The organism is Serratia sp. JSRIV001 (assembly GCF_019968745.1).
In the GTDB taxonomy this organism is placed as follows: domain Bacteria; phylum Pseudomonadota; class Gammaproteobacteria; order Enterobacterales; family Enterobacteriaceae; genus Chania; species Chania fonticola_B.
Genome location: NZ_CP074147.1, coordinates 4,030,078 through 4,260,763, shown reverse-complemented (window position 1 = coordinate 4,260,763; position 230,686 = coordinate 4,030,078). Strand labels below are relative to the sequence as shown.

Sequence of the window (230,686 nt, the reverse complement as noted above, 5' to 3'; positions counted from 1 at the left end):
CGTGAAAACACGTTGCCCGGCTGGCAGGCCAGGGTTTTCAGCAGGCGGAATTCCGCCGGAGTCAGATCCAGGATATGGCCCTGATAGCTGGCCTGAAAGCGTGGCTCATCAATCTGCAACAGTGAATCATCATCGCTATGTTCCTGGGGCCGATAGCAACGGCGCAGGATGGTTTTCACCCTGGCAACCACTTCGCGCGGGCTGTAAGGCTTGCAGATGTAGTCATCCGCCCCGATCTCCAGCCCCAGCAGGCGGTCGATCTCCTCGATTTTGGCGGTCACCATGATGACGGGGATATCGGTAAAACGGCGTAGCTCACGGCAAACGGTTAAGCCATCGCAGCCTGGCAGCATCAAATCCAGCAAAATAAGCGCCGGTGGATGCTCATGCACCGCCGGGATCACCTCGCTGCCGTTGCTCAGCCAGCGGGTGGCGTAGCCAGCAGCCTGCAGATAATCTACCAACAGTTGGCCCAGCTTGGGTTCATCTTCCACAATCAAGATTTGTAGTGGCTGATTTTGGTTTTCCATCAAACAACCTTATTATTCACCAGAGATGGGGAAATCTACTGTAATGCGCACGCCGCCTAAAGGCGAGTGTTGTGCGCGGATCTCGCCGCCATGTGCCTCCACAATGTTCTGACAGATGGAGAGCCCCAGCCCCGAACCGCCGCTGGCGCGGTTACGCGATCCTTCAGTGCGATAAAAGCGTTCGAAGATGAGAGCCAACTGCTCGTCATTCACCCCTGGGGCGCTGTCCTGCCAGTAAATCCGCACCATTCCCGGCAGGCGTTCGATACCAATCTCCAGCCGACCACCGGCATCGGTATAGCGTTGGCTGTTTTCCAACAGGTTGTTGAATAACTGGAGCAGTCGGTCAGGATCGCCAAACAGTGGCATCTGTTCCGGTAGATAGGTGACGATTTCCAACTGTTTGGTATGAAAACGTTCACGGAAGGCCGCCACTGCGATCTGCACCAGATGCACACAATCTACCGGCAATTTACGGTAGGCGAGGGCACCGAGATCGGAGAGTGACAGCTGGTGCAGATCGTCCACCAATTTGGTGAGGGTTGAGACTTCCGCCTGTAGCGAACTGAGCGAAGCCGGTGTGGGTTGGCGAACGCCGTCTTGCAGCGCCTCTAACTCACCACGCAGTACCGCCAGTGGGGTACGCAGCTCGTGGGAAACATCCGCCATTAGCGCCCGCCGCATCTGTTCGTTCTTTTCCAGCGAGGTGGCAAGCTGGTTGAAATCCTGTGCTAGCCGACCCAGCTCATCTTGGCTGCTGACCGCCACCCGAGCGCTGAAATCACCCGCCGCTAGCCGATGGGTACCAGCAACCAGGCGTTTAACCGGTGCCAGCAGGCCGCGCGACATCAGCCAGGTGACTGCCGCCGCCAACAAGGTAGATAGCCCAACGATCATCCAGCTGGTGCGCTTCTGTTGGCGATCGAAGTTGATGTCCGCATTGCGCGTCAGCTTTTCCGGTGGAGTAGCCACTACCCAACCGACGATCTGATTGTTGTAATGAATCGGGTGTCGGGTACTTTCTTTCGGGATCGGGCCGGAATGGCCTACCAACCGGTTATATTGACTGTCCACCACCCAGAATTGGGTGCGCCAGCCCTTGGGGGGCAGATTGTGGCTACTGTCGCTGTTCTGCTCAAACGAACGCATAATCTGATACACCACCTGATCGTTGTTACGCAGAAATTCCCAGTTGCCGTGGCGGCGATACTGATCTTCCAACGCGTCACCGAGCATGCTGATGCGCTGCTCATTGCTGTGCTTGATGTAATCGATAAAACCCCGTTCAAAGCTGACGCGTACGCCCCAGTGCATGGTGATCAACACCAACATGCAGGTGGCGAAGATCGCCATGAACAGCTTGCCGGTTATTCCAATTCTCATTGTTTCCTCGTGGAGCCGGTGCCCGGCTCTTTGGTCAACGTGCGGTTGGGGGCGATGTCGGTCGGTACGCGGGCGAAAGCCAGCGCCGGCAGGGCAATAATCAGCGCCATGCAGCCATAGCTGTAGATAAAGGCGTTGTGGATAGCCGGGCTATCGGCCACCACCTGATGATGCGCGAAGCTGCCAATCAGGATCCCGGCAATGCTGACGCCCAGGCTCATGGATAGCTGCATCACCATCGACAGCAGGCTGTTGCCGCTGCTGGCGAGCCGATCGGGCAGATCTTTCAGCGTCAGGGTATTCATGGCGGAAAAACGCAGGGAGTTAACCATACCCTGGAAGAACAGTACCACTGGCAGCAGATAAACCCAGCCCAGCATCGCCACCAGCGGAAAACTCAGGGTGACCAGCGCCAGCATCAGGGTGGCGGCCACCAGTACATTGCGATAACCGAAGCGGTTAACCACCTGCACCACGATGCGCTTCATGCCCATGCTGCCGATGATCATCGGGATCATCATCAATCCGGCGTGGAACGGGGAAAATCCCATGCCCACTTGCAAAAACAACGGGGTCATAAAGGGCAACATACCGCTGCCGATCCGCCCCAACAGGCTGCCGGTCAGACCGATGCGGTAGGTTGCCGTCTTGAATAGTCGTAGTGAGAACAGCGCCCGGCTGTTACCTCGGGCATGCAACCAGTAACCAGCCAGCGCAGCGCAACCCATTGCCACCAGCCCGGCGATGGTGGCAGAGGAAAGCCCCATGCCTTTATGCCCGTCGAGCGCCAGCGTCAGCGTCGCCATGCCAATTGCCAACATGATAAAGCCGCTGATATCGAAACGCCGGGTCTGCATGGTGTAATTGGGCATCAGCAGCGCGGTGGCAATCGCTCCGGCGATCCCCACGGGAATGTTGATCAGGAAGATCCAGTGCCAACTGGCGTATTGCACCAGAAAGCCCCCCAAGGCGGGTCCCATCAGCGGGCCGATCTGGCCGGGCAGGGTGACGAAGGTCATCGCCGCCATATACTGTTCACGCGGGACGATTTTCATCACCGTCAGCCTGCCGACCGGCACCATCATCGCGCCGCCGATGCCCTGTATCACGCGGGAGGCCACCAGCTCATTCAGGGTTTCCGAACGGGCGCACAGGATCGACCCAAGCGTGAACAGCACGATGGCGCTGAAGAACACCCGTTTGACACCTACCCGATCCGCCAGCCATCCGCTGGCAGGTAGCATCACTGCGACCGTCAGCACATAGGAAACAATCACCGACTGCATGCGCAGCGGGTTTTCCCCCAGGCTGGCTGCCATGGAGGGCAGCGCGGTATTGACGATGGTGGTATCCAGCGTCTGCATAAAGAAGCCGAAAGCCACGATCCACAGCTGCCATCGCACCGAGGTGGACCCTGGTGGGGCGCTGGGTTTGATGTTCATCTCATAGGCCCTTATCTCCCGCGTTGCTGCCGATCAGTGAGGCAGCGGCGTCAGTTTTTTACCGCGACAGAACTTCATCTGCAAGCGGTCAAAGTACAGATAGATCACCGGCGTGGTATACAGCGTCAACAATTGGCTCATCAGCAGCCCCCCGGCGATGGTGATCCCCAGCGGCTGCCTCAGCTCCGCCCCGTCCCCGCTGGTCAGAACCAGCGGCAAGGCGCCAAACAGGGCCGCCAACGTCGTCATCATGATGGGGCGAAAACGCAGTAAGCAGGCCTGGAAGATGGCCTCACGGGCGCTGATCCCGCCGTTGCGTTGCGCATCCAGGGCAAAGTCGACCATCATGATGGCATTCTTTTTAACGATACCAATCAACAGCATAATCCCGATTAGCGCAATCAGGCTAAACGGCGCGTCAAACAGTTCCAGTGCCAGCAATGCCCCGACTCCGGCAGAAGGTAGCGTGGACAGTATGGTCAGCGGATGGATATAGCTCTCATACAAAATACCTAGCACGATATATACCGTGGCGATGGCCGCCGCGATCAGGAACAGCTGTGATTTCAGCGTTTCCTGAAACACCTGTGCGGTACCGGCAAACGAGCCTCGCACGGTGGAGGGAACTCCCAGCTGCGTCATGGTCCGTTCGATGGCTGCCGTCGCCTCGGACAGGCTGCCACCGTCTGGCAGGTTGAACGAGATGGTAGAGGCTGCCGACAGCCCCTGATGGTTCACCGCCAGCGGTGCGTTGGCTGGCCGCCATTGGGCAAAGTAAGACAGCGGGATCGGCTGGCCGCTGCTGTTGATCACAAACATTTTGTCCAGCGAGCTCACGTCCTGGGTATAGGGCGGAGCTACCTCCATCACCACTTTGTATTGGTTCAGCGGCTGATAGATGGTGGAAATCTGGCGTTGTCCGAAAGCGTTGTTGAGCAGGTTGTTGGCGTCGTTGACCGAAATGCCCAGCCGCGACATGGTTTCGCGATCGTAGGTCAGATCCATTTCCGAGCCTTTGTCCTGCTGATCGGAGTTGACGTCCGCCAGCTCCGGCAACGCTGCCAGTGCGGTGCGGATCTTCGGTTCCCATTCGCGCAGTGCGCCAAGATCGTCGGCCAGCAGCGTGTATTGATAACTGGCGTTGGCCTGCCGCCCACCAACGCGAATGTCTTGTACAGCCATCAGGAACAGGCTGGCCCCCGGCTCTTTCGCCAGTTTGGCACGCAGGCGGGCGATCACCTTCTGAGCATCATCGGTGCGTTCCGACAGCGGTTTGAGGGAGATAAACATCGAGCCGCTATTGGTGCGCGAACCGCCGGTGAAACCGGTGACGTTATCCACGTCCTTGTCTTCCCGCACGATCTTCATAAATTCTTGCAGCTTACCGCGCATTGCCTGAAACGAAATGCTCTGGTCGGCCTGGATAAAGCCCATCAGGCGGCCGGTATCCTGCTCGGGGAAGAAGGTTTTTGGAATACTGATGTACAGCCAGACGTTGAGGGCAATTGTGGCCAGGAACACTGCCATTACCCAGCGAGAATGGCCCAATACCCAGTTGAGTGAGCGGCCATAGCCCTGCTGCAAAGCCAGCAACATTCGGCCAAAACCCCGAATACGCCGCTGTTCGCGCGGTGGCTGGTAGCGCAGCAGATAGGCGCACATCATCGGCGTCAGCGTGAGTGAAATCAGTAACGAAAGCCCGATCGACACCGAAAGCGTCACGGCAAATTCACGGAACAGCCTGCCTGGCAAGCCGGCCATAAACAGCAAGGGGATAAACACCGCCACCAGCGATACGCTCATGGAAAGCACGGTGAAACCGACCTCTCGTACCCCTAGCAGTGCGGCCTTGATTGGTTTCATCCCGGCCTCGACGTGGCGTGAAATGTTTTCCAGCACCACGATGGCATCATCCACCACAAAGCCGGTGGCGATGGTGAGCGCCATCAGCGACAAGTTGTTCAGGCTGAAGCCGCAAAGGTACATGGCGGCGAAGGAACCGATCAGGGAAACCGGTACGGCCACTGCCGGGATCAGCGTTGCGCGGCCAGAGCGCAGGAAGATGAAGACCACCAGGATCACCAGCCCGATGGCGATCACCAGTGATTGCTCTACTTCGGCCAGTGAGGCACGGATCGTCGGTGAGCGATCCTGGGCAATACTCAGTTCGATCGAGGCGGGGATGTTCTCCCGCAACGCGGGCAACTCGGCGCGGATACGATCCACGGTTTGAATGATATTGGCACCGGGAGCACGGCTGATGGTGAGAATGATGGCCGGTTTGGCGTTGGTCATCCCGGCGTTGCGTACGTCCTGGACCGAATCGATGACGTTGGCCACGTCGCTCAGCCGTACCGCCGCGCCGTTGTTATAGTGAATCACCAACGGCTGGTAGGCCGCCGCGGTTTTCAATTCGTCGTTGGCCTGGATCTGCCAGCGCTGCTGTGGGTCATCCACCGCGCCTTGCGGGCGGCGTACGTTGGCGTTAGCGATGGTTTGCCTTACCGCATCCAGTGAAATCCCCTGGTTGAATAAGGCACCGGGATTAAGCTCCACGCGTACCGCAGGTAGGGAACTGCCGCCGACCGAGACATCGCCTACGCCTTCCGTCTGGGCAATCTTTTGCGCCAACTGTGTTGAAGCGAAGTCATACAGCTGCCCTTGGTTGTAGGTATCCGAAGTCAGCGTCAGGATCATGATTGGCGCGTCGGACGGGTTGATCTTGCGATAGGTGGGTCGGCTTGGCATCCCGGTAGGCAACAGGCTTTGGGCGGCGTTAATTGCAGCCTGTACGTCACGTGCAGCCCCGTTGATATCGCGATCGAGATCGAACTGTAGGATCACTCTGGTGCTGCCAAGTGAACTCGTCGAGGTCATTTCATTCACCCCGGCGATCCGGCCCAGGGCCCGTTCCAGCGGTGTAGCTACCGAGGAGGCCATGGTTTCCGGATCGGCGCCAGGTAACGAAGCGCTCACCAGAATGACGGGGAAATCCACCTGCGGCAGCGGCGATACCGGCAGCAGCCGAAAGCCAATCACCCCGGCGATGGTGATCGCCAGAGTCAACAGCGTTGTGGCAACCGGCCGGTAGATAAACAGGGCAAAGAATTTCACGGCAGCTCCTGCGGTTCTGGCTGGCGGTGGGTATTGCGAGCCAATTTATCAAACAGCAGGTAAATCACCGGCGTGGTGAACAGCGTCAGGATCTGGCTCATCACCAGACCACCGACCATACAGACGCCCAGCGGGCGGCGCAGTTCGGCCCCGACGCCGGTACTCAGCATCAGCGGCAATGCCCCCAGCAGCGCGGCCAGCGTGGTCATCAGGATCGGGCGAAAACGCAGCAGGCAGGCCTGATAGATGGCGTCGTACGGCGTCATCCCTTGCTCACGCTCGGCAGCCAATGCAAAGTCGATCATCATGATGGCGTTCTTTTTCACGATGCCGATCAGCAAGATGATGCCGATAATGGCGATCACATCCAGCTCATGGCCGGAGAGCATCAGCGCCAGCAGGGCCCCGACACCGGCGGTGGGCAGGGTCGAAAGAATGGTCACCGGGTGGATAAAGCTCTCATACAGCACGCCCAGCACGATATACATCGCGACCACCGCCGCCAGGATCAGCCACAGCGTGCTACCAAGGGCAGCCTGAAATGCTAGCGTGGCGCCCTGGAACTGGGTGGTGATGTCTTTGGGCATGTTGAGGTCTTTCTCAGCCTGAGTAATGGCCTCTACCGCTTCCCCGAGCGAGTAATTACCGGCCACGTTAAACGACACGGTGGCCGACGGGAACTGATCGAGATGGTTGATCGACAGCGGGCCAAAGCGCTCCTCTATTTTGGCGATGGTGCTTAATGGCACGATGGTGCCGTTGCTGCTGGTCAGGCGGATATCGTTTAACGCGGAAAGCCCTGGTGTGCTGGAGACATCATGCTCCAGTACCACCCGATATTGGTTGGCCTGGGTGTAAATGGTTGAGATCAGGCGCTGGCCGAAGGCGTTATACAGCGCGCTGTCGACATCGCTCATGGTGATGCCAAGGCGCGAGGCCGAGTCTCGGTCGACATTCACATAGGCCACCAGCCCCTGATCCTGCCAGTTGCTGGTCACTTCGGCCAGTTGTGGGGCCTGCTGCAATTCGGCCATCAACTTCGGCACCCACAGGCTGAGTTCATCCAATGACATCGCCTGAAGGGTAAACTGGTACTGCGTGCGGCTCACCTGGGTGTCGATGGTCAGATCCTGCACCGGTTGCAGATACAGCTTCAAGCCGGGGAACTGCGTCGTCTGTTGCTGCAGGCGGGTAATGATCGCCGGGATGCGATCGCTCCGTTCGCTCAGCGGTTTAAGGTTGATCTGCAAACGGCCGCTGTTGAGCGTGGCGTTGCTGCCGTCCACGCCAACAAAGGACGTCAGGCTTTCTACCGCCGGATCCTTGAGGATTTCGGCAGCAACCTGCTGCTGGCGCTCGGCCATGTTACTGAATGAAACGCTCTGTGGCGCTTCCAGCGTGCCCTGAATAATGCCGTTATCCTGCACCGGGAAGAAGCCTTTCGGCATCAGCAGATACAGCAACACGGTCAGCGCCATGGTGCCGAAGACGACGCCTAACGTCAGCCACTGATGGTTCAGCACCACTTTCAGCCACACGCCGTATTGGGCGATCACCCGGTCAAAGAAACGCTCGCAAGCGCGAGAGAAACGGTTTTGCTTACGCAACGATTCGTGGCTAAGCATCCGGGCGCACATCATCGGCGTCAGCGTCAGCGAAACCAGTGCGGAAATCAGGATCGCCACTGCCAGCGTCACCGCAAACTCGCGGAACAGACGGCCAACGATATCGCCCATAAACAGCAGTGGGATCAGCACCGCTACCAGCGAGAAGGTCAGCGAGATAATGGTAAAGCCGATCTCTCCTGCCCCTTTCAGCGCCGCGTCGAGCGGTTTTTCACCTTTTTCGATATAGCGCGAGATATTCTCGATCACCACGATGGCGTCATCCACCACAAAGCCGGTGGCGATGGTCAGCGCCATCAGCGTCAGGTTGTTGATGGAGAAGTCGAGGAAATACATGACGGCAAAGGTGCCCACCAGGGAAAGCGGCACCGCCACGCTCGGGATAATGGTGGCGGGAACGTTACGCAGGAAGACGTAGATCACCATGATGACCAGGGCGATCGCCAGCAGCAGCTCAAACTGTACGTCACTGACCGAGGCCCGGATGGTGGTGGTGCGGTCGGTCAGCACCTTCACATCTACCGACTTTGGCAGGCTCTTGATCAGCTCTGGTAGCATCTCGCGAATACTGTCGGCGGTGGTGATCACGTTGGCACCCGGTTGGCGCTGAATATTCAGCACGATGGCCTGTTCTTTATTGGCCCATGCCGCCAGGCGGTTGTTCTCTGCGCCTTGCTCAATGGTGGCGATATCTTGCAGGCGGATGGCTGCTCCGTTCTGATAGGCGATAATCAGCTGACGGTAATCCTCAGCGGTTTTCATCTGATCGTTGGCAGAGAGTGTGACCGAACGCGTCGGGCCGTCCAGGCTACCTTTGGCCGAGTTGACGTTGGCGTTACTGATGGCGGTGCGAATGGTTTCGCTATCCAGCCCATAGGCGGCGACCGCCGTAGCATTGAGTTTCACCCGTACGGCCGGGCGCTGGCCGCCGGAGATGGTGACCAGACCGACCCCGGTAACCTGCGAAATCTTTTGCGCCACCCGGGTTTCCACCATGTCTTCTACCTGGGTCATCGGCATGGCGGTCGAGGTGACGGCCAGCGTCAGGATCGGTGGATCGGCCGGGTTAACCTTGCTGTAAATCGGCGGGTAGGGCAGATCGTTGGGCAGCAGGTTGGTGGCGGCATTGATGGCCGCCTGCACTTCCTGCTCGGCAACGTCCAGCGGCAGTTCAAGCTGGAATTGTAGGGTGATCACCGAGGCGCCACCGGAGCTCTGCGAGGCCATCTGCTTAAGGCCGGACATCTGGCCAAACTGGCGCTCCAACGGCGCGGTGATCGCCGAGGTGACCACATCCGGGCTGGCGCCAGGGTAGAGTGTGACGATCTGGATGGTTGGGTAATCCACTTCCGGCAGGGCAGAAACGGGCAGTGAGCGATAGCCAATGATCCCGGCCAGCATGATAGCCAGCATAAACAGCGTGGTGGCTACTGGGCGAAGAATAAACAGGCGGGAAGGCCCACCTCCGCTATGTGGGGACATCGACTGCATCAGGAGTTCCCCTGAGGTTTAGCGCGGTGCTTCGGTTGTTCTGCATTCGGGGTGGCCGTCGATGTATGAGGGGCCACCACTTCAACCTGCATGCCTTCGGTCAGGCGGTCGATCCCGTCGGTGACGACGCGGTCGCCCGCATTGACCCCGGCACTAATGACCACCTGCTGGCTATCCTGAATACCGGCGGTCACCCGATGTTTGCTGACCTTATTGTCTGCGCTCAGCAGCCAGACGAAGTTACCTTCGTTGCCCATTTGCAGCGCGGCGGTGGGGATCACCACCGCATTTTGCAGGGTGGCAACCTTCAGCCGGGCGTTAACGAACTGATTCGGGAACAGCGCATCGTCCTGATTGTCGAAGCGAGCCTTCAGTTTGATGGTACCCGTCGCGGTATCGATCTGGTTATCCAGGCTCAATAACTCACCGGTGGTTAACAACTGCTGGTTGGTGCGGTCCCATGCCTCGACGCTCACGGGGCCAGCTTTCTGTGCTTTGACCAGATCGGCGATATTGCTCTCCGGTAGGGTAAAGACTACATCGATCGGATGCGTTTGGGTGATCACCACGATGCCGGTAGTGCTGCCGCTGGCGATGTAATTGCCCACGTCAACCAGCTTAAGGCCCACGCGGCCATCAATCGGTGCGGTGATCTTACTGTAGGTTATTTGCAGTTTGGCGCTGTCCACCGCCCCTAGATCGGCCTTGATAGCCCCTTCGGTCTGGCGAACCAATGACTCCTGGGTATCCAGTTCCTGGCGCGATACCAGATTGGTTTTTGCCAACTGTTGGTAACGGGCGAGGTCGCGTTTGGCATTGGCCAGCGTCGCCTGATCTTTGGCTAACTGCCCCAGAGCCTGAGTTAATTGTACTTCGTAAGGGCGCGGGTCGATCTCAACCAGCAGGTCTCCCGCCTTGACCTGTTGGCCTTCGGTAAAGTGTATCGCCATCAATTGACCATCGACGCGGCTGGTGACGGTCACGGTGTTGGCCGCGGTGGCGGTGCCCAATCCCGAGAGGAAACGCGGCACGCTCTGCACTGTGGCGGTGGCGGCCTGCACTGGAGACATGGGAGACCCTCGTCTACCACCGGCTCTGCCTGCGGCTCCTGCTGGGCCTGAACCTGCCTGCTGCGCACCCGGCGCTGCACCGGTAGCCTGTGGCGCGCTAAAGTGACGCCAGATCAGAATGGCGCCAAGCACCACGATAACTATGGCTAGCAGGCGCAAGAGCAGTGTGCGGCGTTTGGGTTTTGTATTCATGGCGTTGGGCATTCTCTCCAGAGACAGTCGTGCGGGCAATCAGTTGCCAAAAGTGATACTCCTTACAGGATACTAGTTTAGCGAGCCGTCACGGTGTAAAAATGAAGGAAATATGGAGGAAGCGTCAGGTTTGTCGGCAGAGAATGTCTATTTTACCAAAACCACGCTTAGCTAGACATTTTCTGACATATAACCGATTCGTTTTAGCGTTCCAGCCGTTTTCGCGCTAATAATTTAGGGCGAATATTTCCTTTTCCCTCAGGAGCCACATCATGAGCAAGAAACCGTTGGGCCGTTCCGGCATTCAGGTCCCGCAACTGACCTTTGGCGGCAACGTGTTTGGTTGGACTGCAGACGAGGCCACGTCTTTCAGCCTGTTGGATGCGCTGGTAGCCAATCAGCTGAATTTTATTGATACCGCCGACGTTTATTCGAGCTGGGCGCCGGGCAACCAAGGTGGTGAGTCAGAAACGGTGATTGGTAACTGGCTGAAGAAAAGCGGCAAGCGCGACCAGGTGATCATCGCTACCAAGGTGGGAAAACCGATGGGCGAGGGCAAACAAGGCTTGTCGCCACGCTATATTCGTCAGGCCGTAGAGGCTTCGTTGCGCCGCCTGCAAACCGATTATATCGATCTTTATCAGTCCCATGATGATGACCAGGACACTCCGCTGGCGGAAACTCTGTCTGCATTTGATGAATTGATCAAAGCCGGGAAAGTGCGTGCCATTGGCGCTTCCAACTATCAGGCAGACCGGCTGGTGGAAGCACTGAAAGTCAGCGAGCAAAACGGACTGGCGCGCTATGAAACCCTGCAGCCGGAATATAATCTGTATGCCCGTGAAGGTTATGAGCAGGCGCTGGAAGCGGTGGCGCAGCAACAGGGGCTGGGGGTGATCAACTTCTTCTCACTGGCCAGTGGTTTCCTCACCGGCAAATATCGTAGCGCACAGGACGTGGGTAAGAGCCAGCGCGGAGATACCATTGTGTCGCGTTATCTGAACCCGCGCGGTTTCCGCATTCTGGCAGCCCTCGATCTGCTGGCAGAGAAGCACCAGACTACACCCGCACAGATCTCGTTGGCCTGGCTGATTGCTCGCCCAAGCATCACCGCGCCCATCGTCAGCGCCACCTCGTTAACCCAGTTGGATGAGTTGGTGAGTGCCACTCGGCTCCAATTGGCCGCCGAGGATATCAAGGCGCTGGATGAGGCAAGTGCCTGGTAAGGCCCCTAACATCAATTATTATTCAATGAGTTATTATCACCATTACTTGTTTGGCGACAGCTTACGATACAACACATGCTTGCGTAGTGGATGGCCCAGCGGTAAACGGGGATGCTCGAAGGTTTCACCGCTGAAGGTCATCCCGATGCGCTCCATCACCCGGCGGGAAGGGAGATTAATTTCAGCGGTAAAGGACACCACCTCTGGCAGTTGCAGCCTATTGAAAGCGATATCCAGTGCGCAACGTGCCGCTTCGCTGGCATAGCCTTGGCCCCAATGCTCCTTCGCCAACCGCCAGCCAATTTCCACGCAGGGCGAGCAGGGCAGATCGTCGCCAGGAATGGCTAGCCCGACAAAGCCGATAAAGGCAGCCTGATGCTTCACCTCGACGGCCCATAGCCCCCAGCCGTGTTGTTGCATAAATTGGCGGATACGATTGGCCTGGGCGTCGCTTTCAGCTCTGCTTAGCGTTGCCGGGAAGTATTTCATCACCTCAGGAGCGCTATTGAGCGCGGCAAAGGCGGGCAGATCGCTATCTTGCCAACCGCGCAGCAGCAATCTAGGTGTTTCACCAGTGATGATAGCCATAATGCTCCATTGTCAGGGGCGTTAGCCGCCCCTGCGTTAATCAACGAAACAGCGTCTGCGCCCAGCGTGCCAACCCGGCGGTGACCGAGCCAAAATCGTTGCCACCGACGATCGGGATCCCCGGCAACTGCTGTTGCAGTGCAGTTCTCAGCAGTGGTGAGCGCGCGCTACCACCGGTCAGGTAAATGACCTGCGGCTTACTTTGGCTGGTAGCCAGAGCGGCGCTAACCTGTTCCTGGATACGTAGCAGAGGTTGGGCAATGGCATCGGCCAACTGCTCCTGGCTGATCGTTTCTGCCAGCTCCGGCTGCACAAAATCCAGTTGAGCGCTGATGCTTGCCTGACCCGATAGCGCGATTTTACTCTCTTCCGCCGCACGTACCAGCCGATAGCTCAGGCGCTGCTGATGTACTTTCAACAGACGTTTCACCTTCTCGGGTTCGGCAGCGTCGCGGATCAGATCGCGCAGCATACGGCCATTGGCCGTGCTGTAGAAATCGATTTGGGCCGGGACGTCGTTGGTCGCTACCGCGTTCCAGTAAGGCAATGCAGGCATGGCAATGCCTTTCTCGGTTTCACCGCCCATACCGAACAGCGGCATCAGCTGTTTGAACGCCAGCATGATATCCAGATCGTTACCGCCTACGCGGCAACCGCTGTGCCCCAACAGGCTCTGTTGGCGATCGGCACGATCGCGCCATTGTGGCCCCATCAGCAGCACCGAGCAGTCGGTGGTGCCGCCGCCGATATCGACTACCAGCACGGTTTTCTCTTCGCTTAGCGTCGCTTCAAAGTCCAGCCCGGCGGCAACCGGTTCGAACTGAAACTCGATCTCTTTGAAACCGGCCCGCTGTGCGGCGCGGTGCAAAATCCCCTGCGCCTGCTGGTTAGCCTCTTCACCGCCGGTGCCCTGGAAGTTGATCGGGCGGCCAATGACGGCCTGATCGATGCTGGTTTGTAACACGCTTTCCGCCTGGCGCTTGATGTGGAACATCATGGCGCACACCAGATCTTCAAATAGCGCAATCTGCTGTGGCTTAAGGCCGTTAGCCCCGAGGAAGGATTTCGGCGAGCGGACAAAATACACTTCTTCCGGATCTTCGATGTAGTGGGCCAGCGCCTGCAGGCCGAACAGCACGCTGTCGCCGTTGACCGGAATATCTTCTTCGCGGTTGAAAGTGATGGCGCGGCGCAGCAGCTGCTGGTTTTCCTCGCTGCCGGTTGGCACCTGCCAGTGGCGATGCAGGCACTCACTCACCGCCTCGCGCGTCGGTGCGCACAGCATCGAAGGGAGATACGGTTCGTTGTTTTCCAACGTCAGTAATTCAGGGCCCTGGTCGCGCATAACGGCGACAGAACAGTTGGCAGTGCCATAATCGAAGCCAATAAACATTTTTCGTTCCCCATGCCGATGAAGGGGGGCGACTTTACCCGAGACTGGTCTGCCGAGCAACGAGTGGGCCGCTAACTGGCGAAAAATTTAGCGGCAATCGCGGCGGCATGGTTAACTTGATGGCAGCGATATCAAACAGGTTAATGTCCGATTCCCGCACGTCAGCCACAGGTCCGAGCGCCATAATGAACAAAAAACTGACTCCGAGCGATGCCATGAAGAATCAACAACAGGCGCTGTATAGCGCGCTGAGTGCGCGTGACCGTAAGTTTGACGGACGATTTTTTGTCGGTGTCTCCTCCACCGGTATCTATTGCAGGCCGGTATGTAGTGCCCGCACACCGAAAATCGAAAATTGTACCTTTTATCCCAGCGCCGCCGCCGCCGAACTGGCCGGTTTTCGCCCCTGCCTGAAATGCCGCCCCGAATTGGCTCCAGGGCTGGCGCTGATCGATCTGGGCAATCGCTATGCTCAGGTTGCGGTTCAGCTGATTGAGCAGGGCTATCTTTCAGAGCATAGCTGTGAACAGCTGGCTACCCGTCTGGGGATTTCCGATCGCCATCTGCGGCGCATTTTTGCCGAGCAGTTCGGCGCTTCCCCCATTGATTACGCCCAGTCACACCGCCTGTTGCAGGCCAAACGGCTGCTGGCGGATACCGATTTGCCCCTGAGCGAAGTGGCGTTTGCCGCCGGGTTTGGCAGCCTGCGGCGTTTCAATGAGCTGTTTAAGGCCCGTTATCGCCTGATCCCTTCGGTATTGCGCAGCACTGCTGGCCGAAGTGAGCGTGCCGCCACCAGCGGACTGGTGTTTCATCTGGGGTATCGGCCACCTTACGATTGGCTGCGTATGTTGGGGTTCTTACAGACTCGTGCGGTCAGCGGCGTGGAAAGCGTTGCCGGTCAACAATACTGTCGTTCGATCGCGGTGGATCAGGGCGGCGTCGAATATTGCGGTTGGGTGAGCGTCCAGCCGGAAGAGGCGCGAAACCGGGTGCGGGTGGAAATTGCCCCATCGCTCAGCAGAGTGACGACCGAAGTCCTGCGGCGCATTCGCCAACTGTTCGATCTGGATGCCGCGCCGGACCGCATTTGCGAGGCGTTAGGTACGTTAGCGGCGGATGCGCCCGGCTTACGTTTGCCAGGCTGCGTCAACAGCTTTGAGCAGGCTACGCGTGCGGTGTTGGGGCAGTTGGTCAGCGTCAAGATGGCGGCTACCTTTGCCGGACGGATGGCCGAACGCTGGGGAACGGCGCTGGAGCAGCCGTATGGCGATATCACTCATGTTTTTCCGCAGGCGGTGCGGATCGCCCAGTTGCAACCGGAAGATCTGCGTCCATTGGGCGTACAGCTGAAGCGCGCGGCGGCGCTGATTGAAATTGCACGCAGGGTAACAGAAGGGCGTTTGCAGCTGGATAACGTGCTGGATATCGAACAGGGTATCAAGGAGTTAACTTCATTACCGGGGATAGGCAGTTGGACCGCCAGCTATATCGCGATGCGGGCCTGGTCATGGCCGGACGTTTTTCTGGCGGGGGACTATCTGATCAAACAGCGTTTCCCCGGCATGACGCCGCGCCAGATTGAGCGCTATGCCGAACGCTGGCGGCCTTGGCGTTCCTACGCCACCTTGCATCTGTGGCATAACGATCGTTGGGCTCCTTCAGTGAATACCGAAGTAGCCGCCGCTGAGTAACTCGCTCAGCGGTAGCTCCAGCGCAACGGTGTCACCGTCTACCAGATCGACCCCGATGGCTGTCAGCGCACTTAGCGTAACCTGTTGATGTGCAGGCCCGGCTAGAGTTTGAGTATTAATACGTTGCGCGGCACCATGGATCATCGACACCATCAGCTCATCCATTTGGTTACAGTGGACGTCGGTGATAAAACGCTCGTCGATGCGGATGTAATCGATAGTCTGGCCGTTTAATTGATTGAAGGCGTTCAGGTTGCGGCCAAAACCATTGACGATCAGCTTGCAGCCCATCTGCTGCAAACGGCGCATAAAGTCACCGCCGTCCTCTGGGTGATCGAGCACGATGGTCTCGTCCACCATCAGATACAGCGCGCTGGCTGGCAGCACTGAAGCCGCCAGTAACTCCAGCAAATAACTTTGAAAATCAATATCCAGCACGCTATCCGTGGCTAATGGCAGCGCAATGGCCAGCCCCTTGCGGTGTAGAGCCTCTGCGTGTCTTTCCAGTACCTGACTTACCAACCAGCGATCGACATCCGGCAGCAGGCCGTAGAGCTGGGCGGCGGCGAGGAAGGATTCAGCGGCTAGCAGGCGTTCGTCGGGTGGGGTAACGTACAGCTTTAGCTGATAGAAACAGACCGCCTGCGGCGTTTTAGGCGGCGAGGCTGCCCTGACGCGTAACAGCAATTGCTGATTATCGATAATATCTAGTACTTCCTGGCGCGTTAGCAGCTCATGCTGGCGCTCCATCTGCTGTTTTTGCCGAGCTTCATAAATATAAACCTGGCCGCGGCCATGGTGCTTGGCGGTATAACAGGCGATATCGGCCTGTGCCAATAGCTCGCTGCTCTTGCCGCTGGTGGCACCGATTTGCGTAATACCGGCACTGGCTCCGACATGATAAATCTTGCCCGCCCAGCAGAATGAGTGTTCGCCGATTTGCTCGATCATCTTTTGCATCAGTTGCTTGGCCTGTTCCAACGAACAGTCGAACAGGATCAGGCCAAATTCGTCGCCACCGAGCCGTGCCAGGCAGTCGCTGTTACGCAGCTGGCGTTGCATCAACTGGCCAATCTCCCTGAGCAAGGCATCGCCTGCTGCGTGTCCGGCGCTATCGTTAACCGCCTTGAACCTGTCGAGATCGAGGAACACCAGCGAGTGCTGTTGCTGGCTTTCGGCCGCGCTGGCAATGGCGCCCTTCAGCCGCTTTTCGAAGCTGGTACGGTTTTTCAGGTCGGTCAGTGCATCGTGTGAGGCGTTGTAGCTGAGCTTTTTCATCAGTTCTCGCGAGGCGCTGACATCCTGCAACACCATCACTGCCCCCATCACCTCGCCCTCGATGGTTTTCAGCGGCGATACCGATTCCTGGACGTCGAAGCGGCGGCCGTCGCGGCTATGCAGTACCAGCGCGTATTCTGCTGGCAGGGGAGGACCCTCTTGCAGGCAGTTTTTCACCGGATTTTCTATCTCTGGGCCATCCTTGCCGTCGGTCATCCGTACTACGCCGTTGATCGGCATACCGAGCGCCAACTCCAGCGGCCAACCGCACATTTGTTCAGCTACCGGGTTCATAAAGGTGATGCGCATTTCGCGGTCGGTGGAGATCACCCCTTCGCCGATGGCGTCCAGCGTAATGTGTAAACGTTCCTTCTCTTCGTGCAGCGCTTCGGCCAGCGATTTGATTTCCGTCATGTCGATATTGGTACCGATCATCCGCTTCGGCTCACCATGCTCATCGAAAATGGTATTACCCTGGGCGCGAATATGGCGTATTCCCCCCAACCGGGTCTTGATGCGGAACTCCATCACAAACGGCCGGTGCTGGTCGGTAAGCGTTGCCATTTGCCGCCCGATGCGTTCACGATCTTCCTCCAGCAGTAAAGAGTTCCATAGGGCCAGAGTGGGAGTTTGATCCGGCGTCAGTTCGTACAACTCGAACATCCTTTTGTCCCAGGTGAGCTTATCTCCGTTCAACATCCATTCCCACACGCCGATCCCGCCAGCCTGATTAGCTAGCGTTATTCGTTCCACCAGGCTGCGGTTCTCCGCTTCGGTGCGTTTTAGTTCGTTGATATCTTCTACTTGAGAAATAAAGTACAGCGGTTGGCCCTGCGGATCGCGCACCAGGGATACCGCCAGCAGTGTCCAGACGCTCTCACCGTCGCTACGAATATAGCGTTTTTCCATGGTGTAGCTGCTGATATGGCCATCAAGCAGGTCCTGTAACTGTGTCAGATCGGCATTTAAATCATCGGGATGGGTGATTTCTTGAAACGTCAGGCGGCGCAGGGTTTCTGCGGGATAGCGCAGCAGCTTGCACAGCGCCTGATTGACCTGTAACCATTTCCCTTCTGGTGAGACCAGCGCCATGCCGATGGCTGAATACTCCAACGCATTACGAAAACGCGTTTCACTTTCCACGATATGCTCTTTTTCCACCCGAAAAGCATGCATCACCATCGCCATGGCGTGGGCTGGGATCAGGATCAACATCAGTGGCAGGTAGATTGTCACATCGCTTAAAAACGCCCCGTTCTCTTGAAAATGTAACAGTCCGAGCGAGATCAACACCGTAATCATCAGGGTCGTGGTAAAACAGATGATAAAGGCTTCGAGCCGCGGCAGGCTGATCGCTGCCCACAGCAACGGCAGGATGATAAAGGTAAACGGGAAGGGTAGGTAGAGTAGCGCCAGATAGCTGAAGGTCAGTGTTCCCAGCAATACCAACAACAGTTCGAACAGGTTCAGCGTTCTTAACATTGAGCGGCGATAAACCAGCCCGATCGGCGCCAGAGCCAGTACGCCGATCGCCTCGGAAATAAACCAGATGCTGAAGGGTTGCCAAAAGGTTTCCCCAGGCGCGGGCGCTAGTGAGGCTGCCAGCAGTGCGCTGAACATGGGCATGAAGATCACGGCGCAGAACACAAATTTCAACCAGCTTGCCAAGCCGTTCAACGGGTCGTCTGGCTGCAGTATTCGCCGTAGCAGCAGGGTACAAACGGTGGCTTCCAGCAGGTTGATCAGCGTGAGTTTGACCGGGAACCAACTGAGGCCGAACAGCAGGAAACTGGCAAGACACATGCCGATCCCGCAGAGGATCAAGTGCAATGGCCAAGTACGCGGTGGCTGGTGGAACATCAGCATAATAACGGCGGCAGTCGGGAACCACAGCGGGGTAAAGTGGCTGGATTCTGCTGACAGCGTCAGGCACAGGTAGGCCAGCAGAAACACAATCAGTGCGCTCAGCAACGAGTGGGTGAACAAGACACCTTTAGCTTTGAGTGGGTGCTGCGTTGCGCTGAGATCCATCGGTAACCTTCACTTTGTGCTATCGACCACTAAACCCCGCCGCCATAGGGAAGTACAGCGGACGAGGAATACCTATCCAAGTATATACCCAACCTCTATCAAGACACACCGTTGCGATTCGGCACTTTCTCCGCAAGGGAAACCAGCGATTTGCTCTGGTCGAGCTAGCGGTGACACTGACTAAAGCAGAAATACGGTTGCCAGCCCCAGGAAGATAAAGAAGCCACCGGTATCGGTCAGGGCAGTGATCAGTACGCTGGAGCCCACGGCAGGATCGCGGCCCAGTTTGAGCATGGTCATCGGTATGATCACCCCCATCAGCGCGGCGACCAGCAGGTTCAGCATCATGGCCAGCGTCATCACGCCCCCCATCGCCAGGTCGCCATACAGCAGATAGGTGACCAGCCCCATGATGCCACCCCAGACGATCCCGTTGATGATGGCTACGCCCAGCTCTCTGAACAACAGGCGTGAAATATTGCCCTCTTCGATCTGATGCAGCGCCAGCGCGCGCACGATCATGGTAATGGTCTGGTTGCCGGTATTGCCGCCGATACCTGCGACGATAGGCATCAAGGCGGCCAGCGCCACCAATTGTGAAATGGTGTGTTCAAACAGGCCAATGACCCTGGAGGCGATAAAGGCGGTACAGAGGTTGATGGCCAGCCAGGCCCAACGGGTTTTCACTGCCTTGCTGACCGGGGCAAACACGTCTTCTTCCGGGCTTAACCCGCCCATGCGACGCAGAGTGGTGTCGCTTTCTTCGTTAACTACGTCAACGATCTCTTCGATGGTTAACCGCCCCATCAGTTTGCCTTTGGCATCGATCACCGGGGCGCTGATCAGGTCATAACGTTCGAACGCGCTGGCCGCCGCTTCGGCTTTGTCTTCCGGTTGGAAGGTGGTGGGATCGCTATCCATCACCTTAAACACCGGGGTTTGCGGATCGTTAAGCAGGATCGCGGTCAGCGGCAGCTCGCCTAACAGGGTATTTTTGCGGTCGGTGACGAACAGCTTATCGGTGGCGTCCGGGATGGTTTTGCGTTGACGCAGGAAGCGGTGTACGGCCCCCAAAGAGACATCAGGGCGTACCGAGACCAGTTCAAAGTCCATCATCCAGCCGACGGTATCCTTACCGTAATGGACCATCTCGCGCACCTGCTCACGCTGCTCTGGCTCCAGTGAGGTCAGCAGGCGGCCCATCAGGTTACGTGGCAGGTATTGCGCCAGATAGGCCTGTTCATCGACATCCAGGGTTTTGATCGCCTTGAGCAGGTCTTTATCGCTCATCTCTTCGATCAGGCTATCCCAGACGGGTTCGGCAACTTCTACCAGGGTTTGGCCGCGCTTGTTGTTATCCACCAGCCGCCACAGCGCCAGGCGTTCATCTTGTGGCAGCGCTTCTAGCAGGTCCGCCAGGTCAGCGGCGTGCATATCTTGCAGCAAGTGGGTGATTTCGGCGGTATGATTAAGCAGTTCGCCTTCGCTGAGTTGCTTTTCATCCCCTGAGCGGCCAAGAATGCCGTCAACCAAAGGGGTATTATTTAACAGTAGGCTTAGGATGCGCTGACGATACTCAGCGACTTTTTTGACGTTATGTGTTGCGGCGGACATGGAATTCCTTAACGCTGACTTGGCACACCGGGTTCCTTTTAGACTATCTTTAAAAGATAGAGCATAGCGGCAGTTGGCGTGATTTTTATCAATCTGATGGTGCAGGGTCAGCAGCTTTGACGTGCCAGTGACTCAGGGTGATGGTCGCTTGGTAGGGCAAGATAATCACCGATTATCCACGCGGGCTTCCTGGGTCTGCGGTTCAGGCAGCGATCTTTTTTCCTGATGATGGGGAATAGCGGCAATGGCGGCATACAGCAGGCGACCGACTAGAATGATGAAACTGATCAGCAGCACGACTTTGGTCATGCGCCCGGTTGTGGTCTTTCTCATGGTTCATTGAGCCCGTCGGTTTTTCCCATTGGCATTGTTCAAGCACCCTGTTGGGGCTGCCGCTGGAAAATGATGGTGGCGATTACTGTTGTTTGACACATGCCTGCCATGACTAACATTGATTTAAATTGTAAATGGAATTCTAGGCTCTGATGACAAAAGATGTCCATTTATTTCCGTGCGTTTGATCGAGCAATTTAGCTGGGGTTTATGTCCACCACTTTTTAAGTGGTTACTCGAAATGCACGGGATATAGATTTTGTCTGATTTTTTGTTGTGTATTAATAGGTTATTATCGGCCTATGACGTGTCATATGGATTTTTATTAGCCTTTTCTCTATTAATTGATCGTGGTCAAATCTTAAGCTATCGCAGAGAATAGAATTCACAGCCATTCTTGATGCTGGAACCGTATGTCTCAGCTTGCTCCCCGAATGGTTCTGTGGTGGGATCGGATCCTGCTTTCTCTGCGATTTAAAACGCTTAAGCGACGAAGTGAATCACGCCTTAGCGGATACTGTGTCTTGATGGGTATTTTAAAGTTCTGGAATAATTTACGTGACCGTTGGTGGGGGCAGCCTATTGTGCTGAGCCTACTGCTGGTGCCGCTTGCAGGCTGGCTATCGCCGCGCCTGATGCTGCCTGATGGCAAAGTGTATCTGGTTTATCTACCGCTAGTGGTCTGCTTTTCTTTGCTGATGGTTTATGACTGGCGTGCCATGCCTGGCATCGCTTTGGCTATCCTTATCCGCTATTCCAACCGCGCCGGCGGCAGCGAAGTCGACGTGATCATGACGTTGCTGTATGTGGGATGTCTGAGCATTTGCTGGTGGGGCTATCGCTGCCAGTCGCAGCGCCACTGGTGTGTGGGACTCACCGAGTTGAAGCTGGGTAAACACCGGCTGATCTGGCTGGTGCTGATGCCGCCAGTGCTGTTTATTTTTGGTTTACAGCTGGTTATCGGCCTCGATTTGTTGCCGGACGAACTCGGCATGCTTTCCGGAAGCGGTAATCACCTGCATGCACTGATAAACTTTCAGGCCATTCTGATTGGCTGCCTGTCCTCCATGCAACTGTTCTATTTCGTCTTACGGATCATTAAGAACCCCAAGTTTGCTCGCGTACTGCTGGGAAGGATCCGTCGTGAGATGGCGCCATCGGTTAAAAAAAGTGAGCTGCAGCTGTGGGTCGTGGTGCTGCTTGCCTTGGTCGTGGTACTTGCCTACCACACGGCTGATACCAATGCCATGCAGGTGCCCGACTACAGCCTGACGCTGTTATTGCCAGTAATGCTGTATAGCGCCATGCGCTTTGGCTACCTGTTCAACTGTATTATCTGGGCGGCAACCCTTCTGGTGCTGTTCTTTAACTATCCGGGTTATGTGCAATGGGACAGCCTGCTGCATAACCTGACCATGATCTCGTCAATGATGCTGGCGTTCACCCTCAGTATTTTGCTGACATCTGCGGTGCATACTCGCCAGCGGATGGACCATGCGAAGGCGCAAAGCGCCTCGTTAAAAGATCCGGTCATCGGCTTACCCAACCTGCGTGCATTGAAGCGCGATCTGGCCAAGGTGCCGCGTTCGACGCTGTGTTTCCTGCGGATTTCCGAGCTGGATTTGCTCAGCCGTAACTATGGCATGCAGTTGCGCATCCGGTTCAAACAGAAGCTGGCGAGCAGCCTGCGCACGGTGCTGGAGGAAGGGGAGGACGTCTATCACCTGCCGGGGTACGATCTGGTGCTGCGGCTCAACGGTTCCGACGGTGAGGCCCGGGTGGCCAAAATCCACAGCACGCTGGAGAAGTTTCGTCTGGTGTGGAACGGTCTGCCAATCCATCCACCGCTGGGAATTAGCTACTGTGGAGTCTATTCGGAAGTGGAACACCTGCATCTGTTACTGGGGGAATTGAGCTCGTTGGCGGAAATGTCTCTGACCAGTGGCCGGCCTGAAAACGTGCAGAACGATCATCATGTGGTTCAGGATGAAATCAAGCGCAAGGTTGCCTTGTTACACTGGGTACAACGCTCGCTGGATAATGACGGTTTCATGTTGATGGCTCAACCGATTGTCGGGGTTCGCGGCGATTCTTACCATGAGATCCTGCTGCGTATGCTGGATGATGAAGGGAACGTTATTCCTCCCAACGAATTCCTGCCGGTGGTGCATGAATTCGGGTTGGCTTACCAGTTGGATATGTGGGTACTGCGCCAAACCTTGCAGTTTATGGAGCTCTATCGCGAAGGTATGCCTAGCGCGCGCTTTGCCGTGAATCTGTCACCGTCCTCGCTGTGTCGCCCAAGCCTGTGCCAAGACGTGCGCGATGCCTTGCAGCAATACCAGATTGAGCCTTATCAACTGGTGTTGGAAGTGACGGAGTCTCATCTGGTGCAGGATGTGAAATATGCCAAAAATTCGCTGAAAGAGCTGCGTCAGTTAGGTTGCCGTATTGCCCTGGATGATTTTGGCACCGGCTATGCCACCTACGATCGACTGAAGGAGCTGCATGTCGATATCTTGAAGATCGACGGCAGTTTTGTGCAGGATATGCTGACCAGCAAAGTGGATTACCAGATCATTGCGTCAATCTGCAAGGTGGCGCTGATGAGAAGGTTGTCGATTGTGGCGGAATATGTTGAGTCGCCCGAGCAGCGCGATGCGCTTAAAAGCCTCGGCGTGGATTATATGCAGGGCTACTTTATCGGCAAACCTCAATTGTTGGCGTCTCTAGTGCCGATGGAGGCACAACCGGAAGACGAAGAGTCTGACTGAGAACGTGGCCCCTCACCCTAACCCTCTCCCACAGGGAGAGGGAACCGATCGAGCGTGGTTGAAATTGTAGTGATTCATCTTGGATGAGAGACGATCGAGTACGCTGATTTTTCTGCGCCATGCTCCATCTTTGTTCTTCTTACTCCGTATTTACAGCACTCCGGCCAGCTCCCTCTAGTACAGGGAGAGGGAACCGATCGAGCGTGGTTGAAATTGTAGTGATTCATCTTGGATGAGAGACGATCGAGTACGCTGATTTTTCTGCGTTTACACCATCCTCGTTCTTCTTACTCCGTATTTACCGAAGCAGCACAGGCCAACCAAGCGCTCCGGTCAGCTCCCTCTCCCTGTGGGAGAGGGTTGGGGTGAGGGGTTACGCGGCAGGTTTTGCGTCTGCGTCCTGCTCGCCTTCTTCTTCTATCACCAGTTTCCAGCCAACCACGTCATTCCAGTATTCCTGCTCACGCTCAAAATCGAGCTGTACCAGGTTGTTCTGCGACAGATAGCCCGCCGGGAAGCGCAGCGTCCAGTGATTGTCATCCGTGACCAGGCGCAGGGTTTCCGGCGTGGTGGTGGCCTGACGCTGATTGTTAAGCAGGGTGCTCAGGCGTAACAGCTGGATCAGCGGCAGATAGTACTTCTTCTTGAACAGGTTCAAGCGGGGTAACTCTTCGAGCTTGATCGCTTTACGCTGGAAACGCACCAGCGCTGACAGCAGCAACTGCTGCTCCTGGTTGAAGCCTGGCAGGTTGGTATTTTGCAGAATATAGGCGGAGTGGCGGTGCATACCGCTGTGGTTGATGCTCAGCCCCACCTCATGCAGCATGGCGGCCCATTTCAGCAGCGCTTCCAACTGTGGCTGCACCAGCTTGGTGTTTTGCGCCATCCACTGAGCGTACAACAGCTCGGTGGTTTCGAGCACGCGCTTGGCCTGCTCGCGGTCAATATTATAGTGATCGGCCAGACTTTTGGCCGTGCGGCTGCGAATATCCTGGTGGCGGAAGCGGCCCTCCATTTCATACAACACGCCTTCGCGCAGGGCACCGTCGGACAGACGCAGATCGCGGATTGCCAGCGCATCAAATACCCCACACAGGATCGCCAGCCCCGGCACAAATACCGATTGGCGATCTTCCGACAGGCCCGGCAGGCTCAGGGCGCTGAAGTTTTTAAACTGCAACACTTGCTCAACCAGTAACTCCAGCCGTTCAAGGGTAATCAAACCGTCTTTTTCACCCATGGCCACCAAAACTTCGTGAGCGGCCTTGATGGTGCCAGATGCCCCCAAGGCATATTGCCAGCCCTGGATGCGGTATTGCCAGGCCAGGGTTTCCAATTTTTGTGCGGCGGCCAGGCGTGCTCGTTTAAAGTTGGTTTTGCTGATCTCCCCTTCAGGGAAGAACATATGGGCAAAGCTCACGCAGCCCATGCGGCGGCTCTCTGCCAGCAGAGGCTCGAAATCCTCCCCGATCACCAGTTCGGTAGAGCCACCGCCGATGTCGATCACCAGCTTGCGGCCTTTTTCCGGCTGAGTATGCTCGACCCCCATAAAAATCAGACGGGCCTCTTCCTGCCCGGCGATGATTTCGATCGGATAAGGGATCACTTTTTCCGCCCGCTTGAGGAACACTTCGGCATTCACCGCCTGACGCAGGGTGTGGGTACCCACGATGGTGACGTTATCCGCTGGGAACCCCTGTAATCGCTCGGCGAACAGCGCCAGGCAGGCCAAGCCCCGCTCCATGGCTTCTTCACTGAGCACGTTGTTGCTATCCAATCCATCGGCAAGGTGTACCCGCTGTTTTAAACGGCCTAACACCTGTAATGCGCCGTTAACGACGCGGGCGATCACCATATGGAAACTGTTCGAGCCAAGATCGATGGCAGCGATTTCCTGTGGCTTATTATTGGTTACAGTGCTTTTTAGCGGCATAGTGGCTGGCCTAGTTGTCCGGTTGTTCCAGAGCTTTTAAATACTCATAAATGGCCACCTGTGCACGGACCTTACGGCGATTGCCACGCGGTACATACTGGTTGCTCAGTTCTTTATCGATATAGCGGGCCTTGACCGTATCGCTAAACAGCAGCTCCAGAATGTCCAGAACGCGCTGTTTGAGCGCCGGATCCAGCAGCGATACAGCCACTTCGATACGGTAATCTATGTTACGGGTCATCCAGTCGGCGGAAGAGAGGTAAACCCGTTTGTCACCTTTGTTTTCGAAAACGTATACCCGATCGTGTTCCAGATAACGGTCGACGATGCTGATAACTTGAATATTGTCACTAATTCCCGGCAGGTTGGGGATCAGCGAACACATGCCGCGCACCAACAGACGGATTTTCACGCCGGCGGCGGCAGCGGTATATAACCGATCTACCAGCCCTTTATCCACCAGATTATTTATTTTCAACATAATAGCGGCGTTTTCACCGGCTAATGCGTTGGCAATTTCCCGATCGATCAGATCGTACAGCATGCGGCGGGAGTTCTGCGGCGAAACCATCAGGTTGTCGAAGGAGACCGGCCGGTACGGATTTTCAATAAAATTGAATACCCGGCGTACTTCGTTAGTGATGCGCGAATCGGCGGTCAGCAGCGAGTAGTCGGTGTAGATACGGGCGGTTTTTTCGTTAAAGTTGCCGGTACCAATATGAGCATAGCGCACAATATCGTCGCCTTCACGGCGCGAGATCAGGAATAGTTTGGCGTGAATTTTCAGCCCCGGAGCGGAGAAGATCACGTGCACCCCGGCCTCGGTCAAGCGTTTGGCCCAGTGGATGTTGGCCTCTTCGTCGAAGCGTGCCTGTAGCTCCACCACCACGGTCACTTTCTTGCCGTTATGCGCCGCATGGATCATCGATTCGATAATGCGTGAGTCTTTGGCTACCCGATAGATATTGATTTTTATCGCCAGCACGCTGGGATCGAACGACGCCTGACGCAGCAGCTCCAGTACGTGTTCAAAGGTGTGGTACGGGTAGTACAGCAGCACGTCTTTTTCGCGGATGGCATCGAAGCCGTTGCGGAATTTATCGAACCAGATATGCCGCAGACGCGGTAGCGGGCGGTTGACCAGATTGGCCTTGCCGACGTTCGGGAAACTGATGAAGTCTTTAAAATTGTGGTAACGGCCACCGGCGATCACCGAGTCGTAGTTGGATATCCCCAGCTTGTTACGCAGCAACTCCACCATCTCGTTGGGCATATCGCGCTGATACACAAAGCGTACCGGCTCAGCGGTCAGGCGTTGTTTCAGGCTCGACGACATCAGTTCCAACAGGCTGGATTCCATTTCGGTCACCAGATCGTATTCTGCATCGCGCGTCATTTTCATCGAATAGGCGTTGAGCGCATCATAGTCGAAGAAGCCCTTGAAGATGTCGTCCAGGCAATAGCGCAGGATGTTATCCAGCAGGATCATCGGCTTGCGTCTGCGGGGGGCTTCCGGCGGCAGATTGACGAAGCGGGGCACTTTGTCGGAAGGAATTTCCAGTAACGCATAATCGATGCGCGTACCGCGAATGATCTCCACCGCCAGATAGGTGTAATCGTCCTTCAGGAACTGCACCAGATTGGTGTCGTGATTGATCAGGATCGGCGTGATGTGCTGGCGCAAATGATGCTTGAAGTATTGCCGCAGCCAGATTTGCTGGTTCTCCGACACCTGACGCTCGTTGATCAGGAAGATCTGGTTGCGCGCCATCTCCAGCAGCAGATCGTTGTACAGGCTGTCGAACTCCTGGTCGGTCTTCAGCACCTTGGCCTGAATTTTTTTCAGCAAATGACGTGACGCGCCACCTGAACCCTGTTCTTCGCTGATCAAGATGCGCCGTTTCAGATCGGCAAAGCGGACTTTATAGAATTCATCCAGGTTATTGGAGTAAATGCCCAGAAATCGCATGCGCTCAATCAAGGGATTGCTCTTATCTGCGGCTTCCTGCAACACGCGTTCATTAAAGGATAACCAGCTTAATTCTTTATCGATGTAGAGCTTTTCCTGACCCATTGCTACTCCAGTTCAATTTTAGAAAAGGATCGGACTTATCGCCGAATACCGCTCTAGTGTCCTTCTTCATTATTGCGAGAGATTGACAACAATGTCCAACATATCTGAGGAGTTATCCCGCCGTATTGCCCGCCGCAAATTGTTATTCCTCCAGCATGGCTCCCGGCAACTTTGTCATGCAAACGTCACAAAACTGACATAAGATGCCCGGTTATCTTTGGGTGCAAGCCCGACAACGGAACCGACGACAGGCAAATGGCACAGACAACGCTTAACCAACATCCCCGCGATCGCCTGCGTGCGCACGTTGATCGTGGCGTACAAGGAGCCGTGACCGTCAGCGGGCTGCTGGTATTGATGACGCTGATGCTGATCTTTGTCTATCTATTGCTTTCGGTTTTACCGCTGTTCAAACCGGCCTCGCTAGGCACTTCACGCGTATTGCCAATGAGCTACAGCTCCCCGGCGCTGGCTATCGGGATGGACGTACAGCAGCGTATTGGTTATCGCATCGATCGCCAGGGGGAAGGGCATTTTTATCCGTTGCAGGCACCGAACAATACTCCTATACAGCAAACGCTATTGAGCCAGCCAACATTATTGGCTCATGCGGTTGGAGAGCGTGACCTGTTTGCCCTGGCGCGGGCGGATGGCCGATTGATAGTTACCCAGGCCGATTTTGCACCGGCGGGCGGTGGTGAACCGCAGTGGCGCTTTCCGCTGGGGCAGGAGCCCTTGGCGTTTGATCCCCATGGGCAAGCACTGACATTGCTAAGCCTGGCGCAAGTCCGCCGGGGTAACTTCCTGCTGGCGGCGGTAACGGACGGCAACCGGCTGCTGTTTGGGCGTTTCAACCCGACGCTTCAGGGCCAACCCACGGAAATCCCTTTGACCGACGTGCCACAACAACTGTTGCTAACGCCGGATGGCCGCCAGCTTTATCTGTTAACCGGCAACCAACTGGCCCGTTATCAGATTGAAGGGGCACAGCCGCAGCTGCGAGAGACGCGAACCCTGGGTGAACATCCTCCCTACCGTCTGACGGCGTTGCCGGGGGGGAGCGCATTATTGATCCAGGCTGGCGACGGTAGCCTGCGTGAATGGTTTGATGTGGAGAAAAACCAGCGCTATCAGTTAGCACCGATACAGCAATTTGCCCATCAGACTACCACGCAGGAGTTGTTGGTCGCCGAGCCATATCGGCGGGTATTCGCAACCTTGCAGCCGCAGGGCGAGTTCGCCTTGTTTTCCAGTATCCAGTCCAAGCCGTTGCTGAAGGACAAGCTCCCCGTCAACGTACAACAGATGGCGTTTGCCCCACGTGGCGACGGTCTGTTGCTGGAAACTGCCCAGGGTTGGCAGCATTACGCCGTGGATAATCTCTATCCAGACGTCACCTGGCGTTCCCTGTGGCAGCGGCTGTGGTATGAGAACTACCCTGAACCGGCGTATGTGTGGCAATCCACTTCGGGTGAAGATAGCTACCAGGCTAAATTCAGCCTGATGCCGGTGATCTTTGGCACCTTCAAGGCGGCAGCGTACTCCATGTTATTCGCCATCCCGCTGGCGCTGGCCGGGGCGATCTATACCGCCTGCTTTATGTCGGCAGGGTTAAGGCGGGTCGTCAAACCGGCGGTCGAGGTGATGGGCGCGTTACCAACGGTGGTGATTGGGCTGGTGGCCGGTATCTGGCTGGCGCCGATGATCGAGCGTTATCTGCTGGCCGTGTTGGCCTTGCCGTTCCTGTTGGCCGGGGTCGTGCTGTTATGCAGTTGGCTGGTTAACCGATTTACGACGCGGCCTTGGTCACCGGGTTGGGATTTACTGTTGCTGTTACCTGTAGTGGTGCTAACGGTTTGGCTGGCGCTTGCCGTAGGGCCTTGGCTGGAGCTTAAGCTGTTTGGTGAGCCGCTGCATTTCTGGTTGGGCGAGGACTTCGACCAGCGCAATACGTTGGTGGTGGGCGTGGCGATGGGCTTCGCACTGGTGCCGATTATCTTTTCGCTGGCAGAGGATGCGTTGTTCAGCGTGCCTGCCTCGCTTAGCCGGGGGTCATTGGCCCTGGGGGCTACCCAGTGGCAAACCGTGTTGCGCGTAGTGTTGCCTTCCGCCAGCGCCGGTATTTTCTCTGCGCTGATGATCGGTTTTGGCCGCGCGGTGGGGGAAACCATGATCGTGCTGATGGCCACCGGCAACACGCCGCTGATCGACGGCAGCCTGTTCCAGGGCTTACGGGCGATGGCGGCCAATATCGCGATCGAAATGCCAGAGGCCGTCACGGGCAGTAGCCATTATCGGGTGCTGTTCCTGACCGCGCTGGTGCTGTTTATCTTTACCTTTGTGTTTAACACGCTGGCGGAGGCGGTACGCTTACGCTTGCGTAAGCGCTATACGCTGAACCAGGAGACACCATGAGAAGCTGGGTGAAAAGCGGCTCCCCGTGGATTTGGCTGACGGCGGCATCGGTGGCCATCAGCCTGCTGGCGCTGATCGGCATTTTACTGCTGCTGGCCGGGCAGGGGACGCGTTATTTCTGGCCTAGCCCGGTCTATCAGTTCGAGCTGAATCAGACGGCCGCAGGCCCGGTAACGATCGTGGGGGAGCTGTATCAACGGCAGACGATCTCGCGCCAGCAATTGCAAGACGCCGGTGTTGCGTTGCCACCAGGGGAAGCGCAAAGCTTTATCCGCTACCTGATCAAAGTGGGAAACCGGGAAAGCGAAGGGCAGGATTTCCGTACTTTGCTGGCCAGTGACGTCGGTAGAATGACCACCCCACGCGATTTATTAGTGTTGGAGCGTAACAGCAACGGCACCGCCTACGGCTACCTGGCTGGTTTACTGGAGGATGGCCAACCGTTGACCGGCAGCGATCTGAGCCAGGCGTTGCAACAGCGCTTGCCGCAGATTGCGGCGCTGACGCGACAGGCGCGTGATATTCAGTTCCGCGACATGGCGCGGATTAACGAACAGTTTGAACATTTGCGCCTGCATGAAAAGAGCCTGCAGCGTGAGAATAAGCTGGATGCACGTTGGCAAGCCTCTATCCGTGCCGAACGGCAGGAGTTGCAACGCCAATACCGCCAGCTTGCAGGCAAACTGCAAGGGTTGGAACGCGATCGCCAGCGTGATGCCTTGCTGCTGCGCGACATGCACGGGCAGGTTCACACCATTGCCCTGAGCCAGGTGCGCGATGCCTGGTATCCCAATGACATGAGCAACGGGCAGAAGTTGGCGCATTGGACCAAGCAAGTACAAAAATTCCTGACCGACAGCCCACGAGAAGCCAATACCGAAGGGGGCGTGTTCCCGGCGATCTTTGGTACCGTGTTGATGGTGATCCTGATGTCGATCGTGGTGATGCCGTTTGGCGTGATTGCCGCCGTCTATCTGCACGAGTATGCCGGTAATAATCTGCTGACGCGGCTGATCCGCATCTCGGTAGTGAATCTGGCGGGGGTGCCGTCGATCGTCTACGGGGTATTTGGTCTGGGGTTCTTTGTCTATATGGTGGGGGGCTCGCTCGATCGGCTGTTTTACGCCGATTCCTTGCCGAACCCGACGTTCGGCACACCGGGCGTGCTGTGGGCCGCCTTGACCCTGGCATTGCTGACCTTGCCGGTGGTGATTGTTGCCACTGAAGAAGGGTTGTCGCGTATTCCCGTTTCGTTGCGCCAGGGGTCTTTGGCTCTGGGAGCCACCCGGGCGGAAACGCTCTGGCGGATCGTGCTGCCGATGGCGGCACCGGCGATGATGACCGGCCTGATCCTGGCCGTAGCACGAGCAGCGGGGGAAACGGCACCGCTTATGCTGGTTGGCGTGGTGAAATCGGTACCGGTGCTGCCGGTGGACGATATTTTCCCCTATTTGCACCTGGAACGTAAATTCATGCACCTGAGCTTCCAAATTTACGATATGGCGTTTCAGAGCCCTAGCGTAGAAGCGGCGCGGCCACTGGTGTTTGCCACGGCATTCCTGCTGGTGTTAATTGTTGTTGGGTTGAATCTGACGGCAATGGGCATCCGGCATTCGCTAAGGGAACGGTATAAAGCATGGTCGCAGTAACTAGGTTGAATCTTTTGGGGAGCGCCAAATGAGTCTGATAACGCCGGGCAGCCTACCCCGGTTGGATGTCCAGCAGTTGGCCGATGAGCATACCGCGCTGGCGGTCAACGGTCTGGATCTGTTTTATGGTGACAAGCAGGTGCTGCACAATATTTCCCTGCGCATTCCCAAACACCGGGTGACGGCGCTGATCGGCCCTTCTGGCTGCGGCAAGTCGACGCTGTTGCGCTGCTTTAACCGGATGAACGATCTGGTGGATCGCTGCCGGATTGACGGCGAACTGCAGCTTAATGGCGAAACCATTTCCGGCCCGCAGATTGACGTTGCCGCATTGCGGCGGCGCGTGGGCATGGTATTCCAGAGGCCCAACCCGTTCCCGAAATCGATCTACGAAAACGTGGTTTACGGCCTGCGCTTACAGGGCGTCCGCGACAGGCGTATTCTGGATGAAGCCGTAGAGCGATCCTTGCGTGCCGCCGCGCTGTGGCACGAGGTGAAAGATCGGCTACGGGAAAATGCGTTCCGCCTGTCCAGCGGCCAACAACAACGGTTGGTGATTGCACGGGCGATCGCGGTTGAACCGGAAGTGTTGCTGCTTGATGAGCCGACCTCTGCGCTGGATCCGATTTCCACCTTAACCATCGAGGAGTTGATTTCGGTGCTGAAACAGCGCTACAGCGTGGTGCTGGTGACTCACAACATGCAGCAGGCCGCGCGGGTTTCCGACTATACGGCGTTTATCCACCAGGGGACGCTGGTGGAATATAACGATACCGACGCGATTTTCACTTCGCCACGCCAACGCCGCACAGAGGATTACATCACTGGCCGCTATGGTTGACGGGCGAGGAGCTTAATTGGCATGCTTGCTCGGCTGCGGGGTCGGTTGTTCCTGCTGTTCAGGTTCAACCTTTTTCAGCGCGGTCACTTTTGCCTGAGAGGGCTGGGCCTGAGGAGGCGTTTTTTGCATCAGCTGCGACTGGCCAATAAACAGGCCGCCTTTCTCGATGGAGATTTCGTCGGCGAAAATATCCCCGCGCATGCTGCCCTTAGGCTGGATTGACAGCGAGTCGGCGAAGCAACGGCCTTCAACCGGGCCATTGATCATGATCTGCTGGGCGCGGATCTCGCCTTTGACATGGCCGCTGGTTTCAATACGCACCATGTGGCTGCAAATGATGTTTCCCTCAACCCGACCTTCGACAATGATATTGCCATCGCCTTCGATCACGCCGGTGAACAGTGCACCATTGGAGATAAAGGTGTCTTTCTTGGCACGGATTGGCTTAATGGCGTCGGCAACTTCAGGCAGGGTGTTTGGCTCAGAGTGAGCAACCGGCTGAGGCACGGGCTGATCGATCAGCTCCTGCGCTTTTTCTTCATTAACGGCTTTATTTTTCTTATTGAATGACAGCATTTGATTCGTCCTTGTTATTTTGTAGATAAACGCCAGCGTTGCCAACAGTGCCAGGACCAAGGCGGCCAGCAGCGCGCGTTTTATGTAGATACCGGTGAAGCTGATCCCTGTCAGCCAGAGAACGATGGACAACGTCCATAATCCCCATATACACCATAATAAGTTGTAATTACGCATGTTTTTCAGGCCGTTTGAAGTCCATTCGCCGCGAAAGTGCGGGATGCCAAGCGGCAGCCAGCGTGACGGTTCCTGTTAGGCTATCCGTAGTAGCGAGTGATGATACCTAATATTGTCGCCTAATTCACCACTCGCTTGACCAACCAAGGATAATCTGAAGTGGCCACGCAAATTGTTTATTTGTGTGATTATTAAGGCTAAATTGATTTTGTACATGAATATTGGGCGCGGACACAACCTGTCAAACAACTCAACGACAATACTCTGGCAACCGGCGTAAGATGGGTGGTCACTCACATCTGGAGGTTGTATGTCTTTATCGATTTATGCCCATTCCCCAATGCAGTTTGTCCGTGGTTTGCAGATCCTGTCGGCGTTACTGAAAAAAGGTGAGCAGTTCTTGCAGCAGAAGCAGCAGGCTGAAAGCGTGCTGTTAGAAGCCCGACTGGCGCCAGATATGTTTCCACTGCTGCGGCAGGTACAGATTGCCAGCGATGCAGCCAAAGGCGCAGTGGCCAGATTAGCCGGGCAGGAAGTACCGTCCATGCCGGATAACGAAGCCAGCTTTGCCGAGCTGTACCAGCGTATCGAAAAAACTATCGCCTATGTGCAGGGCTTCCAGGCGGCCGATTTCGCCGAGGCCGATGGCCGCAATATTGAGATAAAAAGCAAAACGCGTGATTTTCACTTCACCGCGCAAGATTTCCTGCTGACTTTCGCCCTCCCCAACTTTTATTTCCATCTGACCACCGCCTACAACATCCTGCGTAATCAGGGTGTGGAAGTGGGGAAATGGGATTATCTGGGCGCGAAGTAATTCTGGATCTTTCGGGGAGAGGAATATCTCCCCGGTTTACTGCTATTTAACCAATGGCCTATCGCCAGGCTGGGCAGTCTTGAACTTCGCCAAATACTGCGGCTGGAAGATGCACATGCGCAGCACGGTGCGGTATGCGCCGCTAACGAAGAATTCGTCAATCAGTTCGCCTTCCACCTCAAAGCCCAGCTTGCTGTAAATATGGATCGCCTTCGGGTTTTCTTTATCGACGATCAAATACAGCTTATACAGGTTAAGTACCGAGAAGCCGTAGTCCATCGCCAGTTTGGCGGCGGTGCTGGCGTAGCCTTTGCCCTGATGCGCCGGATCGATGATGATCTGGAATTCGGCGCGGCGGTGAATATGGTCGATCTCTACCAGTTCAACCAGCCCGACTTTGGCCCCTTCATGCTCGATGATAAAACGCCGTTCGCTCTGGTCGTGAATGTGTTTATCGTACAGATCGGAAAGCTCGACAAAGGCTTCATAGGGTTCTTCGAACCAGTAGCGCATGACGCTGGCGTTGTTATCCATCTGGTGAACAAACGCCAGATCTTCCCGCTCCAGCGGGCGTAGCCTGACGTTGGTGGTACTCGACATACATTCTCCTCGGTATTATTAATCTGGCAAAAGTATAACCTCAGGAGCTGATTGAAGGCGAAAAAAAACGGCACCGTGAAAGGCACCGTTTAGCTTGCGGTTAAATTGCGGGTCAGTCGGCGGCATAGCCTTGTGCTGGCAGGCGTTCACCATCCAGCCAGGCAGCGTTGTCGCGCATTGCCAGCCGCCCTTCGATAAACCAGCTCACCACCAGAGGGTATATGGTGTGTTCCTGGGTCTGCACCCGCTCAATGACCTCATCTTCCTCGTCACCGGGGAAGATCGGCACCTTGGCTTGCAGGATCACCGGGCCACCGTCGAGCTGCTCCGTGACGAAATGTACCGAAGTGCCATGCTCGGCGTCGCCGTTGTCGATAGCTTGGCGATGGGTATGCAACCCGGGGTATTTCGGCAGCAGGGAAGGGTGGATATTCAGCATGCGCCCGGCATAGCGCTGCACAAACGCGTTGCTGAGAATGCGCATATAACCGGCCAGCACCACCAGATCGGGTTGGTATTGGTCGATAGCTTGCGCCAGCGCGGCGTCAAAGGCTTCGCGATCGGCAAAGGATTTGGCATCCAGCGCTTGAGCGGCAATGCCAGCCTCTTCGGCACGCTGCAGGCCATAAGCCTGTGCGTTGTTGCTGAGTACCGCCACGATAGTGGCGGCGATCCGGCCCTGTTGGCAGGCGTCGATCAGTGCCTGGAGATTACTCCCCTGGCCGGAGACCAACACCACAATCTTTTTCATCACTGGATGACCACTTGTTGTTCGTCAGAAGAAGCGGTCAGTTTACCAATCTGCCAGGCTTTTTCACCCGCGGCGGTCAATATGGCGATGGCTTTTTCTACCGACTCCTGTGGCAGCGCGATCACCATACCGACACCGCAGTTAAAGGTACGGTACATTTCATGGCGGCTCACGTTGCCCGCCTGCTGCAACCAACTAAACACGGCAGGCCACTGCCAGCTCGATTCGTCGATCACCGCCTGCATCCCTTCTGGCAGCACGCGTGGGATGTTTTCCCAGAAACCGCCACCGGTCAGGTGAGCAATCGCATGTACTTCCACTTTCTCGATCAATTCCAGTACCGATTTGACGTAAATCTTGGTCGGCTCGAGCAGATGATCTGCCAGCGGTTTGCCTGCCAGGTCGGTAGTAGTGGGATCGGTCTTGCTCACTTCCAGGATCTTGCGCACCAGCGAATAACCGTTGGAGTGCGGGCCCGAAGCGCCCAGTGCGATCAGCGCATCGCCAGACTGCACTTTGCTGCCGTCGATGATTTCGGATTTTTCAACCACGCCCACGCAGAAACCGGCGACGTCATAGTCTTCACCGTGGTACATGCCGGGCATTTCGGCGGTCTCACCACCCACTAACGCACAGCCGGATTGTTTACAGCCTTCGGCAATCCCGGTGATCACGCTGGCGGCAGTATCCACATCCAGCTTGCCGGTGGCGAAGTAATCGAGGAAGAACAGCGGCTCAGCGCCCTGAACCACCAGATCGTTAACACACATCGCCACCAGATCGATACCGATGGTGTCGTGGCGTTTTAAATCCATTGCCAGACGCAGCTTGGTGCCCACGCCGTCGGTGCCGGAAACCAGTATCGGCTCGCGGTATTTCTGCGGCAACGCGCACAGGGCGCCAAAACCGCCCAGCCCACCCATGACTTCCGGGCGGCGGGTCTGTTTCACTACACCTTTGATGCGGTCTACCAATGCGTTGCCAGCATCGATATCGACACCTGCGTCTTTATAGCTGAGAGAGGTTTTGTCGGTCACTGCGCGATCCCCACGACGGTTTGCGGTTTGAGAACGGTGCTTCCGGCGGTGATGCCGGAACCAGGCGCGGCAATTCTAACAGCGCAAGCAAACGTTTGCGAGAACCATGTGAGCCCGCTCGAACTTTTCGTCTTCTATACTGTTGATCACTCTTTTGTTGATCTCGATCCGGCTATTGGTAGTGGCGTCGGGAGCAAAAGGCGGTATAATCCGGCGATTTTTTTGGCCGTCAACCACCTTAATAGGAGAAAAATGATGAAGATCGTTGAGGTGAAACACCCGCTGGTTAAGCACAAGCTTGGTCTGATGCGCGAACACGATATCAGCACCAAACGCTTCCGTGAGCTGGCTTCTGAAGTGGGTAGTTTGCTGACCTATGAAGCGACCGCCGATCTGGTGACAGAGAAAGTTACCATCGAAGGCTGGTGTGGGCCGGTTGAAGTTGAGCAGATTAAAGGGAAAAAAATTACCGTAGTGCCAATCCTGCGTGCCGGTCTGGGCATGATGGAAGGGGTGCTGGAGCACGTTCCGAGTGCTCGTATCAGCGTGGTTGGGGTTTATCGTGATGAAGAAACCCTGGAGCCGGTCCCTTATTTCCAGAAACTGGTTTCCAACATTGACGAGCGCATGGCGCTGGTGGTTGACCCAATGCTGGCTACCGGTGGTTCGATGATCGCCACTATCGACCTGCTGAAGAAAGCCGGTTGCAGCAGCATCAAGGTGTTGGTGCTGGTCGCCGCTCCTGAAGGGATCGCCGCGCTGGAGAAAGCGCATCCAGATGTTGAGCTGTATACCGCGTCGATCGATCAATGTCTGAATGACAAAGGGTACATCGTGCCTGGCCTGGGTGATGCAGGCGATAAGATATTTGGTACCAAATAATAAATAAGCCGACCTGAGAGTCGGCTTTTTAATGCCCTTTGGATTGCTAACACTGGCAATCCATTGGGTATTAATCACCAAGCTAACACAACTGATACTAACTCAGAGGAAAAACACCCCATGACCCGTCGCGCCATCGGCGTTAGTGAACGCCCGCCGTTGTTCCAGACCATCCCACTCAGCTTCCAGCATTTGTTTGCCATGTTCGGGGCCACCGTGCTGGTGCCGATCCTGTTCAAGATCAACCCGGCGACGGTGCTGTTGTTCAACGGCGTGGGGACATTGCTGTATCTGTTTATCTGTAAAGGCAAGATACCTGCCTATCTGGGGTCCAGCTTTGCGTTTATTTCACCGGTGTTGCTGCTGTTGCCGCTGGGGTATGAGGTTGCACTGGGTGGTTTTATCATGTGTGGCGTGCTGTTCTGCCTGGTGGCGCTGATCGTCAAGAAGGCCGGAACCGGCTGGCTGGACGTGATGTTCCCGCCTGCGGCGATGGGCGCAATCGTTGCCGTCATCGGTTTGGAACTGGCGGGCGTGGCGGCCAATATGGCCGGGCTATTACCGGCGGAAGGCACCTCCGCAGATAGCACAACCATCACGATTTCACTGGTGACGCTGGGTGTTACCGTATTGGGCTCGGTGCTGTTCCGCGGCTTCCTGGCGATTATCCCGATACTGATCGGGGTGTTGGTAGGCTATGCACTGTCGTTCTTTATGGGGGTGGTAGATCTGACACCAATCCGTGACGCGCACTGGTTTGCCCTGCCGACCTTCTACACGCCACGCTTTGAGTGGTTTGCTATCTTCACCATTCTGCCTGCGGCTTTGGTGGTGATTGCCGAGCACGTTGGTCACCTGGTCGTCACGGCGAACATCGTCAAGAAAGACCTGTTGCGCGATCCGGGCCTGCACCGCTCAATGTTTGCCAACGGGATTTCTACCGTGATCTCCGGCTTCTTCGGCTCTACGCCTAACACCACCTATGGTGAGAACATCGGTGTCATGGCCATCACCAAGGTTTATAGCACCTGGGTGATCGGCGGCGCGGCTATTCTGGCCATTCTGCTTTCCTGCGTAGGCAAGCTGGCGGCGGCGATCCAGGTGGTACCGGTGCCGGTAATGGGGGGTGTTTCCCTGTTGCTGTATGGTGTAATTGGCGCTTCGGGTATCCGCGTATTGATCGAATCCAAGGTGGATTACAACAAGGCGCAGAACCTGATCCTGACTTCGGTGATCCTGATTATTGGCGTTAGCGGCGCGAAAGTGCATATCGGTGCAGCGGAGCTGAAAGGTATGGCGCTGGCGACCATCGTTGGCGTCGGCCTGAGCCTGCTGTTCAAACTGATCAGCCTCTACCGCAAGGAAGAAGAAGTGATCGATGTGCCAGAAGAGCGACTGGATCAAAAATAACCCATAAAGGCCTATTAGCCTGCTGGCCATTGATTATGCCAATATTACTCACCTTAACGGTGAGAATATTGGCTTCATGGACAGGCGATGTATCTCGAGTCCATCTGCAAAAGGTTGTCCGGTTATAACCGATTACAGTACAAGATCGGAATATCGGGATCATAGATAAAATACCCTTGCTTACCTGCCGGGCGTATGGCGTAGCTTGACAAACTGTTTACTTTGGAATAAACATCTGGCACAAGGCGTTTTTCAATATTTTCAGGAATGGTGTCTCGGGCATATTTGTTGATATAAAGGGTTTTAAAAAAATACAACCCATTATCGTCAACTTGGTAGCTGACAATGATATCACGCCTGATATAGTACGTTTTCTGCCCATCATAATAGTTTGCAGTTACTGAAAATTTACCTCTTCCATCATCTTTACTGCTATCGCCTTTTAAGTCTATTGAAATATTATAATTGGCGACTAATCCAGGTTTTGGGACGTCAAATTTCAAATAAAGCTTAGATTCGCAAGAGATACTTTCTGTTTTGTTTTCTGAGTAAAAAAAATAATACGCTATGGCCAGGATGGCACATATTAGCATTGCTAATGAAATGATGGATTTAGTTTTCATAGCCAGACCAATGATATGATTTACAATTACTTCTAGCATCACCATCAATGCGATTATCACATATGAAAATAGATTCCCTTTTAATCTCGGGATTTCCAAAATAATACAAAGACTGGTTCCCTACTTTATCGCACTGCATCTTGTGCTTATCAATTTTTGATTTGATATATAATAAGGTGAATTTTCCATCTTTCTGATAGATATTACAGTGTTGATATTTCCCCATTAATGAGTAATTTATTATTGGTGGGTTTTTAGTGTTGTAAACATAAAGTAATGAAACAATAATGAGGGTGGAGGCTATCACTAAATAATAGGTGCTACTTCTTTTTAATAAGCTGTTTTTTTGGGGGGGGGACGCATTGATTGCTAATGCCGGTTGTTCTTCTACCTGTTGCTGTTGTTTTTGATGATCTTCTTGTTTTACGTACTCTACTTCATCCTGAAATGGCTCAATAGTAAATTCTTGCGGGATATTGAACCCGGAGCGCGGAGTTGTTTTAATAATGTTTTTATCTAATCCCAGTAAGCAAAGGTGTTTTCTCAGGATATAGATATGCTGATATAGGGTATTAGTGCCTACAATGACACCTTTCTGTCCCCAAATGTCATCGATAAGCTCATCTGGAGAGACAATTTGATGATCTGCATCAATGAGTTTCTGTAAACATTTAGCCGCAGGGTTAGAAAGCTTTACTTTTACTTCTGGCTCATTAAGGTTGAGAATTTCCCCGTGATCATTATTGTAAACTATCTTTTTATCTATCAAATAGTAACCAACCATCTCAATCCTCTGAGTAATGAATGCCACCCATAAGGATAGGATTATTCCCAGTGCATGTAAAGTCTTATCCGGATTTAATATAATCCGCCGTAAACTCATTGCTCAATGCAGGTGGGGATATAAGATGAAAAGCCCGAGGGTTTTAGGGGAGGTTACTCCGAAGTATTCTGACTGGCTACGTACGTTCTGAGCGTCCTCACCTGCGCTACATCGGTATGTCCCAAAAAACTTTAAATTATCCATCATCACGCTGATAGACAACTTGGGCGGGTAGCCAAGCGGGCGCAGCATGCTGCGCCCATATAGAGCAACTCTGTTTATTGATTGGCAGGCTGGGCCGGTTGTTCGGTTTTACCGTCGGCTTGTTGAGCCTTATTGTCCATGCTGTTCTTGAGCTGTTCGGTTTTTGCCTTGGCCTGTTGTGCCAGATCGTTAGCTCCGTTAATCGCATCGGCCTTGATGTTTTTGGCCTGATCGATCAGCTGCTGGCTTTGTTTGTCTGCATCCTGTTTGATCGCTGCAGCTTTGGCCTTGGCCTCATCAGTGAGGGCATCTGCCTGCTTGGCAGCGTCATCTTTAATGGCGGAAGCCTGATCCTTCAGCTGTTCCGTCTGGGCCGCTGCAGCCTGCTTGATTTCTTCCGCTTTGGCCTTGGCATCGTCGGTCAGTTGATCCGCTTTCTTTTCCGCCGCATCTTTCATTTGTTCGGCACTGTCTTTGGCCTTATCCAGGTGGGAATCGACCTTGGCATCATCGCAGCCCACCAGCAGTAAACCTACCATTGAGGCCAATAGCACTTTATTCCACGCTTTCACGGTCTAACTCCTTTCGGTGATCGTCAATTTGTACGACTTATCTTAGAACAGCTTTGCCGTATAAGACAAATTTGGCAACTAAATCGCGTTGTTCTCATGGCGGGTTCAACAGCGGTTGCTTTCTGTGGTAGACTCATTGCGTTTTCCTGCCAGTTTTGGTTGAGGTGCTTTTCTGAATACGCCGGCACAGCTTTCATTGCCACTTTATCTACCCGATGATGAAACTTTTGCCAGTTTTTATCCGGGTGAGAACCCATCCTTATTAGCCGCGATCCAATCCGCAGTCCGTCAGGAGCATGGTAGCTACATCTATTTCTGGTCACGCGAAGGCGGGGGACGCAGCCATTTGTTGCATGCGGCCTGTGCCGAACTCTCGCAGCGTGGCGAAGCAGTAGGCTATGTGCCCCTGGATAAGCGGGCCTATTTTGTGCCCGAAGTGCTGGACGGCATGGAACAGCTGGCGTTGGTCTGCATTGATAACATCGAGTGTATTGCCGGTGATGAAGAATGGGAAATGGCGATTTTCAATCTCTATAACCGCATTCTGGAAACTGGCCGCACCCGCCTGTTTATCACTGGCGATCGTCCGCCGCGCCAGCTAAATCTGCATTTGCCGGATCTGGCCTCGCGCCTGGATTGGGGGCAGATCTACAAGCTACAGCCACTGTCGGACGAAGAGAAACTACAGGCGTTGCAGCTGCGCGCCAAACTGCGTGGTTTCGAACTGCCGGAAGACGTGGGCCGTTTCCTGCTCAAGCGCCTGGATCGTGAAATGCGCACGCTGTTTATGACGCTCGATCAGCTGGATCGCGCGTCGATCACGGCACAACGCAAGCTGACCATTCCGTTTGTGAAGGAAATTCTGGGGCTGTAGTGGGTCACTACTCCCCCATTACCCATTTTTAGGTTATTCACCCTTCGTGTAACAGCGCACTGCGGAATGACAGAACATGCGCCTGTGCAGCACTAGCTGCGGCGTCGCTGTCCTGTGCGGCCAACGCGCTGATAAGCGCCCGGCTTGCCGTCACAGGATCTCCAGCACCTGCTCCGGTGGTCTGCCGATGCGGGCTTTGCTGCCTTTGACCACTATTGGGCGTTCGATCAGTTTCGGATTGCTCACCATCGCTTGCAGCAGTTGCTCTTCGCTCAGGGTGTCATCCGCCAGTTTCAGTTCCTTGTAGAGATCTTCTTTCTTGCGCATCAATTCGCGGGCCGAAGTGAAACCGAGTTCTTGCAACAGCTTTTTCAGCTCGGCGACGGAAGGCGGCGTATCCAGATACAGCACCACCTGCGGTTCAACGCCATGCTGTTCCAGCAGTGCCAGCGTCTCACGGCTCTTCGAGCAGCGTGGGTTGTGATAAATAGTGACGTTTTTCATTTTTTCTCTTTCCTTGTTCAAATCAAGTGCGTTGGAACTTGCTGAAGGTTCTTTGCAACTGACGCAGTTGGTCAATCCGCGCGTCATAACGAGCCTGTTTCAGGCTGCCCAGTTTTTGTAATGAGCTGGCGTTGCTGAGTAAACCGATCGCCTGATCCAGACGGCCAGCCAGCGCCAGGCTTTCTGCCCGGGCGGAAAGTTCTTCATCGCGTAGACCTTGGGCGGCACTGGCCTGAGCCAACAGATCCCAGCCGTTCGGATCGTCCGGATGGGCAAAGGTATATCGGTTGAGGATTTTTGACGCTTGAGCGGGTTGATTACCCTCAACGTAGGCGTTTGCCAGATTGAGCAGCAACACCGGGTTATTGCTTTGCGCCGCATTGACCGCCTCAAGGCGAGCAATGGCCTGAGCGGCCTTATTCTGACCCAGATCGATGTCGGTCAGCAGATCCAGCAGCCAGACGTTTTTCGGATCCTTTGCCAGCAGCGGCTGAATAAGATTGCGCGCTTCGTCGTATTTCTTGGCTTCATAGAACAGGATCGCCCGGCCATATTTGGCGGCTATTTGCTCGCGAATGTTGCCTTTGCTGTAAGTGTTCAGCAGGTCTTCGCTCAGACCATAGCCTTCCGAGCTGTACATGCCCAGCGTACGTACCCTTGCTAGCAGATAGTCTTGGCTGGATTGCACCAGATGGCGCGGCATTTGGTTGGCGCGGTTGCGGGCGTCCGAAAGCCGGCTGTCTGGCAATGGGTGCGTCAGCAGCATTTCCGGTGGTTTTGAGGCATAGCGGGACTGATCGGCCAGCCTTTGCAAGAAGTCTGGCATCGCTTCGGGATCGAACCCGGCGCGCTGCAATACCTGAATACCGATACGGTCGGCCTCTTGTTCATTTGCCTGGGTGAAGCTGATCATCCCCTGCTGCGTTCCCGCCAGCGTACCGCTCAGCGCCGCCATGCCCATGGTTGGGTTGGCCATCGCCAGCAGGATAGAGCCCAGTGCGCCCACCCAGGTCAGTGGTGCGTTGCGTTGCTGGTCTTCCATTGCGCGGGCCAGATGGCGCTGGGTCACGTGTGAGATTTCGTGCGCCAGGACCGAGGCCAGTTGGCTCTCGTTGTCGGTTTCACGGAACAGGGCCGAGTGCAGCACCACGTTGCCGCCGAAGAAGGCAAAGGCGTTGATCTCGTCGTTACGGACTAGAAAGAAGTGGAACGGGGTGCGCACCGAATAGGCGCTGGCGACCAGCCGGTTACCCAACTGGTTGATATATTGGGTCAATAGCGGATCGTTGATCAACGGGGCGCTTGCGCGTAGCTGCCGCACGTAAAAATCGCCCATGGTCAGTTCCTGGCCGATGCTCAACGTCCCCCCCGCGGAAGTCCCCATATCCGGCAGTTGGTCTTGCGTTTGGGCGTTAACCGGCGCCAACGCAGAGGTGCAAAGTGAGCCGAGCAGCAGGACTGTTAACGCTGTTTTAGTCAACCGGATGGTCATAGTCAGGTCATTCCCTCAATAAAGTCATCAAGTAAGACGTCAGTATCAGATAAGAGTTCTTCTTCCGTGCCAGACTCTCCAGTACAATCAGCGCGAAAGTGCGTTGGCTCACAAAAATGCATTTTCAGGGGATCGTGCGCCTGAGCGGCAAACGTTATCACATCATAGCCAGCCACAACCCACATTGAAACGTCTGCACGGTGATAACCGGGCTAAAATTATCTAAAAATCATGTCATATCTGCTCGGCCGCATAGGGACTGGCGAGCCTCACCCCCATTGATGGAATAAGGAGCAATCTCTGATGTTGGAGTTGTTATTACAGTGGTACCGACGTCGTTTCACCGATCCACAAGCTATTGCGTTGCTGGTGATCCTGGTTGCCGGGTTCTGCATCCTTTATTTTTTTCACGGTATCTTGACCCCCTTGCTGGTGGCGCTAGTGCTTGCTTACCTGCTGGAGTGGCCTACCGCTCGCCTTCAGCGTCTGGGATGTTCGCGCACCTGGGCGGCAAGTATCATGCTGATCGTGTTTGGCGGTATTGCCATGCTGTTGGTCTTCGTGGTCGCGCCAACCGCCTGGCAGCAGGGCATCAACCTGATGACCGATTTACCGGGCATGCTCAATCAGTTCTACAACTATGCGGCGACCTTGCCGACACGCTATCCGGCGCTGGTGGATGCAGGCATCATTGATATGATGGCGCAGAACCTGCGTGAGCGTCTGTCGGGCATGGGTGAGTCGGTGGTGAAATTCTCGCTGGCCTCACTGGTTGGGCTGCTGACGCTGGCCATCTATCTGATCCTGGTCCCGTTGATGGCGTTCTTCCTGCTGAAGGACAAAGAGCAGATGATCAATGCGGTGCGCCGCGTGCTGCCGCGCAACCGTGGGTTGGCAGGGCAGGTATGGGTCGAGATGAACCAACAGATCACCAACTATATTCGCGGCAAGGTGCTGGAGATGGTGATCGTCGGGGTGGCGACCTATCTGGTGTTCTTCATCCTGGATATGCGCTATTCCCTGTTATTGGCGGTGTTGGTCGGCCTTTCGGTGCTGATCCCTTACATCGGCGCGGTGCTGGTGACGATCCCGGTGGTGGTGGTGGCGATGTTCCAGTGGGGCATTGGTGCCGACTTCTGGACGCTGATTATCGCTTATCTGGTGGTGCAAGGGTTGGATGGCAACCTGCTGGTGCCGATCTTGTTCTCCGAGGCGGTCAACCTGCATCCGCTGGTGATCATACTCTCGGTGATTATCTTCGGCGGCCTGTGGGGGTTCTGGGGCGTATTCTTCGCCATCCCGTTAGCGACGCTGGTGAAAGCCGTGATCCACGCCTGGCCGGATGACATGCTGGTGGATGTGGGGGATGAGGTGAAGTGAGAAAAATAAAGCGCAGCAACTCATGTTGCTGCGCTTTACCCTTTACTGCTGCAGGTAGTTCAGAACGATTTCGTGGTGATTGGTGGTCTTGAAATCATCGAACACTTTTTCAACCTTGCCGTCGGTGCCGATCAGGAAACTGATACGGTGAATGCCGTCATAGGTTTTGCCCATGAAGGTTTTCTCGCCCCAAACGCCAAACTGCTGAGCTACCTGATGATCTTCGTCGGATAGCAGCGTGAAATTGAGCAGTTCTTTCTCAACAAAACGCGAGAGCTTTTCGGGTTTATCGGTGCTGATGCCCAGCACTTCGACGCCCGCTTTTTTCAATTCATCCATGTTATCCCGTAACCCACAGGCTTGCACGGTGCAACCTGGCGTCATGGCTTTGGGATAAAAATAAACCAGTACTCGTTGTCCCTGGAAGTCGGCCAAATTAATTTCCTCGCCATCCTGGTCGAGTAAACTAAATTTCGGCGCTGTATCACCGGCTTTCAATGGGCTCATAACTACTCTCCATCTCTCTCATCATGCTGTGGATAGTTCACCACGCTAATACTGCCTTGCGCATTCAATTCTGTACATAGGCGATAAAAGGCTTGTTCAATATTTGTTGCATCCTGGCCACCGGAACTGTGGGCGGTGATCTGGATATAGAGCTGGGAGGGCTGATCCCCCTGTGCTGGCTGAGTCCGTGACACCAGCTCGGCAATGTTCATCTGGCTCGAATCAAACAGGCCGGTAAACCGCTCGATGATATGCGGGGAGTCTTTTACCTCAACCTGTACCCACACTGTAGCTGGCATTGGCGGTCTTTCTTGCGAGTTTGTGCGTTTCATCACGATCAGTAAATCCAGCTCGGCGCCTTTTTGCGGCAAAGTGGATTCGATCAGGGTAATCGCGTTCCAGCTACCTGAAAGCAGCATGATGAAGGTGAACTCTTCACCCAGCATGGCCAGACGGCTATCTTCGATATTGCACCCGCAGCTACTGACGTGGCGGGTGATGGCGTTGACGATACCGGGGCGATCGGCGCCCAGTGCGGTGATCACCAGATAGTGTTCATCAGGCTTAGGCAAAATGCAGCTTCCTGTCGTGCTGAATGGGGTTACCAAGGTAAACATAAAAAAAACCGCCTGCCAAGCGCTTAGACACGTTGTTTGCTTGCTTTTGGATAGGTGACAAAAGTACCATGGGTGACTTGTTTGTGAAGGGGACGGCCAATGTTTACGGGAAGTATTGTTGCACTGGTTACGCCGATGGACACCAAAGGTGCTGTCGATCGTGCGAGCCTAAAAAAACTGATTGATTATCATGTAGCCAGTGGGACTGCGGCGATCGTTTCCGTAGGAACTACCGGCGAGTCCGCCACGCTGCCCCATGACGAACATGTGGACGTGGTCTTGCAGACGCTGGAACTGGCCGCAGGCCGTATTCCGGTGATCGCCGGTACCGGTGCCAACGCCACCAGCGAGGCTATCTCACTGACGCAGCGTTTCAGCAATACCGGTGTCGTGGGCTGCCTGTCGGTCACGCCTTACTACAACAGACCGACCCAGGAAGGCCTGTACCAGCATTTCAAAGCCATTGCCGAAAGCACCGATCTGCCGCAGATCCTCTATAACGTGCCTTCACGTACCGGTTGTGACATGCTGCCGCCAACCATCGCTCGTTTGGCCAAAATTAAGAATATTGTTGCCGTTAAAGAGGCAACAGGGAACTTAAGTCGTGTTAGTCAGATCCAAGTGCTGGTTGATGATGAAGACTTCATTTTGCTGAGCGGCGACGACGCCAGCGGTCTGGACTTCATGCAACTGGGTGGCAAAGGGGTGATTTCCGTGACGGCCAACGTGGCTGCGCGTGAAATGGTCGAACTTTGCCGCCTGGCGGCGCAAGGCAATTTTGCCGAAGCCCGCCGTTTGAATCAGCGCTTGATGCCTTTGCATCAGGATTTGTTCGTAGAAGCAAACCCAATTCCGGTGAAATGGGCCTGTAAGGCATTGGGATTGATGGCAACCGATACGATGCGTCTGCCTATGACGCCGTTGACCGACGCTGCCCGTCCTGTCGTGGAGCGTGCGTTGAAAAGCGCCGGTTTGCTGTAACTCTTAGGGAGATTTGATGGCTTATTCATTGCAAAAGTCGACGCTAGCAACGGTCGTGGGATTAGCGCTGGTGATGACGCTGGCGGCTTGTTCTACCGATCAGCGCTACAAACGCCAGGTTAGCGGCGATGAGGCCTATCTTGACGCCGCACCGCTCAAACCGCTGAGCGCGCCGTCCGGCCTGATCCTGCCGGTACAAACTGGTAATTATGAAGTTCCGGCAAACGCGCAGAAAGGCGCTGTTGGCAAGCAACTGGATATCCGGCCACCGGTACAGCCGCTGGCACTGCTGAGCGGTTCCCGCGGTCAATATGCCGGTGACAGCGGCACGCTGCTGCTGGAAAGCAGCCCGCAGAACGATAACCTGTGGTCCCGCGTAGCCAGCCTGTTGCAGAGCAAAAACATTCCGATCGCCTCACGTACGGATGCCAGCCAAACGCTGACTACCGACTGGGTGAAGTGGAACCGTCTGGATGAAGACAACCAGTACGAAGGCCGCTACCAGATCACGGTACAGAAACAGGGTTATCAGCAAGCGTTGGTAGTGAAAACCCTCGAACTGCGCCAGCAGGGGAAAACCGACAAGGTTACCGATCCATCTGAAGTTCAGCGCTACAACGGTATGATGATGAACACCATCGTTGAAGGCCTGGACAAGCAGGACAACCTGTCGAGCAGCCAGTCCGCCAACCGTGTTGGTGTGTTGGACGTGCAGAGCGGTGCGGATGACACCGGCCTGCCAACGCTGATCGTGCGTGCGCCGTACACGGTAGTGTGGGATCGTTTGCCACCGGCACTGGAAAAACTGGGGATGAAAGTGGGTGACCGCAGCCGTCCGCAGGGTAGCGTCGCCGTAACCTACAAATCCCTGAGCAGCAGTGATTGGGATGCGTTGGGCGCCAAAGATCCTGAACTGAAAGAAGGCGATTACAAACTGCAGGTCGGTGATTTGAATAACCGTACCAGTTTGCAATTTATCGATTCCAAAGGTAAGCCGTTGACCCAGTCGCAGAACGATGCGCTGGTAGCGGTGCTCCAGACGGCTTTCAGTAAAACCAGCGTGAAATAACTACATCTAGGGGCTGCGGCCCCTTTTTGTTTTGCTGATACGGTATCGTTTGCGTCGCAGATTTGGCACAATAGTTATCAGCAAACCAAAGAACTTATCAGGTCAATTTTGTGCCCAGTAGGCTGCCAGGCAGCCGGAAGGTACCATCTCATTGGAGTAAGTTAAGATGCAAAAGCTAGCTGAACTGTATCGCGGCAAGGCAAAAACCGTCTACACCACCGAAAACCCGGATCTGCTGGTGTTGGAATTCCGTAACGATACGTCAGCACTGGATGGTCAGCGCATTGAGCAGTTCGATCGTAAAGGGATGGTGAACAACAAGTTCAACCATTTCATTATGAGCAAGCTGGAAGAGGCCGGTATCCCAACGCAGATGGAACGCCTGCTGTCAGACAACGAAGTGCTGGTGAAAAAGCTGGAGATGGTACCGGTTGAGTGCGTGATCCGTAACCGTGCCGCAGGCTCTTTGGTCAAGCGCTTGGGGATCGAAGAAGGTTTGCCGCTGAACCCGCCGCTGTTTGATCTGTTCCTGAAGAACGACGCGATGCACGACCCAATGGTGAACGAATCCTATTGCGAAACCTTCGGCTGGGTGAGCAAAGAGCATCTGGCGCGCATGCGCGAGCTTAGCTATATGGCTAACGACGTGCTGAGCAAGCTGTTTGACGATGCGGGCCTGATCCTGGTCGATTTCAAACTGGAGTTCGGCCTGTTCAACGGTGAAGTGGTGCTGGGCGATGAGTTCTCCCCGGACGGTAGCCGCCTGTGGGACAAGAATACCCTGGCCAAGATGGACAAGGATCGCTTCCGCCAGAGCCTGGGTGGCCTGATTGAAGCCTACGAAGAAGTCGCTCGCCGTATCGGCGTGAAGTTGGACTAATCGTTAAATCATGCCCCTCACTTTAGCACTCTCTTACAGGGGAAGGGCTAGAGTGAGGGGCAAAGCATCGAACTGAGCCTCCCACCCCTCATTCACCACTTTCCAGAAAATTACTGCATTCGCTGCGTCACGAACGCCTTATAATAGTAACCAGGGCTAGTTTCCTACGATTATTAAAAATCATCTCTGGAGTTTATTTATGCGTTGGCAAGGGCGTCGAGAAAGTGACAATGTCGAGGATCGCCGTGGGCAGTCTTCAGGTCTGGGCGGCGGCGGTGGCGGCCCCCGGATACCTATCGGCGGCAAAGGTGGCCTGATCATTCTGGTCGTGGTGCTGGTTGCCGGTTACTACGGGGTAGACCTGACTCCTCTGCTGAATGGCGGAGATGTCTCCCCACAGTCTCAGCAGCAAAGCGCCAGCATCAGCCCGCAAGACGATCAACTGGCCAAGTTTACCTCGGTGGTGCTGGCGTCCACCGAAGATAACTGGCAGGGAATCTTCAAGCAGATGGGGAAAAACTATCAGGATCCGAAACTGGTGATGTACCGGGGCGCGACGCGTACCGGCTGCGGCACCGGTCAATCGGTAATGGGGCCGTTTTACTGCCCTGCGGACGATACGGTCTATATTGATCTCTCGTTCTACCAGGATATGAAAACCAAGTTGGGTGCTGGCGGTGATTTTGCCCAAGCCTATGTGGTTGCGCATGAAGTGGGCCACCACGTGCAGAATCTCTTGGGGATTGAGCGCAAGGTTCGCCAGATGCAGCAAGGGGCTAGCCAGGCAGAGGTTAACCGCCTGTCGGTGAAAATGGAGCTTCAGGCCGACTGCTTTGCCGGCGTTTGGGGCCACTACGCCGAGAAACAGCAGATGCTGGAAGCGGGCGATCTGCAATCCGCATTGAATGCCGCGCAGGCGATTGGTGACGACCGTTTGCAGCAGCAAAGCCAGGGGAGAGTGGTGCCAGACAGCTTTACGCATGGCACCTCGCAGCAGCGCTATACCTGGTTCAAGCAGGGGTTCGATAGCGGCGACCCTAATACCTGCAACACCTTCGCCTCTCGTTGATATTTGTCAGTGCCAGTGCCTAGAGCCCGGCACTCTGCTTTCAGGCCTCAATATTCATGTTACAAAAAATGCAACAACGCATGCAGCAGCAGGGTATTCGGCGGCTGTTGGTGATCAGCGGCGAATCGCAATGGTGCCGAGATCAGGCGCAGCAACTGGCGGCACAACTGCCGGGTGACTGGCCTTGGGTCGGTAATGACGCGCCCGCAGGAATCGATGCGTTGGCGAGTCACGCGGTCAGAACCCTGTTGGGGCAGGAGCGGTTGCATGCGGTGTTTGATGCGTTAGCGGGGCTGGATGTCGAAGCCTTGGCCCAGCTATGTGGGACATTACAAGCCGGTAGCTGGTTACTGTTGCTGTTACCATCTTGGCAAAGCTGGCCACAGCAGCCAGATAATGACAGCCAGCGCTGGAGCGATTGCCCACAGCCAATCGCCACGCCCCATTTTATCCGCCATCTGCAACAACGGTTGCTGGCCGATAGCGAAGTGACTATCTGGCGGCAAGGTGAACCGTTGTGCCTGGCTCCCTTACCATCACGGCCAGCTTGGCAGGCTCCCCAGGGTAATCCGAGTGAGGAACAGCAGGCCATTTTGGCCCGCTTGTTGGCGGCCGAGTCTGGGATCTGGGTATTAACCGCTGCGCGTGGCCGGGGGAAATCAACGGTGGCGGGGATGTTGATGGCCAGCAGCCCGTTAACCTGTTGGATCACCGGCCCGAGTCGCGCCGCTACCGACGTAGCCAGCGAGTGGGCCGCAGGACGAGCCACGTTTTGGGCACCGGATGCTTTGCTACAGCATTGTGCTGAACAGGGTGCCGAGGGTGTTGGCTGGCTGCTGGTGGATGAGGCCGCAGCGATCCCTGGACCTTTACTGCAACAGCTAATGGACTATTTCCCACGCGTATTGCTGACAACTACGGTGCAGGGATATGAAGGAACGGGGCGCGGATTTTTACTGAAGTTCTGCGCTACTTTGCCGCAGTGGCAGCCGGTAAGCTTGCAGCAACCGATGCGTTGGGCTGCGGGTGATGCCCTGGAGCGGATTATCGATCACGCCTTGCTGTTCAACGAGGAACCGGCATGGGCAGTGGCAGGGCAGTCACCCACTTTTAGTGCTATTGAACAGGCTGAACTGTGCGCCGATCCGCAACGGTTACGGCGTTTCTATGCGTTGCTCTGTAGCGCACACTATAGAACCTCACCGCTGGATTTACGCCGTCTGATGGATGCGCCCGGGATGCACTTCAGTGCGGCGTCACTGGGAGATGAGGTGGTCGGGGCGTTATGGCTGGTAGATGAGGGCGGTTTATCGGTTGAACTGGCCCATGAGGTGTGGGCGGGCCGCAGAAGGCCACGTGGCAATCTGGTCGTTCAATCCTTGGCGGCACATAGCGGCCAATGGTGGGCACCTACGCTGCGTTCCCGTCGCATTACCCGTATCGCCGTGTTGCCGGAGTTACGCCAGCAAGGGATCGCCAGCCGGTTGGTGGAACAGCAAAAACGTGACTCTCAGGGGTTGGATTTTCTTTCCGTCAGCTTCGGCTATACCGAGCCGTTGTGGCGGTTTTGGCAATCTTGTGGCTTCACCCTGGTGCGGATTGGCAACAAACCGGAGGCCAGCAGTGGCTGTTACACCGCCATGGCGTTGCTGGCCATTAGCGAGCAAGGGGAGGCGCTGTGCCATGCGGCGCATAAGCACCTGGCACGGGATTGGCGCTGGTTGCGGCAACGTAGCGACCTGTTGCTGGAGCTCGACGATGATACCGATCCGCTATTAAATGAAGAAGACTGGCGCGAGCTGGCCGGTTTTGCCTTTGCCCATCGCCCCTTGGAGGCTAGCCTGGGGGCACTACAACGTCTGTTGTTGAACAGCTCATTGCTCTGTGCGGCATTGCGCGCGCATTTGCAGCAACAACAAACCGTGGCCCAGTGCGCTGCCCAATATGGCCTGAGTGGCCAAAAAGCCTTGCTGCGGCTTTGGCGGCAAGAGGCAGGGCAGGCGTTGCAACAGCTTAATGCGCAACATTGCCGCTACTGGCAGGAGTGGGCGCAGTCGTTGCAATAAATGGAAAGAGTTGTTCAATAAAACCCGATTTTCCTGATTTCTCCGCGGCGTATAGTAAGGGCAGTTGCCGGGTCGGTCCCGGATGTCTCTAACCTGAGGAGTCCCCTATGAAACACTCGCATTTCGTTGTCCAAAGCCCCGCAACACCGGCAGAGCAACTGATACTGTTGTTTCATGGCATGGGGGATAACCCGGTGGCGATGGGGGAGATCGGCAGTTACTTCGCCAAAGATTTCCCGCAGGCCTTGGTGGTGAGTATTGGTGGCCCATTCGCTTTTGGCAACGGTGAGGGTCGCCAATGGTTCTCGGTTCAGGGGATCACCGAACACAACCGCACGCAGCGCATTGCCGAAGTGATGCCAACCTTTGTTGAAACCGTGCGCTACTGGCAGCAGCACAGCGGTGTGGGCTACGCGGGCACCGCGCTGGTTGGTTTTTCGCAGGGTTCGATCATGGCGCTGGAAGGGCTAAAAGCCGAAGCCAAACTGGCCGGGCGGGTAGTGGCCTTCAGCGGCCGTTTTGCCCAGTTACCGCAAGCCGATTTTGGTGACAGCGTGGTACACCTGATCCATGGTGAGACGGACGGCGTTATTGCTGCGGAACATGCGCAAGCGGCTGAGGCTCAGTTGCAGGCCGTTGGCGCAGATGTGACGTTGGATATTGAACCAGGCGTCGGGCATGCAATCAGTTCGGGCATGATGAATGCTGCTCTGGAGCGTTTGCATTACTACGTGCCGCAGCGCTATTGGGAAGAGGCGATGTTTGGTAAACGGGGCGATCTGATCGCCTTTAAATAAACAGCAGGGCGCTATGTGCGCCCTGAGGTTATGGCTTTTTCGGCCAGTCGTCTTCGTCGTCCCACTTGGCGTTGTTATCGCGGTGGGGCGGCAATTCAGGCTTGTTGGCCAGGAATTTTCGATGATCCAGGCGGCGTAATTCCTTGATCCCGCTAATGATAATACCTGCCAATATCACCAGGATTATCCACCAGTAGTCAGCTAACCAATGCATGTTTACACCTTTCCTTCAGGGCGAACAAAACGCGAGAATATCGCGGGCAGATGGCTTGCGAGCCAAGCTGCACCAGCAACGTCCTTATCTCGCCAGGCCGCCAGCAGCAGCTCGGGCGTCAGTAAATGCTCGGCCTCTTGCGCCAGCGGGCGATAACTTAAATGCCAGGGTTCCACCGCCACCCCACCTTGATCGGCGGTAAACGGGCGATAGAAGCCAAACTCGGCCATATGTGCAGTCAGCCAAAGATTTAGCGGATGGAAATAACCACCGGCTTCATATTCCCACGGCTCTAACTGCAACTTTTGCCCAACGGGCAGCAGCGACGGATCGTAAACATCCAGATCGCTGCCCCAGTGGTGACGGCTGGCACCCGGTAGGGCCGACCAACGCAAAATGGCTTCACAACGCTCGGCGGCAGACAGTGGCTGGATATCCATCGGTTGGCTATTGTGATCCAATACTGGCCGCTCTCCGCAGAACTTACCATTCCAGATCGCCAGCTGCCGGTCAAAATCGCGAAAGGTGCTGGCCGGTTGCAGATCAAAGCCTGCCGTTTTAGCCGCCTGTTGCATGGCCTGAAAGGCCACCACCGCAGTGGGTTGCAGCCGGTGATTGCCGCTCAGTACGGTAAGGTGCTCCGTTGAGCGCCCGGTGAGCATTTCTGCGCTGATCATGCGACCAGTTGCTCCATGATACGCTGATACATGCGGCTCAGTAACTGCAGATCGGCCGCATGTACGCATTCATTCACTTTATGGATGGTGGCGTTGACCGGCCCCAGCTCAACCACCTGTGCTCCCATCTGAGCGATAAAGCGGCCATCAGAAGTACCGCCGGTAGTCAGTAGTTGCGGGGTGAGCTCGGCATAGTGTTCTACCGCATTCACCACGGCATCGACCAAAGCGCCTCGAGCGGTCAGGAAAGGCTGGCCAGACAGCCACCAGTCGATGCTGTAGTTCAAGTTATGGCGATCCAACAGTTCCTGCACCCGCTGCTTGATCAGGGTGTCGGTAAGCTCGGTGCTGAAGCGGAAGTTGAACTGCACGAACATTTCACCGGGGATCACGTTGTTGCTGCCGGTCCCGGCCTGCACATTGGCAATTTGCATGCTGGTTGGCGGGAAGAATTCGTTGCCCTGATCCCACTCAATGGCGACCAGTTCGTTTAACGCAGGCATAGCCCGGTGAACCGGATTATCGGCCAGATGTGGATAGGCGACGTGACCCTGGACTCCATGAATACGCAGATTGGCGGTGATCGAGCCACGGCGGCCATTTTTCACCACGTCTCCGACCCGTTCGGTGCTTGAAGGTTCGCCGACCAGGCAATAATCAAGGCGCTCGTTGCGAGCCATCAAGGCTTCCACTACCTTCACGGTACCATGAGTGGCGCTGGCCTCTTCGTCTGAGGTGATCAGAAACGCCAAGCGGCCCTGATGGTTGGGGTTGGCGGCAACGAAGCGTTCTGCGGCTACCACCATGGCGGCCAGGGAGCCTTTCATATCGGCGGCTCCGCGCCCATAAAGCATGCCGTCGCGGATGACGGGCTCAAACGGTGGGTTATCCCAATTTTTCTCGTCGCCGGTTGGCACCACATCGGTGTGGCCAGCAAACGCCAGCGTGCTGCCCTGACCGCGCCAGGCCCAGAAGTTTTGCGTATCGCCAAAGTTCATTGGTTCGACGGTAAAACCGATCGCTTTCAGGCGGGCGATCATCAACTCCTGACAGCCTTCGTCATGTGGGCTGAGGGAAGGGCGCTTGATAAGCTGTTGCGCCAGTTCGATAACAGGGCAGATCATGAGTTAACCTCGGTAATAAATTGCTGATAGCTTTCGCTGCTGAAGCCTAGCAGGGCATGTCCTTTACCATCATCCAGCAAGGGGCGTTTGATCATGGCCGGTTGCTCCAGCATCAGGGCGATGGCGGCATCAGCATTGTCGCAGGCATTGCGCTGGGCTTCATCCAGTTTACGCCACGTAGTGCCACGAGTATTCAACAATGGTTCCCAACCCAGGCGCTCGACAAAATCACGCAACAGCTGTTCGTCCAGCCCGTCTGCGCGATAGTCGTGGAATTGGTAAGCCACTCCCTGTTCTTCCAGCCAGCGGCGGGCTTTTTTGATGGTGTCACAATTTTTGATGCCGAACATGGTCAGCGAGGCGTGCTGCGGTTTGTCTGTCATGGCGTAAAAGCTACCTTTTAATCGTCAAAATCTGTACTGAGCGGCATAAGAGTAGATCACTAACTTATACCGCACGGTGATAGCACAGATAATGCGGGAAAACGGGGTTTAGATCCAGACGGCCAAGGGGGTATCATGCAGGTGAAGAGTTTTGGTTTGTGAGGAACATGGGGCTGTTTTGCCAATCCTCCGGTAGGGGGGAGTTTGAACTGTAACAGCATCCCTGTGAAATAATAGGGTAAATCTATAGTTTTAATCAACGGCTCTAATGGCACTAATACGGGGTGATTACATTCACGAGATATGGGTAAATGGTTTCTTTACATTGATTTTGGTGATGTATTGGAGGTTTTTAATGATCGCATCATTCTCTTTACACTTGATTGTTTATGGTAGAGGTGTTAAAAACCATTTGTTTTGTATATAATCTTGAGTCTTATATGATGTTTGCGTAGTGACTTTATAAAAAAGGATTTTGATATGGCTAATGACATTTTTCTAACTCTGAAAGGTGCAAAGCAAGGGTTAATTACTGCGGGATGTTCCACTAAAGATTCAATCGGGAACTTATACCAGTCTGGACATACAGATCAAAGTTATCTTTATCAACTAAGCCATTCAATCAGTAGAGAGCAGCACGTTAGCCATCATCCGTTCGTTATCGTTAAGCCAATCGATAAGTCTTCACCTTTAATTGGTATCGCAATATCTAACAATGAACGTTTGGATGCAATTATAGATATATATAGAACCAACCAAAATGGTGGTCGAGAGTTGTTTTACACCATCAAGTTGACTAACGTTGCAATTATAGATGTTAACATTTTCTACCCTAATTCATCAACGCATAATGAATCACAACCACAAGAAAGTATATCTCTGAAGTACGAAAGCATCTCCTGGCAGCATCATATTGCAGGAACCAGTGGTTACAGTATTTGGGATGATAGAGTTTACTAATGAAAAAAGTAAAAAGCGTTGATAGACTCCTTTTGGAGTCTTATTTCACTAGGAGTGAAATAAAAAAAATAAAAAACAATGCTAATGTTTTTCAACTCGATATTCTATATTCAGTTAGAGATATAGGTAGAAGAACCCTCAGAGCAAGTATCATCTTAGGGGTAATACTAACTATTTTCACAATTGGAACAGTTTCCAAAGATGGTGTTTTTGGTTTTGGAATTATAGTTCTTATGTGCTTTATGATTGTAATACCTTCTTATTTCCTAACTCCAATGAGGCTCTACATTAAGTCTTTGTATTTTTTTGTGAAAGACAGAAGAAATGAAAAGTTAAAATGAGAAATTAATTTGCATTTTTGTGTAAGTCACATATTTCTTAGTGAGCTATTTCATTACTCCCTTTATAGTAATAGCATCGCTCACTATCTCCAATGAGAGTGAGAACTTCCCCATGGTTTTAAAGCCAGTAACCGCATCGTTATACATAGCATAATATAATCTTTCAGTATCTGGTCCTCTACCACTTATACCTAACCAGCTTCTACTATTTGGTACTACTACCTTGCCAAATAAAGCTTTTAATGAAAGGGACAGGTCTATGCCTGCATATAGAATATCGCCACCACGTTCACCATAACCTACGTTGGTAGATGCCCAGCGATATAGGTCTCTTAAGTAACCTGTATTTTCCTCACCCGTGAAGAAAAATTGTAAGTTTTCGTAGATGTTATTCGCTCCATGACAAATAAGTAAAACGCCCGTAACACCACTAACGAAAGTGACTTCTGATGCTAGCACCATAGCTAATCCAGAGGCCACTTGTGATAGTCCTGCGACAACGCCGATTGCTTTAACAACATATGTGTATACGCCGTTTTCTTTTTTTATTTCCAAATATACAGCTCTGGCCACCTTATTAAGTTGTAACGACTCATACTGCATTCTTAAAGAATCATGCTCAGTTTTTAGACAGACAAATGCATTGCGTTGCCCTTCTTGAGTCGTTGCTGCACGGCAAGTCGATATATGATGATTGATCAGACCATCAATTTCTTTTTGAAATGAAAATCTTGATTGTGCATTTTTTAGATAAAAAGCAGATGCTCTGTTAGCCAAACGGCCTAACTCATGAGAGTTTGCAAGTGCCATCTCAAGGTAGTAGTTTTTCACTTGTTCACGAAAACCGAAATAATTATCCATATAAAACAAATCCCTTTAAAATAAAAAGCGTGATCATTATATCGTGCTTACTTTAATTCGCTTATTCATGATAGCAATCTCTACGAAAGTGATCAAATGTAGCTACTTTGCTTGAGTGATGGGGGGCGGAATGAGGATACCTCCGTAGCTATGATGGAAAATTAGTGTAACGCACTGGGAATGTTGATGCCGAACATGGTCAGCGAGGCGTGCTGCGGTTTGTCTGTCATGGCGTAAAAGCTACCTTTTAATCGTCAAAATCTGTACTGAGTGGCAGACTGGGTCACAATGTTATACCACTCGGTTATAGAACAGATAATGCGGGAAAATGGAGTTTAAATCCAGACAACGATGTGTTCATCATTGACAGGGAGATACCTGTATTTTCAGGTCCGCAGATGAGTAACACATTTGGTTTTGACCTTCTCTGTAAAGCGACGAGATACTGCCCCACTCAGTACTAATTATTTGTCACAGACGGGGGAAAGTAATTATGCTGCGAATATTAATTTACCAAGACAACCTCCAACAATTTTTGATAATATCATCTGGGAATAGATGATGTAGTTTCGTATGACTTGTGCAACATATTATTCTTTATTTTATATTACAACATGGAAGTGAAAATGAATGCGAGAAAACTAATCCTAACAAGTTGCTTTTCATATAGGGATCTATTAGAAATAAAACGCTCGTATGCTAAAACCGTGCGTAAGGTTTATGGTGGAGAGGGTAGGGTTTCGAGTGAAGAGACATTTGAGAATTATATTTTTGTTCTTGCCGATATTGTAAGTAGCACTGTTTTCATCTTCTCGGCTTTAGGTATTTTAAATACAGGGATTCTTATATGCCTCCATGGCTTAACTAGAGGGCCATTTGTCATGTTTATTATAAGCATGGCATTCGTGGCTTGTGTGGTAATTAGGAATGGTAAAGCAAGTAAGTTACAGATAAAAACCACAATAAAGTTAATTAACTTAAGGTTGAGGGTTTTTATTTTTAGGCTCAGCCTACCGTAGCACACAAATGAATATTGTTTTTTTGTTATTATGAATTATTCACTATCATGATATTTGTAGTCATTGTCATAAAGTGTGGCTTTAAGTGTATTAAGGGATAAGCCTGCTTGAAATGTCCTCATAGCAGTATTTTTATTTTCTCACTTAATAATTAGCAGTTTGATGTTCAACGCACATACCCGCTATTTTGTAACCGCTCCAGCGCGCACCCATCGGCATACACCATGCCGGTAGTCAGATCGTGGAAGCCATAACGCTTATAAAATGCCAATTTGTCCGGCACCGAGTAAATAAACACTTTACCTAACGGGGCCAGATCTTGCATGACGCGATCCATCAACTGCTGACCATAGCCTTGCCCCTGAAAGCGCGGATGGATGGCGACATCGGCCAGATAAGCTACCGAGGTCATGTCACTGATGGCGTGAGCGGTGGCCATCAGCTCTCCCTCAATAAAGCCCCAATAGCAGAATGGACTATTTTGGTACACCCTCTGTAAGACCTGTGGATCACGCTCGCCCAGTCCGGCAGCGGCCAGCAATTCGCCCAACTGTTGCCAGTCGATATTACAGTTACGCAGATCGGTGATGAGCTCCATCATTCTCCCCTTAACCAATACGATCCAAATCCGCAGCATATTGCTGGATCGCACGCTGGTAGCTGCTGATCTCCGTATGTGCCGAGGTCTCTGCCAACAGGATCAGCAGGTCCGATACCGCCTGTTTGGTTTCCCCCAGATTGTAGAGCGTCATGGCGCGGAACAGCGTGATCTCCTTGGCCTGCGGGAACTCGTTTAACCCGTCGTCGAAAGCGGTTAGCGATTTCTGATATTCCCCCAATGCGCGATAGGTGCTACCCAGGCCCAGCCAGGCTTCCTGGCGTAACTGTGTAGGCAGGCCGTGCTGCAAGGCGGCGAGATAGCAGGGGATCGCCTGCTGTTCAAAGCCCTGCACATCGTAAAGGCACGCCAACTGGTAATGTAGCGAACCATTCAACGGTGCCTGTTGCAGCATCTGTTGGGCCAGCTCGGTGGCTTCCGGATAGCGACCTTGTTGTTTCAACTGCTCGATGGTGATACTCGAAGACATGATTTTCCCTTTCAACGGTGTTTCGCTAACTCCTGTAGCAACGTTACTCCTTCACTATTCATCCGCAAAGAAATATATACCCGGATAGATCTCTGATGAGTTTGCAATGGTGAGTTCACTCATTCTGATGGATAATGTCCTATGATTAAACAGGTTTTTTTTGACGGTAACCCGTGATATTTTTCACAAAAAATGCCTGCGGGCATACCAGTGAGTAAAAAATGACACCCCACGTTCCATCATATGTTCGACAACTTGTCACCCTGCTGCTATGGGGGATCATCTATTACCTCGCCGGATTGATCTCATTAAAATTTGACGATCCCGATTCGCCGATCGCTATCGTGTGGTTTCCCTCCGGTGTTGCGGTTGCCGCCTTTCTTTTGACTCGCTGGCGCAGTTATTTATCCCTGTTCGTCATCTTGACGTTGGCGGACTTGTTGTTGACGGAAAGCTGGCAGAATAATCCACTGATATCGCTGATCTATACCCTGCTATCCATGCCAGCCAACGTCGCGATCGCCTGGGCCGTTCGCCGCTTTGCACGGCTTAATGACGATCTCCATACAATCTTAATTTGTATCACCGCAACCGTGGTCTTCAGCGGTCTGGATGCGCTAATTATCGGTGGAGGTTATGCACTAATCCACCAGCAGCCTTTGTTCAGCTTGTTCTGGCAGAATTTTATCGCTGATGTTACCGGTATTATCTTTGCCACAGCCGTTATCATGGGGGTTGTCAATCGGCGTTTGGTTGCCGCCAGTTGCAATCTGCAAATGGGCCTTCTGGGAGGGGCACTTTGGCTGCTGCTGTGTGCTTCGATCTGGTTTATCTTCGGCTACCCACTTCTCTGGCTGCAACACAACGCCGCTGCGCTCTACTTTGCCTTGGCATGCCTCCCCATTATTCTGGCTATTATGCTGTCTGTGGCCTGGGGGAATCGTGGGGGATCTCTAGCGCTTCTCACTCTTGGGTTGGGAGTGATTTATTATACCGATAATCAGCATGGACCATTTTTTATCAAGGGGTTACATCTCAATGAGTCTCTGTTATTAGCCTTAAGCTACCTTTCCGCGACGGCGTTGTTGATCGTGTTTATCAGGGTGTTGAAGCACTCTACCAACAGTTTTAACCCAGACACTGGCCGGATAACCGGCAAGGGGGTGATTTATAGCCTCAATCCGCGGACCGGGGTTTTGCACTGGGAGGATGAGCTCGGCAGTTTGTATGAGCAGAAGGTTCCCAGCAAGCTAGACACCGTAGATGACGTGATGCAATGGGTTCACCCGCATGATCAAGGCAAACTGCGTGACCATTGGCTCCTCAATGATAGTCCTCAACCCCGTGCCCCGTTGATATTCCGTATCCAGATGCCACAGGGAGAGTGGTTGACGTTGGTGGATAACAGCTGTGTTCTGCTGGATGAGGAAGAACAGAGCATTATTGTCGGCAACTGGCAAGCAAGCCACTATCACCAGGACAGTTAAATGAACCTATTATTTGCGTATTGTGGAGAGTTGCAGCAGTGATCCAGATTGCCTTGTTATTATTCGGCGTTGATTTTGTGCGCTCCAAAGCCAAATTTTTGGGGGTAATCGGGATTATCTGGGGGCTTATGGGGATCGGTATCTTTATCGATGGCCTTGATGGTGTGCTCTATTTTCCCTTACAGGTTTTTGGTGCCCTGATGCTTCTGGAGAGCCTGGTCACGTTGAGTATTGCCTCCAGCGGGGTTGGGGCGCAGAAAGCCGTGCTCTACTTCAAGGGGGGGATCTTTTGTGTTGTCGCACTGTTGATTCTGGCGAACAAACCCTACAGTAATCTGCTCCTGGCAATCCTATTTGGTTTCTCCTATTTCGTTATCGGCTTGTTTATGGTCGCTTCTGCCTGGATCGTCCGGTTTCCACGTTGGAGGAATGCGCTGGTCAGCGGCATTGCTCAAATACTGTTCGCCATGCTCTTATTTAGCCCTTATCCGGCGCACTATAAGGCCACCATATCGTTTTTCCTGGGCACATTGATGGTTTTCAGTGGCATCAATATCCTGAAATTAGCCAGGCGGGCCAACCTGTTAAGGGAAGGCACCTCGGTGTTTGAATTGTTGGCACCCACCGAGATGTTATATGCCTTTGGAAAGAAATCGGCGGCTCGGCCAGCCGAGGTGGTTGCCCCCAGCATTGATTTTAAACAGCCTTTAACCGTCCATATCTGGACTCCGGAAGGAACGGCGAGTGCGGCCCCAATCCCCCGGCCAGTCATTAATCGCTATATCGCGGCAGTAGATGCTCAAGGGGTTATCTCTACCGGGCATGCTGCATTGGAACTGGTACCGAGCATCTACATCAGCCTGTATCCAGCGGCAGATATTGATCGTTCTCCTTCAGAGTTTCTCAATGTGTTGAAGGCGACGCGAGAAAATGACGTGCCCGGCACCTTCCAGCCGGACTATGTTACCGAGGCGACCAACTGGTGCGATTCGAATCGGCAGATCCAGTTTCACCGTTATAACAGCTCGGCACTGCTACGTTTTTGGAGCGGCTATCAGCAGACAAAAGTCTACAACCTGACGTCGCGTAACTGCTCCAGTAGTGTTGCCTATGCCTTGGAAGCCTCACTGGATGGCGTGCTTGCCAAACAGAGTAAAAGCTGGCTGGGTACCTTACGTATTTTGACCATGCCGGAACTGTGGATTGCCGCGCAGGTACGCAGACGGGCACTCTCAATGGCCTGGACGCCGGGGCTGGTGATGGATTACGCCCGAGCGCTGCGACATATTGTTCACCCCGTGCCTCAGCCATGGTATCAGCGTATTCTCAAGCGCAGGCAGCCGGAAAAAGAGGGATAGCGACGCGTCATGATTATTTTACAACAATAATCAGCCACACAATTGTTTTGGCTAAGGCAGACCGCGGATCATCCAAATTATTCGGCGGGTTTCGTTAAAAAAGTAACATCCGGGTAGGTTTTTGATTAATCTGAAAATATGCTCCGCTCCTGGATTTTGTTAACTGGCATCGTTCCCAAAAGGCTTCACTTGGTCAAAAAACAGGCGTAGAATCCCTGCGTCCAATAACTGGAGGTTATGAAGTATCATGGTTGATCGAGAGTTAACAAATTGGAAAGACTTTATTGATGAGATGTTAGGTAACTAACACCATATAGGGTTTAAAGCTTGAATAAGGCTGTTGGGTTTGTTTTTATTTAAAGCACCTAGGGTAACAATATTAAGTCTTTAGCAAAGCAGCCTCGGTTTCCCGAAGCTGCTTTTTTTACGCCTGCTATTGGCTATCGTGATGGTGAGGCAGCGCCTTACCAGGGAAGCGGCGGCGTACCAATACGAAGAACAGCGGCACAAAGAAAATTGCCAGAACGGTGGCTGAAATCATACCGCCCATCACTCCGGTACCTACTGCATGCTGGCTGCCAGAACCCGCACCGGAACTGATGGCCATTGGCAGAACGCCGAAGATAAACGCCAGTGAGGTCATCAGGATAGGGCGCAAACGCTGGCGCGAGGCTTCCAGCGTTGCCTCCAGCAACTCCTGGCCTTTATTGTTCAGTTCGTTGGCAAATTCCACGATCAGAATGGCGTTCTTGGCCGACAGCCCGATAATCGTCAATAGTCCCACCTGGAAGTACACATCGTTTTCCAGCCCGCGCAGCCAGGTGGCCGTGACGGCACCGATCACCCCCAGCGGTACCACCAACATGACCGAGAACGGGATCGACCAGCTTTCATACAGGGCCGCCAGACACAGGAATACCACTAACAGCGAGATGGCATACAGCGCCGGTGCTTGGGAACCGGACAGGCGTTCCTGGTAGGACATTGCGGTCCATTCCAGACCGAAACCGGTCGGTAGCTGGCTGACGAGTTTTTCCATTTCATCCATCGCGGTACCGGTACTGACGCCCGGGGCAGCCTCGCCCACGATTTCTACCGTGGAGTTACCGTTGTAGCGTTCCAGACGCGGTGAACCATATTCCCAATGGGAGGTAGCAAAGGCGGAGAAGGGCACCATCCCACCGCTGTCGTTACGCACGTACCACTTGTTGATGTCCTCCGGCAGCATGCGGAAGGGCGCTCCGGCCTGGACGTACACTTTCTTCACTCGCCCGCGGTCTAAAAAGTCGTTGACGTAGGTGGAGCCCCAGGCGGTTGACAAGGTGCTGTTGATATCGTCAATCGACACGCCCAGCGCCTGCGCCTTGCGTTGGTCGATATCGATCTGCAACTGCGGGCTGTCATCAAGACCATTATGGCGCACGCGCGATAGCTGCGGGTTTTGCCCAGCCAACTGCAGTAATTGATCGCGAGCCTCCATCAGCTTGACGTGCCCCAGCCCGGCGTGGTCTTCCAACTGCATATCGAAGCCCGAAGAGTTCCCCAGCCCGGTGATTGCTGGCGGGCTGCTGGCAATAACGCGCGCTTCGTTAATATTGCTAAAGGCTTTGGTAGCTCGCTCGATGATATCGAACGAACTATTGGCTCCCGAACTGCGTAGATCCCAGTCCTTCAGGCGCAAGAACAGGCGTGCGACGTTCTGGCCGTTGCCGCCTGGCCCGGCACCGATGGTGGAGAACACTGACAGCACGTCGGCTTTCTCTTCGGTCAGGAAGTAGTGCTCGACCTTTTCCACCACCTTGGTGGTTTGCTGAAGTGTGGAGCCTGCTGGCAACTGCACCTGCACGGTGAACACGCCACGGTCTTCCTGCGGCAGGAACGAGGTCGGCAGTTTGATAAACAGCACCGCCATACCGGCCAACAGCAGCAGGTAGATCACCATGTAGCGGGCACTGTGATGCAGCACGCGCGCTACCCCACGTTCATAGCGTTCGGTGTTGCGATTGAACATGCGGTTAAACCAGCCGAAGAAACCGCGCTTGCCGTGATGATGGCCTTTGGCGATCGGCTGGAGAATAGTGGCGCACAGGGCCGGGGTGAGGATCATGGCGACCAGCACCGAAAGCACCATTGCGGAAACGATAGTGATCGAGAACTGGCGATAAATGGCGCCGGTGGTGCCGCCGAAGAAGGCCATGGGAATAAATACCGCCGAAAGCACCATGGCAATCCCCACCAGTGCGCCCTGGATCTGCCCCATGGATTTACGGGTGGCGTCCCTGGGTGAGAGACCTTCCTCGCTCATCACGCGTTCCACGTTTTCCACCACCACGATGGCGTCATCCACCAATAGGCCGATCGCCAGCACCATGGCAAACATCGTCAGGGTGTTGATGCTGAAGCCGAAGGCCGAAAGAATGGCAAAGGTGCCCAACAGCACCACCGGAACGGCGATAGTGGGAATTAGCGTGGCGCGGAAGTTCTGCAAGAACAGGTACATGACTAAAAACACCAGCAAAATGGCTTCCAGCAGGGTTTTTACCACATCGTGGATCGACGCCTGCACGAACGGCGTCGTCTCATAGGCGATCTTGGCTTCCAGCCCGTGGGGGAAATAGTGTGAAAGCTCGGCGATCTTGGCTTTCACCAACTGGTCGGTTTGCAATTCGTTGGCACCGGAAGCCAGCTTGATGTTCATCCCGGCGGCCTGCAATCCGTTGTAACGGCTGAGGTAGTTATAGTTTTCCCCGCCCAATTCCACCGTGGCAACGTCACCCAGGGTGACCAGCGAACCGTCCCGATTGACGCGCAGCGTGATCTGGCGGAACTGCTCCGGCGTTTGCAACTGGGATTGAGCGTTGATGGTGGCGTTTAGCGCCTGCTGATCCACGGAAGGGGATCCGCCCAACTGGCCCACCGCGACCTGGGTGTTCTGCGAACTGATGGCGCTGACTACATCCTGAGTGGTGAGCTGATAGCTGGTGAGCTTGTTCGGATCCAGCCAGATACGCATGGCGTATTGTGAACCGTAAACGTCCATGCTGCCCACGCCGTTAATGCGGCTGAGGGGGTCTTGCAGGTTGGAGACGATGTAGTCCGCGATGTCCTGCTTATCCATGCTGCCATCGTTGGAGACAAAGGCCACCATCATCAGCGTGGTATCGCCCGATTTTGACACCGTTACGCCTTGTTGCTGTACCGCCTGTGGCAACCGCTTGATGGCGGCTTGCAGCTTGTTTTGTACTTGTTGCATTGCCTCGTTGGGATCGGTGCCGGCATCAAAGGTCAGCGTAACCGAGGCCTGGCCGGTATTGGTGCTCTGGGACGACATATACATCATGTTGTCGAGGCCGGTCATGTTCTGTTCGATAATCTGGGTAACGGTATTTTCCAGCGTCTGTGCCGATGCGCCTGGATAGGAGGCGCTGATACGCACGTTTGGCGGAGCGAGGTTCGGATATTGTTCGACAGGCAGAGAAAAAATCGCCAACGTCCCCGTCAGGCAAAGAATAATTGCCAGAACCCAGGCAAAAATCGGGCGATCAATAAAAAAATTGGCCATGCGGCATGAACCTCGTTGTGACTTATTCTATTTTTGACTGCATCAGTTATGCTTACGCCTGGCACTGACTGGTGGCCGGGCTGTCGCAGGATTTGATTGTACCCAAAGGTGCTACTGCACTTTACTCGTCGAGCGCAGATAAAGCGTGGAGAAAAAAAGGAGATAATGTAAATAACAGTAGTAGAAATCTACAGTTACACATTGCATCGCCACGAAACGCGCCATTATGGCGATTTTATTGCGTTACGGTGAAATAATCAGGATGTTTTCCTCAGCAGGAGTTAAGCATGGAAATTAACCCGGTATTTGCTCGTCGTCTTTATCTGTGTTGGCTGATCAGCAGCAATGAACGCCCTAACGTTCCGCGCCTGATGGAACTGACCGGTTGGCCGCGCCGTACGTTGCAGGATGTACTCAAAGCTTTGCCAGGCCTGGGCCTGGAGTTGCAGTTTGTGCAGCAGGGGAAGCGTAATAATGATGGCTATTACCAGTTGGTAAACTGGGGCCCGTTAAGCCAAAGCTGGGTTAATCAGCATCATGAGATGCTGCTGGCGGCCATTGGTTGAATGTTCCCCGGCGTGCCGGGGAAGCATTACTGGCTTTTCGCTTCCAGATACATCACGGTTGCTGCCACGCGTGAGCGCACGTTGAGCTTGCGCAGCATATTGCGGATGTGCACTTTCACCGTCTCTTCAGAAATATGCAACTGCGCCGCGACCTGCTTGTTTGACATGCCACGCGCCACTTCCTGCAACACATCCAGTTCACGCTCGGTGAGAGCGGCAAAGGGATCGTGTTGCTCGCTGCGTGACGAAAGATAGTCCGCTACCGCATCGCTAATCACGTTCTGGCCCTCGGCAGCCTGGCGAATATGCTCCAGCAACTGTTCTGGCTCGCTGTCTTTCAGCAGGTAGCCATCGGCGCCCGCATCGATCAGCGCATAGACGTCGCTGCGGGAATCGGAAACGGTCAGCACGATAATGCGTGCATCTACCCCTTCATCGCGCAGTGCTTTCAGCGTATCCAGCCCGGAAAGCCCCTTCATGTTCAGATCGAGCAGGATCACGTCTGGCGTGAACTGCGCGGCCAGGGCGATCGCCTCAGCACCGCCGCTGGCTTCTGCCACCACGGTGAAAGTGGGATCTAGCCCCAGCAACTGTTTGATACCACGGCGCATCAATGGGTGATCGTCCACGATCATTACTCGGTAATTATTCATCACAATAAAACGTGCTCCCTGTAGCGAGTAAAGCCACTGCCTACTGCCGGCAGTAAAGCTGACTCTTAAAATATAGTAGTAATTAGCATTGTCGCTCGGCTCGAATGGCCGCCGTGCAATGCTGTTAGCCCTTATGGCGGGAAGCTAAGACAGACCTCCGTGCCCCCGGCATTGCCACGCCTGATATGTAACGTCCCGTTCAGGCGCGATGCGCGTTCGCTCATAATGGTTAGCCCGTAATGGCCTTCCGGTTCATCCAGGCTGTCGATGCCGCAGCCGTCGTCACAAATGGTGATCTCGTTGTCGCCGCTGGGGGAGACTTCGCAATGGATCACAATTTCCTGTGCATCGGCGTGTTTGATGGCATTAAGCACGGCTTCACGCACGATCTGTAGCGCATGAACCTGTTGTTGGGCATTCAACGCCTGTGAGGCTAACCGACAGTGTAACTGAATCCGCGCGCTGGTCAGCAGTTTTAATGGTTCCAATACCTGCTGCAACGCGGCGTTCAGATCGGCATCCTGAATGCTCAACCGGAAGGTGGCCAGTAGTTCGCGCAATTGGCGATAGGCATCCGCCAGCGCCCGATCAAAATCATCAATGATCTCATCTGCCTGCGATGAATGGCCTGTCAGGGTACGTTTGAGCAAGGTAAGCTGGATGCGCAGGAAAGTGAGGGCCTGGGCTAACGAATCGTGTAGTTCACGGGCAATGGTGGCGCGTTCCTCCATCAGTAGGAACTGCATATGCTGCTTTTGTGCGCGGTTAAAGTAAACCCCGCGGCTGAGCATATTGGTCACGCTTTGCATCAGGTGCGGGTGGGGCGGCTGTTGCTCATGTTGCCAGCTCAGGCTACCCAAGGGTTTGTTGTCTTGCATGATCACCTGTGAATGCCAGGCCAGTTCCGCCACGGGTTCACCACTGCTGACCTGCCATTGGCTTAGGCTGTCTTCCACATTGAGCCGGATACAATGTAATTGTTCGCTTAGCTTGATGATATGCAGGACCTTCTCAAACGCCCGCTGATCCAACTGCCCAACGCTCAGCGCCTGGGAGCAGCTGTAGAGCACCTCCAGCGTGCGGTTGGCCTGCTGTAGGCGCTCGGTTTTTTCCTGCACCTTTTGTTCCAGTGACTGGTAGAGCTTCGCCAATTCGCCAGACATGGTGGTGAAGGTTTGCGACAGGACGCCCAGTTCGTTTGGCAATGAAACGTCGAGCGGCGGATGATTAAAGTCACGTTGTTGCATACGCAGGCTGGCGTCCACCAGGCGTTTGAGCGGGGTGACCACTTGGCGGCGCATAAAGCGGATGCAGAACAGCACCAGGGCAATGATGGCGATGTAGCCCATCACGCTGATCGTCGCTACGATGGTCAGTTTTTGTTCGGAGTAGCGCTGCAAAGCCAAGACAAAATGGTCGATCTGGTTAACATAGCTGGCCACGTTGGCCTGATAGTTTTCCGGATTTCCGGCCAGGATCTGTTTTTCCAGTACCAGCCAGGCTTGGCGCAGCGTCAGGTATTTTTGCCGCACATCGTCAGGCACATAAAATCGATCGAGTTTAAGCAGGGCCGGAGCCATCAGCGACTGCTGATACTGTACCAGGTGCTGCTGCACTTCAGCGGAACCGTTAGTGAGCTCATACGCCAACCGGTAGCTCTGCATGCGCAACGATCCCGCGATATTGATCGCTTCGGCATCCTGCAGGCTGCCGGCCACGGTAGTCAGTGCCAGTCCGGTGGACAGCACGGAAAGGATCACGATAGCTATCAGCGCCTTCGCCAGGCTGCCTGTCACTGAGCGTTTTACGAGCAATTAAGCGTCCTTCTGGTTATTGGCCGGAGTGTTATGCGCCGTCAAATTATAACTTTTGCTGGCAAAAAGCATGGCGATTTTGAGCAAACGGCCGATTTTCCGCCAACACCAATCTTCGCTATATAATCAAGTAAATAGCGATTGGGCGGCCTACCGTTGGCAAAATGCCCTATATCGGCTATCCGTGATTGATCTGGCGCAAGTAATACCTACTTTTACCTATTTAGGGTGATTATCTACCCCCTCCGATAAGCCTATTTTATCCTTGCCTCTTACCCGAGGTGCGAGACAAAAAATAATAAAGTCACACTATAATAATTTTTTACACGCGCGCGTGTTGCCAACTTTGAAGGATAACCCGAATGGCCGAATTGTCGCGACGCAGATTGCTCAGCGGACAATGGCGTCATCAAACTGATGCGATCCGTCCCCCGTGGTCGCGTGAAGCCCCTCTCTTCCTTGCAGGTTGTACCCGGTGCCAGGCCTGCGTTAATGCCTGCGAAACCGGCGTATTGATCAGTGGCAGTGGCGGTTATCCCGAAATCGATTTCCAACGCGCGGAATGTACCTTTTGCCGACAATGCGCAGATGCCTGCGAAGCCCCACTGTTTTACCCACCCCAGCACCAACCCTGGCAACAAGTGGCCTCGTTTTCGGCCGTTTGCCTGGCGATGCAGGGGGTAGAGTGTCGCAGCTGTCAGGACAGTTGTGAAACGCAGGCAATCCGTTTTCGGCCACGGTTAGGCGGCATAGCCCAACCGGCGCTCGAGGCGGCGGCGTGCAATGGTTGTGGTGCCTGCGTTGCCGGTTGCCCGACCTCGGCGATTGCAATAACCCGGAGTGAAAATAATGAGCAGTGAATGGCACGTAAGCGGGTTGATGGTGCAGGCTCGGCCTGACAAATTCCCGGCGCTGATCTCGGCGCTGCTGGCAATCCCTGATACGGAAATTCCGGCACAGGATCAACAGCAGGGCAAACTGGTCGTCGTTATGCAAGCAGCACGCTCCCAGGCGTTGCTGGAAAAAATTGAGTCGGCGCGCAATCTGGAAGGCGTGTTGGCAGTGTCGCTGGTTTATCACCAGCAGGATGAGCAAGGTGAGGTAATGCCATGAAACTCAGTCGTCGAGACTTCATGAAAGCGAACGCTGCCGCGGCTGCTGCCGCAGCTGCCGGGCTGACGATCCCAACGGTCGCCCAGGCCGTGGTCGGCAGCGGTGACGAAATCAAATGGGATAAAGCACCTTGCCGTTTCTGCGGCACCGGGTGTGGCGTTCTGGTCGGCACCCAAAATGGCCGCATCGTGGCTTCGCAGGGCGATCCGGATGCTCCGGTTAACCGGGGCCTGAACTGTATCAAAGGCTACTTCCTGCCTAAGATCATGTACGGCAAGGATCGACTGACACAGCCAATGCTGCGCATGAAGAACGGGCAGTATGACAAAGAAGGTGAATTTACTCCCATCACTTGGGAAAAAGCCTTCGATGTTATGGAAGAAAAATTCAAAGGGGCCCTGAAAGAAAAAGGGCCAGAGGCGGTAGGCATGTTCGGCTCCGGCCAGTGGACGGTATGGGAAGGCTATGCGGCCTCCAAACTGTTCAAAGCGGGTCTGCGTTCCAACAACCTCGATCCAAACGCTCGCCACTGTATGGCTTCTGCCGTGGTCGGCTTTATGCGCACCTTTGGCATGGATGAACCGATGGGCTGCTACGATGATATCGAGCAGGCCGACGCCTTCGTGCTGTGGGGCTCCAATATGGCGGAAATGCACCCGATCCTGTGGTCGCGCATTACCAACCGCCGCCTGGGCAACGATAAGGTCAACGTCTCGGTACTTTCCACCTTTGAACACCGCAGCTTCGAGCTGGCGGATAACGGCATGGTGTTCACCCCGCAGACCGATCTGGCGATCATGAACTACATCGCCAACTACATTATTCAGAACAATGCGGTTGACCAGGATTTCCTCAAGCAGCACGTCAATATCCGCAAAGGGGCGACCGATATCGGTTACGGCCTGCGCCCAACCCACCCGTTGGAGAAAGCGGCCAAGAACCCAGGGAGCGATGCTTCGGAGCCGATGAGCTTCGAAGATTACAAGGCCTTTGTGGCGGAGTACACGCTGGATAAAACCGCTGAGTTAAGCGGTGTGCCGAAAGACCAACTGGAAGCCTTGGCCAAACTGTATGCCGACCCGAATGTGAAAGTCGTCTCTTACTGGACGATGGGCTTCAACCAGCATACCCGCGGCGTCTGGGCCAATAACCTGTGCTACAACCTGCACCTGCTGACCGGCAAGATCTCCAAGCCGGGCTGTGGGCCGTTCTCACTCACTGGCCAGCCTTCTGCCTGTGGTACTGCGCGTGAAGTGGGGACGTTCTCCCACCGCCTGCCAGCGGACATGGTCGTGACCAACGAGAAGCATCGCCAGATTGCCGAACAGAAATGGCAACTGCCAGCTGGCACCATCCCGGAAAAAGTCGGGCTGCATGCGGTTGCACAGGACCGTGCGTTGAAAGACGGCAAGCTGAACGCCTACTGGGTGATGTGTAACAACAACATGCAGGCCGGGCCAAACATTAACGAAGATCGTATGCCGGGCTGGCGCGATCCGCGCAACTTTATCGTGGTTTCCGATCCGTACCCAACGGTGAGCGCATTGGCCGCCGACCTGATCCTGCCTACTGCGATGTGGGTAGAGAAAGAAGGGGCTTACGGTAACGCCGAGCGCCGTACTCAGTTCTGGCATCAGCAGGTGAAAGCGCCTGGCGAGGCCAAGTCTGACCTGTGGCAGTTGGTGGAATTTGCCAAACGCTTCAAGGTGGAAGAAGTGTGGCCTGCGGAGCTGATTAACCAGAAGCCGGAATACCGGGGTAAAACCTTGTACGACGTCCTGTTCGTTAACGGTGAAGTGAACAAGTACAAGCTGGAAGAGATCCCGGCCGACCAGTTGAACGACGAGTCGCGCGACTTCGGTTTTTACATCCAGAAAGGGCTGTTTGAAGAGTATGCCGGGTTTGGCCGTGGCCATGGTCACGATCTGGCGGCCTTTGATATGTACCATAAGGCGCGCGGTTTACGCTGGCCGGTGGTGGATGGCAAGGAAACCCTGTGGCGTTACCGTGAAGGGACCGATCCTTATGTGAAGGCCGGTGAAAGCGTGCGCTTCTATGGCAAGCCAGACGGCAAAGCCGTGATCTTCGCACTGCCGTTCGAGCCAGCGGCGGAAAGCCCGGATCAGGAGTTCGATCTGTGGTTGTCCACTGGCCGCGTGCTGGAACATTGGCACACCGGTTCGATGACTCGCCGGGTGCCAGAATTGCACAGAGCCTTCCCAGAGGCGGTGCTGTTTATCCATCCGCTGGACGCCAAGAGCCGCAATCTGCGCCGTGGTGACAAGGTGAAGGTAGTGTCACGCCGTGGTGAAGTGGTGAGCATCGTCGAAACCCGTGGCCGTAACCGTGTGCCGAAAGGCCTGGTGTATATGCCGTTCTTTGATGCCGCGCAACTGGTCAATAATCTGACGCTGGACGCTACCGATCCGCTGTCGAAAGAGACCGACTTCAAGAAGTGTGCGGTAAAACTGGAGAAGGTATAAGGCCAACGGAATGAGCCAGCAACGAGATAAAACACCGGCCCGGCGGCGCTTCCTGCGGGATGCTGCGCGCAGCGTGGCCGGGTTGGCAGGGATAGGCGTACTGCTGGGGTTGCAACAAAAGCAGTCTCAGGCACGTGATGGCCTGGCCCTGCGGCCGCCGGGAGCACTGGCCGAAGGGGCGTTTGATAGCGCCTGCATTCGCTGCGGTCAGTGTGTGCAAGCCTGCCCGTACCAGACGCTGAAACTGGCGACGCTGCTGTCGCCGAGAGCGGCGGGAACGCCGTACTTTGTGGCGCGGGATATCCCTTGCGAGATGTGTGAAGACATCCCGTGTGTGGTGGCCTGCCCGAGCGGTGCGCTGGATCCAAACCTGACGGATATCGATCAGGCGCGGATGGGGCTGGCGGTGTTGCTGGATCATGAAAACTGTCTGAATTGGCAAGGGCTGCGTTGCGATGTGTGTTACCGGGTTTGCCCGCAGATCGACAAGGCCATCACCTTGGATCTGCAACACAACGAGCGTACCGGCAAGCACGCCATGTTTCTGCCGACCGTTCACAGCCAGGATTGTACCGGCTGTGGCAAGTGTGAGCAGGCTTGTGTACTTGAGCAGGCGGCGATCAAGGTGTTACCGATGGAACTGGCGCGTGGCCAATTGGGTGAACACTATCGCTGGGGCTGGCAGGAAAAGCAGCGTGCAGGGCATTCACTGGTGCCGGAAGGCCTCACATTGCCGGCACGCGGCGTAAAGGGAGGTGAATGATGGCTAATCCAGTCGCTGAAGCGGGGCGTGATGCCCGTTCGCGCCATGGCTGGTTGCGTAGCAACCGCTTCCTGATCCTGCGCCGTTGTAGCCAACTGTTGATCTTGTTGATGTTTCTCTCCGGGCCGCTGTGGGGCATCTGGATCCTGCGTGGCAATTACAGCGCCAGCCTATTGGCGGAGACGGTACCGTTAACGGATCCGTTGATGATGCTGCAAAGCCTGTTGGCCGGGCATTGGCCAGCTTGGTTGGTGTGGGTAGGCGCGGTAGTGGTGCTGATCTACGGCCTGATCGGTAATCGGGTGTTTTGTGGCTGGGTTTGCCCGGTCAACCCGGTGACCGATCTGGCGGCCTGGCTGCGGCGCAAGTTAGGTTTGCGTCAATCGGCCAGCCTGCCTCGTTCCCTGCGCTATGGCATCTTGCTTGTCGTACTGGTTGGCAGTGCCGTGAGTGGCACGCTGATCTGGGAATGGATTAATCCGGTGGCCCTGATGGGGCGCGGGCTGATCCATGGCAGCAGCGGGGAAGGGGTATTAGCCTGGCTGAAAGGGCTGGGTGCCGCATTTGGTGCTGGCATCTGGTTGATTGTGGCGCTGTTCCTGTTCGACCTGCTGGTGGTCGAACACGGCTGGTGTGGCCATCTTTGCCCAATGGGAGCGCTGTATGGCGCCATTGGTAGCCAGGGTGTGGTGCAGATCAGCGCGGAGAAGCGTGACAACTGTACTCGCTGCATGGATTGTTTTCATGTTTGCCCAGAACCGCAGATCCTGCGTGAGCCGTTATTAGTAAAAAAAGGTACACCACGGGTTGCCAGTGATGCCTGTATTGCCTGCGGACGTTGTATCGACGTTTGTGCAGAAAACGTATTCGAAATTAAGAGCAAATTTCATTATTCGGGAGCCAAAAAATGACCAGCAATGTCCTGAAAAAGCAGCTTTCCCTGTGGGGCGCGCTGTTAACACTGGTAGTTGCCAGTGCCGCGTTTGCCGCCAGTGATGTCGATCTCAAGCAATCGCCAGAGGTTTCCGGCACGGCTGAAGGGCAGATCAAAATGCCCAAGCAGCAGGAAAAGATGGCGCTAAACTATGTCAACCAGCCGCCGATGATCCCACACAGCGTCGACGGCTACCAGATTAGCAAAAACACTAACCGCTGCTTGCAGTGCCACGGCGTGGAGCACTATCGCACCACCGGAGCACCGCGTATCAGCCCGACACACTTTATGGACAGCGATGGCAAGGTGCTGGGGGAAGTCGCTCCACGTCGTTATTTCTGTCTGCAATGCCACGTACCACAAACCGATGCGGCACCAATCATCGGCAATGATTTCAAGCCTATGCAGGGCTTTGGGCACTAAGCGGGGGAGCTATGGCCGAACGTAATACCACAACATCCGAGAAAAAGGCCGGACCGATCCGTCGTCTATGGCGCTGGTGGCGCAGGCCGAGCAGGCTGGCCCTGGGGACTTTGCTGCTGTTGGGCTTTGTCGCCGGGATTGTTTTCTGGGGCGGTTTCAACACCGGTATGGAAGCGGCCAACACCGAAAAATTCTGTATCAGCTGCCACGAGATGCGTGAAAACGTCTACGAAGAGTATATGGAGACGGTGCATTACAACAACCGCAGTGGCGTCCGTGCCACCTGCCCGGATTGCCACGTCCCGCATGAGTGGGGGCCGAAGATGCTGCGTAAGCTGAAGGCCAGCAAAGAGTTGTACGCCAAGGTGTTTGGCATCATCGACACGCCGCAGAAGTTCGAGGAGCATCGTCTGACCATGGCCAGCAACGAATGGGCGCGTATGAAAGCCAATAACTCGCAGGAGTGCCGTAACTGCCACAACTTCGAGTATATGGATTTCACCGCGCAGAAAACCGTGGCGGCCAAGATGCATGACAAAGCCATCACCGAAGGCAAAACCTGTATCGATTGCCATAAAGGGATCGCACATAAACTGCCGGACATGCACGGAGTCCCTACCGGATTCTAACTCTGGTAGATATCAACCCCGCAGCGCTGCAAGGCCTGCGGGGTTTTTTTTCAATATGATGAGGTGTCGGATTATTCGCTACCCCGCCCTTCCGTGATCAAATGATGAGTGTTTGTTTCAGAGTCAGCACAACAGGACTGGATATCATCATTTACCCCAATTACATATATTATTTTTATCCAAGTAGGTGCTTGGGTTGGAAAACCAAACGACACACTGACTGAAGAGGATTGATAATATGGACGCTCATGAGTTTATTACTGATGCACGTATGCATGGTTGGGATAAAGAGGATAAGAGTAGCATTTATTCGATGCTGAGTTTTGAAGTTAATCCAAATGTGACAGATGCCGATAAAAAAATAAAAGTTGGTATCTATTTGTTTAATGCCAGCTTTGATTCCGTAGCCGTCAGGGAGGCTATTGGCAATGAGAATTTTTCGGGATTTGCTAGCGGCTTTTATAACTGTTTTAATCAAGCGGCCTTAAATAGTGTCAGTACGGGGTATGCTCAAGTCGGTGGTGATACCGTCGGAGAGGTATTGGCACGGCAGCAGGAACTGATCGCTGCATATCAGGATATGATCGATAAAGGGATCTTGACGCCCAATTCAATGATGTTACCCGCTAATGGAGGGCAATTTACCAGTGCATGGCTCGGTGTTGATTTCTATGATGACGAGGGTAACGTGACCAGTGGAACAAGTTTCCAGTTGGATGCCATTCCTAAACCGTAAATAAGCCAGGTTATTCTCAGGTTTTACAGCTGTCTTTTTGATAAAAACCTTTTGTTGTGAAATGAGAGGTTTTTATCTCATTGGTATATTTCAGCTGTGTGGCATTGGCTAGCCACTGTAATATCATCTCGCTGAAATTTTAGTCGCCCCAAGCCCCCATTTCTGTTCAGCCTGCGGTTTTTTGTTGCAAATCCGCCGTGGCTGCGCTTTGCTAGTGGCCAAAGGTTGCGGTGCGTTGGCTTACGGAAGAAGAGAATATGTCGTCAAAAATAGAAAATATCAGAAAGCAGCTGTTATCGGACAACTGGTACGTATTGAATAAATACACCTTTGAGTTAAAACGTAAAAACGGCGGAACCATCGAACAGGTGCGCGAGGTCTATGACCGCGGTAACGGGGCGACCATTTTGCTGTATAACCGGGCCAAGGGCACCGTGGTGCTGACCAACCAATTCCGTATGCCAACCTACGTCAACGGCAATGCCACAGGCATGTTGTTGGAAGCCTGCGCTGGGCTGCTGGATGACGATCAGCCCGAACAGTGCGCTCGCCGTGAAGCGGTAGAAGAAACCGGTTTTCAGGTTTCGAAGGTGCAAAAGATCTTTGAGGCCTACATGTCACCGGGCGGCGTGACGGAAATACTCCACTTCTTTATTGCTGAGTACCAGGATAACGAACGCCAAACCAGCGGGGGTGGCATTGAGGATGAAGATATTGAAGTGGTGGAATTGCCCTTTGGTGAGGCAATCGCGATGATCGCCGACGGCCGCATCAAGGATGGTAAAACCATCATGCTGTTGCAGTATTTGCAGATCCACCGGGTGATGGAGTAGTTTCCCTCACCCCAACCCTCTCCCACAGGGAGAGGGAGCTGTTAGCCCCTACTCGTTTGAAAATAAAGAAGTCATTTTAGCTAGCGTGATCGCCCTTAGCCAAAGTGAGTCACTACATTTAAAACACACTCGATCGGTCCCCTCTCCCACAGAGAGAGGGAGCTGTTAGCTCCTACTCGTTTGAAAATAAAGAAGTCATTTTAGCTAGCGTGATCGTCCTTAGCCAAAGTGAGTCACTACATTTAAAACACACTCGATCGGTCCTGAAAATAAAGCAGTCATTTTAGCTAGCTTGATCGTCCTTAGCCAAAGTGAGTCACTATCTTTAAAACACACTCGATCGGTCCTGAAAATAAAGCAGTCATTTTAGCTAGCTTGATCGTCTTTAGCCAAAGTGAGTCACTATCTTTAAAACACACTCGATCGGTCCTGAAAATAAAGCAGTCATTTTAGCTAGCTTGATCGTCCTTAGCCAAAGTGAGTCACTATCTTTAAAACACACTCGATCGGTCCCCTCTCCCTGTGGGAGAGGGTTAGGGTGAGGGGCAATTGCTTTGCCGATCTCACTTTTCTATCATCGTCTTACAGCTGTGCGATCAGCATGTCTTCCAGCTTCTGCTGGTCGACGGCGAACAGGCGAATGCCTTCGGCCAACTTCTCAACCGCCATGGCATCCTGGTTATGCAGCCAGCGGAACTCCGCCTCGGCCAGTGGTGCTGGCTGATAAAACCCTTCGGTAGACGGCGTCAGTTTACGTTCGATAGGCTGATTGCTTTGCTTCAACTCTTCCAACAGGTTTGGCGCAATGGTCAAACGGTCACAACCCGCCAACGCCAGGATCTGCTCAACCTTACGGAAGCTGGCGCCCATGATCACGGTCTGATAGCGGTGCTGTTTATAGTATTCATAAATGGTACGAACGGACTTCACGCCCGGATCCTGCTCGGCATCGTAATCGGTCATCGGCTGTCTGGCCTGATACCAATCGTAGATACGGCCAACGAACGGCGAAATCAGATAAACACCGGCCTCGGCGCAGGCACGGGCCTGAGCAAAGGAGAACAGCAGCGTCAGGTTGGTGTTGATGCCTTCTTTTTCCAGCTCTTCGGCCGCCTTGATCCCTTCCCAGGTAGCCGCCAGCTTGATCAGAATGCGGGATTTATCGATCCCCTGGTTTTGATACATGCCGATCAGCTTGCGTGCTTTAGCCACGCACATACCGCGATCGAAGGATAGACGGGCATCCACCTCGGTGGAGATTCGCCCTGGTACGCTTTTTAGAATTTCGACCCCAATATTCACCGCCAGTCTGTCACTGGCGTTAATCAGTTGGGTTTCTTTGCTGCCGCCTTGCTGGCGGGCGTACTCCAGCGCTTCGGTGATCAGTGACTTATACTGCGGCAGCGCCGCGGCCTTGAGGATCAACGAAGGGTTGGTGGTGGCATCCTGCGGTTCGAACTGGCGGATGGATTCGATATCACCGCTGTCGGCAACAACCACGGTCAACTGTTTGAGTGCGTCTAACTGGTTCATTTATAAGCTCCTTGCCCAAAGTCATAACAGTAAATGAGAACGTATTTCATTATGGTTAACACCATGCATCATATGGCTGATGAATGAAATACGCTTTTTCTGATTGTTGCGATGGATAGAAACAATGGGGGCAGAAATACCACATGGGCCCCCCAAGCCGTGACCCTCTGTCGACGTTGGTTCAGCGTTGGCCAACAACCTGTTCGTAATAGCCGATCCTTGCCACCTTAGGCGCCGATCCCCCTCCTTCAAATTCAGAGCTCAACCAGGCTTCGACGATCGATTTTGCCAGTTCCGGGCCAATGACGCGTGCGCCAAGCGTGATGATTTGTGCATCGTTGCTTTTACGTGCGCGCTGTGCCGAATAGGTATCATGGCACTGTGCTGCGCGGATCCCCGGGACCTTGTTGGCCACAATGCTCATGCCAATACCGGTGCCACACAGCAAAATGCCACGTTGGTGTTTCCCATCCTTAATGCCTTGCGCCACCTGAAAGGCGATATCGGGATAGCCGATGGGGGGCGTATCGCTTCCCGGTGAGTAGTCGGTAACCTGAATATCGCGCTGTTGCAGAAACGCAACGATCACATTCTTCAGTTCAATGGCGGCATCATCGGCGCCAATCGCAATAGGCTGCATAACACATCTCCTGTTGATCAAGGGTAAGGCTGACGATCCCCGCTGGCGCGTCATGGCGAATACCATAACCATGATTTATCAAATGTTCAATTGGTGTTCATTTGTTTTTATTTTGACTAAGGGATTATGGCCGATAAAGGTGATGAACATCACGAATAAATCGACTTTATGGCCTATTAGGTGACTTTAAGGGGGCTTCTTGAGCAGGATCACAATTTCAAAGGTTGGTGGTGGGCAAACATGTTGAGAGTATGTAGTGTTTATTTGTTCTTTGTGTGTGCTTATGATCATAAAAATAAACCCTACCCGAGGATAGAACTATGTGTCAGAACTGCGTAACAGCGGCAACCATGGCCGAAGGCATTCCTGAAACCATGAAAGCGGTGGTGGCTTATGCCCCGCAGGATTACCGCCTGGAGCTTGTGGAGGTACCGAAAATTGGCCCGCACGAGATCCTGGTGAAAGTTGAAGCCTGTGGCATCTGCGCCGGTGATGTTAAAGCGTTTGAAGGAGCGGCCAGTTTTTGGGGAGATGAAAAACAGCCGGCTTACATCAAAGCGCCGATGATCCCAGGCCACGAATTTATCGGCCACGTGGTGGGCTATGGGGAGGGCGTTGAAGGATTCAAGTTGGGCGATCGGGTGATTTCAGAACAGATCGTTCCCTGCTGGCAATGCCGTTTCTGTAACCGGGGCCAGTATTGGATGTGTGAGAAACACGATCTGTACGGCTTCCAGAATAACGTTAATGGTGGTATGGCGGAATACATGAAGTTCACCAAAGAGGCCATCAACTATCACGTTCCTGCGGATATGCCGATCGAAGACGCCATTCTGATCGAACCCTATGCCTGTTCTTTCCATGCGGTACAGCGCGCCAACATCAAGCTGGGGGACGTGGTGGTACTGGCCGGTGCCGGAACGCTGGGCTTGGGGATGATCGGTGCGATTAAAAAATCCGGTCCATCGAAGCTGGTGGTGCTCGACCTGTCAGACGAACGCCTGGCGCTGGCGAAAGAATTTGGTGCTGACGTTGTGCTGAACCCACTGCGCGATGATGTGATGGCGATCATTAAGGACATGACCGAAGGCTACGGCTGCGATATCTACATTGAAGCCACCGGCGCCCAGCAATCTGTCGAACAGGGGCTGATGCTGATCCGTAAGTTGGGCACCTTTGTCGAGTTCTCGGTATTTAAAGATCCGGTGACCGTCGATTGGAGCATTATCAGCGATCGTAAGGAGTTGGATGTGCTGGGATCGCACCTGGGTCCTTATTGTTATCCGTTGGTGATTGAAGGGATACGCAATGGCGATCTGCCCACCAAAGGTGTCGTCACCCAAACGTTGCCGCTCGAGCAGTTTGCTGAAGGCTTCGCCATGATGAAACGGGGCATCGGCTCAATCAAAGTGGTGCTCAATCCAAATCTGTAATGCCTGCATCATTCTTCGGGTGCGGGCTAGCCTGCACCTCCACAATTCAATGTGCTGGGGTGTTTTATGCTGAATGGACTGATTCATCGCATTGGTCTGTCACCAAAATTAATGCTCGGTTATGCCGGTGTGTTGGTCTTTATGATGGGGGAGGGGCTGGAACAAGGCTGGCTTTCACCCTATTTGATCGGCAAAGGCTTAACCATTCAGGAATCTGCGCTGCTGTTTAGCGTTTACGGTTTTGCTGCGGCAATATCTGCCTGGTTTTCCGGCGTTTTGGCAGAAATCTTTACCGCTCGCCGCGTCATGCTGGCTGGATTGTTGCTATTCCTGCTGGGCTCGGTGTGTTTTCTGGTGTGGGGATTACCCAGTAATAACTTGTCGGTGATGATACCGACCTATGCGCTGCGCGGGCTGGGCTATCCCCTGTTTGCCTATGGTTTTCTGGTATGGGTCGCCTATGAGGCTCCGCCGGAAAGGCTGGGTTCCGCCGTGGGGATTTTCTGGTTTGTCTATAGCGGTGGGTTGAGCGTACTGGGCGTGCTCTATTCCAGCATCATGCTGCCGTTCCTGGGGGAAATTCACACCTTATGGAGCGCATTAATCTTTGTGGTGCTCGGGGCGATGATCGCACTGATGCTTAACCGCACTCCTGGCCATAGCGACGTGGGGGACAGGCAAAAAGCCTCCCTCAGCTATGTGCTAAAGGGGATCACCATTGCGTTTGAGAACCCGAAAATCGGCCTGGGTGGCATTGTCCGCACCATCAATACCTCTGCGGCGTATGGCTTCGTGGTGTTTATGCCGATGTACATGATGGATATCGGGTTTAGCCGCACTGACTGGCTACAGATGTATGCGGCACTGTGGACGGTGAACATTATCTTCAACCTGATCTTTGGGGTGATCAGCGACGGCTTGGGCTGGCGTAACGTCGTCATGTGGTTCGGTTGCGTCGGCTGCGCTATCACCACGCTGATGTTCTATTACGTGCCTTACTTCCTCGGTCCCAATTATCTGCTGACCGTCGTGGCCGCCGGGCTATTCGGTGCTTGCCTGGCGGCCTTCGTGCCTCTTTCGGCCATTATGCCAACGTTGGCTCCGGAGAATAAAGGTGCCGCCATGTCGATCCTGAATCTTGGCGCGGGGTTGAGCACTTTCGTTGGCCCGGCAGTGGTAGGGTTATTTATCGGCAGCTTGGGGAGCAGCGGGGTGATTTGGATTTTCACCGGCCTGTATTTGTTCAGCGGCGTCTTGATGAAATATGTCACCTTGCCTAAAGCCGTGCCTGCCGCCGTGGAAGAAAATCATCACAGCTTGGCGTAAATAACCGTTTGAGGGAGTTTTCTATGATTACTGGTCAAAGCAAGGGAGCCTTGCAAGGGAAAGTGGCGTTGATAACCGGCGGCGCGGCGGGAATAGGTCTGGCTATTGCCAAATGCTATCTGCAAAACGGCGCGCAGGTCGTACTGTTGGATCGTGCTCCACAGGTGGTGCAGATTGCTCAGCAGCTGGATCAGCGACAGGCGTTAGGCATCGTGATGGACGTCACCGACAAAGCCTCTGTAGAACAGGCGGTTGCGCAGGCCAATGCCCATTTCGGGCGGCTGGATGTGCTGGTCAATAGCGCTGGGATCGTCGCGCTGTATCCGGCGGAAGAACTGCCCGAAGACGCTTGGGATAACACCATGGCGGTGAACCTGAAAGGGGTGTTTCTTACCAGCCAGGTCGTGGGCCACTATCTGATCCGTCAGGGCAGTGGCAGCATTATCAACCTGGCCTCGCAGGCCGGCGTGGTCGCCTTGCCCAATCATCTGGCTTACTGCGCCAGCAAAGCCGGCGTAATTGGCTTGACCCAGGTTCTGGCACTGGAATGGGGGCCGCACAACGTGCGGGTAAACGCCATTTCGCCCACGGTGGTGCTGACCGAGTTGGGGCGCAAAGCATGGTCTGGCGAGGTTGCAGAACAAATGAAGCAGAAAATCCCCCTGAGGCGCTTTGCCGAACCCGAGGATATTGCCGCCAGCGCGCTGTTCCTGGCGAGCGATGCGGCCAGCATGATCACCGGCAGCAATCTGGTGGTTGACGGCGGTTACACCATTCAATAACTCGATACTCAGGCAAAAGAGAGGCCATGATGAACAGAATCATTAACGATCCCGATCGCGTCGTGGAAGATACCATTCAGGGCTATCTGAAGGCTCATCCGGAATATTTCACCGCGACCGATAATGCACGAGTCCTCAAATACCCTGCCGCACCGATCAAAGGCAAGGTGGGTATTGTTACCGGTGGGGGCTCGGGGCATGAGCCTGCGTTTCTGGGCTATGTTGGCAAGAACATGCTCGATGCTGTGGCCATCGGTGAGATTTTCTCTTCGCCAACGGCGGGGGCATTTCTGGATGCGTTCAAGGCAGCGGACAGCGGGGCGGGGGTCGCCTGCCTGTATGGCAACTATGCTGGCGATAATATGAACGTCAAAATGGCGATGAAGAAGGCCAGCGCCGCCGGTATCACGGTAAAAACCGTGGTGGCAAATGATGATGTTGCTTCTGCGCCCGCCAGTGAAATTGAAAAACGTCGTGGCGTTGCCGGTGAGATTCTGATGTGGAAAATCGGGGCTGCTGCCGCAGCGCTGGGTTACGATCTTGACGGGGTGATCGCTGCTGCGCAAAAGGCGATTGGCAATTGCCGCTCGATCGGCGTCGGGCTCAGTTCTTGCACCATCCCGGCGGTAGGTAAGCCCAACTTCCATATCGCCGATGGCCACATGGAGATCGGGATTGGGCATCACGGTGAGCCTGGGATTGAGGTATCCCCGATCCAGTCGGCGTCCGCGATGGCTGGCACCATGCTCGACTTTGTGCTCAATGATATGCCGTTGAACAAGGGGCAGGAAGTTGCCCTGTTGATTTCCGGCCTGGGGGCCACGCCGGTGATGGAGCTCTACATCTATTATGCCGAGATTGAAAAGCGGCTGACGGAGCGCGGTATCAAGGTTCACCGTCGCTATGTGGGTAACTATTTTACCTCGCTGGAAATGATGGGGGTGACGTTAACCTTGATGAAGCTCGACGACCAATTGAAAACGTTGCTCGATATGCCCGCTCATTCATTGGGCCTAACTCAGGTGGAGTGAATCATGACCACACAAATTTCTACGCAGTATGGCAATGAGATCGTCGCGGCGCTGATTGGCGTGATTGTCAGCAATCGCGAGTATCTCAGTGAAATAGATGGTGCGATTGGCGACGGCGATCACGGCATTAATATGTCAAAAGGCTTCACCTTATGTGGTGAGGCCATCAAGGGCCAAAAACTGACGTTGGCGCAGGCTTTTGACGCGGTCGCGGACGCATTGATGGAAGGGATTGGTGGCTCGATGGGGCCGCTGTATGGCAGCCTGTTCATGGGCATGGCCGACAGCGTGCGTGATAAAATGGCGCTGGATAAACAGGTTTTTCTGGCCATGTTGCGCAATGGGCTCACTGAACTGCAGGACATCAGCAGCGCTGGCGTAGGCGACAAGTGCCTGATGGATACGCTGATCCCTGCTATCGAAGGGTTTGAGCAGGCGGTTCGGCGTGGCGATAGCTTCAGTGAGTCGCTGGAGCAGTTGAAACGGGCTGCCGTTGCCGGGCGTGATTCAACCCGCGATCTGGTTGCCAAGATTGGTCGCGCGAGCCGATTGGGGGAACGTTCGCGCGGCGTGCTGGATGCCGGTGCGGTATCCTGTTGTCTACTTTTATGCCAACTGGCTGATGCGGTGGAACAACGCTTGAATACCGTTGCCGCCTGAACAGGTTATACTAGCGGGCAATGCGATAAGATGGGTTCGGCATGCTGAACCCATCTTCTATTGAAAAAGACCAATCTGCCGTGGGGAAACGTGTAACGGATGGAAAAAAAAACAGGATCCCAGGATAACGAACTGCTGACTGAAATTGCCGTGGCGTATTATCAGGATGAAATCACTCAGGAAGAGATTGCAAAAAAGTTCGGTATTTCGCGGATTAAGGTCGGGCGTTTACTCAAGCGGGCCAAAGAAGAAGGCATTGTTGAGATCACCGTCCGCTATCATCCGGTATTCAGTACCCGGCTGGAGCAGCAAATGCTGGAGCGTTTCTCCCTCAGCCGTGCATTAATCGCGCTGGATCATCAGGATGAGGAAGAACAGCGGCGTCAGGTAGCAGCATTGGTTTCCGGTTATCTGGCCATGTCCCTGAAAGACGATATGGTGCTGGCGGTTGGCCAAGGGCGTAACGTGGCCGCGATCGCCGATCATGTGGGCAGCGTGGCCCCCAAAAATTGTAAGTTTATCTGTGGCATTGGGGGAACACATCGCCCCGGTGACGCCATCAATGCTGACCACATCAGCCGCCGTCTGGCGAAGAAGTTTGGTGGTAGCAGCGAGACGCTGTATGCCCCGGCATATGTAGAAAACCGGGCGCTGAAAGAAGCGTTTATGCAAAACGGCACCATCAAGGAAACCCTGGATCGGGCGCGCAAGGCCGATGTGGCCCTGGTGGGCATCGGTGATATGAATGAAAACAGCTATATGGTCAAGCTTGGCTGGTTTACTCCCCACGAGATCATTGATGCCAGTCTGAATCAGGGGGTGATCGGTGATATCGCCGGTTATGACTTTTTCAACGCGCAGGGGATGCATGTAGATACGGTGATGAACGATCGCGTCATTGGCCTGAGTATTGATGAGCTGCGGAAAATCCCTTGTGTGATCGCCATTGCCTCTGAGAATACCAAAGCGTTGGCTATTCTGGGCGCGCTGCGCACCGGGGCGATCGATATTATCGCGACCAGTGCCCTCAACATTCGCACCATTCTTAATATGTCACAGTAATCGCTGTGGTAAAAAAGGGTTTAACTGCGTCAGGTTGAGCCCTTTGCCATTTCCCCTCTCACTCACATACACCTACGAACCTTCGTGGTAAACGGTTGACGCAGGCATAATAAAACTGCTGCTTTTCTGTTCGTTTAACTTCCTTTTAACTTTTATTTACGAATTTTACCCAAGGTTATGGCACGCTTCAAAGTTTGTGACGATTCTCTCACTATACTGGTTCAGCGATAAAGCCTTACCTCAACATAAAAGAAGAAAGCAAAGGAACCCATAATGGACGAACAGCTCAAACAGAGTGCCCTTGATTTCCATCAGTTTCCGGTCCCAGGGAAGATCCAGGTATCGCCGACTAAACCGCTAGCGACACAGCGCGATCTGGCCTTGGCCTATTCGCCGGGTGTGGCTGCCCCCTGCCTGGAAATTGCCGCCGATCCGCTGGCCGCTTATAAATATACCGCCAAGGGTAACCTGGTGGCGGTGATCTCCAACGGCACCGCGGTGCTGGGATTGGGGAATATCGGGGCGCTAGCCGGTAAACCGGTCATGGAAGGTAAAGGGGTTCTGTTTAAGAAGTTTTCCGGTATTGACGTGTTCGATATCGAAGTCGATGAACTCGATCCCGACAAGCTGATTGACGTGATCGCCGCGCTGGAACCGACCTTCGGCGGCATTAACCTGGAAGATATCAAAGCGCCCGAGTGCTTCTATATTGAGAAGAAACTGCGTGAGCGCATGAAGATCCCGGTGTTCCATGACGATCAGCACGGCACGGCGATTATTACTACCGCTGCGGTGCTCAACGGCCTGCGGGTGGTGAAGAAAAATATCTCCGACGTACGCCTGGTGGTATCGGGAGCCGGTGCGGCCTCCATTGCCTGTTTGAACCTGCTGGTCGCGTTGGGTCTGAGCAAGCAGAATATCACCGTTTGCGACTCCAAAGGCGTGATCTATCAGGGCCGCGATGCCAAGATGGAAGAAACCAAGGCGGCGTATGCCATTGCGGATAACGGCCAGCGTACGCTAGGGGATGCCATTCCCAATGCCGATATTTTCCTGGGTTGCTCCGGCCCTGGCGTGCTGACGCAGGACATGGTGAAAACCATGGCCAGAGATCCGCTGATCATGGCGCTGGCTAACCCGGAACCGGAAATTCTGCCGCCGTTGGCGAAAGCGGTGCGCCCAGATGCGATTATCTGTACCGGCCGTTCTGATTACCCCAACCAGGTGAACAACGTGCTGTGCTTCCCGTTCATCTTCCGTGGCGCGCTGGATGTGGGGGCCACGACCATCAACGAAGAGATGAAGCTGGCCTGCGTGCACGCCATTGCCGATCTGGCGCTGGCAGAGCAGAGCGACGTGGTGGCTTCGGCGTATGGCGATCAGGACCTTTCCTTTGGCCCGGAATACATCATTCCCAAACCGTTCGATCCGCGCCTGATTGTCAAAATCGCCCCGGCGGTAGCCAAGGCAGCCATGGATTCTGGCGTGGCGATGCGCCCGATCGAAGACTTCGATGCCTACGTGGAGAAACTGACCGAGTTCGTTTACAAAACCAACCTGTTTATGAAGCCGATCTTCTCCCAGGCGAAGAAAGAAGTGAAACGCGTGGTAATGGCCGAAGGTGAAGAAGAGCGCGTCCTGCATGCTACCCAAGAGCTGGTATCGCAGGGGCTGGCTTACCCGATCCTGGTGGGTCGCCCAAGCGTGATTGAAATGCGCCTGAAGAAACTTGGCCTGCAGCTGACGCCGGGTAAAGACTTTGAAGTGGTGAATAACGAGTCCGATCCGCGTTTCAATGAATACTGGGGTGAGTATTACCAGATCATGAAGCGCCGTGGCGTCTCCCAGGAGCAGGCTCGCCGTGCGGTGATCGGTAACCCAACGCTGATTGCTGCCATCATGCTGCACCGTGGGGAAGCCGACGCCATGATCTGTGGCACCATCGGCAGCTACCACGAGCATTATGACGTGGTGGAAAAGGTATTCGGGTTCCGTGAAGGGGTACATGTGGCAGGAGCAATGAACGCCTTACTGCTGCCGAGCGGTAACACCTTCATCGCCGATACCTACGTCAACGATGATCCAACGCCGGAACAGCTGGCGGAAATCACCCTGATGGCGGCAGACACGGTACGGCGCTTCGGGATTGAACCGAAGGTGGCGTTGTTGTCCCACTCCAGCTTTGGTTCTTCCAACTGCCCGTCGGCGAGCAAAATGCGTAAAACGCTGGAGCTGGTCAATCAGATGGCACCAGGATTGGAGATCGACGGTGAGATGCACGGTGACGCCGCGCTGGTAGAAAGTATCCGCCACGATTTGATGCCGGACAGCCCGCTGAAAGGCTCGGCCAACATCCTGATCATGCCAAGTATGGAAGCGGCGCGGATCAGCTACAACCTGCTGCGTGTCTCCTCTTCCGAAGGGGTGACGGTAGGGCCGGTATTGATGGGCGTGTCCAAGCCGGTACATATCCTGACGCCGATCGCTTCGGTGCGCCGTATCGTCAACATGGTGGCATTGGCCGTAGTGGAAGCACAAACCCAACCGCTGTAATAGCGTGAAAGTGACCCCCTGCGGCTTCGGCCACAGGGGGTTTTTTTATGCGTGGCAGAGTTCGGCAATCGCCTGAATGTCGGCAGGCGTGGTTCGGCAGCAGCCGCCAATCAAGCGGGCACCGGCATGCTGCCAATCGGCCAACTGATTGATCAGATGCTGCTGGTGGTTACCGCAACTGTGCCAGGTTTTGCTCACCGCGTCGTAGTGTTCGCCGGAGTTAGGGTAAACCAGTAACGGTTTATTGCTCAGCGCGGCAAGCTGCTGCAACGCCGGCGTGACGTTTTCCAACGCGATACAATTGACGCCTACTGCCAGTACCTGCGGGTTATCGTTAAGCTCAGCCATGACGACGGCCAGTGGTGTACCATCGCTTAGATGTTGGCTATCGCGCAGAGTGAAAGAGAACCACCCACCCAGCGCTGGGAATTCCTCCAGCAGCGCCAGCAGGGCCTGTAATTCGGCGAACGAAGGCAGCGTTTCACATGCCAGGAGATCCACTCCAGCATTGGCCAGAGCAGTGATACGCGGACGATGGAACGCGATCATTTCTGCTTGCGGCAGATGATAGTCGCCACGGTATTCAGAGCCGTCCGCCAGGTAGGCGCCATAGGGGCCGACCGAACCGGCCACCAGCAAAGGCAATCGTTGTGGGTGCTGGGCCAGATAATCGGCGCGCGCCTGCTGCGCCAGGTGGACGCTTTGGGCGATCAGTGCCAACGATTGCGGCTCATCCAGACCCCGGCGTAAAAAACCTTGGGGCGTGGCCTGATAGCTGGCGGTAATAGCGCACTGTGCTCCTGCTTTGAAGTAATCCAGATGCACCTGATAAATCAGCTCCGGGTTTTCAATCAGCACCTTTGCCGACCATAGCGGATCGGTGAGATCGCAACCTCGGGCCTCCAGTTCGGTGGCCATTGCCCCGTCCAAAATCAACGTGCGGTTATCGGCCAGCAAGGCGGCCAGAGGGTTGTTAACCGACATGTTCTTCTCCGGTGTTCAGTAGATTTTTCTGCCCGGAACGCCGGGTCAGGTAATAGGCCAGATAGCAGATCGCCACAAACGGCAGGCCGCAATATAGCGCTACGCGTTGCTCTGGGTCGAATGCCAGACCGATACAGGCCAATAAACACAGCGCAAAGCCGACAATAGGCGTCAGCGGATAGCCTGGTGCTCGGTATTTCAGCCCTTCAATCGGTTGACCGCTGCGCAGGTAGCGGCGGCGAAAAACGTAGTGGGCGGCACAGATGCTCAGCCAGACGGCAACGACCGCAAAGCCGGAAATGGCAGACAGTGCCACAAACACCGTATCGGGCGCGATCACGCTGGTCAACAGGGCCAGCACGCCGCCGAGCATGCTGAACGTCAATGCATTCATCGGGATCCCGCGCGCATTCACCCGTGAAAAATAGGCAGGCAGGGTGCGCTGATTGGCCAGCGACCACAGCATGCGTCCCGAGGCATACAGCCCGGAGTTGGCGGCCGAGAGAATGGCGGTCAGGATCACGAAGTTGAAAATATCGGCGGCATAAGGCACTCCAATGCGTTCAAAGACCAGGACAAACGGACTTTTCACAATCCCGGCCTGCTCCATAGGGATCAACGCTGCCAGGATAAATACCGTTCCGATAAAGAATACCATCAGGCGGATCACCGTGGTGCGGATGGCCCAGGGCACCACTTTTTCCGGATTTTCGGTTTCGCCCGCCGCAATGCCGATCAGCTCAGTACCGGAGAAGGCGAAATTGACCGCTACCATGGTCATCAGGATCGGTAACGTTCCATTGGGCAGCCAACCCGATGAGGTCAGGTTACTCAGGAAGGGCGCTGGCGTGCCGTCTTTCATCGGGATCAGGCCAAACATGGCCGCACCGCCCAGCACGATGAATGCCAGAATAGTGATCACCTTGATCAGCGAGAACCAGAATTCACTTTCGGCAAAGAAGCGGGTGGTAATGACGTTGAGCAGAAAAATGGCCAGACAGAAAATCAGACACCACAACCAGACCGGTGATTGTGGAAACCAGTATTGCATACAGAAACCGGCGGCGGTCAGGCTGGAGCCCAACGCAACGGTCCAGGTCAGCCAATACAGCCAGGCAACGGTATAGCCGGTTGCCGGGCCAAGATAGCGTGCCGCATAGACGTGAAATGCGCCGGTTTCCGGCATGGCGACGGCAAGTTCCCCCAGACACAGCATGACCAGATAGACCACGACAGCGCCAATCAAGTAGGCCAGCAGGGTGCCTAGTGCACCGGTCGTGGAGATGATATAGCCGGTGTTGAAAAACAGACCGGTACCGATCACGCCGCCCAGCGACAGCATCACCAAATGCCGGGCTTTCATGGTGCGTTTGAATTGCCCTTCAGCGGCAGGTTGCATAACAATCTATCCATATAGACGTCTAAATGGCTATCAGTTATACCGGTTCCATTACGCGAAATCAACGTAACTCAAAACAAGGTAACGAAAAAACAGCTGTCAGCCACCAGTTGCTGCCAATTTCTATATGCAAATGATAATTATTCTCTATAATGTCGCCACTTTTGTGTAAGGAAAGACGACATGAAATTTCTGATAGTGTTTGCAACGCTGGTGCTTACAGCCTGTAGCCAGGGGCCTGTCTCCCCCCCGAAAAGCGACATTACCACGCTAGGCAAGATTGTTGATTTACGCAGTGGCGAGACGTTGACGCCGCAGCAGTTACTGACGCGCCTGGCAGAACAGCCACGGGTGATCGTGGGTGAAAAACACGACAATCCTTATCACCACCAGATCGAACTGTGGCTGGTAGAGCAATTACCGCAACAGCGGCCACAGGGCAGCGTGCTGATGGAGATGATCACGCCCAGCCAGCAAGGCAAAGTGGATGAAGTAAAACAATGGCTGCAAACCGAACCGACGGTGCGTGATAGCCGCGTAGCTGAACTGACCGCCTGGCAAGCCAGTTGGAAGTGGTCACTGTATGGCGAGGTGGTAATGGCGGCGATGCGCGCACCTTATCCTCTGTTGTCTGCCAACCTCGATCGCAGCGAAATCATGGCGTTTTATCAACGGCCCGAATTCCCCAAAGGCCAGCTTTCGGTGCGGCCAGAAGTCCAGCAGGCGCTCGCTGCCACCATCCGTGATTCCCATGACGGCAAAATTGATGCGGTGCAGCTGCATGCCATGCTGGCTATTCAGCAGCAACGCGATCGCCGTATGGCCGAAAGTTTACTGGCTGCACCCACCCCGGCACTGCTGATGGTGGGCGGTTATCACGCCTCCAGAACGGTCGGTGTGCCACTGCACATCCAGGATCTGCAGCCCGGTGCCAAATTTACGGTGCTGATGTTGGCAGAGCAGGGCGTGGCCATCGATCGGCCTATGGCGGATTACCTTTGGGTCACGCCAACCGCAAAATGATTACGTCAAGATAGCGAAAAGATCTGTCATTAACATTTGCAAATGATTATCATTATCAAGTGTGATCTGCAATCATTCGCAATTAGGTAATCTACTATCCCTATGTTTAGTCAGCCTTATGGCCCTCAGGCGGCAACTCTGCCGCAGCCGCGCTGGGGGCGTGGTTTACTGTATGCGCTAGGCATTCATCTGGCGCTGGTATGGCTGTTTTACTGGCCGCAAACTTCGCTGCCGCCGGTGCTGATGCCACCACCGGCGATCATGCTCAGTTGGGCGGCGCAGATCGAAGCGCCAAGCCAGCCCAAGCCGTTGCCGCTGGGGTTGCAGCAACAGGCGGATAGTTCGGCGGCACAGCCTGTGCAACAGCAGAGGGAGCCAGAGATGCCCGAACTGGCACGTGCCGAAGCGGCAAAAATTGTGGTGGCCGAGCGCAGTAAAAATGCGCATAAGCAACAGCGTAAAGCACCGCCAAAGCCGCCAACGCCTATGGAGAAAGAGCAAGACGTCACGCATTCCGCAGCGGCCAGCACGGCGGCACCCAAGGCGCAAAACCTGGCACAGCGGGTGGCGGCACCGTTAAACAGCGATTCTACCACGCAGGCACAGGCCAAGCTTTCCTGGGAGAGTCAGGTTAAAGGGATGCTCAACCGCGTGAAGCGTTATCCGGCAGACGCCAAACGGCGTCAGCGTTCGGGGGCACCGGTGGTGAGTTTCGTGGTGGATGCTCAGGGGCGAGTGGCCGATGTCGTACTGAAAACGCCCTCAGCTACCGCGTCGTTAGATCGTGAAGCGCTGGCGGTGATATTGCGTGCGCAGCCGTTACCTACGCCACCGGCGGAGATGCTACGCCAAGGCAAGGTTGCCGTGACCATGGCAGTAGATTTTAACCTGGCGCTGTTGTAAGCCAGCCAAAACGTATTTACCCATCAGGCTTTATCTCTTGTTGTGCGCAACAGGAGAGGGGCAAGCTATGCTCAAATTATCGTGAGGGGTTATGACATTACCTGTTCAATCGGCTCGCTGCCGCAGGCCTTTGGTGACTTATTTACTGATTTTTATGGGGTTATTAAGCTTTACCACCAAGGCGGCCGTACAGCCGCCCCAGGCTGAAATTATTCCGCATAAATTAACCGCCCAGGGCGAAACGCGAATCGATAATTATTATTGGCTGCGCGATGATGGCCGCCAGAATAAACAGGTGTTGGCTTATCTGACGGCGGAAAACCGTTATACCGAACAGGTGATGCAGCCATATCAGACGCTGCGCGATCGGTTGTATCACGAGATGCTGGGCCGCATGAGTCCGGAAGATCGCTCGGTTCCCTATCAGCTCAACGGCTACCGCTATCAGGAACGCATTGATGCGGGCAAAGAGTTTGCCGTCTACCAGCGGCAGGCCGTGGCGGATGGCTCCGCCTGGCAGACGCTGCTGGATGGCAATCAGCGTGCCCAAGGCCAAGATTATTACCGCGTGGGGGGATTGGCAGTCAGTGAAGATAACCGCCGCCTGGCCGTCGCGGAGGATACTCAAGGGCGTAGGCAATACCGCATTTCCCTGCGCGATCTGGCTAGCGGCGCTTGGGCCAAAGAGGTGATTGAAAACACCTCGGGCAATATGGTGTGGGCCAACGACGGCAACAGCTTGTTCTACGTGCGCAATCATCCCCAAACGCTGTCACCCTATCAGGTCTATCGCCATCAATTCGGTACGCCGGTGGCTGCCGATAAGTTGGTATATCAGGAAAACGATGGGGCCTTTTACCTGAGCCTGGATCGCTCCTCTTCGCGGGATTACGTGATTGTCACCATCAGCGGGAATACCACTTCCGAAGTGCGCCTGATCGACGCCAACCGGCAGCAAACTCCGGTGCAACTCTTTGCCCCGCGTCAGGCCGGGCGCGAATATTATCTCGACCATTATCGCGGTGAGTTTTATCTGCGTTCCAATCATCAAAGCCCGCACTTTGGTTTGTACCAGACGGCATCCGCGAACCTGCCTTGGAAGCCGCTGATCGGTCCTCAGGAAAACAGTGAGTTGGAAAGTTTTGCCCTGTTTCGTGACTGGCTGGTGGTGAAAGAGCGCAGCGAAGGCTTGGTGCATTTACGGCAGATTGCCTGGCAAGGGGGCGAGCAACGCAGCATTCCGTTTGATGATGCCAGCTATATGGCCTGGCTGGGCTACAACCCGGACCCGGAAAGTGACCGCCTGCGCTATGGCTATTCGGCCATGACCACGCCAACCAGCACCTATGAATGGGATCTCAACAGCGGTAAACGCGAGTTGCTGAAACGGCAGGAGGTGAAGGGCGTAGAACCAGGCTTGTATCACAGTGAGCGCTTGTGGATCACCGCCCGCGACGGGGTAAAGGTGCCGGTCTCGCTGGTATACAACAGTGCCAAATTCAAACCAGGCAAAAGTCCGCTGGTGGTGTACGGCTATGGTGCCTACGGCATGAGCATGGACCCGGCGTTCAGCGCCAACCGCATTAGCCTGTTGGATCGCGGTTTCGTCTATGCGCTCATCCACGTACGCGGCGGCGGTGAGCTTGGTCAAAACTGGTATCAGCAGGGAAAATTGGCGAACAAGCCAAACACCTTCAATGACTTTATCGATGCCACTCAGGCGCTGATCGATAAGGGATACGGGCAGCCGGGGCGCGTTTACGCGATGGGAGGCAGTGCCGGAGGCTTGCTGGTAGGGGCGGTGATCAATCAGGCTCCCCGCCTATACAACGCTGTGGTGGCACAGGTGCCTTTTGTCGATGTGCTGACAACGATGCTGGATGACAGCATTCCGTTGACCGTCGGCGAATACGAAGAGTGGGGCAATCCCAATCAGCCGCAGCCCTATGCGCTGATCAAGTCCTACAGTCCGTACGATAATGTGCGCGCGCAGCACTACCCGAATCTGTTGGTCACCAGCGGGCTCTATGATTCACAGGTACAGTATTGGGAACCCGCCAAATGGGTGGCGAAACTGCGCCAATTCCAGCAGGGGGATGCGGTGTTATTGCTGTCCACGGATATGTCGGCGGGCCACGGGGGGAAATCGGGCCGCTTGAGTCGGTTGGAAAATAGCGCACTGGAATACAGCTTTATTTTAGCAATGGACGCAAAAACACAAAAATAAGGATCTTGGCCGCGCGGCTTAATGGCTGCGCGGCAGATAATAACCATAATTAATTTCCGCCTTCCTAGCGGTATTTTCTGCTGAGCATTGATCACTCACTGATTTTGATAGCAATACTTTAGGGGATATATGAAATTTAAACTGCTTATTGGTGCGGTTGGCACCGGTATGGTTTTGGCTGGCCCGCTGTTGGCTGCAGAAAATAAAGGCCAGGCGGTATTCAGCCCGCTGAACGTTTCGGCGGCGGCTAATAACAGCGAACAGGAGGCATTGGAAAAGCCTGGGGCATTCAGTTCGCGCGATGAAAATAAAAATCTACAGTCGATAGATAATATCCTGCGCAGCATGCCCGGCACTTTTACTCAAATCGATCCCAGCCAGGGGGCGGTCAGCGTCAATATCCGTGGGATGAGCGGTTTTGGCCGGGTAAATACCATGGTTGATGGCATTACCCAGAGCTATTTTGGCACCTCGACCTCTGGCGTGATGTCCCATGGTTCCACCAACAATCAATCCGGCGTGCTGATCGATCCGAATTTTATTGTTGGGGTCGATGTGGCGCGTGGTGAGAACAGCGGCGCATCTGGGGTGAACGCATTGGCGGGCAGCGCCAACTTCCGCACTATCGGCGTGGATGATGTGGTGTTTGCCGATAATCCGTTTGGCGTGCGCACCAAGTTCTCCGTGGGCAGTAACGGCATTGGCCGCAGCGGTATGATCGCCGTTGGGGCCAAAGGGGCGGCGTTCACCGATAGCGGCAGTTTGGGCGTGATGGCTGCCATTAGCGGCAGCTCCATCTATTCCAACTTTAACAACGGCGACGGCGTGAGCAGTGAGGACTTCGGCTACGACGAGTTTATGAAGCAAAACCCCAAATCGCAGCTGTTCAAGGTGGATATCAAGCCCAACGAATATCACAGCATTGAATTATCTGCCCGTACTTACCAGAATAAATTCTCGCGCCGCGATATCGACAGCAACGATTTTTATCTCAAATATCACTATGCGCCATTTTCCGAGCTGGTGGATCTGAATGTGACCGCCAGCCACAGCAAGGGTAATCAGAAGTATGACAGCGATTCACTGTTCACTTTCTTTAATACCAATGCGGAAAACCGCTCCGACGCGCTGGATATCAATAATACCAGCCGTTTCAGCCTTTGGCAGACCGACGTAGCGTTCACCTACGGCGGTAAACTGATGCGCAACCAGTACGACAAGCACGTTGAATCACAGATTGAGGATCCGCAGACGGCGCATGAGGCGATCGAGAACAACACCTTTGCCCCGTCGGGTGACCAGCGTATCGCCAGCCTGTACACCGGTTTGCAACTCAACCGTGATATCTACCAGCTCGATCTCAATCTCAATTATGCCAACAACAAGCTCACCGGCTTTAAACCGGCCTGTGATTTGCGGGTGGAGTGTTTTCCGCAGGGCAGTGCCAATATCGATCTGAAGGAGCACGGATTTAACCCGTCAGTGATGCTGTCTGCACAGGTCACACCTTGGCTGCAACCTTTTGCCAGCTACAGTAAATCGATGCGCGCCCCCAACATCCAAGAGGTGTTTTTCTCTAATTCCGGTGGCGCTTCGATGAACCCGTTCCTGAAAGGCGAACGTTCAGAAACCTGGCAAGCGGGCTTTAACCTCAGCGGCAACGATCTGCTGTTCAAGCAGGACACACTGCGCTTTAAGGCGGTGGTTTACACCAGCAAAATCAAAAACTATATCTTCAGCGAGTCTTACATGGTGTGCCGAAATGGCCGTAAGTGTAGTTTGGGTGAGAACTTGCAGAATGACTGGAGCGATGCCAGCGAAGCGTTCTCGGATAACATGTATATCTACGTCAACTCCCTGACGCCGGTGCGTACCCACGGGGTGGAGCTGGAAGCCAACTATGATGCTGGCCGCGGTTTTGCCCGTGCCTCATTTAGCAAGCAGCACACCGACCAGCCTACCTCTATCGCCAGTAGTTACTTTGGCGCAGGAGATATCAACGAACTGCCGGACATGTACTTCACGCTGGATAGCGGGTTACGTTTCTTTGACGAAGCGTTGACCGTGGGCAGCATCATCAAATATACCGGCAAGGCTCGCCGCCTTTCTCCAGACTATGAAACCAGTGAGCAAACCGGGAAGCTGATGAAACAGGAGATGCCAAATATTCCCACCGTTATCGATCTGTACAGCACCTATCAGATCAACCGTAATGTTTTGCTGAAATTCAGCGTGCAAAACGTGATGGATAAAAGCTATTCCGACGCGCTTAACAAGCTGAATATGCTGCCGATCCAGGGAGATGAGGCAACCGCGGCCAACACCGCCCGCGGTCGAACTTATCTGTTTGGCGGCGAGGTACGCTTCTAAGCTGATGGAGGTTCCTCTCACACTAGCTCACCTTTACAGTGTGAGGGGGCTGAAAGTGCCACAAATTAACGCCCAGCTTCGAGAGGTGGGACGTGCTCCAAATTAGCTCTCGTTGCTGACTCCAACACTGAATCAGCAACGGGCTATCTCTTGTTTTGAAGTTATGAGTAGCAGTCTTTGCGAGTCAGATTCAGGATCAATGAGGCCATAAGGTGTATAGAGGGGAGCTTGTGGTAGGTTTTTTTATGTTAAGTCCAGGATGACCAACATGAAAAAGACCACCCTCACTTTGCATGATGCATTATTCAAACAGTTTCTTACCCACCCAGACACGGCTCGAGACTTTCTGGAATCGCATTTGCCTCCAGACTTGCTGCAACTTTGCGACCTGGATACGTTAAAACTGGAATCCGGTAGTTTTATCGAAGACGACCTGCGTGCGTATTACTCTGACGTGCTTTACTCGCTGAGCACCGGTCAGGGTGAAGGTTACGTCTATGCCCTTATCGAGCACCAAAGTATTCCCGACAAACATATGGCATTTCGGCTAGTACGCTATGCAACGCCATCTTCAGGCCGGGCATGATCAACTTCCATTAGTGATCCCAATCCTCTTTTACCACGGCCTGACAACCCCTTATCCTTATTCCCTGAGCTGGCTGGAAGGATTCACTGAACCCGATTCGGCCAGGCAACTTTATACGGGGCATTTTCCGCTGGTTGACGTTACCGTTATCCCAGACGATGAGATCATGAAACATCGCCGCATGGCCATTCTGGAACTGTTGCAAAAGCACGTACGCCAGCGAGACCTGGCTGAGCTGCTAGAACAACTAGTCACATTATTGTTGGCCGGATACACTACTAAAGAGCAGCTCATATCGTTGGTGAACTATATGCTGCAGGTGGGGAAAGCAACCGAACCGGAGAAACTGCTGCGTGAATTGGCCAGACGTGCGCCGCGGCATGAGGAGGAATTGATGACTATTGCAGAATATCTCGAGCAAAAAGGTTTTGAGAAAGGCCTTGAGAAAGAGCGGGAAACCGTGCTGAAAATAGCGAGCTCCATGCTGGCCGAAGGCTTTGATCGTGCGATGGTGATGAAATTGACCGGCCTTTCCGCAGATGATTTGGCAGTGATCCACCGCTAACACGAGCGGCAGGTTGAATGGCATGGTAGTACCGTTCCTACTTAACCTGTCCGCCCGCCCGCTTGTGGTTAATTACCTTCAGCCCGTTTCGCCTGCTGCAGCCACTTGTCCAGCTCATTGGCAAACTGCTGTCTATCGCGCTGGTTGAGGGTGTTCGGCCCCCCGGTCTGGATCCCGCTGGAGCGCAGGGTATCCATAAAATCACGCATGTTCAGGCGTTCACGTATGGTGTCTGGTGTATAACGCTCACCGCGAGGATTCAGGGCGATAGCGCCTTTTTCTATCACTTCGGCGGCCAGCGGGATATCCGCGGTGATCACCAGATCGCCTTTTTCACAGCGGCGCACGATTTCGTTATCCGCCACGTCAAATCCTGCAGCAACCTGCAAGGTGCGGATAAATTTCGAAGGGGGCGTGCGCAAAGGCTGATTAGCCACCAGGGTAACAGGCATTGCCGCACGGTCTGCGGCACGGAACAGCACTTCTTTGATCACGTTTGGACAGGCGTCAGCATCGACCCAAATTTGCATTATTGTTGCTCCTGTAGCCAGTCGCGCACCGGCAGAAAGTCACGGTATAGCGCGGCTTCCGGGCTGTCGGTTGCGGGCTGGAAGTTATATTCCCAACGCACCAAAGGCGGCATCGACATCAGGATCGATTCGGTGCGGCCACCGGTTTGCAGGCCGAACAGCGTACCGCGATCCCACACCAGATTAAACTCGACATAGCGGCCACGGCGATACAGCTGAAACTGGCGTTCGTTGTCGCCCCAAGGCTGTGCTTTACGTCTTTCCACGATCGGCAGATAGGCCTCCAGGAAGCCTTCACCTACCGCCTGGGTAAACGCGAAGCAGCTTTCGAAATCCGGGGTATTCAGATCGTCAAAGAATAAGCCGCCGATACCGCGGGCTTCGTTACGGTGTTTGATAAAGAAATAGTCATCGCACCACTTTTTGTATTTTGGGTACACATCGTCGCCGAAGGGGGCGCAGAGTTGTTGCGCGGTGCGGTGCCAGTGAACAGCGTCCTCGGTAAAGCCATAGAAGGGCGTTAGGTCAAAGCCGCCGCCAAACCACCAAACCGGCTCTTCGCCCGGTTTTTCCGCGATAAAGAAACGCACGTTGGCATGGCTGGTCGGTATATAGGGGCTGAGCGGATGGATCACCAGCGAAACGCCCATCGCCTGAAAGCTACGCCCGGCCAGCTCGGGGCGATGCGCAGTAGCAGAGGCGGGCAGCGTGGCACCGGAAACGTGGGAAAAGTTTACTCCGGCCTGTTCGAATACCGCACCGTTAGTCAGCACCCGGCTACGGCCACCGCCGCCTTCTTCACGCGTCCAGCGATCTTCCTTAAAATCGGCGCCGCCATCGGCCTGGACCAACTGCTCACAAATCTTGTCTTGCAACGCCAGCAGGAAGGATTTTACTGCGGCAATGGTGGGTAAACTCATACGGGTTTTTCGCAATGGGTAACTGAACAGGGCGGCAAGTATACCTTCTCGCCCCGTATTTTGCAGGTCTAGCGCGGCTTACGTTGGTGAACGTCGTAATAGTGGAAGAAATTGATCACGCCGTCTGCGATGGCACGGGCAATTTTTTCGCGAAAGGCGGTGGTACCTAACAGGCGCTCCTCACCGGGGTTGGTGATAAACGAGGTTTCTACCAGCACCGAAGGAATAGAAGGGGACTTTAATACGGCAAACGCCGCCTGTTCGGTGCTTTCGCTATGCAGGCGGTGAACCGGGCGGATCTGGCCCAGCACGTGGCGGCCCAGGGTCAGGCTGTTGTTGATGGTGTCGGTTTGCACCAGATCGAACAACACCTGCTGTAGATAGTTGTCCTGTTCTTTGTATTTGCCCCCCGCGACGTCATCGGCGGCGTTTTCCTTATTGGAGAGATAGCGCGCCATCGCGCTGCTGGCTCCGCGATTGGAAAGGGCAAACACCGAAGCACCGGCGGCATCCGGGCTGGTAAATCCATCGGCATGGATCGAGATAAACAGATCGGCCTGGTGCTGGTGGGCGATCTCCACGCGCTGGAACAGCGGGATAAACTCATCCTCCTCCCGGGTCAGGCGGGCTTCAACGTGCTCGTGCTCATGCAAAAAACGCCGCACATGGTTGGCAATTTCCAGCACCACGTGTTTTTCCTGTGAGCCTTCATGCCCTACTGCACCGGAGTCAATACCGCCGTGGCCTGGATCGATCATCACTACTCTTTTGCTCCCAGTGGCTTTGGGTAGCGGTTTGCTGTGCGGTTTTGGTTGCAGCATATTGGCCTGGGTGGCTGAGGTTTTGCCCCCGAACAGGGCCAGAGCCAGGCCGGAGAGCAGCAGTTGGCGGCGGGTTGATGAAGCGGTGAGGGGGCTGAAATTGAGGTAGGTTTTGCTCTGTTTCTTCATCACGCGCGGCTCCAACTCGATCAATCTATTTCGCGACGTTATAGCGTATTGATCCTCATTAATCGACTTGATAACTATTGCCATTTATTACCTGGCAAAACGCTGCGGCTTGAAAGACTGTGGGTATCAGTTAATAATTACGCAATAATCAGAAAAAAGTTCAATTAACAGTAGCGAGCAACGATGGAAATTCGCGTATTTCGGCAAGACGACTTTGAAGAGGTCATCACCCTGTGGGAGCGTTGCGACCTCTTACGGCCATGGAACGATCCCGAGATGGATATTGAACGCAAACTGAACCACGATCCGGATCTGTTTTTAGTGGCGGAAGTGGGCGGTGAGGTGGTTGGCTCGGTGATGGGCGGTTACGACGGCCACCGTGGTTCGGCGTATTACCTGGGCGTTCACCCAGACTATCGCGGGCGCGGCATTGCCAATGCGTTGATTAGTCGGCTGGAGAAAAAGCTGATTGCGCGCGGCTGCCCGAAAATTCAGCTGATGGTGCGTGAAGACAACGACACCGTGATCGAAATGTATGAAAAGCTCGGCTACGAAATTCAGGCGATCACCAGTCTGGGGAAACGCCTGATCGAAGATCAAGAATATTGATCGTCAGGGCGGTGGTTGCCACCGCCCCAAGCCCTGGTTTAAGGCAGTTTTTTGATGTTTTTCACATCGACTTCCACGTTGTTCCAGTCCTTATCCACTTTCCCTTCCAACTGTACCTTGTCTTTTGGGGTGATGGTCTGGCCGTTCCAGCGCTTTCTGTCGATCTCTACCGTCAGCGTACCGGTGGCGTCGCGGAAGGTGTAGGTGTCATCACCCACGCGCTGTTCGATATTGCCCTGCAACATCACCCAGGTATCATCGCTCAACGATTTGACCTTATCTACCGTGGTCAGCGTGGCGCTAGGGCCGGAGAAACCACCTTGCGGGCTGGTTTGCGTTTGAGCCGGTGTCGCGTTGGGGTCGATGAACCCGCCCTGTTGAGCTAGAACCGGTGCGCTGCATAATGCGATGAGTGTAAGTAAAGCGATCTTTTTCATCTGGATTTTCCTTATCAGTGGTCTGAATGATTTCCCGTTAGCGGGACATGACCTGATTAAACCATAAGGATCTTAAGAGCTTCTTAAGCTGCAGATTGAAAATGGTGGCCAGCGTCGCCATTTGCAAGGGTAATCATAACATCGGCAAGGAAAAGTCTTTGAAGGCGTCAACACACCGGTTTTCACCGGACGATTACGATCAGCACGGTATGTTACGGTTGCCGCTGTGGTTTTGGGGCGTACTGATCATACAGGCCCGTACCTGGCTACTGTTTGTGATGGCGGGTACCTCACGCGATCAGGGCGCTGGCTTGTTACAACTGTTCTATCCAGATACTCAGCGCTTTTGGTACGGTATTGCGCTTGGGCTGCCTGCGGCGCTGGCCTTTTTGATTGCTGGCCGCCGCCAGCATTGGCCCCGTCTATGGCGTTGTTGGCGTTGGGTACTGGTAGTGTCGCTGGCGGCAGCGCTGCTCGGATCGCTTTATAGCCTATGGCAGCAAGACAGCAATGAACCTCCGCTGGATCTCCTACTGGTGCTGTTGGATGTGCTGGCGATGGGGTATCTGTTAATGAATCGGCGCTTGAAAGCCTGTTTTATCCCGCAGGATGAGGCGGGTTAATTGTTAAAAGTTGCGGCACTTTTCCCAATTTACGTACTCCAAGCTGGCAATTGATGGCGCAGCCCCAGCGGTTATGAGAGGCTGCATATCGCCGATGTCTTTGATGTTAAGGAGCTATGAATGAATATTCGCCCACTGTTGTTAGGGCTACCGCTGTTGTTGACCGGCTGTTCGGCCATGTCAAACTTCTCCTGGTCCAGCCTGTCGCCGTTCAACTGGTTTGGCGGCAGCGTAGAGGTTAGCGCCAAAGGCGTCGGTGATGTGGGTGCGGGTACTCCCATGACGGAGGCGGCGATTGGCAAGGGCCTGAATAACAACTACCGCATGCGTGGTGGGATGGCGACCAACCAAGGGCAGATCGTTTCCTACTTCCAGGCATTGGACGGTGATGACGTTAAGCTGGTGATCACCGGAGAACCTAAAGGCCACGTGCAGCGCGTTGACGTAATGGACGCCAAGATCGCCACTGAATGGGGCAGCAAGCTGGGTACGCCGTTTAGCGAACTGTTCAGCAAGGCCTATGGTGCCTGTAAACCGGCCGACGGCGAGGATATTGGCAAGGTCGAGTGCGTGGCGCAGCAAAGCCGCAATGTCAGCTATATCTTCAGTGGCAAATGGGCTGGCCCACAGGATCTGATCCCACCGGACGATACTCTGCAAAACTGGACGGTGAGTAAGATCGTCTGGCATGCCAAAGCACAATAATTCTTATTGCGGGCGCACCTTGCGGTGTGCCTGCCTCGCTTGGCGTTAAATCCCTATTTTCTTTGCGTTCGGGCAAGGCAATCAGCCTGCTGTGCGTTATGATATTGCGCGTTTATAACAGGGCAACCTGTTACCCGATTCAGGTCTTGAGGAAATCAACATGACACAGGTTCAGAGCGGCATCCTGCTGGAACACTGCCGTTTTGGTATTTTTATGGAAGCTATGGTGCAGGGCGAATTCGTCGATCTGCGCCAGGGTTGCAAACAGTTCTGTCAGGCGCTCGGTGAGTTGCAGCAACAGTTTCCAGATGCCCACTTGGGTGCGGTTATCGCTTTTGGCTCCGACGTTTGGCATGACCTTTCCAATGGCCAGGGAGCCAAAGAACTGAAGCCTTTCGTACCGCTGGGCAAGGGGCTGGCACCGGCCACCCAACGCGATATGCTGATCCATATTCAATCGCTGCGTCATGACGTTAACTTTACCTTGGCGCAGGCCGCACTGGCCGCGTTTGGTAACACCATTCGTATTGAAGAAGAAACGCACGGTTTCCGCTGGGTAGAAGAGCGCGATCTGAGCGGCTTTATCGACGGTACCGAAAATCCACAGGGCGAACAACGCCCGGAAGTCGCAGTGATTGGTGCTGGCGAAGAAGACGAAGGTGGCAGCTACGTGCTGGTTCAGCGCTACGAGCATAATCTGCGCCAGTGGCAGCGTTTCACCACCGAACAGCAGGAACAGATTATTGGCCGTACCAAACAAGACAGTGAAGAACTGCCGTCGGATCAACGGCCAGATACCTCGCACGTCAGCCGTGTCGATCTGAAAGAGGACGGCAAAGGGCTGAAAATTTTGCGCCAGAGCCTGCCTTATGGCACCGCCAGCGGCAAACATGGCCTGTATTTCATCGCCTATTGTGCGCGCCTGCACAACATCGAACAGCAGCTGTTAAGCATGTTCGGCGAACTGGACGGCAAACACGACGCGATGCTGCGTTTCAGCCGTGCGGTGACCGGCAGCTACTACTTCGCACCTTCGTTGACGCGTCTGTTGTCACTTTGAGGCGTCTCCTGGGGCCAGTTCCTCTGGCTCCGGGCTTTCCTTCCCTCTGCGGTGAACCGCTCCCCTCCTGGCTTATAGCGTTTGATGCTTGAAAATCACTAAACGGTATATAAAAGCGTTACAGGTCTGCATCAAGTTATAAATACACTGGTCAATATCAGGGCATCAGCCCGGCGGTAAGACTCAGTGATAAGGTGCAGAATGAAACATTCCCGGGTTAAAAATACGCTGTTGAAAGGTTGGCTGGTGGCGGCATTGTTAGCCAGCGGTACGGCTTCGGCGGCAGAATTGCTCAACAGCTCTTATGACGTCTCCCGCGAACTGTTTGCCGCGCTGAACCCAGGCTTTGAAAAGCAGTGGGATCAGCAGCATCCGAACGACAAACTGACCATCAAACAGTCCCATGCCGGTTCTTCCAAACAGGCGTTGGCGATCTTGCAGGGGCTGCGTGCCGATGTGGTCACCTATAACCAGGTCAGTGACGTGCAAATCCTGCACGATCGCGGCCAACTGATCCCGGCAGATTGGCAGCAACGCCTGCCGAACAACAGCTCCCCGTTCTATTCCACCATGGCGTTCCTGGTGCACAAGGACAACCCGAAAGGCATCCACACCTGGAGCGATCTGGTGCGTGATGACGTGAAGCTGGTCTTCCCGAACCCGAAAACCTCCGGCAATGGCCGCTACACCTATCTGGCCGCCTGGGGCGCGGCCAGCCAGGCTGATGGCAACGATCAGGCCAAGACCCGTGAGTTCATGACCCGTTTACTGAAAAACGTGGTGGTGTTTGATACCGGTGGCCGTGGCGCAACGACGACCTTTGTCGAACGTGGCTTGGGTGACGTGCTTATCAGCTTTGAATCCGAGGTGAACAATATCCGCAAGCAATACGGTGCAGACAAGTATGAAGTGATCGTGCCGCCGGTCGATATTCTGGCGGAGTTCCCGGTGGCCTGGGTGGACAAAAACGTCGAGAAAAACGGCACCGAGCAGGTGGCCAAAGAGTACCTGAACTATCTCTATAGTCCGGCGGCCCAGAAGCTGATCACCAGCTTCTATTATCGCGTCAATGATCCGCAGGTGATGGCGGCGGCCAAGAACCAATTCCCTGAGACCAAGCTGTTCAGCGTGGAAGATCAGTTCGGCGGCTGGCCGCAGGTGATGAGTGCCCACTTTGCGACGGGCGGAGAATTGGACCAACTGTTAGCGGCAGGGCATAAGTAATGTTTTCGATGGCCAGCAAGCGGGTTCTGCCTGGGTTTACTCTCAGTCTGGGAAGCAGCCTGCTTTTTACCTGCCTGATTTTGCTGTTGCCGCTCAGCGCGCTGGTGATGCAGCTGGCGCAAATGAGTCTGGCACAGTATTGGGAAGTGATCACCAATCCGCAGGTCGTGGCCGCTTATAAGGTGACGCTGCTGGCGGCCGGAGTCGCCAGCGTTTTCAACGCGGTGTTTGGCATGCTGATGGCCTGGATCCTCACCCGTTACCAGTTTCCTGGCCGCTCCTTACTGGATGGCCTGATGGATTTGCCGTTTGCATTACCTACGGCGGTGGCCGGGCTGACCCTGGCGGGGCTGTTTTCTACCACCGGTTGGTACGGCCAATGGCTGGCTCATTTTGATATCAAGGTTTCCTTCACCTGGTTGGGGATTGCGGTGGCGATGGCCTTTACCAGCATTCCTTTCGTGGTGCGCACGGTGCAACCGGTACTGGAAGAGTTGGGGCCAGAATATGAAGAGGCCGCCGAAACCCTTGGGGCTACCCGCTGGCAAAGTTTCCGTCGCGTGGTGTTGCCAGAGGTTGCGCCAGCGCTGCTCGCCGGTACGGCGCTGTCGTTTACCCGTAGCCTGGGGGAGTTTGGGGCGGTGATATTTATCGCAGGCAACATTGCCTGGAAAACCGAAGTGACCTCATTGATGATTTTTGTGCGCTTACAGGAGTTCGATTACCCGGCCGCTAGTGCGATTGCCTCGGTGATCCTGGCAGCATCACTGCTGTTGCTGTTTGCCATTAACACCTTGCAGAGCCGCTTTGGCCGCCGTATTGGAGGGCACTGATGGCTGATGTTACCGCCCTGAACGGCGCAGAGCGCCCACGCGTGAATTGGGGAAAATGGACGCTGATTGCCATCGGCGCGCTGTTCTCCATCCTGCTGTTGGTCGTGCCGATGGTGATGATCTTTATCGAGGCATTCTCCTCCGGCGTAGGTGCTGTGTGGCATAACCTGTCGGACCCGGACATGCTGCACGCCATTTGGCTAACGGTGCTGGTGGCGTTGATCACCGTGCCGGTCAACCTGGTGTTCGGTACTTTGCTGGCCTGGCTGGTTACGCGCTTTACGTTCCCTGGCCGCCAACTGCTGCTCACGCTGTTCGATATGCCGTTTGCGGTGTCGCCGGTGGTGGCGGGGCTGCTGTATCTGCTGTTTTACGGCACCAACGGCCCGATCGGCGGCTGGCTGGATGCCCATGATATTCAACTGATGTTCGCCTGGCCGGGCATGGTGCTGGTGACGATATTCGTGACCTGCCCGTTTGTGGTCCGTGAATTGGTGCCGTTGATGATGAGCCAGGGCAGCCAGGAAGACGAGGCCGCGGTGCTGTTGGGCGCTTCCGGGTGGCAGATGTTCCGCCGCGTCACCTTACCGAACATCCGCTGGGCATTGCTGTATGGCGTGGTACTGACCAACGCCCGCGCGATTGGCGAGTTTGGTGCGGTATCGGTGGTGTCCGGCTCTATCCGTGGCGAAACCTATACCCTGCCACTGCAAGTGGAATTACTGCATCAGGATTACAACACCGCCGGGGCGTTTACCGCCGCGGCACTGTTGACCCTGATGGCGATAGTCACCCTATTTCTGAAAAGCGGACTGCAATGGCGCCTGGCGCGTCAGGATGCGCGTCTCGAGCGGGAGGAAAATCATGAGCATTGAGATTAACGGTATCAACAAGTCTTTTGGCCGTACCAAGGTATTGAACGATATCTCGCTCGATATTCCTTCCGGTGAGATGGTGGCGTTATTAGGCCCATCCGGTTCGGGCAAGACCACCTTGCTGCGGATTATCGCCGGGCTGGAAAGCCAGAGCAGCGGTAAGCTGGGTTTTCACGGCACCGATGTCAGCCGCGTGCATGCGCGCGATCGTCGCGTCGGCTTCGTGTTCCAACACTATGCGCTGTTCCGCCATATGACGGTTTTCGACAATATCGCCTTTGGCCTGAGCGTCCTGCCACGCCGTGAACGTCCGAATGCGGCGGCGATCAAACAAAAAGTGGAGCAGTTGCTGGAGATGGTGCAGTTGGGTCATCTGGCTAACCGCTACCCTTCACAGCTTTCCGGCGGCCAGAAGCAACGTGTCGCCTTGGCGCGCGCGCTGGCGGTGGAGCCCCAGATCCTGCTGCTGGACGAGCCGTTTGGTGCGCTGGATGCCCAGGTGCGTAAAGAACTGCGCCGTTGGCTGCGTCAACTGCATGAAGAACTGAAATTCACCAGCGTGTTCGTGACTCACGATCAGGAAGAAGCGATGGAAGTCGCCGATCGCATCGTGGTGATGAGCCAGGGGAATATCGAGCAGGTAGGTTCACCAACCGAGATCATGCGTGAACCCGCCACCCGCTTCGTGCTGGAGTTTATGGGCGAAGTTAACCGCCTGAACGGTGAAATCCGCGGTTCACAGCTGTTTGTGGGCGCTCACCAATGGCCGCTGTCGTTCCAGCCAATGCACCAAGGCAGCGTCGATCTGTTCCTGCGCCCGTGGGAAATGGAGATTGGCACCGATTGCAGCGCCCGTTGCCCATTACCGGTACAGGTGTTGGAAGTCAGCCCGCGTGGCCATTTCTGGCAGTTGACCGTGCAGCCGATTGGCTGGCATCAGGAGCCTATCAGCGTGATTATGTCGGAAGGCCATGCCGCACCGGCGCGAGGGGACCGTTACTACGTTGGCAGCCTGAATGCCCGCCTCTACGCCGGTGAACAACTGTTACAACCGGTTGCGTTAGCTAAAAGCGCCTGATAATTTCTAACCATTCCCATTTAAGGCAACCCAGGGTTGCCTTTTTACATTATACGCAGGCAATGATTGTGACCACGCTGGAACAATGCATCGGTAATACACCGTTAGTAAAACTACAACGACTGGCCGAAGGGCTGGACAGTGAAATCTGGCTCAAGCTGGAGGGCAACAATCCGGCGGGGTCGGTCAAGGATCGGGCCGCGCTGGGGATGATCCAGCAGGCGGAGCTGCGCGGTGAAATCCAGCCGGGCGATACGCTGATCGAGGCCACCAGTGGCAATACCGGCATCGCGCTGGCGATGATTTGCGCGATGAAGGGCTACACGCTGAAGCTGCTGATGCCGGAAAACATGAGCATGGAACGCCAGGCGGCAATGCGTGCCTATGGTGCAGAACTGATCCTGGTCAGCCGTGAACAGGGGATGGAAGGGGCGCGTGACCTGGCGCTGGAGATGCAGCAGCAGGGTCAGGGCAAGGTGTTGGATCAGTTCAACAATCTGGATAACCCCTACGCGCATTTCACCACCACCGGCCCGGAAATCTGGCAGCAGACCGCTGGCCGTATCACCCATTTCGTTTCCAGCATGGGCACCACCGGCACCATTACCGGCGTTGGTGGCTACCTGAAAAGCCAAAATCCGCAGGTGAATATCATCGGTTTACAGCCTGCTGAAGGCAGCAGCATTCCGGGCATCCGCCGTTGGGCACCGGCCTATCTGCCGGGTATTTTCCGCCCTGAGCTGGTGGATCAGGTGTTGGATATGGCACAAAGCGAAGCCGAACAGACCATGCGCCAACTGGCTCAGCGGGAAGGTATTTTCTGCGGCGTCAGCTCCGGTGGTGCCGTAGCCGGGGCACTGCGCGTTGCTGCGGCCAATCCTGGCAGCGTCATTGTCGCCATTATCTGCGATCGCGGTGACCGCTACCTGTCTACCGGCGTATTTTCCTAGCTGAGTAATAATCGGTAGGGAGGAGCGTGACTCTCTACCTATTCCCCAACCTCTGCCATTTATTCCCTCAAGATCGATTATCCCCTGAGCCTTAAAGCCCCGTCTTTCATTTGTGTCGGGAGAATGTCAATGTGTAAGGATTAGGTAAAACCGGCTGCGTACAGCGACAATAGACGCGAAAATGGCGGCAAATCAGCGGAGGAGTGGGCATGAAAATTTTATTGGTCGATGACGATCTGGAACTTGGCACCATGCTGAGCGAATACCTGACGGCTGAAGGATTCAACGCGTCCCTGGTGCTGACCGGCAAGGCTGGAGTAGATGGTGCACTTTCTGGCGAGTATATCGCGATGATCCTCGACATCATGCTGCCGGACATGAGCGGTATCGACGTGCTGCGCGAGGTACGCAAAAAAAGCCGCTTGCCGATCATCATGCTGACGGCCAAAGGGGACAACATCGACCGGGTAATCGGGCTGGAGATGGGCGCCGACGACTATGTCCCCAAACCTTGTTACCCACGCGAACTGGTGGCACGCCTGCGTGCGGTGCTGCGCCGGTTTGAAGAGCAGCCGGAAGCGGTGGATAAGGTTTCTGTCCTGAGCTTTAACGAATTGACGCTCAACCCGTCCACCCGCAGCAGTGCCTGGCAGGGTAAGACGTTCGACCTCACCGCCTCAGAGTTCAACTTGTTGGAGTTACTGCTGCGTTCGCCAGAACGAGTGGTGTCGAAGGATGAACTGTCAGAGAAAGGTCTGGGGCGGCCACGTGAGGCTTACGATCGCAGCGTGGACGTGCATATCAGCAATATCCGCCAGAAGCTGGGCGCGCTAACCGATAACCGACTGAGCATTGAAACCGTGCGCAGTATCGGTTACCGCATCAGGTAATGCCGATGCGCGGAAGACTGTTCTGGAAAATCCTGCTCGGTTTCTGGCTGACATTTATCATCATGACCCAGGCGCTGTGGGTGACGTTTACCTTTTATGGTAATCGCCATGAGGTCCCGGAAAACAGCATGACCTGGCGTATCGCTAATCTGCAACTGACCTCTGCGGCCTCGGTGTTGCGCAGCAGTGGGATGCCTGCGCTGAACGCAATGGTTGCCAAATGGCCTGAAACCGAACGCCGCTTCTTAAGCGTAACGCCAGCCATTAAGCCATCGGCTGATGAGTCAGGCCAAAACCCACAGACCAACCAGCCAGCGAAAATGATGGTGGAATGGGTAACCGGTGCAGATAACCAGAGCTACCGGTTGAGCTACGATCTGGCAGGACTGCGTGCCGAATATCGGCCACCCAAACGCTGGCGTCTGCTGAACATCCCGGAGCCAATGGTGTGGGTCGGTGGGCTGGGGGGCTTGCTGTTCAGCGCCATGTTGGCCTGGAACCTGACGCGCCCGATGCGCCAACTGCGCGCCGGTTTTGAGCGGGTAGCGCAGGGCGATCTGGCGGTGCGGCTGTTCCCGGCGATGCGGAGGCGCCATGACGAGCTTTCTGAGGTGGCTCGTGACTTTGACAGCATGGCGGAGCGGCTGGAGGTACTGGTCAGCGCCCGTGAGCAATTGCTGCATGATGTCTCCCATGAGTTGCGTTCGCCATTGGCCCGCTTGCAGCTAGCCATCGGCCTGGGGCGGCAAAATCCGGAGAACGTGGAGAACTCGTTGCAGCGTATCGAGCACGAAGCCGGGCGGTTGGACAAGATGATTGGCGAACTGCTGGCGCTGTCGCGCACCGAGAACAACGGCCTGTCCAATGATGAAGAGTATTTCGATCTCTATGGACTGGTGGAGGCGGTGGTTAACGATGCGCGCTATGAGGCGCAGATCCCTGGCGTAGAAATCGTGTTGCAGGCCAGTTCCGACGAGGAATACACCGTAAAAGGTAATGCCGAACTGATGCGCCGGGCGGTAGAGAATATTGTGCGTAATGCCCTGCGCTTTTCCAGCCACGGCCAACGGGTGATCGTGGTGCTGACGCGTATCGACCAGTTGTTCCAGATCCAGGTCAGCGATCAGGGGCCGGGCGTGGAGGAGTCGAAGCTGTCCAGCATCTTTGATCCTTTCGTCCGGGTAAAGTCGGCGATGTCTGGCAAAGGTTATGGCCTGGGTTTGGCGATCGCGCGCAAAGTGGTGCTGGCCCATGGTGGGCAGGTTGAGGCACACAATGGCGAACAGGGGGGCCTGGTGATCACGCTGCGGGTACCGCGCTGGAGCTAAAGGTTACAGACAAAATAAAGACTGCTGACAAACACTCTCTGGGCTCACAACGGGGCGCTGCATGCCGCGCCCGTATGGGTTAGCTTGGTACTCAGAGCCACAACCTACAGCATTCTGGCTATTTATTCGGCATCACTGTTATGTAATCACTGACAAAGTCTATCAGCTTGTTATCACTTGTGATCAGCGCCAGTTTGTTGTGTTTCGCCTGAGCGACAATGAGCCGATCAAACGGGTCTTTATGTAGCTTTTCAGGTAAATCACTGACAGCTAGCGCATGTTCGCTTTTAATGGGAATTTCAATCAAACCTGCATCAAACAGTCCTTCCCTGAACTGTTTGGGATCGATAGAAAAATCGGGTTTGTTCAAATTGCTTTTAATGACCACTTCCCATATTGACGCTGCACTAAAACAAAGCGTTTTATCGGTATCTTCCAGGACTTCCACAACATCAGCTGTCAGTTTTTCCGGTTCATAAGCCATGAACAGCAATATATTGGTATCTAACAGGAAATCCATTACGAGTATTTTCCTTCGAATAAATCAACAAGTTCGGTGCTGTTCATATCGTCGAAATTGACAGGAACGCTCCCCTTACCTTTGAGGAAACCCAGCTTGCGCTTAGGTTTATCTTCTCTGTATGCGATGACCTTAACCAGAGTATGACCATTTTTTGCGATCAGCACGGGTTCACCAGTACGAGCAACTTCCTGGACAATTCTTGACAGGTTGGTTTTCGCGTCGTAGATGTTTACCTTTTCCATAACATGACCTCTTATTGTAGTTGCTCAAAGTATAGTCATTTTATTAGTCTGGTCAATAAGGTTAGACCAGAATTTACGTTCGCTGCAAGCTAGACGGGCGCTGCATGCAGCGCACCTACGTGTTAGGTCAGTTGAGGGATGTTTGCAGCTTGATTTCAACGATAATGCTGCTTGTCCAGATCGTACTTTTTCATCCGCAGGTAGAGCTTTTTACGCGGGATCTGTAAATACTCGGACACCTCGTTAATCCGTCCCTGATGCAGGTTCAATGCCTCGGTAATGATCTGGCGCTCATAGTCTTCGATACGCTGATCCAGCGGAGCGGGATCGGAGCCGTGCAACAGCGGGTTGGCGGTCTCTGCCAGTGGCATCACCCCTACGGCAAACAGCTCTGCGGCATTGGCCAGCTCGCGCACGTTATTTGGCCATACCCTTTTGACCAAACGCTTAATCAGCTCGGCTGGCAGATCCGGCAGCGGATGGTTAAGGCGCAGGCAGGCCTGCTCCAGGTAATGGCGGAATAACGGCTCTATATCGTCAGGGCGCAGAGAAAGCGGCAGGCAGGCGATTTGGGTCATGGCAAAGCAGTAATAGAAATCGGGCAGGAGAGTATGCCCGGCGGCCAGTTCCACCAAGGGTGCAGTCCCAATGCCGATCAGCCGGAAGGGCAGAGGGTCTTGTCCCTGGAGCTGGATCAACCGCGCCTGCTGGGTGATAGACAAGTGCTCGAGGTGGCGTAAAATCAGCGTCCCGCCGCTTGCCTGCTCAATCCATTGTTCTAACGGTGCCTCACCCCCTGGCGTCAATTCACCTACGATCAACGGCTGTTCGCTGCGATGGCTCATGCGGTGTAAATAACGGGCTGCCAACGTCCTGCCGACGCCTAATTCCCCTTGCAGATAAACCGCTAATTCGGTTTCGGCTACCTGCTGCAAACGCACCCGCAGCTGTTTTATCCACTCACTACGCCCAATCAGATTGCTCTGCAACTGTTCCTGCTGCCAACGGCGACGGGCAATGTAAGAACGTCTCTGGGCCAGCGCGGTCGCGACCTGTTCGAGTAGCTGGGCCGGGTTGACCGGCTTTTGCAGGAAGTCCCAGGCCCCTTTTTTCACCGCTTCAACCGCCATCGGCACATCGCCATGGCCAGTGATCAACAACACCGGCAAACAGGCATCGTGAGCGAGTAGTAGCGCCATCAGCTCAATTCCGGAACAGCCTGGCATACAGACATCGCTGATCACGATCCCTGGCCACTCCTCACCGAGCATTTCCTGTGCCTTAAGCGGGTTATTACAGGCCTGAACCTGATAGCCTGCCTGGTTGAGCAGCATGGTATAGGCATCGAGGACGTCGGCATCGTCGTCGATTAACAGAATTTGCGCTTGTTGGCTTAACATGGTTGATCCACCGGTTGAAACTGTAAAACGACGCAGGCGTTTTGCGTCAGCGTAGAGGCCAGATGCAGGCTACCGCCCATTTGCTGCATCAGCGAAAGCGAGATGGACAGGCCAATCCCCAAGCCCACCGATTTGCTGGTGGTAAAAGGTTTGAGTAACGATTCAGCCCGCGCCAGCGGCCAGCCAGGCCCATTATCCCACAGCAAGACCTGCCAACCGGACGCCTGGCGTTGCCAGCTTATCTGCAATAGTGGCCGCTCTTGGCAGGCATCCAGCGCGTTGCTCATCAGATTGACCAGCACCTGCTGAATGCGTACCTCGTCACCTAACACGTTTGGCGCACCGTCCGGTAGCCGCAGTTCCCCCCGCAGCGGTTGGTGGCGCAGAGCCAGCAACTCCCACGCGGCAATTAATGACTGGCGCAAATCAACGGGCTGAGAGGGGCTATCCTGTTCCGTTCGCCGGGTGAATTGCCGCAGCATACGGATGATGGCATCCATGCGGCCAATCAGACCGTCGGCTTTGGTCAGGGCCAGCGTGGCCGCCTCTGGCTGTTGTTTCTCCACCGCATGACGAGCGGTAAACAGATACATCGACAGGGCGTTCAGCGGTTGGTTGATCTCATGGGCCAGAGTGGTCATGGTCTGCCCAACCACGGCCAGCTTAGCGGCCTGCACCAGCTCATCCTGTGTCGCACGCAAATGCTGCTCAATGCCCTTACGCTCGGTAATTTCCTGCTCCAGCCGGGATTTTTGCTGGTTCAACTGGCCTAGGGTGCGCCGCAACAGGCGGGCGATGCGGCCCAGTTCATCGCCACCGTAAACCGGGATCGCCGCGTTGGTTTCCCCAAGGCCGATACGCACCACCACCTGGTTTAGCAGGGTAAAGCGCTTGACCAGGCGGGAACGGATAAAATAGTGATTGAGCAAATATACCAATAACATCGCCAGCAGGGTGGCGATCACAATTAGCCTGCCGCTGACGCGGATAATCTGCTCCAGACGGTGGTTAAAGGTCTGCATCTGCTGGTGACTGTTACTCAGTTGCGATTCCAGCTGTGTGCGGAAGCGTGCAAGCGTCGCCTCCTTGGCCTGAGTGGCCAACGTAAGTGCTCGTTGTGCCTGATGATAGTCTTTCATCGCCGCAGGCATACTGTTTTCGGCAATGCCGGTCTCCAGCAGTTCGTCGATGGTTTGCCGCAGCGTGATGGTGCTGGGGTGAGCCTGCAACCCCTGCATATTGTCGTTTGCCGTTTTTTTCAGGTAGGCGAGGTAACGTACGTGCTCGGCAACCGAAGTGGGCTCTTCAGCGCCGGATTGCAGCTCATTGAGGCGATCGCGCAGGGCATCGGCGATCTGGTTCTCGATGCGTGCCAGGGCATAAACCTGCTGCTGTTCACTTTGCACCTCGCGCAAACTGGCCTGCAAGCGGGGGAGTGCCTGTCCAGAGCCTGTCTCCATCTGATCGAGCAAAGCTCCCTGTTGCCAGCTAAAATCCTGCACCAGCGAATTCAGCTCGGTGGTGAAGTCATCATGTAACCAACTGATGCGCGCGGCGATCTCATTGACCTTTTCCCTGGCGATAAACATGTTGTACAGCGCGTTGTCCAATCGGCCCAACAGTTGGCGGCTTTCTGCCAGCGTCGCCTGAATTTGCTGACGTTCAGGGTTATCCAACTGCATGCTGGCCTGCTCGATTTGCTCCAAATGATCGACGATCTGATTTCTTAACTGCAGGCGGGCATTGGTATTGGCGGCCTGCAAAAACTCATTGAGCTGATCGACCAGCGTGTTCAGATTGCTTTCGATCACGAACGAGGATTGGATGCGCGGAAAGTAATCATCCAGCGCATAGCGGACCTGCGAGCTTTGCTCATGCCAGGAGTACAGGCTGACCCCGCTGACGGTAAGCGTCAGCAGCGCGCCGGTGAGAAAGGCACCCCGCAGGCAGGCGCTGATGGTCAGACGTTTGAAGAAGCGCGGCAATAAACGGCTCATTTTAACTCTTCCAGCGCCTTGATGGCCTTTCTCTGCTGCTGCTGAAAGAACAGTTGCCATTCCATGACCTGCTGCTCGCTCTCGCTACGTGCAGCAAACTGTTTAAGGTACTGCGGATCTTCGCTTTGGGCCTGGGTGACGGGAATGGCGGTCAACAGCGCACGGATCTCCGGCAAGGGACGTTTGAGGCGGCTTTCAGCACCATGCAACGCTTTCCAGGCGTCCTTGAGTTGAGACAGGCGGAAGCTGATGGCCGTATCAAACAGCTTTTGGACCAGGCGCTGGCGTTGCAATATTAGGGAGTCATTCAGCGGTGGCCGCTGTAACAGCTTTTGCTGCTGCGCGAAGCGTGGGCTGTCTGCCGGCAGTGGAACCACCGGGTATTTTCCCGTGCTGGTATCGGCCAGGACCCGCTGCCCCTGTGGGCTGAGGAGGAACTGAATAAAACGCCGGGCCTCGGCGGGGTAATGGCTATTGCTTGTCACGGCAATATAGGTGGGGGAGGCCGCGGCCTGAGGGAAATAATGGAAGGCCAGGTGTGGATCGTCAAGCAGCAGATTGGCATAGTTATCGATAATCGGCCCGACCGAACCCAGGCCGCTTTTGACTTTATCCGCCACGCCAAAGCTGCGCGAAGAGATGGTGATCAGGTTACCGGCCGCCGATAGCATCGTTTGCCAGCCGGATTGCCACCCCCGCTGTTGCAATAGCGATTCCACCATCAGGTGGCTGGTATCCGAGCGGGAAGGGCTGCTCATCAGCAGGGCCCCCTGGTAGCGGGCATCGGTCAGATCGTCCCAATCGTCTGGTAGCGGCAGCCGTTTCTCTGCCAGATTGGTGCGGTTGATCAGCAGGCCAAAACCCGAAATGGCCACCGCCACGGCGGTATTGCGGATAGGTTCAGGCACCAGCCGCTGTGATTGTTCCGGAGCACCCTCATAGTTTGCCAGGCGCTGATGCTGTTGCAGGTGCTGGAGCAGCATGGGGGAGGAGGTCAGCACCAGATCGACGTTGTCACTGCCGGTGCTGTCGAGCAGTTGTTCCAGGGAGGTGCTGGTGCGGTTCAGCGTGCGGATGACTACAGACTGGGGCTGGCCTTGCCAACGGCTAATGAGGTAGGCGGTTGCCTCTGGTGAAAAGGTGGTGGCCATCACCAGTTCATTTCTTTTGGCGCAGGCAGCAGTGGATAACAGCCAGCAGGCCATTGCCGCAAAAACGAGCGTTGCACGCATAATAAAACTCTCCCTAGACCTCATCGATTGTGATCTTATTCATAAAATCGCAATAACGATAAAAATAACCCGCAAAGCATTTGGGACAAAAATATTTTTCGTCAACCAACAGAATTTAGCCGGGGTTATAACGTTGATGAAGTCAGAATATTACCATCGATAGCCCATCAATACTGTTAACGCCTTCAAAAACATCACCACTTGTGGGCTGGCTTTGTGCGCAACCTTAGTGCTGTGGCGCTCTGACGCGGGGAGGTGAGCGAGCTGGTTTTGGGTTAATAACGGTAATGTTAATTGATGGGTCAAAACTGGGCTTATTTGTTCTGGGTTTGAGTCAATTTTGACACATATTACAGGGCTTGTCTTATTAATGAATTAATTACACCATCCGCTGCGAGCGTTATTAATAAATAGCAGGCGCATCGAGCCAGTACAGATAAACCTCACAGGGGAATAACATGTTTTCATTATTAAAACCTAGCGCGGCGGCGAAGCGTGTTCCGCCAGAACAGGTGCAGGCAACCTACCAGCGTTATCGCATGCAAGCGTTACTGAGCGTCTTTTTGGGCTACCTGGCCTATTACATCGTGCGTAACAACTTCACCCTTTCGACGCCCTACCTGAAAGAGCATCTGGATCTGAGTGCGACGCAGATCGGCATGTTGAGCAGTTGCATGCTGATTGCCTACGGCATCAGCAAAGGGGTGATGAGCAGCCTGGCCGATAAGGCCAACCCTAAAGTGTTTATGGCTTGTGGCCTGGTGCTGTGTGCCATCGTCAACGTCGGTTTGGGGTTCAGCACTGCCTTCTGGGTCTTTGCCGCATTGGTGGTGTTTAACGGCCTGTTTCAGGGGATGGGAGTAGGGCCTTCGTTCATTACCATTGCCAACTGGTTCCCACGCCGTGAGCGTGGGCGCGTTGGCGCATTTTGGAATATATCCCACAATATCGGCGGTGGGGTAGTTGCCCCCATCGTCGGCGTGGCTTTTGCGGTATTGGGCAGTGAACACTGGCAGAGCGCCAGCTACATCGTCCCAGCAGGCGTGGCAGTATTGTTTGCGTTGGTAGTGCTGTGGCTGGGTAAAGGCTCCCCGCGCAGTGAAGGTCTGCCTGCCTTGGAGCAAATGATGCCGGAAGAAACCGTCAGGGTGAAAACTGGTGTGCAGGAGCAGGCGCCGGAAAATATGAGCGCCTTCCAGATCTTCTGTACCTATGTTCTGCGTAATAAAAATGCCTGGTATGTCTCGCTGGTGGACGTATTTGTCTACATGGTGCGCTTTGGCATGATCAGCTGGCTGCCTATTTACCTGCTCACCGAAAAACATTTCTCCAAAGAGCAGATGAGCATCGCGTTTCTGTTCTTCGAATGGGCGGCGATCCCGTCCACACTGTTGGCTGGGTGGCTGTCGGATAAGCTGTTCAAGGGACGCCGTATGCCGTTGGCGATGATCTGCATGGTGATGATTTTCATCTGCCTGATTGGTTACTGGAAAAGTGACTCGCTGTTGATGGTCACCATCTTTGCCGCCATCGTCGGTTGCCTGATCTATGTGCCACAGTTCCTGGCTTCGGTACAGACGATGGAGATCGTTCCCAGCTTTGCTGTCGGCTCCGCCGTTGGCCTGCGCGGCTTTATGAGCTATATCTTTGGGGCTACGCTGGGCACCAGCCTGTTTGGCGTGATGGTCGATAACATGGGGTGGCATGGCGGCTTTTATCTGCTGATGGGCGGCGTGGTGTGCTGCATCTTGTTCTGCTATCTGTCACATCGTGGCGTATTGGCCTTGGAGCGTGAAAGACAGCAACAGGAGCTACAAGCGGAACCGCTGGTAGCGCAGTAGGGCTTAGAAGTCTTGGATAAAAAAATGGCGCCGATAAAGGCGCCATTTTTACGATCGAACCGCGATTACTTCTTGATGCGGATGATCGGGGTCTCGCCAACGGTGACGCTGCCGGACAGTTTGATCAGCTCTTTGATCTCGTCCATGTTGGAGATAACCACCGGAGTCAGGGTAGACTTGGCTTTCTCTTCCAGCAGGGCCAGATTGAACTCGATAATCACATCGCCTTTCTTGACGCGCTGACCTTCTTCCGCGATGCGTTTGAAGCCTTCGCCTTTCAGTTCAACGGTGTCGATACCAAAGTGCACGAACAGCTCAATGCCGCTATCAGATTCGATAGAGAACGCATGGTTGGTTTCGAAAATTTTACCGATAGTGCCGTCAACCGGAGCAACCATTTTGTTGCCTGCAGGTTTGATAGCAATGCCGTCGCCAACGATCTTCTCGGCGAATACGACGTCCGGTACATCTTCGATATTGACGATTTCGCCAGAAAGTGGAGCGACGATCTCGATAGTGCCCATGTCTTTCTTGTCATCAGAAACCAGAGACTTCAGTTTATCGAACAAACCCATGATCTTCTCCTAAGCAGTAAATTGGGCGGCGTTCCAGTGTCGTGGAATTTTAGCAGAGCGTTTTTTCTTCGATGAACTTATTGACGCAGTTCATCAAATCCTGTGCCGTTGGTTGTTCCAAGGCCTGCGCTGCCAATGCCTTCACATCTTCGAAATTGGTATTACGAATAATTTTCTTGATGCGCGGGATTGCAATCGCACTCATGCTGAACTCATCCAGCCCCATGCCCAAAAGCAACAGTGTAGCACGCTCATCGCCAGCCAGCTCGCCGCACATACCGGTCCACTTGCCTTCTGCGTGAGATGCATCAATAACCTGTTTGATCAGGCCAAGCACTGATGGGGACATCGGGTTATAGAGATGAGAAATCAGCTCGTTGCCGCGATCTACTGCCAGAGTATACTGGGTTAAATCGTTTGTCCCAATACTAAAGAAGTCGACTTCTTTCGCCAGGTGGCGAGCAATCACTGCCGCGGCCGGTGTTTCCACCATTACGCCCACTTCAATGCTCTCGTCAAAGGCTTTGCCTTCTTCACGCAGCTGCGCTTTCAGCGTTTCCAGCTCGCCCTTCAGATCGCGCACTTCTTCCACTGAGATGATCATCGGGAACATGATGCGCAGTTTACCGAAAGCAGAAGCACGCAGGATGGCGCGCAGCTGAGCGTGCAGGATTTCCCGGCGGTCCATCGCGATACGGATCGCGCGCCAACCCAGGAACGGGTTCTCTTCTTTTGGCAGGTTCATGTACGGCAGGTCTTTATCGCCGCCGATGTCCATGGTACGGACGATGACTGCCTGTGAGCCCATGGCTTCCGCAACGGCCTTGTAAGCCGAGAACTGCTCGTCTTCGGTTGGCAGTGAGTCGCGGTCCATGAACAGGAATTCGGTACGATACAGGCCGACACCTTCGGCGCCATTGCGCTCTGCACCGGCGACGTCGCGCACGGTACCGATGTTGGCGCAGACTTCAACCTGATGCCCGTCCAGCGTGATCGCCGGCAGGTCTTTCAGCTTGGCCAGATCGTTTTTCTCGGTGACGTATTGGGTATGAACCGCTTTCAGCTGTTCAATCACCTCGGCCGTCGGGTTGACGTAAATCTTGTTGTTAACCGCATCCAGGATCAGGTAATCGCCGTTTTTTACCTGGGTGGTCACGTCGCTGGTACCAACGATAGCAGGCAGTTCCAGGGAGCGAGCCATGATCGAGGTGTGGGAAGTACGGCCACCCAGATCGGTGATGAAGCCCAGCACTTTGTCCAGGTTCAACTGTGCGGTTTCTGACGGTGTCAGGTCCTTCGCGACCAGGATCACCTCATCCTGAATGGCGGTCAGATCGACAATTGCCATGCCCAGGATGTTTTGCAACAGACGCTTACCGATATCACGCACGTCAGCCGCGCGCTCTTTCAGGTATTCGTCGTCTAATTCTTCCAGCGCTTTCGCCTGGCCTTCGATCACGGTGTAGGCTGCCGCATCGGCAGACGCCAGATCGTCTTTGATGAGGGCTATGATTTCCTGCTCAAGCTCTTCGTCTTCCAACAGCATGATGTGGCCTTCGAAGATCGCTTCTTTTTCTTCGCCGAAGGTCTCGCCTGCCTTGGTTTTGATTACTTCCAGCTGTTCAGACGCTTTGGCGCGGCCTGCCAGAAAACGTGAGATTTCCTGCTCTACATGGTCTGCAGAGATTTTTTTCCGGTTGATGACAATTTCATCTTCCTTCAGCAAGAGAGCCTTACCAAAAGCGATACCCGGTGATACTAAAATGCCTGAAATCATAACCCTACCTTACTCTTGACTGGTGTTAACTAAAAAGACGGGCCGATTACTCAAGCTCTGCCATCAGTTTTACCAAGTGCTCAACGGCTTTCTGCTCGTCTTCACCAACGGCTTCGATGGTGACTACTGTTCCTTGGGTCAGGCCCAGAGTTTGCAGCTTAAACAGGCTTTTGGCGCTAGCGCTCTTGCCGTTGGAAGTCACGGTGATGTCAGACGCGAAGCCTTTGGCTTCTTTTACGAACTGAGCGGCAGGGCGAGTGTGCAGACCATTCGGAGCGGTGATAGTCACTTCTTGCTGGAACATTGATGTTTCCCCAACTTATCGGATTTAAGGTTGTGGAGCTAAAGTTTAGCCTAACGGCGTGATTTTAGCTTGTCTGGTTAGCGCCTGACTATGGTACAGGGGCGAGCATGGATGCAACATAAAACGACGCTTTAAGCATTTCAGATCAAAAAATCCGAGCATCTGGCGTTGTTTCAATCAGCTCCCCATTATGCCGTGTTTTTCGCTGGAGCAACAAATGAGTAAATCGATTCAGCTCAAACAATGGCAGGAAGGTGATTAATTTTGCGCATCGAAATAATTGACCGGTTAAATACTAAAGCCAGCGGTGAAAATCAATCGTTGAGTGGTGTAAACTTTGATCCAGTCCACAAAAAAAGCACCTGAATAGGTGCTTTTTTAGCTATTTGTGCACTGTTTGCGCTATTGCTGCAGTTCCTGTTCGGTGAACAGATCGGCAAACAAAGCGGTGCTCAAGTAGCGCTCACCTGAAGAAGGCAGAATAACCACAATTGTCTTGTCGGTAAAGTCGGCTTCTTCGGAAAGTTTGACGGCGGCCGCCACGGCGGCACCGGAAGAAATCCCGGCCAGGATGCCTTCTTCTTCCATCAGGCGGCGTGCCATGCTGATGGCTTCGTCGTTGGTGATCTGCGCGACGCGGTCAACCAGGCTCAGATCCAGGTTGCCCGGAATGAAACCGGCACCAATGCCCTGGATTTTGTGCGGGCCGGGTTTGATTTCCTGGCCTGCCAATGCCTGGCTAATGACCGGTGAGTCGGTTGGTTCAACCGCCACTGTGGTGATAGCCTTGCCCTTGGTGTTCTTGATAAAGCGGCTGACGCCGGTCAGTGTACCGCCAGTGCCGACGCCCGCGATAAAGACATCGACCTCGCCATCGGTATCTTCCCAGATTTCTGGGCCGGTGGTTTGTTCGTGGATTTCCGGGTTGGCCGGGTTGCTGAACTGTTGCAGCAGGATGTAGCGGTTCGGATCGGTGGCCACAATCTCTTCGGCCTTGGCGATCGCCCCTTTCATGCCTTTGGCACCTTCGGTCAGCACCAGATTGGCACCCAGCGCCTTGAGCAGTTTACGACGTTCGATGCTCATGGTTTCCGGCATGGTCAGCGTGAGCTTGTAACCCCGCGCCGCGGCGACAAACGCCAGAGCGATACCGGTGTTGCCGCTGGTTGGCTCCACCAGCTCTTTGCCTGCGCTCAGAATGCCACGCTTTTCGGCATCCCAAATCATATTGGCACCGATGCGGCATTTGACGCTGAAGCTCGGGTTGCGAGATTCAACCTTGGCGAGAATGCGTCCGTTGCCGATACGGTTCAGACGAACCAGCGGCGTATGGCCGATTGTTAATGAGTTGTCTTGGTAAATCTTGCTCATGGCCCGTCCTTATAACTCTATGAAATGTAGGGAACATCGAAAGCATACGCTAACGGTCTCGGCAGGGAAGTAAAGAATTGGTATATAGATATGTTATTAGAGAATAAGTTTTATACCCGTCGTCTTTCAAGCTGTAGCGTTGTTACCTGTACTATCCCACCCCAGTCACTTATTGAACATAAGCTCCTGGGGATGAGATAGCTTGGCGCCTAGCTACAGCTTGAAATCCATAGGGTAATCTCATCATCAGGATGGGCGCACGAAGCGCCCCCAAATAAAGCCGTTAGTGACGAACAAATTGTGCACGATAACGGTCGACCCACATCGCCGTGGCACCGCAGACCGCCACCGGCAGGATCACCAGATTGAGGATGGGGATCATGGTGAACAGGCTGACCAACGCACCAAACTGCAGGTTGTCGGTTTTGTGCTGCCGCAACGCCTGGCGCATCTCGGCGAAGCTGACCTTGTGGTTATCAAACGGATAATCGCAGTATTGAATGGCCAGCATCCAGGCGCTGAACAGGAACCACAGCACCGGTGCCAGCGTTTGGCCGATGCCCGGAATAAAGTAGAGCAACAGCAGGCCCAGCGCGCGTGGCAGGTAATACATCAGTTTGCGCCATTCACGGGACATGATGCGCGGCAGATCTTTGACCACGCCGAGCATACCGGTATCCGGCAACGGTTTGCCGGTCAGGCTGCCTTCGAGCTGTTCCGCCAGCAGCCCGCAAAACGGGGCGGCGATCAGGTTGGTGATGGTACTGAACAGATAACTGAACACCAACAGCACGGAAATGACCGCCATCGGCCAGAGTAAATAACTTAGCCACTGTAGCCAGCTTGGCACATGGCTCATCATGCTCGGGATCCAGTCGCCCAGTTGGCTGAACAGCCACCAGAAGGCAGAGCCCATCAGCAGCACGTTCACCAGCAACGGCAGGACGACATAGCGTTTAATACCCGGGCGCGAAATCAGGCGCCATCCTTGGGCAAAATAATGGAAGCCGTTGGTGGATCCGACAGGGGGAGGCACATAGGACATATCTTAAGATTTTCTCTTTGGCTAAACAGGCCAAGCTATCATATAGGGTTGATTTTCCACTGGCTAGAGCCACATTGGCTGAAAAAACAGCAAAAAAATGCCGAATAATCATCTTTATTGGCATAAAGTTCAGCACGGACTTGCACTTGTGCCTGTGGGCAAATAGAGTTAAAGAGTGAATGTTTGCCGCGGTGGCAATGTCTTGGAACAACAGAGATAGCAATGATGCAGGATTTGCGTCTGATATTAATCGTTGTTGGCGCGATCGCCATAATAGCGTTGTTATTACATGGTCTTTGGACCAGCCGTAAGGAACGCTCGTCCCTTTTTCGCGATCGCCCAGCCAAACGCTCGAAAAATGAGCGTGAACCTACTCCACTTGATGATCCTGCCGAAAGCGTGGGAGAGGTACGTATCCGTGCCACTCGCGCAGAAGTTGAGGATGAGCCATCAATGGGCCATATCGATGTCGCACGCGAAGAGCCGGTGATTGCACCAAGGCCAGCTCCAGCAGCTCAACCTGCGCCTCGGCCAGCCCAGCCCGCGCCGCTCTCCCAGCGGCCGGATTACGATGACATCCTGCTGGATAACTATGCCCAGGACGAGGACGAAGAGCCGCAGCAACCTGTTGTGCGTCGTGAGCCGCGCGTTGACGATATGCCTCCGGCTACCGCTCCTGCACCAGAGCCAGCCTTCCAGCATGCAGAGCCTGTGCGTGAACCGCAGCCAGCGCCGGAACCGTTGAAACCGGCAAAACTGCAGGAGACCGTATTGGTGCTGCACGTTGCAGCTCATCAAGGCGGTGTGATCGGGGGGGAGGTGTTGCTGCAGAGCGTACTGCAGGCGGGCTTCCAATTTGGTGAAATGGGGATCTTCCATCGCCATATCAGCCCGGCAGGCAGTGGCCCCGTGCTGTTCAGCCTGGCCAATATGGTCAAGCCTGGCTCATTCGATCCGGAAATGATGTCCGATTTCTCCACGCCGGGCGTATCGATGTTTATGATGGTGCCGTCTTACGGCGACGCCAATCAGAACTTCAAGCTGATGCTGCAATCGGCACAACGTATTGCCGACGATGTGGGCGGCGTGGTGCTTGACGACGAGCGCCGCATGATGACCCCGCAAAAGCTGGAAACCTATAAAGCACGCATCCGCGAAGTGTTGGAAAACAACGCCTGACCGGTTGCCTGTGCACTGCATAATCCGTAATCCAGAACCCCCGCCAGCCGGGGGTTTTTTATCTTTGATGGTGAGCCATGGCATCGATTAACGAAACAATCAATCAACTACGCACCTCATTGCGCCATCACGAATATCAGTATCACGTACTCGATGCGCCGGAGATCCCGGATGTGGAATACGATCGCCTGATGCGTGAGCTGCGTGAGCTGGAAGAGGCCCATCCTGAGCTGATCACCGCCGATTCGCCGACGCAGCGCGTCGGGGCCGCCCCCTTGGCGGCGTTTGATCAGGTGCGTCATGAAGTGCCGATGCTGTCGTTGGACAACGTCTTTGATGAAGAGAGCTATCTGGCGTTTTACAAGCGCGTGCAGGATCGCCTGAAAAGCAACGAGCCGCTGACCTTCTGCTGTGAGCTGAAGCTGGACGGGTTGGCCGTCAGCCTGTTGTATGAAGATGGCGAGCTGGTGCGTGCCTCCACGCGTGGTGACGGTACCACCGGGGAAAATATCACCTCTAATGTGCGCACTATCCGCGCCATCCCGCTGCGCCTGACCGGCGACAATATCCCGCGCCGGGTGGAAGTGCGTGGTGAAGTCTTTATGCCACATGCCGGCTTTGAGCAGATGAACGAAGAGGCGCGCCGCAAAGACGGCAAAATCTTCGCCAACCCGCGTAACGCCGCAGCGGGCTCCCTGCGTCAGCTTGATCCGCGTATCACGGCCAAGCGTCCGCTGACCTTCTTCTGCTATGGCGTTGGCCTGCTGGAAGGGGGCGAATTGCCGCGCAGCCATTGGCAACGCCTGATGCAGTTCAAAGCCTGGGGCTTGCCGGTGAGCGATCGCGTCAAGCTTTGCACCGGTAGCGATGAGGTGCTGGCGTTTTATCGTCAGGTAGAGCAGGACCGCATCAACCTTGGCTTTGATATCGACGGCGTGGTGGTGAAGATCGACGATATCGATCTGCAAGAATCTCTGGGCTTTGTTGCTCGCGCACCGCGTTGGGCTACGGCGTTCAAATTCCCGGCACAAGAGCAGATCACCGTGGTGCGGGAAGTGGAGTTCCAGGTCGGGCGTACCGGTGCGATTACGCCGGTCGCGCGCCTTGAGCCAGTTTTGGTCGCCGGGGTGATAGTCAGTAACGCCACGCTGCATAATGCTGATGAAATCGAACGCCTTGGCCTGCGCATCGGCGACACGGTGATCGTACGCCGTGCCGGGGATGTGATCCCGAAAGTGGTCGGGGTGATCGAAGATCGCCGCCCGCAGGACGCGCGTGAAGTGGTATTCCCACTGCATTGCCCGGTGTGCGGTTCCGATGTGGAACGGGTGGAAGGCGAAGCCATTGCGCGTTGTACCGGCGGGCTGATCTGCGGTGCCCAGCGTAAAGAGGCGCTGAAGCACTTCGTTTCCCGCCGGGCGATGGACGTTGACGGCATGGGCGATAAAATTATCGAACAGCTGGTCGATAAAGAATATGTCAAAACGCCAGCCGATCTGTTCCGTCTTTCCGCCGGTATTCTCACCGGGCTGGATCGCATGGGGCCCAAATCGGCACAGAATCTGGTCAATGCCTTGACCAACGCCAAACAGACTACCTTTGCCCGATTCCTGTATGCGTTGGGTATTCGTGAGGTAGGAGAGGCTACAGCTGCCGGTCTGGCGGCGCATTTTGGCTCGTTGGAGAAGCTGCGAGAGGCCGATCTGGACGCGTTAAAACAGGTGCCGGACGTGGGCGAGGTGGTGGCCAGTCACGTGGTGAACTTCTTTGCTGAAGCACATAACCAGCAGGTGATAGCAGAGCTGACCAGCCCGGAAATCGGCATTAACTGGCCTGCGCCGGTGGTGGTAGTTGCCGAAGAGATCGACAGCCCATTTGCCGGTAAAACCGTGGTGCTGACCGGATCTCTCAGCCAGCTCTCCCGCGATGAAGCCAAAGATCGGCTGACGGCGCTGGGGGCCAAGGTCAGCGGCAGCGTATCCAAGAAAACCGATCTGGTGATTGCCGGTGAGGCTGCCGGCTCCAAGCTGGTCAAGGCACAGGAACTGGGGATCGAGGTGATCAACGAGGCGGAGATGATCCGCCTGCTGGGGGCCTGATGGAAAAAGAGAACCTGATTGAAATCGCCAACACCGTGATGCCCTTTGGCAAATACCAGGGCAGGGTGCTGATCGACCTGCCGGAAGAGTATCTGCTATGGTTCGCCCGTAAGGGCGAATTCCCCAAAGGCAGGTTGGGAATGCTGATGGAAATGACGTTGGCGATTAAAATTGAAGGGCTGGATCACCTGATCAAACCCCTGAAGAAAAGCTGAGTCGATGGGCGTAACGCCCTGTTGCGCCCTTCATCTCAGATATAAACGTCCACGGCGTTGGCGGCGGCTGGGCGGTTCACGCCATCACCGCTCATGGCCTTGGCCATCTGCTCTTGCTGCTGTTTTTCCATTTCTTGTTTCTGAATGCGCGCGATCTCAGCCTGGAGCATTTCGATCTGGCTCATGATCAGCTGTTTTTGTTGTTCGATCTCTTGAGTGTCGCCACCCGAGTCTTTCAGTTCGATCAGCTTTTGCTGCAGGTTCTGGATCTGCTTATACAGCGCTGCAATACGTGACGCCGCGCTGCTATCTTTTGGGGCCACTGGCGCATCATTATCGGTTTTCTTGGATTTCTCCCCTTCAGGGGCATTGTTAACCGGTGCCGACATCAGTGCAGCCCCGCCTTTACCCGTGGCGGTAAACACCTCACGGACTCCGGCAATCGGGTTCTTGATGGGCACCATCATGGTAATGTTGGTCGACATGCGATCCTCCCAGGTAGCTTGTCAGAGGTATCGGCAAATCGCGGCAAAACTTTACCTTGGCGCCAGCTTTAGCTGCGGCCAGAGTTCGAGCCACTGCTTCTCCACCACGCGTTGTTCGAAAGCGGCCAGGTTATTGCTCTTGGGGTTGAAGGTGATGCTGCGGTTGAACAGCGCCTGTAGGCCAAAAGGCGCGACGAGTTGGATGCTGCCATCGGCCTGCAATCTGGCACCCACGGCGGTTTCGATCTCCGTCCAGTAACTGATGGCGTCTTCGCTGTCGAGATAGGGCGCGCGATGACTACGCAGGTGCATACGCGCCTGATTCTTTACCGACCAAGGGTGTGCCGACCATTCCAGCAGGCGCGATTCCAGCATCTGGTCGCGCTCGGCATCGCTATGGCGCGCATCGAAATGGATCACATCGATATCGTTGAGCGGCGTGCTGGTTGTAAAACCATGCAGCCGGTCCCACACCAGATTACGCACAAAGCCTGCGCCAAGGCACCAATCGTTCAGCCCGAGCCGCCGGGCGGTGGCTAATATCTGCATCCGTTCGCTGTCTTGGCGTAACCAATCAATAATTTGTTGCTGTGGATCCATCATTTCTCCTTTGTCACCGTTACTCTAACCCGAAATGGGCAGCAGCGGGATCGGGATGAGTGTGGAAAACGGCAAAAAAAAGCGCGGCATAAGCGCCGCGCTGAGATTGGCTCGGTAGCATACATTTAGAACTGGGTATTCAAGCTCATAAAGTAAGTCCGGCCCGGTTCGTTATAGGTTGCCGCCCCGGCTCCATAGATATTGACGGCCCCGGTGACTGGGTTACCCACGTTTTGCGAGTTACCGGAACGGAACTGGCGTTTGTCGAACAGGTTCTCGATCCCCGTTGTTACGCTGATATTTTTAGTCAACGCATAGGTGCCGCTCAGGCCAAAGATTGCGTAAGGGCTGACCTCACGAGTTTCCGGCCCGGTGGTTGGCTCCCCACGGTAGTTGTATTTCTTCGGCTTTTGACGGCCATACCAGGTCGCGGTGGTCTGCAAAGACAGATCCTGCGTGGCCTGCCAGCTCAGGGTAGAGTTGATGGTGAACTTGGGAATAATCGACAGGTAATCACCGGTGGTTTTATTCTCGTTCTCAATCATATAGGTGGCGTTATTATTCCAGGCTACCGTTTCGCTCACCGGCACGTTCAACGTACCTTCCAGACCCTGGATCACCGCTTTCGGCACGTTCTCCCAGCGATAGATATCGGTTTTACTGGTGTTAGAGGCCGTTGGCGAATAGCCCGCTTCGATCTTGTTGCGGTAATCGTTACGGAAGTAGGTGATACCTGCCAGCCAGCCTTCATGGTGGAATTCCAGCCCGATCTCTTTGTTGATGCTGTTCTCGGCCTTAAGATCGTCATTACCCATCAGATAGCAGCCGGTTCCCGTTGCGCTGGCGGCACAGCCCTGGCCTTTGCTGTAGAGAATGTAATCGCCGTTGCTCTGGAACAGGTTAGGTGCTTTGTAGGCGCGAGCGATACCCATTTTCAGGGTAAACAGATCGCCCAATTCCTGTGACAGGTTAAGCGACGGGCTCCAGTTGTTACCGGCCATGGAGTGATGATCGTAACGTAGGCCTGGAGTCAGCATTGTGGTATCGGTCAGCTCGATATTATCTTCGGCAAATAGCGAGAAGATATCCGCGGAGGAATACGGGCTGCGGTTGCTACTATCGGTACCTGGGATCGCTCCCCCGGTATTAGTGCCGGTTAGCGATTGGGTGGTCGAAGAAGGATCTTTCATCTTCTGTTGGTTCCACTCGGTACCCAGCGTGGCGGTTTGTGGCACCCACATATCGAACGGAATGCTGATTTCACTGTGGGCCAGGAAATCGTCCAGACGGGTGGTGTTGTAACTGTCGTTGGCGAAGATCCCTTCCAGGCCCCCGGCCAACCCTTCGGCTAAACGAGTATTGCGCGTGCGCTCAAACTGGACGTAGTTGTTGGTGCTAACGCCACTATCCCATGCGCCACGATAATTGACCGCATAGGTTTCACGATACATACGGTTGGTTTCTTTACCGTAGTTGCTCTGCACCAGCGCATTGGTGTTGGTGTTCTGGGTATCCCCGGCGTACAGGTTACCCTGGCGGCCATAGGCATATTGGAAATCCAAGGTCTGCAGGTGGGCGAATTCCCAGCTCAGCAAGGCATCGATATTTTTGTCGATCACCCCTTCGCGACCGGCAGGTAAAGTATTGGCATAGGTGCCGGTACGCTCGGACTGATGCCCCTGGTTGATATCCCAGGCGTCGGCCTGCGTTTTGCTGTAGCCACCGAACAGACGGAAGCTCAACTGATCGCTTAACGGACCGGAAAGGCTGAAATCAGTACGCTTGGTGGCGCCTTCTTCCTTATGTTGCGGTACGTTGAAATAACCGTTCAGTGTACCGTGCAGGTCCTGGCCAGCTTTTTTGGTGATGATGTTGACCACGCCACCTGCCGCGCCGTTACCATAGCGGGCAGCCGCTGGGCCACGCAGCACCTCGATACGCTCGATCATCTCCGGCGGTACCCAGGCAGTATCGCCACGGGTATCACGCTCGCCGCGCCAGCCTTGGCGCACCGAGTTACGGCTGCTGGCCGGTTTGCCGTCGATCAGGATCAGGGTATTTTCTGGCCCCATGCCACGAATATCGAGTTGGCGGTTGTTGCCCCGCTGGCCGCTGGTAGAGTTACCGGTCAGGTTGACCCCTGGCATGGTACGGATCAGCTCATTGATATCACGGGCGGGAGGGCGTCTTTGGATTTCTTCGGCAGTGATGGTGGAAACGCCGGGAGCTTGAAGGTTTTGTTTGGCGGCGGTGACGACGATGACATCTTCAGAGGCGGATTCTTTTTTGCTTTTCTCAGCCAGCGCGGCGCTGTCTGAGGTAGTGGCCGTTTGCTCGGCATTGACCGTAACGGAAAATGCAGATGTGCCCAATCCTAACCCGATGAGTGTGGCTAAAGAATAACGAGATAACTTCCGATTCATTTTGAGGTTCCTACCTAACAACCCTTCCTGATGCGGCGCTGTGTGACAACCGGTAACGGAACGGTTTGTTGTAGTTTTATTGTGTAGTCGAAAATAGTAACGAAACCCAGAGGCCAGGCTGACTGGCAGCAAGATCCCGCTCAATAATTCGGCATCCATCCCTGTTGAAGAATGCCCGCTCTATTTCGAGCCTGTATACACTATTGCAAATGCAAATAATTATCAATAGTATTCCTTGTGCCGTTTGGCATTTGGGAACCGGTGAGTCGCACGGCGTGCCTTGCCAACAACACAATGAGTGGGCGTTTTGAAAACTGAACAACAACCAGCAAGCAGTACGTTATTGGCGAGCAAGCATGCAGGGAGCCACGGTTGGTGGCTGGATATCGCCCGGCGTGGTACCCCCTTGGTGGAACCGCAGGATAATGGGCGATGGAAGGTGACGTTCTTGTGGCGCGACCCTCAGGGTGGCGAACTGACCTCGGCTTATCAACGAGTCTGGATCCATATCAACTGCCTCACCGATCATCACCAAGCGTCGCCCCCGCAGAGCCTGCAACGGCTTGCAGGTTCGGACGTCTGGTATTGGCAAACCGAGCTGCAAGGCGACTGGCGCGGCAGCTACTGCTTTATCCCCTGCATGGAGGATCGTCCCTTCGAACCGCAGGGGGACAATTCTCACGCCAACATGCTTTCTATTCGCCACTGGTGGCACCAGGTGTTTGCCCACGCAACTCACGATCTGCTTAATCCTTACCGCGCCTGGCCTGGAGTCGGGGGGCACACGCTTTCCGGCTTGCATATGCCACAGGCTCCCCAACAACCGGCCTGGCGGGACTTTGACAACTATGCCGTGACCAGCGGCCGCTGTACGCCAGCACCGCCTGCCAAACTGCAACGGCATACCTGGCATAGCCAGCGATTGGGAACCTCCCGCCACGTCTGGATCTACTCCACCGGTGAAAGTAACCCGGCGGCGCGGCCATTGGCTATTTTGCTGGACGGCCAATTCTGGGCCAATCAGATGCCGGTCTGGGATCCGCTGATGCAACTGACGCGTACTGGCCAACTGCCGGAGGCGGTCTATCTGCTGATCGACGTGATTGACCAGCAACACCGCGCACGGGAACTGACCTGCAACGATGAGTTTTGGTTGGCCCTACAGGAAGAGTTATTACCGCAATTGGCCGACTGGGCTCCGCACAGCCGTGAGGCTGCCAACACCGTAGTTGCAGGGCAAAGCTTTGGTGGCTTGGGTTCGCTCTATGCTGGCCTGCGCTGGCCGGAATATTTTGGTGCCACCATCAGCCAATCGGGCTCGTTCTGGTGGCCACGCCGCGATATGTTGCAACTGCCCACCGTGCCCGAGGATGCCTGCTGGTTGATCCGCCAGGTAGAAGACGGGCAGTTGGGTGCGCGCGGCAAGCTGAAGGTATTTTTAGAGGCCGGGGCGCATGAAAAGCTGGTCCACCGGGTGAATGACCGTATGGCGGCCCTGTTAAGTGAAACCGGGCATCAGGTGCAGTATCGGCTGGTGGAGGGCGGGCACGATGCGTTGTGCTGGCGCGGCGGTTTACTCGATGGTCTGCAAGCGCATTGGTCGGAGCTGGTCAACCGCCGTGCCGAATGGAAGCCGTCCGCCAACCCTCTTCATGCTTAAGGAGCAAGTAATGGAAACCTTAAACCCGTTCGATGACGAGCAGCAAATTTGCTACGTCCTGCGTAATGAAGAACTGCTTTACAGCCTGTGGCCGGATTTCAGCGCCATACCGGCCGGTTGGGTCAGCGTTTTTGGCCCGGCTTCCCGGGAGCACTGCGTCAACTGGCTAGAACAGAATTGGCAGGATATGCGGCCCGCATCACTGCGTAAGGCGTGATGGAGACGCAGCAAGAACCGACAACAGGAGCGAACGTCGTGTCAGAAACCTCTATTTTACCCACCGGGCAACAGGTTACCGTTGAGTTGCCATTGGTGGCGGCGCAGCCCGGTATTTGGGTTGCCGATCAAATTTCACCGTACGGCAATGCCTATGCGGTCGCCCATTATATCGAACTGAACGGCCCGCTGGATAAAGAGCACCTGTTACAGGCGATCTCACTGGGACTGGCCGAAGTGGACACCTTAAGGCTGCGTTTCGTTGAGCGTGACGGTGTGCCGATGCAGTATTACGACGCCACGATGCCGTTGGCTGCGCCGGAATGGGTTGATTTAAGCGACTCGGCGGATGCAGAGGCGGCGGCCCACGCGCTGATGCAGATCGACCTTGGTGCCGAATTACGGGTGAGCAGCGGCAAACCGCTGTATCGCCATATCCTGATGCGTCTGGCCGACGATCGCTGGTTCTGGTATCAGCGTTACCATCATCTGGTGGTCGATGGCTTCAGCTTTACCGCCATCGCTCGCCGTATCGCCAATATTTATACCCGCCTATATCAGCACGAGCAGCCGGAGCCGACGCCGTTCACGCCTTTTAGCGATGTGGTGGCGGAATATCAGCAATACCAGCAATCCCCAGGTTATCAGCGCGATGCCGATTTTTGGTTGAACAAGGCACGGCAGTTGCCCCCGCCAGCTACCCTATGCCCGCAACCGTTGGCCGGGCAGGCACCTTCGACGCGTATTCACCGTTTGGCACAGCGCTGTGCCGCGCAGGATCTTGCGCCACTGGTCAGTCTGGGCCAGCAACAGCAGCTCAGCGCAGCCGATATGGCGATGGCGCTGGTGGCCGTGTGGGTGGCTCGTCTGACAGGTCAAACCCGCTACAGCGCCGGGTTTATTTTTATGCGCCGCATGGGCTCGGCTGCGCTTTGTGCCACCGGGCCGGTGATTAACGTATTGCCGGTGGAGATGCACGTCGCGCCGCAGGCAACGCTGGCCGATATCGCCGCACAAATCAGCCGTGAACTGAAGTTTGCCCGCCGCCATCAGCGCTATGATGCTGAACAGGTACAGCGCGATCTGGGGCGTATTGGCGACAGCCAGCCGCTGTATGGCACCGTCTTCAACTTCAAGATGTTCGACTACCAGCTCGATTTTGCCGGTATCAAAGGGATCACCCACGACCTGGCCTCTGGCCCGGTGCGAGATCTGGAAATCGCCTTGTTTATCGATGAGGCGGGCACGCTGAAGATTGAGCTATTAGCCAATGCCGAGCGTTATCAGTTGGCCGAATTGACGGAGCACTTACAGCGCTTGCCGCTGCTGCTGCGGCAGTTTGCGGCCCAACCGACATTGCCGGTGAGCGAAGCCGATTTGCTGAGTGAAAAAGATCATGCGCTGCTGGCCAAGGTGAACGACACCGCTTATCCGGTGGCAGCCCAGACCCTCAGCGGTCTGCTGGCCGAGCAGGCGAAAAAGACCCCGAATGCCCCGGCGCTGGCAGATGAGCACCACCGGTTCAACTACCGCGAAACTCGCGAACAGGTGATCGCCTTGGCCCAGCGTTTGGTGGCTCAGGGTGTGCAGCCGGGCGACATCGTGGCGGTGGCATTGCCGCGTTCGGTCTTCCTGTCGCTGGCGTTAATGGCGATAGTGGAGGCGGGAGCGGCCTATTTACCACTGGATACCGGCTATCCAGATGAGCGCCTCAGCATGATGCTGGAAGACGCGGCCCCACGCCTGATTATCACCGATGCTTCCCAACAGGCGCGTTTTGTGGGGCAGGGGGAAGTGCTGTTATACGATGCGCCACTGGTAGCCAACGCTGCTGCACCGAGCGTGATCCAAGGCCCGACGCCGCATCATTCGGCTTATATCATCTTTACATCCGGCTCAACCGGGCGGCCAAAGGGCGTGCTGGTTGGGCATCAGGCCATCGTTAACCGTTTACTGTGGATGCAGCACCAGTACCCGCTGGCAGCAGATGATGTGGTGCTGCAAAAAACGCCGTGCAGCTTTGACGTCTCGGTGTGGGAATTCTTCTGGCCATTGATGGTGGGCGCGCAGCTAGTGATGGCTCCGCCGGAGGCGCACCGCGACCCTCAGCAACTGCAAACGCTAATCGATCGGCATAAAGTCACTACCCTGCACTTTGTTCCTTCGATGCTGGCGGCATTCGTTGGTGCCTTGGACAGCACAACCGCCATCGCCCATTGCCAGCCACTGCGTCAGGTGTTCTGCAGCGGAGAAGCGTTACCTGCAGAACTGTGCCGCCTGTGGCAGAGCCGCACTCAGGTGCCGTTGCATAACCTCTACGGCCCTACCGAGGCGGCGGTGGATGTGACCTGGCATCCGGCCTATGGTGACGCCCTTGCTGCTGTCACCGGTGCTAATGTCCCTATCGGGCTGCCGGTGTGGAATACCGGTTTACGTATTCTCGACGCTCGCTTACGCCCAGTGCCACCGGGTGTAGCTGGCGATCTATATCTGACCGGCGTGCAACTGGCTCATGGTTATCTGGCCAGGCCGGATCTGACCGCCAGCCGCTTCGTCGCCGATCCGCAGGGCAACGGTGGCCGGATGTATCGCACTGGTGACGTCGCCCGCTGGCTGCCAGACGGTGCGGTGGAATATCTGGGCCGCAGCGACGACCAACTGAAAATTCGCGGCCAGCGGATTGAACTCAGTGAGATCGACCACGCCATGCTGTCATTGCCGGGCGTGAGTCAGGCGGTGGCTCATGCCTTGGTATTGGAGGGCACGGTCGTTGATGCGATGGGAGGCGATGCCCGGCAACTGGTAGGCTACCTGGTCCCTCAGCCCGGCGTGCATCTGGATAGCGAAGCCCTACGTGCCGCGCTAGCCGATCGCTTGCCGCCGCATATGATGCCGATCGCCCTGGTCGAAATGGCCGAGTTGCCGCTTAGTGCCAACGGCAAGCTCGATCGCAAAGCCTTACCACAGCCGCAAACCGGGGCTGGAAAGGCCGGGCGCGAGCCGGAACCCGGGTTGGAAAGCGAGATTGCTGCCGTTTTCGCTCGTTTGCTTCAGCGCGAGCAGGTATTTGCGGATGATGATTTCTTTGCCTTGGGCGGGCATTCATTGCTGGCGATGCGCCTGGCCGCCGAGTTGCGGCGCGATCTGGGTAAAGCGGTGTCGGTTGGCCAGGTGATGGTCGCTTCGAAAGTAGAGCAACTGGCTCAGCTATTGGCGGAAGAACGTACGCAGGAAGAGGCCGATCAATGCGGTTTTGACAGCGTGCTACCGCTGCGCGTTACCCAAGGCCCAACGCTGTTCTGCCTGCACCCGGCTTCCGGTTTCTCCTGGCAGTTCAGCGTGCTACCGCGTTATATCGATCAGCATTGGTCGCTGGTAGGCATTCAGTCTCCACGCCCGGATGGCCCATTGGCGCTGGGTGAGGATATGGATCAGGTCTGCGATGCGCATCTGGCCACGGTATTACAGGTACAGCCACACGGCCCGTATCACTTTATCGGTTACTCCTTGGGGGGAACGTTGGCTCAAGGTATCGCAGCGCGTTTGCAGGCGCGTGGGGAGGAGGTGGCTTTCCTTGGCTTGCTGGATACCTATCCGCCAGAAACCCAGAACTGGGACGTGATGCTGGACGACAACGTGCTCAAAGAGGTACAGCGCGAGCGCGAGCAGTTCCTGGCGGTATCAGAAGATACGCTCGATCCTGCGTTGGGAGAGGCGCGGGTCGCGATGTTTGACAATATCGAAGCCAACTATGCGGATTCGGTCAGGCTGTTGTCACACACCCATACGGCGCATTTCCAGGGGCAAGCGACGTTGTTTGTGGCCAAGCGCACCTTGCAACCAGGCATGGATGTGCAGCAGACTTGGGCGGAATATGTCGATGCGTTGCAGGTGTTTGAGCTGGATTGTGCGCATGTGGATATCGTTTCACCGGCTTCGTTCAAGGTGCTAGGTCCCTTGTTGAACCGGGTGTTGCGGGCACTGTAACTGTAAGCGTGGTGCAAACTGCAGGTTAAAAACGACGGTGAGCCGTCCTCGTTGAAAAAACATTTCCTGGTGGGGTGTCTGCGATAAGTGGCAGGAGATCTAACGCGGCACTTGCCCTGTTGCTGTTGCCACCAAGTATGACCTGTCTTATCATCCCAACCGGGCAATAGCAATATTGCCCGTCAATGGAGGCGATCCGCGTGCGCACGGGCAGCGGTGACGGACATTATCCAGTCAGGAAGGAATAAAATTTGAAACAGCTACAGAAAACCCGTGGATACCGGCAGCCACTGCTTGCCTGTCTGATCATCAGCAATGTCCTGCTGATGGCTGGCTGCGCGAATGAACGCCCGGTCACCTCGTCTGTCACACCGACTGCGGAGCCTACGCCTGTTGTCGTTGAAACCCCGCCATCCCCGCAAGAACCGACGCCTATAAGCAGGTGTCAGAGCGATCTTGCCGCGTTGCAAACCGTTAGTCCTCGGACCTATGCCGTCAGGAAGGCTGATTTTGACAGTCTGCTAGCCAACGCCTCGTTTTACAGCGGGGTACGCGGTGATGTGAACGCATTGACCAAAAATACGGTAGACGCACTGTATAAATATAAAACCAATCAGTTGTGCACACAGATCGGGCAGGACTTGCTTAACGGACTGATCCGCAAAATGGAGAGCGTGAAATGAAGTTGGGGTTAAAGTATGGTTTGGCCTTGAGCCTGACGTTGCCGGTGGGCTGCGCATTGGGTGCAGAGCAACTCAAGGATGACAGGGCCAGCACCATCAATGCCTTGGAAGCGATCACCAGCCAAGAGAGCGAGGCTCCGGCGTTGTTGCTGTTGAGCCCTTCTCAACTCAATGAGATCAGCCCTCCCGCAGAAAGGAAAGTGAGTAAACCTTCCACCAATACCAAGACCCGCGAGTCAGCGCCACTGCAAGCACAAATCAAACAGCTAAATGCTGCCCTTGCCCAACGGGACCAAGAGCTGCAGCAGCTGCGTCAGGCAGCACAGCAGGATGCGGATGCTCGCGCCGAGATTAGCCAGTTGAAAAAGACCCTGCAGGAGAATTTGCAGGCGACGGAGCAGATGCAGCAGGATATGGTGGCTGCGGCGACGGCTAAAGGTGAGAACTCCAACGAAAACGGTAGGCTACAGCAGGCGCTGGACCAAAGCCGCCAACAGAGTTCGGCGTTGCAGAAACAGTTGGCTGCCCTGGCCAAAGCACACACCGATAATAGCGAGGAAAACAAGGCGTTGCAGGCAGAGTTGAACGACAGCCGTCAACAGGCCGAGCAAGCGAAAAAGGCGTTGGCCGAGTTAACGGCGAAGACTGAAGCTAAACCCATCTTGCAGCTTGCGCTGGATGAAAGCCTGCACAACCAACTGACGATGCTGAAAGTTGCCAACGAACAGCAACAGGCGGAAAACAGCCGGCTGCAGCAACAGCTGGCTACGCAGCCACGAGAAATCATCGAGCCGAAGTCAGAGCGTGAGATCCGTGATTATGCCATCGGCAGTTCCCTGGCAGAAGATATGTTGGCCTTGCTCAAACAGCGAGCGGCTCAGGGAGTTGAAGTGGATAGCCGTCTGGCGCTGGCGGGGGTGCAAGATACCTTCGCGGGCAAGCTCAAGCTGCAACCGGAGCAGATCGACAAGGCCTTGGATGCCAGCGAAAAGTTGGTGCAACGTAATGCACAGCAGCAAAAGTTGGACACCGAAAAGGCAGGGGCAGCTTACATTGAGCAGTTCGCCAAACAAAAACAGGTGAAGAAAGAAGCTTTAGGTTACTTTTACCGGATCGATAAGGTCGGTAAAGGAACTATTGGCGCGAACAACATGGTCAGCGTGGCGGTAAAAGAGAGCCTGATTAACGGTAAAGTCGTCAAGGATATGCAGGCGGCAGGCACCTCGGTCACCCAGTTACTGAGCAGCTATCCACCGATATTCAGAACGGCGATCTCGAAGCTGCAAAATCACGGCAGTATCACGATGGTCGTCCCGCCAAGCTTGGCTTACGGCGATAAAGGTCTGCCCCCTGATATCCTGCCGGGATCGACCATGGTCTATAACGTAACGGTATTGGATGTCGCACTTGCCAAGTAAATGGAGCACGGCTGTGGCTACCTGAGTAACGGTTTTTCAACCTTGCACGGCCATAGTTAGTAACAGCTCACGGTGATGAAGTCTCAGTAGAGCCATCGGCTATCAGCCGGTGGCCTGATTTTTCATTGTGAGTTTGCTGGCCGCTATTTCCCCAATGGCACCACCAGCGGCGTATGCGAAACCGGATCGTCGATGATCACGCACTTCAACCCGTAAACTTCCTCGATCAACTCTGGCGTTACAATGTCTTTTGGTGCCCCCTCGGCCACCACTTTGCCGTCGCGCATGGCGATCAGATGGGTGGCATAGCGGCAGGCATGGTTGAGGTCGTGCAGCACCACTACCAGCGTGTAATGATTCACCCGGTTCAACTGGCGCAGCAGTTCCAGCAGATCGATTTGGTGAGTGATGTCCAGCCAGGTGGTCGGTTCATCCAGCAGCAGCAGCGGCGTTTGCTGGGCCAACACCATGGCGATCCACACCCGCTGGCGTTGGCCACCGGAAAGGGTATCGACGGGTTGATCGGCCAACTGCGCCACGCCGGTTGAGCGCATGGCCTGCTCCACTGCCTGTTGGTCTTCTTCGCGCCAGCGGCTGAACAGGCTCTGATGAGGGTAGCGGCCACGGGCAACCAGATCGAACACCGTGATATCGCCTGGGGCAATTGAGCTTTGCGGTAACAGGCCCAGTTGGCGTGCGACTTCTTTGGTGGGATATTCGCGGATTTGTCGGCCATTTAGCCATACTGAGCCCGCCTGGGGTTGCATCAGGCGGCTGAGGGTGCGCAGCAGCGTGGATTTACCGCAGGCATTTGGCCCGATAATGACCGTCAGTTCGCCGTGAGGAATAGACACTGAAAGATCGCGTGCGACGATTTTCTTGTCGTAGCTCAGCGTCAGGTTTTCGGCACGCAATGGTGCGGTTAACGGGGTTTCAGCATTCATTTTTTTCGTGACTCACGGATTAGTAACCAAATCAGATAGATGCCACCGATGCTGACGGTCAACACGCCGACCGGCAACTGATAAGGCATAAACAGGCGCTGCGCTGCCACATCGGCCGCCAGCAATAATAGGGCACCGGTCAGCGCGGTGAGCAGCAAGACATGCTGGTTGGCGCACAGGCGGCGGGCAATTTGCGGGGCGACCAGAGCAATAAAGGAAATCGGCCCGGCCACGGCGGTGGCGGCAGCGGTTAGTATCACCCCGACCAGCAATAGCATCAGCCGGGAGCGTTCAACCCCAACGCCGAGCGCGCAGGCGGTGTCATCTCCCATTTCCAGCAGCCGCATACGTCTTGTCAACGTCATCAATACCAGTAACGCCAGCAGCAGTACCGCCAGCACCGGCAGGCTTTTCGCCCAGGTGATGCCGTTGAGGGATCCGGCATACCATAGCCCGGCGGTCATAGACGCTTCCAACGAGGCGCTGATGATCATCCAGGTATTGGCGGCCAGCAGCAGGGCGCGAACGGCAATCCCGACAATAATCAGGCGGAAGGTTTCTACCCCGTTGCTCCAGGCCAACAGATAAACCACCCCGGCGGTAAGCAGGCCACCGGCCAACGCCCCAGAGGTAATGCCGATAACGCTGCTGTTAAACAGCACGATGGCGACCAGCACGCCGCTATAGGCTCCCGTATTGAAACCAATCACGTCAGGGCTGCCGAGCGGGTTACGCAATAGTGACTGGAAAATCGCACCGCTGAGGCCGAGCGCTGCCCCCAACAGTAAAGCCATGGCCACACGTGGCAAACGCCACTGGGTGACGATCACCGCAAGATTGGCCGGGCCTTCGCCACGTAGCGCGTCGATCACCTGCGCCGCGCTGAGTTGCAAGGTACCAGAACCGAGGGCATAAACCGCCAGCGCAAGGCAGGCGAATAACAACAGCAGGGCAGTTGCCAAAGGACGCGCCAGCCGAAACGGTTTTTTGGCGAGGATCTGGCGGGAAACCAACAGGCTCATCTTATCCTCCCCGCCGGAACATACGGCGCTGGCGCACCAACATAATCAACATCGGCGCGCCGATCAGGGAAAGTACGATGGAGACCCGCAGTTCCCCCGCGACCAGAAAGCGGCCCAGTAAATCAGCGCTCAGTAGCAGGATCGGCGTTAAAACCAGCGTCCAGGGCAGCATCCAGTTGAGTTCTGACCCTGCCAGCCGCCGGGCAATGTGGGGCATCATCAGCCCGACAAAGGCGATAGGACCAACGGCGGCGGTAGCTCCGCCACACAGCAGCGTAATAGCTAACAGGCCAAGCAGTTGGGTGCGAATAATTCCGGTGCCGAGCGCCGCTGCAAGCTCACTCCCCATACTTAAGCTGTTCAACGCCTTGCTAAGCCACAGAGTGATCAACGTGCCCAGCAGGATTGGCAATGCGACGCTGCGCACTACCGCCATATTCTGAATGTCCAGTGTGCCAGCTTGCCAAAAACGCAGCTGATCGAACACCAAAGGATTGAGCAGAGCGATGCCGGTGGTCATCCCTTCCAACACGGCGGCCAGCGCCACCCCGGCTAGCGTCAGGCGTACAGGATTAACGCGGCTGCCGCCCATTGCGCCTACCAGCGCCACCAACAGCGAGGCAAACAGCGCACCGGCAAAGGCGAACCACAGATATTGGCTGACGTCGGTCGCACCAAAGAAGGTAATGCCCAACACCACGGCGAAACCGGCTCCGGAGTTAACCCCCAAGATACCAGGGTCTGCCAGCGGGTTGCGGGTGAGGGTTTGCATCAGCGCGCCAGCCAGCCCAAGTGCGATGCCAGCCAACACGCCGATCAGCGTGCGTGGCAGGCGTGCTTCGGTAATGATGACGCAGTCTGCGCCGCTGCATTGGCCATTCAGCGCGGCAACGACGTTAGTGAAAGGAATGGATTTAGCCCCCAGCGACAGGCTGAGCATCATCACCAGCAACAGCACGACAAAGGCGCACAGCAGGCCAAACAGGCGCAGCCAGAAGGAGCGGGATAACCCCATAAACAGAGTGCCCCTGCGGTCAGGAAGCGGAGGAGAGCAATTAGGTGTAAGCCGGAACATGACAGCCCATTATTAACTGAATATCAATGATATCTATTATCATTATTGATTGTATTTATCTATGGTAGCATGGCAGCCTGACCAGCACTAGCGCTGAGCCTCTCGAATATCGTGTCGTTGTTTGTGGAAGATCAAGGATATAAGTTGTGGTGATAACAAAATGAATAAACCCTCTATTTTGCTCGATTTTAGCCTGCTTAGGACCAACCCCGCTTTTCGGGCCGTATTCTGCGCCCGTTTTATTTCGATCCTGGCATTGGGCCTGATGGCGATCGCCATTCCGGTGCAGATCCAGGCGCTGACTGGGTCAACTCTGTTGGTTGGGCTTGCGGTGACCCTGGCGGGCGGCGGAATGTTTGCCGGTTTGCTGATGGGCGGGGTGCTGGCCGATCGCTATGAACGCCGTCGGTTGATCCTGTTTGCGCGCTCAACCTGCGGTGTGGGCTTTCTGGGGTTGTGCCTCAATGCTGCGCTGCCTGCACCTTCGCTAACGGCGATTTATCTGCTAGCGGTATGGGACGGATTTTTTGGTGCGGTAGGCGTGACGGCGTTGCTGGCGGCGACACCGGCGATCGTTGGCCGTGAGAATATCGTGCAGGCCGGGGCCATCAGCATGCTGACCGTACGCTTTGGGTCGATCCTGTCTCCCGCTATCGGCGGGTTGGTGATCGCTGGGGCAGGTATCAGCTGGAACTATGCGCTGGCGGCCTTGGGGACGCTGATCACTTTGATCCCGCTATTAAAATTGCCTCAGTTGCCACCACCACCGCAGCCGCGTGAACATCCGTTGCGGGCGCTGATCGGCGGCTTCACCTTCCTGTTCCAGAACAAGGTGATTGGCATGGTGGCGCTGATTGGTGCGTTGATGACCATGGCCAGCGCGGTGCGCGTGTTATATCCGGCCATCTCCGGTATGTGGCAGGTCACTACCCAGAGCCTGGGGATCATGTATGCGGCGGTGCCATTAGGGGCGGCGATTGGCGCATTTACCAGTGGCCGGGTGGCTCAGGTGGCACGGCCGGGCTGGATGATGTTGATAACGGCGATAGCGGCTTTCGTGGCCGTGGGGCTGTTTGGCCTGATGCCTTGGTACGGTATGGCGCTGTTGTGCCTGGTGGTGTTTGGCTACCTCAGCGCGCTGAACTCGCTGCTGCAATATGGCCTGATACAGAACCTGACGCCGGACGCGTTTCTGGGCCGGATTAACGGCCTGTGGACCGCGCAGAACGTTGTAGGGGATGCGCTTGGTGCCTTGCTGCTCGGCGCGATGGGGGCATTTATGCTGCCAGCGATGAGCTCTACCAGCTTCGGTTTTGGTGCGGCGCTGCTGGCCGTGGTGCTGGCGTTTGCCATGCGTGGTCTGCGCAACGTGAGCATGGGCGGGCAGAGCGATAAACTCCAACCCGCCGCTGCGGCTACGGAGAAATAAACAGCTTTTCCAGACGCGTCAGCAAGTTGCTGGCGCTGTAATAATCCAGGCGGAAGGTGTCGTTCCCCAATGGGTAAACCCGCTTATTCTCCACCGCTGGCAGATGAGCCAGGAAACTGTTGCTCATCAGCCGCTGTGCATCACTTTCATCGTTGGCGAATAACAGCAGCGTTTGCCCATTCAAGCCTTCTGCCAGGTTTTCACCGCCAAGTTGGACGATATCTTTACGCGCCCCTTGGCTGGTGCTGGCGTTGAGTTTTGGTGGCAAAGTGGCCAGGGTAAAGCCTAGCTGTTGCAGCAGTTGCCCTTGGGATGAGTCTGCGGTCCACAGGTTGGCATTCTTGCCATCGCTGCGAAATACCAGTGCCGTTATGGGCTGTGGTGGCAATGTCATCTGCTGTTTCAGCGTTTTCTCACGGCGATCAAACTCGCTGACGATCTTCTCCGCTTGTGCTTCATGGCCGGTCGCTACGCCGAGGATGTTGGCCAGTTCCTGCCAGCTTTTATCGTCGTAGTTCACCACCAGCACCGGAGCGATGGCCGACAGCTGATCGTACAGGCGCACCGCAGAATCGGCCCCGGTAGCGGACATCACAATCAGGTCAGGTGCCTCACCGGCGATTGCCTCGGCGTTGGGTTCACCAATATATAACCGCTTCACTCCACGTTTGGCCGCAATCTCTCCCCACTGGTGGAAAAAGCCCTGCCGATCCGATAGCCGGTTGTTTGGGCTGGTGGCTCCGCTGGCGATCACCGGAGCGTCGATCGCCAACAGCGTACCGGTGACCGTCACGCTGGTGGAGACGATGCGCTGTGGAGGTTGTTTAAGGGTGATAACGCCGTGTGAGGTTTCGATACTGCGCGGCCAGGCTTGAGTCTCGGCTTGGGCAACGCTCAACGCCAGCAGGCCAAACAGCGCCAGGCTGAGCCGCAGGGGGATTGACATCGGTGAGATCCTTTTAATCCGAATGATTATCATTCATTGGTCATAAACCACCAAGTTTACCCCTTAATGTGGGTTAGCAGAAGAGGTTACGTTTATTGACATGGTCAGTTCTGGCAGGTACTTTATCGCGGATGCAATACAAATGATAATCATTATTATATTGGTTATTGTTAATGAAACAAGAGGAAGTACCTATGGACGTAGCCGTTAAGGGCGCTGCGCAAAAGGACCTGCAACAGGGTGTAGATCTGGCACAGGCCGCCACAATATCCCCGACTTCAGGTTTCTTTTTTACCTCGCCTTTTCGCAGTCTGAGCACCCAGGGATGCTTTGCCCGCATCACCTTGCCAGCGGTGGATGGCGATGACCTGCAGGGCCAATTCCAGCAGGCGATACAGCAGACATTTGCGCAGGCCCGCAAGGCAGGCATCAAGGATCCGCTGCTGTGCGGCGCAATCCCTTTCGATACTCGTCAACCCTCGTCACTGTTTATCCCGCAACAGACGCAATGGTTCGAACGTGAAACCCTGCTGACCAGCTTAGCGCCTGCTGCTGGACCGATCCCTGAGATTGTCCGCCAAACCGAGTTGCCAGCGCAGCCGCAGTTTATGCAGATGGTTAGCGATGCCGTACAGGCAACTAGCGGTGATCGATTGGATAAGGTCGTGCTCGCCCGCCTGTTGGACATTGAAACCAGCAAGCCGGTAGACCACGCAGCGCTGATGGCGCGCATCATTGCCCAGAATCCGCACGGCTTCCATTTCCACGTGCCGCTGGCAGAGGGGGCATTGGTGGGAGCCAGCCCGGAGCTGCTGCTGCGTAAATTTGGCGACCAGTTCCATTCCAACCCGCTGGCGGGTTCGGCTCGGCGCGAAAGCGATCCGCTGCGGGATCGGGCCGTCAGCGAACAACTGTTGGTTTCGGGTAAAGACCGCTATGAACACCAGATCGTGACCGAAGGCATGCGCCAGGTCTTGGCTGGGCGTTGCAGTCATTTGCATATTCCCGCAACCCCTGAACTGCTCAGTACCACCACGCTGTGGCATCTTTCGACGCCAATCGACGGTGAAGTGGCCGACCGGGCAGAGAATGCCCTGTCGCTGGCCTGCCTGTTGCACCCTACGCCGGCATTATGCGGTACCCCAACGCTGGCAGCTCGCGATCTCATCGAACAGCTTGAGCCGTTTGACCGGCAGCTGTTTGGTGGCATCGTCGGCTGGTGTGACGCCGAGGGCAACGGAGAGTGGGTCGTCACCATCCGTTGCGGCACCGTGAAGGGTAATCAGGTACGCCTGTTTGCCGGTGCGGGCATCGTGCAGGACTCTTCCCCGCAGTCCGAATGGCGCGAAACTGGTACCAAACTCAGCACCATTCTGCGTGCGTTTGGCCTTAATCAAGGATAGAGAGTCCCCCATGACTATTGCTTTTACCCCCTGGCCTGAAGAGTTCGCGCGCCGTTACCGCGAACGCGGCTATTGGATCGATCGACCGTTGACCGACATCTTGGCTCGTCAGGCAGATAACGACGCTATTGCCATGATCGACCCGCAACGCAGCTTAAGCTATCGCCAACTGGAACAGCTTTCCGATCGTCTAGCCGCCGCCCTGTTACGGCGCGGGCTACAATCCGGTGATACCGCGTTGGTTCAACTAGGCAACGTGGTTGAATTCTATGTGGTGTTCTTTGCCCTGTTGAAAATCGGCGTGGTGCCGGTGAATGCCCTGTTCAGCCATCAACGTAGCGAACTGAACGCCTATGCCAGTCAAATCAAGCCTGCGCTGCTGATTGCCGATCGCGAACATGCCCTGTTCGCGCAGGATCAGTTCCTGGATACGTTCAGAGAACAGCATCCTTCGCTACGGGTGGTTGGGCTGCGTAATCAGGCCGAAGGTGAACAGGCGTTGGCTGCTTGGCTGGAAGAGGATCCAGGTGCTTTTGAACCGACGCCAACGGCCGCCGATCGGGTGGCGTTTTTCCAGCTTTCCGGTGGCAGCACCGGTACGCCGAAGCTGATCCCGCGCACCCATAACGATTATTACTACAGCATTCGCCGCAGCGTAGAGATTTGCCGTTTTGACAGTGCTACCCGCTATCTGTGTGCGTTGCCGGTGGCCCACAACTATCCAATGAGTTCTCCGGGCGTGTTGGGGGTGTTTTACGGTGCCGGGCTGGTGGTGTTTGCCAGCGATCCTGCGGCTGCCCAATGTTTCAAACTGATCGAACAGCATCAGATCACGGTCACCGCGCTGGTGCCGCCTGCGGTTACCTTGTGGTTACAGGCGATCGAAGAGTGGGGCAGTAATCAGCCGTTAGCCAGCCTGGCGCTGCTGCAGGTTGGCGGAGCCAAATTGGGGGAAACCCTGGCGGCCCGCATACGCAATGAGATCGGCTGCCGGTTGCAGCAGGTGTTTGGCATGGCCGAAGGGCTGGTGAACTACACATTGCTGGATGACGACGACCAACACATTCTCACCACCCAAGGCACGCCAATGTGTCCGGACGACGAGTTGTGGGTGGCAGATGAACAAGGTAATCCGCTGCCTGTAGGGGAAACGGGCCGCTTGATGACGCGTGGGCCATACACTTTCCGCGGCTATTACCAAAGCCCTGAGCATAATGCCGAAGCCTTTGACGAGAACGGTTTCTACTGTTCCGGCGATCTGATCAGCCTGACGGCGGACGGTTATGTGCAGGTACAAGGGCGGCAGAAAGACCAAATCAACCGTGGTGGTGAAAAGATTGCTGCAGAAGAAATTGAAAACCTGCTGCTGCGCCACCCGGCGGTGATTAACGCCGCGCTGGTGTCGATGCCGGACGAGCTGATGGGTGAAAAAAGCTGCGCCTTTGTCATCGCGCTCGAGGCCGTCAAACCCGTGTTACTGCGCCGCCATCTGCGTGAGCAGGGCGTGGCCGAATTTAAATTGCCCGACCGCTTTATTCAGGTGGAGTCACTACCGTTAACCCCGGTCGGTAAAGTCGATAAAAAACTGCTGCGTGAACGCCTGGAAGCGCAACAACTGGCTCAGGCCAAAGGAGAATAAGTCATGGCGATCCCTAAACTTAACGATTATGCGTTGCCAACGCCGAGCGAACTGCCGGTTAACAAGGTTAACTGGGCCTTCGAGCCACAGCGCGCAGCACTGCTGATCCACGACATGCAGCAATATTTCCTCAATTTCTGGGGTGAAGATAGCCCGCTGATCAAACAGGTGGTCGAGAACATCGCCGCTCTGCGCCGCTACTGCAAGCAGCAGGGTATCCCGGTGTTTTATACCGCGCAGCCTAACCAGCAAAGTGATGAAGACCGTGCCTTGTTGAATGATATGTGGGGGCCGGGGCTGAACAAGCATCCAGAGCAGCAGGCGGTGGTCAGCGAATTGGCGCCGGATGCTGACGACACGGTGTTGGTGAAGTGGCGTTACAGCGCGTTCCACCGCTCGCCGCTGCAAGAGATCCTGCAAGAAAGTGGGCGCGATCAGCTGATTATCTGTGGCGTCTACGCGCATATTGGCTGTATGACCACGGCTATCGACGCCTTTATGCGTAACATCAAGCCGTTTATGGTGGCCGACGGTCTGGCGGACTTCTCCCGTGAGGAACACCTGATGGCCCTGCGTTATACCGCCGGGCGCTGTGGTCGGGTGGTGACTACCGCCGATCTGCTCCCTGGTATTGCCAGCATCGATGCGTTGCGCCAGCAAATTATCCCATTGCTCGATGAAGATAGCGAAGACATCGGCAATGATGAAAACTTGATCGATTACGGTCTGGACTCGGTGCGTATCATGGAGTTGGCAACCCGCTGGCGTAAAATTCGTGAAGATATCGATTTTATCGCGCTGGCCAAATCACCGACGATCGATAGCTGGTGGGCGTTGCTTTCCGAGAGGAAATCCTGATGGGTAGAGAACAGGAATTTAGTGGTAAACGCGTTTGGGTGACCGGTGCCGGGGCGGGGATTGGTTATCAAACCGCATTGGCGTTTGCACAGAGTGGGGCCGAGGTTATCGGCTTCGATCTGCATTTTGGCGATCTGGACTATCCGTTCCGCACCGAGGTGCTGGATATCACTGATGCCGATGCGGTAGAGAGCGTTTGTCAGCGTTTATTGGCGGAACATGAGCGGTTGGACGTGTTGGTCAATGGGGCTGGCGTTCTGCGCATGGGGCTCACCGATGAAACCAGCAATGCGGACTGGCTGGCCTGTATGGCGGTGAACGCCGGTGGTGCCTTTAACCTGTTCCGTCATACCTTGCCGGTGTTCCGCCGTCAGAAGCAGGGGGCCATCGTGAGCATTGCCTCTAACGCGGCCCATGTGCCACGTGTTGGCATGTCGGCCTACTGCGCCTCCAAGGCCGCTATGCGCAGCCTGTGCCAAACCGTGGGGTTGGAAATGGCGCCTTATGGTGTACGCAGTAACCTGGTTTCCCCCGGTTCGACCAATACCCCGATGCTGCGCGGGATGTGGCAGGATGAACACGGAGAAAGCAATATGATCAAGGGTTTCCCCGACCAGTTTAAGTTGGGGATCCCGTTGGGCAAGATTGCCCAGCCGCAGGAAATTGCCGATGCGATCCTGTTTCTGGCGTCTGACCGGGCTAGCCATATCACGATGCAGGATATTGTGATCGATGGTGGGGCGACGTTGGCGGCTTGAGTTATTGCCAATGCGTTAAAACCGTAGGGAGCCGAGTTGGGCTCCCTTTTTGTTTTTGATAGTTAGTAACTAATTGCCTTTAAAGTATTTATTTCTTTGCGGCGGCTAGGTTAATGGCGGAATAACCGGTAGCACGGACTGTTCCCTCTCCCTGTGGGAGTGTACAGACCGGGGACATCATGAACACTTGTTCGGGGACATGGTAGACACTTACAACATAGGTATGAGTACTTCTGAGTGGAGTTGCTTATGCCGTGGGATGAGAGATCTGCCATGTCATTACGTACCGAGTTTGTGCTTTTCGCCTCGCAAGAAGGCGCTAATATCCGTGCGCTATGCCGTCAGTTCGGCATAGCGCCTGCTACCGCATACAAGTGGTTACATCGCTGGCACTCTGATGGGCGCGCCGGTCTGAACGAACGTTCTCGAGTGCCACACCATTCCCCCAGCAGAACCTCTGACACCGTTGTCCAACATCTCCGCGCTGCACACCTGGCCCATCCGATGTGGGGCGCACGCAAGCTCAAGCGGTGGCTCGAGATGCAGGGGCATACGTTACCGGCCGCCAGCACCGTGCATAACCTCATGCGCCGCCATGACCTGCTACCGGGCGGTCCGTCACCGGCGCCCACCGTCGGACGCTTTGAACATAACGCCCCGAACCGACTCTGGCAGATGGACTTTAAAGGCCACTTCCCCTTCGCCGAAGGGCGTTGTCATCCGCTGACCTTGCTGGATGACCATTCGCGCTTCTCGCTCTGTCTGGCGCACTGCCCGGACGAGCGACGTGTCACCGTGCAGTCACAGTTGATAGCGGTGTTCGAACGTTATGGCTTGCCGGAGAGAATGACCATGGATAATGGTGCCCCCTGGGGCGACACGACGGGCAGTTGGACCGCGCTGGAACTGTGGCTGATGCGTCAGGGTATCCGGGTGGGTCACTCTCGGCCTTATCATCCTCAGACTCAGGGTAAGCTGGAGCGCTTCCACCGCAGCCTGAAGGCAGAGCTCCTGCAGGGACGGTGGTTTACCCATGCCGCGCAGTTGCAGGAGGTGTTCGACGCCTGGCGAGATACCTACAACCTGGAACGCCCACACGAAGCCCTGTCAATGGCGGTGCCAGCGTCCCGTTATCAGCCTTCATCGCGACAGTACAATGGCAATCCGGCGGCAGCCGAGTATGACGAGGGGGTCCTGGTCAGGAAAGTGGATGTCAGTGGAAAACTAAGCCTGAAAGGGATGGGTCTGAAAGTGGGCAAGGCCTTTATCGGTGAATATGTCGGGCTGAAGGAAAGTGAGAGAGAGGGCTACTACGAGATATGGTGGTACAGCACGAAAGTGGGGATGATCGACCTGAAAAATAGGTCGATCATCATGGGTAAAGGATGTTAAAAAGTGTTCACCATGTCCTTGAACACCTGTCTACCATGTCCCCGGTCTGTACAGGGAGAGGGTTAGGGTGAGGGGACATCACCGTGGGCTAAGGGGGCGGTTGCCAGGTAGGTCAAAAGAGTAGCAGGGGGCGAGCATTTGGCACCTGTACGGTGGGTCGTGCAGGATGACCGGCCGCCGCCGTTGTCTCGCAAGCGAGACTCGAACCTGAACGCAGGTTCTCACCCACACGACCCTTCTTTGCGTATGTGGTGAAGGAGATGGCACTGTTGTGGGGAGCACATATGCGAAAAAGGCGCCTAAAGGCGCCTTTTTCTAAATGGTGGTGGGTCGTGCAGGATTCGAACCTGCGACCAATTGATTAAAAGTCAACTGCTCTACCAACTGAGCTAACGACCCACGAATGTGGTTTACTGCTTTCTGAAACTGAAATGGTGGGTGATGACGGGCTCGAACCGCCGACCCCCTCCGTGTAAAGGAGATGCTCTACCAACTGAGCTAATCACCCACTTCAGGACTTCCAGATACTACCCAATGAGAGAATGATGGTGGGTGATGACGGGCTCGAACCGCCGACCCCCTCCGTGTAAAGGAGATGCTCTACCAACTGAGCTAATCACCCTCATTGTTCTCATTTTTTACTGCGTTAACAAGATGGTGGGTGATGACGGGCTCGAACCGCCGACCCCCTCCGTGTAAAGGAGATGCTCTACCAACTGAGCTAATCACCCCGTCTTGTTGGAGTCGCATTATAGGGATAGTTGAAAGTGAGTCAACGGTTTTTAAAATGATTTCAATCGTTCGCCGCAAATTTAGACAGGATGCGATATTTATCGCCGACCAGGACGATTCTTTGCACAGTATCCTGCGTAGTGGGCCGCAAAGCGTAGTGGCCGATAGCGCGTCGGCGTTGAGGAATTAGCATGGAGTGGTAGAATGTCGTCCACTATTTTACATTCCGAGCAATCGTCGGCACTCCGCTGACACGCGTTGCGTAATAAGGCAGTGAACCCAATGAAAATCAAAACCCGTTTCGCCCCAAGCCCGACCGGCTATCTGCACGTCGGCGGCGCCCGTACTGCGCTCTATTCCTGGTTGTTCAGCCGCCATTTCGGCGGTGAGTTTGTATTGCGTATCGAAGATACCGATCTCGAACGTTCAACCCAGGAAGCTATCGACGCAATTATGGATGGCATGAACTGGTTAAACCTGGATTGGGATGAAGGCCCGTACTTCCAGACCAAGCGTTTCGATCGCTACAACGCGGTGATTGATGACATGCTGCAACAGGGAACGGCCTATAAGTGCTATTGCTCGAAAGAACGCCTGGAAGCGCTGCGCGAGAAGCAAATGGAAAACGGCGAGAAGCCACGCTATGACGGCCATTGCCGCGATAGCCAGTGCAGCCACACTGCCGATGAGCCACACGTAGTGCGTTTTCGTAACCCGCAGGAAGGTTCGGTCATCTTCGACGATAAAATCCGTGGCCCGATCGAATTCAGCAACCAGGAGCTGGACGATCTGATCATTCGCCGTACCGACGGTGCGCCAACCTATAACTTCTGCGTAGTGATCGATGACTGGGATATGGAAATCACCCACGTGATCCGTGGTGAAGACCATATTAACAACACGCCGCGCCAGATCAACATCCTGAAAGCGCTGGGGGCACCGGTGCCGGAATATGCTCACGTGTCGATGATCCTGGGTGATGACGGCAAAAAGCTGTCTAAACGCCACGGTGCCGTTGGCGTGATGCAATACCGTGATGACGGCTACCTGCCGCAGGCGTTGTTGAACTATCTGGTGCGTCTGGGCTGGTCCCATGGCGATCAGGAAATCTTCTCTATTGATGAGATGAAAGAGTTCTTCACTCTGGATGCGATCAACAAATCCGCCAGCGCCTTCAACACCGAAAAACTGCAGTGGTTGAACCATCACTACATTAACCATATGCCAGCGGAAGAAGTGGCGGTCTATCTGGCATGGCATGTTGAGCAGCAGGGGATTGAAACCCGCAACGGTCCAGAATTGAAAGATCTGGTCAAACTGCTGGGCGAGCGTTGTAAAACCCTCAAGGAGATGGCGGAGTCTTGCCATTACTTCTACCAGGACTTCAACGAGTTTGACGCCGATGCGGCGAAGAAACACCTGCGTCCGGTCGCACGCCAGCCGCTGGAAGCCGTACGCGCCAAATTGGCCGCTATTACCAACTGGACGCCAGAGAACGTGCACGACGCCATTCAGGGCACTGCAGACGAACTGGGCGTGGGTATGGGCAAAGTAGGGATGCCACTGCGCGTCGCGGTCACTGGCGCTGGCCAGTCACCAGGCATGGACGTTACCGTACATGCTATCGGCCAGGCTCGCTCCCTCAAGCGTATTGATCAGGCGTTGGCTTATATTGCCGAGCGCGAAGCGCAAGCCTGACCGTTAGTTGCCCGCTAAACCGACAAAGCCCTGCGAAGCGATTCGCGGGGCTTTTTTCTTGCCGGTTTATTTTGTACCCAAAGCGGCGGTTTTTTAGCATTAAACGCGCTGATTTGGCGGCTTTTTCAGCGCTTGATCGAGGAATTCAATTTAGCCGTTGACAGGGTTTCTGGGGTTTCATATCATGCGCCCCGTTCACAGGATTTCGTGATTGTGGATTGGGGCTATAGCTCAGCTGGGAGAGCGCTTGCATGGCATGCAAGAGGTCGACGGTTCGATCCCGTCTAGCTCCACCAACCTTTTATCTCAGGAAGGTTGGGGAATACCGTAACGCACGGTTAACGCGTACCACTTTTGTGGGGCTATAGCTCAGCTGGGAGAGCGCTTGCATGGCATGCAAGAGGTCGACGGTTCGATCCCGTCTAGCTCCACCACCATTTGAAAAGCCGACCCAAGGGTCGGCTTTTTGCATTCTAAGGCTTTACCTCTGGACTGAATTGTTGTTATCAGTTTTTATATAGACTATATTTGGTCTTTTACTGGCAATAATTTACTGCTGGAGACATTATGAAAACAGAAACTATCAGCTATCTGAAACAAAATGCCGCCAAGCTCGATCTGTCGGAACCTTTGATTGTGACGCAAAACGGTCTTCCTGCTTATGTTATCGAGTCCTACGGAGATCGTATGCGCAGGGATGAAAGTATTGCTTTGCTCAAGCTTATGACGCTGTCTGAGAAAGATATTGAGCTAGGGCGAACCTTCTCCCGTGAACAAATCTTGGATTCACTCTGATGACTGCGAAAGCGGTAACTTTCATTTATTCAGGGACCGCGAAAATGACGATGCAAACCATCGCGTATTTTTTGCGCTCTCACCAGATTGACCCGAAAACGGTTATAAAAAGAGCATTGGTTGAGTTTGAAGAGAAAACCGGTGTTTTTCCTGAAGGAAGTCCTGTCTGTGATGAATTGCTAGCTCTTGGGTGCGCTAAATACCGGGAATGTAATACAGCTGACGGATACCGAGTGCTCTATAGCACCACGTTTGGCAAAGAGGATACGCGGATTTACGTCCACGCGATGTTGTCCCAAAAGCAAGACATTGCAAGCTTACTTTTCAACCGCATACTTGAATGGCAGTAAGATTTTCTGAGCGTCATGCCAGCAATAACTATGTCCTCCTCAAAAAATAGAATCGCATGCTTTATCGGCATCAAATAAAAAACGCCCGATAAACTTCATCGGGCGTCTTAAGACTAGAACTTGTCGATTCTAAAGCTGTTAGCCCAGAACCAAGCCTGTGATGGCCGCTGACAGCAGGCTAACCAGGGTAGAGCCGTAAACCAGCTTAAGGCCGAAACGTGAAACCACGTTGCCCTGATGCTCGTTCAACCCTTTAATCGCACCGGCTACGATACCGATAGAAGAGAAGTTGGCGAAGGACACCAGGAACACGGACAGGATACCCATGCTGCGTGGAGACAGCTCAGCACCGATTTTCTGCAGTTCCATCATGGCAACGAATTCGTTGGAAACCAGCTTGGTCGCCATGATGCTGCCAACCTGTAACGCTTCATGCTTAGGCACGCCAAGGACCCAGGCAAATGGATAGAAGAAGTAACCCAGGATTTCCTGGAAGCTCAGGCCGAAGATGGCGCTGAACAGGCCGTTAAGCGCGGCAATCAGGGCGATAAAGCCAATCAGCATCGCGGCAACGATAATCGCCACCTTGAAGCCTGCCAGAATGTATTCACCCAGCATTTCAAAGAAGCTTTGGCCTTCGTGCAGATTGCCGAGGTGCAGCTCTTCTTCTTTACTGGTGTCATAAGGGTTGACCAGTGACAGGACGATAAAGGTGCTGAACATGTTCAGTACCAGTGCCGCCACGACATACTTGGCATCCAGCATGGTCATGTATGCGCCAACGATGGACATGGAAACTGTCGACATCGCGGTAGCGGCCATGGTGTACATGCGTTTTTCTGACATCTTGCCCAGCACATCTTTGTAGGCAATGAAGTTCTCAGACTGGCCCAGGATCAACGAACTGACGGCGTTGAAGGATTCCAGTTTACCCATACCGTTCACTTTAGACAGCACGGTCCCGATGATGCGGATGATAAACGGCAGCACTTTGATGTATTGCAGAATACCGATCAGGGCAGAGATGAACACGATTGGGCACAGCACCTTCAGGAAGAAGAAGGCCAGACCTTTGTCACCCATCCCGCCGAACACAAAATCAGTCCCTTGCCCCGCAAACCCGAGCAACTTGTCGAACATTGCTGCAAAGCCTTTTACAAAGCCTAAACCTGCTTCCGAGTTCAGGAAGAAATAGGCCAGTAACACTTCAATAACCAACAACTGAATAACATAGCGGATGCGGATGTTTTTACGATCGCGGCACACTAACAGGGCCAGGATTGCAACCACCACTAACGCTAACGCAAAGTGCGCAATATGGGACATGTTTGCTCCAAATTTGAGGCAGGCTGAATTTCGGTTGTCATTTTATGTAACGCCAAGTTTAAAAACGAGACATTCATAGCAAATATGGAAAATCATAGTGGAGATAGTCCTAATCTATGACGGCAAAGCACCAAAGATCAAGATGTTAATAAATATGCGTGTTCGTGGCATTTTTGTGCTATTTTTATTATCAAGCGTGATCCGCTCTGAACCTTGTGATCTAGAGTAGATGGAAACGCCAGGATTTCATGCGATCTGTTCGATAAAACCTTCGTTTTTGGCTATCGCAGAGATAACCATTATCGCTGCAAATGCACTTGATAATCATTATCACTTAAGTAAAGATGAAGGTGAGCTAAATTAGTAAGGGTTTTCGCTATGCTGAACAGTCGCGCGGTTAACAATACTTCCTCCAGCCGCCCGTCCAGAAAGATCAAACTTTCTCTGATGGGGCCTGCCTTTATCGCCGCCATCGGCTATATCGACCCCGGTAATTTTGCCACTAATATTCAAGCTGGCGCTTCTTTTGGTTACACGCTGCTGTGGGTGGTGGTATGGGCCAACGTCATGGCGATGCTGATCCAATTGCTGTCTGCCAAACTCGGCATCGCTACCGGTAAAAACCTTGCTGAGCATATCCGCGATCGCTTCCCGCGCCCGGCCGTCTGGGCTTATTGGGTGCAGGCGGAGATTATCGCGATGGCCACTGACTTGGCCGAGTTTATCGGTGCCGCGATCGGTTTCAAACTGCTGCTGGGAGTAACGTTGTTGCAGGGGGCAGTCCTCACCGGCATTGCCACCTTCCTGATCCTGATGCTGCAAAAACGCGGGCAAAAGCCGCTGGAACTGGTGATTGGCGGCCTGCTGCTGTTTGTGGCAATGGCCTATATCGTGGAGCTGGTATTTTCTCAGCCGCAGTTGAGCGGGTTGATTAGAGGGATGGCGATCCCGGATTTGCCGAATGGTGACGCGGTGTTTCTTGCTGCGGGGGTGTTAGGGGCAACCATCATGCCGCATGTGATTTATTTGCACTCCTCGCTGACGCAGACTGCCGGTAAAGACTCTAAAGCCGAACGTTATTCGGCCACCAAGCTGGACGTGGCGATCGCCATGACCATTGCCGGTTTTGTTAACCTGGCGATGATGGCCACCGCCGCTGCCGCATTCCATTTCAACGGCCACAGCGGCATTACCGATCTTGACCAAGCTTACCTGACGTTGCAGCCGTTGCTCGGCAATGCGGCGGCCACCATTTTTGGCCTGAGCCTGGTTGCAGCAGGTCTTTCTTCTACCGTGGTAGGCACTTTGGCGGGGCAGGTGGTGATGCAGGGCTTTGTCCGCTTCTATATCCCTATCTGGGTACGGCGGGTGGTCACCATGATGCCATCGTTTATTGTCATCATGATGGGGATGGATGCGACGCGTATCCTTGTTTTGAGCCAGGTGCTGCTGAGCTTTGGTATCGCCCTGGCGTTGGTGCCGCTGCTGGCGTTTACCGGCAACCGTGAACTGATGGGGGATATGGTCAACGGTCGTCTAATCCAGAATCTCGGTAAACTGATTGTGTTGGTGGTGGTTGGGCTCAACGGTTATCTGCTGATCAGTAACTTGCTTTAGGATCGTTCCTCTCACCCTAGCTTATGTAGAGGGGTTAAACGTGCTACAGACTGACTTCTGCACCTGATTACTATGCCGAACAGCTCCCTCGCCCTGTGGGAGTGTATAGACCGGGGGCATGTTGAACACTTAGCATCCTTTACCCAGCCTTTCTTCTTCTTACATCACTTTCCGAAGCAGTACGAGCTAATCAAAAGCTCCAGACAGCTCCCTCTCCCTGTGGGAGAGGGTTGGGGTGAGGGGTCAATCATCATGATCGTGATGATGGTTTTTGTGATGATGCTTATTCTTATGGTGCTGCTTTTTATACTGTTTGTAATAATATTTATCAGCCTTGCGGTAGCGGCCATCATGGTAGTAATAATTTTTATGCCAGTAATCGCGGTCCCGCCAGCGATAGCCATCCCAATAGTAGCCACGGCGGCTGCGCTCCCCTAAATCACGCCCCTGATGGCCATGCCACCAATCGCGATCGCGCCAATCGTAACCGTCCCAGTAATTGCCGCGTTTGTCCTGGTCACCAATCTGCAGCGATACCCCCGGCAGCAAATCAATATTGACGCTGCTGGCATGGGCGATGTGGGCGATGGGCATGAAAAGCGCCGCCAGAATGGCTGCGGTAAACAGAGGTTTAAACATTTAGGCTCCCTTGGCCGAATACCGATAATGAAGCACGTTCATCGGTATAGGTTTTGGCCATGCAAACGGTTGTTATCCCTCGCTCTTTAACGCTGTGCGTAAAATCCCTGAGGTATTTATCTGAGAGATGTTAACGCCGTGGGGCGACCGCGCCTTTGGGCAAATTCTGAAAGCCATGGAGAACACCGGGGATTGGGAGTTATCTGAGGAGAACGGTGAGAAAACCGCCGATACCCTACCGGCGGCTTGTAAGCGATTACATCAGGATCTGCTCTATCTTGGCGATCTCTTCTGCGCTGAATTTACGGTTGGCCAACATACCGACCGCATCTTCAATCTGGCTGACTTTGCTAGCACCGATCAAAACGGAAGTGACGCGATCGTTACGCAACACCCAGGCTAGCGCCATCTGCGAAAGTTTTTGGCCACGCTGCTCTGCTAGCGCGTTCAGTTGGCGAACCTTTTGCAGTTTCGTTTCGGTAATCTGTTCGGGAGTGAGGGATCGGCTACCGCTCGCTGCGCGGGAATCAGGCGGAATGCCTTGCAAATAGCGATCTGTCAGTATGCCTCCGGCCAGCGGCGAAAAGGCGATGGACCCTACGCCATGTTCTTCCAGCGTATCCAGCAACTCGGGTTCGACCCAGCGTTCAAACATCGAGTACTTTGGCTGGTGGATCACACAAGGAGTGCCAAGCTGCTGCAGAATGGCAAATGCCTGCCGCGCCCGTTCGGCCGGGTAATTCGATAATCCGACATACAGCGCTTTCCCTTGGCGGACTATCAAATCCAACGCCGCCATGGTTTCTTCCAGCGGCGTATCCGGGTCAGGGCGGTGATGGTAGAAGATATCCACATAGTCGAGCCGCATGCGCTGCAGGCTTTGATTGAGGCTGGCGATCAGGTATTTCTTCGATCCCCAGTCACCGTAGGGGCCAGGCCACATGGTGTAGCCCGCCTTGGAGGAGATAATCAGCTCATCGCGATAAGGCTGGAGATCCTGATGCAGAATACGGCCGAAATTCTCTTCGGCAGAACCCGGCGGTGGCCCGTAGTTATTGGCCAGATCGAAGTGGGTAATGCCAAGATCGAAGGCACGATGCACCAGATTGCGTGCGTTGTCATACAGCGTGCTATCGCCAAAGTTGTGCCACATACCGAGTGAAACGGCCGGAAGTTGCAGCCCGCTGCGTCCGCAACGGCGATATTCCATATTCTGGTAGCGGGCAGACTCAGCTTGATAAACCATAAGATCCTCATCGACAGCGGGGAAGGGTATTCAGTGTATGCGCTTCCACATGGGTTGTCAGAGTGTGAGATCACGCTAATTGTTCGCCATTTATTCAAACTGCTTATGGATGATCCCTGCTGCATGCTGCTGGTGCGTAGATGTAAAGCAGAGTTTCCAGTTCATCTCTGGTGATAAAGTTCGAGATTTCGGCTAAATCTCTAATACTTAATGCTAACCATTCTTCCGTTACCTAGGTGATGATCATGAGCAAGAGCTATACGGTGGCAGATTACTTTCTCGATCGGTTAGCCCAGATTGGCATTCGCCACTTTTTTGGCGTACCGGGAGATTACAACCTGCAGTTTCTCGATCATGTTATTGATCATCAGCAGATAACCTGGGTAGGCTGCGCCAACGAGCTAAACGCCGCCTATGCTGCCGATGGTTATGCCCGCTGTAAGCCAGCCGCGGCACTGTTGACCACCTTTGGTGTGGGTGAATTAAGTGCGATAAACGGCATTGCCGGCAGCTATGCCGAGTACCTACCGGTGATCCACATTGTTGGCGCCCCGGCTTTGCGAGCACAGCGTGCCGGGGATTTGCTGCACCATTCGTTGGGGGATGGGGACTTCGGCCATTTTGCTCGTATGGCGAAAGAGGTAACCATCGCCCAGGCCAGCCTGACGGCCAGCAATGCGGAAGCGGAAATCGATCGCCTATTGACCACCGCACTCTACGAGCGCCGCCCGGTGTACCTGCTGTTACCAAGTGACGTTGCTGAAGCGCCGTTGGCTTCGCGTCCGGCACCTTTGGTGTTGCGTCAACCCAATCTGTCCGACGTTTCCCTACAGGCATTTATCGCTGCCGCACGGGCAAAACTGCAGGCCGCCCATCGGGTTTCCCTGCTGGCGGATTTTCTGGCCGAACGCTTCGGTGCCGAACTCGTGCTGGAACAATGGATGAATGAGGTCAATATTCCCCATTCAACAATGTTGTTAGGCAAAAGCGTGTTGGATGAAACTCATGCCTGCTTCACCGGAACTTATGCCGCCGCCGCCAGCGATCCACTGGTCAAGCAGCAGATTGAGGGAGCTGATGTGGTGATTAACGTCGGGGTGCGCTTCACCGATACCATCACTGCCGGTTTTAGCCATAATCTGTCCGTGGATAAATGCATCGATATCCAACCGTTCGAGGCGCGGGTTGGCCAGCAGGTATTCAGCCAAATCCCTATGCGCGAAGCCGTGAAGGCTCTGCACCAACTGACGTTATCGTTAGCCAGCAAGTGGCCGTTACCGTCGATAAAACGGCCAGCATTGCCGGAGCCGAGTGCCAGCGGTCTGGATCAACATGGTTTCTGGCGGCAAATCCAAGACTTCTTGCAGCCGGGAGATATCCTGATTGCTGAGCAGGGCACCGCCTGCTTTGGCGCGGCATCGTTGACGCTGCCGCAGGGGTGCCGGTTTATCGTACAGTCCTTATGGGGTTCGATCGGCTATACCTTACCGGCTGCATTTGGCGCGCAGACTGCTGAGCCTCAGCGTCGGGTTATATTATTGATTGGCGATGGAGCCGCTCAGCTTACCGTGCAGGAGTTGGGCAGCATGTTGCGCGATGGGCAAAAGCCAGTGATTTTGCTGCTGAATAATGACGGTTACACCATCGAGCGAGCCATCCACGGGCCAGAACAGCGCTATAACGATATCGCGCAATGGAATTGGACGCGGTTATCGCAGGCTTTTTCGCTCGATCGTCAGTTGAAATGCCTGCGTGTCACCGAACCTGAGCAGTTGCGTGCGGCGCTTGGTGAGGTCGGTGGTAGCGATCAACTGGCCTTTATCGAGGTAGTGTTGCCGAAAATGGACATACCTGAACTGCTCGATTGCGTGTCGCGGGCTATTCAATTGCGTAATGCGGCGGCTTGATCGGCGGCGTTTTCCAGTAAGCGATCCAATAACCACAGCCCCGCCGGCCCCGGCGGGGTAAGCTTGGACCATACGGCATCGACCGAGATGGTTTGCGGCCAGCCACGCATTTTCAGCTCAGTCAGACGTTGCCGCCCGTACTGTTTGACCAGCCAGTGCGGTAGTATCGCCCAACCCGCCCCTTGTTCCGCCATCTCCAACAGCATCAGATAACTGGGCGCCGACCAGGTTCGCCCGCGCGGTTTGGTTGCGTTGTTACTGGTATAGGTGTTGAGGTAAAGTTGGCGGCTGCTGGCAAGGTGGGCCTGTGTCAGGGCCGGGAGACGGGTCAGCGGATGGTCATGAGCAACAAACACCCCCATTTCAGTCTGCTCTGGCAGCCTGGCGACGGCGATCTCGGGGGGGTAGGTGGGTTGTACCGCCAGCATCCCCAGGTGAGCGCGGCCAGTCTGTAGCAGATCCAGTACATCCTCCCCTTCGGCGATCATGCATTCCAGCTCAATATCCTGATAACGCCGCTCGAAATGTTTCAGCAGGTTATCGTGATGGTTGGGTTGATAGGTATCGGAAAATACGATGGTTAGCCGCGGTTCGATATTGTCCCCCAAGCGGATGCTCAGCGCATCGAGTCGCTCGCTGGCTGCGAGGATTTCCTGCACGTGGCCCAGCACCTTGCGGCCAGCTTCCGTCAATACAGGCTGGCGCGCCTGGCGATCGAACAGCGTCAGCCCAAGGTCCGCCTCCAGATTGGCAATGGCGGTGCTGATGGTGGACTGGCTTTTGCGCAGTCTGCGTGCGGCAGCAGAAAACGAGCCTAACGCGGCAGCCTCAACAAAGGCCAGTAGGGCTTCTGGGGAATAGCGCATGATGTATCTACTTTATCGATGGAACCTATTTTTAATCTACGCAAAAAACCGATGATAATCACCTGACATTTTCAATAACGGTCACAAAACAGGTGAAGTATGCAGTTGCAAAACAAGTCGTTGGTTGAACGTATCGTTCACGCCGTGGGGTTCGAAGCTATCGCCGTGATGATCTGTGCCCCTTTGGGGGCGTGGCTGCTTAACCGCTCGATGGCGCAGGTCGGGGCGCTGGCGGTCATGTTATCTACCGTCGCCATGCTGTGGAACATCGTCTATAACTCGATCTTTGATCGGCTGTGGCCGGTGAGCCGAGTGGTCAGAACGCTGAAAGTGCGTATTGGCCACGCCTTTGGCTTTGAAGCCGGGTTTGTACTGATTGGTCTGCCGATAGCCGCCTTTATGCTCAATATTTCGTTGTGGCAGGCTTTTGTGCTGGAGATCGGTTTCTTCCTGTTCTTCCTGCCTTATACCATGGCGTATAACTGGGTCTACGATACCCTGCGCCAGCGTTGGTTTGAGCCGCGCCAGGCGAAGGTTAGCAGTTCGCACAGCAAATAATTGCTTCGTCAGTCAGGTCGTTCTCGGGTAATGTCTGGTTGATAGTGAGTCACAGCCAAGGAGAACTGAATGAAAGTGTTGGGATTATTGGGCGGGATGAGTTGGGAATCCACCATCCCCTATTACCGAATGATCAACGAGCAGGTGAAACAGCGGCTTGGTGGCCTGCATTCAGCCAAAATCGTGCTCTACAGCGTGGATTTTCATGAAGTGGAGCGCTTGCAGCACCAAGGTGATTGGGAAGGCGCTGGTCGTTTGCTGGCAGCGGCCGCCGCTTCGCTGCGTGCTGCTGGTGCCGAGGCCATTGTGATTTGTACCAACACTATGCATAAGGTAGCTGATGCGGTGGAACAGGCCAGCGGCCTGCCGCTGATCCATATTGCCGATGCCACAGCATTGCAGGTACGCCAGCAAAATATCCACCGTATCGGCTTGCTCGGCACGCGCTTTACCATGGAACAGGATTTTTACCGTGGGCGTTTGCAGGACAAATTTGCTATCGACGTAGTCACGCCGGATGCTGCCGATCGCGATATCGTACACCGCATCATTTATGAAGAGCTGTGCCTGGGCAAAATCGTTGATACTTCACGCAATGAATATCGCCGGATTATTGCCAAGCTGGAACAGCAGGGCGCCGAGGGGATCATCTTTGGCTGCACTGAAATCGGCCTGTTGGTTAGCGCACAAGATGCCGCCGTGCCGGTATTCGACACCACGGCCATTCATGCGCATGCCGCTGCCGAGTATGCTCTGGCCTAGTCTTCATGTGGAGGCTGGTATTTTACTACCAGCATCAAAGGTTTGCCCGCCAGCATCAACCAGGCGGGCAACATTACAATACACAGTATCGGTAACAGGTGCAGCTCTGGCACCACCGCTACGGCCATAAACAGGCTCAGCCAGCCGTCGCGAGTTACCACCAGCACCAACCCCATAATGGCACAGGAAACGGTGATCGCTGCCGGAACCGCCGGGACATGCTGATGCAACATCAACCCCAGCGCGACGCCGATAAATACCGCCGGGAAAATACGCCCGCCGCGGAATCCGCACGCCGCTGCGACCACCAGGGCGGCCAGCTTGGTCAGAGTGATCACCAGCAGTTGGCTGGTGGTGAAACTGCCGTCGACCACCAACAGTTTCATCTCATCCAATCCTTTGAATAGGGTGATATCTCCGCCAATGACCCCAAGGATACCTAGCAGCAGGCCACCTAGCCCGAGCATCAATACCGGGTTTTTCAGCGAATGGAACATGTGGTGCATGCGTGGGAAGCACCAGATCGCCACCATCCCCAGGGCAATAGCGATCAGCGCGACCACCGAGCCGCTGAAGATATCGCGTAGCCGGGTCACATTGTAAGCATCAAGCTGTAGGGTAAAGTTCGGGGTAAAGAACATCTGGGTAGTGACGGCACCGGCGGCAGCGGCCATCAGCGGGGCAAACAGCCGATCCCACAAGGGGACTTCGTTATTTCCCCCTAGCGTTTGCGAGAAAATCAGAGCGGCGGCAACCGGTGTACCAAACATTGCGCCAATCGTGCCAGCGGCGGCGAGGATGATCCAATCCATCTTCGGCACCTTTGGCAATAACCTGGCACCCAGTGCGACCACCAGGGCAATATTGATGGCGGTGATCGGGTTTTCCGGCCCCAAACTGACGCCACCCGCCAGGCCCACCATCAAGGCTAATGCCAACCCCGGTACGGCGGCCAGCGGCAAAGGCATACCAATCAGCGACTCGGTAGCCGGATCTGGCCCGGCATGGCCCGGCACGAAGCGTACGATTAACCCAACGGCGATACCGGCCAGTGTAAGCATGCCGATGGTCCACCAAGGGGAATGGCTATCGATATTGAGCAGCTCCGGGAGGCGAACCCACAGCCAATTCTGCAGCACGTTGGCACTTTCCATCAGCAAGATAAGGATCAGGCTGGAGGCGGAACCGATAACGATCGCGGGCAGGGCGAAGGCCAACATAGCATTGGCGCGCGGATGCAGCATGCGGGATCCCTTGTTGTCACGTCCCTGATTGGCAGGGAAAACAGAGAGTAAAGCCAGCAGAATCGCCAGGCCTCAGAGAAATGGTTTGCATAGTATATAGCTCCAACGGAGCGATTTCGCTAATGGTAGCCGCACGCGATCGCTTTCATCTCATGTTTTTTGCACCAATCTGTAACCGACGGTATAAATCGGTGAAATAGGGTCTGGCTGAAACGTTTTTTGTGATCTGGATCGCTATTGAGCAGCGGGCCGCAGAATGCCGATTGTTGTTTGGGCGGCGTGATTTTACAGTGTACCCAATTTCGCATTTTTCATTTTAGGGAGAAACACCGATGACCTATGCCCTCGTAGGTGATGTTGGCGGCACCAATGCCCGCCTGGCGCTGTGCACTGTCGAGACGGGCGAGATCGCCCAGGCGAAAACCTATTCTGGTCTGGAGTTCGATAGCCTGGAAGCGGTGATCCGCCAATACCTGGCCGAGCTGCAACTGGAGGTTCAGGATGCCTGTATCGCCATCGCCTGCCCGGTAACCGAGGATTGGGTCGCCATGACCAATCACACCTGGGCCTTCTCCATCAAAGCGATGAAAGAGAACCTGGGCTTAAAGCACCTGGAAGTGATTAACGATTTTACTGCGGTTTCGATGGCGATTCCGATGCTGTCCGAAGATGACGTGTTGCAGTTTGGCGGGGGCAAAGCGCAAAAGGATAGACCGATTGCCGTTTACGGTGCGGGTACGGGGCTGGGGGTATCACACCTGGTACACGTAAACCGTCGTTGGGTGAGTTTGCCGGGTGAAGGTGGTCACGTAGATTTTGCACCGAACAGTGAAGAGGAGGACATCATCCTGGAGGTGCTGCGTGGCGAAGTGGGGCACGTCTCTGCGGAACGCGTGCTGTCTGGCCCTGGGCTGGTGAATCTGTACCGTGCCATCGTCAAGGCAGACAAGCGCCTGCCGGAGAAGCTGCAACCCAAAGATATCACCGAGCGCGCGCTGGCGGACAGCTGTACCGATTGCCGCCGTGCCCTGTCCCTGTTCTGCGTGATCATGGGTCGGTTTGGCGGCAACCTGGCGTTGAATCTGGGGACGTTTGGCGGGGTGTATATCGCCGGGGGCATCGTGCCGCGCTTTATGGAGTTCTTCAAGGCCTCCGGATTCCGCGCTGCTTTTGAAGACAAGGGCCGCTTTAAAGACTACGTGCGAGAAATTCCGGTGTTTATGATCACCCATTCCCAACCGGGGCTGCTGGGGGCTGGCGCTCATCTGCGGCAGACGCTGGGTATGCATCTGTAATCAACACAATAAAAAAAGGCGCTACCGGTTTGGCAGCGCCCTTTTTTTTACTCGCCTCTTAGCCGTTGGCTTTGGCCAACACAGGCTCTGCGTGAGACTCTTCTTCCTGCTCAACCGCTTTCGGCGCTTTGATAAACAGGGTAATCAGCAGTGAAATCACCGACAGCACACCCATCACCATGAAAGTCGCGTGGAAGCCGCCGAAGTGGTTGGCCACAAACGACCCAGCCAGCGCGCCCAGACCAAAGCCCTGATAAATGATGCCGTAGTTTTTGCTGTGGTTTTTCAGGCCGAAGAAGTCACCGACAATCGCCGGGAAGACGGTAATGTTGCCACCGAAACAGAAGGCGACCGCGCCGACGCAGATAAAGAACAGCGTATGGCTCAGCGTCAGGAAGCTCAGTGCGGCAATCGCCAGAATAGTGACCAGCATGGTGAAGCTGATGACGCGCATACGACCTACTTTATCGGACAGGGTGCCTAGAATGATGCGGCCTGCGGTATTGAAGATTGCTACGGCGGAAACGGTGTTGGCGGCGGTGGCCAAATCCATCCCGGCCAGCTGTACGCCCATGTCTTTAACGATACCAATCAGATACAAGCCGCTCATGCAGGCCGCGAAGAAAATCACGAACAGCATATAGGCCTCTTTGCTGGCCAGCATCTGGCGCACGGTGTAATCGTTGCCCAGCGTACCGTGGTTAGCCTGTTGGTAAACCTGTACCGGTTCTTTGAGCAACATGGAACCCAGCACAATCAGCGCCATCACGATCACGCCCCAGTAGAAGAAGGCGGCAGAGACACCGGCACCGCTAATCAGGGCGGCGTTAACGTATTTGAACAACAGGCTGCCGCTGCCGAACGCCCCGACGGAGATGCCGGAAATCAGCCCCTTGTTGTCCGGGAACCATTTGATCAGGTTGGACAGGGTAGAGATGTAAGCGATACCCACCGCAAAACCGACCACCACGCCCGCTAACAGATAAATCATATCCAGCGATTGCACGTGGGCACTGGCAATCAACCCTAGGCCGACCAGCACGCCGGAAACCAGCGTCAGATTACGAATACCAAAACGTTCTTGCAGCTTACCGGCGAACAGCGTGGCGAAGGCCAGGAAGAAGCTGGTGATCGAGAAGGTAGTAGCGACATCGCCAAGGCCCCAGTGGAACTTGTCTACCAGCGGCTGGTTGAACAGGCTCCAGGTATAGATAGTGCCGAGGCCCATCTGGCAGATGATGGTGCCGAGAACGATTAAGCTGCGATTTGCCGGTTTGCTGTTCATGGCCGGTCTCCTTCCTGTATTGGCGTTGCCCATTGGCAAAATTAGCAAGGCAACCAGAGCCCTGCGGTATGGGCTTATTATAAAGGGGGCGATCGTTGCCAATGGCGGATCGGGAATGAACTGCCGCTGCCGAGGAATGAAATGCCGTTATCGCTGCATGAGTTGCCGAATAAGGGCTAAAAAGCCGTTGGAATGCGGCCTGCCGGGCGTGATCTACATCAAAGATATGTCAGAAAGATGGCCAAAGCGCTGCGGCAAACTGTGTGGTAATTGTGAAGGATATGCCTGAAAGGCGTAATTGGGCTTTCGTCCTATAGAGAACGTACCGGTGCGGAACTACTGTGATCGGTAAATGGACCCGTTCCATGCTCTGGGAGAGACCTGATGAAAAAAGTGCTGTTGTTATTGGCTGCGTTGTTGCCGCTTTCATTGCCTGCGGTGAGCCATGCGGATATTTCTGTCGGCATCAATGTGCCTGGAATGTCGCTGCATATTGGCGATCGTGATGACCGTGGCCATTACTGGGATGGTTATCGCTGGCGTGAACCGCGCTGGTGGCACGAGCATTATGGCCCACGCGGATATTACGGCCCACCGCCAAGGGCGGTTTACTACGGCCCCCCACGTCGTGAATGGCGTGATGGCCCACGTTATTACCGCATGCCACCACCACCACCGCCACGCTATTACCAACGGGAACACGGCCCGCGAGGCCCACGTTGGTAACTATAACCGCATCAGTTGGCGAAACGCTTTGACCTTGCTGCGGCTGACCGGGACTTCAAAATCCAGATCGCTCAGCCGCAGAATATAGGTGTTGTTGAACCAGGGAACGATTTCCCGGATCTTGGATAGATTGACGCAATACGAACGGTGGCAGCGGAAGAAAAACTCTTCCGGCAGCCGCTGGTAAAACTCGGTGATATTCATCGGCATTACAAACTCTTCGCGCCGGGTATACACCCGCGTGACTTTCTCATCGGCGGCGGCGTAGTAGATGTCGTTGATGTCCGTGACGATGATGCGCTCGTCTTTGATCAGGTTAATGCTGTGGCTGGTACGATTCGCCGGTGCGCTAGGCTCTGGCGTCTGCGCTGGTCGGTTATGCAATGCCTCCAGCTTTTGCAGCATGGTGATGATGCGTGCCTCATGATACGGCTTGAGGATATAGTCGAACGCCTCGATCTCAAACGCCTCCACCGCATGCTCTTTATAGGCAGTGATAAACACGATTGACGGACGATGCGCAAACTTGCTGATGTTCTGTGCCAACAATACGCCGTCTAACGACGGAATATTGATATCGAGGAAAATGGCGTCAACCTGATGGGTTTGCAGATATTTCAGCACGTCCAAGCCGTCTTCAAAGGTGGCTTCGATGGTGATATTGCTGTGTTTGTTAATCAGATAAGTCAGCTCTTGCTGGGCGAGAAACTCATCTTCCACAATGATGGCTTTCATAGTTGTTCCCCGGCAGGTTGTGGGCTGTTTTCGCTATGCAGTTTATTGCCGTTTTTGGTGACGTAGAAGGCGATCTCCGTTCCCGGCTCCAGCCGTCGGATGCGTAATCCTTCACCGTACAGCAGGGAAACCCGGTGGTGCACGTTGAGCAGGCCGATATTGTGGCCAGGCATTTCATTGCGTTCAACGCGTTCGATCACCAGCGGATCGATGCCGTTGCCAGTATCTTTCACCGAAATCCTGACGCGATCGCCCCGATCTTTCACCGCGATCACCACCACGCCTTTCCCTTTACAGGGTTGAATACCGTGCACGATGGCATTTTCCACCAGCGGCTGGATCAGCAAGCTAGGGATGCGTACGGCAATATCGTCGTCGATGTCATAAATCACCGTCAGCTTACTGCCGAAGCGCGCCTGCTCGATGGCGATATAGTCCTGGATCTGATGCAGTTCCTTACGGATATCGATCAGTTCGTCGTTCAGTTCCAGGTTATAGCGCAGGTAACGCGACAGGTTGATGATCAACTGGCGGGCGGTATCCTGATTTAGCCGGATCGACGACGAGATGGCGTTCAGCGCATTAAACAGGAAATGCGGATTGATTTTGCTTTGTAGCGCGCGCATTTCGGCCTTGTCCGCCATTTGGCGCAGATGCTCGATGCGCGAAACCTCCATCTGGGTGGAGATAATCTGCGATAGGCCAACCGCCATCACCTTCAGCGTATTAGTGATCTGATGGGCATGGCAGTAGTAAATTTTCAGCGCCCCGGTCACCTCACCTTTTTCCCATAGCGGGATCACCAGTTGGGAATGGATCTGCGGTGCGGTCTGGTTCTCGAGGTTGTTTTTGATGATGATTTTGCCCTGCTGGATGCTTTCCAGCGTGACTCGGCTCAGCCCTGCGCGCCCGAGTGGGTAATGTTCTGCTCCCACGCCAACGTAGGCCAGCACATGTTGGGTATCGGTGATGGCGACCGCATCTGCATTAATATCGTGGCGGATAATTTCGCAAATGGTGGCCAGCGATTCGCTATTGATATTACGGAAATAGGGCAGCGTTTTGCGGGCAATATCCAGCGCCAGCTTGGCCTGCCGTGCCGCAATCACCTCTTTTTCGTCTTCGACGCTTTGCACCAGCAGCACGATCAGGCCGATACACACCGTGCCGAGGATCATCGGCAGGGCAATTTTAGACACGATATCCAGCCCGAGTTCGGTGGGTTTGGCCCAGACAACGATCAGCAGCATGGTGAGTGATTCGCATAGCATGCCCCCCAAGATCCCGGCACGCCAGCGCTGGCCTTTCTTCACCTTCAGGTTGATATAACCGGCGCCGATCCCGGCAATAATGCTGGTGATCAGGCAGGGAACCGAGGTGATACCGTCGATATCGATCAGATAGCGGTGCAATCCGGCGATAATGCCGGTAATGATGCCAACCCAGGGGCCAAACAGGATCCCCCCGGCCATGATGGCGATCACCCGTACGTTAACCAGAGAGCCTTCGACATTGATGCCAGAATAGGTACTGAACAGGGCGAACAGAGAGAAGATGGCCGTGACTGCGGCCAGTTCCAGCGGAGTATGATCTTCCTTTTGCAACAGCTGGCGAAACAGCCGGGTGCGGGTGAGGAAAAACAGGCAGATCAACATCAGGGCGGCACGATCGAATACCGCTAACAACATTTCAAAAACAGGGTGCACAACGGCGGCTCACTGCGACGAACGGGAGACCACAGTATATCACAGCGTGGCAATGACCGCGGTGGCCGGAGCACACCGCGGTCATCAGGGTTATTTAAACCCCAACTGTTCCTTGCCGAGCGGCGTCAGCAGCTCAACGGTGGCGCGGCCAATGAAATCCACTTCGAAATCATCTGCAGCAAAATCCACCGGGCTTTTACCTGACAGGAAGCTTGGCAACTGCCGTTGCAGATAGGCATCGTTCTTCTCGCAACCCGGCGCGGCGGCAATGTACATCACGTTGCTGTCGAACTCGCCGTTATGCTCGTTTTCTACCGAATGGATCACGTCACAGTGCCAGAATACCGTATCTCCCGGCTCCAGATCGGGAATAGGGGATAACCCACTTAATAAAAGGGGATGCCACTGTTCCGAGATTGATAACGCCCGGCCTGGGGCGGCCCCACACAGATCGTCATCCGCCACATCGTCTTGCAGGGCGCGCAGCAGGATATAGGCCATGGCGTTGGCGATCGGTACTACGTTCAGCGTTCCTGCATGGGTACGTTGCGGCGTCAGCGCTGTCCAGCCCTGGAAAGTGCGGAACATGGAACAAACCGCCGGTGAGGCGATCTCGCGCACTTCGGTGCGGCCATCGGCGGCAAAGGGATCGTATTGCTGCCAGTTGCCGGAGAACACGTGACGATAGACGTAGCGGAAATTCTCATCCAACCAGCGTTCGATGGTGCCGCTATCCACATGCGGAGAAAGGCCCAGTGAAGAAGAGTTTGGCGGACGACGGCGGGTACGATCGGCATAGGTAGCAACGCGCGTTGGGTCAAAGTGCTGTTTGCCGTTGCTCTCGGTTGCCCACAGGCTGTTGAGGAACACCTGCACCGCATGCATGCGCTGATCTTGACGAGCCTCGACCTGAGGCTTCGACCAGTAAATGCCGTAGATCTGTGGCTTACTGGCGGCCAGTTTGCCAAAGTAGTTATCTTCGGCGGCATTTTTTAACCGCTCGACGAAGTTATTGCGTTCGAGATAGTCGCCAATCTCCTGATTCCAGGCCTCGGCTTTGCTGCGTGGGAATACGCCTCGAATAGCGCACACGCCGCGCTGTTTAATCAGGGCAATTTGTTGTTCGGTAACGCGTTGTTGCAGAATATCTTCGGCGTCCACCTGCGGCACCGGGTCCTGGCCGTTGGCCAGTTCCTGACGGATTTGCTCCACCTGCTGGCGAATATTGTCTTCCAGTTCCAGGAAGACTTCGCGATAGTTGGGTAGAGCCTGGCGTAACTGCTGCTTGACGCTTTTTATTGCGGCAGGAATATCATCGATGAGTAATGAAGCCATGGTGTTCTCCTTGGCCCGCCGGTGGGCGAGGATGTTAGTGGTAGGGTAGCGTTATAAAGTTGCTGTTTTGTTGTAACCTGGTTAATGATTATCTGTATTTAATAGGGGAAAATAAAGGGATATCTTTCATTCGTAACTTCCTCTTTTTCGTTTTTCGGAGATTTTCCTGATGAAATTAGAAACACCTCGCTTGCTGCTGACATCGCTTACCGCGGATGACTGGCCGTTATTCCTACGTCTGTTCCAGGATCCCCAGGTGATCCGTTACATTGCCGATCCGCTGCCGGAACACGAGATCCGCGAACGTTTCGAAGCACGCTTGCCCGCATGGGATAAGCATTGCGATCGCTGGCTATGCCTGGTGATGAGAGAAAAAAGCAGCGGTCAAGCGGTGGGAATGACCGGGTTTCGCCCTGAGTGGTCCCCTTGCCAGCAGGCCGAAGTGGGCTTTGGCAGCCTGCCGGAAGGGCAGGGGAAAGGTTATGGCAAAGAGTCGCTGCCTGTGATCTTGGACTTTGCCTTCAATGCCTGCGGGTTTCACAAAGTGTATGCCACGGTGACAGAGGGGAATTTAGCCTCACGGGGTCTGTTGGAGAGCTGTGGTTTTCAACTGGAAGGGACGCTGCGTGACAATTTCCGCCTGGCGGACCGGTGGTGTAATGACTGGCGGTTGGGGTTGTTGGCGACGGAATTTGCGGCTGCCGAACGGTAAAAAAATTGTTATGCGAGGGGCTCGACAGCCTGACAAGCCTGAGTTATGTTCGATGTTCGGCCATTCTGTGGCCAACGTCGCTCGGATGGTCCGGGCGCTAACGTCTCTTCGAGGTAACTATGTCTGATAACAACCCGCGCCGTTTCACGCGCATCGAACGCCTGCCCCCTTATGTGTTTAATATCACCTCTGAACTGAAGATGGCTGCACGCCGTCGCGGGGAAGATATTATCGATTTCAGCATGGGTAACCCGGATGGCCCGACGCCGCCGCATATCGTAGAGAAACTCTGTACCGTAGCCCAGCGTGATGATACACATGGCTACTCAACCTCTCGCGGTATTCCGCGCCTACGCCGTGCTATTTCGCACTGGTATCAGGAACGCTATCAGGTCGATATCGATCCCGAAAGCGAAGCCATTGTGACTATTGGCTCGAAAGAGGGCCTGGCGCACCTGATGTTGGCAACGCTCGATCATGGGGATACGGTGCTGGTGCCGAATCCAAGTTACCCGATCCATATTTATGGCGCGGTGATCGCCGGTGCGCAGGTGCGTTCCGTGCCGCTGGTGGACGGCGTGGATTTCTTTGGTGAGCTAGAGCGCGCCATTCGTGAAAGTATTCCGCGGCCAAAAATGATGATCCTGGGCTTCCCATCCAACCCGACTGCGCAGTGTGTAGAACTGGATTTCTTTGAGCGGGTAGTGGCACTGGCGAAACAGTATGACGTGCTGGTGATACACGATCTGGCCTACGCCGATATCGTCTATGACGGCTGGAAAGCGCCTTCGATCATGCAGGTGCCGGGAGCCAAAGACATTGCGGTAGAATTCTTCACCCTGTCGAAAAGCTACAATATGGCCGGCTGGCGTATTGGCTTTATGGTGGGGAATCCTGAGCTGGTTAGCGCATTGGCACGTATTAAAAGCTACCACGACTACGGCACCTTTACGCCGCTGCAGGTGGCCGCTATCGCCGCATTGGAAGGCGATCAGCAGTGCGTGTTGGACATTGCCGAGCAGTATCGCCAGCGCCGTAACGTGCTGGTGAAAGGGCTGCACGAAGCTGGCTGGATGGTAGAGAATCCGAAAGCCTCGATGTATGTGTGGGCAAAAATTCCTGAGCCTTACGCGCATCTGGGGTCGCTGGAGTTCGCCAAGCGTCTGTTGGCGGAGGCTAAAGTGTGCGTATCGCCGGGGATCGGCTTTGGCGATTACGGCGATACCCATGTGCGTTTTGCCTTGATTGAAAACCAGGATCGTATCCGCCAGGCGGTGCGCGGTATCAAGGCGATGTTCCGTGCTGATGGATTAATCAAGCCAGCTAAAACGGCGACTCCTCCTACCAAATAACACCCCATCTTGAGGGGACTGATGTGTTGCCTGAGATTAGGCAATCGCTGTTGCCCCTCACCCCGACCCTCTCCCACAGGGAGAGGGAGCTGGCCGGAGCGCTTGGTTGGTCCGCGCAGCTTCGGAAAGTAGGGAGCAAAAACAAGAAAGATAAGGTGTTACGCAAACCAAAAACTAACTCGATCGCCACCCCAGCCAAGGTGTGCCACCGTATTTTCAGACCCACTCGATCGGTCCCCTCTCCCTGTGGGAGAGGGTTAGGGTTAGGGTGAGGGGCATGTTTACGTACCCACCATCCTGATTTTTCTTCTACTTAAGGTTATCTTCAGTTGTTATCCGCTATGCTCTGCTAATACCGAATTTAGTGGGAGTCTCTATGAGCGTTCGTTTTGCAAAATCACAAATCCTCCTGCACTGGCTGACGCTGGTGATGGTGATCCTGACTTACAGTGCCATATTGCTGAAGGACTCTGTGCCGGATGACAGCGCGGCATTGGTGAAGGATCTGCACTTTAACTTCGGCCTATCGGTATTTGTGCTGATGTTTATCCGCCTTGGGCTACGCCACCGGCATCCTACTCCACCGATCACTCCGGCCTTGCCGAAACTACAGGCGCTAGGGGCGAAAATGCTCCATTGGGTGCTGTATCTGCTGTTTTTATCGTTGCCGATATTGGGCTTCTTGACGTTGGCCTATGGGGGCAAACAGTGGTTGCTGCTGGGCTGGCAGGTGCCGCAGTGGATCACGCCTGACGCGGGCATACGCCGCACGCTGAAAATGGTGCACGAAACCTTGGCAAACACGGGGTATTTCATCGTCGGCATCCATGCCTTGGCCGCCATTTATCATCACTATGTGCGCGGTGACGACACCCTGCGCCGGATGATGCCCGGCAAATAGTTCGCGCTGCAGAAACAACAAAGGGGCGCAGAAGCGCCCCTTTATCAATGTACCTGGCGAGATTGCCGTTAGGCAACCATCAGCATGAAGGTGCCTACCCATGCAACCAGCATGAATGAAACGCCCATCAAAAAGTATTTCACGTAACAACTCCTTGTGGAGTCCTCGCAAACCAACGATCCCGATTGTTGTCTGAGTATTTTGTGGCAAATCAGCGGCGGATGGCGGGTTCTTCAATCAGAAGGAACAACGTCCAGAGCTACGATTTACCGGTCGTTGCGATTCAAGTTCCTTGAGGTTAACCAGGAATCACAACAGGATCGGCGCTAATGTACTCCCAAAATCCTACCCATTTCAATACTGTGTTTTTGATCACATTTTTTGTCGGTTTTTTACCCTGCAGTGAGTTGAAACGGGCGCAGTATGCAGCATCCCTACGAGGTGGGATGGTTGATAAATGCCATAAGTAACAGTTTGTTACAAGGCATCAGGCTACGGCGCTGACGCTGGCGATCAGAATAGCCCAGAAGACCAGACAAGAAAGCAGGATAGCGGCCCAGACATGACGACGGTTGAGTTCCATTTTTAGCCTTCACTTTGCAATCGGTGGTTGTTTAATAACCCTATCGGCGCAAAACGGTAAAAATTTACTCTCTGGGCAAACTATTTATTCTGATTGCTGGCGGATCGCCACTACCTTGGTATGCACTTCGTAGCCGAGCAGAAACAGGGCTTGTTCAAGGGCCTCAACCTTCGAGGCATAGGCCACATCCAGCAACCGATCGATCTGAGCACCGTTAAGGCCCATCTGGCGTGCCAGCAGTGCTTTTGAGGTGTTGCTGCTCAACATATGGTTGTGCAGTTCCAGCTTTAATTTCACCAGCACCGGTAAATGCAGGGCGATGTCACCGCTTTGCAATGCGGAGGCCGCAGGCACCGGGCGCCCTTCTTCCATTTCAATGGCGATAGCCGTCAGCAGGCTTTCCTGCGCCTCCAGTTCGACATCCTCACGTTTGTAGCAGGCGGCTTGCTGCTCGGGGAAATCCCGTAGGGTAATTTGCCAGGCATCGCTTTCGCTATCGAAGGCGTAATGGGCGGGATAGTGGCAAGGCATCATATTTCCTGCTTGGGGGGAAGTGAGCCGCATTGTGACCGGTTGGCGACAACAATGCCAGAGATTGGCGTCCTTAAAGCACGGGGATAATCGCTGTGTAGGCCGCCAAGCTGAAAACAGGGTTATGCAGTATTTTTTTTGGACGGTGACTGATGTTTTATTAGCAACTTATGCCAGAATTATCCTATAGCCCAATGATGATCCGGATTAACATGAAATACAGATTTAACGATCGTGTGCTGTTTGATGGTGATACCGGAACGTTGGGTCCAAGCGACTTTTCCGACGAGCCCACGGCTATTTCCAATCCCGCCAAACGTCTTTTGCTATTACTGATCGCCAACTATGGCAAACCCGTGGAACGTGAGGTGATTTTCAAAAAGGTGTGGGACGACTACGGCATGATCTCCAGCAATAACAACCTTAATCAATGCGTGAGCAAGTTGCGCCGGGTGCTTAAGGTGATGGGGATCGATGATGAGGTGATTGTCACCGTGCCGAAGATAGGGTTTATGTTGCGCCGCGAGATCCAGGTTGAAATCAGCCAGGAAGACGATGGACATTTTACCCCGTTAGTCCCTGCACAGACAGTGAGTGATGAGGCCTATTTGCCATTAGAGAGCGGGCTGGAAACCGAAGCCGAGACTGACGATGATATTGCTTCAACTTCCGAGGCAGACGATGAGCCCGATCTGCCGACAAGCGTAGAGATTGCTGCTCCTGCCAACAAAAAACGTCTTGGTTGGGGTCTGATCGCGACGGTTGCTGGTTTGGTTTTTGTACTGGGGATCGCATCTACGATGTACGCCACCAATTCACTGGCCAGACAGGAGGTGTTTCTTGGCAAGGCGGGGAGTTGCAAGGTATTTATGTCGACATCCACGCAGTCAGGGGTCCCCAGCTCCAGTCTGAATCAGGACATGTTGTCCTATGTGGAGCAACGAAAAGCCGAATGCCGGGCAGATGAATACCTGCTAGTGGTACGCAGCAACCAGGTTCGTTCTTTTATTTCTGGCGTGAGTCGCCTGTTTTTTGTTCGCTGCACTATCGTACGTGAGCACAAAATAGAGTTTTGCTCAGGGCTAGAGAACGACAGTTTGCCGTTGTTGCAGTAAGGCTAAGTAAAAGAATGGGCCTGATCATTGCAACAGTAGTCTGGTTTTTTGGTGGGGTGGGCAACAATTAGCCGAATTGTTTAATTTTTGTATGAAATGAACATAAAACAAACAAGTTTTTTGTGCTTAACAATGAGACCGTGTAGAGTTTTACGCATAAAACAGGCCATTAAAAACATTAAATTTGGATTTTAAACCTAAATAATTCCAATTTAATAGTTAATGATTCTTTTATACCGCTTGTGGGTTAAGATTTTTCTCGTCAACGGGTGGTTAGGATTGTTCTTAAGTAACTGACTGGTGACGCTCACCACGGAACCTGCGAAGTTATCGCAGAACGGTGGAAACAAACAAGTACGGCAGGATGGTAAATAACGGACCGATGACAGTAAAGCTTCTCGGGCGCACCAATCGGCAATGTGCTTGGTTAACTACAGTTATCTTATAACGGATTAGGATCATTATGAAATTTTACAACACCAAAACTACCCTGCTGGCCGCTGTTATCGGTATGACTTTTGCGGGCTCAGCCCTGGCAGCCGATGGCACTATTACCATCAATGGCACCATTACTGACACTACTTGCGATATTTCGGTCAACAACCAGTCTAAAGACGCCACGGTAACGTTGCCGACCATTTCCATCTCTGCGCTGCCAGCCGTTGGGGCAACTGCAGGGGCAACACCTTTCAGCATCGCACTGACCAACTGTGCGGGGGCTACACTTAATACTGCCAGCACCTTCTTCGAAGCGGGCGCTTATGTTGAACAGAGCACCGGTCGCCTGAACAACTCGGCATCGGGCACGGCGACCAACGTCCAGGTTCAGCTGTTGAACGCCAATCTGGGCAGCATCATGGCGGGTAGCGCACATAGCCAAGGCGATTTGGCCGTTGATATTAGCTCCGGTGGCGGCGTAATGAATTATTACGCGCAATACTATGCGAACGGGACGGTCACGCCAGGTACGGTTAATACCCAGGTGGATTACACCATCATCTACCTGTAAGACATCCAGCCGTGGGATGAGGGCAGCCTCATCCCTTTCAGAGGACAGCGCCATGTTAAGAACTCTATTTACCGTTTCCGCCTTTAGCTTGGCGCTGACATGGACAGTTGCCGCTGATGCTGGTGTGATCATCAACGCCACACGCATTATTTATAACGAAAACAGCGGTGAAGCGATTACCCAACTGCGTAACCAAGGGACCAGCCCGGTGTTGATTCAGTCCTGGATCGATAACGGCGATGTTAAATCCAAACCCGACACCGTCAAGGTGCCTTTTACCCTGACGCCACCGGTAGCCCGTATCGATCCGGGCAAAGGGCAGGCGTTGCGTATTGCACGTACCGGCGGCGGATTGCCGAGTAACCGTGAATCACTGTTCTGGCTCAATGTGTTGGAGATCCCACCCAAGGCTACCCAAAAAATAGCCGCGGGCGACAACCTGATGCAGTTCTCTTTCCGCACCCGCATCAAACTGTTCTATCGGCCGAATAACCTGCCAATGACCCCGGCTCAGGCTTACGAAAAGCTGGATCTGAGCTTACGCAAAGGGGCTGCGGGTTATGAAATCGTCGCCAAGAACCCATCGCCTTATTACCTTACTTTCCGCCAGATTGAAATTCGTAGCGCCAAAGGTGCGCCAGTACTGGGCGATCTAGGGAAAACGCAGGAAAGGATGGTGGCACCCTTTGGCGAGTTGGTGATGAAAATTCAAGGAATGAAATCGGCACCGTCAGCAGGCTTAAAAGCGTTTTATAGCCTGATTGATGATTTCGGTGGGGATAACAAAAATGAGCGGACGTTGGCGGGCAGTGGTAAGTCTTGATTGGCGGCCCTCTTTTCTCAACCAGATTTATATTGCGGGAGCCATTTTACTGGCTCCCATAACGTTGGCTTATGCGGATGAAAGTGAGGCTATTGAGTTCAACGAGTCTTTTCTGCGTTCGTCCGTCGATGTCAGCCAGTTCTCCAGCGGTAACCCGGTTGCTCCCGGCATTCACCGCATCGATCTCTATCTTAACGACCAATGGAAAGGGCGTCAGGACGTCAACTTTTCCCTGGCTTCGCCGCAAAGCAGCATCGCTCAACCTTGCTACGATCTGAAACTGTTAAGCCTGTTCGATATTGCCTTGGATAAACTGGACAAGGCGGTGCTGTCGCGCTTGCAGCAAGGGGAACAGTGTATTGCGTTGGGTGAACTGATACCTGGCGTGGAGGGCAATTTTGATAGCGGTGGCCAACGGTTGGACGTGCGTGCGCCGCAGTCTTTGCTGCAGCATGAAGCCCGTGGTTATGTCAGCCCTGAGCTGTGGGATAACGGCATCACGGCGGCGACCCTGCAATATGACTACAACGCTTACCGTGCCGATCATTCCGACTCATCTGCTCAAACCACCCAATTTCTGGGGTTGCGTGGCGGATTAAATTGGGACGTGTGGCGTCTGCGTTACCGGGCGTCGGCCAATTGGAATGATGACGAGGGTTTTCGCTATCAAAGCAATGAAACCTATCTGGAACGGCCTCTGGTTGGCTGGCGTAGCCGGATGGTGCTGGGCCAATCGACCACCGACGGTCAAGTCTTTGACAGCATTGGGTTCATTGGCGCTCAGATCAGCTCGGACGATCGTATGTACAGCGATTCCCAACGTGGCTTTGCCCCGGTGGTGCGCGGTATCGCCAATACCAACGCGTTGGTGCGTGTAAGCCAGCGTGGCAGCCAGATTTATGAGACCACCGTACCGCCGGGGCCGTTTGTTATTGACGATCTCTATCCTACCGGCAGCGGCGGCGATCTGCTGGTCACGGTGACCGAAGCCGACGGCACTGAACGCAGCTTTACCGTCACCTATGCTTCGATTGCCGAACTGCTGCGGCCAGGTGTAACCCACTATTCACTGATGGCGGGGAAATATCGCAATAACTCGGTGAGCGAAGAACCTGCCATTGCGGTGGGCACCTTGAGGCATGGTTTCACAAACCTGCTGACGGGGTATACCGGTGTGATCGGTGCCGATGGCTATGCGGCGGCCTCGGGCGGTTTGGCATTCAATACCGATTTTGGTGCGCTGTCGGCGGATATTACCCAGGCACAAACGCAGTTTGAGCACCGTCCTAACGAGCAGGGGCAGAGCGTACGTCTCACCTATGCGAAAATTTTGCCGGTAGTGGATACCAACATCACGCTGGCCAGCTACCGCTATTCCAGCTCTGGGTATTACAACGTGGATGACGCCATGTTGCTGCGCGATCGCGACAGTAACGATAGCGGCTTTGCTGACTATAACAGTTGGAAACGACGTAATCGTTTCCAGATTAACGCCAGCCAGTCGTTGCCGGAGGGGTTTGGGACTGTCGCGTTGAATGCCAACGTGCAGGATTATTGGGATCATGACCAGACCGACCGCGAATATCAGCTTAGCTACAACAATCATTATAACAAGCTGAATTATGGGGTTAACTTCGCACGGACACGCAACCTGGCAACCGGAAACTGGGATAACAAAGCCATGCTGACCCTGTCGATCCCATTGGGTTCCAGCTCGCGCGCACCTAACCTGACCAGCAGCTATACCCAGCAAAAGGATCGTCAGGGGTTGCAGAACTCGCTGTCCGGTAGCCTGGGAGAGGACCGGCAGTATAACTACAGCGCCTTTACCAACTACGACTATGATAAAAATGGTAGCAACAGCGTTAGCGGTGGCGTCAACGGCTCATGGGCCGCGCCTTATGCCTTCGTTGGGGGCAGCGTTTCCGCAGGCCAGGGTTATCAACAATATGGCGCCAATATGTCCGGTGGCCTGGTTGCCTATAGCGGCGGAGTGGTGTTTACACCGATGCTGGGGGAAACGTCGGCAATCGTCGAGGCAGAAAACGCCAAGGGGGCCAGGATCACCAACTACAGCGGTCTGCGCCTGGATAACAGCGGAAAGGCGGTGGTCCCTTACCTCAGCCCTTACCGTCAAAATACCGTGGAGTTGGATCCGAAAGGGCTTTCCAGGGATGTGGAGCTGAAATACACCAGCCAGAAGATCGCGCCGACCGCCGGTGCCGTTGGGCTGTTACGTTATGAGACCGAAAGCGGCTACTCGATCCTGGTGACGGCCCGAGACGTTGCGGGTAATCCGTTGCCCTTTGGCGCAAACGTGTCCGACGAACAACAGCGTAGCGTGGGGTATATCGGTCAGGTTGGTGAAGGCTTACTGCGGGTTAACAACCCTAAAGGCCAGTTAGAGGTGAAATGGGGGGAAGGGGCCGGAGACAGTTGCCGGTTTAACTATCAGTTGCCCGCCGTATCGCCTGGGGATGAACCAGACTATCGCCGCCTGGAGGTAATATGCCAATGAAGCAACGACTGACGTTGGTCCGTTTGTTCACGCCGAGGCTCGGCGCAGGGTTCCGGCTGCGGGGTAAGCGCTTGCTTCTTGGCTTATTGCTGATATTTGGCTACGGCGGAGCGACCAGCGCCGAAGGGCTTGCGGTCAGTTGCGCGCGTAACAGCGGTTATTATCAGTTTTTCGACACGGCCACCATTGAGATTGGCAAAGACAGCGCTGTGGGTGACGTGCTGGGGCCTTGGATCAACTCTTACAACTCCACGGCCTGGAACTGCACCCCCAATAGCGCCTACCAGCAGCCGGTGCAGTTTAGCGTACAGGGTTACCCGCCTTACACCACGCGCAATACCATCGTGGTCGATGGGCAAACTTACATGCTGTATAACACCACGGTAAAAGCCGGTCTGGGGTATATCGTCCGTTGGCGTTATACCCTGAATGGTAAAACCACCAACTGGCAGCCGTTGACCATTGGCACGGGTGGGCAGCAGACCCATCCTGAGACCATTACCGTCAACTACAGCGGTAACCGCTTCTATTTGGGCGTTGATGCTCAGGTGCGGTTTGTGAAAACGACCACCGGCCTGACCGCTGGCGCAATTCCCTTGTTCGATCCAATTTATCTGCGGCATTTAGAGACGTATAACGGCATTGCTCTGCCGGGCGATCTCACCTACATGATTGCCCAGTTCAAAAGCGGCGGGACTATCGCCAGTGGCGGCACCTGCACCACTCCGAATGTGAATGTCGATCTGCCGGAGGCCAGCGTCGGTCAGTTCAACGGCGTGGGTTCGGTGGCAGGGCGTAAAGCCTTTGAGCTGGCGTTCAACCAATGCCCGGCGGGCTTGGCCAGCATTGGTTACAGTTTTGCCGCCACGACACAGGTGCTGGATGCTGCCAATGGTGTAGTTGCACCGAACGCTACCTCAAGCGCTAGCGGCGTCGGGATACAGTTACTGCGTGGCAACAACCTGCCGGTGACGTTTGGCACTATTTATCTGCTGGATAACTATAATAGTTCTGCCAAGGCCAACTATCGGGTTCCCATGCAGGCTGGCTTGTTCCAGGTGGGTAATGCGGTAACCGCAGGTACGGCCAACACCGCAATCACTTTTACGCTCAATTATAAGTAGGGTAAAAATGGCAGCTATGTCTGGTTTCACGCCACAATATCGCAGGCTTGGCCGTTGGCTATTGATTACAGTGATGGCCTTATTTATCCCACTGAGCCACGCCGAGATATACCTGGGAGCCACGCGCCTGATTGTCAACGGCAAGGATAAGGAAGCGACGCTGCGAGTGACCAACGAGGGTCGCTCAGCGGTGCTGCTGCAAGTCTGGGTGGACAATGGTGATAGTGAGGCGGAACCGGAGAAAATCGCCACGCCGTTTACCGTAGCGCCGCCGATCTTGCGCCTGGACGGGAAGCGGGCACAGCGTCTGAGAGTGTTGTTTACCGGGGCGGAACACACGCTGCCGAGCGATCGTGAGTCGGTGTTTTGGCTTAACGTGTTGGAGATCCCGCCTAAAGTGGCCAGCAATACGGCCAGCCAGATGCAGATGGCGTTCAGAACCCGCATTAAATTATTCTACCGGCCACGGTCATTACAGACGATGAACACGGCCAACGTGCAGGAGCAGTTGCGCTTTAGCCTGGCAAAACAGGGCGGCAACCCGGTGTTGCTGGTCAGCAACCCCACGCCTTTTCACCAGACATTATTAGAAATGACGGTGGGCCGCGATAAGCAGCAGGCCGTCGTTACCCTGGTACCGGAAAATGGCATGGTAAGCCCAAAAGGGCAGGCTGATTTTGCCTTAACCGCGGCTAAAGGCCCGGTGAATGCTGGCATGAAGGTATTTTACTCGGTGCTTGACGACTTTGGCACTGTGGTTACGGCAGAGCGAGTCTTGCAGGCGGAGCAATCTTCCTTGCCGCGCTAGGTATTTCTGCGATCTCTGCCCACTTTTTAATCACACAGCACGTATGGCGTATATTTTTTAGCTTTTGCGAGTATTCTTAGAAGTGCAGCACATTTAACGAGCGATTGTCATCCTGCTTGTGGCACGTCAACTTTACTGTAAAACGTTGAGGAGGAGATCATGGAAACTTTGGAAAAGTGCTATGTCTATGCCAAGAACACCAGCAACATGGATTTTCTCGCTTCTACGGTGGCATTCTTGGAGTTTCAGGGTCGTGAAGTCGATGCTAACGGCGTGGCGGGTAATATGTCGCGTGAACAGAGCGATAACTTCTTCGAACGGCTCAATCATTACCGTTCTATCTACAAAAAGCAGAGCCAGCCAGCTTGAATTCACCCCTAAGGCCCCGTTTTCGGGGCTTTTTCATTTAACTTTTTAATTTAAATAAGATTTTTTGTGATTTAGTTCGAAAACGAAAAGATAGGTCGAAATGCCCCTGCGGTTGAGCTCAAGGGGCGTTGTTGCTTAGGGGCTGGTCGCTGTAAGCATCTGGAAAGTTTGTTTACCACATCAGATCGTCAGGCACGACAAAATCGGCATACGGATCTTCTTCATCTTTAGCCTCTTTGCTCAGCTCGGCATTTAATACAATGCTGCTCGCATCACGCTGCGCAATTTTATCTGCCACGATCGCGGGTATAATCGCGTATTCGCCATCAGGATTCTTATCGGTAATCAGACGAGCAATGGCAAGGCGGCCACTAATCAATTGAGATTGAGTCGTTTTATCCACATATATTTTTTTAATTAAATTATTATCTGTGAAGTTATAGCCAATATCGCCATTTGCAATAACGATGCGGTTCATTTCAATAAGCTGCTTAACCTGGGCTTTATATTCTTTAGCTAAGGCGGCCTGCTTTTGCTGCTCATTCAACTGTTTATCACGTTCAATCTGTGCTTTTTTGTTTTCTTCCACGGCCTCTCTTGCCTCACGAGCCTGAACCCGCGATTTTTTAGCCGTTCTTTCCACTTTCGCCAGTTTTTTACTGTTGACCAGTCCAGCTTTAAGCAGCTGCTCTTGTAATGTTAGCTTTGCCATGTTCGTTTCCGAAACCGATTAAATAATGCCTTGGATTATACCCTTAACCTAAGAGGTTGTGCCAGGGGACGGAAAATTTCCACGCAAATTACTGATAGCATTGACTATTATACCCTCAACCTAATCAAGACCTGTGCTCATCAGCCATGGCGATAAACCTGAACAACCTGACAATGGGTAATGAACATTATGCATGAAATTCAAACAATTAGATATGTGACTGGATTAATAGGTTCTGCTTTATGAAGTCTTCAACATCCTCCTTCGCCTGCTTTAAGGATCCCTCCGAAGGTAGCGTGAACAGATATTCACTGTAGCCAAATAGCATCGCGTCTAGCTGTCGTGCTACGCGGGGGGCTTCAACACTGCGAAATGCTCCTTCTTCCATACCGGATCGAATAATTTGGGTAAGAACCTGATGCCACTCTTCTAAAATCGACTGCATCAGACTGGCATAAGATTCATTATGCGTGGAGAGTATCCATAGAGACCCGTACAGTTTCCTGGTAGGGTCAGGCGTTGCAGAAATATTACCATCAATAAATTCTTGCAATTTCTGATGGGCAGGTAATGGTTTAAGCATTATGCGAAACTCTTCCAGTTCCGTAAGCATAAATTTTGTTACTGCTTCGAGACATAGCGATTGCCAGTTTTTAAAGTAGTGATAAATATGGCTACGGGAGAGGCCTAAGGACTCGGTGAGATCACGTGTTTTCACATTCTCAACGCCTTTTTCAATAAACAGTTCGACAACAGCACTGAGAATTTTATCTCTCATCGGTTCTGATTTACATTTCACGGCCCATCTCCTTCTTGACTTTGAGCAACTGCTCAAATAGCATGTTCTTATCATTTGAGCGATTGCTCTATTATTATTTTAACAGAAACCCCTTCAATGAACAGTCGAAATATTCCCGCTCCTCCAGTGGCCGGAAGTGCTTCCAACACTCTGAAATCACTGGCGAGTCGTCACCGAAGAAAGTTATCCCTGACTTTTTTCCTGGTGATTGCCGAGAACGTTACCTACCTGCTCTATCCAATACTGGCAGGTGTGTCCATCAACGCCATCCTGGCAGGGCAGACGTTAAGTGCTGTGCTGTATGGGGTAATGATCTTATTTATCTGGTGCCTTGGTGCGACACGAAGGAGTGTGGATACGCGTGCTTTCGCCAGAATTTATGCCGCGCTGGCGGTCTCTGTGGTGATGACGCAGCGTAAAATAAAGCTGAATTATTCTACCGTGGCGGCCCGCGTAGTGTTATCAAGAGAGTTTGTCGATTTCTTTGAGTTGCATTTGCCGATGCTCATTACTTCTCTGGTCTCTATGATTGGTGCTGCCGTCATGTTACTGCTCATTGAATTTTGGGCCGGTGTGGCTTGTCTGGTCATATTGGCCTTTTTGGCCTGCTTCCTCCCAGGATATGCCATTAAAAATGAAGCACTGTATAACAGACTGAATAACCGCCTTGAAAAAGAAGTGGATTTTGTCAGTACAGCCACCAGGCTTTCCCTGGAACGGCATTATTTGACACTTGCGAGGCTGCGCATAAGGCTATCCGATCGCGAAGCCATAGGCTATCTGTCTATTGGGGGGCTGGTTGCCCTGTTGTTTAGCCTAACTATCGTCTGGATGACTCAGGCGAAGGGCATCAGTGCTGGTCATATCTATTCTGTGATGACCTATATGTGGATGTTTGCTACAAGCCTTGATGATGGTCCGCAGCTATTGGAAAAATATTCACAACTTAAAGATATTGGTAAAAGGATCAACACTGAAATAGTGGAAAAGGACTAATGCCGCTCACTTTTCATTATGTTTGGAATACACACGGTATTTCTAAATAAATCATCATCAATACGGATGTCATTCAATGTCCCAGTTTTTTATCAATAGGCCAATTTTTGCCTGGGTCATCGCCCTATTTATTATTCTGGGAGGGGTCCTTGCTATCCCGCAATTGCCGGTGGCCCAATATCCAGCCGTTGCACCACCCAGTGTGTCGATAACGGCAACCTATCCTGGAGCAACGCCAGAGACGATGAATACGTCAGTTATTTCACTTCTCGAACGCGAGATAGCAGGGGTTGATAATCTGCTTTATTTTGAGTCGTCCAGTGACACGTCGGGTATGGCATCCATTACGGTGACGTTCAAGCCTGGCACGAATATCAACCTTGCCCAAATGGATATTCAGAACCAGATAAAAGTGATCGAACCTCGCCTTCCTCAGGTGGTGCGTCAGAATGGTGTCAATGTTGAAGCCGCCAATTCGGGGTTTCTGATGATGGTGGGATTGACGTCGCCTTCCGAGCAATATGAAGAAGCCGATTTGAGCGACTATTTTGCACGCCATGTGTCTGATGAATTGCGGCGAGTGCCTGGCGTGGGCAAAGTTCAGTTATTTGGTGCCGAAAAGGCGATACGTGTTTGGTTGGATCCCATCAAGCTGTTCACCTATAAACTGTCGGTTAATGATGTGCTCACGGCGCTCGGTCAGCAAAACATCCTGGTTTCACCGGGGCGTATGGGTGATGAGCCCGCCCTTTCTGGACAGCGGGTTACCTACCCACTGACGGTTCAAGGACAGCTTTCTTCACTGGACGAGTTCCGCAATATTACACTTAAAGCAAACAACAACGGCTCGCGATTGAGATTAGCGGATGTTGCCCGAGTGGAGTCCGGTTTACAAAGTTATGCTTTTGCGATCCGCGAGAATGGGTTGCCTGCAACTGCAGCGGCGATCCAGCTCTCCCCTGGGGCAAATGCAATCAGTGCTGCCGAGGGTATCCGTATGCGTCTTGATGAACTGTCCGCAAATCTGCCGCAAGGGATGCAATTTACAGTTCCTTTTGACACGGCCCCGTTTGTGAAACTCTCGATCGAGAAAGTCATCCAGACCTTTGTTGAAGCAATGATCCTGGTGTTTCTCGTGATGCTGCTTTTTCTGCACAAAATTCGCTGTACGGTGATCCCTGCCATTGTTGCGCCAGTCGCTTTGCTGGGCACATTGACCATCATGTTATTCAGTGGTTTTTCCATAAATGTACTGACCATGTTCGGTATGGTGTTAGCTATCGGCATCATTGTGGATGATGCGATCGTGGTTGTTGAGAATGTCGAACGTCTCATGGCGGAGAAAAAGTTGCCGCCCAAGCAAGCGACACGTATTGCGATGGCGGAAATTACCCCGGCAATTATCGGTATCACCCTGGTATTGACCGCCGTATTTATCCCTATGGGCTTTGCCAGTGGTTCGGTCGGTGTTATTTATCGGCAGTTTACACTCTCGATGGCGGTGTCCATCCTTTTTTCGGCATTTCTCGCCCTGACGCTGACACCTGCACTGTGCGCTACCTTGTTGAAACCTCATGGACAAAAAGAAGGTTTGGGGAGTAGATTTTCACACGGCTTCAATCGTAAGTTTGATGGCTTATCTGTTCGCTATGGATCTGGATTGAAGTATGTGTTGAAGCGTACAGGAAGAATGATGCTGCTTTATGTTGCTCTATGCGGCTTGCTGTTTTTCGCGTTGCAAAAACTGCCTTCATCGTTTCTTCCGGAAGAGGACCAGGGCTATTTTATGTCCTCAATGCAACTTCCTTCAGATGCGACTATGGAGCGGACTCGTGAAGTCGTACAGCAGTTTGAACAGACAATAGCGACACGTAACGCCATTGAGAGCAATATTTCTATTCTGGGATTTGGATTTTCGGGGTCGGGCCCAAATACGGCAATGGCATTCACCACATTAAAAGACTGGAAAGACAGAAAGGGTTCGACGGCTCAGGGAGAAGCCGATTTTGTTCAGACAACACTGGGCGAGGTGCCTGATGCCACAATTTTAAGTTTGTTGCCGCCAGCGATTTCAGATATGGGGACATCATCAGGATTTACGCTGTATGTTGAAGACCGGGGGGGGAAAGGTTATCCCGCATTAAAGCAAGCGGCAGAAAAGCTCGTCGCACAGGCTAATCAAAGTCCACTATTAACCGATGTCTACATTGATGGATTACCTCAAGGCGTGAGTGTTGCACTGAATATAGATAGGGAGAAGGCTGAAGCATTCGGCGTTTCTTTTGACGAGATCGGCCAGGCGCTTTCTGCCGCCGCTGGTTCTTATTATGTGAATGATTACACGGAACGCGGCCGCGTTCAGCAGGTCATCGTTCAGGCTGATGCCGATTATAGAATGCAGCTTACTGACTTACTGAAAATCTCCGTCAGAAATAGAACCGGTGAAATGGTGACGCTTTCGTCTTTCGTGAGCCCGTCTTGGACTTTAGCCCCAAGTCAATTGAATCGCTATCAGGGATATCCTGCATTCAGGGTAATGGGAAGCGCAGCGGCGGGCCAATCGAGTGGCACGGCGATGGCTGAAATGGAACGATTGGCTGATTCGTTACCTCATGGATTCCAGGCCGAGTGGGCCGGGAGCTCTCTGCAGGAAAGAGAATCTGCATTACAGTTTCCCATGCTTATTTTGCTGTCCATTCTTGTGGTGTTTATGGTGCTGGCGGCACTCTATGAAAGTTGGTCAACGCCTTTTGCCGTTATGTTGGTGGTTCCGTTGGGGCTGGCTGGTGCAGTATGTGCGGTGATCATTGCTGGTATGTCAAATGATGTCTTTTTTAGAGTTGGCATGATCACCATCATCGGACTTTCTACTAAAAACGCCATTCTGATCGTTGAGTTCGCTCGGAAACTACGTATGCAGGGGATGGATACTGTTACTGCAACATTGCTAGCGGCTAAACAAAGATTACGGCCGATTGTTATGACTTCTCTGGCCTTTACGCTGGGTGTTGTTCCCTTGATGCTTGCTACTGGTGCTAGTGATAAGACTCAGCATGCAATAGGTACGGGTGTCTTTGGCGGTATGATCAGTGGGACTTTATTGGCAATATTTTTTGTGCCCGTCTTTTTTGTCTTTGTCAGTGGATGGGTAGAAAGAAAAGGCAACGTTAAATAGATAAGGCAGTATCTGGCCATGGTTATATTTCCATCATGGCCAGCGTTAATCTTTTTTGTCCCCGTTATGATTCTGTTCTGGTTTACTGGCATGAACAGTCCCAAAAGGCCAAAGCCGTTTCCGCTGTCGTGCGTTGTGATACGTATTCTAACGAACCTATATCTATCGATGGTGTTGCTATTTTAGGTTTCAAAATTAATCAGTATTATTGATTGATTTTGCGACCATAACAAAGTGAAATTGATATTTTTGTTTGTGCTGCCAGTTGAGAGTGTTGTTCGGTCTTGTAAAAGTTGTTGTTGTGCTATAACTGGCTATCATCTCTCTTTTAAGTTTTTGCCGCCTTTGAAAGGATTGTCTATCGTTATGCCCGTTAATTTTGATCTCAACGATCTTTATGCCTTCCGCGCTTTGGTTGAATACGGTAACTTTAGGCTTGCTGCGGAGTCCATCTGCCTTTCACCGTCAGCATTGAGCCGCAGGATCGAGAAGCTGGAATCAGCGCTTGGCATAAAATTGTTCGACAGAACCACCCGGCGCGTTACGCTGACACTTTATGGGCAGACCTTTGCCGAGCGTTCAGATCAACTATTGATGAACTTTGAGTTGGTATTAGCGGATATCAATAAGGCCAGTCAGACTCGAACGGGGTTGGTCACTGTTGCCACGGTGCCTTCGGCTGCCTATTATTTTATGCCCGACGTCATTCGTCGCTTCCAGGCTCGCTATCCGCGTGTTCGCGTTAAACTGATTGATAGCAGTGTAGGTAATGTTATCGAAGCGGTTACGAGTGGGCAGGCGGACTTCGGCATCTGTTTTGCGAGAAGCCTGCAACCCAATATTGAATTCCTTCCCTTGATAGGGGATGTTTACGTGGCTGCCTGCAGGCGCGATCATCCCATCGCCAGTAAAAAAAACCTCACCTGGCGCGAATTTTATCAGCAGGACTATGTGGGGTTGGACAAGACGTCAGGAAACCGTAATCTGCTCGATCAGATGTTGGCACATATCATTCCCGAACGCCCCAGTGTCTGCGAAACTCGTCATGTGACGACTCTGCTGGGTATGGTTGAAGCGGGCATCGGCATCGCTGCCGTGCCCGCTATGTCAATGCCATCTTCAGAGCATTCGGTACTGACCCACCTGCAGTTAACCGATCCAATTGTGAAGCGTACAGTTGGTCTAATCAAACGCAGTGGACGCATTCAGTCCTATATTGCTGCCGAGTTAGAAAAGTTGATTACTGAACAGTATCACTCTAGTTAACCGGCTGTTCAGCTTTCACGGTTCTCATCCCTGTGGCCCGAATGACCTTTTGAGCCTGGGCGGAAGACAGGAAATCCAGCAGCGCTTTACCCCCTTGACGATGTTCTGCTTTCGCGGTGATCGCGCCAGCAAAGCGGGTAATGTACTGCACATCTTCTGGCAGTTCGCCAATAAAGGTTACGCCCGGAACAGGAAGCAGTTCACTGACTTGCTGGAAGCCCAGCTCATATTTTCCTTTTGCCACTTCTGATGCCACAGGAATACGTTCAATCATATTAGTTTTCTCTTGCAACTTGGCTTCAATACCCAGCTTTTTGAACAGCTGGCTGCTGATATAGCGGCCGCTGGCACTGTCAGAATAGGCAATGGATTTAGCATGTAGCAGAGCATTACGTAGATCTGCAGTCTTCTCGATATTGGGTATCGAGTCCCCTTGCTTTACTACCATGCCAATTGGCGAGTCGGCCAGCTCCACGCGTGAACCTGGTTGGATCCAATTATCCTTTTCTAAATTTTCCAGTGCGCCTCCAACCATTATCACCACATCGGCCTTTTCACCGCGCGCCAAGCGTGCAGGGATCGCCTGGGGAGTCTTCCCCATGGAGGGGCCGGATACCAAAATGATTTTGTCGCCACTCTTCGCTTCGAATTGTGGGGCCAGTTTCTCCAGTGCGGCTTTAAAGCCGCCTGAAATCATGACGGTAATGTCTTTGGCCTGTACGCACACGCTGACAGAGGAGAGCACCAGTGTTGCAAGGAGTGAACGAGAGATCTTTTGCATGATGTAATCCCTGATTTAACGTGCTGTTTGTAGTGATAACGTGCTGCGGCGGTATAGATATAGCGTCGCCAGCAATGCGCACAAGGCGGCAAAGCACATCCAATAGCCAGGTGAAGCTTTATCGCCGGTATACTCAATCAGTGCGGTAGAGATAACCGGTGTGAATCCGCCAAAGACCGCGGTTGCCAGACTGTAGGCCAGCGAGAAACCTGCAACCCGAACTTCGGCCGGCATGATCTCTGTCAAGGCTGGGATCATGGCACCGTTATAGAGGCCGTAGATGAAGGACAGCCATAACAGTACTGTCAGCATCATGGAAAAACTTGGGGCTTGCGCAAGCAGGCTGAGTGCTGGATAAGCCGTGAGCAACGTCAACAGTGTCATGCTAACCAGAACCGGCTTGCGGCCGAAACGATCTGACAGGGCGCCGCCTATTGGCAGCCAGAGGAAGTTAGAGATTGCGACCAACAAGGTCACCAGCAAACTGTCAGATGCGCTAAGCATCAACACTTTTTTACCGAAGGTTGGTGCATACACTGTGATCAGATAAAACGCGGTGGTCGTCATGGCAACCATTAGCATGCCAGCGATAACAACTTGCCAGTTCGTTAACAGGGTTTTAAATACGTCACGCATTGCCAGGTGGGTGCGACGGGCAGTGAACTCCTGTGTTTCTTCCAGTTTGCGGCGCAGGAAAAAGATGAAAGGTACAATCAGGCAGCCAAACAGGAAAGGAATACGCCAGCCCCACTCGCGAATAGCGCTTTCTTCCATGGCTGCATTCAGCGCGAAGCCCATCGCCGCGGCCACCATAATGGCCACTTGCTGGCTGCCGGACTGCCAGCTGGTATAAAAGCCTTTACGGCCCGGAGTGGCAATCTCAGCCAGATACACGGATACGCCACCCAGCTCTGCTCCTGCCGAGAAACCTTGCAATAAGCGCCCCCCCAGCACCAGCAATGGGGCCCAAAGACCGATTGTCTGATAGGACGGAATGAGCACAATCAGGAAGGTTCCTGCGGCCATAATCGACAAGGTAACAATCAGTCCTTTGCGTCTGCCTACTTTATCAATGTATGCCCCCAACACCACGGCACCGATAGGGCGCATCAGAAAGCCAGCGCCAAATACTGCAAAGGTCATCATCAACGAGGCGAATTCACTGCTGGCAGGAAAAAAGGTATGTGCAATGTAGGTGGCATAAAACCCGAACAGAAAAAAATCAAACTGCTCCAAGAAGTTGCCAGAGGTAACACGCAGTATCGCGTCGGCTCTTGCTCGAGTCGTCATGGGAATGTTGGGTGAATTCATCGTTATCTCCAGTTGGCTATTGACGCTTTTGTTGCGTCTGTTTCTGAAGACTGGAACAGGAAAATAAACTAATTAAGCGCAATAAACTCATGAACTGATGCGTATCATGCATCAATGGCCATTAACAATTGGATGTGACAGTGGTAACGGCTTGTTAACAAGCTTGGCGTGTGCAGCCTTCTACAAAGCCCACAAAAAACATCATTCACGTTTTGTGACCAGCTTCATACAAGGATAATGGAAGAACAAGCTAAATACGGGTGGATCAGGGCACTATCTGGTACATCACTGAGCGGGACAAAGTAGAAATCTGAGCGACTTCCGCATTTTTAATGCGTGAGGTTGCGACCTGTTTCAAGGTCAGCATGGGTAAAATATGTTGTCCGATATTTGCCTGCGATGGAGTACCGCCGTCAATGAACCGATGCGAACTGGGTTTAAAGGGATTTTGCGAACTAATACGGAGGGTAGCGAACGATGGACTGGTGTCCCCTGCAGGAATCGAACCTGCAACTAGCCCTTAGGAGGGGCTCGTTATATCCATTTAACTAAGGGGACACGGCGGGCGCAGTATACCCATTTTTGCGCTTGGGTTTAAGGGGCTATTGGTCTGATTGCCTGAAATATAATCGGTTTTCTCCCGTTATGCCCCATTTTCCCGATTATCCACCTTTTACTGTGCCGCGAACGGGTTGGAGAAGTTTTATTCGCGGTCTGATTTATCCGTGAGTTCCTTCCTGGGTTGATTCTCCCGTTGTGCCTTCAACCGTTCTGCCTTGGCCTTGTCACTCATATCGTTACGGATCTGCGCATGGCTGATCAGCGCGAAGATAAAGCTGCCGCCGATGATATTGCCCGCCAACGTCGGGATGGCGAACGGGTAGAAGAACTCCTGCCAAGGGAGTGCGCCGCTAAACACCAGGTACAGGATCTCGACGGAACCGACCACGATATGGGTCAGATCGCAAATCGCCACCAGGTAGGTCATCAGTACGATCACCCAGATTTTGGCAGCCCTGGCCGAAGGGAACATCCACACCATCGTGGCGATGATCCAACCCGCCAGGATGCCGTTGGCAAACATCTCTCCCGGGGTGTTATGCATGATTTCCTGTGACAAGCTGGTGAAGGCCGCACGGGTATTCTCATCAAAAATAGGCATATAGATAAATGCCAGCGCGGCCAGGCCAGTGCCGAGCAGATTCCCCAACAGCACTATCCCCCACAGGCGGAACAGAATGACGAAGTTCTTCGGCGTCGGTTTATGCATGATGGGCAACACTGCAGTGACGGTGTTTTCCGTAAACAGCTGCTGGCGAGCCATGATGACGATGATAAAGCCGAAGGTATAGCCGATGTTCTCGATAAAAAATCGGCTTGGGTCGTCCGGTAGCCGTGCGTGAAAAATTCCTTTAGCTGCCAGAGAAGCCCCCATCGACAAGCCGGCGGCCAAGGCTGACAGCAATAGCGCCAGCCAGTCACGCTCCAGTTCTTTCTCCCCCTCCATGCGGATTTGTTCATGCACGGCAGCGGCGCGCGAGGGCAGTTTTTCCTCATCGACCTCAATGGTGGATTTGCCCCGATCGTGCTCTTCGCTTTCGACCTTGACGCTGTTTTCATCGCTGTTGGCTGGACGATCTGGTTTTGTGCTCAATGGTCATTCTCCTATTGGCTGATAACTAAAGCGTAGTTGCTGATGGGGCGAAGGAAAGTGCGCCGGAAAAATGATGAAAAAGTAACGAAATTTTAACGTTGATGATTTTTTCTACGCAATTTTGATCTGATGCGCAATATTACCCCTAATGGAGTACATCCAAGCCAGGCTGCGGGCTACGAGCGCACTGTGGCTTATGCTATGATTCGCTATCCCAAAGAAAAATATGAGTCCTCCATGCTGGAAGCCAAAAATCTTAGTTGTGTACGAGATGAACGAACTCTGTTTGACAGGTTGAGTTTTTTGGTGAGCCCGGGCGACATTATTCAGGTGGAAGGCCCTAATGGCGCTGGCAAAACCAGCTTGCTGCGTATTTTGGCCGGGTTGGCGCAGCCAGACGCAGGCGAAGTGCTGTGGCAGGGCGAAAATACGCGCCATCGCCGTGAGCAATATCATTTGGACCTGCTGTTTCTGGGGCACCAGCCAGGGATTAAATCCATGCTGACCCCGTTTGAGAATTTGCAGTTTTACCAGGCGGTTAGCCAGTCATCCGATCGTCAGGCCATCTGGCAGGCGTTGGAGCAGGTAGGCTTGGTCGGTTATGAGGATTTGCCGGTGGCGCAGCTTTCCGCCGGGCAGCAGCGGCGCGTGGCGCTGGCACGGCTCTGGCTCAGCAAATGCCCGCTGTGGATCCTGGATGAACCCTTGACGGCGATAGACAAGCAGGGCGTGTTGGAGCTGACCGCGCTGTTTGAGCAACATGCGCAACAGGGCGGTATGGTGCTGCTAACGACGCATCAAGATTTAACCGGTACACGGCAGGCGGTAAGGAAAATTCGCCTGACACAGACCAGCGCGGAGATCGCCTGATGTTCTTCATCATACTGCGGCGGGAACTGAAAATTGCCTTTCGTAAAGGCTCCGAGATCGTCAACCCGCTGTGGTTCTTCCTGATCGTGATCACGCTGTTTCCCTTGGGCGTTGGGCCAGAACCGCAATTGCTGGCGCGTATTGCGCCGGGGATTATTTGGGTAGCGGCGCTGTTAGCCTCGTTGCTTTCGCTGGAGCGATTGTTCCGTGATGACTACCTCGATGGCTCTTTGGAACAGTTATTGTTATTGCCAACGCAGCTGCCAATGACGGTGTTAGGCAAAGTGTGTGCTCACTGGGTAGTAACCGGGTTGCCGTTGTTGATCCTGTCGCCGTTGGTGGCGCTGCTGCTGTCGCTGGATGTGAATACCTGGATGGCGATGGCGCTGACCCTGCTGCTGGGCACCCCAACGCTGAGCCTGATTGGTGCTATCGGGGTGGCGTTGACGGTGGGGCTACGCAAAGGCGGCGTGCTGCTGAGTTTGCTGGTGCTGCCACTGTATATTCCGGTACTGATTTTCGCTACCGCGGCGATAGATGCCGCCTCGATGGGGATGCCGATCGACGGTTACCTGGCCATCCTGGGCGCGATGCTGGCGGGCAGCATCACGCTGGCACCTTTTGCCACCGCAGCTGCGTTGCGTGTAAGCGTACACTAGCTGGAAATTTAATCGCGGATGAATGCCTATAAGAGCTTTTCCGTGCGCAAGACTTTCGCCGTTCTGCCATCAGGGAGCGGTTACTGAATGATTTCTTACCGTGAGCAATGACGACAATGTGGAAATGGTTACATCAATTTGCCAAGCCGGAACGGCTGTACCATGTCTGTGGCCGCTTTGTCCCCTGGTTGGGGATAGCGGGCGCCATCTGTCTGCTGATCGGCTGGGTGTGGGGCTTCGGTTTCGCACCTAAAGATTATCAACAGGGTGACAGCTTCCGTATCATGTACATTCATGTTCCGGCGGCCATCTGGTCGATGGGCATTTATGGCTCGATGGCGATAGCGGCGTTTATCGGCCTGGTCTGGCAGATGAAAATGTCCGATACCGTGGTCGCGGCCATGGCTCCGGTCGGTGCGGTGTTCACTTTTATTGCTCTGGTCACCGGATCTGCCTGGGGCAAACCGATGTGGGGCACCTGGTGGGTGTGGGATGCTCGCCTGACCTCGGAGCTGGTGTTGCTGTTCCTTTATATGGGCATCATTGCGTTGTATAACGCTTTCGACGATCGCCGCCTGGCCGGGCGAGCCGCCGGTATTCTGGTGCTGGTAGGGGTGATCAACATTCCGATTATTCACTTTTCGGTCGAATGGTGGAATACCCTCCACCAGGGCTCAACCAATATGCAGCAGAGCATTGCGCCAAGCATGCGTTACCCGCTGCGTTGGGCGATCTTCGGTTACCTGTTGTTCTTTATTACGCTGACCTTGATGCGCCTGCGCAATCTGATCCTTTTCCAGGAACGTCAGCGCCCTTGGGTCGCCGAATTGGTTAGCAAGGAGCGTCAGTCATGAATGCTGCATTCAGTTCCTGGCAGGCGTTTTTCGCCATGGGCGGTTATGCGTTTTACGTTTGGTTGGCCGTGGCCGTAACCCTGCTTTCCCTGTTGGGGCTACTGGTCCACACCCTGTGGCAGCGTAAGCAGCTACTGGCCGAAGTCAGCCGCCAGGCGTCGCGTGAACGGCGTATCCGCCAGTCACAACAGTCAAAGCAATCCGCGGCCACACCGCAGCCTGTTAACTCGCGGGAGAAATTACAGTGAATCCACGTCGTAAAAGCCGCCTCTATCTGGTCATTGTCGTACTGATTGGCGTCGCGCTTACTGCCACGCTGATGCTGTATGCCTTGCGCTCCAATATCGACCTGTTCTATACCCCGAGCGAGATCCTGCAAGGCAAGGGTGAAAAGCATGAAAAACCGGAGGTGGGCCAGCGCCTGCGTATCGGTGGCATGGTGATGCCTGGCTCGGTCAAACGCGATCAGCAAAGCCTGCAGGTGAGCTTCAAGGTATATGATGCCCACGGAGCCATCGAAGTAACCTACAACGGGATTTTGCCGGATCTGTTCCGTGAGGGGCAGGGCGTTGTGGCACAGGGCGTGCTGGGGGAAGGTAATGTGGTCAACGCGCGTGAAGTGCTGGCCAAACACGATGAAAAATATACGCCACCAGAAGTCGCGGATGCCATGAAAGAGAATCATAAAAGCCCGGCCGCTACCTATAGCAGTTCGCCGGACGGGGGCAACAAGTCATGATGCCGGAACTTGGAAGTTTTCTGCTGTGCCTGGCGTTGGCGATTTCGTTGCTGCTGAGCATTTACCCGCAATGGGGAGCGGCGCGCCAGGATACGCGCATGATGGCGGTAGCCCGCCCGTTAACCTATGGCATGTTTATCGCCATCGCCCTGGCATTTGCCTGCCTGGTGTATGCGTTTATTACCAATGATTTTACCGTCTCCTATGTAGCCGCCAACTCCAACACCAAGCTACCGGTGTATTACCGCATTGCGGCAACATGGGGGGCGCACGAAGGTTCCCTGCTGCTGTGGGTGTTGCTGCTGAGCTGCTGGTCACTGGCGGTTGCCATGTGCAGCCGTGCAATGCCGCAGGATGCCGTGGCGCGAGTGTTGTCGGTGATGGGGATGATCACCGCCGGGTTCTTGCTGTTCATCATTATGACCTCCAACCCGTTTACTCGCACCTTGCCGAGTTTCCCGATCGACGGGGGCGATCTTAACCCGCTGTTGCAGGATATCGGGCTGATCTTCCACCCGCCGTTGCTGTATATGGGCTACGTGGGTTTCTCGGTGGCCTTTGCCTTCGCCATTGCCTCACTGATGGCCGGGCGGCTCGATACGGCCTGGGCTCGTTGGTCGCGTCCGTGGACTACGGCGGCCTGGGTCTTCCTGACCATGGGCATCGTGTTGGGATCAGCGTGGGCTTACTATGAGCTGGGCTGGGGCGGCTGGTGGTTCTGGGATCCGGTCGAAAACGCCTCCTTTATGCCATGGCTTGCCGGTACGGCCTTGATGCACTCGCTGGCGGTCACCGAAAAACGCGGGACCTTCAAAGCCTGGACGGTGCTGCTGGCGATCACGGCCTTCTCCCTGTGTCTGTTGGGCACCTTCCTGGTGCGTTCCGGCGTGCTGGTCTCCGTCCACTCGTTTGCCTCCGATCCGGCGCGTGGGATGTTTATCCTCGCCTATCTGGTGATCGTGATTGGCGGCTCGCTGTTGCTGTATGCCGTGAAGGGCGGGCAGGTGCGTAGCCGGGTGCAGCATGAAACCTTCTCGCGGGAAACCTTCCTGCTGGGCAACAACGTCCTGCTGATCGCCGCCATGCTGGTGGTGTTGCTGGGGACCTTGTTGCCGTTGGTGCATAAACAGTTGGGGCTGGGCAGTATTTCCATCGGCGAGCCTTTCTTCAACACCATGTTTACCTGGTTGATGGCACCGCTGGCGCTGCTGCTGGGCATCGGGCCGTTGGTGCGCTGGCGTCGTGACGAACCCACCAAGCTCTGGCGTCGCCTGGGCGTGGCGCTGGTGATCACGCTGGTGCTGTCAATCCTGCTGCCTTGGCTGCTGCAAGACAGTATCGTCGGCATGACGGTGGTTGGGCTGATCATGGCCATCTGGGTGATCCTGCTGACTCTGATGGAGCTGCATGAGCGAGCCACCCATCGCCACGGATTCTGGCAGGGGCTCAGGCACCTTTCCCGTAGTCATTGGGGCATGGTGTTAGGCCATCTGGGCGTGGCGGTCACGGTGATCGGGATCGCCTTCAGCCAAAACTACAGCGTTGAGCGTGATGTCCGCATGAAAGCCGGTGATAGCGTGGAAATTCACGACTATCGCTTCATCTTCCGCGACGTTCACGATATCCGCGGTTCAAACTACACCGGCGGTGTCGGGATTATCGATGTCACCCGCAACGGTAAGGCAGAAGCCACCCTGCATGCGGAAAAACGTTATTACAGCGTGGCGCGCAGCATGATGACGGAGGCCGCCATCGACGGTGGCCTGACGCGCGATTTGTACGCCGCGTTGGGTGAAGAGTTGGACGATGGCTCCTGGGCCGTGCGGCTTTACTACAAACCTTTTGTCCGCTGGATCTGGTTCGGTGGGGTGTTTATGGCGATCGGCGGCGTGCTATGTATTCTTGATCCGCGCTATCGCATGAGCAAAAAACTCAAACGTGAAGCCAAACAAGGGGGGCAGGCATGAACCGCAAACTGTTATTTATTCCGTTAATCCTGTTCCTGCTGTTGGTGGTGGCTTTGTTGGTACAGCTGACGCGTAACGCCGGCGGGGAAGATCCCACCATGCTGGAGTCTGCGCTGATTGGTAAACCGGTGCCGACCTTCAAGCTGGAATCCCTGGAACATCCAGGTAAAACCTTCGATCAGGCGGTGCTGCGCACGGGCAAACCGATATTGTTGAACGTGTGGGCGACCTGGTGCCCCACCTGTCGGGCGGAGCACGAGTATCTCAATACTCTGGCGGCCAAAGGCATCCGAGTAGTCGGGCTAAACTATAAAGACGATCGCCAGAAGGCGGTGGTGTGGCTCAATCAGTTGGGTAACCCTTATGCGCTGAGCCTGTACGACGGCGACGGCATGCTGGGGCTGGATCTCGGCGTGTATGGCGCACCTGAGACCTTCCTGATCGACGGTGAAGGCATTATCCGCTACCGCCACGCCGGGGACATGAACGAGCGTGTCTGGCAGCAGGAAGTGTTACCGCTGTACCGTAAATATGGGGGCGACGCATGAGGCTGATAACCTTACTGGTGGCGGCATTGCTAAGCTGGAGTGCTGCTGCGGCTATCGATACCTACAAATTCAATTCGGTGGAGCAGGAACAGCAATACCGTGAGTTGACCGAACAGTTGCGCTGCCCTAAATGCCAGAACAACAGCATTGCCGATTCCAACGCCATCATCGCGGCGGATATGCGCACCAAGGTGTATGAGCTGATGATGCAGGGGCAAGACAAGCAGCAGGTCATCGACTATATGGTGGCGCGCTACGGTAATTTTGTGACCTATCAACCCCCGGTGACGCCAGCAACCTTGATCTTGTGGGTCGGGCCGCTGCTGTTTGTGCTGATTGGCGGGGCGGTGGTGATACTGCGCACTCGTCAACGGCGGGCGGGCGTAGTCAACGAGGAATTCTCCGAGCAGGAGCAGCAGCGTCTTGCGGCGTTGTTGAAAGAGACTGACAGGAAGAAACCCTAATGGCTTTTTGGCTGATAATTATAGTGCTGTTGGTCGGTGCGAGCGCGTTGCTGGTCGTGCCTGCGATGCGCCAAGGCAAAGAAAGTACGGCGGCCAGCCGCGATACGCTCAACAAGGCGTTCTACCAGGATCGCCTTGACGAGCTGGCACAAGATGAAGATCAAGGGGTAGTTGCGGAACGCCCGGAGCTGGTCAAAGAGCTGCAACAGAACTTGCTGAACGATATTCCTGGGCAACCGGATGAGCAGCCTGCACGGCCTATCAATCGTTGGGCTTTAGTGCCTGGCGTGATGGTGTTGGTGGTGGTATCGGTTGGCTTTTATCTGAAAACCGGCGGTTTGGCTCAGGTTATGGCCTGGCATCAGGTAGAATCCCAAATGCCGGAACTGCGTGCGCGGGTGGCGAATGAGCGTGCCCAACCGCTGAGTATGGAAGAGATCGCCCGTCTTGGCTTGGGTTTACGCACCTCGTTGCAGGACGATGACAGGAACCTGAACGACTGGATGATGCTTGGCCGTGTCGGGATGGCGTTGAATAATGCCACCACCGCGACCCAGGCTTTTGCTCGAGCTTACAGCCTGGATCCGAGCAATATGGAAGTGCGCCTGGGCTATGCTGAAGTGCTGACGCGCTCGGGCGATCCGGAAGACAACAAGCAGGCCACCGCAATGCTGCGCACCATGGTGGCAGAAGATCACACCAACGTGCGTGTACTGAGCCTGTTGGCGTTCAACTCCTTTGAGCAGGGCGATTACCAACAGGCGATCGGTGCCTGGCAGGTAATGTTGAAACTGTTACCTGCCGATGACCAGCGTGTTGCAGTGATAAAGCGCAGTATTGAACAAGCAAAAGTTCAGGTGGGCGCAGAAACTGTTAAACTCTCCGTCACTGTCACGCTGTCGCCAGAGGCGGCAAAAGCATTACCACAACAAGGAACGCTGATCGTTTCGGTTACCGATGGCACCAACCCGGTGCCGGTAGCGGTCAAGCAATTGCCACTGAGTCGTTTCCCGCTATCATTCACATTGGATGACAGCAACGCCATGATGCCTGAGCGGCTGCTCTCGGCTCAGCAGAAGGTGAAGGTGCACGTCAGGCTGTCACAGGATGGTTTGGCAACGCCACAGGCGGGCGACTGGTTTGGCGATAGTACGCTGCAAGCCTATAGCGGCAAGGAACAGGTCAGCGTTCAGATAGATAAACAGGTTCCCTGATAAAAAAGAATCCAAGGGTTTTCATGGAGATAAATATGAACTTTCGCCTGACTGGGCTGGCTTTCGCAACGGTGTTATTGGTAGGCTGTGCCAGCTCGCCTGGTGACGATCCGCAAGGGCGTTCCGACCCTCTTGAAGGGTTTAACCGGGCGATGTTTAACTTCAACTATAACGTGATGGATCCCTACGTGCTGCGCCCGGTTGCGGTGGCATGGCGTGATTACGTCCCGATGCCTGCGCGTAATGGCTTGAGCAACTTTACTTCCAACCTGGAAGAGCCGGCCAGCATGGTGAACGAATTTCTGCGTGGTAACCCTTATCAGGGCATGAAGCACTTCAACCGTTTCTTCCTCAACACCCTGTTGGGGATGGGCGGGTTGATCGACGTGGCCAGTATGGCTAACCCGAAACTGGCGCGTGAAGAACCACGCCGCTTCGGTGGCACCTTGGGGAACTACGGCGTAGGTTACGGCCCGTATGTCCACTTACCGGTCTACGGCAGCTTCACTATTCGTGAAGACGGTGGCGATTGGGCGGATAGCGTTTATCCGGTGCTGAGTTATCTCACCTTCTGGATGTCGGCGGGGAAATGGGTAGTGGAAGGGGTTGAAACCCGTGCTCAACTGCTGGATTCCGATGGGTTGCTGCGCAACTCTTCCGATCCCTATGCGATGGTGCGTGACGCCTATTTCCAACGCCATGACTTCCTGGCGAATGGCGGGGTGCTCAAGCCGCAGGAAAACCCGAATGCCAAGGCGATCCAGGGCGATCTGGACGAGATCGACTCCGCCAACTAAGGATTGTTCTTTCAACTTATCCTGTGGTGAATACCGTTTGAAAAAGGATCCCGGAAGTGTAGGGATCCTTTTTTATTTATGTAAATGATAATCATTTTTATTGATGATTTTCTGGGATGGCGCGGCAGTAAATGCTAAAATCTGCGCCAGGCGACTGCCGCTGGTGACTTGGAAGGCAGAGCCCGTGGCTTGGGAACCGGCTTGTGTGGCACAAGGAACGTTTATAGCGGATTGCAGCATCATCTTTACCGCGTTTTGTACCCTCTTTCCTGCCGGTTTTCTGCTGCCGCGATATTTTCGCTGTGATGCGCACGGAGAACGCCAATATGGACCTACTTTCTTCAGGCAATGCCCCTTTCTTGATCGCTCTGCTCCTGCTGCTGTTTATCGGCGTGCTGGAAACGCTGGCGGTGTTTCTCGGTGCTTCCCTTTCCAGCCATTTCGATGCGGCTATAGACTCTCATCCGGATATTACCCTGGGTGAGAACGTTTTCGCCCAGGGTCTGAGCTGGCTGCATATCGGGCGCTTGCCGCTGCTGATCATCATCGTGCTGTTTCTCGGCGGTTTTTCACTGAGTGGCCTGATACTGCAATGGCTGGCAGGCGGTGAACTACCGGTGTGGCTGGCGGTGATCGTTGCCTTTATCGTCGCTGTGTTCAGCGTACGCTGGTGTGGCCGCGGCATTGCTCGCTACTTGCCACGTGACGAAAGCAACGCCGTTTCCACGGACAGCTTTATTGGCCGGATGGCAATCATGACTGGCGCAACGGCCACGGCTGGCTCCCCGGCAGAAGCCAGATTGACTGACGAGCACGGGCGTACCCATTATATTTTGATCGAGCCGGATGAGGCGGACGCCGCCTTTGTGCGTGGAGCCAAGGTGCTGGTTACGGCGCGCATCTCCGGTTCTCGCTTCAGCGGTAGCGCCAACCCTTGGCCGGACCTGCTGTGAACGCGGTTTTAACGGAATTATTTTGATAATACTGATGGAGAGGTAGCCCTAGTGATAATTAGTGATGGTCTTACGTTTTGGGGTTCGATTGCGGGTGGTATCTTTGTCGTCCTGCTGATTATCGGACTGATTTTTTCACGTCTGTATCGCCGCGCTTCGGCGGAACAGTCGTTGGTACGTACCGGTCTGGGCGGTCTCAAGGTGGTGCTGAGCGGTGGTGCCATCTCCCTGCCGGTGTTTCATGAGATTGTTGAAATCAACATGAAGACCCTGAAGCTGGAGGTCAGCCGTGCCATGCACGACAGCCTGATCACCAAGGACAGAATGCGCGTCGACGTGGTGGTGGCATTTTTTGTCCGCGTGCAACCGACCATTGAAGGGATCTCCACTGCCGCACAGACTTTGGGCCAGCGTACGCTGTCACCGGAAGATCTGCGCCAACTGGTGGAAGACAAGTTTGTTGATGCCCTACGCTCCACCGCAGCGCAGATGACCATGCAAGACCTGCAAGATACGCGCGAAAACTTCGTGCAGGGCGTGCAGAGCACGGTATCCGAAGATCTGGCGAAAAACGGCCTGGAGCTGGAAAGCGTATCGCTGACCAACTTTAACCAGACCTCGAAAGAGTATTTTGATCCTAACAACGCCTTCGATGCCGAAGGGCTGACCAAGCTGACGCAGGAAACCGAACGCCGTCGTCGCGAGCGTAACGAAGTTGAGCAGGACGTGGAGGTCGCCGTACGCGAGAAAAACCGCGATGCCATGGCACGCAAGCTGGAGATCGAGCAGCAGGAAGCCTTCATGTCGCTTGAGCAGGAGCAGCAGGTCAAGACCCGCAGCGCCGAGCAAAGCTCCCGGATCGCCACCTTCGAAGCGGAGCGCCGCCGCGAGGCTGAACAGAGCCGCATCTCCGCCGAGCGCCAGATCCAGGAGGCGGAAATCGAGCGTGAGCAGGCGGTACGGACCCGTAAGGTAGAGGCGGACCGTGAAATCCGCGTCAAAGAGATCGAGCAGAATAAAGTCACTGAAATGGCCGCCATCGAGCAGAAAAAAGTGACGGAAATCGCCGAACAGGATAAGGCCATCGCCATTGCTGCCAAGTCCGAGCAGCAGTCCCAGGCTCAGGCGCGCGCCAATGACGCGTTGACCGAAGCGGTGAAAGCGGAGCAAAACGTGGAAACCACGCGCCAGACTGCCGAAGCCGATCGTGCCAAACAGGTTGCTCTGATTGAAGCCCGTCAAGGGGCGGAAACCGAGGCGATGCAACTGACGCTGAAAGCCCGTGCGGAGAAAGAGGCCGCTGAACTGCAGGCCGCTGCCATCATTGAACTGGCCGAAGCCGCACGTAAGAAAGGCTTGGCAGAGGCGGAAACCCAGCGTGCGTTGAACGAAGCGGTCAACATGCTTTCCAGCGATCAGACCAGCCTGAAGTTCAAACTGGCACTGCTGCAGGCACTGCCGGCGATCATCGAGAAGTCCGTTGAGCCGATGAAGGCCATCGAAGGCATCAAGATCATGCAGGTGGATGGGTTGAACCGTTCTGGCGGTATCGCAGGGGCGACGGCGGCTTCGGTCGGCGGCGGCAACCTGGCCGAGCAGGCGATGTCTGCCGCGCTCGCCTACCGCACGCATGCACCGGTCATCGATTCCCTGTTACAGGAAATCGGTATCAGCGGTGGTTCATTGCAGGCGTTGACCGCTGCTTTGCCGCAGGCGCAGCCAGTTGCTCCGGTGGCGGAGCCTGACGCTGTAGTCGTTCAAGAAGAAATTACGGAACAAAAGCCGGAGTCGTATGCTCCGTCGACTGAGCACAGCATCACGACGGTAAGCCTTTCCTGAGTTACGACTGGATGGGGTTAATAGAATAAAAAACGGCGGGATAATCCCGCCGTTTTTACGTTTCTGTCCAGGAAAACAGATTAGAAACGGTAGTTGAAGCCAGCACCGTACAACCAGGCTGAACCCTTCGATTCGAAGGTATATGGGCCTTCTTTGATGGTGACTTTCTGGCCGTGCATGTAGGACACACCCACGTCGACAGAAGCGTCTTTATTGAACGCGTAAGTGGTACCGGCGCTGATCCAGGTGCGATCCTGATCCGGGATTGAGATAGAGCGGTTTTGTGCCGGAACCGGGCTATCATCGAAGGCGATACCGCCACGGAAGGTCCAGTTATCGTCGTAGAAGTAGGTGGTACCCAGCGCGATACGGTAAGCGTCACGGAAGCCTTCATGCTTCTGGAACAGCGTTTTGCCGTTGCTGTCTGTCGCTTTCAGCTCCTGGAACTGGCTCCAACTGGTGTAGGCCATGCTGTAGTGGATAGCCCACTGCTGTGCCACTTTGTTATAACCGGAGATCTCCCACATTTCTGGCAGATTCAGGGTCAGAGAACCTGGGACGTTGTTACCGTCGGTCCCCATTGGCAGGCCAAACTGCCCGAGCAGGCCGTTATAGGCGGAAGGCAGGCTGCTGCGGTAGTCACCGTCAAAGTCGATTTTCACTTCAGAGCGGTAGGTGAAGCCGTAACGGTTTCTGTCGTCTACTTGATACAAGATGCCAGCGTTCCAGCCGTAGCCCCACTTGTTACCTTCCAGATGAGAGATCTGAGTATCGGCAGGGATCCTGGCTACCTGGCCAGCCAGCGCCGGAGGCAATTTGCCGGAGCCTGCCAGCAGCAGTGGTAAATCGCCGGCGAAGCGATCGATCTTGGCTTTGGCATACACTGCATCGAAGCCCAGACCGAAGCTGAATTGTTGGTTCAGACGGTATGCGAGGCTCAGGTTGAGGTTTGCCGTGGTCAGGTCGGTAGTCCCGCCGACGGAGCCAGCGGTGTAGCCTTCGTTGTATTCGGTGGCCAGGCCATAGTTGCTGGTCACAGAACCGCCAACGGCCCATTGGTCATTCAGCGGTTGGATGTAGTGCAGGTTGGGTACCCAGGCGGTCGGGGCAATGTTCTTCGCATCCAGGCTGCGGCCTGAAGGTGAGGTGCCGGTAATGTTAACGTCTGGGTCAATAAAAACGGCGCCCGCAGAGAAAGAAGGGCGGTCAAACATCATCATGGTCGCCGGGTTACGGCTTGCTGAGGCTGCGGTATCCGCCACTGCGCCTTCGCCAGAATAGGCTCGCCCTAAACCAACTGCCGAGAACTCGTTCAGCTGGAATCCTGCGGCATACACGTTCGAAGAAATAATTGCCACTGCAGCTGCGAGAGCTGATTTAGTGAATAGGTTTTTCTGGCTCATGACCAAAACCTCATTTTATGTGTTTATTATTTAAACAATGTTACACAAAGTAACATGGAGCGCGCGATTGTAGGGTCCGTTATCAATCTGACAAATCAGACCAGTGGCTGAATTATAGGTCCGACCTGTTAAGATGTTGCAAGTTTGTTTTTGAAATATTTCCAAATTGATATCAGAAAAGAGATCCACATAACAAAAAACGACCGATACATAACAAAACTCTTATGTTTTTTTACCAGGTGGCGATTTAGTTATGTGATTTCCGTCACTTAAAATGCTTACAAAAAGTAAGGCTAGTGATTGGCAAGCCCGAGGAGTAAAATAAACACAGAATTTTGTTTATTTGCGCCAGATCATAAATGGCTATTTGGGCGAGCGTAACTGCGGCCCGTGAGGAGATTTCAACTATGTCAGATGCAATCAATAAATGTAACGCTCAGGAAACTGCGGCCTGCTGCTGTGTCGATGTCGGAACCGTGATGGATAACACCGATTGCACCGCTTCCTACAGCCGAGTGTTTGCCAATCAGCAAGATGCAGAGCAAACCCTGGCAGCACTGACTGAAAAGGCGCGCGGCGTGGAGTCCGATCCTTGTGACATCAGCAGTAGCATTAAACCGGTTGACGGCGGCGTGCAACTGGATGTGGATTTCACCTTCTCTTGCCAGGCAGAAACCATGATCTTCCAGCTCGGCCTGCGTTAATCCCGACCCGATCCCGTAGGGGCGTACTATGCGCCCCTGCTGGTATCCGCACCGCTTTACCCCCTACCAGAAAGTTGCTCCCGCTCTCAGTTTTCACTTCTGCCGGTTTGCCAAATGTAAACATTTGGTTAACAATGACCTCATCAGGTCAGACCTCTTTTTGTCCGTTGTATTGACGGCCTCTCTTCAGGAGCGTTTATGAGTAAGGCATTGCCGCTGGTTACCCGTCTCGGCGACCGTATCGCCATCGTTCAAGGGCTGCGCACCCCTTTCGCCAAGCAGGCTACCGCTTATCACGGTATACCTGCGGTCGATCTTGGCAAGACTGCGGTGAGCGAGCTGCTGGCGCGTAGCGGCATCGATCCCGCCCTGATCGAACAACTGGTATTTGGCCAGGTGGTGCAAATGCCTGAAGCGCCGAACATTGCGCGGGAAATTGTGCTTGGCACCGGCATGAGCGTGCACACCGATGCCTATAGCGTTTCACGTGCCTGTGCTACCAGCTTCCAGGCGATTGCCAACGTTGCGGAAAGTATCATGGTGGGCAGCATCAGTGTTGGCATTGCCGGTGGGGCGGATTCTTCCTCCGTGCTGCCGATTGGCGTTAGCAAGGCGCTGGCTCGTACGTTGGTGGACGTCAACAAGGCCCGCACGCTGTCGCAGCGCTTGAAACTGTTCAGCAAGCTTAAGTTCCGCGATCTGATGCCGGTGCCGCCCGCCGTGGCAGAATACTCTACCGGTCTGCGCATGGGGGATACCGCCGAACAGATGGCGAAAACCCATGGCATTACTCGCGAGCAGCAGGATGCTTTGGCACACCGCTCGCATCAACTGGCCGCCAAAGCCTGGGAACAGGGGCTGTTGCGCGATGAAGTGATGACCGCCTATGTGCCGCCCTATAAAACCCCGCTGGCCGAAGATAACAACGTCCGCAAAGATTCCAGCCTGGAGTCTTATGCCCGCTTGAAACCGGCATTCGATCGCCGCCACGGTACCGTCACGGCCGCCAACAGTACGCCGCTGACCGATGGTGCGGCAGCGGTGCTGATGATGAGCGAATCCCGTGCGAAAGAACTCGGCCTGGAGCCTCTAGGCTACCTGCGCAGCTTCGCTTTTGCCGCCATTGATGTCTGGGAGGATATGCTGCTCGGCCCTTCCTATGCTACCCCGTTGGCGCTGGATCGTGCGGGTATTACCCTGGCCGATCTGACCCTGATCGATATGCATGAAGCCTTTGCAGCACAAACGCTGGCCAACCTGAAAATGTTCGCCAGCACCGAGTTTGCCCAGCAGAAGCTGGGGCGTGAGCAGGCGATCGGCGAAGTGGATATGGAAAAATTCAACGTGTTGGGTGGCTCTATCGCCTATGGCCACCCGTTTGCCGCGACCGGCGCACGCATGATTACCCAGACGCTGCACGAGCTTAAACGGCGCGGTGGCGGTCTGGGGCTGGCCACCGCCTGCGCGGCTGGGGGATTAGGTGCGGCGATGATTGTGGAGGTGGACAAATGAGTTTCGAGAACGCATTGCACGAACAGCGTGCCAAGCCTTCGGCATTTCATCTGACCTTGCGCCCGGACAATATTGGCGTGATCACCATCGATGTGCCGGGTGAGAAGGTGAATACGCTGAAGGCGGAGTTTGTTGAGCAGATCAACGACGTGCTGCTCAAGGCGCAGCAGCTTGCCACCCTGGAAGGCTTGGTGATCCTCTCCGGCAAGCCAGATTCCTTTATTGCCGGTGCAGATATCACCATGATTGCCGCGTGCCATACGGCCCAAGAGGCACAAACGCTGGCGAAGAAGGGGCAGAGCACGCTGGCACAGATTGCCGCGTTCCCAGTGCCGGTGGTTGCCGCCATTCATGGTGCTTGCCTTGGGGGCGGGCTGGAGTTGGCTTTGGCTTGCCATAGCCGCGTCTGTTCGCTGGATGACAAAACGGCGCTCGGCCTGCCGGAAGTCCAGTTAGGCTTGTTGCCTGGCTCTGGTGGCACCCAGCGCTTACCACGCCTGATTGGTGCCAGCAAAGCGTTGGATATGATGCTGACGGGCAGACACGTTCGCGCGCGTCAGGCGCTGCGTATGGGCCTGGTGGACGAGGCCGTACCGCAATCTATTCTGCTGCAAACCGCCATTGAGCGTGTGAAACAGGGCTGGAAGTCGCGCCGTGCGTTACCGTGGCAAGAACGCCTGCTCAACGGTCCGTTAGGCAGAAGCCTGCTGTTCAGCATCGTGCGCAAGAAGACCCTGGAGAAAACCCACGGTAATTACCCGGCAGCGGAGCGTATTATTCAGGTGGTGCGCACCGGTCTGGATCAGGGTAGTGCCAGCGGCTATGAAGCGGAGGCCCGCGCCTTCGGTGAACTGGCGATGTCACCACAGTCTGCTGCATTACGCAGCCTGTTCTTTGCCTCTACGGCGCTGAAAAAAGAGCGTGGCGGGGATGCTCAGCCCCATGAATTACAGCGCGTCGGTGTTCTTGGCGGTGGTTTGATGGGCGGAGGTATTGCCTGCGTCACGGCGACTCGCGGTGGGTTACCGGTGCGCATTAAAGACGTGAATGAGCAGGGGATCAACCATGCGTTGAAATACACCTGGGATCTGCTGGGCAAACGGGTACGTAGCAAACGGATGCGTCCGGCAGAGCGTCAGAAACAGATGATGTTGATTTCCGGCAGCACCGATTACAGCGGTTTTGAACGGGTCGACATCGTGGTGGAGGCGGTATTTGAAGATATCGCGCTCAAGCAGCAGATGGTGGCCGATATTGAACGGTATGCCGCGCCGCATACCGTATTCGCCTCCAACACCTCATCATTACCGATCGGCCAAATCGCGGCGCAGGCAGCCAGGCCGCAGCAGGTTATTGGTCTGCACTACTTTAGCCCGGTGGATAAAATGCCGTTGGTCGAAGTGATCCCGCATGCCACTACCAGCGAACAAACCATTGCCACTACCGTTGCTCTGGCCCACAAACAGGGGAAAACGGCGATCGTGGTCGCCGATCGCGCTGGTTTTTACGTCAACCGTATTCTCGCCCCTTATATTAATGAGGCGGCGCGCTGCCTGCTGGAAGGCGAGCCGATCGAATCGGTGGATAAGGCTTTGGTCGATTTTGGTTTCCCAGTGGGCCCCATCATGCTGTTGGACGAAGTGGGTATCGACGTTGGCACCAAAATTATCCCGATCCTGACGGCGGAACTGGGGCCACGCTTTGCCGCTCCAGCGGCGTTCGACGCAGTGCTGAAAGACGGCCGCAAAGGGCGCAAGAATGGCCGTGGTTTTTATCTGTACCCGGCCGAGGGCAGCAGGGCACGCCAGAAGCGCAAGAGCGCAGACAGCAGCATCTATCCACTGCTGGGTATCACCGCCAAGGCGCATATTCAACATGCGGTGATCGCCCAACGCTGTATGATGATGATGCTCAACGAGGCGGCGCGTTGCCTGGATGAGGGCGTGATCCGTAGCGCTCGCGACGGTGATATCGGCGCGGTGTTTGGCATTGGCTTCCCGCCGTTCCTGGGTGGCCCATTCCGCTATATGGATGAGCTAGGCGCGGAGAAAGTGGTAAAAACCCTGCGCTATCTGCAACAGCAATACGGTGAATATTTTGCTCCTTGCGAACGCCTGCAGCGCATGGCTGAGCAGGGGGAACGCTTCTATCCGCAAGGCAGTTAACCAGCATAGCGGCCCGGTTTGCGCTACAGTTTGAGAAGGAGCCGCATTGTGATCGTCATCACTCCTTGCAATCAGGGCAATCCCGGAAGCTGTACAGGGAGATTGGGGAGGGGTAACGTAGCGTTTTGGTGGGTGGCTCACTCAGCGCTCCCAAAACTTCATAGCAACAAGGTTAAAATTTAACCCGTTGAATTGGTTGTTATGTCAGCGATGAATTTGTGTAAGGGCGCAAATGTTGTAAAAAACAGCGTTTTCTTTACGCGAACTTTCAGGCAAAATGCCCGGCCGCCATAGAGAGACGGCGCGTTATCGTTTGAAGCAGGCCTGTGTTCTTGAGTGCAACTCGGCGATACAGCACGCTCGGCGTTTCTGTATAGCGTTATTTTGTCAACAACAGCGGTGCAATATGCAAGTTTTGATTATGCGTCACGGAGAGGCGGCACTCGATGCAGCCAGCGATTCGGTAAGGCCTCTTACCGTTTGTGGCCGTGATGAGTCACGTCAGATGGCGGCCTGGTTGAACACCAAGTCTGTGGATATTGAACGAGTGCTGGTCAGCCCCTATTTGCGGGCCGAGCAGACGCTGGAAACGGTACGCGAAGCGTTAACGCTGCCGGAAGGTGAAGAAGTGCTGCCGGAGCTGACTCCAGGGGGCGACGCTGGGCTGGTCAGCTGTTATCTGCAGGCGCTGGCGAAAGAGGGCATCGGTGCGGTGTTAGTGGTTTCCCATCTACCGCTGGTGGGTTATCTGGTGGCCGAACTGTGCCCTGGGGAATGCCCGCCAATGTTTGCGACCTCCGCCATCGCTAATGTCGAGCTGTCCGAGGATGGCAGCATCGGCAAGTTTGAATGGCAGGTCAGCCCGTCACAGGTGATGGCCAAGGTCTGAGCTGGTTCCCACCTCAAAGGGCGATGATAAACATCGCCCTTTGTCATTAACGTCATCAAAATTGCCACTGTAACGTAAAGCCGAGGTTAACCGGGCTGGTGATGAAATTATCGGGCTTGGACAGCGGCACCCCAACGAAGGCGTCATAACCGACCGCTTTTACCTTCCCTCGAATACCGGCAACGCTACCGAGCAGGTGACCATCGGCAAAATCGTTACTACCGTCTCCTTTCACCCGGCCATAATCCATACCCAGATATAATTGCTGCTCCAGTTTTGGCAGGTTCAGGTTCAGGTCATTGCGCAGGGAGTAGCCCTTGTTGGCCATCATATTCATTTCACCGTCAAATCCACGTACGGTCCAGCGGTTACCGATACTGAATTGATCCTGAGTGGTCAGGCGGTCCGGACTATATTGCTGGCGAAAGCGGGATTGATAACTCATTGAGAGATCTTGCACGGTAAATGGCGTATAGGTGCTGATATCCAGGTTGAGGATACGGCTTGACGGAGCACTGTCCACCGGTCTTTCGGCACCAAACCAGGCGGTATCACGCTGATAGCTCAACATGGCGTCGACAATGGACTGGCCGACGTAGTGGCGGTGATTGAACTCAATGCTCCAGTTGGCCATATTACGCTGTTGTAACTGCAGTTCCGTATCGTTCAGGTAAAAATGCGAGTTACGCTTGAGGAGCTGAAAACTGAGCGTGTTTTTTTGGCTTGCGTTGCGATACAACAGGCGATTAACTTTTAAGCTAAGGTTGCGATACTTGCCGCGGTAGGAAAAATCGGTAAAGATGCCATGGATATTTTGCAAATACTCGCTGCGGCTGGCATATAAATCCACTGACCAAAAGCCGTAGGGCAGCGAGTAGTACAACGAGCCATTATTAGCATGACGGGTCGATTGGAACTGCAAATCACGACCGGCAGAAACGTAGAACAGATCGTTCATCGAGGTCGGGTTATCAATATATAAAGCCAGGCCGCTTTGATAGCGGCCGGTTTGTTTACTGCCTGAGTCATCCAGCCAACCGCCCAAACGCCAGAATGAGGGTTGTTCACGGCTGATTTCCAGGTCGGATTCACCCGCATGTTTGCCTGGGTGGAGTGAAATATTGGCAACGACATCAGGAATGCGCTGCATGTTTTCCAACCCCTGCTCAATAGCACGCAGATCCAGCAGATCCCCTTGGCTGCCAGGGAAGGTGGTGTGCAAGTTGACGTACTTATCGCTGTCATCGGTTAGCCTGACGTTGCCAATGGTGCCGGGCAGGATCTCCAGGGTGAGAAGCCCTTCGGTCAAATTTTGCTGGGGGATCATGACCCTGGTAGTGATATAGCCATGCCCAATCAGGTCATTTTGTAAGGCAGTTGCGAGCGTTTTCACCCCCTGGATCCCCAGGCAGCGCCCTTGTGCTTGTTCTGTCAGTTTGTGCAAGGGTATCCAATGAGGGATCTTGTTGTCCTTATTCAGTTCAACCCGTTGAATGGTGAAGCAGGGTTGTTCTTCAGGAAAGTCAATGTGGGTACTTAGTCCAGCGTTGCCGGCGGAGCGCACGTCTTTACCTACGGTTTCCAATTGGTTGTAGCGTGCTTTTTCCTGTTCCTGCTGGTGGCTCATTTGCTGCTCAATAAACTGGCCATTTTCAGCTGCCTGAACCAAGGGGGTGAGAATAAGCAATAGCCAAGCATGGGGAGAGCGAAAACGCATGTTAACTTCCTTATTAATATGATTTTTCTTAAATCAGACGCGGTATGGATATAGGTAAAAAAAGAAAAACAGCTGATGGCCATTGTTAACATGGCTATCAGCTTGTAATTACCTATCTCGCGATGAATAGATGTGATAGGGGGGCAGCATTAGCACTGGATTAGCGCTTGCTATGGATTTCTACAGTATTGTCTGAGATCAGTTTGCCGTAATTACTGAATTTCCCATCAGTACTGACCTTGATCTTGTTTTTGCCAGCCAAGGTCCCTTGATTATAGAAGCTGCCATCGACCTGCTGACCGCCGGAAAGCGGGCCGCGCTTCATGTTGATCTCTAAAGTATCACCGGCCTCAATGTTTCCAGCAGTGCTGGCCGATGAGCCATTATCTAAACGTGAGGCATTAACCACCAGATTTTCGCCAGCAATCATATTGCCATTGTGATTGCCAATGTTGGCCGCAGTCAGCGTGATGTTTTTATCGCTCCCAATATGCCCATGCTTATTGGCTATGAGATACTTAGAGATAATGGTGATATCACCCTGAGAAGCGATGACACCATACTCATTATTGAGTGAGGAGCTTAAATTTAGGTTCATGTCACCACCGCTGAATATTCCGTATTCTTGGGTCGGATTGTGATAAGCACTATTAACCAGACGAGCGGCGTCGATATTCAAGGCTTCTTGAGCCATGATTTTACCTGAGTTGTTTTTAATCTCTGACGCTTTTATAGCTATGTTGCCTTCTGCCAGGATTTCACCCTGGGTGTTATTCAGTTCGGATGAGACGTTGATAACAACGTCATCCTTGGTTTGGATGAGGCCATATTGACTGCTTATCTTGTAGGCATTCAGCGTCACGCAGCAGTTAGCCTCAATAATCCCTCTGTCGTTGAAGAGCGTGTTAGCGGTATTAACCGTCACGCCACCGACATCTGATACAATTCTACCCACGTAGTTATTCACACCATACTTGGCGTCCAGGGTGACATCGTCCACGGCACTGATGATACCGCTGCTGTTTTTGATTGAGGATCCTTTGGTGCTAATCGTAATCCCCTTTCCAGCGCTGAGTTCACCATTATCATTATCGACCCCTACATTTGAAGATGAGGCTGCGGAAATGTCGATGTCGATGTTGATATTGCCATCGGCCACCATGGTCCCTTTGATGTTTCTCACGTAAGCGCTTTTAATATCAATATCATTGCCCGCTTCAAGATAACCATCTGGGCTGTTTATTACGTATGTATTGTTGTTACTGGGGGTCAATACCACCCTGAGATCTTTTTGGGCAGAAATAGTCCCCTTATTGGTGAGTGAACCATTCATGTTCATGGTCACATCACCAACAGAAGCGGCGAGGGTGCCAGCGTTATTTACACCCACGCCATTCCCGGTACCGATCAGCGTAATTTTGTTGGCGTACATGCCGCCCAGGTTGGAAACGTCAAGACCTATGCCAGACTGACGAGCAGCAGAGAGCAGGGTGGCTTTGGTGTTGTCGACATTAACGCGGTTTTGGCCATAAGTGACCCTTAGATCCTGAGCCTGCACGTCGGCGTTAATGGCAACGGTGTGGGCAATTAAATCGGTATAGTTGGCGCTGGAACTCTGCAAGCCATCGCCAGTAATGGTAATTTTACCTTGGTTGACAACGTAATCGAGGACGCGCCCATTAGCCACCGAGGCCTTGCCCGTGGTCAAGGTCGCACGATTGGCGTTGATGAAACCGCAGCCGTTACAGGTAATCCCCGATGGGTTGGCAATAATAACCTGTGCATTCTGGCCTGCTACCTCAATCATCCCGTTGAGTTGGCTGGCTTTAGCGGAGTTGACTTCATTGAGGATAACGTTAGCGGCCCCTTTGGCCATATTCTTGTTGCCGTTAATGGCACCCGCCACCTGGGTCGTCGAGTTTTGTGCGCTGTTATTTAGCACCACTCCACCACGGTCTACGTCAAACTGGTTATAGATATTGTGAGAAACGCCCCCTCTGCCGGGCTTATTAATCTCGATAACCGTACCGCCTTTGATGGAGCAGGCACCGAGCGATGGGCCACCTGGTGCGGAAACGATAGCGGCTTGGGTAACGGTGACTCCCTGTAAGGCCAGCAGGCTAAAGAAACAAATTGGCGAAAGTTTGGCAAGAAACGGCTTCTGTTTGTTTTTTAGGGTCATAATATTATTTCCTATAATATTTGAAATGCAAAGGCTATCAATATTGATAGCCGAACTGGTGGAAAAAGGCTTTGCAGCTAACTTCATTTCTGTCAACCATGAGGGATCATCCCCAAGTTGTGCAGGTGGTATATACTATTATTTGATTAACTTAAGGTGCTATATTTGCGATGCGGCTATTTGTAGCAGTTATTAACTGCGCATAACAATGTATACGCTTTATCTACGTATAACAAAATGCGCATTCTACTGACAATATTCCCCTTGTCTACTTTTTGGCGTTAATACAGGATCATTCTCGTGAATTTTAAATCACATCAATGATTTTTGTTTTAAGCATATTTAAAACAAATGTTTTATTTGAAATCCCAGCTTACAGGCGTTTGGTGTATTTAAGTGGATAGGGTACAGGGGAGGGGACTTAAGTTTTTGCCAGGATTGGTAGGGGCTATTTCGTCAAGGTGGTTCCCAACTCATGGCCCCTTTTGGACACCGTCACTGCGGATTGTTTGGCACCGCCAAGTGCCATTTTATTTCGCTATTCGGCTAGTTCGATCAACAGCAGTATGGCTGCGTTACCGCCCCATTCTTTGGGAGCCTGGTGGAACGCCAGCACGTCCGGATGTTGCGCTAGCCACAGCGGCGTTTGCTGCTTGAGGATGTGTTTACCGTGGCCGTGCATCACGCAGGCACAATGCACGTGCTCACGCTTGCAGGCGGCGATCATCGCCCCTAGCTCCTGCTTGGCCTGCATCTGCGTCAAGCCATGCAAATCCAAGAACAGATCCGGCACGTAATCTCCGCGGCGCAGTTTCTTCAACTCATAGTGGCTGTAGCCGGGACGCACATAGCGCGTTGGGCCCTCATCTTCCAACTGCGGTTGAAACTCATCGGAAAAGTAAAAGCTGGCATCCACCTGCTCTTGCAACAGGCGCTGCGGCGCGATCTGTTTGGTTTTCATTTTCGGTTTTGGGTGGACGATGGTGTCCTGCGGCAGCTTCTTTGCTCCCGCTACCGACTCTCTAAAGAGCAATAATTCATCTTTGCTCAGAGGGGGCTTATTCTTCATTATTCGCTCGTCGCCTATCATTTATCGCGCTAGTTTACCTGCTCGAAGGTTTCTGTCGACGCAAAACTGGCACTGAATGCCAACCAGAATGCTGCTACGCTGCTATTGCTGCTGATTTGTCGCAGGCTTCATGGCAAACTACGGGGCTAAATCATGAATCATCGTGCCTGCCGGAGGGCAAATTGGACAAAATTTTCGTCGAAGAAGCAGTGAATGAGCTGCACACCATTCAGGATATGCTGCGCTGGGCCGTAAGCCGTTTCAACGCCGCCAATATCTACTATGGCCACGGAACCGATAACCCGTGGGACGAAGCCGTGCAATTGGTCTTGCCCAGCCTGTTCCTGCCGTTGGATATTCCTGAAGATATGCGCACTGCGCGTTTAACCTCCAGCGAGCGTCACCGCATCGTTGAGCGAGTGATCCGCCGTGTCAACGAGCGCATCCCGGTTGCTTACCTGACCAATAAAGCCTGGTTCTGCGATCTGGAGTTCTATGTCGATGAGCGCGTGCTGGTACCGCGTTCGCCGATTGGTGAGCTGATCAACGATCGCTTCAGCGCGCTGATCCCACATCCGCCACGCCATATCCTGGATATGTGTACCGGCAGTGGCTGTATCGCTATCGCCTGCGGCTATGCCTTCCCGGAAGCGGAAGTGGACGCGGTAGATATCTCCATCGACGTGCTGGCCGTGACCGAGCGAAATATTCAGGCGCACGGCGTCGAACATCAGGTGATCCCGATCCGCTCCGATCTGTTCCGTGACGTCCCCGCGATCCAATACGATCTGATCGTCACCAACCCGCCGTATGTCGATGCGGAAGATATGTCTGACCTGCCGCAAGAGTTCCGCTTTGAGCCGGAACTGGGCCTGGCCGCAGGCAGCGACGGCCTGAAGCTGGTGCGCCGCATTCTGGCCTGTGCGCCAGACTTCCTGAGCGATGACGGCGTGCTGATTTGTGAAGTGGGCAACAGCATGGTACATCTGATGGAACAATATCCGGATATTCCGTTCACCTGGCTGGAGTTTGATAACGGCGGGGACGGCGTATTCATGCTGACCAAACAGCAGCTGATTGACTGCAAAGAGCATTTCAGCCTCTACCGCAGCTAACCAACAACCTGGGCTCACCATAGTGCGGGCCTGTATGCCCCGTTTGCACGCGAACGGGATGACAACCAACGGTAAGGAGCCGTGATGGCAGGGAACAGTATTGGGCAGTTTTTCCGCGTCACCACATTTGGTGAATCTCACGGTGTGGCGCTGGGATGTATCGTAGACGGTGTGCCGCCCGGCATTCCGCTGACAGAAGCTGATTTGCAGCACGATCTCGATCGCCGCCGCCCCGGCACTTCGCGCTATACCACCCAGCGCCGCGAGCCGGATCAGGTGCGTATCCTCTCCGGGGTATTTGAAGGCGTCACTACCGGCACCAGCATTGGCCTGATGATAGAAAACACCGATCAGCGCTCGCAAGACTACGGCGCGATCAAAGATGTGTTCCGCCCTGGTCATGCTGATTACACTTACGAACAGAAATACGGCGTGCGTGATTATCGCGGTGGTGGCCGTTCTTCGGCGCGTGAAACCGCGATGCGCGTTGCCGCCGGTGCTATCGCCAAAAAATATCTGGCGCAGAAGTTTGGCGTACAGGTGCGCGGCTATCTGGCGCAGATTGGCGATGTGAGTTGCGAGCTGAAAGATTGGGATCAGGTTGAACAGAACCCGTTCTTCTGCCCGGATCCGGACAAGCTGGAAGCCTTGGACGAACTGATGCGCGCGCTGAAAAAAGAGGGCGACTCCATCGGTGCCAAAGTGACCGTAGTGGCGGAAAACGTCCCGGTAGGGTTGGGCGAACCGGTGTTCGATCGTCTGGATGCCGACTTGGCGCATGCGCTGATGAGCATCAATGCGGTTAAAGGTGTAGAAATCGGCGACGGTTTTGCCGTAGTCACCAAACGTGGCAGTGAAAACCGCGATGAAATCACCCCTGAAGGTTTCCAGAGCAACCACGCTGGCGGCATTCTTGGTGGTATCAGCAGCGGCCAGCCAGTGATTGCCCATCTGGCGCTGAAGCCGACCTCCAGCATCATGGTGCCGGGCCGTACGATCAACCGTCAGGGTGAAGCGGTGGAAATGGTCACCCGTGGCCGCCACGATCCGTGCGTCGGGATCCGTGCGGTGCCGATCGCCGAAGCGATGATGGCGATCGTGCTGATGGATCATCTGCTGCGCCAGCGTGCGCAAAACGGTGATGTGATTTCCGACGTACCACGCTGGTAAGGGACTACGATGAAAAAATGGCTGCTGGGTTTCGCTGCGTTGATCGCTTCCAGCTCTGCCTTGGCGTTAACGCCGTGGCAAAAGATTGACCACCCGGTCAGTGGCACTGCGCAGGCCGTTGGCGGTTTCGCCAATGGCTGTATCATCGGGGCGCACCCGTTGCCACTGAACTCACCGGATTATCAGGTGATGCGTACCGACCAACGGCGCTATTTTGGCCATCCTGACCTGCTGGCGTTTATTCAACGTCTGAGCAGCCAGGCCAACCAGAAAGCACTGGGCACGGTGTTGATCGGGGATATGGCCATGCCGGCCGGTGGGCGCTTCAGCAGCGGCCACGCCAGCCACCAATCCGGTTTGGACGTGGACATCTGGTTGCAGCTGCCGCGCCAACGCTGGAGCGCTCAGCAACTGTTGAAACCGCAGCCGATCGATCTGGTCTCTGGCGACGGTAAGCAGGTAGTGGATCGCCAGTGGCAGCCGCAGATCGAATCCTTGATCAAGATGGCGGCGCAGGATAGCGAAGTGACGCGGATCTTCGTTAACCCGGCGATCAAACAGCGTCTGTGCCAGGATGCCGGTGCCGATCGCGGTTGGTTGCATAAGGTGCGCCCTTGGTTTGGGCATCGTGCGCATATGCACGTACGCTTGCGTTGCCCGGCGGGGAGCCTGGAGTGTCTGGATCAGGATGCGCCGCCGGTGGGGGATGGCTGTGGTGCCGAGTTGGCCAGTTGGTTCAAACCGCATCAGCCGAATGCCAATCCGGTCAAGAAGGAGCCGCCGCCGCTGCCGCCAACCTGTCAGGCGCTGCTGGATAGCCACTTCGCCAACCGCTGATAGCCTGCTAAAAACGCCTCGAATGGGGCGTTTATTTTTTGAGTTTTAAGGCGTAGTGTGTGCGCAAATAAAAAGTGCGCAAATAAAAAAGTAGGCAGACGACTTATGGATGGGCTGGTGTTAGGTCCCGAATTGCTCGGGATACTGTTTTTGGTAGCAATGTTCGCCGGGTTTATCGATTCGATCGCCGGTGGTGGTGGGCTGTTGACCGTACCGGCTCTGCTGGCCGTTGGCGTTCCTCCCACGCAGGCGCTGGCGACCAATAAATTGCAGTCGGTGGGGGGATCGTTTTCCGCCAGCCTGTACTTTGTCCGCCGTCGCGCTGTCGATCTTAATACCCAGAAGCTGACCATCTTCCTGACGTTGGTGGGGTCGGTGAGCGGGGCGATCCTGGTGCAGCATATGCGTGCCGATATACTGCGCCAGATGCTGCCGCTGTTGGTGATCGGTATCGGTGTCTATTTCTTGCTGACGCCACGGCTGGGGGAAAACGATCGTCAGCGTCGGCTGGGGGCGTTACCCTTTGGCCTGGTAGCTGGGGGCTGTGTAGGGTTCTACGACGGTTTCTTCGGGCCAGGAGCCGGTTCGTTCTATGCCTTGGCTTATGTGACGCTGTGCGGTTTTAACCTGGCCAAGGCAACTGCCCACGCCAAGGTGCTGAACTTCACCTCCAATCTGGCCAGCCTGGTGCTGTTTATTATTGGCGGCCAAGTGATCTGGAGCATTGGTCTGGTGATGTTGGTTGGGCAGGTGTTCGGAGCCCGTCTTGGGGCGCACATGGTGCTGACCAAGGGCCAGAAGCTGATCCGGCCGATGATCGTGATAGTGTCTCTGATCATGAGCTGCAAATTGCTGTACGACAATCACGGGGCGGAAATCCAGCAATGGTTGGCGTTGCATTTTTAACATTTCAAAGGGGCGGCAAGCCGAGAGATATCGGCTATAATGGCCTCCTTTATTTTGTGGTTATTTGAGTTTTTTTATGCCAAACACACACCAGTATCCGCAACTGATTGAAATCTTTAATCAGTGTTTTAGCGATGAGTTCAATACCCGCCTGGTTAAAGGCGACGATGAGCCTATCTATCTGCCTGCCGATGATGAGCTGCCTTATAACCGCATCGTCTTTGCACACGGCTACTATGCCAGCGGCATGCATGAAATTTCCCATTGGTGCATCGCCGGGGCCGAACGCCGCAAGCTGGTGGACTTCGGTTACTGGTATTGCCCGGATGGGCGCGATGCCCAGACGCAGAGTGAATTCGAGGCGGTCGAGATTAATCCGCAGGCGCTGGAGTGGATGTTCTGCGTGGCGGCGGGTTTCCCGTTCAACGTCAGCTGCGACAATCTCAGTGGAGACTGCGAGCCGGATCGCATTGGTTTCCAGCGTAAAGTCCGTACTCGGGTGCTGGAATTGCTGGAGCAAGGAATACCCACACGACCTGCGCGCTTTATTCAGGCGCTGCAATCGTTTTACAATACGCCTCCGCTGGCGGCCGAGCATTTTCCCTACCCGGAAGATCTCTGAGGCCAGAGTCTGTTTGTTAACGAGGAAATTTGATGATCGCAGAATTTGAAGCGCGCATTCTGGCGCTGATTGATGACATGGTAGAACACGCCAGCGATGATGATCTGTTTGCCGGTGGCTACCTGCGCGGTCATCTGACTTTGGCGGTGGCGGAATCGGAAGAACATGCCGAACACAGCGCCGAGCAGCTCAAGGTACGGGTGCAGAGTAGCCTGGACAAGGCCATCAAGGCCGGGGAACTCTCCCCACCGGATCAGGTACTGGTGCTGGGCATGTGGGAAAACCTGTATCAAACAGCGTTGCCGACAGAGTAATGGCTCTAAAGGGGACAGCATCACGCTGGCCCCTCAAATGAACTATACCTCGCGTCCTTTCAGTAGCTTCCTGACCCACATGCGGTTTGGGTTCAACGCTGCCAACATCTCGCTATCCCCCGGTAAGGGCTCGCCAAACAGCTGAGCCGCTAAAATTTCTGCGGCCAACGGCGCCGAGCACAGGCCGCGTGAGCCCAAGGCTCCGATCATAAACAACCCCGGATACATTGGCGCATCGGCAATGACTTCGCCACGCTGGCGTTGCTGCTGTAAATCGCCATACAGCGCCAGAGTGGCTTGATAGTCTGGCACGGCACCCACCATCGGCATGTGGTCGCGCGTAGCGCTGCGTACGCCACAGCGGGCCTGCTGGCCACTGATATCCACCTCTTGCGGCCAATCCTGTTCTGGCAAACAGCGCAGCAGGCGATCGCGGTTCTCTTCCTGCTCTGCCTGGCTATATTCCGTGTTTGATTCACCGCGCTGGTAGCTGGCACCTATACAGTGCTGCTGGTTGCCAGGATTCACCGGCGTCAGGTAACCGTCGTAACACAGTACCTGTTTTAACTTACTCAAGATTGGCGTAGTCGGAATATGTGAAACCTGGCCGCGCACCGCATAGGCCGGTAGAGCGGCGCCAGGTTCCAGTGTGGTGAGTTGGTGCCCGTTCGCCAGGATCACCGTCGCATGTTGGTGAGTTTTTCCCTTAGCAAAATGCAACTGCCAACCTTCATCACTGCGGTTCAAATCGGAAAGCGTATGCAGATAGTGGCAAACCAATCCCTGCCGTTCGGCCAGGGCAATCGCGGCACGCGTCAGGTCGGCAGGGCACAGCCATCCCCCGAGCGAATAGTGGATGCCACCAAACCCCGTATCGATCCCACTCAGTGCGCTAAGCGTAGCGCGATCGGCCGGATGTGCCAGAGTGTGCGGCCAGGTAACGGCCAGGATCTTGGCGATCTTGCCCGCGCTTTTCTCGTCATAGGCCAATTGGCTGACGCCACACCACTGGTGATCGAACTCAACCTGCTGTTGCAGCAAGGCGTCATACTGGCGGCGGGCAAAGGGGAAGGCGGCGCAGAAGAAGTTTTCCAACGCATCGCCCCGGCCATTCAGTAACGGGTACAGCGCCCCCTGGCGATTGCCGGATGCGCCCTCTGCGGGCTGTGCATCGGCGCAATACAAGGTCACCCTGGCCCCACGGCGCAATAAGGCCAACGCGGTGAGCGCACTGGCTACGCCGCCGCCAATAATGGCGACATCGTCGGTATTCTCCGCTGCCGGGCGCAGGAACCACGGGCTTGGATTGACGCTTGCCGGGGTGTCGGCAGGTAGCTGACCGGTGAGCATCTCGCGTTTCTGGCCAAAGCCTTTGCATTTGGTAACCTCAAACCCGGCCTGCTGCAATCCACGGCGGACAAACCCTGCGGCAGTGAAGGTGGCAAAACTGCCGCCTGGGCGAGCAAAACGCGCCATGGTGGCAAACAGCGGTTCGCTCCACATATCGGGGTTTTTGGACGGCGCAAAGCCATCGAGGAACCAGGCGTCAATTTGATCGTTCATGCTGGCGTCAAAGTGCGGCAGCAGGGTATTGACGTCACCGAACCATAAATCGAGCGTGATCTGCCCTTCGGCAAGCAGCAGGCGGTGGCACCCTGGCAGCGGCAAAGGCCACTGGGCGCGAAGCTCATCGGCAAAGGGAGCCAGTTCTGGCCATTGGGCATGGGCTGCCGCCAGATCCTCCAACTGCAACGGGTATTTCTCAAAGCTGATAAAATGCAGACGCTGCAAACTCGCCGCCGGTGTCTCCTGGCGAAAACGGGCAAAGGCCTGCCACAGAGTCAGAAAATTCAGCCCGGTACCGAAGCCGGTTTCAGCCACAATAAACAGTGAGCGAGGGTGATCGCTGAAGCGTTGTGGCAAGCGGTTGCCCCCCAGAAAGACGTAGCGGGTTTCCTCCAGCCCATCCTGGTTGGAAAAATAGACGTCATCAAACTGTTTCGAAACAGGTGTACCTTGTTCATTCCAGCTTAACGCTGCGGTTTGGATGGGGGCATTGCTCACGGTAGGTTGCTCGTAACTCAAGGGATAGCGCGATTTTAACGGGGGTAGTCCCGAGGTGCAAACTGGGTAAAGATAATGCAAAATTATTCTGATCGGACTTGTTCGGCGTACATCTGTACGCTAAAGTGCGTTGCAAAATCCCGAATGTAAATTGTGGAAGAGGTACTTGAATGAAACGTGCAGTGATTACTGGCCTGGGAATCGTCTCCAGCATTGGTAACAACCAGCAGGAGGTCCTGGCAAGTCTGCAGGAAGGCCGCTCTGGGATCACCTTCTCCCAGGAGCTGAAAGATTCCGGCATGCGTAGTCACGTATGGGGTGATGTTAAACTCGACACTACCGGTCTGATTGACCGTAAAGTGATGCGCTTTATGAGCGACGCGTCGGTTTACGCCTATCTCTCCATGGAACAAGCGATTCAAGATTCCGGCCTGGCAGCCGATCAGGTGTCCAACGATCGCACCGGTCTGGTGGTCGGTTCTGGTGGTGGTTCTCCACGTAACCAGGTTGCGGGTTCTGACGGTATGCGCGCCAAAGGCCTGCGTGGCGTTGGCCCCTACATGGTGACCAAGGCGATGGCATCAGGCGTTTCTGCCTGCCTGGCTACCCCATTCAAAATTCGCGGCGTGAACTACTCCATCAGCTCTGCCTGCGCAACGTCAGCACACTGTATTGGCCACGCCGTTGAGCTGATCCAACTGGGTAAACAAGACGTCGTCTTTGCTGGCGGTGGCGAAGAGCTGTGCTGGGAAATGGCCTGCGAGTTCGACGCTATGGGCGCGCTTTCCACCAGCTACAACGACACGCCAGAAAAAGCTTCCCGTACCTATGACGCAGCGCGTGACGGTTTCGTTATCGCTGGCGGCGGCGGCATGGTAGTGGTTGAGGAGTTGGAGCACGCTCTGGCTCGCGGCGCGCATATTTATGCGGAAATCATCGGTTACGGTGCGACTTCAGACGGTGCCGACATGGTGGCTCCATCGGGCGAAGGCGCGGTGCGTTGCATGAAGATGGCAATGCAGGGCGTAGACACTCCAATCGACTACATGAACGTACACGGCACCTCCACGCCGGTCGGCGACGTGAAAGAGCTGGGTGCGATCCGCGAAGTCTTTGGCGATAACACTCCGGCCATCTCTTCAACCAAAGCCATGACCGGCCACTCACTGGGTGCTGCGGGCGTGCAGGAAGCGATTTATAGCCTGCTGATGGTCGAGCACGGTTTCATTGCGCCAAGCATCAACATCGATAACCTCGATGAGAAGGCGGCAGGGATGAACATCGTGACCGAGCCAACCAAGCGTGAGCTGACCACGGTCATGTCCAACAGCTTCGGTTTCGGCGGCACCAACGCTACGCTGGTAATGCGTAAACTGCAGAAGTAAGCCTAAGGCGTTATATTTTCAATCGGGCACCGTAATAGGTGCCCGTTTTTTTATGCGTTTTTAACGCGATACCTTATATCAGTGAAAATTAAGATTTCTCAGATCAAAAAACTGACAGCAGATAACTTAAACGGCGAGCGTTTTTTCGTTTAATTTAGCTGTGGCCTGACAGGATAATAAATTAACCCGGTTAATTTTTGTCCCAAAAAATAAATAATACCTCAACGAAATTACCATTTCTCCTATACGAATAATCAAACCAGTCATAATGCCCACGCTTTATCTAGCTTTACGATCTCGTTATGGCGAGGCTCCTATACGAACACAAGTTACCGCTCTAATGGCATCGAGAGAGGCCACCAAGGGTAAAACAAGCATTAGCCGAATCAAGGCATTGCTAAGGTAACTTCCCCCAGGGGATACGTTGTATAGTGCTAAACCCAAGACGTGGGGATCGGCTTTTGCTGTCCTGTCTTGTCGCCTCTATGAGACTCCATCTTTCAATCGGGAGTATCTAGAATGTCACATGTTGTATTGCAAGACCTTTATCAAAACGCCAACTTTGAAGACGACGCCATCGCGCGTTATATGAACAAGAAAGTCTCTGTTCTGCATCAGGATCTTTACGTTGGCGAAGCCAGGAAAATATTCGTTAACCAACTTTCCAACGACGATATTCCCGCACAAATCTTTATTGAAGATGGCACCAAACTGGTGGGCGTTCTTTCTGTTAAACGTTTATTGCAGGAAGAACATCATGGCGAGCGTATCAAGGATATGATGGAAACCACCTTCTTCCATGTAAAACCCACGGACGAACGTGAACATATCGCCAAACTGGTGGACAATAATAATTTAGATATTGTGGCGGTGGTCGATAATGGCCGTTTGGTCGGCTGCTTAACCGAGCGCGAAATCGCGCAGATTATCGAGGATGAAAACACCGAGGATGCCCATTTGCAAGGGGCAAGCCTGCCGCTTGATAAGCCTTACCTTGAAATGAGTTCCTTCGAGCTGTGGAAAAAACGTAGCGTGTGGCTGCTGTTGCTGTTCGTCGCCGAGGCTTATACCAGCACGGTTATTCAGCATTTTGAAGAGTCATTGGAAGCGGCGATTGCCCTGGCCTTCTTTATCCCGCTATTGGTGGGTACAGGTGGTAACAGTGGTACGCAAATCACCTCCACCATTGTGCGAGCGATGGCTTTGGGAGAGGTTCGCATGCGCGATTTGGGGCGCGTACTGAGCAAGGAAATGACGACTTCGGTCATGATAGCGTTAACGCTGGCCTGTGCTGGTGCGTTCCGTGGCTGGATGATGGGTATCGGCTATGAGATTACGCTCATTGTGAGCCTGACCCTGGTTTGTATCACGCTGTGGGCCGCGATTGTCTCTTCCGTGATCCCAATGGCACTGAAACGCTTCGGTGTGGATCCTGCCGTAGTCTCCGCCCCGTTTATCACTACGCTGATAGACGGCACCGGCTTGATCATCTACTTCAAAATAGCCCAGTGGACCTTGGGACTAAATTAATCATGGAAACCGGCGAAAGCCGGTTTTTGCTATGATTAACGGGATTTTTTAAGCAGCGTAGTTGACTGAAATCAAAGCATTTCCAGTTTACAGGATCGTTCCGAGGCGGCTTTGTCAGCGGGTGTAAATTCCGTTCCTGTGACGGTTTTCTGCCGATATACTCAGCACGGTTTCTTACTCTGGAATTTTTGCATGTCGGCTTTGGCGTCCATCTCAATATCTATGCACCGGTTGCGCTTCGCCAAGAAGCGGGCTGCAGCATGGCTATTGGCCGTCTGCTGGCTACTGCTCAATAGCCAACTGGCGATCGCCAGCCATCACTGCAACCTGCAACTCACCACCGTTGCGCCAGCCGCGCAGCATACGATGCATATGCAGGCCGCCGATGCGCTAGCCAATGAGATGATGCAGGCCGAAGGGCCGCTGTGTGAAAAGCACTGCGTCCCAGATTCGGCACAGCAAGACCACGGTAGCCTTGCCCTGGCGGCAGTAATACCTGCCAACAGTGAGCTGTTGGTTGCCGATCCTCAGCCCCAGGCGCAGTTCTCACACCTCGATTGGCAAACCCCTCCGATAGCAGGCCCGCCGGCAGAGATCGTCTTCTGCCGCTTCCGTGAATAGCCAAACCAACCGCTTTGCCGTCCAGCACGGTGACCTGAGTTGTTTTTGTCTATTCTATGGAGCTATCGTTATGCGTAATCTGATCACTGCCGTTTTCATCTCTCTGATGTTCTCTTCATTCGTCTCCGCTGCGGAGATGCAACATCACCAACATGCCAGCCAAGACGTCGCCGTCTATCACTCTAAAGGGACCGTTAAGGCCTGGGGTGAGCAGAAAGTATCGCTCGCCCACCCAGCCATCCCTGCCTTGAACTGGCCGCCGATGACCATGAATTTCCTTCAGCCACAGCCGCCATTGCCTGCTTTGGCTGCCGGGACTGCGGTGGAGTTCAGCTTCCGTCAGGTTGACGGCGGCTATCAGCTGACCGCCATCCGCGCCAGCCAAGACTAACGGGGGCACCATGTCCAGACTACTTTCTCACCCCTTGCGGGTGGGCTGGCTGCTGCTCGCCTGTTGGACGGCGAGTGCGCAGGCAACCGGCCTGACGTTGGAGCAATCGCTGGCGGTGGCCGAGCGCTATTCCGCCGAGCTCTCGGCCAACCAGCATCAGGTGAATGCGTTGCAAAACATGGCGGATTCGGCGATGGAGCTACCCGATCCCAAGCTGAAATTCGGCATTGAAAACGTGCCGGTACAAGGTGGTAACGCCCGGCGTTTGACCCGTGAAGGGATGACCATGGAGCGGGTTGGCATCATGCAGGATTACGTCAGCAGTACCAAGCGCCAGCGTAAGGCGGATACCCTGCGTGCCGAGGCCAGTAAAACCGAGGCCAACAGTGCGACAATCCGTGCCCGCTTGCAGCAGCAGACGGCACAGGCCTGGTTGGAACTGGCGTTGAGCCAGCAGACGCTGAAAGATGCCACGGCTTTGCTCAAAGAAAGTGAAAAGCAAATCGCCGCCCAACATGCCGGAGTGGCCAGTGGCAGTTCGCCCGCCGCTAACGTCATCGATGCTCGCTTGACGCTGTTGGCGATGCAGGACCGGCTCAGCGAGGCGCAGCGTGACGTCACCATCGCCCAGGCGCGCTTGACCCAGTTGACCGGGCAGCAGATTGAGGGGGTCGGTGGGCCGTTGCCACGTTTCGAGCGCCTGCCCGCCGAGAGCAACCTGTTGCGACAAGCGATCAAACAGCATCCGGAGGTAGTGCAGGCAAGCCGTGAGGCCGATGTGGCCAAGGCGCGATCGGCACAGTCCGAGGTGGCCGCCATTCCTGACGTGGGCATAGAGGTGTCGTATGGCAAACGGGCCGATGGCTATGAGGATATGGCGGGCGTGATGTTTACCGTCGATCTGCCGCTGTTCCGCTCCCAGCGGCAGGATAAGGACTATGCCGCCGACGTTTCCCGTTCGATGGAGGCCAACGATCAGTTGACGTTATTGATCCGCGACCATCAGGCCCAGCTAGATACGCTGTTGGCGCAGTATCAGGCTGCACAGGCGCAATGGCAGCGTCAACAGCAGGAAGCGATCCCGCTGCAACAACAGCGTGTGGCACTGCAACTGGCGCAATACCGCAGTGGCAAAAGCGATCTCTCCTCGGTGTTGGAAGCGCGTCGGGCCTTGCTCGATAGCCGTCTGAGCGCCGGTAAGGCCGCGCGTGAATTGGCGCAGCTGTGGGCAGCCATCCGTTATCTCACCGTGCAGGAGGCAATGTAATGAAAATGCGTTTTAGCCTGACGCTGTTAGCCGCCTTATTGGGCGGTGCTATGGGCGGTTACTGGTTGGCCGGGGAAAGAACTGCGGCGCAACCTGCTAGCGGCGGTGCCGAACGGCAGGTGCTGTATTGGTACGATCCGATGGTGCCAGGCCAGCGTTTTGATAAGCCGGGCAAATCGCCGTTTATGGATATGGAACTGGTGCCACGCTATGTCGATGAGCAGCAGGATGACGGTGGTGTCACCATCAGCGCCCGCCAACAGCAGAATCTGGGTGTGCGTACAACGGCTGCACAACTGCGTGAATTGAATTTGCAGCTTGATGCCTATGGCAGCGTTGCCACCGATGAACGTGGCGTGCAGGTTATTGCCGCACGTGCCAACGGTCTGATAGACAAACTCTATGTGCGTGCCAGCCAGCAACAGGTAAAGAAAGGGCAAGCGTTGGCACAGCTATGGATCCCGGACTGGAGTGCTGCACAGCAGGAATACCTGGCGATCCGCAAACTGGGCGATAGCGCACTGACCTCTGCCGCCCGCCAGCGCCTGGCATTGCAGTTTATGCCTGAAGCCATCATTCGCCAGGTTGAACGCAGCGGCCAACCCCAGACCCGCATTACCCTTATCGCCCCGGAGAGTGGATTTATCAACAAGCTGGACGCACGGGAAGGGATGCAGGTCACCGCGACGCAGGGCCTGTTTGAGTTGGCCAGTCTCGATCCGGTGTGGATGGTGATTGATTACCCGCAGGCGCAGGCCGGGCTGTTGCAGGTGGGCGATGCGGTAGCAGCCAGCTCCGCCAGTTGGCCGGGTGAACGTTTTACTGGCGAGGTCAGCGAGCTGCTGCCTAATGTCGATCCGCTTACCCGCACCTTTAAAGCGCGTATCGTGCTGAAAAATCCCCAACAGCGCCTGAAGCCGGGCATGTATTTGCAGGTGCAACTGGCGCAAAACGCCGGGGCCAAGCCGGTGCTGGCTATCCCGCAGGAGGCGCTGATCGGCAGTGGCGATCGCAACCGGGTGCTGGTGGCGGAAGGTAACGGCCATTTTGCTCCGGTTGACGTTATCGCCGGCCTGGCACAGGACGGCTGGGTAGAAATCAAACAGGGTCTGCAAGCCGGGCAACAGGTGGTGACTTCAGGCCAGTTCCTGATAGATTCCGAAGCCAGCATGCGCAGTGCCTTGCCACAGATGGCCGCGCAGAAGGGGGGAAAACAGTATCAGACGCTTGGCGTAGTCGAGGCGGTGGATAATGATACCGTCACGCTGTCGCACGATCCGGTCGCAGAGTTGCAATGGCCTGCGATGACCATGGATTTCACCTTGCCAGCGGGTGGCTTACCCGCCGGGATTGGCATCGGCAGCAAGGTGATGTTCCACTTTAGCGTGGATGAAAACGGCTCGCACATCAGCCAAATCATGCCGCAAGGAGGCCACCAATGATCGCCTCCGTGATCCGCTGGTCGATACGCAATCGCCTGTTGGTATTGCTGGCTTCGATATTGCTGGCCGGGTGGGGCGTATGGGCGTTGCAGAAGGCGCCGCTGGATGCGCTGCCCGATCTCTCTGACGTGCAGGTGATCGTCCGGGCGACCTATCCGGGCAAGGCGCCGCAGGTAATAGAAGATCAGGTGACCTACCCGCTGACCACCACCATGCTAACGGTGCCGGGAGCCAGCACGGTGCGGGGCTTCTCCATGTTCGGCGATGCCTATGTCTACATTCTGTTTGCAGACGGTACCGATCCTTACTGGGCGCGTTCGCGGGTGTTGGAGTCACTCAGCCAGGTCCAGTCCTCTCTGCCGCCACAGGTTAAAGTGGCGCTGGGCCCGGATGCAACCGGCGTTGGCTGGGTCTATGAGTATGCGCTGGTCGATCGTACTGGTAAACACAGCCTGGCGGATTTACGCGCCTTGCAGGACTGGACGCTCAAGTTTGAGCTGAAAACCGTGCCTAACGTGGCGGAAGTGGCCAGCGTTGGCGGCATGGTGCGGCAATATCAGGTGATATTAAATCCGCAAAGTATGCGGGCGCTGAACATTACCCATCAGCAGGTGGTGAGCGCCATTCAGGATGCCAACCAGGAAGGCGGCGGTGCGCTGCTGGAAATGGGGGAGGCTGAGTATATGGTGCGTACCTCCGGCTACCTGAAAAAACTCGCCGACTTTAATAACGTGGTGATCACTGCGCGCGACGGTGTGCCGATCCTGCTGTCGCAGGTGGCAGAGCTACGTGAGGGGCCGGAAATCCGCCGTGGCGTGGCGGAGCTCAACGGTGAAGGTGAAGTGGCTGGCGGCATTGTGGTAATGCGCT

201 protein-coding genes, 7 tRNA genes, 1 pseudogene and 1 riboswitch (2 of these 210 running past the window's edge) are annotated in these 230,686 nt (G+C 54.5%); of the genes and pseudogenes, 123 read left to right on the top strand and 86 right to left on the bottom strand.

Annotated features, from left to right (window positions below):
• The 6 genes in view from baeR to KGP17_RS19705 are tightly spaced (at most 33 nt apart) and all read right to left on the bottom strand, a layout consistent with a single transcriptional unit that may run on beyond the window.
• Positions 1–530, bottom strand: the 5' portion of a protein-coding gene (gene baeR, locus KGP17_RS19730) for a two-component system response regulator BaeR (protein ID WP_021807142.1). The gene continues 187 nt to the left of window position 1, outside the view; the window shows 530 of its 717 coding nt (coding positions 1–530); it begins with the start codon at positions 528–530; its stop codon lies beyond the left edge, outside the window.
• A gap of 12 nt (positions 531–542) precedes the next feature.
• Entirely contained in the window at positions 543–1,913 is a 1,371-nt protein-coding gene (gene baeS / locus KGP17_RS19725) for a two-component system sensor histidine kinase BaeS (RefSeq protein WP_179247664.1), read from the bottom strand.
• Positions 1,910–3,355 carry an MFS transporter gene (locus KGP17_RS19720; RefSeq protein ID WP_223498189.1) on the bottom strand — a complete coding sequence of 482 codons (1,446 nt, stop codon included), beginning with the start codon at positions 3,353–3,355 and terminating at the stop codon, positions 1,910–1,912. The genes baeS and KGP17_RS19720 overlap by 4 nt, the downstream gene beginning before the upstream one ends.
• Positions 3,356–3,388: 33 nt before the next feature.
• Positions 3,389–6,469, bottom strand: a complete 3,081-nt coding sequence (gene mdtC, locus KGP17_RS19715) for a multidrug efflux RND transporter permease subunit MdtC (RefSeq protein ID WP_223498188.1) — start codon at positions 6,467–6,469, stop codon at positions 3,389–3,391.
• Positions 6,466–9,585, bottom strand: a complete 3,120-nt coding sequence (locus KGP17_RS19710; RefSeq protein WP_223498187.1) for an MdtB/MuxB family multidrug efflux RND transporter permease subunit — start codon at positions 9,583–9,585, stop codon at positions 6,466–6,468. Before KGP17_RS19710 ends, mdtC begins: the two co-directional genes overlap by 4 nt.
• Entirely contained in the window at positions 9,585–10,847 is a 1,263-nt protein-coding gene (locus tag KGP17_RS19705; protein ID WP_037376405.1) for an MdtA/MuxA family multidrug efflux RND transporter periplasmic adaptor subunit, read from the bottom strand. The genes KGP17_RS19710 and KGP17_RS19705 overlap by 1 nt, the downstream gene beginning before the upstream one ends.
• A 272-nt stretch (positions 10,848–11,119) precedes the next feature.
• Between KGP17_RS19705 and KGP17_RS19700 the strand changes: the two genes are divergently transcribed.
• Complete coding sequence (locus KGP17_RS19700) at positions 11,120–12,073, top strand: aldo/keto reductase (protein WP_021807136.1); 954 nt, start codon at positions 11,120–11,122, stop codon at positions 12,071–12,073.
• A gap of 42 nt (positions 12,074–12,115) precedes the next feature.
• Here the strand turns inward: KGP17_RS19700 and KGP17_RS19695 are convergent, their stop codons facing one another.
• Complete coding sequence (locus KGP17_RS19695) at positions 12,116–12,661, bottom strand: GNAT family N-acetyltransferase (RefSeq protein WP_021807135.1); 546 nt, start codon at positions 12,659–12,661, stop codon at positions 12,116–12,118.
• A 40-nt stretch (positions 12,662–12,701) separates the two neighbouring features.
• Positions 12,702–14,054 carry a molecular chaperone gene (gene yegD, locus KGP17_RS19690; RefSeq protein ID WP_021807134.1) on the bottom strand — a complete coding sequence of 451 codons (1,353 nt, stop codon included), beginning with the start codon at positions 14,052–14,054 and terminating at the stop codon, positions 12,702–12,704.
• A 185-nt stretch (positions 14,055–14,239) separates the two neighbouring features.
• Here yegD and alkA point away from each other — a divergent pair, with 185 nt between their 5' ends.
• Positions 14,240–15,748, top strand: coding sequence for a DNA-3-methyladenine glycosylase 2 (gene alkA / locus KGP17_RS19685; RefSeq protein ID WP_223498186.1), 1,509 nt, complete (start codon positions 14,240–14,242; stop codon positions 15,746–15,748).
• Here the strand turns inward: alkA and KGP17_RS19680 are convergent.
• The 3 genes from KGP17_RS19680 to KGP17_RS19670 all read right to left on the bottom strand — a co-directional run bounded on the left by KGP17_RS19680 (position 15,716) and on the right by KGP17_RS19670 (position 21,004).
• Positions 15,716–19,057, bottom strand: coding sequence for a diguanylate cyclase (locus KGP17_RS19680; protein ID WP_223498185.1), 3,342 nt, complete (start codon positions 19,055–19,057; stop codon positions 15,716–15,718). The genes alkA and KGP17_RS19680 overlap by 33 nt on opposite strands.
• Positions 19,058–19,237: 180 nt before the next feature.
• Entirely contained in the window at positions 19,238–20,671 is a 1,434-nt protein-coding gene (gene mgtE / locus KGP17_RS19675) for a magnesium transporter (protein ID WP_021178779.1), read from the bottom strand.
• Positions 20,672–20,836: 165 nt separating this feature from the next.
• Positions 20,837–21,004: a YfgG family protein gene (locus KGP17_RS19670; RefSeq protein ID WP_065686557.1), complete on the bottom strand. Its 168-nt coding sequence runs from the start codon at positions 21,002–21,004 to the stop codon at positions 20,837–20,839.
• A 527-nt stretch (positions 21,005–21,531) separates the two neighbouring features.
• On the opposite strand from KGP17_RS19670, the gene KGP17_RS19665 reads away from it, so the two are divergent.
• On the top strand, positions 21,532–23,778 hold the full coding sequence (locus KGP17_RS19665; protein ID WP_179247670.1) for an EAL domain-containing protein: 2,247 nt from the start codon (positions 21,532–21,534) through the stop codon (positions 23,776–23,778).
• Between the two features lie 373 nt (positions 23,779–24,151).
• On the opposite strand, the gene ppx is transcribed toward KGP17_RS19665, so the two are convergent.
• Together ppx and ppk1 are read right to left on the bottom strand one after the other, a co-directional pair.
• Positions 24,152–25,711 carry an exopolyphosphatase gene (gene ppx, locus KGP17_RS19660; RefSeq protein WP_021807130.1) on the bottom strand — a complete coding sequence of 520 codons (1,560 nt, stop codon included), beginning with the start codon at positions 25,709–25,711 and terminating at the stop codon, positions 24,152–24,154.
• 10 nt (positions 25,712–25,721) lie between these two features.
• Positions 25,722–27,785 (bottom strand): polyphosphate kinase 1, encoded by a 2,064-nt coding sequence (ppk1, locus tag KGP17_RS19655; protein WP_021807129.1) that lies wholly within the window; start codon positions 27,783–27,785, stop codon positions 25,722–25,724.
• A 255-nt stretch (positions 27,786–28,040) separates the two neighbouring features.
• Between ppk1 and KGP17_RS19650 the strand changes: the two genes are divergently transcribed.
• From KGP17_RS19650 to pstB, 3 genes are read left to right on the top strand one after another with little or no spacing between them, the layout of a single operon-like run.
• A complete protein-coding gene (locus tag KGP17_RS19650; protein WP_223498184.1) occupies positions 28,041–30,200 on the top strand; it encodes an ABC transporter permease subunit in 2,160 nt (719 codons plus the stop codon).
• Positions 30,197–31,849: a phosphate ABC transporter permease PstA gene (pstA, locus tag KGP17_RS19645; protein ID WP_179251995.1), complete on the top strand. Its 1,653-nt coding sequence runs from the start codon at positions 30,197–30,199 to the stop codon at positions 31,847–31,849. Before KGP17_RS19650 ends, pstA begins: the two co-directional genes overlap by 4 nt.
• Positions 31,850–31,877: 28 nt before the next feature.
• Positions 31,878–32,690, top strand: a complete 813-nt coding sequence (pstB, locus tag KGP17_RS19640) for a phosphate ABC transporter ATP-binding protein PstB (protein ID WP_021178772.1) — start codon at positions 31,878–31,880, stop codon at positions 32,688–32,690.
• A gap of 12 nt (positions 32,691–32,702) precedes the next feature.
• Here pstB and KGP17_RS19635 read toward each other — a convergent pair whose 3' ends face one another.
• Complete coding sequence (locus tag KGP17_RS19635) at positions 32,703–33,398, bottom strand: polymer-forming cytoskeletal protein (RefSeq protein ID WP_021807125.1); 696 nt, start codon at positions 33,396–33,398, stop codon at positions 32,703–32,705.
• A 355-nt stretch (positions 33,399–33,753) separates the two neighbouring features.
• Here KGP17_RS19635 and KGP17_RS19630 point away from each other — a divergent pair, with 355 nt between their 5' ends.
• Complete coding sequence (locus KGP17_RS19630; RefSeq protein WP_021807124.1) at positions 33,754–34,260, top strand: DUF1993 family protein; 507 nt, start codon at positions 33,754–33,756, stop codon at positions 34,258–34,260.
• Between the two features lie 42 nt (positions 34,261–34,302).
• Here the strand turns inward: KGP17_RS19630 and speG are convergent, their stop codons facing one another.
• From speG to purM, 3 genes are all read right to left on the bottom strand, one after another.
• The gene (gene speG / locus KGP17_RS19625) at positions 34,303–34,860 is read right to left on the bottom strand and encodes a spermidine N1-acetyltransferase (RefSeq protein WP_037376386.1); all 558 of its coding nucleotides are present in this window, start codon (positions 34,858–34,860) and stop codon (positions 34,303–34,305) included.
• A 112-nt stretch (positions 34,861–34,972) separates the two neighbouring features.
• Entirely contained in the window at positions 34,973–35,611 is a 639-nt protein-coding gene (gene purN / locus KGP17_RS19620) for a phosphoribosylglycinamide formyltransferase (RefSeq protein ID WP_021807123.1), read from the bottom strand.
• Positions 35,611–36,648, bottom strand: coding sequence for a phosphoribosylformylglycinamidine cyclo-ligase (purM, locus tag KGP17_RS19615; RefSeq protein WP_021807122.1), 1,038 nt, complete (start codon positions 36,646–36,648; stop codon positions 35,611–35,613). The genes purN and purM overlap by 1 nt, the downstream gene beginning before the upstream one ends.
• A gap of 255 nt (positions 36,649–36,903) precedes the next feature.
• Here purM and upp point away from each other — a divergent pair, with 255 nt between their 5' ends.
• Both upp and uraA read left to right on the top strand, forming a co-directional pair.
• Positions 36,904–37,530 carry a uracil phosphoribosyltransferase gene (gene upp, locus KGP17_RS19610; protein WP_024484908.1) on the top strand — a complete coding sequence of 209 codons (627 nt, stop codon included), beginning with the start codon at positions 36,904–36,906 and terminating at the stop codon, positions 37,528–37,530.
• Between the two features lie 120 nt (positions 37,531–37,650).
• Positions 37,651–38,940: a uracil permease gene (uraA, locus tag KGP17_RS19605; protein ID WP_021178765.1), complete on the top strand. Its 1,290-nt coding sequence runs from the start codon at positions 37,651–37,653 to the stop codon at positions 38,938–38,940.
• Between the two features lie 122 nt (positions 38,941–39,062).
• Here the strand turns inward: uraA and KGP17_RS19600 are convergent, their stop codons facing one another.
• The 3 genes from KGP17_RS19600 to KGP17_RS19590 form a co-directional block, all read right to left on the bottom strand.
• Positions 39,063–39,563, bottom strand: coding sequence for a hypothetical protein (locus tag KGP17_RS19600; RefSeq protein ID WP_223498183.1), 501 nt, complete (start codon positions 39,561–39,563; stop codon positions 39,063–39,065).
• Entirely contained in the window at positions 39,553–40,347 is a 795-nt protein-coding gene (locus KGP17_RS19595) for a winged helix-turn-helix domain-containing protein (RefSeq protein WP_223498182.1), read from the bottom strand. The genes KGP17_RS19600 and KGP17_RS19595 overlap by 11 nt, the downstream gene beginning before the upstream one ends.
• Positions 40,348–40,664: 317 nt before the next feature.
• Positions 40,665–41,162, bottom strand: a complete 498-nt coding sequence (locus tag KGP17_RS19590; protein WP_021807118.1) for a hypothetical protein — start codon at positions 41,160–41,162, stop codon at positions 40,665–40,667.
• Positions 41,163–41,334: 172 nt separating this feature from the next.
• Between KGP17_RS19590 and hda the strand changes: the two genes are divergently transcribed.
• Positions 41,335–42,036 carry a DnaA inactivator Hda gene (gene hda / locus KGP17_RS19585; RefSeq protein ID WP_024484905.1) on the top strand — a complete coding sequence of 234 codons (702 nt, stop codon included), beginning with the start codon at positions 41,335–41,337 and terminating at the stop codon, positions 42,034–42,036.
• A gap of 150 nt (positions 42,037–42,186) precedes the next feature.
• Here the strand turns inward: hda and arsC are convergent, their stop codons facing one another.
• Both arsC and KGP17_RS19570 read right to left on the bottom strand, forming a co-directional pair.
• Positions 42,187–42,540: an arsenate reductase (glutaredoxin) gene (gene arsC, locus KGP17_RS19575; protein WP_021807116.1), complete on the bottom strand. Its 354-nt coding sequence runs from the start codon at positions 42,538–42,540 to the stop codon at positions 42,187–42,189.
• 22 nt (positions 42,541–42,562) lie between these two features.
• Positions 42,563–44,032: a M48 family metallopeptidase gene (locus tag KGP17_RS19570; RefSeq protein WP_021807115.1), complete on the bottom strand. Its 1,470-nt coding sequence runs from the start codon at positions 44,030–44,032 to the stop codon at positions 42,563–42,565.
• A gap of 303 nt (positions 44,033–44,335) precedes the next feature.
• On the opposite strand from KGP17_RS19570, the gene KGP17_RS19565 reads away from it, so the two are divergent.
• The gene (locus KGP17_RS19565) at positions 44,336–45,412 is read left to right on the top strand and encodes an AI-2E family transporter (protein WP_021807113.1); all 1,077 of its coding nucleotides are present in this window, start codon (positions 44,336–44,338) and stop codon (positions 45,410–45,412) included.
• A 42-nt stretch (positions 45,413–45,454) separates the two neighbouring features.
• On the opposite strand, the gene bcp is transcribed toward KGP17_RS19565, so the two are convergent.
• Complete coding sequence (gene bcp / locus KGP17_RS19560) at positions 45,455–45,919, bottom strand: thioredoxin-dependent thiol peroxidase (RefSeq protein ID WP_021178751.1); 465 nt, start codon at positions 45,917–45,919, stop codon at positions 45,455–45,457.
• Positions 45,920–45,921: 2 nt separating this feature from the next.
• A complete protein-coding gene (locus KGP17_RS19555; RefSeq protein ID WP_021807112.1) occupies positions 45,922–46,536 on the bottom strand; it encodes a glycine cleavage system transcriptional repressor in 615 nt (204 codons plus the stop codon).
• A 99-nt stretch (positions 46,537–46,635) separates the two neighbouring features.
• Between KGP17_RS19555 and dapA the strand changes: the two genes are divergently transcribed.
• From dapA to ypfH, 6 genes are all read left to right on the top strand, one after another.
• A complete protein-coding gene (dapA, locus tag KGP17_RS19550) occupies positions 46,636–47,517 on the top strand; it encodes a 4-hydroxy-tetrahydrodipicolinate synthase (protein ID WP_021807111.1) in 882 nt (293 codons plus the stop codon).
• 16 nt (positions 47,518–47,533) lie between these two features.
• Positions 47,534–48,586, top strand: a complete 1,053-nt coding sequence (gene bamC / locus KGP17_RS19545; RefSeq protein ID WP_021807110.1) for an outer membrane protein assembly factor BamC — start codon at positions 47,534–47,536, stop codon at positions 48,584–48,586.
• Between the two features lie 166 nt (positions 48,587–48,752).
• Positions 48,753–49,466, top strand: coding sequence for a phosphoribosylaminoimidazolesuccinocarboxamide synthase (gene purC, locus KGP17_RS19540; RefSeq protein ID WP_021178747.1), 714 nt, complete (start codon positions 48,753–48,755; stop codon positions 49,464–49,466).
• Between the two features lie 199 nt (positions 49,467–49,665).
• Positions 49,666–50,535, top strand: a complete 870-nt coding sequence (locus tag KGP17_RS19535; RefSeq protein ID WP_021807109.1) for a neutral zinc metallopeptidase — start codon at positions 49,666–49,668, stop codon at positions 50,533–50,535.
• A 56-nt stretch (positions 50,536–50,591) separates the two neighbouring features.
• Positions 50,592–52,601, top strand: coding sequence for a tRNA(Met) cytidine acetyltransferase TmcA (locus KGP17_RS19530; RefSeq protein WP_223498181.1), 2,010 nt, complete (start codon positions 50,592–50,594; stop codon positions 52,599–52,601).
• Between the two features lie 107 nt (positions 52,602–52,708).
• Positions 52,709–53,398: an esterase gene (gene ypfH / locus KGP17_RS19525; protein ID WP_021807107.1), complete on the top strand. Its 690-nt coding sequence runs from the start codon at positions 52,709–52,711 to the stop codon at positions 53,396–53,398.
• 28 nt (positions 53,399–53,426) lie between these two features.
• On the opposite strand, the gene KGP17_RS19520 is transcribed toward ypfH, so the two are convergent.
• The 4 genes from KGP17_RS19520 to KGP17_RS19505 are packed head-to-tail and all read right to left on the bottom strand — an operon-like array spanning position 53,427 to position 55,796.
• On the bottom strand, positions 53,427–53,612 hold the full coding sequence (locus KGP17_RS19520; protein ID WP_021178743.1) for a YpfN family protein: 186 nt from the start codon (positions 53,610–53,612) through the stop codon (positions 53,427–53,429).
• 2 nt (positions 53,613–53,614) lie between these two features.
• A complete protein-coding gene (locus KGP17_RS19515) occupies positions 53,615–54,289 on the bottom strand; it encodes a M15 family metallopeptidase (protein ID WP_223498180.1) in 675 nt (224 codons plus the stop codon).
• The gene (gene dapE, locus KGP17_RS19510; RefSeq protein ID WP_021807105.1) at positions 54,286–55,413 is read right to left on the bottom strand and encodes a succinyl-diaminopimelate desuccinylase; all 1,128 of its coding nucleotides are present in this window, start codon (positions 55,411–55,413) and stop codon (positions 54,286–54,288) included. Before dapE ends, KGP17_RS19515 begins: the two co-directional genes overlap by 4 nt.
• Entirely contained in the window at positions 55,410–55,796 is a 387-nt protein-coding gene (locus KGP17_RS19505; protein ID WP_021807104.1) for an ArsC family reductase, read from the bottom strand. The genes dapE and KGP17_RS19505 overlap by 4 nt, the downstream gene beginning before the upstream one ends.
• A gap of 480 nt (positions 55,797–56,276) precedes the next feature.
• On the opposite strand from KGP17_RS19505, the gene KGP17_RS19500 reads away from it, so the two are divergent.
• Both KGP17_RS19500 and KGP17_RS19495 read left to right on the top strand, forming a co-directional pair.
• On the top strand, positions 56,277–56,756 hold the full coding sequence (locus tag KGP17_RS19500) for an Hcp family type VI secretion system effector (protein WP_037376383.1): 480 nt from the start codon (positions 56,277–56,279) through the stop codon (positions 56,754–56,756).
• Positions 56,756–57,097, top strand: coding sequence for a hypothetical protein (locus KGP17_RS19495; RefSeq protein ID WP_037376382.1), 342 nt, complete (start codon positions 56,756–56,758; stop codon positions 57,095–57,097). The genes KGP17_RS19500 and KGP17_RS19495 overlap by 1 nt, the downstream gene beginning before the upstream one ends.
• A gap of 45 nt (positions 57,098–57,142) precedes the next feature.
• Here the strand turns inward: KGP17_RS19495 and KGP17_RS19490 are convergent, their stop codons facing one another.
• The 3 genes from KGP17_RS19490 to KGP17_RS19480 form a co-directional block, all read right to left on the bottom strand.
• On the bottom strand, positions 57,143–57,958 hold the full coding sequence (locus tag KGP17_RS19490) for a DUF4225 domain-containing protein (protein ID WP_021807102.1): 816 nt from the start codon (positions 57,956–57,958) through the stop codon (positions 57,143–57,145).
• 1,185 nt (positions 57,959–59,143) lie between these two features.
• Positions 59,144–59,575 carry a GNAT family N-acetyltransferase gene (locus tag KGP17_RS19485; protein WP_223499696.1) on the bottom strand — a complete coding sequence of 144 codons (432 nt, stop codon included), beginning with the start codon at positions 59,573–59,575 and terminating at the stop codon, positions 59,144–59,146.
• A gap of 10 nt (positions 59,576–59,585) precedes the next feature.
• Positions 59,586–60,065: a tetratricopeptide repeat protein gene (locus KGP17_RS19480; RefSeq protein ID WP_094982737.1), complete on the bottom strand. Its 480-nt coding sequence runs from the start codon at positions 60,063–60,065 to the stop codon at positions 59,586–59,588.
• 221 nt (positions 60,066–60,286) lie between these two features.
• Here KGP17_RS19480 and KGP17_RS19475 point away from each other — a divergent pair, with 221 nt between their 5' ends.
• The 3 genes from KGP17_RS19475 (at position 60,287) to ypfM (ending at position 63,217) form a co-directional block, all read left to right on the top strand.
• Positions 60,287–61,552 (top strand): MASE1 domain-containing protein, encoded by a 1,266-nt coding sequence (locus tag KGP17_RS19475; RefSeq protein WP_223498179.1) that lies wholly within the window; start codon positions 60,287–60,289, stop codon positions 61,550–61,552.
• 38 nt (positions 61,553–61,590) lie between these two features.
• Entirely contained in the window at positions 61,591–62,910 is a 1,320-nt protein-coding gene (locus KGP17_RS19470) for an HdeD family acid-resistance protein (RefSeq protein ID WP_094982735.1), read from the top strand.
• A gap of 247 nt (positions 62,911–63,157) precedes the next feature.
• The gene (gene ypfM / locus KGP17_RS28010) at positions 63,158–63,217 is read left to right on the top strand and encodes a protein YpfM (RefSeq protein ID WP_138106377.1); all 60 of its coding nucleotides are present in this window, start codon (positions 63,158–63,160) and stop codon (positions 63,215–63,217) included.
• 126 nt (positions 63,218–63,343) lie between these two features.
• Here ypfM and acrD read toward each other — a convergent pair whose 3' ends face one another.
• Entirely contained in the window at positions 63,344–66,472 is a 3,129-nt protein-coding gene (gene acrD / locus KGP17_RS19460) for a multidrug efflux RND transporter permease AcrD (RefSeq protein WP_223498178.1), read from the bottom strand.
• A 287-nt stretch (positions 66,473–66,759) separates the two neighbouring features.
• On the opposite strand from acrD, the gene KGP17_RS19455 reads away from it, so the two are divergent.
• Complete coding sequence (locus KGP17_RS19455) at positions 66,760–67,038, top strand: helix-turn-helix domain-containing protein (RefSeq protein WP_021807096.1); 279 nt, start codon at positions 66,760–66,762, stop codon at positions 67,036–67,038.
• Positions 67,039–67,064: 26 nt separating this feature from the next.
• Here KGP17_RS19455 and narP read toward each other — a convergent pair whose 3' ends face one another.
• Positions 67,065–67,697, bottom strand: coding sequence for a nitrate/nitrite response regulator protein NarP (narP, locus tag KGP17_RS19450; RefSeq protein WP_059201467.1), 633 nt, complete (start codon positions 67,695–67,697; stop codon positions 67,065–67,067).
• Positions 67,698–67,822: 125 nt separating this feature from the next.
• Positions 67,823–69,505 (bottom strand): nitrate/nitrite two-component system sensor histidine kinase NarQ, encoded by a 1,683-nt coding sequence (gene narQ / locus KGP17_RS19445; RefSeq protein WP_166733109.1) that lies wholly within the window; start codon positions 69,503–69,505, stop codon positions 67,823–67,825.
• Between the two features lie 362 nt (positions 69,506–69,867).
• Between narQ and napF the strand changes: the two genes are divergently transcribed.
• The 9 genes from napF (at position 69,868) to nudK (ending at position 77,419) form a co-directional block, all read left to right on the top strand.
• Positions 69,868–70,365, top strand: coding sequence for a ferredoxin-type protein NapF (gene napF, locus KGP17_RS19440; RefSeq protein WP_021807093.1), 498 nt, complete (start codon positions 69,868–69,870; stop codon positions 70,363–70,365).
• The gene (gene napD, locus KGP17_RS19435; RefSeq protein WP_166735081.1) at positions 70,352–70,618 is read left to right on the top strand and encodes a chaperone NapD; all 267 of its coding nucleotides are present in this window, start codon (positions 70,352–70,354) and stop codon (positions 70,616–70,618) included. Before napF ends, napD begins: the two co-directional genes overlap by 14 nt.
• Positions 70,615–73,101, top strand: coding sequence for a nitrate reductase catalytic subunit NapA (gene napA, locus KGP17_RS19430; RefSeq protein WP_024527084.1), 2,487 nt, complete (start codon positions 70,615–70,617; stop codon positions 73,099–73,101). The genes napD and napA overlap by 4 nt, the downstream gene beginning before the upstream one ends.
• 10 nt (positions 73,102–73,111) lie before the next feature.
• Positions 73,112–73,864, top strand: coding sequence for a ferredoxin-type protein NapG (gene napG, locus KGP17_RS19425; protein WP_021807091.1), 753 nt, complete (start codon positions 73,112–73,114; stop codon positions 73,862–73,864).
• Entirely contained in the window at positions 73,864–74,775 is a 912-nt protein-coding gene (gene napH / locus KGP17_RS19420) for a quinol dehydrogenase ferredoxin subunit NapH (RefSeq protein ID WP_115159565.1), read from the top strand. The genes napG and napH overlap by 1 nt, the downstream gene beginning before the upstream one ends.
• Positions 74,772–75,221 (top strand): nitrate reductase cytochrome c-type subunit, encoded by a 450-nt coding sequence (gene napB, locus KGP17_RS19415; protein WP_021178725.1) that lies wholly within the window; start codon positions 74,772–74,774, stop codon positions 75,219–75,221. The genes napH and napB overlap by 4 nt, the downstream gene beginning before the upstream one ends.
• Before the next feature lie 11 nt (positions 75,222–75,232).
• Positions 75,233–75,850: a cytochrome c-type protein NapC gene (napC, locus tag KGP17_RS19410; RefSeq protein WP_021178724.1), complete on the top strand. Its 618-nt coding sequence runs from the start codon at positions 75,233–75,235 to the stop codon at positions 75,848–75,850.
• A 238-nt stretch (positions 75,851–76,088) separates the two neighbouring features.
• Positions 76,089–76,586, top strand: coding sequence for a hypothetical protein (locus KGP17_RS19405; protein ID WP_094982732.1), 498 nt, complete (start codon positions 76,089–76,091; stop codon positions 76,584–76,586).
• Between the two features lie 257 nt (positions 76,587–76,843).
• A complete protein-coding gene (nudK, locus tag KGP17_RS19400; RefSeq protein WP_037376378.1) occupies positions 76,844–77,419 on the top strand; it encodes a GDP-mannose pyrophosphatase NudK in 576 nt (191 codons plus the stop codon).
• A gap of 582 nt (positions 77,420–78,001) precedes the next feature.
• Here the strand turns inward: nudK and tal are convergent.
• Together tal and rpiB are read right to left on the bottom strand one after the other, a co-directional pair.
• Complete coding sequence (gene tal, locus KGP17_RS19395) at positions 78,002–78,952, bottom strand: transaldolase (protein WP_024484505.1); 951 nt, start codon at positions 78,950–78,952, stop codon at positions 78,002–78,004.
• A 181-nt stretch (positions 78,953–79,133) separates the two neighbouring features.
• The gene (gene rpiB, locus KGP17_RS19390) at positions 79,134–79,592 is read right to left on the bottom strand and encodes a ribose 5-phosphate isomerase B (RefSeq protein ID WP_021178721.1); all 459 of its coding nucleotides are present in this window, start codon (positions 79,590–79,592) and stop codon (positions 79,134–79,136) included.
• A gap of 320 nt (positions 79,593–79,912) precedes the next feature.
• Here rpiB and KGP17_RS19385 point away from each other — a divergent pair, with 320 nt between their 5' ends.
• The 7 genes from KGP17_RS19385 (at position 79,913) to maeB (ending at position 88,439) form a co-directional block, all read left to right on the top strand.
• The gene (locus KGP17_RS19385) at positions 79,913–81,025 is read left to right on the top strand and encodes an alcohol dehydrogenase catalytic domain-containing protein (RefSeq protein WP_094982051.1); all 1,113 of its coding nucleotides are present in this window, start codon (positions 79,913–79,915) and stop codon (positions 81,023–81,025) included.
• A 66-nt stretch (positions 81,026–81,091) separates the two neighbouring features.
• On the top strand, positions 81,092–82,351 hold the full coding sequence (locus KGP17_RS19380; RefSeq protein ID WP_021178719.1) for an MFS transporter: 1,260 nt from the start codon (positions 81,092–81,094) through the stop codon (positions 82,349–82,351).
• 23 nt (positions 82,352–82,374) lie between these two features.
• Positions 82,375–83,133 (top strand): SDR family oxidoreductase, encoded by a 759-nt coding sequence (locus KGP17_RS19375; RefSeq protein ID WP_094982050.1) that lies wholly within the window; start codon positions 82,375–82,377, stop codon positions 83,131–83,133.
• A 29-nt stretch (positions 83,134–83,162) separates the two neighbouring features.
• Entirely contained in the window at positions 83,163–84,164 is a 1,002-nt protein-coding gene (locus tag KGP17_RS19370) for a dihydroxyacetone kinase subunit DhaK (RefSeq protein ID WP_223499694.1), read from the top strand.
• Positions 84,165–84,167: 3 nt separating this feature from the next.
• A complete protein-coding gene (gene dhaL / locus KGP17_RS19365) occupies positions 84,168–84,824 on the top strand; it encodes a dihydroxyacetone kinase subunit DhaL (protein WP_059201461.1) in 657 nt (218 codons plus the stop codon).
• A 99-nt stretch (positions 84,825–84,923) separates the two neighbouring features.
• Positions 84,924–85,886, top strand: a complete 963-nt coding sequence (locus KGP17_RS19360) for a sugar-binding transcriptional regulator (protein WP_021178715.1) — start codon at positions 84,924–84,926, stop codon at positions 85,884–85,886.
• A gap of 273 nt (positions 85,887–86,159) precedes the next feature.
• Entirely contained in the window at positions 86,160–88,439 is a 2,280-nt protein-coding gene (gene maeB, locus KGP17_RS19355; RefSeq protein ID WP_021807083.1) for an NADP-dependent oxaloacetate-decarboxylating malate dehydrogenase, read from the top strand.
• Positions 88,440–88,484: 45 nt separating this feature from the next.
• On the opposite strand, the gene mmuM is transcribed toward maeB, so the two are convergent.
• Entirely contained in the window at positions 88,485–89,423 is a 939-nt protein-coding gene (mmuM, locus tag KGP17_RS19350; RefSeq protein ID WP_223498177.1) for a homocysteine S-methyltransferase, read from the bottom strand.
• Positions 89,413–90,822 carry an S-methylmethionine permease gene (mmuP, locus tag KGP17_RS19345; protein WP_021807081.1) on the bottom strand — a complete coding sequence of 470 codons (1,410 nt, stop codon included), beginning with the start codon at positions 90,820–90,822 and terminating at the stop codon, positions 89,413–89,415. The genes mmuM and mmuP overlap by 11 nt, the downstream gene beginning before the upstream one ends.
• 183 nt (positions 90,823–91,005) lie before the next feature.
• Between mmuP and KGP17_RS19340 the strand changes: the two genes are divergently transcribed.
• From KGP17_RS19340 to KGP17_RS19320, 5 genes and pseudogenes are all read left to right on the top strand, one after another.
• A complete protein-coding gene (locus KGP17_RS19340; protein ID WP_059201459.1) occupies positions 91,006–91,845 on the top strand; it encodes a ChaN family lipoprotein in 840 nt (279 codons plus the stop codon).
• Between the two features lie 102 nt (positions 91,846–91,947).
• Positions 91,948–92,748 (top strand): energy transducer TonB, encoded by an 801-nt coding sequence (locus KGP17_RS19335; RefSeq protein ID WP_223498176.1) that lies wholly within the window; start codon positions 91,948–91,950, stop codon positions 92,746–92,748.
• A gap of 154 nt (positions 92,749–92,902) precedes the next feature.
• Positions 92,903–94,975 (top strand): S9 family peptidase, encoded by a 2,073-nt coding sequence (locus KGP17_RS19330; protein ID WP_223499692.1) that lies wholly within the window; start codon positions 92,903–92,905, stop codon positions 94,973–94,975.
• 129 nt (positions 94,976–95,104) lie between these two features.
• Positions 95,105–97,345 carry a TonB-dependent receptor domain-containing protein gene (locus KGP17_RS19325; protein ID WP_223498175.1) on the top strand — a complete coding sequence of 747 codons (2,241 nt, stop codon included), beginning with the start codon at positions 95,105–95,107 and terminating at the stop codon, positions 97,343–97,345.
• Positions 97,346–97,613: 268 nt separating this feature from the next.
• Positions 97,614–98,496 (top strand): annotated as a pseudogene (locus KGP17_RS19320) (Rpn family recombination-promoting nuclease/putative transposase).
• Between the two features lie 68 nt (positions 98,497–98,564).
• Here KGP17_RS19320 and KGP17_RS19315 read toward each other — a convergent pair.
• From KGP17_RS19315 to amiA, 3 genes are all read right to left on the bottom strand, one after another.
• Positions 98,565–99,026 (bottom strand): YaiI/YqxD family protein, encoded by a 462-nt coding sequence (locus KGP17_RS19315; RefSeq protein ID WP_021807075.1) that lies wholly within the window; start codon positions 99,024–99,026, stop codon positions 98,565–98,567.
• The gene (gene hemF, locus KGP17_RS19310) at positions 99,026–99,946 is read right to left on the bottom strand and encodes an oxygen-dependent coproporphyrinogen oxidase (RefSeq protein ID WP_223498174.1); all 921 of its coding nucleotides are present in this window, start codon (positions 99,944–99,946) and stop codon (positions 99,026–99,028) included. Before hemF ends, KGP17_RS19315 begins: the two co-directional genes overlap by 1 nt.
• Before the next feature lie 68 nt (positions 99,947–100,014).
• Entirely contained in the window at positions 100,015–100,896 is an 882-nt protein-coding gene (amiA, locus tag KGP17_RS19305; RefSeq protein ID WP_223499689.1) for an N-acetylmuramoyl-L-alanine amidase AmiA, read from the bottom strand.
• 183 nt (positions 100,897–101,079) lie between these two features.
• Here amiA and KGP17_RS19300 point away from each other — a divergent pair, with 183 nt between their 5' ends.
• Positions 101,080–101,505: a GNAT family acetyltransferase gene (locus KGP17_RS19300; protein WP_021807072.1), complete on the top strand. Its 426-nt coding sequence runs from the start codon at positions 101,080–101,082 to the stop codon at positions 101,503–101,505.
• 38 nt (positions 101,506–101,543) lie between these two features.
• Here the strand turns inward: KGP17_RS19300 and KGP17_RS19295 are convergent, their stop codons facing one another.
• Positions 101,544–101,942, bottom strand: coding sequence for a YgiW/YdeI family stress tolerance OB fold protein (locus tag KGP17_RS19295; protein WP_021178705.1), 399 nt, complete (start codon positions 101,940–101,942; stop codon positions 101,544–101,546).
• A gap of 158 nt (positions 101,943–102,100) precedes the next feature.
• Here KGP17_RS19295 and KGP17_RS19290 point away from each other — a divergent pair, with 158 nt between their 5' ends.
• From KGP17_RS19290 to KGP17_RS19245, 10 genes are all read left to right on the top strand, one after another.
• Positions 102,101–102,565, top strand: coding sequence for a DUF2919 domain-containing protein (locus tag KGP17_RS19290; RefSeq protein WP_021807071.1), 465 nt, complete (start codon positions 102,101–102,103; stop codon positions 102,563–102,565).
• Positions 102,566–102,685: 120 nt separating this feature from the next.
• Positions 102,686–103,270, top strand: a complete 585-nt coding sequence (locus KGP17_RS19285) for an RpoE-regulated lipoprotein (protein WP_021807070.1) — start codon at positions 102,686–102,688, stop codon at positions 103,268–103,270.
• Between the two features lie 160 nt (positions 103,271–103,430).
• Positions 103,431–104,330, top strand: coding sequence for a Dyp-type peroxidase (locus tag KGP17_RS19280; RefSeq protein ID WP_223498173.1), 900 nt, complete (start codon positions 103,431–103,433; stop codon positions 104,328–104,330).
• 201 nt (positions 104,331–104,531) lie between these two features.
• Positions 104,532–105,554 carry a sulfate ABC transporter substrate-binding protein gene (locus KGP17_RS19275; protein ID WP_223498172.1) on the top strand — a complete coding sequence of 341 codons (1,023 nt, stop codon included), beginning with the start codon at positions 104,532–104,534 and terminating at the stop codon, positions 105,552–105,554.
• On the top strand, positions 105,554–106,387 hold the full coding sequence (gene cysT, locus KGP17_RS19270; protein WP_021178700.1) for a sulfate/thiosulfate ABC transporter permease CysT: 834 nt from the start codon (positions 105,554–105,556) through the stop codon (positions 106,385–106,387). Before KGP17_RS19275 ends, cysT begins: the two co-directional genes overlap by 1 nt.
• Positions 106,387–107,262, top strand: coding sequence for a sulfate/thiosulfate ABC transporter permease CysW (cysW, locus tag KGP17_RS19265; protein ID WP_021807067.1), 876 nt, complete (start codon positions 106,387–106,389; stop codon positions 107,260–107,262). The genes cysT and cysW overlap by 1 nt, the downstream gene beginning before the upstream one ends.
• Entirely contained in the window at positions 107,252–108,340 is a 1,089-nt protein-coding gene (cysA, locus tag KGP17_RS19260) for a sulfate/thiosulfate ABC transporter ATP-binding protein CysA (protein WP_021178698.1), read from the top strand. Before cysW ends, cysA begins: the two co-directional genes overlap by 11 nt.
• 68 nt (positions 108,341–108,408) lie before the next feature.
• Complete coding sequence (gene cysM, locus KGP17_RS19255) at positions 108,409–109,290, top strand: cysteine synthase CysM (RefSeq protein ID WP_039995377.1); 882 nt, start codon at positions 108,409–108,411, stop codon at positions 109,288–109,290.
• A 209-nt stretch (positions 109,291–109,499) separates the two neighbouring features.
• Positions 109,500–110,180: a response regulator transcription factor gene (locus KGP17_RS19250; protein ID WP_021807065.1), complete on the top strand. Its 681-nt coding sequence runs from the start codon at positions 109,500–109,502 to the stop codon at positions 110,178–110,180.
• Positions 110,181–110,185: 5 nt separating this feature from the next.
• The gene (locus tag KGP17_RS19245) at positions 110,186–111,508 is read left to right on the top strand and encodes an ATP-binding protein (protein ID WP_223498171.1); all 1,323 of its coding nucleotides are present in this window, start codon (positions 110,186–110,188) and stop codon (positions 111,506–111,508) included.
• Between the two features lie 118 nt (positions 111,509–111,626).
• Here KGP17_RS19245 and KGP17_RS19240 read toward each other — a convergent pair whose 3' ends face one another.
• The 5 genes from KGP17_RS19240 to KGP17_RS19220 all read right to left on the bottom strand — a co-directional run bounded on the left by KGP17_RS19240 (position 111,627) and on the right by KGP17_RS19220 (position 116,902).
• Entirely contained in the window at positions 111,627–112,028 is a 402-nt protein-coding gene (locus KGP17_RS19240; RefSeq protein WP_021807063.1) for a type II toxin-antitoxin system VapC family toxin, read from the bottom strand.
• Positions 112,028–112,273: a type II toxin-antitoxin system Phd/YefM family antitoxin gene (locus KGP17_RS19235; RefSeq protein ID WP_021807062.1), complete on the bottom strand. Its 246-nt coding sequence runs from the start codon at positions 112,271–112,273 to the stop codon at positions 112,028–112,030. Before KGP17_RS19235 ends, KGP17_RS19240 begins: the two co-directional genes overlap by 1 nt.
• 155 nt (positions 112,274–112,428) lie before the next feature.
• A complete protein-coding gene (locus KGP17_RS19230) occupies positions 112,429–113,673 on the bottom strand; it encodes a sigma-54 dependent transcriptional regulator (RefSeq protein ID WP_223498170.1) in 1,245 nt (414 codons plus the stop codon).
• Positions 113,667–115,670: an ATP-binding protein gene (locus KGP17_RS19225; protein ID WP_223498169.1), complete on the bottom strand. Its 2,004-nt coding sequence runs from the start codon at positions 115,668–115,670 to the stop codon at positions 113,667–113,669. The genes KGP17_RS19230 and KGP17_RS19225 overlap by 7 nt, the downstream gene beginning before the upstream one ends.
• A complete protein-coding gene (locus KGP17_RS19220; protein WP_280922719.1) occupies positions 115,667–116,902 on the bottom strand; it encodes an ABC transporter substrate-binding protein in 1,236 nt (411 codons plus the stop codon). The genes KGP17_RS19225 and KGP17_RS19220 overlap by 4 nt, the downstream gene beginning before the upstream one ends.
• A gap of 458 nt (positions 116,903–117,360) precedes the next feature.
• Here KGP17_RS19220 and pgtP point away from each other — a divergent pair, with 458 nt between their 5' ends.
• Positions 117,361–118,743, top strand: a complete 1,383-nt coding sequence (pgtP, locus tag KGP17_RS19215; protein ID WP_021807058.1) for a phosphoglycerate transporter PgtP — start codon at positions 117,361–117,363, stop codon at positions 118,741–118,743.
• Positions 118,744–118,808: 65 nt separating this feature from the next.
• Here pgtP and crr read toward each other — a convergent pair whose 3' ends face one another.
• The 5 genes from crr to cysZ form a co-directional block, all read right to left on the bottom strand.
• A complete protein-coding gene (gene crr, locus KGP17_RS19210; RefSeq protein ID WP_021807057.1) occupies positions 118,809–119,318 on the bottom strand; it encodes a PTS glucose transporter subunit IIA in 510 nt (169 codons plus the stop codon).
• A 49-nt stretch (positions 119,319–119,367) separates the two neighbouring features.
• On the bottom strand, positions 119,368–121,095 hold the full coding sequence (gene ptsI, locus KGP17_RS19205) for a phosphoenolpyruvate-protein phosphotransferase PtsI (protein WP_021807056.1): 1,728 nt from the start codon (positions 121,093–121,095) through the stop codon (positions 119,368–119,370).
• A gap of 46 nt (positions 121,096–121,141) precedes the next feature.
• Positions 121,142–121,399 (bottom strand): phosphocarrier protein Hpr, encoded by a 258-nt coding sequence (gene ptsH / locus KGP17_RS19200; RefSeq protein ID WP_021178688.1) that lies wholly within the window; start codon positions 121,397–121,399, stop codon positions 121,142–121,144.
• 402 nt (positions 121,400–121,801) lie between these two features.
• The gene (gene cysK, locus KGP17_RS19195; RefSeq protein ID WP_021178687.1) at positions 121,802–122,770 is read right to left on the bottom strand and encodes a cysteine synthase A; all 969 of its coding nucleotides are present in this window, start codon (positions 122,768–122,770) and stop codon (positions 121,802–121,804) included.
• Positions 122,771–123,053: 283 nt separating this feature from the next.
• Entirely contained in the window at positions 123,054–123,815 is a 762-nt protein-coding gene (gene cysZ / locus KGP17_RS19190) for a sulfate transporter CysZ (protein WP_021178686.1), read from the bottom strand.
• A gap of 222 nt (positions 123,816–124,037) precedes the next feature.
• Here cysZ and zipA point away from each other — a divergent pair, with 222 nt between their 5' ends.
• The 3 genes from zipA (at position 124,038) to KGP17_RS19175 (ending at position 127,308) form a co-directional block, all read left to right on the top strand.
• Complete coding sequence (zipA, locus tag KGP17_RS19185; protein WP_021807055.1) at positions 124,038–124,994, top strand: cell division protein ZipA; 957 nt, start codon at positions 124,038–124,040, stop codon at positions 124,992–124,994.
• A gap of 77 nt (positions 124,995–125,071) precedes the next feature.
• A complete protein-coding gene (ligA, locus tag KGP17_RS19180; protein ID WP_223498168.1) occupies positions 125,072–127,093 on the top strand; it encodes an NAD-dependent DNA ligase LigA in 2,022 nt (673 codons plus the stop codon).
• Positions 127,093–127,308 (top strand): DUF3820 family protein, encoded by a 216-nt coding sequence (locus KGP17_RS19175; RefSeq protein WP_223498167.1) that lies wholly within the window; start codon positions 127,093–127,095, stop codon positions 127,306–127,308. Before ligA ends, KGP17_RS19175 begins: the two co-directional genes overlap by 1 nt.
• Before the next feature lie 35 nt (positions 127,309–127,343).
• On the opposite strand, the gene KGP17_RS19170 is transcribed toward KGP17_RS19175, so the two are convergent.
• From KGP17_RS19170 to KGP17_RS19160, 3 genes are all read right to left on the bottom strand, one after another.
• Positions 127,344–127,793, bottom strand: a complete 450-nt coding sequence (locus tag KGP17_RS19170; RefSeq protein WP_223498166.1) for a FlxA-like family protein — start codon at positions 127,791–127,793, stop codon at positions 127,344–127,346.
• A gap of 51 nt (positions 127,794–127,844) precedes the next feature.
• A complete protein-coding gene (locus KGP17_RS19165) occupies positions 127,845–128,393 on the bottom strand; it encodes a nucleotidyltransferase family protein (protein ID WP_021807052.1) in 549 nt (182 codons plus the stop codon).
• Between the two features lie 125 nt (positions 128,394–128,518).
• Complete coding sequence (locus KGP17_RS19160; protein WP_037376376.1) at positions 128,519–130,816, bottom strand: TonB-dependent siderophore receptor; 2,298 nt, start codon at positions 130,814–130,816, stop codon at positions 128,519–128,521.
• A 307-nt stretch (positions 130,817–131,123) separates the two neighbouring features.
• On the opposite strand from KGP17_RS19160, the gene fes reads away from it, so the two are divergent.
• From fes to KGP17_RS19135, 5 genes are all read left to right on the top strand, one after another.
• Positions 131,124–132,476: an enterochelin esterase gene (gene fes, locus KGP17_RS19155; protein ID WP_094982038.1), complete on the top strand. Its 1,353-nt coding sequence runs from the start codon at positions 131,124–131,126 to the stop codon at positions 132,474–132,476.
• Between the two features lie 10 nt (positions 132,477–132,486).
• Complete coding sequence (locus KGP17_RS19150; protein WP_021807049.1) at positions 132,487–132,693, top strand: MbtH family NRPS accessory protein; 207 nt, start codon at positions 132,487–132,489, stop codon at positions 132,691–132,693.
• A 38-nt stretch (positions 132,694–132,731) separates the two neighbouring features.
• Positions 132,732–136,679: an enterobactin synthase subunit F gene (locus KGP17_RS19145; protein WP_223498165.1), complete on the top strand. Its 3,948-nt coding sequence runs from the start codon at positions 132,732–132,734 to the stop codon at positions 136,677–136,679.
• Positions 136,680–136,930: 251 nt separating this feature from the next.
• Positions 136,931–137,362, top strand: coding sequence for a hypothetical protein (locus KGP17_RS19140; RefSeq protein WP_223498164.1), 432 nt, complete (start codon positions 136,931–136,933; stop codon positions 137,360–137,362).
• Positions 137,359–138,780 carry an FKBP-type peptidyl-prolyl cis-trans isomerase N-terminal domain-containing protein gene (locus KGP17_RS19135; RefSeq protein WP_223498163.1) on the top strand — a complete coding sequence of 474 codons (1,422 nt, stop codon included), beginning with the start codon at positions 137,359–137,361 and terminating at the stop codon, positions 138,778–138,780. Before KGP17_RS19140 ends, KGP17_RS19135 begins: the two co-directional genes overlap by 4 nt.
• Before the next feature lie 143 nt (positions 138,781–138,923).
• Here KGP17_RS19135 and KGP17_RS19130 read toward each other — a convergent pair whose 3' ends face one another.
• Genes KGP17_RS19130 through fepD form a run of 3 tightly spaced genes read right to left on the bottom strand, consistent with a single transcriptional unit; the run spans position 138,924 to position 141,821 of the window.
• A complete protein-coding gene (locus tag KGP17_RS19130) occupies positions 138,924–139,724 on the bottom strand; it encodes an ATP-binding cassette domain-containing protein (RefSeq protein ID WP_021178674.1) in 801 nt (266 codons plus the stop codon).
• A complete protein-coding gene (fepG, locus tag KGP17_RS19125) occupies positions 139,721–140,746 on the bottom strand; it encodes an iron-enterobactin ABC transporter permease (RefSeq protein ID WP_094982035.1) in 1,026 nt (341 codons plus the stop codon). The genes KGP17_RS19130 and fepG overlap by 4 nt, the downstream gene beginning before the upstream one ends.
• Position 140,747: 1 nt before the next feature.
• A complete protein-coding gene (gene fepD / locus KGP17_RS19120) occupies positions 140,748–141,821 on the bottom strand; it encodes a Fe(3+)-siderophore ABC transporter permease (RefSeq protein WP_037376375.1) in 1,074 nt (357 codons plus the stop codon).
• A gap of 160 nt (positions 141,822–141,981) precedes the next feature.
• Between fepD and entS the strand changes: the two genes are divergently transcribed.
• A complete protein-coding gene (gene entS, locus KGP17_RS19115) occupies positions 141,982–143,250 on the top strand; it encodes an enterobactin transporter EntS (protein ID WP_059201438.1) in 1,269 nt (422 codons plus the stop codon).
• On the opposite strand, the gene fepB is transcribed toward entS, so the two are convergent.
• Positions 143,237–144,196: a Fe2+-enterobactin ABC transporter substrate-binding protein gene (fepB, locus tag KGP17_RS19110; protein ID WP_021178670.1), complete on the bottom strand. Its 960-nt coding sequence runs from the start codon at positions 144,194–144,196 to the stop codon at positions 143,237–143,239. The two genes, entS and fepB, sit on opposite strands and share 14 nt — an antisense overlap.
• Positions 144,197–144,390: 194 nt before the next feature.
• Between fepB and KGP17_RS19105 the strand changes: the two genes are divergently transcribed.
• From KGP17_RS19105 to KGP17_RS19085, 5 genes are all read left to right on the top strand, one after another.
• Positions 144,391–145,599, top strand: coding sequence for an isochorismate synthase (locus KGP17_RS19105; protein ID WP_223498162.1), 1,209 nt, complete (start codon positions 144,391–144,393; stop codon positions 145,597–145,599).
• Positions 145,600–145,609: 10 nt separating this feature from the next.
• Positions 145,610–147,238 carry a (2,3-dihydroxybenzoyl)adenylate synthase gene (locus KGP17_RS19100; RefSeq protein ID WP_223498161.1) on the top strand — a complete coding sequence of 543 codons (1,629 nt, stop codon included), beginning with the start codon at positions 145,610–145,612 and terminating at the stop codon, positions 147,236–147,238.
• 3 nt (positions 147,239–147,241) lie between these two features.
• Positions 147,242–148,096: an isochorismatase gene (locus KGP17_RS19095; protein WP_021807039.1), complete on the top strand. Its 855-nt coding sequence runs from the start codon at positions 147,242–147,244 to the stop codon at positions 148,094–148,096.
• A complete protein-coding gene (gene dhbA, locus KGP17_RS19090) occupies positions 148,096–148,854 on the top strand; it encodes a 2,3-dihydro-2,3-dihydroxybenzoate dehydrogenase (RefSeq protein WP_223498160.1) in 759 nt (252 codons plus the stop codon). Before KGP17_RS19095 ends, dhbA begins: the two co-directional genes overlap by 1 nt.
• Before the next feature lie 237 nt (positions 148,855–149,091).
• Positions 149,092–150,246, top strand: a complete 1,155-nt coding sequence (locus tag KGP17_RS19085) for an IS481 family transposase (protein ID WP_371822047.1) — start codon at positions 149,092–149,094, stop codon at positions 150,244–150,246.
• 323 nt (positions 150,247–150,569) lie between these two features.
• Here KGP17_RS19085 and KGP17_RS19080 read toward each other — a convergent pair.
• The 4 genes from KGP17_RS19080 to KGP17_RS19065 all read right to left on the bottom strand — a co-directional run bounded on the left by KGP17_RS19080 (position 150,570) and on the right by KGP17_RS19065 (position 150,977).
• Positions 150,570–150,645: transfer RNA gene (locus KGP17_RS19080), tRNA-Lys, on the bottom strand.
• 33 nt (positions 150,646–150,678) lie between these two features.
• Positions 150,679–150,754 (bottom strand) — tRNA-Val (locus KGP17_RS19075).
• A gap of 38 nt (positions 150,755–150,792) precedes the next feature.
• Positions 150,793–150,868, bottom strand: a tRNA-Val gene (locus KGP17_RS19070).
• Positions 150,869–150,901: 33 nt separating this feature from the next.
• Positions 150,902–150,977, bottom strand: a tRNA-Val gene (locus KGP17_RS19065).
• Positions 150,978–151,260: 283 nt separating this feature from the next.
• On the opposite strand from KGP17_RS19065, the gene gltX reads away from it, so the two are divergent.
• The 5 genes from gltX (at position 151,261) to KGP17_RS19040 (ending at position 153,821) form a co-directional block, all read left to right on the top strand.
• On the top strand, positions 151,261–152,676 hold the full coding sequence (gene gltX / locus KGP17_RS19060; RefSeq protein ID WP_021807037.1) for a glutamate--tRNA ligase: 1,416 nt from the start codon (positions 151,261–151,263) through the stop codon (positions 152,674–152,676).
• A 220-nt stretch (positions 152,677–152,896) separates the two neighbouring features.
• Positions 152,897–152,972, top strand: a tRNA-Ala gene (locus KGP17_RS19055).
• A 62-nt stretch (positions 152,973–153,034) separates the two neighbouring features.
• A tRNA-Ala gene (locus KGP17_RS19050) sits at positions 153,035–153,110 on the top strand.
• Positions 153,111–153,243: 133 nt separating this feature from the next.
• Complete coding sequence (locus KGP17_RS19045; RefSeq protein WP_021178663.1) at positions 153,244–153,471, top strand: type II toxin-antitoxin system Phd/YefM family antitoxin; 228 nt, start codon at positions 153,244–153,246, stop codon at positions 153,469–153,471.
• Positions 153,472–153,515: 44 nt separating this feature from the next.
• Complete coding sequence (locus KGP17_RS19040) at positions 153,516–153,821, top strand: type II toxin-antitoxin system RelE/ParE family toxin (RefSeq protein ID WP_223498159.1); 306 nt, start codon at positions 153,516–153,518, stop codon at positions 153,819–153,821.
• 138 nt (positions 153,822–153,959) lie between these two features.
• Here the strand turns inward: KGP17_RS19040 and KGP17_RS19035 are convergent, their stop codons facing one another.
• The gene (locus KGP17_RS19035) at positions 153,960–155,147 is read right to left on the bottom strand and encodes a NupC/NupG family nucleoside CNT transporter (RefSeq protein WP_021178662.1); all 1,188 of its coding nucleotides are present in this window, start codon (positions 155,145–155,147) and stop codon (positions 153,960–153,962) included.
• A gap of 378 nt (positions 155,148–155,525) precedes the next feature.
• Between KGP17_RS19035 and KGP17_RS19030 the strand changes: the two genes are divergently transcribed.
• On the top strand, positions 155,526–156,764 hold the full coding sequence (locus KGP17_RS19030) for an Nramp family divalent metal transporter (RefSeq protein WP_021807035.1): 1,239 nt from the start codon (positions 155,526–155,528) through the stop codon (positions 156,762–156,764).
• 243 nt (positions 156,765–157,007) lie between these two features.
• Here KGP17_RS19030 and KGP17_RS19025 read toward each other — a convergent pair whose 3' ends face one another.
• Positions 157,008–157,403: a DUF2502 domain-containing protein gene (locus tag KGP17_RS19025; protein ID WP_021807034.1), complete on the bottom strand. Its 396-nt coding sequence runs from the start codon at positions 157,401–157,403 to the stop codon at positions 157,008–157,010.
• Positions 157,404–157,659: 256 nt separating this feature from the next.
• Positions 157,660–158,649, bottom strand: coding sequence for an L-glyceraldehyde 3-phosphate reductase (gene mgrA / locus KGP17_RS19020; protein ID WP_209555389.1), 990 nt, complete (start codon positions 158,647–158,649; stop codon positions 157,660–157,662).
• A 245-nt stretch (positions 158,650–158,894) separates the two neighbouring features.
• On the opposite strand from mgrA, the gene KGP17_RS19015 reads away from it, so the two are divergent.
• Positions 158,895–160,556, top strand: a complete 1,662-nt coding sequence (locus KGP17_RS19015; protein ID WP_223498158.1) for an alpha-keto acid decarboxylase family protein — start codon at positions 158,895–158,897, stop codon at positions 160,554–160,556.
• Here KGP17_RS19015 and KGP17_RS19010 read toward each other — a convergent pair.
• Positions 160,532–161,422: a LysR family transcriptional regulator gene (locus KGP17_RS19010; RefSeq protein ID WP_094982027.1), complete on the bottom strand. Its 891-nt coding sequence runs from the start codon at positions 161,420–161,422 to the stop codon at positions 160,532–160,534. The two genes, KGP17_RS19015 and KGP17_RS19010, sit on opposite strands and share 25 nt — an antisense overlap.
• A 99-nt stretch (positions 161,423–161,521) precedes the next feature.
• Between KGP17_RS19010 and KGP17_RS19005 the strand changes: the two genes are divergently transcribed.
• Positions 161,522–161,980: a multidrug/biocide efflux PACE transporter gene (locus KGP17_RS19005; protein ID WP_021807030.1), complete on the top strand. Its 459-nt coding sequence runs from the start codon at positions 161,522–161,524 to the stop codon at positions 161,978–161,980.
• A gap of 69 nt (positions 161,981–162,049) precedes the next feature.
• Complete coding sequence (locus tag KGP17_RS19000) at positions 162,050–162,742, top strand: aspartate/glutamate racemase family protein (RefSeq protein ID WP_223498157.1); 693 nt, start codon at positions 162,050–162,052, stop codon at positions 162,740–162,742.
• Here KGP17_RS19000 and KGP17_RS18995 read toward each other — a convergent pair.
• Entirely contained in the window at positions 162,739–163,986 is a 1,248-nt protein-coding gene (locus tag KGP17_RS18995; RefSeq protein ID WP_223498156.1) for an ion channel protein, read from the bottom strand. The genes KGP17_RS19000 and KGP17_RS18995 overlap by 4 nt on opposite strands.
• A gap of 332 nt (positions 163,987–164,318) precedes the next feature.
• On the opposite strand from KGP17_RS18995, the gene glk reads away from it, so the two are divergent.
• On the top strand, positions 164,319–165,281 hold the full coding sequence (glk, locus tag KGP17_RS18990; RefSeq protein WP_021807027.1) for a glucokinase: 963 nt from the start codon (positions 164,319–164,321) through the stop codon (positions 165,279–165,281).
• Between the two features lie 58 nt (positions 165,282–165,339).
• Here the strand turns inward: glk and KGP17_RS18985 are convergent, their stop codons facing one another.
• On the bottom strand, positions 165,340–166,566 hold the full coding sequence (locus tag KGP17_RS18985; protein WP_223498155.1) for an OFA family MFS transporter: 1,227 nt from the start codon (positions 166,564–166,566) through the stop codon (positions 165,340–165,342).
• A gap of 384 nt (positions 166,567–166,950) precedes the next feature.
• Between KGP17_RS18985 and KGP17_RS18980 the strand changes: the two genes are divergently transcribed.
• On the top strand, positions 166,951–167,292 hold the full coding sequence (locus KGP17_RS18980) for a DUF2502 domain-containing protein (protein WP_223498154.1): 342 nt from the start codon (positions 166,951–166,953) through the stop codon (positions 167,290–167,292).
• Here KGP17_RS18980 and KGP17_RS18975 read toward each other — a convergent pair whose 3' ends face one another.
• The 3 genes from KGP17_RS18975 to KGP17_RS18965 form a co-directional block, all read right to left on the bottom strand.
• Positions 167,293–168,027 carry a LytTR family DNA-binding domain-containing protein gene (locus tag KGP17_RS18975; protein WP_021807023.1) on the bottom strand — a complete coding sequence of 245 codons (735 nt, stop codon included), beginning with the start codon at positions 168,025–168,027 and terminating at the stop codon, positions 167,293–167,295.
• Positions 168,024–169,715 (bottom strand): sensor histidine kinase, encoded by a 1,692-nt coding sequence (locus KGP17_RS18970; RefSeq protein WP_059201425.1) that lies wholly within the window; start codon positions 169,713–169,715, stop codon positions 168,024–168,026. Before KGP17_RS18970 ends, KGP17_RS18975 begins: the two co-directional genes overlap by 4 nt.
• 108 nt (positions 169,716–169,823) lie before the next feature.
• Complete coding sequence (locus KGP17_RS18965) at positions 169,824–171,068, bottom strand: DUF1479 domain-containing protein (RefSeq protein ID WP_179249909.1); 1,245 nt, start codon at positions 171,066–171,068, stop codon at positions 169,824–169,826.
• A 169-nt stretch (positions 171,069–171,237) separates the two neighbouring features.
• Here KGP17_RS18965 and KGP17_RS18960 point away from each other — a divergent pair, with 169 nt between their 5' ends.
• The 3 genes from KGP17_RS18960 (at position 171,238) to KGP17_RS18950 (ending at position 174,033) form a co-directional block, all read left to right on the top strand.
• On the top strand, positions 171,238–171,780 hold the full coding sequence (locus KGP17_RS18960) for a GNAT family N-acetyltransferase (RefSeq protein WP_059201424.1): 543 nt from the start codon (positions 171,238–171,240) through the stop codon (positions 171,778–171,780).
• 119 nt (positions 171,781–171,899) lie between these two features.
• Complete coding sequence (gene alaC / locus KGP17_RS18955) at positions 171,900–173,132, top strand: alanine transaminase (protein ID WP_021807019.1); 1,233 nt, start codon at positions 171,900–171,902, stop codon at positions 173,130–173,132.
• A gap of 376 nt (positions 173,133–173,508) precedes the next feature.
• Positions 173,509–174,033 (top strand): cytochrome b, encoded by a 525-nt coding sequence (locus KGP17_RS18950; RefSeq protein ID WP_021806091.1) that lies wholly within the window; start codon positions 173,509–173,511, stop codon positions 174,031–174,033.
• 68 nt (positions 174,034–174,101) lie between these two features.
• Here KGP17_RS18950 and ypdK read toward each other — a convergent pair whose 3' ends face one another.
• Complete coding sequence (ypdK, locus tag KGP17_RS18945) at positions 174,102–174,176, bottom strand: membrane protein YpdK (protein ID WP_099782600.1); 75 nt, start codon at positions 174,174–174,176, stop codon at positions 174,102–174,104.
• Between the two features lie 524 nt (positions 174,177–174,700).
• Complete coding sequence (locus KGP17_RS18940; RefSeq protein WP_223499687.1) at positions 174,701–175,147, bottom strand: hypothetical protein; 447 nt, start codon at positions 175,145–175,147, stop codon at positions 174,701–174,703.
• A 212-nt stretch (positions 175,148–175,359) separates the two neighbouring features.
• Between KGP17_RS18940 and KGP17_RS18935 the strand changes: the two genes are divergently transcribed.
• The 7 genes from KGP17_RS18935 to KGP17_RS18905 all read left to right on the top strand — a co-directional run bounded on the left by KGP17_RS18935 (position 175,360) and on the right by KGP17_RS18905 (position 182,913).
• Entirely contained in the window at positions 175,360–176,262 is a 903-nt protein-coding gene (locus KGP17_RS18935; RefSeq protein ID WP_021806089.1) for a transcriptional regulator, read from the top strand.
• Positions 176,263–176,725: 463 nt separating this feature from the next.
• A complete protein-coding gene (locus KGP17_RS18930; protein ID WP_021806088.1) occupies positions 176,726–177,271 on the top strand; it encodes a fimbrial protein in 546 nt (181 codons plus the stop codon).
• 52 nt (positions 177,272–177,323) lie between these two features.
• Positions 177,324–178,094: a molecular chaperone gene (locus tag KGP17_RS18925; RefSeq protein ID WP_021806087.1), complete on the top strand. Its 771-nt coding sequence runs from the start codon at positions 177,324–177,326 to the stop codon at positions 178,092–178,094.
• Positions 178,060–180,612, top strand: a complete 2,553-nt coding sequence (locus KGP17_RS18920) for a fimbria/pilus outer membrane usher protein (RefSeq protein WP_223498153.1) — start codon at positions 178,060–178,062, stop codon at positions 180,610–180,612. The genes KGP17_RS18925 and KGP17_RS18920 overlap by 35 nt, the downstream gene beginning before the upstream one ends.
• Positions 180,603–181,736 (top strand): fimbrial protein, encoded by a 1,134-nt coding sequence (locus tag KGP17_RS18915; RefSeq protein WP_059201419.1) that lies wholly within the window; start codon positions 180,603–180,605, stop codon positions 181,734–181,736. The genes KGP17_RS18920 and KGP17_RS18915 overlap by 10 nt, the downstream gene beginning before the upstream one ends.
• Positions 181,737–181,743: 7 nt before the next feature.
• Positions 181,744–182,544 (top strand): molecular chaperone, encoded by an 801-nt coding sequence (locus tag KGP17_RS18910; protein ID WP_223498152.1) that lies wholly within the window; start codon positions 181,744–181,746, stop codon positions 182,542–182,544.
• Between the two features lie 159 nt (positions 182,545–182,703).
• Positions 182,704–182,913, top strand: a complete 210-nt coding sequence (locus KGP17_RS18905) for a hypothetical protein (RefSeq protein ID WP_021178640.1) — start codon at positions 182,704–182,706, stop codon at positions 182,911–182,913.
• A gap of 172 nt (positions 182,914–183,085) precedes the next feature.
• Here the strand turns inward: KGP17_RS18905 and KGP17_RS18900 are convergent, their stop codons facing one another.
• Together KGP17_RS18900 and KGP17_RS18895 are read right to left on the bottom strand one after the other, a co-directional pair.
• Entirely contained in the window at positions 183,086–183,625 is a 540-nt protein-coding gene (locus KGP17_RS18900; protein WP_021178639.1) for a DUF2058 domain-containing protein, read from the bottom strand.
• A gap of 208 nt (positions 183,626–183,833) precedes the next feature.
• Entirely contained in the window at positions 183,834–184,424 is a 591-nt protein-coding gene (locus KGP17_RS18895) for a TetR/AcrR family transcriptional regulator (protein ID WP_037375551.1), read from the bottom strand.
• A gap of 96 nt (positions 184,425–184,520) precedes the next feature.
• Between KGP17_RS18895 and KGP17_RS18890 the strand changes: the two genes are divergently transcribed.
• From KGP17_RS18890 to KGP17_RS18880, 3 genes are all read left to right on the top strand, one after another.
• Complete coding sequence (locus KGP17_RS18890) at positions 184,521–185,420, top strand: ABC transporter six-transmembrane domain-containing protein (RefSeq protein WP_223498151.1); 900 nt, start codon at positions 184,521–184,523, stop codon at positions 185,418–185,420.
• Between the two features lie 76 nt (positions 185,421–185,496).
• Complete coding sequence (locus KGP17_RS18885; RefSeq protein WP_209522673.1) at positions 185,497–188,595, top strand: multidrug efflux RND transporter permease subunit; 3,099 nt, start codon at positions 185,497–185,499, stop codon at positions 188,593–188,595.
• A 366-nt stretch (positions 188,596–188,961) separates the two neighbouring features.
• The gene (locus KGP17_RS18880) at positions 188,962–189,861 is read left to right on the top strand and encodes a LysR family transcriptional regulator (RefSeq protein WP_021806080.1); all 900 of its coding nucleotides are present in this window, start codon (positions 188,962–188,964) and stop codon (positions 189,859–189,861) included.
• Here the strand turns inward: KGP17_RS18880 and KGP17_RS18875 are convergent.
• The 4 genes from KGP17_RS18875 to KGP17_RS18860 all read right to left on the bottom strand — a co-directional run bounded on the left by KGP17_RS18875 (position 189,854) and on the right by KGP17_RS18860 (position 193,607).
• Positions 189,854–190,642 carry a substrate-binding domain-containing protein gene (locus KGP17_RS18875; protein WP_223498150.1) on the bottom strand — a complete coding sequence of 263 codons (789 nt, stop codon included), beginning with the start codon at positions 190,640–190,642 and terminating at the stop codon, positions 189,854–189,856. The two genes, KGP17_RS18880 and KGP17_RS18875, sit on opposite strands and share 8 nt — an antisense overlap.
• 15 nt (positions 190,643–190,657) lie before the next feature.
• Complete coding sequence (locus KGP17_RS18870) at positions 190,658–191,953, bottom strand: MFS transporter (protein WP_021806078.1); 1,296 nt, start codon at positions 191,951–191,953, stop codon at positions 190,658–190,660.
• Positions 191,954–192,436: 483 nt separating this feature from the next.
• Positions 192,437–192,511, bottom strand: a tRNA-Arg gene (locus KGP17_RS18865).
• A gap of 145 nt (positions 192,512–192,656) precedes the next feature.
• A complete protein-coding gene (locus tag KGP17_RS18860; RefSeq protein WP_021806076.1) occupies positions 192,657–193,607 on the bottom strand; it encodes a formate/nitrite transporter family protein in 951 nt (316 codons plus the stop codon).
• Between the two features lie 237 nt (positions 193,608–193,844).
• On the opposite strand from KGP17_RS18860, the gene ccmA reads away from it, so the two are divergent.
• The 10 genes from ccmA to mlaA all read left to right on the top strand — a co-directional run bounded on the left by ccmA (position 193,845) and on the right by mlaA (position 201,719).
• Complete coding sequence (gene ccmA / locus KGP17_RS18855; RefSeq protein WP_037375630.1) at positions 193,845–194,477, top strand: cytochrome c biogenesis heme-transporting ATPase CcmA; 633 nt, start codon at positions 193,845–193,847, stop codon at positions 194,475–194,477.
• Positions 194,477–195,136, top strand: a complete 660-nt coding sequence (gene ccmB, locus KGP17_RS18850; RefSeq protein ID WP_021806074.1) for a heme exporter protein CcmB — start codon at positions 194,477–194,479, stop codon at positions 195,134–195,136. Before ccmA ends, ccmB begins: the two co-directional genes overlap by 1 nt.
• Before the next feature lie 116 nt (positions 195,137–195,252).
• A complete protein-coding gene (locus tag KGP17_RS18845) occupies positions 195,253–195,990 on the top strand; it encodes a heme ABC transporter permease (protein WP_021806073.1) in 738 nt (245 codons plus the stop codon).
• The gene (gene ccmD / locus KGP17_RS18840; protein WP_223498149.1) at positions 195,987–196,238 is read left to right on the top strand and encodes a heme exporter protein CcmD; all 252 of its coding nucleotides are present in this window, start codon (positions 195,987–195,989) and stop codon (positions 196,236–196,238) included. Before KGP17_RS18845 ends, ccmD begins: the two co-directional genes overlap by 4 nt.
• The gene (gene ccmE, locus KGP17_RS18835) at positions 196,235–196,729 is read left to right on the top strand and encodes a cytochrome c maturation protein CcmE (RefSeq protein WP_021806071.1); all 495 of its coding nucleotides are present in this window, start codon (positions 196,235–196,237) and stop codon (positions 196,727–196,729) included. Before ccmD ends, ccmE begins: the two co-directional genes overlap by 4 nt.
• Positions 196,726–198,696: a heme lyase CcmF/NrfE family subunit gene (locus KGP17_RS18830; RefSeq protein ID WP_021806070.1), complete on the top strand. Its 1,971-nt coding sequence runs from the start codon at positions 196,726–196,728 to the stop codon at positions 198,694–198,696. Before ccmE ends, KGP17_RS18830 begins: the two co-directional genes overlap by 4 nt.
• The gene (locus KGP17_RS18825; RefSeq protein WP_021178627.1) at positions 198,693–199,244 is read left to right on the top strand and encodes a DsbE family thiol:disulfide interchange protein; all 552 of its coding nucleotides are present in this window, start codon (positions 198,693–198,695) and stop codon (positions 199,242–199,244) included. Before KGP17_RS18830 ends, KGP17_RS18825 begins: the two co-directional genes overlap by 4 nt.
• Entirely contained in the window at positions 199,241–199,708 is a 468-nt protein-coding gene (locus KGP17_RS18820) for a cytochrome c-type biogenesis protein (RefSeq protein ID WP_223498148.1), read from the top strand. Before KGP17_RS18825 ends, KGP17_RS18820 begins: the two co-directional genes overlap by 4 nt.
• Positions 199,708–200,922, top strand: a complete 1,215-nt coding sequence (ccmI, locus tag KGP17_RS18815) for a c-type cytochrome biogenesis protein CcmI (protein ID WP_021178625.1) — start codon at positions 199,708–199,710, stop codon at positions 200,920–200,922. The genes KGP17_RS18820 and ccmI overlap by 1 nt, the downstream gene beginning before the upstream one ends.
• A gap of 35 nt (positions 200,923–200,957) precedes the next feature.
• The gene (gene mlaA, locus KGP17_RS18810; protein ID WP_021178624.1) at positions 200,958–201,719 is read left to right on the top strand and encodes a phospholipid-binding lipoprotein MlaA; all 762 of its coding nucleotides are present in this window, start codon (positions 200,958–200,960) and stop codon (positions 201,717–201,719) included.
• 72 nt (positions 201,720–201,791) lie between these two features.
• On the opposite strand, the gene KGP17_RS18805 is transcribed toward mlaA, so the two are convergent.
• Complete coding sequence (locus tag KGP17_RS18805; protein WP_021806069.1) at positions 201,792–201,962, bottom strand: hypothetical protein; 171 nt, start codon at positions 201,960–201,962, stop codon at positions 201,792–201,794.
• Between the two features lie 83 nt (positions 201,963–202,045).
• Here KGP17_RS18805 and KGP17_RS18800 point away from each other — a divergent pair, with 83 nt between their 5' ends.
• Together KGP17_RS18800 and KGP17_RS18795 are read left to right on the top strand one after the other, a co-directional pair.
• A complete protein-coding gene (locus tag KGP17_RS18800; protein ID WP_223498147.1) occupies positions 202,046–202,672 on the top strand; it encodes an OB-fold-containig protein in 627 nt (208 codons plus the stop codon).
• Between the two features lie 51 nt (positions 202,673–202,723).
• Positions 202,724–204,511 carry a flotillin family protein gene (locus KGP17_RS18795; RefSeq protein ID WP_094982015.1) on the top strand — a complete coding sequence of 596 codons (1,788 nt, stop codon included), beginning with the start codon at positions 202,724–202,726 and terminating at the stop codon, positions 204,509–204,511.
• An 80-nt stretch (positions 204,512–204,591) separates the two neighbouring features.
• On the opposite strand, the gene fadL is transcribed toward KGP17_RS18795, so the two are convergent.
• A complete protein-coding gene (gene fadL, locus KGP17_RS18790) occupies positions 204,592–205,914 on the bottom strand; it encodes a long-chain fatty acid transporter FadL (RefSeq protein WP_179245400.1) in 1,323 nt (440 codons plus the stop codon).
• 407 nt (positions 205,915–206,321) lie between these two features.
• Here fadL and KGP17_RS18785 point away from each other — a divergent pair, with 407 nt between their 5' ends.
• The 4 genes from KGP17_RS18785 (at position 206,322) to sixA (ending at position 211,184) form a co-directional block, all read left to right on the top strand.
• A complete protein-coding gene (locus KGP17_RS18785) occupies positions 206,322–206,618 on the top strand; it encodes a YfcZ/YiiS family protein (RefSeq protein ID WP_021806065.1) in 297 nt (98 codons plus the stop codon).
• Positions 206,619–206,816: 198 nt separating this feature from the next.
• A complete protein-coding gene (fadI, locus tag KGP17_RS18780) occupies positions 206,817–208,130 on the top strand; it encodes an acetyl-CoA C-acyltransferase FadI (protein ID WP_223498146.1) in 1,314 nt (437 codons plus the stop codon).
• The gene (fadJ, locus tag KGP17_RS18775; protein ID WP_223498145.1) at positions 208,127–210,295 is read left to right on the top strand and encodes a fatty acid oxidation complex subunit alpha FadJ; all 2,169 of its coding nucleotides are present in this window, start codon (positions 208,127–208,129) and stop codon (positions 210,293–210,295) included. The genes fadI and fadJ overlap by 4 nt, the downstream gene beginning before the upstream one ends.
• 406 nt (positions 210,296–210,701) lie before the next feature.
• Positions 210,702–211,184 carry a phosphohistidine phosphatase SixA gene (gene sixA / locus KGP17_RS18770; protein WP_021806062.1) on the top strand — a complete coding sequence of 161 codons (483 nt, stop codon included), beginning with the start codon at positions 210,702–210,704 and terminating at the stop codon, positions 211,182–211,184.
• Between the two features lie 55 nt (positions 211,185–211,239).
• Here sixA and KGP17_RS18765 read toward each other — a convergent pair whose 3' ends face one another.
• The 3 genes from KGP17_RS18765 to smrB form a co-directional block, all read right to left on the bottom strand.
• Positions 211,240–212,901: a ShlB/FhaC/HecB family hemolysin secretion/activation protein gene (locus KGP17_RS18765; RefSeq protein ID WP_223498144.1), complete on the bottom strand. Its 1,662-nt coding sequence runs from the start codon at positions 212,899–212,901 to the stop codon at positions 211,240–211,242.
• Between the two features lie 160 nt (positions 212,902–213,061).
• The gene (locus KGP17_RS18760) at positions 213,062–215,170 is read right to left on the bottom strand and encodes a filamentous hemagglutinin N-terminal domain-containing protein (protein WP_223498143.1); all 2,109 of its coding nucleotides are present in this window, start codon (positions 215,168–215,170) and stop codon (positions 213,062–213,064) included.
• Positions 215,171–215,621: 451 nt separating this feature from the next.
• Positions 215,622–216,152, bottom strand: coding sequence for an endonuclease SmrB (smrB, locus tag KGP17_RS18755; protein ID WP_021806058.1), 531 nt, complete (start codon positions 216,150–216,152; stop codon positions 215,622–215,624).
• Between the two features lie 182 nt (positions 216,153–216,334).
• Here smrB and prmB point away from each other — a divergent pair, with 182 nt between their 5' ends.
• The 6 genes from prmB to KGP17_RS18725 all read left to right on the top strand — a co-directional run bounded on the left by prmB (position 216,335) and on the right by KGP17_RS18725 (position 221,116).
• Complete coding sequence (gene prmB / locus KGP17_RS18750; RefSeq protein ID WP_223498142.1) at positions 216,335–217,267, top strand: 50S ribosomal protein L3 N(5)-glutamine methyltransferase; 933 nt, start codon at positions 216,335–216,337, stop codon at positions 217,265–217,267.
• 84 nt (positions 217,268–217,351) lie between these two features.
• Positions 217,352–218,437, top strand: a complete 1,086-nt coding sequence (aroC, locus tag KGP17_RS18745; protein ID WP_021806057.1) for a chorismate synthase — start codon at positions 217,352–217,354, stop codon at positions 218,435–218,437.
• A gap of 9 nt (positions 218,438–218,446) precedes the next feature.
• A complete protein-coding gene (mepA, locus tag KGP17_RS18740; protein WP_021806056.1) occupies positions 218,447–219,274 on the top strand; it encodes a penicillin-insensitive murein endopeptidase in 828 nt (275 codons plus the stop codon).
• A gap of 105 nt (positions 219,275–219,379) precedes the next feature.
• Positions 219,380–220,180 carry a sulfite exporter TauE/SafE family protein gene (locus KGP17_RS18735; protein ID WP_209522653.1) on the top strand — a complete coding sequence of 267 codons (801 nt, stop codon included), beginning with the start codon at positions 219,380–219,382 and terminating at the stop codon, positions 220,178–220,180.
• A 76-nt stretch (positions 220,181–220,256) separates the two neighbouring features.
• Positions 220,257–220,802 carry an elongation factor P hydroxylase gene (locus tag KGP17_RS18730; protein WP_021806054.1) on the top strand — a complete coding sequence of 182 codons (546 nt, stop codon included), beginning with the start codon at positions 220,257–220,259 and terminating at the stop codon, positions 220,800–220,802.
• Between the two features lie 32 nt (positions 220,803–220,834).
• Positions 220,835–221,116 carry a YfcL family protein gene (locus KGP17_RS18725; RefSeq protein ID WP_021178609.1) on the top strand — a complete coding sequence of 94 codons (282 nt, stop codon included), beginning with the start codon at positions 220,835–220,837 and terminating at the stop codon, positions 221,114–221,116.
• A gap of 42 nt (positions 221,117–221,158) precedes the next feature.
• Here the strand turns inward: KGP17_RS18725 and mnmC are convergent, their stop codons facing one another.
• The gene (gene mnmC / locus KGP17_RS18720; RefSeq protein WP_223498141.1) at positions 221,159–223,180 is read right to left on the bottom strand and encodes a bifunctional tRNA (5-methylaminomethyl-2-thiouridine)(34)-methyltransferase MnmD/FAD-dependent 5-carboxymethylaminomethyl-2-thiouridine(34) oxidoreductase MnmC; all 2,022 of its coding nucleotides are present in this window, start codon (positions 223,178–223,180) and stop codon (positions 221,159–221,161) included.
• Positions 223,181–223,350: 170 nt separating this feature from the next.
• Here mnmC and fabB point away from each other — a divergent pair, with 170 nt between their 5' ends.
• From fabB to KGP17_RS18685, 7 genes are all read left to right on the top strand, one after another.
• Complete coding sequence (gene fabB / locus KGP17_RS18715) at positions 223,351–224,565, top strand: beta-ketoacyl-ACP synthase I (protein WP_021806051.1); 1,215 nt, start codon at positions 223,351–223,353, stop codon at positions 224,563–224,565.
• Between the two features lie 289 nt (positions 224,566–224,854).
• Positions 224,855–225,025: riboswitch (M-box (ykoK) riboswitch) on the top strand.
• 59 nt (positions 225,026–225,084) lie between these two features.
• Complete coding sequence (locus KGP17_RS18710; protein ID WP_021178606.1) at positions 225,085–226,095, top strand: magnesium transporter; 1,011 nt, start codon at positions 225,085–225,087, stop codon at positions 226,093–226,095.
• A 192-nt stretch (positions 226,096–226,287) separates the two neighbouring features.
• The gene (locus KGP17_RS18705) at positions 226,288–226,716 is read left to right on the top strand and encodes a hypothetical protein (RefSeq protein ID WP_037375548.1); all 429 of its coding nucleotides are present in this window, start codon (positions 226,288–226,290) and stop codon (positions 226,714–226,716) included.
• Between the two features lie 70 nt (positions 226,717–226,786).
• Entirely contained in the window at positions 226,787–227,107 is a 321-nt protein-coding gene (locus KGP17_RS18700; RefSeq protein ID WP_021806049.1) for a copper-binding protein, read from the top strand.
• A gap of 10 nt (positions 227,108–227,117) precedes the next feature.
• Complete coding sequence (locus tag KGP17_RS18695) at positions 227,118–228,374, top strand: TolC family protein (protein ID WP_223498140.1); 1,257 nt, start codon at positions 227,118–227,120, stop codon at positions 228,372–228,374.
• Positions 228,374–229,816 (top strand): efflux RND transporter periplasmic adaptor subunit, encoded by a 1,443-nt coding sequence (locus KGP17_RS18690; protein WP_223498139.1) that lies wholly within the window; start codon positions 228,374–228,376, stop codon positions 229,814–229,816. The genes KGP17_RS18695 and KGP17_RS18690 overlap by 1 nt, the downstream gene beginning before the upstream one ends.
• Positions 229,813–230,686: the 5' end (the start) of an efflux RND transporter permease subunit gene (locus KGP17_RS18685; RefSeq protein ID WP_223498138.1), read on the top strand. Its footprint extends 2,270 nt past the window's final position; the window shows 874 of its 3,144 coding nt (coding positions 1–874); the start codon lies at positions 229,813–229,815; its stop codon lies beyond the right edge, outside the window. Before KGP17_RS18690 ends, KGP17_RS18685 begins: the two co-directional genes overlap by 4 nt.

Coding starts and splice junctions, on each gene's coding strand:
- KGP17_RS19565 (WP_021807113.1), top strand. CDS start 44,336: ATGTTGGAGTTGTTATTACAGTGGTACCGACGTCGTTTCACCGATCCA.
- KGP17_RS18975 (WP_021807023.1), bottom strand. CDS start 168,027: ATGAAAGCCATCATTGTGGAAGATGAGTTTCTCGCCCAGCAAGAGCTG.
- fabB (WP_021806051.1), top strand. CDS start 223,351: ATGAAACGTGCAGTGATTACTGGCCTGGGAATCGTCTCCAGCATTGGT.
- smrB (WP_021806058.1), bottom strand. CDS start 216,152: ATGAAGAATAAGCCCCCTCTGAGCAAAGATGAATTATTGCTCTTTAGA.
- rpiB (WP_021178721.1), bottom strand. CDS start 79,592: ATGCAGCCTATTGCGATTGGCGCCGATGATGCCGCCATTGAACTGAAG.
- mmuM (WP_223498177.1), bottom strand. CDS start 89,423: ATGTCGGTTAACAACCCTCTGGCCGCCTTGCTGGCCGATAACCGCACG.
- KGP17_RS18760 (WP_223498143.1), bottom strand. CDS start 215,170: ATGAAGTTAGCTGCAAAGCCTTTTTCCACCAGTTCGGCTATCAATATT.
- KGP17_RS19650 (WP_223498184.1), top strand. CDS start 28,041: ATGGCACAGACAACGCTTAACCAACATCCCCGCGATCGCCTGCGTGCG.
- KGP17_RS19045 (WP_021178663.1), top strand. CDS start 153,244: ATGAAAACAGAAACTATCAGCTATCTGAAACAAAATGCCGCCAAGCTC.
- KGP17_RS19315 (WP_021807075.1), bottom strand. CDS start 99,026: ATGCAAATTTGGGTCGATGCTGACGCCTGTCCAAACGTGATCAAAGAA.
- KGP17_RS18985 (WP_223498155.1), bottom strand. CDS start 166,566: ATGAACAGCAAACCGGCAAATCGCAGCTTAATCGTTCTCGGCACCATC.
- KGP17_RS19245 (WP_223498171.1), top strand. CDS start 110,186: ATGCGCGGAAGACTGTTCTGGAAAATCCTGCTCGGTTTCTGGCTGACA.
- sixA (WP_021806062.1), top strand. CDS start 210,702: ATGCAAGTTTTGATTATGCGTCACGGAGAGGCGGCACTCGATGCAGCC.
- ligA (WP_223498168.1), top strand. CDS start 125,072: ATGGCATCGATTAACGAAACAATCAATCAACTACGCACCTCATTGCGC.
- KGP17_RS18965 (WP_179249909.1), bottom strand. CDS start 171,068: ATGGCTTCATTACTCATCGATGATATTCCTGCCGCAATAAAAAGCGTC.
- KGP17_RS19680 (WP_223498185.1), bottom strand. CDS start 19,057: ATGGATCTCAGCGCAACGCAGCACCCACTCAAAGCTAAAGGTGTCTTG.
- KGP17_RS18885 (WP_209522673.1), top strand. CDS start 185,497: ATGTCCCAGTTTTTTATCAATAGGCCAATTTTTGCCTGGGTCATCGCC.
- KGP17_RS18805 (WP_021806069.1), bottom strand. CDS start 201,962: ATGATGCTGCAATCCGCTATAAACGTTCCTTGTGCCACACAAGCCGGT.
- entS (WP_059201438.1), top strand. CDS start 141,982: ATGAATAAACCCTCTATTTTGCTCGATTTTAGCCTGCTTAGGACCAAC.
- KGP17_RS19225 (WP_223498169.1), bottom strand. CDS start 115,670: ATGAGCCGTTTATTGCCGCGCTTCTTCAAACGTCTGACCATCAGCGCC.
- KGP17_RS18960 (WP_059201424.1), top strand. CDS start 171,238: ATGAAATTAGAAACACCTCGCTTGCTGCTGACATCGCTTACCGCGGAT.
- dhbA (WP_223498160.1), top strand. CDS start 148,096: ATGGGTAGAGAACAGGAATTTAGTGGTAAACGCGTTTGGGTGACCGGT.
- dhaL (WP_059201461.1), top strand. CDS start 84,168: ATGACCACACAAATTTCTACGCAGTATGGCAATGAGATCGTCGCGGCG.
- KGP17_RS18890 (WP_223498151.1), top strand. CDS start 184,521: ATGAACAGTCGAAATATTCCCGCTCCTCCAGTGGCCGGAAGTGCTTCC.
- ypfH (WP_021807107.1), top strand. CDS start 52,709: ATGAAACACTCGCATTTCGTTGTCCAAAGCCCCGCAACACCGGCAGAG.
- ccmB (WP_021806074.1), top strand. CDS start 194,477: ATGTTCTTCATCATACTGCGGCGGGAACTGAAAATTGCCTTTCGTAAA.
- KGP17_RS18925 (WP_021806087.1), top strand. CDS start 177,324: ATGTTAAGAACTCTATTTACCGTTTCCGCCTTTAGCTTGGCGCTGACA.
- fadL (WP_179245400.1), bottom strand. CDS start 205,914: ATGAGCCAGAAAAACCTATTCACTAAATCAGCTCTCGCAGCTGCAGTG.
- upp (WP_024484908.1), top strand. CDS start 36,904: ATGAAGATCGTTGAGGTGAAACACCCGCTGGTTAAGCACAAGCTTGGT.
- KGP17_RS18765 (WP_223498144.1), bottom strand. CDS start 212,901: ATGCGTTTTCGCTCTCCCCATGCTTGGCTATTGCTTATTCTCACCCCC.
- KGP17_RS18735 (WP_209522653.1), top strand. CDS start 219,380: ATGGATGGGCTGGTGTTAGGTCCCGAATTGCTCGGGATACTGTTTTTG.
- bamC (WP_021807110.1), top strand. CDS start 47,534: ATGGCTTATTCATTGCAAAAGTCGACGCTAGCAACGGTCGTGGGATTA.
- pstB (WP_021178772.1), top strand. CDS start 31,878: ATGAGTCTGATAACGCCGGGCAGCCTACCCCGGTTGGATGTCCAGCAG.
- KGP17_RS18995 (WP_223498156.1), bottom strand. CDS start 163,986: ATGCTGCATCCGCGCGCCAATGCTATGTTGGCCTTCGCCCTGCCCGCG.
- napG (WP_021807091.1), top strand. CDS start 73,112: ATGAGCCAGCAACGAGATAAAACACCGGCCCGGCGGCGCTTCCTGCGG.
- tal (WP_024484505.1), bottom strand. CDS start 78,952: ATGAACCAGTTAGACGCACTCAAACAGTTGACCGTGGTTGTTGCCGAC.
- KGP17_RS19300 (WP_021807072.1), top strand. CDS start 101,080: ATGGAAATTCGCGTATTTCGGCAAGACGACTTTGAAGAGGTCATCACC.
- KGP17_RS18970 (WP_059201425.1), bottom strand. CDS start 169,715: ATGTTGTTAGCGGTATTCGATCGTGCCGCCCTGATGTTGATCTGCCTG.
- KGP17_RS18800 (WP_223498147.1), top strand. CDS start 202,046: ATGGACCTACTTTCTTCAGGCAATGCCCCTTTCTTGATCGCTCTGCTC.
- mgtE (WP_021178779.1), bottom strand. CDS start 20,671: ATGTCCGCCGCAACACATAACGTCAAAAAAGTCGCTGAGTATCGTCAG.
- napC (WP_021178724.1), top strand. CDS start 75,233: ATGGCCGAACGTAATACCACAACATCCGAGAAAAAGGCCGGACCGATC.
- KGP17_RS18690 (WP_223498139.1), top strand. CDS start 228,374: ATGAAAATGCGTTTTAGCCTGACGCTGTTAGCCGCCTTATTGGGCGGT.
- cysA (WP_021178698.1), top strand. CDS start 107,252: ATGAGCATTGAGATTAACGGTATCAACAAGTCTTTTGGCCGTACCAAG.
- napA (WP_024527084.1), top strand. CDS start 70,615: ATGAAACTCAGTCGTCGAGACTTCATGAAAGCGAACGCTGCCGCGGCT.
- KGP17_RS19250 (WP_021807065.1), top strand. CDS start 109,500: ATGAAAATTTTATTGGTCGATGACGATCTGGAACTTGGCACCATGCTG.
- nudK (WP_037376378.1), top strand. CDS start 76,844: ATGTCGTCAAAAATAGAAAATATCAGAAAGCAGCTGTTATCGGACAAC.
- mgrA (WP_209555389.1), bottom strand. CDS start 158,649: ATGGTTTATCAAGCTGAGTCTGCCCGCTACCAGAATATGGAATATCGC.
- KGP17_RS19455 (WP_021807096.1), top strand. CDS start 66,760: ATGGAAATTAACCCGGTATTTGCTCGTCGTCTTTATCTGTGTTGGCTG.
- KGP17_RS19100 (WP_223498161.1), top strand. CDS start 145,610: ATGACTATTGCTTTTACCCCCTGGCCTGAAGAGTTCGCGCGCCGTTAC.
- KGP17_RS19335 (WP_223498176.1), top strand. CDS start 91,948: ATGTTTAGTCAGCCTTATGGCCCTCAGGCGGCAACTCTGCCGCAGCCG.
- KGP17_RS19035 (WP_021178662.1), bottom strand. CDS start 155,147: ATGTCCCATATTGCGCACTTTGCGTTAGCGTTAGTGGTGGTTGCAATC.
- KGP17_RS18950 (WP_021806091.1), top strand. CDS start 173,509: ATGAGCGTTCGTTTTGCAAAATCACAAATCCTCCTGCACTGGCTGACG.
- KGP17_RS19240 (WP_021807063.1), bottom strand. CDS start 112,028: ATGGATTTCCTGTTAGATACCAATATATTGCTGTTCATGGCTTATGAA.
- KGP17_RS18900 (WP_021178639.1), bottom strand. CDS start 183,625: ATGGCAAAGCTAACATTACAAGAGCAGCTGCTTAAAGCTGGACTGGTC.
- cysK (WP_021178687.1), bottom strand. CDS start 122,770: ATGAGCAAGATTTACCAAGACAACTCATTAACAATCGGCCATACGCCG.
- KGP17_RS18825 (WP_021178627.1), top strand. CDS start 198,693: ATGAACCGCAAACTGTTATTTATTCCGTTAATCCTGTTCCTGCTGTTG.
- KGP17_RS19130 (WP_021178674.1), bottom strand. CDS start 139,724: ATGAATGCTGAAACCCCGTTAACCGCACCATTGCGTGCCGAAAACCTG.
- ccmI (WP_021178625.1), top strand. CDS start 199,708: ATGGCTTTTTGGCTGATAATTATAGTGCTGTTGGTCGGTGCGAGCGCG.
- KGP17_RS19375 (WP_094982050.1), top strand. CDS start 82,375: ATGATTACTGGTCAAAGCAAGGGAGCCTTGCAAGGGAAAGTGGCGTTG.
- KGP17_RS18980 (WP_223498154.1), top strand. CDS start 166,951: ATGAAAAAAGTGCTGTTGTTATTGGCTGCGTTGTTGCCGCTTTCATTG.
- KGP17_RS18830 (WP_021806070.1), top strand. CDS start 196,726: ATGATGCCGGAACTTGGAAGTTTTCTGCTGTGCCTGGCGTTGGCGATT.
- KGP17_RS19135 (WP_223498163.1), top strand. CDS start 137,359: ATGAAGTTGGGGTTAAAGTATGGTTTGGCCTTGAGCCTGACGTTGCCG.
- KGP17_RS19340 (WP_059201459.1), top strand. CDS start 91,006: ATGAAATTTCTGATAGTGTTTGCAACGCTGGTGCTTACAGCCTGTAGC.
- mmuP (WP_021807081.1), bottom strand. CDS start 90,822: ATGCAACCTGCCGCTGAAGGGCAATTCAAACGCACCATGAAAGCCCGG.
- cysT (WP_021178700.1), top strand. CDS start 105,554: ATGTTTTCGATGGCCAGCAAGCGGGTTCTGCCTGGGTTTACTCTCAGT.
- KGP17_RS19695 (WP_021807135.1), bottom strand. CDS start 12,661: ATGGCTATCATCACTGGTGAAACACCTAGATTGCTGCTGCGCGGTTGG.
- ccmD (WP_223498149.1), top strand. CDS start 195,987: ATGAATGCTGCATTCAGTTCCTGGCAGGCGTTTTTCGCCATGGGCGGT.
- KGP17_RS19535 (WP_021807109.1), top strand. CDS start 49,666: ATGCGTTGGCAAGGGCGTCGAGAAAGTGACAATGTCGAGGATCGCCGT.
- KGP17_RS19490 (WP_021807102.1), bottom strand. CDS start 57,958: ATGGATAATTATTTCGGTTTTCGTGAACAAGTGAAAAACTACTACCTT.
- KGP17_RS19095 (WP_021807039.1), top strand. CDS start 147,242: ATGGCGATCCCTAAACTTAACGATTATGCGTTGCCAACGCCGAGCGAA.
- KGP17_RS19025 (WP_021807034.1), bottom strand. CDS start 157,403: ATGTTTAAACCTCTGTTTACCGCAGCCATTCTGGCGGCGCTTTTCATG.
- KGP17_RS19670 (WP_065686557.1), bottom strand. CDS start 21,004: ATGAGAAAGACCACAACCGGGCGCATGACCAAAGTCGTGCTGCTGATC.
- KGP17_RS19010 (WP_094982027.1), bottom strand. CDS start 161,422: ATGCGCTATTCCCCAGAAGCCCTACTGGCCTTTGTTGAGGCTGCCGCG.
- arsC (WP_021807116.1), bottom strand. CDS start 42,540: ATGAAAAACGTCACTATTTATCACAACCCACGCTGCTCGAAGAGCCGT.
- fepD (WP_037376375.1), bottom strand. CDS start 141,821: ATGTTCCGGCTTACACCTAATTGCTCTCCTCCGCTTCCTGACCGCAGG.
- KGP17_RS19555 (WP_021807112.1), bottom strand. CDS start 46,536: ATGTTTACCTTGGTAACCCCATTCAGCACGACAGGAAGCTGCATTTTG.
- KGP17_RS19570 (WP_021807115.1), bottom strand. CDS start 44,032: ATGACCATCCGGTTGACTAAAACAGCGTTAACAGTCCTGCTGCTCGGC.
- fadI (WP_223498146.1), top strand. CDS start 206,817: ATGAGTAAGGCATTGCCGCTGGTTACCCGTCTCGGCGACCGTATCGCC.
- bcp (WP_021178751.1), bottom strand. CDS start 45,919: ATGAGCCCATTGAAAGCCGGTGATACAGCGCCGAAATTTAGTTTACTC.
- alaC (WP_021807019.1), top strand. CDS start 171,900: ATGTCTGATAACAACCCGCGCCGTTTCACGCGCATCGAACGCCTGCCC.
- ptsH (WP_021178688.1), bottom strand. CDS start 121,399: ATGTTCCAGCAAGAAGTGACTATCACCGCTCCGAATGGTCTGCACACT.
- KGP17_RS19175 (WP_223498167.1), top strand. CDS start 127,093: ATGGAAAAAGAGAACCTGATTGAAATCGCCAACACCGTGATGCCCTTT.
- cysZ (WP_021178686.1), bottom strand. CDS start 123,815: ATGTCCTATGTGCCTCCCCCTGTCGGATCCACCAACGGCTTCCATTAT.
- maeB (WP_021807083.1), top strand. CDS start 86,160: ATGGACGAACAGCTCAAACAGAGTGCCCTTGATTTCCATCAGTTTCCG.
- fepB (WP_021178670.1), bottom strand. CDS start 144,196: ATGTCAATCCCCCTGCGGCTCAGCCTGGCGCTGTTTGGCCTGCTGGCG.
- crr (WP_021807057.1), bottom strand. CDS start 119,318: ATGGGTTTGTTCGATAAACTGAAGTCTCTGGTTTCTGATGACAAGAAA.
- KGP17_RS19275 (WP_223498172.1), top strand. CDS start 104,532: ATGAAACATTCCCGGGTTAAAAATACGCTGTTGAAAGGTTGGCTGGTG.
- napB (WP_021178725.1), top strand. CDS start 74,772: ATGACCAGCAATGTCCTGAAAAAGCAGCTTTCCCTGTGGGGCGCGCTG.
- amiA (WP_223499689.1), bottom strand. CDS start 100,896: ATGAAGAAACAGAGCAAAACCTACCTCAATTTCAGCCCCCTCACCGCT.
- fepG (WP_094982035.1), bottom strand. CDS start 140,746: ATGAGCCTGTTGGTTTCCCGCCAGATCCTCGCCAAAAAACCGTTTCGG.
- KGP17_RS18870 (WP_021806078.1), bottom strand. CDS start 191,953: ATGAATTCACCCAACATTCCCATGACGACTCGAGCAAGAGCCGACGCG.
- KGP17_RS19370 (WP_223499694.1), top strand. CDS start 83,163: ATGAACAGAATCATTAACGATCCCGATCGCGTCGTGGAAGATACCATT.
- KGP17_RS18705 (WP_037375548.1), top strand. CDS start 226,288: ATGTCGGCTTTGGCGTCCATCTCAATATCTATGCACCGGTTGCGCTTC.
- KGP17_RS19030 (WP_021807035.1), top strand. CDS start 155,526: ATGCTGAACAGTCGCGCGGTTAACAATACTTCCTCCAGCCGCCCGTCC.
- KGP17_RS19235 (WP_021807062.1), bottom strand. CDS start 112,273: ATGGAAAAGGTAAACATCTACGACGCGAAAACCAACCTGTCAAGAATT.
- dapE (WP_021807105.1), bottom strand. CDS start 55,413: ATGATCTGCCCTGTTATCGAACTGGCGCAACAGCTTATCAAGCGCCCT.
- aroC (WP_021806057.1), top strand. CDS start 217,352: ATGGCAGGGAACAGTATTGGGCAGTTTTTCCGCGTCACCACATTTGGT.
- KGP17_RS19520 (WP_021178743.1), bottom strand. CDS start 53,612: ATGCATTGGTTAGCTGACTACTGGTGGATAATCCTGGTGATATTGGCA.
- napH (WP_115159565.1), top strand. CDS start 73,864: ATGGCTAATCCAGTCGCTGAAGCGGGGCGTGATGCCCGTTCGCGCCAT.
- KGP17_RS19600 (WP_223498183.1), bottom strand. CDS start 39,563: ATGAAAACTAAATCCATCATTTCATTAGCAATGCTAATATGTGCCATC.
- KGP17_RS19630 (WP_021807124.1), top strand. CDS start 33,754: ATGTCTTTATCGATTTATGCCCATTCCCCAATGCAGTTTGTCCGTGGT.
- KGP17_RS19405 (WP_094982732.1), top strand. CDS start 76,089: ATGGACGCTCATGAGTTTATTACTGATGCACGTATGCATGGTTGGGAT.
- KGP17_RS19495 (WP_037376382.1), top strand. CDS start 56,756: ATGAAAAAAGTAAAAAGCGTTGATAGACTCCTTTTGGAGTCTTATTTC.
- KGP17_RS18880 (WP_021806080.1), top strand. CDS start 188,962: ATGCCCGTTAATTTTGATCTCAACGATCTTTATGCCTTCCGCGCTTTG.
- mepA (WP_021806056.1), top strand. CDS start 218,447: ATGAAAAAATGGCTGCTGGGTTTCGCTGCGTTGATCGCTTCCAGCTCT.
- KGP17_RS18845 (WP_021806073.1), top strand. CDS start 195,253: ATGTGGAAATGGTTACATCAATTTGCCAAGCCGGAACGGCTGTACCAT.
- dapA (WP_021807111.1), top strand. CDS start 46,636: ATGTTTACGGGAAGTATTGTTGCACTGGTTACGCCGATGGACACCAAA.
- KGP17_RS18730 (WP_021806054.1), top strand. CDS start 220,257: ATGCCAAACACACACCAGTATCCGCAACTGATTGAAATCTTTAATCAG.
- KGP17_RS19285 (WP_021807070.1), top strand. CDS start 102,686: ATGAATATTCGCCCACTGTTGTTAGGGCTACCGCTGTTGTTGACCGGC.
- KGP17_RS19385 (WP_094982051.1), top strand. CDS start 79,913: ATGTGTCAGAACTGCGTAACAGCGGCAACCATGGCCGAAGGCATTCCT.
- glk (WP_021807027.1), top strand. CDS start 164,319: ATGACCTATGCCCTCGTAGGTGATGTTGGCGGCACCAATGCCCGCCTG.
- ptsI (WP_021807056.1), bottom strand. CDS start 121,095: ATGATTTCAGGCATTTTAGTATCACCGGGTATCGCTTTTGGTAAGGCT.
- baeS (WP_179247664.1), bottom strand. CDS start 1,913: ATGAGAATTGGAATAACCGGCAAGCTGTTCATGGCGATCTTCGCCACC.
- KGP17_RS19280 (WP_223498173.1), top strand. CDS start 103,431: ATGACACAGGTTCAGAGCGGCATCCTGCTGGAACACTGCCGTTTTGGT.
- KGP17_RS18785 (WP_021806065.1), top strand. CDS start 206,322: ATGTCAGATGCAATCAATAAATGTAACGCTCAGGAAACTGCGGCCTGC.
- speG (WP_037376386.1), bottom strand. CDS start 34,860: ATGTCGAGTACCACCAACGTCAGGCTACGCCCGCTGGAGCGGGAAGAT.
- acrD (WP_223498178.1), bottom strand. CDS start 66,472: ATGGCCAATTTTTTTATTGATCGCCCGATTTTTGCCTGGGTTCTGGCA.
- KGP17_RS19480 (WP_094982737.1), bottom strand. CDS start 60,065: ATGTCTTCGAGTATCACCATCGAGCAGTTGAAACAACAAGGTCGCTAT.
- KGP17_RS18820 (WP_223498148.1), top strand. CDS start 199,241: ATGAGGCTGATAACCTTACTGGTGGCGGCATTGCTAAGCTGGAGTGCT.
- KGP17_RS18935 (WP_021806089.1), top strand. CDS start 175,360: ATGAAATACAGATTTAACGATCGTGTGCTGTTTGATGGTGATACCGGA.
- KGP17_RS19220 (WP_280922719.1), bottom strand. CDS start 116,902: ATGCGTGCAACGCTCGTTTTTGCGGCAATGGCCTGCTGGCTGTTATCC.
- KGP17_RS19720 (WP_223498189.1), bottom strand. CDS start 3,355: ATGAACATCAAACCCAGCGCCCCACCAGGGTCCACCTCGGTGCGATGG.
- KGP17_RS18930 (WP_021806088.1), top strand. CDS start 176,726: ATGAAATTTTACAACACCAAAACTACCCTGCTGGCCGCTGTTATCGGT.
- KGP17_RS19005 (WP_021807030.1), top strand. CDS start 161,522: ATGCAGTTGCAAAACAAGTCGTTGGTTGAACGTATCGTTCACGCCGTG.
- KGP17_RS18940 (WP_223499687.1), bottom strand. CDS start 175,147: ATGCCTTGCCACTATCCCGCCCATTACGCCTTCGATAGCGAAAGCGAT.
- KGP17_RS18695 (WP_223498140.1), top strand. CDS start 227,118: ATGTCCAGACTACTTTCTCACCCCTTGCGGGTGGGCTGGCTGCTGCTC.
- KGP17_RS19595 (WP_223498182.1), bottom strand. CDS start 40,347: ATGGTTGGTTACTATTTGATAGATAAAAAGATAGTTTACAATAATGAT.
- hemF (WP_223498174.1), bottom strand. CDS start 99,946: ATGAGTTTACCCACCATTGCCGCAGTAAAATCCTTCCTGCTGGCGTTG.
- KGP17_RS19475 (WP_223498179.1), top strand. CDS start 60,287: ATGACACCCCACGTTCCATCATATGTTCGACAACTTGTCACCCTGCTG.
- KGP17_RS19705 (WP_037376405.1), bottom strand. CDS start 10,847: ATGAATACAAAACCCAAACGCCGCACACTGCTCTTGCGCCTGCTAGCC.
- ppx (WP_021807130.1), bottom strand. CDS start 25,711: ATGCCGCTAAAAAGCACTGTAACCAATAATAAGCCACAGGAAATCGCT.
- cysW (WP_021807067.1), top strand. CDS start 106,387: ATGGCTGATGTTACCGCCCTGAACGGCGCAGAGCGCCCACGCGTGAAT.
- KGP17_RS19515 (WP_223498180.1), bottom strand. CDS start 54,289: ATGATCAGCGCAGAAATGCTCACCGGGCGCTCAACGGAGCACCTTACC.
- KGP17_RS18725 (WP_021178609.1), top strand. CDS start 220,835: ATGATCGCAGAATTTGAAGCGCGCATTCTGGCGCTGATTGATGACATG.
- pstA (WP_179251995.1), top strand. CDS start 30,197: ATGAGAAGCTGGGTGAAAAGCGGCTCCCCGTGGATTTGGCTGACGGCG.
- fadJ (WP_223498145.1), top strand. CDS start 208,127: ATGAGTTTCGAGAACGCATTGCACGAACAGCGTGCCAAGCCTTCGGCA.
- yegD (WP_021807134.1), bottom strand. CDS start 14,054: ATGTTTATTGGCTTCGATTATGGCACTGCCAACTGTTCTGTCGCCGTT.
- KGP17_RS18920 (WP_223498153.1), top strand. CDS start 178,060: ATGAGCGGACGTTGGCGGGCAGTGGTAAGTCTTGATTGGCGGCCCTCT.
- KGP17_RS19040 (WP_223498159.1), top strand. CDS start 153,516: ATGACGATGCAAACCATCGCGTATTTTTTGCGCTCTCACCAGATTGAC.
- KGP17_RS19295 (WP_021178705.1), bottom strand. CDS start 101,942: ATGAAAAAGATCGCTTTACTTACACTCATCGCATTATGCAGCGCACCG.
- KGP17_RS19170 (WP_223498166.1), bottom strand. CDS start 127,793: ATGTCGACCAACATTACCATGATGGTGCCCATCAAGAACCCGATTGCC.
- KGP17_RS19330 (WP_223499692.1), top strand. CDS start 92,903: ATGGGGTTATTAAGCTTTACCACCAAGGCGGCCGTACAGCCGCCCCAG.
- KGP17_RS19165 (WP_021807052.1), bottom strand. CDS start 128,393: ATGGATCCACAGCAACAAATTATTGATTGGTTACGCCAAGACAGCGAA.
- KGP17_RS18910 (WP_223498152.1), top strand. CDS start 181,744: ATGGCAGCTATGTCTGGTTTCACGCCACAATATCGCAGGCTTGGCCGT.
- KGP17_RS19665 (WP_179247670.1), top strand. CDS start 21,532: ATGGGTATTTTAAAGTTCTGGAATAATTTACGTGACCGTTGGTGGGGG.
- KGP17_RS18915 (WP_059201419.1), top strand. CDS start 180,603: ATGCCAATGAAGCAACGACTGACGTTGGTCCGTTTGTTCACGCCGAGG.
- KGP17_RS19485 (WP_223499696.1), bottom strand. CDS start 59,575: ATGGAGCTCATCACCGATCTGCGTAACTGTAATATCGACTGGCAACAG.
- KGP17_RS19380 (WP_021178719.1), top strand. CDS start 81,092: ATGCTGAATGGACTGATTCATCGCATTGGTCTGTCACCAAAATTAATG.
- ppk1 (WP_021807129.1), bottom strand. CDS start 27,785: ATGGGTCAGGAAAAGCTCTACATCGATAAAGAATTAAGCTGGTTATCC.
- KGP17_RS19150 (WP_021807049.1), top strand. CDS start 132,487: ATGGAAACCTTAAACCCGTTCGATGACGAGCAGCAAATTTGCTACGTC.
- pgtP (WP_021807058.1), top strand. CDS start 117,361: ATGTTTTCATTATTAAAACCTAGCGCGGCGGCGAAGCGTGTTCCGCCA.
- KGP17_RS19325 (WP_223498175.1), top strand. CDS start 95,105: ATGAAATTTAAACTGCTTATTGGTGCGGTTGGCACCGGTATGGTTTTG.
- KGP17_RS19500 (WP_037376383.1), top strand. CDS start 56,277: ATGGCTAATGACATTTTTCTAACTCTGAAAGGTGCAAAGCAAGGGTTA.
- KGP17_RS19160 (WP_037376376.1), bottom strand. CDS start 130,816: ATGAATCGGAAGTTATCTCGTTATTCTTTAGCCACACTCATCGGGTTA.
- KGP17_RS19505 (WP_021807104.1), bottom strand. CDS start 55,796: ATGACAGACAAACCGCAGCACGCCTCGCTGACCATGTTCGGCATCAAA.
- napF (WP_021807093.1), top strand. CDS start 69,868: ATGGCCGAATTGTCGCGACGCAGATTGCTCAGCGGACAATGGCGTCAT.
- KGP17_RS19700 (WP_021807136.1), top strand. CDS start 11,120: ATGAGCAAGAAACCGTTGGGCCGTTCCGGCATTCAGGTCCCGCAACTG.
- uraA (WP_021178765.1), top strand. CDS start 37,651: ATGACCCGTCGCGCCATCGGCGTTAGTGAACGCCCGCCGTTGTTCCAG.
- KGP17_RS19710 (WP_223498187.1), bottom strand. CDS start 9,585: ATGCAGTCGATGTCCCCACATAGCGGAGGTGGGCCTTCCCGCCTGTTT.
- zipA (WP_021807055.1), top strand. CDS start 124,038: ATGATGCAGGATTTGCGTCTGATATTAATCGTTGTTGGCGCGATCGCC.
- purC (WP_021178747.1), top strand. CDS start 48,753: ATGCAAAAGCTAGCTGAACTGTATCGCGGCAAGGCAAAAACCGTCTAC.
- KGP17_RS18710 (WP_021178606.1), top strand. CDS start 225,085: ATGTCACATGTTGTATTGCAAGACCTTTATCAAAACGCCAACTTTGAA.
- KGP17_RS19530 (WP_223498181.1), top strand. CDS start 50,592: ATGTTACAAAAAATGCAACAACGCATGCAGCAGCAGGGTATTCGGCGG.
- KGP17_RS19230 (WP_223498170.1), bottom strand. CDS start 113,673: ATGTTAAGCCAACAAGCGCAAATTCTGTTAATCGACGACGATGCCGAC.
- KGP17_RS19000 (WP_223498157.1), top strand. CDS start 162,050: ATGAAAGTGTTGGGATTATTGGGCGGGATGAGTTGGGAATCCACCATC.
- ccmA (WP_037375630.1), top strand. CDS start 193,845: ATGCTGGAAGCCAAAAATCTTAGTTGTGTACGAGATGAACGAACTCTG.
- mlaA (WP_021178624.1), top strand. CDS start 200,958: ATGAACTTTCGCCTGACTGGGCTGGCTTTCGCAACGGTGTTATTGGTA.
- KGP17_RS19015 (WP_223498158.1), top strand. CDS start 158,895: ATGAGCAAGAGCTATACGGTGGCAGATTACTTTCTCGATCGGTTAGCC.
- KGP17_RS18700 (WP_021806049.1), top strand. CDS start 226,787: ATGCGTAATCTGATCACTGCCGTTTTCATCTCTCTGATGTTCTCTTCA.
- KGP17_RS19360 (WP_021178715.1), top strand. CDS start 84,924: ATGGAAAAAAAAACAGGATCCCAGGATAACGAACTGCTGACTGAAATT.
- gltX (WP_021807037.1), top strand. CDS start 151,261: ATGAAAATCAAAACCCGTTTCGCCCCAAGCCCGACCGGCTATCTGCAC.
- KGP17_RS18875 (WP_223498150.1), bottom strand. CDS start 190,642: ATGCAAAAGATCTCTCGTTCACTCCTTGCAACACTGGTGCTCTCCTCT.
- alkA (WP_223498186.1), top strand. CDS start 14,240: ATGAACAAAAAACTGACTCCGAGCGATGCCATGAAGAATCAACAACAG.
- KGP17_RS19105 (WP_223498162.1), top strand. CDS start 144,391: ATGGACGTAGCCGTTAAGGGCGCTGCGCAAAAGGACCTGCAACAGGGT.
- KGP17_RS18905 (WP_021178640.1), top strand. CDS start 182,704: ATGGAAACTTTGGAAAAGTGCTATGTCTATGCCAAGAACACCAGCAAC.
- purN (WP_021807123.1), bottom strand. CDS start 35,611: ATGAAAAAGATTGTGGTGTTGGTCTCCGGCCAGGGGAGTAATCTCCAG.